The 168,827-nt window shown below is 71.1% G+C and carries 143 protein-coding genes, 5 tRNA genes and 1 pseudogene; 46 read left to right on the plus strand and 103 right to left on the minus strand.

Annotation, left to right across the window (positions count from 1 at the left end; translation table 11 throughout):
* Nucleotides 1–131: 131 nt before the first annotated feature.
* From ACZ5CW_RS22120 to ACZ5CW_RS22150, 7 genes are all read right to left on the minus strand, one after another.
* Nucleotides 132–1,835: a proline--tRNA ligase gene (locus tag ACZ5CW_RS22120; RefSeq protein WP_468603887.1), complete on the minus strand. Its 1,704-nt coding sequence runs from the start codon at nt 1,833–1,835 to the stop codon at nt 132–134.
* A gap of 90 nt (nt 1,836–1,925) precedes the next feature.
* The gene (locus ACZ5CW_RS22125; RefSeq protein ID WP_468603889.1) at nt 1,926–2,456 is read right to left on the minus strand and encodes a GNAT family N-acetyltransferase; all 531 of its coding nucleotides are present in this window, start codon (nt 2,454–2,456) and stop codon (nt 1,926–1,928) included.
* A 104-nt stretch (nt 2,457–2,560) separates the two neighbouring features.
* The gene (locus tag ACZ5CW_RS22130; protein WP_468603891.1) at nt 2,561–3,409 is read right to left on the minus strand and encodes a GNAT family N-acetyltransferase; all 849 of its coding nucleotides are present in this window, start codon (nt 3,407–3,409) and stop codon (nt 2,561–2,563) included.
* A 173-nt stretch (nt 3,410–3,582) separates the two neighbouring features.
* Complete coding sequence (ispG, locus tag ACZ5CW_RS22135; protein WP_468603893.1) at nt 3,583–4,740, minus strand: flavodoxin-dependent (E)-4-hydroxy-3-methylbut-2-enyl-diphosphate synthase; 1,158 nt, start codon at nt 4,738–4,740, stop codon at nt 3,583–3,585.
* Nucleotides 4,741–4,910: 170 nt separating this feature from the next.
* Nucleotides 4,911–6,215 (minus strand): M50 family metallopeptidase, encoded by a 1,305-nt coding sequence (locus ACZ5CW_RS22140; RefSeq protein ID WP_468603895.1) that lies wholly within the window; start codon nt 6,213–6,215, stop codon nt 4,911–4,913.
* On the minus strand, nt 6,212–7,483 hold the full coding sequence (gene dxr, locus ACZ5CW_RS22145) for a 1-deoxy-D-xylulose-5-phosphate reductoisomerase (RefSeq protein WP_468603897.1): 1,272 nt from the start codon (nt 7,481–7,483) through the stop codon (nt 6,212–6,214). The genes ACZ5CW_RS22140 and dxr overlap by 4 nt, the downstream gene beginning before the upstream one ends.
* 228 nt (nt 7,484–7,711) lie before the next feature.
* Nucleotides 7,712–9,649 carry an acyl-CoA dehydrogenase family protein gene (locus tag ACZ5CW_RS22150; RefSeq protein WP_468603899.1) on the minus strand — a complete coding sequence of 646 codons (1,938 nt, stop codon included), beginning with the start codon at nt 9,647–9,649 and terminating at the stop codon, nt 7,712–7,714.
* Nucleotides 9,650–9,981: 332 nt separating this feature from the next.
* Here ACZ5CW_RS22150 and ACZ5CW_RS22155 point away from each other — a divergent pair, with 332 nt between their 5' ends.
* Entirely contained in the window at nt 9,982–10,995 is a 1,014-nt protein-coding gene (locus tag ACZ5CW_RS22155; protein WP_468603901.1) for a LacI family DNA-binding transcriptional regulator, read from the plus strand.
* Nucleotides 10,996–11,118: 123 nt separating this feature from the next.
* Nucleotides 11,119–13,161: a glycoside hydrolase family 31 protein gene (locus ACZ5CW_RS22160; RefSeq protein WP_468603903.1), complete on the plus strand. Its 2,043-nt coding sequence runs from the start codon at nt 11,119–11,121 to the stop codon at nt 13,159–13,161.
* A gap of 43 nt (nt 13,162–13,204) precedes the next feature.
* On the opposite strand, the gene ACZ5CW_RS22165 is transcribed toward ACZ5CW_RS22160, so the two are convergent.
* From ACZ5CW_RS22165 to ACZ5CW_RS22195, 7 genes are all read right to left on the minus strand, one after another.
* Nucleotides 13,205–13,918: a glycoside hydrolase family 12 protein gene (locus ACZ5CW_RS22165; protein ID WP_468603905.1), complete on the minus strand. Its 714-nt coding sequence runs from the start codon at nt 13,916–13,918 to the stop codon at nt 13,205–13,207.
* A gap of 35 nt (nt 13,919–13,953) precedes the next feature.
* Nucleotides 13,954–16,146 carry a glycosyl hydrolase family 95 catalytic domain-containing protein gene (locus ACZ5CW_RS22170; protein ID WP_468603907.1) on the minus strand — a complete coding sequence of 731 codons (2,193 nt, stop codon included), beginning with the start codon at nt 16,144–16,146 and terminating at the stop codon, nt 13,954–13,956.
* On the minus strand, nt 16,143–18,113 hold the full coding sequence (locus tag ACZ5CW_RS22175) for a beta-galactosidase (RefSeq protein WP_468603909.1): 1,971 nt from the start codon (nt 18,111–18,113) through the stop codon (nt 16,143–16,145). The genes ACZ5CW_RS22170 and ACZ5CW_RS22175 overlap by 4 nt, the downstream gene beginning before the upstream one ends.
* The gene (locus ACZ5CW_RS22180; RefSeq protein ID WP_468603911.1) at nt 18,110–20,287 is read right to left on the minus strand and encodes a 1,4-beta-glucanase; all 2,178 of its coding nucleotides are present in this window, start codon (nt 20,285–20,287) and stop codon (nt 18,110–18,112) included. Before ACZ5CW_RS22180 ends, ACZ5CW_RS22175 begins: the two co-directional genes overlap by 4 nt.
* 230 nt (nt 20,288–20,517) lie before the next feature.
* Complete coding sequence (locus tag ACZ5CW_RS22185) at nt 20,518–21,477, minus strand: carbohydrate ABC transporter permease (RefSeq protein ID WP_468603913.1); 960 nt, start codon at nt 21,475–21,477, stop codon at nt 20,518–20,520.
* Nucleotides 21,474–22,508: an ABC transporter permease gene (locus ACZ5CW_RS22190; RefSeq protein WP_468603915.1), complete on the minus strand. Its 1,035-nt coding sequence runs from the start codon at nt 22,506–22,508 to the stop codon at nt 21,474–21,476. Before ACZ5CW_RS22190 ends, ACZ5CW_RS22185 begins: the two co-directional genes overlap by 4 nt.
* A 27-nt stretch (nt 22,509–22,535) precedes the next feature.
* A complete protein-coding gene (locus tag ACZ5CW_RS22195; protein WP_468603917.1) occupies nt 22,536–24,224 on the minus strand; it encodes an extracellular solute-binding protein in 1,689 nt (562 codons plus the stop codon).
* Nucleotides 24,225–24,552: 328 nt separating this feature from the next.
* On the opposite strand from ACZ5CW_RS22195, the gene ACZ5CW_RS22200 reads away from it, so the two are divergent.
* Nucleotides 24,553–27,387 (plus strand): glycoside hydrolase family 3 C-terminal domain-containing protein, encoded by a 2,835-nt coding sequence (locus ACZ5CW_RS22200; RefSeq protein ID WP_468603919.1) that lies wholly within the window; start codon nt 24,553–24,555, stop codon nt 27,385–27,387.
* Nucleotides 27,388–27,474: 87 nt separating this feature from the next.
* On the opposite strand, the gene ACZ5CW_RS22205 is transcribed toward ACZ5CW_RS22200, so the two are convergent.
* From ACZ5CW_RS22205 to ACZ5CW_RS22215, 3 genes are all read right to left on the minus strand, one after another.
* The gene (locus tag ACZ5CW_RS22205; RefSeq protein WP_468604139.1) at nt 27,475–28,920 is read right to left on the minus strand and encodes an aldehyde dehydrogenase family protein; all 1,446 of its coding nucleotides are present in this window, start codon (nt 28,918–28,920) and stop codon (nt 27,475–27,477) included.
* A gap of 195 nt (nt 28,921–29,115) precedes the next feature.
* On the minus strand, nt 29,116–30,777 hold the full coding sequence (locus ACZ5CW_RS22210; protein ID WP_468603921.1) for a PucR family transcriptional regulator: 1,662 nt from the start codon (nt 30,775–30,777) through the stop codon (nt 29,116–29,118).
* 110 nt (nt 30,778–30,887) lie between these two features.
* Complete coding sequence (locus ACZ5CW_RS22215; protein ID WP_468603923.1) at nt 30,888–33,353, minus strand: ATP/GTP-binding protein; 2,466 nt, start codon at nt 33,351–33,353, stop codon at nt 30,888–30,890.
* Nucleotides 33,354–33,642: 289 nt separating this feature from the next.
* Between ACZ5CW_RS22215 and gabT the strand changes: the two genes are divergently transcribed.
* Entirely contained in the window at nt 33,643–34,977 is a 1,335-nt protein-coding gene (gabT, locus tag ACZ5CW_RS22220; RefSeq protein WP_468603925.1) for a 4-aminobutyrate--2-oxoglutarate transaminase, read from the plus strand.
* Between the two features lie 432 nt (nt 34,978–35,409).
* A pseudogene (locus ACZ5CW_RS22225) lies at nt 35,410–36,066 on the plus strand (phosphatase PAP2 family protein); the annotation flags it as partial.
* Here ACZ5CW_RS22225 and ACZ5CW_RS22230 read toward each other — a convergent pair.
* The 8 genes from ACZ5CW_RS22230 to ACZ5CW_RS22265 form a co-directional block, all read right to left on the minus strand.
* Complete coding sequence (locus tag ACZ5CW_RS22230; protein ID WP_468603927.1) at nt 36,008–37,834, minus strand: chitinase; 1,827 nt, start codon at nt 37,832–37,834, stop codon at nt 36,008–36,010. The pseudogene ACZ5CW_RS22225 and the gene ACZ5CW_RS22230 sit on opposite strands and share 59 nt — an antisense overlap.
* An 85-nt stretch (nt 37,835–37,919) precedes the next feature.
* The gene (locus ACZ5CW_RS22235) at nt 37,920–38,378 is read right to left on the minus strand and encodes a hypothetical protein (RefSeq protein WP_468603929.1); all 459 of its coding nucleotides are present in this window, start codon (nt 38,376–38,378) and stop codon (nt 37,920–37,922) included.
* Nucleotides 38,379–38,631: 253 nt separating this feature from the next.
* Nucleotides 38,632–40,062, minus strand: a complete 1,431-nt coding sequence (locus ACZ5CW_RS22240; protein ID WP_468603931.1) for an NAD(P)/FAD-dependent oxidoreductase — start codon at nt 40,060–40,062, stop codon at nt 38,632–38,634.
* Nucleotides 40,063–40,084: 22 nt separating this feature from the next.
* A complete protein-coding gene (locus tag ACZ5CW_RS22245; protein ID WP_468603933.1) occupies nt 40,085–40,885 on the minus strand; it encodes an ABC transporter permease in 801 nt (266 codons plus the stop codon).
* A complete protein-coding gene (locus ACZ5CW_RS22250; RefSeq protein ID WP_468603935.1) occupies nt 40,886–41,815 on the minus strand; it encodes an ABC transporter permease in 930 nt (309 codons plus the stop codon).
* A gap of 2 nt (nt 41,816–41,817) precedes the next feature.
* The gene (locus tag ACZ5CW_RS22255; RefSeq protein WP_468603937.1) at nt 41,818–42,978 is read right to left on the minus strand and encodes an ABC transporter ATP-binding protein; all 1,161 of its coding nucleotides are present in this window, start codon (nt 42,976–42,978) and stop codon (nt 41,818–41,820) included.
* Entirely contained in the window at nt 42,975–44,222 is a 1,248-nt protein-coding gene (locus tag ACZ5CW_RS22260) for a polyamine ABC transporter substrate-binding protein (RefSeq protein ID WP_468603939.1), read from the minus strand. Before ACZ5CW_RS22260 ends, ACZ5CW_RS22255 begins: the two co-directional genes overlap by 4 nt.
* Before the next feature lie 51 nt (nt 44,223–44,273).
* Nucleotides 44,274–45,809 carry a gamma-aminobutyraldehyde dehydrogenase gene (locus tag ACZ5CW_RS22265; RefSeq protein ID WP_468603941.1) on the minus strand — a complete coding sequence of 512 codons (1,536 nt, stop codon included), beginning with the start codon at nt 45,807–45,809 and terminating at the stop codon, nt 44,274–44,276.
* Between the two features lie 209 nt (nt 45,810–46,018).
* Between ACZ5CW_RS22265 and ACZ5CW_RS22270 the strand changes: the two genes are divergently transcribed.
* Entirely contained in the window at nt 46,019–46,582 is a 564-nt protein-coding gene (locus ACZ5CW_RS22270; RefSeq protein ID WP_468603943.1) for an NADAR family protein, read from the plus strand.
* A gap of 85 nt (nt 46,583–46,667) precedes the next feature.
* Here ACZ5CW_RS22270 and ACZ5CW_RS22275 read toward each other — a convergent pair whose 3' ends face one another.
* On the minus strand, nt 46,668–47,558 hold the full coding sequence (locus ACZ5CW_RS22275) for a DUF4190 domain-containing protein (protein ID WP_468603945.1): 891 nt from the start codon (nt 47,556–47,558) through the stop codon (nt 46,668–46,670).
* A 154-nt stretch (nt 47,559–47,712) separates the two neighbouring features.
* Here ACZ5CW_RS22275 and ACZ5CW_RS22280 point away from each other — a divergent pair, with 154 nt between their 5' ends.
* Nucleotides 47,713–48,783, plus strand: a complete 1,071-nt coding sequence (locus ACZ5CW_RS22280) for an adenosine deaminase (RefSeq protein ID WP_468603947.1) — start codon at nt 47,713–47,715, stop codon at nt 48,781–48,783.
* 19 nt (nt 48,784–48,802) lie between these two features.
* A complete protein-coding gene (locus tag ACZ5CW_RS22285; RefSeq protein WP_468603949.1) occupies nt 48,803–49,492 on the plus strand; it encodes a glycerophosphodiester phosphodiesterase in 690 nt (229 codons plus the stop codon).
* 80 nt (nt 49,493–49,572) lie between these two features.
* Here the strand turns inward: ACZ5CW_RS22285 and ACZ5CW_RS22290 are convergent, their stop codons facing one another.
* Nucleotides 49,573–50,097, minus strand: coding sequence for a hypothetical protein (locus ACZ5CW_RS22290; protein ID WP_468603951.1), 525 nt, complete (start codon nt 50,095–50,097; stop codon nt 49,573–49,575).
* Between the two features lie 80 nt (nt 50,098–50,177).
* On the opposite strand from ACZ5CW_RS22290, the gene ACZ5CW_RS22295 reads away from it, so the two are divergent.
* The 6 genes from ACZ5CW_RS22295 (at nt 50,178) to ACZ5CW_RS22320 (ending at nt 57,242) form a co-directional block, all read left to right on the plus strand.
* The gene (locus ACZ5CW_RS22295; protein ID WP_468603953.1) at nt 50,178–50,903 is read left to right on the plus strand and encodes a DUF6333 family protein; all 726 of its coding nucleotides are present in this window, start codon (nt 50,178–50,180) and stop codon (nt 50,901–50,903) included.
* 169 nt (nt 50,904–51,072) lie between these two features.
* A complete protein-coding gene (locus tag ACZ5CW_RS22300) occupies nt 51,073–53,526 on the plus strand; it encodes an LAETG motif-containing sortase-dependent surface protein (RefSeq protein WP_468603955.1) in 2,454 nt (817 codons plus the stop codon).
* A 211-nt stretch (nt 53,527–53,737) separates the two neighbouring features.
* Nucleotides 53,738–55,441, plus strand: coding sequence for a YwqJ-related putative deaminase (locus ACZ5CW_RS22305; RefSeq protein WP_468603957.1), 1,704 nt, complete (start codon nt 53,738–53,740; stop codon nt 55,439–55,441).
* Nucleotides 55,442–55,460: 19 nt separating this feature from the next.
* Nucleotides 55,461–55,937, plus strand: coding sequence for an SUKH-3 domain-containing protein (locus ACZ5CW_RS22310; RefSeq protein ID WP_468603959.1), 477 nt, complete (start codon nt 55,461–55,463; stop codon nt 55,935–55,937).
* Between the two features lie 10 nt (nt 55,938–55,947).
* Nucleotides 55,948–56,319, plus strand: a complete 372-nt coding sequence (locus ACZ5CW_RS22315; RefSeq protein ID WP_468603961.1) for a YwqJ-related putative deaminase — start codon at nt 55,948–55,950, stop codon at nt 56,317–56,319.
* Nucleotides 56,316–57,242, plus strand: coding sequence for an SUKH-3 domain-containing protein (locus tag ACZ5CW_RS22320; protein WP_468603963.1), 927 nt, complete (start codon nt 56,316–56,318; stop codon nt 57,240–57,242). Before ACZ5CW_RS22315 ends, ACZ5CW_RS22320 begins: the two co-directional genes overlap by 4 nt.
* Nucleotides 57,243–57,283: 41 nt before the next feature.
* Here the strand turns inward: ACZ5CW_RS22320 and ACZ5CW_RS22325 are convergent, their stop codons facing one another.
* On the minus strand, nt 57,284–58,474 hold the full coding sequence (locus ACZ5CW_RS22325) for an extracellular solute-binding protein (protein ID WP_468603965.1): 1,191 nt from the start codon (nt 58,472–58,474) through the stop codon (nt 57,284–57,286).
* A 156-nt stretch (nt 58,475–58,630) separates the two neighbouring features.
* The gene (locus ACZ5CW_RS22330) at nt 58,631–60,070 is read right to left on the minus strand and encodes a gamma-aminobutyraldehyde dehydrogenase (RefSeq protein ID WP_468603967.1); all 1,440 of its coding nucleotides are present in this window, start codon (nt 60,068–60,070) and stop codon (nt 58,631–58,633) included.
* 204 nt (nt 60,071–60,274) lie between these two features.
* Between ACZ5CW_RS22330 and ACZ5CW_RS22335 the strand changes: the two genes are divergently transcribed.
* The 7 genes from ACZ5CW_RS22335 to ACZ5CW_RS22365 all read left to right on the plus strand — a co-directional run bounded on the left by ACZ5CW_RS22335 (nt 60,275) and on the right by ACZ5CW_RS22365 (nt 67,056).
* Nucleotides 60,275–60,793, plus strand: coding sequence for an Lrp/AsnC family transcriptional regulator (locus ACZ5CW_RS22335; protein ID WP_468603969.1), 519 nt, complete (start codon nt 60,275–60,277; stop codon nt 60,791–60,793).
* A gap of 2 nt (nt 60,794–60,795) precedes the next feature.
* On the plus strand, nt 60,796–62,160 hold the full coding sequence (locus ACZ5CW_RS22340; protein WP_468603971.1) for an aspartate aminotransferase family protein: 1,365 nt from the start codon (nt 60,796–60,798) through the stop codon (nt 62,158–62,160).
* A gap of 190 nt (nt 62,161–62,350) precedes the next feature.
* Nucleotides 62,351–63,091 carry an ABC transporter ATP-binding protein gene (locus ACZ5CW_RS22345; protein ID WP_468603973.1) on the plus strand — a complete coding sequence of 247 codons (741 nt, stop codon included), beginning with the start codon at nt 62,351–62,353 and terminating at the stop codon, nt 63,089–63,091.
* Nucleotides 63,073–64,521: a hypothetical protein gene (locus ACZ5CW_RS22350; protein ID WP_468603975.1), complete on the plus strand. Its 1,449-nt coding sequence runs from the start codon at nt 63,073–63,075 to the stop codon at nt 64,519–64,521. The genes ACZ5CW_RS22345 and ACZ5CW_RS22350 overlap by 19 nt, the downstream gene beginning before the upstream one ends.
* Before the next feature lie 111 nt (nt 64,522–64,632).
* Nucleotides 64,633–65,040, plus strand: a complete 408-nt coding sequence (locus tag ACZ5CW_RS22355; RefSeq protein ID WP_468603977.1) for a VOC family protein — start codon at nt 64,633–64,635, stop codon at nt 65,038–65,040.
* A 36-nt stretch (nt 65,041–65,076) separates the two neighbouring features.
* A complete protein-coding gene (locus tag ACZ5CW_RS22360; RefSeq protein ID WP_468603979.1) occupies nt 65,077–66,201 on the plus strand; it encodes an LOG family protein in 1,125 nt (374 codons plus the stop codon).
* Between the two features lie 159 nt (nt 66,202–66,360).
* Nucleotides 66,361–67,056, plus strand: coding sequence for an LAETG motif-containing sortase-dependent surface protein (locus ACZ5CW_RS22365; RefSeq protein WP_468603981.1), 696 nt, complete (start codon nt 66,361–66,363; stop codon nt 67,054–67,056).
* A 116-nt stretch (nt 67,057–67,172) separates the two neighbouring features.
* Here the strand turns inward: ACZ5CW_RS22365 and ACZ5CW_RS22370 are convergent, their stop codons facing one another.
* From ACZ5CW_RS22370 to rpsB, 13 genes are all read right to left on the minus strand, one after another.
* Entirely contained in the window at nt 67,173–67,970 is a 798-nt protein-coding gene (locus tag ACZ5CW_RS22370) for a maleylpyruvate isomerase family mycothiol-dependent enzyme (RefSeq protein WP_468603983.1), read from the minus strand.
* 23 nt (nt 67,971–67,993) lie between these two features.
* Nucleotides 67,994–69,013, minus strand: coding sequence for an ABC transporter ATP-binding protein (locus ACZ5CW_RS22375; protein WP_468603986.1), 1,020 nt, complete (start codon nt 69,011–69,013; stop codon nt 67,994–67,996).
* Nucleotides 69,013–70,614 (minus strand): ABC transporter permease, encoded by a 1,602-nt coding sequence (locus tag ACZ5CW_RS22380; protein WP_468603988.1) that lies wholly within the window; start codon nt 70,612–70,614, stop codon nt 69,013–69,015. The genes ACZ5CW_RS22375 and ACZ5CW_RS22380 overlap by 1 nt, the downstream gene beginning before the upstream one ends.
* Nucleotides 70,615–70,652: 38 nt before the next feature.
* Nucleotides 70,653–71,726: a thiamine ABC transporter substrate-binding protein gene (locus tag ACZ5CW_RS22385; RefSeq protein ID WP_468603990.1), complete on the minus strand. Its 1,074-nt coding sequence runs from the start codon at nt 71,724–71,726 to the stop codon at nt 70,653–70,655.
* 231 nt (nt 71,727–71,957) lie between these two features.
* Entirely contained in the window at nt 71,958–73,064 is a 1,107-nt protein-coding gene (gene rlmN / locus ACZ5CW_RS22390) for a dual-specificity RNA methyltransferase RlmN (RefSeq protein WP_468603992.1), read from the minus strand.
* A 982-nt stretch (nt 73,065–74,046) separates the two neighbouring features.
* Entirely contained in the window at nt 74,047–74,475 is a 429-nt protein-coding gene (locus tag ACZ5CW_RS22395) for a hypothetical protein (protein WP_468603994.1), read from the minus strand.
* Between the two features lie 243 nt (nt 74,476–74,718).
* Nucleotides 74,719–74,910 (minus strand): hypothetical protein, encoded by a 192-nt coding sequence (locus ACZ5CW_RS22400; protein WP_468603996.1) that lies wholly within the window; start codon nt 74,908–74,910, stop codon nt 74,719–74,721.
* Between the two features lie 75 nt (nt 74,911–74,985).
* Nucleotides 74,986–76,200: a cytochrome P450 gene (locus ACZ5CW_RS22405; RefSeq protein ID WP_468603998.1), complete on the minus strand. Its 1,215-nt coding sequence runs from the start codon at nt 76,198–76,200 to the stop codon at nt 74,986–74,988.
* 352 nt (nt 76,201–76,552) lie between these two features.
* On the minus strand, nt 76,553–77,695 hold the full coding sequence (locus tag ACZ5CW_RS22410) for a phosphatidate cytidylyltransferase (RefSeq protein WP_468604000.1): 1,143 nt from the start codon (nt 77,693–77,695) through the stop codon (nt 76,553–76,555).
* Entirely contained in the window at nt 77,695–78,252 is a 558-nt protein-coding gene (frr, locus tag ACZ5CW_RS22415) for a ribosome recycling factor (protein WP_055706853.1), read from the minus strand. The genes ACZ5CW_RS22410 and frr overlap by 1 nt, the downstream gene beginning before the upstream one ends.
* Nucleotides 78,253–78,435: 183 nt before the next feature.
* The gene (pyrH, locus tag ACZ5CW_RS22420) at nt 78,436–79,194 is read right to left on the minus strand and encodes a UMP kinase (protein ID WP_468604002.1); all 759 of its coding nucleotides are present in this window, start codon (nt 79,192–79,194) and stop codon (nt 78,436–78,438) included.
* A gap of 203 nt (nt 79,195–79,397) precedes the next feature.
* Entirely contained in the window at nt 79,398–80,234 is an 837-nt protein-coding gene (gene tsf, locus ACZ5CW_RS22425; protein WP_468604004.1) for a translation elongation factor Ts, read from the minus strand.
* Between the two features lie 151 nt (nt 80,235–80,385).
* Nucleotides 80,386–81,297: a 30S ribosomal protein S2 gene (rpsB, locus tag ACZ5CW_RS22430; protein WP_468604006.1), complete on the minus strand. Its 912-nt coding sequence runs from the start codon at nt 81,295–81,297 to the stop codon at nt 80,386–80,388.
* 274 nt (nt 81,298–81,571) lie between these two features.
* Here rpsB and ACZ5CW_RS22435 point away from each other — a divergent pair, with 274 nt between their 5' ends.
* Complete coding sequence (locus ACZ5CW_RS22435; RefSeq protein ID WP_468604008.1) at nt 81,572–82,162, plus strand: peptidoglycan DD-metalloendopeptidase family protein; 591 nt, start codon at nt 81,572–81,574, stop codon at nt 82,160–82,162.
* A 144-nt stretch (nt 82,163–82,306) separates the two neighbouring features.
* Here the strand turns inward: ACZ5CW_RS22435 and ACZ5CW_RS22440 are convergent, their stop codons facing one another.
* The 17 genes from ACZ5CW_RS22440 to ACZ5CW_RS22520 form a co-directional block, all read right to left on the minus strand.
* Entirely contained in the window at nt 82,307–82,864 is a 558-nt protein-coding gene (locus ACZ5CW_RS22440) for a TetR/AcrR family transcriptional regulator (protein ID WP_468604141.1), read from the minus strand.
* A 64-nt stretch (nt 82,865–82,928) separates the two neighbouring features.
* Nucleotides 82,929–83,771: an RNA polymerase sigma factor WhiG gene (whiG, locus tag ACZ5CW_RS22445; protein WP_468604010.1), complete on the minus strand. Its 843-nt coding sequence runs from the start codon at nt 83,769–83,771 to the stop codon at nt 82,929–82,931.
* Between the two features lie 321 nt (nt 83,772–84,092).
* Nucleotides 84,093–85,253, minus strand: a complete 1,161-nt coding sequence (gene dprA, locus ACZ5CW_RS22450; protein WP_468604012.1) for a DNA-processing protein DprA — start codon at nt 85,251–85,253, stop codon at nt 84,093–84,095.
* Nucleotides 85,250–86,875, minus strand: coding sequence for a YifB family Mg chelatase-like AAA ATPase (locus ACZ5CW_RS22455; protein WP_468604014.1), 1,626 nt, complete (start codon nt 86,873–86,875; stop codon nt 85,250–85,252). Before ACZ5CW_RS22455 ends, dprA begins: the two co-directional genes overlap by 4 nt.
* Complete coding sequence (locus ACZ5CW_RS22460; protein WP_468604016.1) at nt 86,876–87,271, minus strand: YraN family protein; 396 nt, start codon at nt 87,269–87,271, stop codon at nt 86,876–86,878.
* Between the two features lie 75 nt (nt 87,272–87,346).
* On the minus strand, nt 87,347–87,655 hold the full coding sequence (locus ACZ5CW_RS22465) for a DUF2469 domain-containing protein (RefSeq protein ID WP_003965949.1): 309 nt from the start codon (nt 87,653–87,655) through the stop codon (nt 87,347–87,349).
* Between the two features lie 56 nt (nt 87,656–87,711).
* Nucleotides 87,712–88,236 carry an NUDIX hydrolase gene (locus tag ACZ5CW_RS22470; protein WP_468604018.1) on the minus strand — a complete coding sequence of 175 codons (525 nt, stop codon included), beginning with the start codon at nt 88,234–88,236 and terminating at the stop codon, nt 87,712–87,714.
* Nucleotides 88,226–89,011, minus strand: coding sequence for a signal peptidase I (gene lepB, locus ACZ5CW_RS22475; protein ID WP_468604020.1), 786 nt, complete (start codon nt 89,009–89,011; stop codon nt 88,226–88,228). Before lepB (ACZ5CW_RS22475) ends, ACZ5CW_RS22470 begins: the two co-directional genes overlap by 11 nt.
* Before the next feature lie 104 nt (nt 89,012–89,115).
* Nucleotides 89,116–90,129, minus strand: coding sequence for a signal peptidase I (gene lepB / locus ACZ5CW_RS22480; protein WP_468604022.1), 1,014 nt, complete (start codon nt 90,127–90,129; stop codon nt 89,116–89,118).
* A complete protein-coding gene (lepB, locus tag ACZ5CW_RS22485; protein WP_468604024.1) occupies nt 90,017–91,108 on the minus strand; it encodes a signal peptidase I in 1,092 nt (363 codons plus the stop codon). Before lepB (ACZ5CW_RS22485) ends, lepB (ACZ5CW_RS22480) begins: the two co-directional genes overlap by 113 nt.
* Nucleotides 91,101–91,802 carry a signal peptidase I gene (gene lepB, locus ACZ5CW_RS22490; RefSeq protein ID WP_468604026.1) on the minus strand — a complete coding sequence of 234 codons (702 nt, stop codon included), beginning with the start codon at nt 91,800–91,802 and terminating at the stop codon, nt 91,101–91,103. The genes lepB (ACZ5CW_RS22485) and lepB (ACZ5CW_RS22490) overlap by 8 nt, the downstream gene beginning before the upstream one ends.
* A 45-nt stretch (nt 91,803–91,847) precedes the next feature.
* A complete protein-coding gene (gene rplS, locus ACZ5CW_RS22495) occupies nt 91,848–92,198 on the minus strand; it encodes a 50S ribosomal protein L19 (protein ID WP_393745581.1) in 351 nt (116 codons plus the stop codon).
* A 135-nt stretch (nt 92,199–92,333) separates the two neighbouring features.
* Complete coding sequence (gene trmD / locus ACZ5CW_RS22500) at nt 92,334–93,167, minus strand: tRNA (guanosine(37)-N1)-methyltransferase TrmD (RefSeq protein ID WP_468604029.1); 834 nt, start codon at nt 93,165–93,167, stop codon at nt 92,334–92,336.
* Nucleotides 93,164–93,709 (minus strand): ribosome maturation factor RimM, encoded by a 546-nt coding sequence (gene rimM, locus ACZ5CW_RS22505; protein ID WP_468604031.1) that lies wholly within the window; start codon nt 93,707–93,709, stop codon nt 93,164–93,166. The genes trmD and rimM overlap by 4 nt, the downstream gene beginning before the upstream one ends.
* An 82-nt stretch (nt 93,710–93,791) precedes the next feature.
* On the minus strand, nt 93,792–94,031 hold the full coding sequence (locus tag ACZ5CW_RS22510; RefSeq protein ID WP_003973401.1) for an RNA-binding protein: 240 nt from the start codon (nt 94,029–94,031) through the stop codon (nt 93,792–93,794).
* 5 nt (nt 94,032–94,036) lie between these two features.
* A complete protein-coding gene (gene rpsP / locus ACZ5CW_RS22515) occupies nt 94,037–94,456 on the minus strand; it encodes a 30S ribosomal protein S16 (RefSeq protein ID WP_030785131.1) in 420 nt (139 codons plus the stop codon).
* A 300-nt stretch (nt 94,457–94,756) separates the two neighbouring features.
* The gene (locus ACZ5CW_RS22520; RefSeq protein ID WP_468604033.1) at nt 94,757–95,353 is read right to left on the minus strand and encodes a hypothetical protein; all 597 of its coding nucleotides are present in this window, start codon (nt 95,351–95,353) and stop codon (nt 94,757–94,759) included.
* A 523-nt stretch (nt 95,354–95,876) separates the two neighbouring features.
* Here ACZ5CW_RS22520 and ACZ5CW_RS22525 point away from each other — a divergent pair.
* Nucleotides 95,877–96,752, plus strand: a complete 876-nt coding sequence (locus ACZ5CW_RS22525) for a class I SAM-dependent methyltransferase (RefSeq protein ID WP_468604035.1) — start codon at nt 95,877–95,879, stop codon at nt 96,750–96,752.
* Here the strand turns inward: ACZ5CW_RS22525 and ftsH are convergent.
* The 6 genes from ftsH to nsdA form a co-directional block, all read right to left on the minus strand.
* The gene (gene ftsH, locus ACZ5CW_RS22530; RefSeq protein WP_468604037.1) at nt 96,749–98,686 is read right to left on the minus strand and encodes an ATP-dependent zinc metalloprotease FtsH; all 1,938 of its coding nucleotides are present in this window, start codon (nt 98,684–98,686) and stop codon (nt 96,749–96,751) included. The genes ACZ5CW_RS22525 and ftsH overlap by 4 nt on opposite strands.
* Before the next feature lie 91 nt (nt 98,687–98,777).
* On the minus strand, nt 98,778–100,328 hold the full coding sequence (ffh, locus tag ACZ5CW_RS22535; RefSeq protein ID WP_468604039.1) for a signal recognition particle protein: 1,551 nt from the start codon (nt 100,326–100,328) through the stop codon (nt 98,778–98,780).
* A gap of 84 nt (nt 100,329–100,412) precedes the next feature.
* Nucleotides 100,413–102,863, minus strand: coding sequence for a [protein-PII] uridylyltransferase (locus ACZ5CW_RS22540; RefSeq protein WP_468604041.1), 2,451 nt, complete (start codon nt 102,861–102,863; stop codon nt 100,413–100,415).
* A gap of 25 nt (nt 102,864–102,888) precedes the next feature.
* Complete coding sequence (locus ACZ5CW_RS22545; protein ID WP_039656487.1) at nt 102,889–103,227, minus strand: P-II family nitrogen regulator; 339 nt, start codon at nt 103,225–103,227, stop codon at nt 102,889–102,891.
* Entirely contained in the window at nt 103,224–104,567 is a 1,344-nt protein-coding gene (locus tag ACZ5CW_RS22550) for an ammonium transporter (protein WP_468604044.1), read from the minus strand. Before ACZ5CW_RS22550 ends, ACZ5CW_RS22545 begins: the two co-directional genes overlap by 4 nt.
* 357 nt (nt 104,568–104,924) lie before the next feature.
* Nucleotides 104,925–106,403 (minus strand): transcriptional repressor NsdA, encoded by a 1,479-nt coding sequence (gene nsdA, locus ACZ5CW_RS22555; protein WP_468604046.1) that lies wholly within the window; start codon nt 106,401–106,403, stop codon nt 104,925–104,927.
* 458 nt (nt 106,404–106,861) lie between these two features.
* Between nsdA and ACZ5CW_RS22560 the strand changes: the two genes are divergently transcribed.
* Nucleotides 106,862–107,518 carry a bifunctional DNA primase/polymerase gene (locus tag ACZ5CW_RS22560; RefSeq protein WP_468604048.1) on the plus strand — a complete coding sequence of 219 codons (657 nt, stop codon included), beginning with the start codon at nt 106,862–106,864 and terminating at the stop codon, nt 107,516–107,518.
* A gap of 114 nt (nt 107,519–107,632) precedes the next feature.
* On the opposite strand, the gene ftsY is transcribed toward ACZ5CW_RS22560, so the two are convergent.
* Nucleotides 107,633–108,835 carry a signal recognition particle-docking protein FtsY gene (gene ftsY, locus ACZ5CW_RS22565; RefSeq protein WP_468604050.1) on the minus strand — a complete coding sequence of 401 codons (1,203 nt, stop codon included), beginning with the start codon at nt 108,833–108,835 and terminating at the stop codon, nt 107,633–107,635.
* 171 nt (nt 108,836–109,006) lie between these two features.
* On the opposite strand from ftsY, the gene ACZ5CW_RS22570 reads away from it, so the two are divergent.
* Both ACZ5CW_RS22570 and ACZ5CW_RS22575 read left to right on the plus strand, forming a co-directional pair.
* Complete coding sequence (locus ACZ5CW_RS22570) at nt 109,007–110,467, plus strand: cytosine permease (protein WP_468604052.1); 1,461 nt, start codon at nt 109,007–109,009, stop codon at nt 110,465–110,467.
* A 92-nt stretch (nt 110,468–110,559) separates the two neighbouring features.
* The gene (locus ACZ5CW_RS22575; RefSeq protein ID WP_468604054.1) at nt 110,560–111,531 is read left to right on the plus strand and encodes an LLM class flavin-dependent oxidoreductase; all 972 of its coding nucleotides are present in this window, start codon (nt 110,560–110,562) and stop codon (nt 111,529–111,531) included.
* A 135-nt stretch (nt 111,532–111,666) separates the two neighbouring features.
* Here ACZ5CW_RS22575 and ACZ5CW_RS22580 read toward each other — a convergent pair whose 3' ends face one another.
* From ACZ5CW_RS22580 to ACZ5CW_RS22595, 4 genes are all read right to left on the minus strand, one after another.
* Nucleotides 111,667–113,085 (minus strand): sugar porter family MFS transporter, encoded by a 1,419-nt coding sequence (locus ACZ5CW_RS22580; RefSeq protein ID WP_468604056.1) that lies wholly within the window; start codon nt 113,083–113,085, stop codon nt 111,667–111,669.
* Nucleotides 113,086–113,306: 221 nt separating this feature from the next.
* On the minus strand, nt 113,307–116,903 hold the full coding sequence (gene smc, locus ACZ5CW_RS22585; protein WP_468604058.1) for a chromosome segregation protein SMC: 3,597 nt from the start codon (nt 116,901–116,903) through the stop codon (nt 113,307–113,309).
* A 243-nt stretch (nt 116,904–117,146) separates the two neighbouring features.
* A complete protein-coding gene (locus ACZ5CW_RS22590) occupies nt 117,147–117,350 on the minus strand; it encodes a hypothetical protein (RefSeq protein WP_014675251.1) in 204 nt (67 codons plus the stop codon).
* 382 nt (nt 117,351–117,732) lie between these two features.
* Entirely contained in the window at nt 117,733–118,014 is a 282-nt protein-coding gene (locus ACZ5CW_RS22595) for an acylphosphatase (protein ID WP_468604061.1), read from the minus strand.
* Nucleotides 118,015–118,196: 182 nt separating this feature from the next.
* Between ACZ5CW_RS22595 and ACZ5CW_RS22600 the strand changes: the two genes are divergently transcribed.
* Nucleotides 118,197–119,324, plus strand: coding sequence for a CAP domain-containing protein (locus tag ACZ5CW_RS22600; protein ID WP_468604143.1), 1,128 nt, complete (start codon nt 118,197–118,199; stop codon nt 119,322–119,324).
* Nucleotides 119,325–119,416: 92 nt separating this feature from the next.
* Here the strand turns inward: ACZ5CW_RS22600 and ACZ5CW_RS22605 are convergent, their stop codons facing one another.
* The gene (locus tag ACZ5CW_RS22605) at nt 119,417–119,707 is read right to left on the minus strand and encodes a hypothetical protein (protein WP_468604145.1); all 291 of its coding nucleotides are present in this window, start codon (nt 119,705–119,707) and stop codon (nt 119,417–119,419) included.
* Nucleotides 119,708–119,973: 266 nt separating this feature from the next.
* On the minus strand, nt 119,974–120,558 hold the full coding sequence (locus tag ACZ5CW_RS22610) for a flavodoxin family protein (protein WP_468604063.1): 585 nt from the start codon (nt 120,556–120,558) through the stop codon (nt 119,974–119,976).
* Nucleotides 120,559–120,663: 105 nt separating this feature from the next.
* Between ACZ5CW_RS22610 and ACZ5CW_RS22615 the strand changes: the two genes are divergently transcribed.
* Entirely contained in the window at nt 120,664–121,059 is a 396-nt protein-coding gene (locus ACZ5CW_RS22615; RefSeq protein WP_468604065.1) for a winged helix-turn-helix transcriptional regulator, read from the plus strand.
* Here ACZ5CW_RS22615 and mutM read toward each other — a convergent pair.
* From mutM to recG, 8 genes are all read right to left on the minus strand, one after another.
* Nucleotides 121,032–121,892, minus strand: a complete 861-nt coding sequence (gene mutM, locus ACZ5CW_RS22620; RefSeq protein WP_468604067.1) for a bifunctional DNA-formamidopyrimidine glycosylase/DNA-(apurinic or apyrimidinic site) lyase — start codon at nt 121,890–121,892, stop codon at nt 121,032–121,034. The genes ACZ5CW_RS22615 and mutM overlap by 28 nt on opposite strands.
* An 88-nt stretch (nt 121,893–121,980) precedes the next feature.
* Nucleotides 121,981–122,826: a ribonuclease III gene (gene rnc, locus ACZ5CW_RS22625; RefSeq protein ID WP_468604069.1), complete on the minus strand. Its 846-nt coding sequence runs from the start codon at nt 122,824–122,826 to the stop codon at nt 121,981–121,983.
* Nucleotides 122,827–122,834: 8 nt separating this feature from the next.
* A complete protein-coding gene (rpmF, locus tag ACZ5CW_RS22630) occupies nt 122,835–123,008 on the minus strand; it encodes a 50S ribosomal protein L32 (RefSeq protein WP_003951102.1) in 174 nt (57 codons plus the stop codon).
* Between the two features lie 2 nt (nt 123,009–123,010).
* Entirely contained in the window at nt 123,011–123,664 is a 654-nt protein-coding gene (locus ACZ5CW_RS22635; RefSeq protein WP_468604071.1) for a YceD family protein, read from the minus strand.
* A gap of 140 nt (nt 123,665–123,804) precedes the next feature.
* Nucleotides 123,805–124,866 (minus strand): ATP synthase F0 subunit B, encoded by a 1,062-nt coding sequence (locus ACZ5CW_RS22640; RefSeq protein ID WP_468604073.1) that lies wholly within the window; start codon nt 124,864–124,866, stop codon nt 123,805–123,807.
* Nucleotides 124,867–124,923: 57 nt separating this feature from the next.
* Nucleotides 124,924–125,403 (minus strand): pantetheine-phosphate adenylyltransferase, encoded by a 480-nt coding sequence (gene coaD / locus ACZ5CW_RS22645; RefSeq protein ID WP_468604147.1) that lies wholly within the window; start codon nt 125,401–125,403, stop codon nt 124,924–124,926.
* A gap of 26 nt (nt 125,404–125,429) precedes the next feature.
* Nucleotides 125,430–126,047: a 16S rRNA (guanine(966)-N(2))-methyltransferase RsmD gene (gene rsmD, locus ACZ5CW_RS22650; protein ID WP_468604149.1), complete on the minus strand. Its 618-nt coding sequence runs from the start codon at nt 126,045–126,047 to the stop codon at nt 125,430–125,432.
* 54 nt (nt 126,048–126,101) lie between these two features.
* Entirely contained in the window at nt 126,102–128,321 is a 2,220-nt protein-coding gene (gene recG / locus ACZ5CW_RS22655) for an ATP-dependent DNA helicase RecG (protein ID WP_468604075.1), read from the minus strand.
* Nucleotides 128,322–128,541: 220 nt separating this feature from the next.
* Between recG and ACZ5CW_RS22660 the strand changes: the two genes are divergently transcribed.
* Nucleotides 128,542–130,377, plus strand: coding sequence for an HSP90 family protein (locus ACZ5CW_RS22660; RefSeq protein WP_468604077.1), 1,836 nt, complete (start codon nt 128,542–128,544; stop codon nt 130,375–130,377).
* Nucleotides 130,377–133,304, plus strand: coding sequence for a tetratricopeptide repeat protein (locus tag ACZ5CW_RS22665; RefSeq protein ID WP_468604079.1), 2,928 nt, complete (start codon nt 130,377–130,379; stop codon nt 133,302–133,304). Before ACZ5CW_RS22660 ends, ACZ5CW_RS22665 begins: the two co-directional genes overlap by 1 nt.
* A gap of 15 nt (nt 133,305–133,319) precedes the next feature.
* Here the strand turns inward: ACZ5CW_RS22665 and ACZ5CW_RS22670 are convergent, their stop codons facing one another.
* A complete protein-coding gene (locus ACZ5CW_RS22670) occupies nt 133,320–135,107 on the minus strand; it encodes a DAK2 domain-containing protein (protein WP_468604081.1) in 1,788 nt (595 codons plus the stop codon).
* Nucleotides 135,108–135,366: 259 nt separating this feature from the next.
* Between ACZ5CW_RS22670 and rpmB the strand changes: the two genes are divergently transcribed.
* Nucleotides 135,367–135,552, plus strand: a complete 186-nt coding sequence (gene rpmB, locus ACZ5CW_RS22675) for a 50S ribosomal protein L28 (RefSeq protein WP_003993230.1) — start codon at nt 135,367–135,369, stop codon at nt 135,550–135,552.
* 162 nt (nt 135,553–135,714) lie between these two features.
* Here rpmB and thiD read toward each other — a convergent pair whose 3' ends face one another.
* Together thiD and ACZ5CW_RS22685 are read right to left on the minus strand one after the other, a co-directional pair.
* Nucleotides 135,715–136,500, minus strand: a complete 786-nt coding sequence (gene thiD, locus ACZ5CW_RS22680) for a bifunctional hydroxymethylpyrimidine kinase/phosphomethylpyrimidine kinase (RefSeq protein ID WP_468604083.1) — start codon at nt 136,498–136,500, stop codon at nt 135,715–135,717.
* Nucleotides 136,497–137,462: a thiamine-phosphate kinase gene (locus tag ACZ5CW_RS22685; protein WP_468604085.1), complete on the minus strand. Its 966-nt coding sequence runs from the start codon at nt 137,460–137,462 to the stop codon at nt 136,497–136,499. Before ACZ5CW_RS22685 ends, thiD begins: the two co-directional genes overlap by 4 nt.
* Before the next feature lie 248 nt (nt 137,463–137,710).
* Here ACZ5CW_RS22685 and ACZ5CW_RS22690 point away from each other — a divergent pair, with 248 nt between their 5' ends.
* Nucleotides 137,711–137,944, plus strand: coding sequence for an Lrp/AsnC family transcriptional regulator (locus ACZ5CW_RS22690; protein WP_003997603.1), 234 nt, complete (start codon nt 137,711–137,713; stop codon nt 137,942–137,944).
* 20 nt (nt 137,945–137,964) lie between these two features.
* Nucleotides 137,965–138,483, plus strand: coding sequence for a DUF3515 domain-containing protein (locus ACZ5CW_RS22695; RefSeq protein WP_468604088.1), 519 nt, complete (start codon nt 137,965–137,967; stop codon nt 138,481–138,483).
* Nucleotides 138,484–138,498: 15 nt separating this feature from the next.
* Here the strand turns inward: ACZ5CW_RS22695 and ACZ5CW_RS22700 are convergent, their stop codons facing one another.
* The 3 genes from ACZ5CW_RS22700 to ACZ5CW_RS22710 all read right to left on the minus strand — a co-directional run bounded on the left by ACZ5CW_RS22700 (nt 138,499) and on the right by ACZ5CW_RS22710 (nt 141,522).
* Complete coding sequence (locus ACZ5CW_RS22700) at nt 138,499–139,656, minus strand: D-alanine--D-alanine ligase family protein (RefSeq protein ID WP_468604090.1); 1,158 nt, start codon at nt 139,654–139,656, stop codon at nt 138,499–138,501.
* Nucleotides 139,657–139,726: 70 nt separating this feature from the next.
* On the minus strand, nt 139,727–140,737 hold the full coding sequence (locus ACZ5CW_RS22705) for an NAD(P)H-dependent glycerol-3-phosphate dehydrogenase (RefSeq protein WP_468604092.1): 1,011 nt from the start codon (nt 140,735–140,737) through the stop codon (nt 139,727–139,729).
* Complete coding sequence (locus ACZ5CW_RS22710) at nt 140,734–141,522, minus strand: lysophospholipid acyltransferase family protein (protein WP_468604094.1); 789 nt, start codon at nt 141,520–141,522, stop codon at nt 140,734–140,736. Before ACZ5CW_RS22710 ends, ACZ5CW_RS22705 begins: the two co-directional genes overlap by 4 nt.
* Before the next feature lie 154 nt (nt 141,523–141,676).
* Here ACZ5CW_RS22710 and cofC point away from each other — a divergent pair, with 154 nt between their 5' ends.
* On the plus strand, nt 141,677–142,315 hold the full coding sequence (gene cofC, locus ACZ5CW_RS22715) for a 2-phospho-L-lactate guanylyltransferase (protein ID WP_468604096.1): 639 nt from the start codon (nt 141,677–141,679) through the stop codon (nt 142,313–142,315).
* Between the two features lie 108 nt (nt 142,316–142,423).
* Nucleotides 142,424–142,627 (plus strand): hypothetical protein, encoded by a 204-nt coding sequence (locus ACZ5CW_RS22720; RefSeq protein ID WP_468604098.1) that lies wholly within the window; start codon nt 142,424–142,426, stop codon nt 142,625–142,627.
* Nucleotides 142,628–142,698: 71 nt separating this feature from the next.
* Here ACZ5CW_RS22720 and ACZ5CW_RS22725 read toward each other — a convergent pair whose 3' ends face one another.
* The 4 genes from ACZ5CW_RS22725 to leuC form a co-directional block, all read right to left on the minus strand.
* A complete protein-coding gene (locus tag ACZ5CW_RS22725) occupies nt 142,699–143,346 on the minus strand; it encodes an HU family DNA-binding protein (RefSeq protein WP_468604100.1) in 648 nt (215 codons plus the stop codon).
* Nucleotides 143,347–143,482: 136 nt separating this feature from the next.
* Nucleotides 143,483–143,713, minus strand: a complete 231-nt coding sequence (locus ACZ5CW_RS22730; protein WP_468604102.1) for an SCO5555 family protein — start codon at nt 143,711–143,713, stop codon at nt 143,483–143,485.
* Nucleotides 143,714–143,978: 265 nt separating this feature from the next.
* Nucleotides 143,979–144,572 (minus strand): 3-isopropylmalate dehydratase small subunit, encoded by a 594-nt coding sequence (gene leuD / locus ACZ5CW_RS22735; protein WP_468604104.1) that lies wholly within the window; start codon nt 144,570–144,572, stop codon nt 143,979–143,981.
* A 5-nt stretch (nt 144,573–144,577) separates the two neighbouring features.
* A complete protein-coding gene (gene leuC / locus ACZ5CW_RS22740; protein WP_468604106.1) occupies nt 144,578–146,002 on the minus strand; it encodes a 3-isopropylmalate dehydratase large subunit in 1,425 nt (474 codons plus the stop codon).
* A 207-nt stretch (nt 146,003–146,209) separates the two neighbouring features.
* Here leuC and ndgR point away from each other — a divergent pair, with 207 nt between their 5' ends.
* A complete protein-coding gene (gene ndgR, locus ACZ5CW_RS22745) occupies nt 146,210–146,926 on the plus strand; it encodes an IclR family transcriptional regulator NdgR (protein ID WP_009320373.1) in 717 nt (238 codons plus the stop codon).
* A gap of 74 nt (nt 146,927–147,000) precedes the next feature.
* Here the strand turns inward: ndgR and ACZ5CW_RS22750 are convergent, their stop codons facing one another.
* Entirely contained in the window at nt 147,001–147,525 is a 525-nt protein-coding gene (locus ACZ5CW_RS22750; protein WP_468604108.1) for a DUF4188 domain-containing protein, read from the minus strand.
* Between the two features lie 89 nt (nt 147,526–147,614).
* Between ACZ5CW_RS22750 and ACZ5CW_RS22755 the strand changes: the two genes are divergently transcribed.
* Nucleotides 147,615–148,259, plus strand: a complete 645-nt coding sequence (locus ACZ5CW_RS22755; protein ID WP_468604110.1) for a MerR family transcriptional regulator — start codon at nt 147,615–147,617, stop codon at nt 148,257–148,259.
* Nucleotides 148,260–148,301: 42 nt separating this feature from the next.
* On the opposite strand, the gene ACZ5CW_RS22760 is transcribed toward ACZ5CW_RS22755, so the two are convergent.
* From ACZ5CW_RS22760 to ACZ5CW_RS22805, 10 genes are all read right to left on the minus strand, one after another.
* Nucleotides 148,302–148,374 (minus strand) — tRNA-Glu (locus ACZ5CW_RS22760).
* Nucleotides 148,375–148,402: 28 nt separating this feature from the next.
* Nucleotides 148,403–148,474, minus strand: a tRNA-Gln gene (locus tag ACZ5CW_RS22765).
* Nucleotides 148,475–148,495: 21 nt separating this feature from the next.
* Nucleotides 148,496–148,568 (minus strand) — tRNA-Glu (locus tag ACZ5CW_RS22770).
* Between the two features lie 29 nt (nt 148,569–148,597).
* Nucleotides 148,598–148,670: transfer RNA gene (locus ACZ5CW_RS22775), tRNA-Glu, on the minus strand.
* Nucleotides 148,671–148,691: 21 nt separating this feature from the next.
* A tRNA-Gln gene (locus tag ACZ5CW_RS22780) sits at nt 148,692–148,763 on the minus strand.
* Nucleotides 148,764–148,853: 90 nt separating this feature from the next.
* Nucleotides 148,854–149,585 (minus strand): HAD family hydrolase, encoded by a 732-nt coding sequence (locus tag ACZ5CW_RS22785; protein ID WP_468604112.1) that lies wholly within the window; start codon nt 149,583–149,585, stop codon nt 148,854–148,856.
* 56 nt (nt 149,586–149,641) lie between these two features.
* A complete protein-coding gene (locus ACZ5CW_RS22790; RefSeq protein WP_468604114.1) occupies nt 149,642–150,325 on the minus strand; it encodes a DUF4241 domain-containing protein in 684 nt (227 codons plus the stop codon).
* 121 nt (nt 150,326–150,446) lie between these two features.
* A complete protein-coding gene (gltX, locus tag ACZ5CW_RS22795; RefSeq protein WP_468604116.1) occupies nt 150,447–151,931 on the minus strand; it encodes a glutamate--tRNA ligase in 1,485 nt (494 codons plus the stop codon).
* Nucleotides 151,924–152,709, minus strand: a complete 786-nt coding sequence (locus ACZ5CW_RS22800; protein ID WP_468604118.1) for a fumarylacetoacetate hydrolase family protein — start codon at nt 152,707–152,709, stop codon at nt 151,924–151,926. The genes gltX and ACZ5CW_RS22800 overlap by 8 nt, the downstream gene beginning before the upstream one ends.
* 325 nt (nt 152,710–153,034) lie before the next feature.
* Nucleotides 153,035–153,226, minus strand: coding sequence for a hypothetical protein (locus tag ACZ5CW_RS22805; protein WP_468604120.1), 192 nt, complete (start codon nt 153,224–153,226; stop codon nt 153,035–153,037).
* Nucleotides 153,227–153,796: 570 nt separating this feature from the next.
* On the opposite strand from ACZ5CW_RS22805, the gene ACZ5CW_RS22810 reads away from it, so the two are divergent.
* The 9 genes from ACZ5CW_RS22810 (at nt 153,797) to ACZ5CW_RS22850 (ending at nt 167,580) form a co-directional block, all read left to right on the plus strand.
* Nucleotides 153,797–157,582 carry a sensor histidine kinase gene (locus ACZ5CW_RS22810; protein WP_468604122.1) on the plus strand — a complete coding sequence of 1,262 codons (3,786 nt, stop codon included), beginning with the start codon at nt 153,797–153,799 and terminating at the stop codon, nt 157,580–157,582.
* A gap of 9 nt (nt 157,583–157,591) precedes the next feature.
* Entirely contained in the window at nt 157,592–158,005 is a 414-nt protein-coding gene (locus ACZ5CW_RS22815; protein WP_190018698.1) for a roadblock/LC7 domain-containing protein, read from the plus strand.
* A 110-nt stretch (nt 158,006–158,115) separates the two neighbouring features.
* Nucleotides 158,116–158,514, plus strand: coding sequence for a DUF742 domain-containing protein (locus ACZ5CW_RS22820; RefSeq protein ID WP_009190816.1), 399 nt, complete (start codon nt 158,116–158,118; stop codon nt 158,512–158,514).
* A complete protein-coding gene (locus tag ACZ5CW_RS22825) occupies nt 158,495–159,070 on the plus strand; it encodes a GTP-binding protein (RefSeq protein WP_067301226.1) in 576 nt (191 codons plus the stop codon). The genes ACZ5CW_RS22820 and ACZ5CW_RS22825 overlap by 20 nt, the downstream gene beginning before the upstream one ends.
* 373 nt (nt 159,071–159,443) lie before the next feature.
* A complete protein-coding gene (locus ACZ5CW_RS22830) occupies nt 159,444–162,752 on the plus strand; it encodes a nitrate- and nitrite sensing domain-containing protein (protein WP_468604124.1) in 3,309 nt (1,102 codons plus the stop codon).
* 10 nt (nt 162,753–162,762) lie between these two features.
* Entirely contained in the window at nt 162,763–163,176 is a 414-nt protein-coding gene (locus ACZ5CW_RS22835; RefSeq protein ID WP_030948713.1) for a roadblock/LC7 domain-containing protein, read from the plus strand.
* A 94-nt stretch (nt 163,177–163,270) separates the two neighbouring features.
* Nucleotides 163,271–163,840: a DUF742 domain-containing protein gene (locus ACZ5CW_RS22840; protein WP_073889862.1), complete on the plus strand. Its 570-nt coding sequence runs from the start codon at nt 163,271–163,273 to the stop codon at nt 163,838–163,840.
* On the plus strand, nt 163,821–164,402 hold the full coding sequence (locus tag ACZ5CW_RS22845) for a GTP-binding protein (protein WP_026248371.1): 582 nt from the start codon (nt 163,821–163,823) through the stop codon (nt 164,400–164,402). Before ACZ5CW_RS22840 ends, ACZ5CW_RS22845 begins: the two co-directional genes overlap by 20 nt.
* 91 nt (nt 164,403–164,493) lie before the next feature.
* Nucleotides 164,494–167,580, plus strand: coding sequence for an NACHT domain-containing protein (locus ACZ5CW_RS22850; RefSeq protein ID WP_468604127.1), 3,087 nt, complete (start codon nt 164,494–164,496; stop codon nt 167,578–167,580).
* A 61-nt stretch (nt 167,581–167,641) separates the two neighbouring features.
* Here ACZ5CW_RS22850 and ACZ5CW_RS22855 read toward each other — a convergent pair whose 3' ends face one another.
* Together ACZ5CW_RS22855 and ACZ5CW_RS22860 are read right to left on the minus strand one after the other, a co-directional pair.
* A complete protein-coding gene (locus tag ACZ5CW_RS22855) occupies nt 167,642–167,836 on the minus strand; it encodes an acyl-CoA carboxylase subunit epsilon (protein ID WP_468604129.1) in 195 nt (64 codons plus the stop codon).
* A gap of 57 nt (nt 167,837–167,893) precedes the next feature.
* A partial coding sequence (locus ACZ5CW_RS22860) for an acyl-CoA carboxylase subunit beta (RefSeq protein ID WP_468604131.1) occupies nt 167,894–168,827 on the minus strand: 934 nt, incomplete at its 5' end.

The raw sequence follows: 168,827 nt of genomic DNA on the forward strand, positions 1-168,827 counted from the left end.
AGGGATGGCGCCCACGCCCCCCCTCCCAGAGCCCCCTTTTCCACCCCGACCCTTTTGCAGAGCGGGGGACACACCGGCCCCTAGGGGACCCTCTCGGGGCCCCCGGTCCGTCGGCGTCGGCCGTGGTCCGGCTATGCCGTCAGGCGCGCGATCGCGTCCTCGACCGTCAGCTCCTCGCGCTCACCGGTCTTGCGGTCCTTCAGCTCCAGGACGCCCTCGCCGGAGCGGCGGCCGGCCACCAGGATCTGCGGGACGCCGATCAGCTCGGCGTCGGTGAACTTCACGCCCGGGGAGACCCCGGCCCGGTCGTCCACCAGGACGCGGACGCCCGCGGCGGCCAGCTTCTCGGCGACGTCGAGGGCCAGCTCCGTCTGCAACGCCTTGCCGGCGGCGACGACGTGCACGTCGGCCGGGGCGACCTCCTTGGGCCACACCAGGCCCTTGTCGTCGGCGGTCTGCTCGGCGAGCGCGGCGACGGCCCGGGAGACGCCGATGCCGTAGGAGCCCATGGTGACGCGGACCGGCTTGCCGTTCTGGCCGAGCACGTCCAGCTTGAGGGCGTCGGCGTACTTGCGGCCCAGCTGGAAGATGTGGCCGATCTCGATGGCGCGGTCCAGCTTCAGGCCGGTGCCGCACTTCGGGCAGGGGTCGCCCTCCAGGACCACGACGACGTCCACGTACTCGTCGACCTCGAAGTCACGCCCGGCGACGACGTTCTTCGCGTGGGTGTTGTCCTTGTTGGCGCCGGTGATCCAGGCGGTGCCGGGAGCCACGCGCGGGTCGGCGATGTACTTCACCTTCTCGCCCAGGCCCTGGGGGCCGACGTAGCCGCGGACCAGGTCGGGGCGGCCTGCGAAGTCCGCCTCGGTGACCATCTCGACGACCGCCGGGGCGAAGTGCTCCTCGACCTTGCCCAGGTCGACCTCGCGGTCGCCGGGCACGCCCACGGCGACGATCTCGCCGTCCACCTTGACCAGCAGGTTCTTCAGCGTGGCGGAGGCCGGGACGCCGAGGGAGGCGGCCAGGGTCTCGATGGTCGGGGTGTCGGGGGTGGGGATCTCCTCGAGCGCGGGCACGGCCGAGCCGTCCACCGGCTTGAGCTCGTAGGTGATCGCCTCGGTGTTGGCGGCGAAGTCGCAGTTCGGGCAGTCCGCGAAGGTGTCCTCGCCGGCCTCGGCCGGGGCGAGGAACTCCTCGGACTTGGAGCCGCCCATCGCGCCGGCGGTGGCGGCGACGATGCGGTAGTCGAGGCCGAGGCGCTCGAAGGTGCGCCGGTAGGCCTGGCGGTGCAGGGCGTAGGACTGGCCGAGACCCTCGTCGTCCAGGTCGAAGGAGTACGAGTCCTTCATCAGGAACTCGCGGCCGCGCAGGATGCCGGCGCGGGGGCGGGCCTCGTCACGGAACTTGGTCTGGATCTGGTAGAGGATCACCGGCAGGTCCTTGTAGGACGTGCACTGGTCCTTGACCAGGAGGGTGAAGATCTCCTCGTGGGTGGGGCCGAGGAGGTAGTCGCCGCCCTTGCGGTCCTTCAGCCGGAACAGCTCCTGGCCGTACTCGTCCCAGCGGCCGGTGGCCTCGTAGGGCTCGCGCGGCAGCAGGGCGGGCAGGGACACCTCCTGGGCGCCGATGGCGTCCATCTCCTCGCGGACGATCCGCTCCACGTTGGCGAGGACCCTTTTGCCGAGGGGCAGCCAGGACCAGATACCGGCGGCGGTGCGGCGGACGTAGCCGGCGCGGACGAGGAGCTTGTGGCTGAGGACCTCGGCGTCCGCCGGGTCGTCGCGCAGCGTCTTCGCCATCAACTGGGACATGCGCTGGACCGGTGCGTTGGCCATGGTTCTCGTACTCCTGCCGGGAAAGGGTGATGGCATAGGAGGTTAGCCGGGTCGGCTGTGCCGGTGGAAATCGGTTGAGGGTGAACGTCCCTACTTGCGGCGCAGGGGCAGCGGGGCGCCCATCACGGCGTACGGCCGGGGTGCGCTCGGGAAGTGGACCTGGCGGGCGAGGTCGACATAGCCGAGGGAGTGGTAGAGGCCGCGGGCGGGGCTGTCGGTGTCGATCGCGGAGAGGATCGAGCGGGGCTCGGCGGCGGTGTCGGTGATGGTGGTGATCAGGCGCCGGCCGATGCCGCGGTTCTGCTGGGCGGGGTGGACGTGCAGCTCGGTGATGACGAAGGAGTCGTCGAGCCAGAAGTCGTTGCCGCCCGCGCGGAGGTACGGCTCCACAACGGTGGACCACCAGTGGATGCGGCTGTTGGGCATGCCGTAGACGAAGCCGACGAGCTGCGTGCCGACGGTCGCGCCGAGGGCCCGCGCGCCCTGGTACTGCATGTGGCGCTGGACGATCTGGCGGCGTACGGCGACTTCGTCCGGGCCGAGGCCGAAGGCGACGGCTTGGACGGCGAGGGCCTCGTCGACGTGGGCTGCGAGGTCCAAGGGGCCGATCACGAGGTCCATGCGGGGAGGGTACAGGGCCGCTTCGGCCGTCGGCCGGGTGCGGGTGCGTCGCGGCCGACGGCCGCTCTCCTCGCCCCCTTTTCCGCCCGGCTGCGTTCGAGACCTCAGAAGAGCACGCTCATGAAGGCTCCGACCTCCTGGAAGCCCACGCGCCGGTACGTCCTTCGCGCCGCCGTGTTGAAGTCGTTCACGTACAGGCTCACCACCGGTGCCACGTCGGTCAGGGCGTAGCGCAGGACCGCCGCCATGCCGGGGGCCGCCAGGCCCCTGCCCCGGTATTCGGGGGCCACCCATACGCCCTGGATCTGGCAGGCCTGGGAGGTCGCCGCGCCGATCTCCGCCTTGAAGGCGACCTTGCCGTGGTCGTCGAGGCGGGCGAAGGAGCGGCCGGCACCGACGAGTTCGGCGACGCGGGCCTGGTACAGCAGGCCGCCGTCACCGGCCAGCGGGGAGACGCCGACCTCCTCGGTGAACATCGCCACGCACGCCGGCATGATCGTCTCCATCTCGTCCTTGCGGACGCGGCGGACGTACGGGTCCGGGGCGATGTCGGCGGGCATGCGGTCGGTGACCATGAGCGGCTGGCGGGCGCGGACCTCGCGGGCCGGGCCCCAGTGGGGTTCCAGCAGGCGCCACAGCTCGGCGGTGGGTTCGGCGGGGCCGACGATGGAGGAGCAGCGGCGGCCGGCCCGGCGGGCGCGGTCGGCGAAGGCACGGACGGCGCGCGGGGTGGCGCAGATCGGGACCAGGTTGGCGCCCGCGTAGCACAGCGACGTGAGCATGCCGTCCTCGTACCAGCCCCACATCTCGCCGCCGAGACGCCACGGGTCGAGGCCGGCGACCTGGATCCGGGAGGTCACGAAGGCGTTCGCCACCGGCTCGCGGTCGAGGACGGCGAGCGCGGCGTCAAGGTCGCTCGGTTCGAGCACCCGTGAGGTGGTCTGGGTCAACACGTGCGGGGCCTCACCGTGGGGTTCTGCTGATCTCCGCACTATAGCCGCGCTGCTTTGGCGGTGCGCCTTCGCGTTCGAGGGGCTCGGGGTCTCCGGCGGCCACGGGTCGTCCCCGGCTCGTCACGCCGTTCCCCGTGCCCCTCGCGGGCGCTTCCGCCCTCGGAGCCGGAAGCTCAGTCCGCCACCGAGACCGACGGTTCGCCCGAGGCGACGCCGTCCTTCTCCATCTGCTCGGCCAGCTTCATGGCCTCCTCGATGAGGGTCTCCACGATCTTGGACTCGGGGACGGTCTTGATGACCTCGCCCTTGACGAAGATCTGGCCCTTGCCGTTGCCGGAGGCGACGCCGAGGTCGGCCTCGCGGGCCTCGCCGGGGCCGTTCACGACGCAGCCCATGACGGCGACGCGCAGCGGGACCTCCATGCCGGTCAGGCCGGCGGTGACCTCTTCGGCGAGCTTGTAGACGTCGACCTGGGCGCGGCCGCAGGACGGGCAGGAGACGATCTCCAGGCCGCGCTGCTTGAGGTTCAGCGACTCCAGGATCTGGAGGCCGACCTTGACCTCCTCCGCCGGCGGGGCCGACAGGGAGACGCGGATGGTGTCGCCGATGCCCTGGGAGAGCAGGGCGCCGAAGGCCACCGCGGACTTGATCGTGCCCTGGAAGGCCGGGCCCGCCTCGGTGACGCCGAGGTGGAGGGGGTAGTCGCACTGCTCGGCGAGCTGGCGGTAGGCCTCGATCATGACGACCGGGTCGTTGTGCTTGACGGAGATCTTGATGTCGCGGAAGTCGTGCTCCTCGAAGAGGGAGGCTTCCCAGAGGGCGCTCTCGACCAGGGCCTCGGGGGTCGCCTTGCCGTACTTCTGGAGCAGGCGGCGGTCGAGCGAGCCGGCGTTGACGCCGATGCGGATCGGGGTGCCGTGCTCCTTGGCGGCCTTGGCGATCTCCTTGACCTTGTCGTCGAACTGCTTGATGTTGCCGGGGTTGACGCGGACCGCGGCGCAGCCGGCCTCGATGGCGGCGAAGACGTACTTGGGCTGGAAGTGGATGTCCGCGATGACCGGGATCTGCGACTTCCTGGCGATGGTGGCGAGGGCGTCGGCGTCGTCCTGGGTGGGACAGGCGACGCGGACGATCTGGCAGCCGGAGGCGGTCAGCTCGGCGATCTGCTGGAGGGTGGCGCCGATGTCGGACGTGCGGGTCGTGGTCATCGACTGGACCGAGACGGGTGCGTCTCCGCCGACCGCCACGCTTCCGACCTGGATCTGCCGGCTCTTCCGACGCTCGGCGAGCTTGGTCGGAACGGACGGCATGCCGAGAGAAATCGCAGTCATCTGCTGTGCAACCCCAAGTCGTGGATCAAGATCCGGTCCCGTGAACGGCGGGCTCCAGGCTTCGAGATTACGGCACGGCCCCCCGCGCCAGCACATCCCACCCGGTAAACCCACTCGATGGAAGGGGCCCGGAACCCCAAGGATTCCGGGCCTCTTCGAACATCGGGTGACTAGGAGATTTTCACCGGGTTGACCAAGTCGGCGATCAGCACGAGGACGGTGAAGCAGACGAAGATCCCGGCCACCACGTAGGCCACCGGCATCAGCTTGGCCACGTCGAACGGACCGGGGTCCGGCCGGCGCAGCACCCGCGCCAGGTTCCGCCGCAAGGCCTCCCACAGGGCGCCCGCGATGTGCCCGCCGTCGAGCGGGAGCAGCGGGAGCATGTTGAACAGGAACAGCGAGAGGTTGAACCCGGCGAGCAGCATCACGAACATCGCCAGCTGCTGGGAGGCGGGGATGTCCAGGGTGGCGATGTCGCCGGTGATGCGGGCCGCGCCGACGATTCCCACCGGGGAGTCGGGTTCGCGCGGGCCGTCGCCGAAGGCCGCGTCCCACAGGGCGGGGATCTTGCCGGGCAGGGCGGCGAGGGAGTCGACGGCGTCGCCGACCCGGTCGGTCATCCAGGTCACGGAGTCACCGGCGTCCAGTTTCACCACGCCGGTGGCGGAGCTGAAGCCGAGGAATCCGGCCTTGACGTACTTGCCCTGGACGTAGGTGCCGCTGGAGTCCTTCTTGGCAACCAGGTTGGTGGCGATCTTCGCGTGCAGGGTCAGCTGCCCGCCGTCGCGTTCGACGACGATCGGCACGGTCCTGCCGGCGCTGTCCCGGATGAGGTCCGAGAGGGTGTTCCAGTCCTTGGTGGACCTGCCGTCGAAGGAGACGATCTTGTCGCCCTTGCGCACGCCGGCGGCCTGGGCCGGAGAGGCCGGGTCGGACTTCTTGCAGCTGTCGCGGTTCTCGCTCTGGGCGATGACGCAGGGCGAGACGGAGGCGACGGTGGTGGTCTGCTGCTGGATGCCGAAGCCCATGAGCACGGTGAAGAACAGGCCGATCGCGAGGACCAGGTTCATGAAGGGGCCCGCGAACATGACGATGACCCGCTTCCACGGCTTGCGCGTGTAGAACATGCGCGTCTCGTCACCCGGCTTGAGTTCCTCGAAGGCGGCCGAGCGGGCGTCCTCGATCATGCCGCGCCACGGGGAGGTGGAGCGGGCCGAGACCCGGCCCTCGCCGTCGGGCGGGAACATGCCGATCATGCGGATGTAGCCGCCGAGCGGGATGGCCTTGATGCCGTACTCGGTCTCGCCCTTCTTCCGCGACCAGACGGTCGGGCCGAAGCCGACCATGTACTGCGGAACGCGGATGCCGAAGAGCTTGGCCGTGGACAGGTGCCCCAGCTCGTGCCACGCGATGGAGACGAGCAGGCCGACCGCGAAGACCACTATGCCGAGGATGAACATCAAGGTCGTCATGCACGCGCCTCCGCGGTCGCCGTCGTGACTGTGAGTTCACGGGCCCGGGCCCGTGCCCAGGTCTCCGCTTCGAGGACGTCCGACACGGTGAGCGAGGTTCCCGTGACCGGGGTGCCGTGCTCCTCGACCACCCGGGTGACGGTCTCCATGATCCCGTTGAAGGGCAGCGCGCCGCCCAGGAAGGCCTCGACGCACTCCTCGTTGGCCGCATTGAACACCGCCGGCGCCGTCCCCGCGAGCTGCCCCACGTGCCGGGCGAGGTTCACCGAGGGGAAGGCCTCGTTGTCCAGCGGGAAGAACTCCCAGGTCGAGGCCTTGCTCCAGTCGAAGGCGGGTGCCGCGTCCGGGACGCGTTCGGGCCAGCCCAGACCGATGGCGATGGGCCCGCGCATGTCGGGGGGCGTCGCCTGGGCGATCGTGGAACCGTCGGTGAACTCGACCATCGAGTGGACATACGACTGCGGGTGCACGACCACCTCAATGCGGTCGAAGGGAATGTCGTAGAGGAGGTGCGCCTCGATGACTTCCAGTCCCTTGTTGACCAAGGTCGCCGAGTTGATGGTGATCACCGGGCCCATCGCCCAGGTGGGGTGGGCGAGGGCGTCGTCGACGGTGACGTCGGCCAGCTCGGCCCTGGTCCGGCCGCGGAAGGGGCCACCGGAGGCGGTGACGACCAGCTTGCGCACGTCGGCGCGGGTGCCGGAGGCCAGGGCCTGGAAGAGCGCGGCGTGCTCCGAGTCGACCGGGATGATCTGCCCGGGCTTGGCGAGCGCCGTGACCAGCGGCCCACCGACGATCAGCGACTCCTTGTTGGCCAGGGCGAGGGTGTGCCCGGCCTCCAGGGCGGCGAGGGTGGGCGCGAGGCCGATGGACCCGGTGATGCCGTTCAGCACGGTGTGGCAGTCGGAGGCGGCGACCTCGGTGGCCGCCTCCGGTCCGGCGAGGATCTCGGGCAGCGGCTGCCCGGCGCCGTACTCGGCGGCGAGCGCCTCGCGCAGGGCGGGTACGGCGTCCACGCGGGCGACCGCGACGGTGCGCACCCGCAGCCGGTGCGCCTGCTCGGCGAGGAGGGCGATCCGGCCGCCGTTCGCGGACAGGGCGGTGACCCGGAAGCGGTCGGGGTTGCGCAGCACGAGGTCGATGGCCTGGGTGCCGATGGATCCGGTGGAGCCGAGGATCACCACGTCCTTGGGTCCGTCCCCGGCGAGGGGGTCGTAGACGAGGTGCGGGTCGGCGAGGGGTGCCGGACGGGCGGGACTGTCGGTCATCCCCCCATTGTTGCCGCAAGCGGCGGCCGTCAGGACAGCGCGTCCCTCGGGCGGGTGTGTGCGCGGCCTTCGCCACCGGATGAAGCGTTTCTCCTGTTGTGAAACACCCGTGAAGATCACGGGCCGGAGCCGCGGCACGGGCCGGTGGACGACCGGCCCGTGCGCGACGGGTCCCGCTGGGGGGGCGTTCGGATCAGGCCGGACCCGGACCGAGCCGAACGAAGCCCCCTAGGCCCCGAAGGGGCGGCGGGCGTTCTCGTGGGCGGAGGGGCCGGGGGCCGCGTCCGCGATCCACGGGCCGTCCCCGGACGGGTCGATGACGCCCTCCTCCAGCCATTCGAACGCCCCGCCGAGGACCCCCTTGACCACCCTGCGGTCGAGGTCGTCGGTGTTGGTCCACAGCCGGCCGAAGAGTTCCTCGATCCGGATGCGGGCCTGCCGGCAGAAGGCGTCGGCGAGCTGGTAGGCCTCGCGGCCGTGCTCGCCCCGGCCGCGCAGCAGCTCGGCACGGACGCAGGCCGCGCTCATGGCGAAGAGTTCGGCGCCGATGTCCACGATCCGGCCGAGGAAGCCCTGCTTGGTCTCCATCCGGCCCTGCCAGCGGGACATCGCGTAGAAGGTGGAACGGGCCAGCTTGCGGGCGGTGCGCTCGACGTAGCGAAGGTGCCCGGAGAGGTCGATGCCGTGCTTGAACTCGCCGTAGGAGGTGGGCAGTTGGCCGGGGCCGGCGACCAGCTTCGGCAGCCACTTGGCGTAGAAGACGCCCGCGTTCGCGCCCGCCTTCGCCTTGTCGGACAGGGACTTGTCGGGGTCGATGAGGTCACCGGCGACCGAGAGGTGGGCGTCGACCGCCTCCCGGGCGATGAGGAGGTGCATGATCTCCGTCGAGCCCTCGAAGATACGGTTGATGCGCAGGTCGCGCAGGATCTGCTCGGCCGGGACGCCGCGCTCGCCGCGCGCCCGCAGTGACTCGGCCGTCTCGTAGCCGCGGCCACCGCGGATCTGCACCAGTTCGTCGGCCATCAGCCAGGCCATCTCGGAGCCGTAGAGCTTGGCGAGGGCGGCCTCGATGCGGATGTCGTTGCGGTCCTCGTCGGCCATCTGCGAGGACAGGTCGAGGACGGCCTCCAGGGCGAAGGTGGTGGCCGCGATGAAGCTGATCTTGGAGCCGACGGCCTCGTGCAGCGCGACCGGCTTGCCCCACTGTTCCCGCTCGGCCGCCCACTCACGGGCGATCTTCAGGCACCACTTGCCGGCGCCGGCGCACATGGCGGGCAGCGAGAGCCTGCCGGTGTTGAGGGTGGTGAGCGCGATCTTCAGCCCGGCGCCCTCGGGGCCGATGCGGTGGGCGGCGGGGACCCGCACCTGGTGGAAGCGGGTGACGCCGTTCTCGATGCCGCGCAGACCCATGAAGGCGTTGCGGTTCTCCACGGTGATGCCCTCGGAGGCCGCCTCCACCACGAATGCGGTGATGCCGCCCTTGTGGCCCTCGGACTTCGGCACCCGCGCCATGACCACGAGCAGGTCGGCGACCACCCCGTTGGTGGTCCACAGTTTCACCCCGTCGAGGACGTAGTCGTCGCCGTCGGGTACGGCCGTGGTGGCGAGGCGTGCCGGGTCGGAGCCGACGTCCGGCTCGGTGAGCAGGAAGGCGGAGATGTCGGTGCGGGCGCAGCGGGGCAGGAAGGCGTCCTTCTGCTCCTGGGTGCCGAACATCTTGAGCGGCTGCGGCACTCCGATCGACTGATGGGCGGAGAGCAGCGCGCCGACGGCGGGGCTCACGGAGCCGACCAGTGCGAGGGCCTTGTTGTAGTAGAGCTGGGTGAGGCCGAGGCCGCCGTACTTGGGGTCGATCTTCATGCCGAGGGCGCCGAGGTCCTTCAGCCCGGCCACGACCTCGTCGGGGATGCGGGCCTCGCGTTCGATGCGGGCCGAGTCGATGCCCGTCTCGCAGAAGGCGCGCAGCTCGGTGAGGAACTCCTCGCCGCGCCGGACGGACTCGTCGTCCGGGAGCGGGTGGGGGTGGATGAGGTCGAGCCGGAAGCGCCCGAGGAACAGTTCCTTGGCGAAGCTGGGCTTGTGCCAGTCCTGCTGCCGGGCGGCCTCCGCCACCTGACGGGCCTCGCGCTCGGTGACGGTGGTGCGTGGGGTGGTGGTGGCGGACATGGAGGCTCACCTCGCCGCGAAGAGGGATGATTGCGGACCGTTCGTTACCGACCCGTGCTACTGGATCGTTGGTACCCGAAACGGGCCGACCCCACCACCCCTCGCGCGTCCGAACGGCCGAAAGCCCCACCGGAGCGTGGGGGCAGGGGTGTGTACTGCTCCTCTGCCCACCCTCCGCCGGCCCGGGCGCGGGTGGGGCGAGAAAACTGTCGAAGCGCTTCGACAGCCTATGGACACCCCACCCTCGCTGAGGCTAGGGTCAATCTCACCCTCACTCGTCCCCTGTCGGCAGCGCGCTTTGTCGAAGCGCTTCACAACGCTTGGAGAGCTGGATGGTCACCCTCGCCGAGGTCGCCCAGCATGCCGGAGTCTCGGCGAGCACGGTGAGCTATGTCCTCAGCGGCAAGCGGTCCATCTCCGCGACCACCCGGCAGCGGGTCGAGCAGAGCATCCGGGAACTCGGCTACCACCCGAACGCGGGCGCCCGCGCCCTGGCCGGCAAGCGGTCGAACATCATCGCGCTGATGATCCCGCTGCGCACCGACATGTACGTGCCGGTGATGATGGAGATCGCCATCGCGGTGGCCACCACGGCCCGCACGCACGGCTACGACGTCCTGCTGCTCACCGGTGAGGAGGGGCCCGACGCGGTGCGCAGGGTCACCGGCAGCGGCCTCGCCGACGCGATGATCCTGATGGACGTCGAACTGAAGGACGAGCGGCTGCCGCTGCTGCGCGGGACCGACCAGCCCTCCGTCCTGATCGGCCTGCCCGCCGACACCACCGGCCTGACCTGCGTGGACCTGGACTGGAGCGCGACGGGCGCGCTGTGCGTGGAGCATCTGGCGGGGCTCGGGCACCGTGACATCGCTGTCATCGGTGAGGCCCCGGCCGTCTACGCGCGGCACACGGGTTTCGCCGAACGCACCCTGGACGGACTGCGCTCCAGGGCCCGGGAGTCCGGCCTCAGGCTGTTGCACCGGCCGTGCGAGGGCGGGTACGACGCGATGGCCGCGACACTGGCCCGGGTCTTCGACGAACGCCCGGGCACGACCGGGTTCGTGGTGCAGAACGAGTCGGCGGTGGAGCCGCTGCTGGCGCTGCTGCGCCAGCAGGGCCGGGCCGTTCCCGAGGACGTGTCCGTGGTCGCGGTCTGCCCGGACCAGGTCGCCGTCCAGGCCTCGGTGCGGCTGACCTCGGTGGCCATCCCCGCCCAGGAGATGGGCCGGCGCGCCGTGGAGCACCTGGTGGCCAAGCTGGACGGGCGGGGCGGCGACGAGGTCGTGCTGCTCGCGCCCGAGCTGACGGTACGGGCGAGTTCGGGCCCGGCGCCCGCCGCGTCCTGACGTTCCCCTTCTCTTCTCCTCTTCTCTTCTTCTCCTCTTCGGCCCCCGGTCGGCACCGGGCCGGCGTCCGGGGCACCTCTCCGCCTGCCTTGTCCCTGTCCTGCACTCCTTCAGGAGCACGTCGTGAATCAGCCTGTCGACACGCAGCCCAAGGTCAGTCTCGCGCAGTCCTCCCCCACCGTCGGCACCTTCCGTGAGCGGGACGGCGCGCTGGAGTGGAGCGGACGCCAGGAGACGGTGCGGATCGAGCCATGGGGTCCGGACGCGGTCCGGGTGCGCGCCCGGCTCGGCGGCCCGGTGCTGGAAGGGCTGCCGGGCGCCCTGTCGGACGAGCGCCCGCGGAGCGACGGCACGGTCGAGATCGGTGACGGGGAGGGACTGCTGACCGTCGGCGCGCTGACCGTCGAGGTGAGCGCCGAGGGCCTGGTCCGCTTCCTGCGCACGGACGACCGTACGGAGGTCCTCGCCGAGGAGCGCGCCCACTTCTGGTGGCCGGGCCCGCGCCTGTACACGGCCGTGGGAGGCGGCCAGCACCGGCTGGAGCAGCGCTTCTCCGCCTACGACGGCGAGAAGCTCTACGGCCTGGGCCAGCACCAGCACGGGCGGCTGGACCAGAAGGGTCTGGTGCTGGACCTGGTGCAGCGCAACGCCGAGGTGAGCATCCCGGTGCTGGTGTCCAGCCGGGGTTACACCCTGCTGTGGAACAACCCGGCGATCGGCCGCGTGGAGCTGGCGGGCAACGGCACCCGCTGGGTCGCGGACTCCGCCCGGCAGATCGACTACTGGATCACGGCGGGCACCCCGGCCGACGGGCAGCGCACCTACAGCGCGGTGACCGGGCGCTCGCCGATGCTGCCGGAGTGGGCGGCCGGCTTCTGGCAGTGCAAGCTGCGCTACCGCACCCAGGAGGAACTCCTCACCGTGGCGCGGACGTACAGGCGGCTCGGTCTGCCCCTGTCGGCGATCGTCTGCGACTTCTTCCACTGGACCCACCTGGGTGACTGGAAGTTCGATCCGAAGGAGTGGCCGGACCCGGCGGCGATGGTGCGCGAGCTGGACGAGCTGGGCGTCAAGCTGGTGGTGAGCGTGTGGCCGTCGGTGTCCCCGCTGTCCGAGAACCACGCGGTGATGGAGCAGCGCGGCCACTTCATCGGCACGCAGTACGGCCCGACGGCGCACGCCGACTGGCCGGACAAGGAGGTCGCCGCCACCGTCCAGGTGGCCTTCTACGACGCCACCAGCCCCGACGCCCGCGCGTTCGTCTGGTCCCGCGTCCGCGACAACTACCTCGCCCCGTACGGCATCACGGCCTTCTGGCTGGACGCGTGCGAGCCCGAGCTGAAGCCCGGATTCTCCGCGAACCTGCGCTACTGGGCGGGCCCCGGCCTGGAGGTCGGCAACCTCTACCCGCGCGAGAACACCCGCACCTTCTACGAGGGTCTGCGGGCGTCGGGCGAGACGGACGTGGTCACGCTGAACCGCTCGGCGTGGGCGGGCAGCCAGCGCTACGGCGCCGCCCTGTGGTCCGGTGACATCGGCACCGACTTCGCGACCCTGCGCCGCCAGCTGGCGGCCGGTCTCAACACCGCCCTCTCCGGCATTCCCTGGTGGAACACCGACATCGGCGGCTTCCACGGCGGCGACCCGGACGACCCGGCGTACCGGGAGGTGATGATCCGCTGGTTCCAGTTCGGCACGCTGTCCCCGCTGATGCGGCTGCACGGCTTCCGCGACCCGGGCATGCCGCTGGGCCCGGAGATGACCGGCGGCCCGAACGAGGTGTGGTCGTACGGCGAGCAGGCCGGGGACATCCTGGAGCGGTACCTGCTGCTGCGCGAGCGCCTGAAGCCGTACATCCTCCGTGTCATGCGGGAGGCGCACGAGGAGGGCCTGCCGGTGATGCGCCCGCTGTTCCTGGAGTTCCCCGGCGACCACGCGGCGTGGTCGGTGGACGACGCCTACCTCTTCGGCCGGGACCTGCTGGTCGCCCCGGTGCTGACGGCGGGCGCGACGGCCCGGACCGTGTACCTGCCGGCCGGCGCGCGCTGGACGGACGCCTGGACGGGCGAGACGTTCGAGGGCGGTGGTGCGGTGACGGTGGACGCGCCGCTGGACCGCATCCCGTTGTTCCTGCGGGACGGGGCGCGGCTGCCGATCGCGGAGTGAGCGGAAGGGGCCGGCCCCACGGGGGAGGGCCGGCCCCGGTCGCTCAACCGCCGCTGACCGTCAGACTGTTGGTGGTGAAGTCCAGGCCGCCCGACGAGGACGTGATCTCGTAGCCGAACTGCACGTCACCGATGGTCACGTTGCCGAACCAGCCCTTCGTGTCCTTGATCCACTTCAGGATCGGCAGGATGTTCACCGTGCCGGAGCCGGAGTTGGAGCTGCGGATGAAGGAGAACACCTCGTTGGAGCCGTTGTTGCCCTTGTAGACGGTCCAGGTGGAACCGCCGAGGGTCACGGTGCCCTGCGAGGTGCCGAGCGGGCCGACGGCGCCGGTCTTGTTGACCCAGAGCATGATCTCGTAGTCGTAGGCGGTGTCCCAGATGTCGTACGACGTGTTGTACGCGCCGGACGACGGCACGGTGACGTTGTAGCTGCTGGTGAGCGACGTCAGGGAGGAGATCGGCTTGTTGATCACCTTTTTGGCGTTGGGGTAGGACTTGATGCCGCCGGTGTTCGGGTGGTTCGCCCAGACACCCCAGTTGGTGCCGGAGTTGGCCCAGACGCACTGGCTGCCGGCGCCGGATCCCCAGATGTTGTTGTAGAGGGTGTAGCCGTTCAGGGTGGTGTTGCCCCACTGGTCGCAGGAGTTCCAGACGGCGGCGGAGGCGGGGGCGGAGGCGAGGCCGACGGTGGCGCCGAGGGCGAGGGCGGGTGCGATCAGGGCCTTGGCGACCCTGTTCAGGGTGCGTGTTGCCATGGTGTCCCTTCCATGGGTGGGGGGAATTGCTCCGGTCACCGCGCCCCCAGGGTGAGAACGCGGTCTTCTCCGGCGACGAGGTCGAGCGGCTCGGCGCCGGAGGAAGTCCGCAGTTCGATGCGGTGGGTGCGGCCGGGCCGCAGGACGGCGCGGGCACCGTCCGGGGTCCAGCTGAGGTCCAGCCGCGCGCCGAACCGGGTGCGCACGCCGCGCAGTTCGCCACGCGGGCAGGTGTCCGGCACCGCGGGCAGCAGGACCAGGCGGCCTGGGGTGGACTGCACGAGCATCTCGATCAGGACGCCGGGCAGGGTGTGCGCGGCGTCCGCGTTGTAGACGTCCTGGTGGGGGTAGTGGGCGCTCATCAGGGAGGTGTGGAAGAAGCCGCCCTCCAGGACCTGACGCAGGGCGTGGCCGACCCGGTCGGCGTCCCGGAGCCTGGCCGCGATCAGGGCGTGGTGCAGATGGCCGTGCGCCGAGTGGTTCTCCGCACCGCGCAGGGCGAGGGCGCGGTGGGCGGCCGCGGCCAGGTCCGGGGTGTCGTAGGGGTTGATCTCGTCCAGGGGCCACACGCCGTAGAGGTGGCTGAGGTGGCGGTGGTCGTAGGAGTCCTCCAGGCCCGGCCAGGCCCATTCGGCGAGGGCGCCGTCGGCGTTGATCCGGTGCGGGGGCAGCCGGTCCGCCAACGTCCGCCACTTCCGCGCCCGTCCGGGGTGGTAGCGGGCGGCGGTGAGGAGGGCGTGCCGGGCGGCGGAGAGGTCCATGGCCGCGTTGAGCGTGCCCCAGCTCGCGTTCGCGGGACGGTTCTCCGGTGAGTAGGACGGCACGACGACGAGGCGGCCGTCGGCGTCGGTGCGGGTGAGGAAGTCCTCGTAGAAGGCGGCGGTCTCGGCGAGGGCGGCAGCCGTGCGCGGATCGTGTTCGCCACGGACGTCGTCGTGATCGACCAGGGGCTTGAGCAGCCAGTCCGCCCCGGCGGTCCACAGGTGCAGCGGGTACTCGCGGCTGAAGTGGTACGTCAGCCCGGACTCGCCGTCGGTGTGCGAGGGCGCGACCACGCCCCGGGTGCCGAAGATCGCGCGGGCGTTGGCCCGCCAGTCGGGCAGTTGCCGCTCGACGAGAGCGGCCAGTGCCTCGGTGACCTCGGGGAGGTCGGCGGCGGGGGCGGCGGCCGTCTGCAGGTTGAGGTTGGCGTTCGTGGTGAACGCACCGGACCAGGCGGTGTCCCAGTCGCCGGTCCACAGCCCGGTGAGCCGGGGCGGCAGCAGGCCGCTGCTGGAGAGCAGGTGGTAGCGGCCGGCGGCGAAGAGCCGTTCCAGCAGGGCCGGGCTGTGCGGGCGCTCGAGCAGCCGGGAACCGGGCAGGGCGCGCTCGGCGGGGTCGGCGCCGAGGTCGAGGCTCACGCGCCGGTAGGCGGTGCGGTGCCGGGCCAGATGACGGGCGAGGAGAAGGTCGTACGGCTGCTCGGTGCCGTCGAGGAGGCCCTGGAGCCGCCGGGCCTCGGCGATCACGTCCGCCTCCCCGGTGTGCCGGTGCACCCGGCTGAGCAGCAGCACCGAGCGGGCGCCGGTGACGCGGACGGCCGGCGGGACGAGTTCGGTGCCGCCGCCGCGGACGGCGACGAGGGTCACGCCGGTGTAGGCGCGGGCGCCGCCCGGGTAACGGGCGCGCAGGCTGAGCAGCGCGCCCTCGGGCGTGAGCAGCGTGCCATGGCCGACGCGCAGCCCGGCGGGGGCGCCCGGCAGCCGGTGGTCCAGCAGGATGTCGAGGTCGTCCGCCGCGACCTCGTGCACGATCACGTCGTCCGCGCGGGAGACGAAGACACGGCTGCCGAAGCCGTCACAGCCGGCCGTGACCTCTCCGCTGGTGAAGTCGACGGCACGGCGATAGCCCCGCGCGGTGCCGGCGGGTCTGCGCACCCGCACCTGGAACGCGGGGTGGAAGGGCTGCACCCACTGCAGCGGGCGGGCGTCGCCGAAGCCCTCGGCGGCGGTGCGGTCACCGGCGAGCAACCGGTCCTGGAGCGCGGGGAGTTCGGCGGCCAGCCGGGGCGGCTCGGCGTGCTCGGAGCCGTTGGGCCGCACCAGGGTGTGCTGCGTGACGATGACCCGGTCGTCGTTCGGATCACCGAACACAAGGGCGCCATGGTGGCCGTTGCCGGTCAGGAAGGCGTCCTCCCAGCGCGTGGCCGGGGCCGGCTCCCAGGTGCCGTGGACCGGTGTGCGACTCATGACCGCAGCACCGCCACGCCGTAGCGGCCGAGGGTGACCGCGTCCGTGACGGCGGTACCGCCGAGCAGGTCGCGGTGGCTGCCGGGGACGTCGACGGTGACCGGCTGCCGCCCGTGGTTGAGCAGGAACAGCAGCTCGCCCCGGCGCACCGCCTCCACGCCCGCCGGGAGCCCGTCGAGCACCGGCCGCACCCCCGCCTCGGCGGCGATCGAGGACAGCAGGGCGCTCAGCGCCTCCGGCTCGGGCAGCGTGGACACGTACCACGCGCGACCCCGGCGGAGCACGGCGGGCAGCCCGTCGAGTTCCCCGCCCTTGTACGGCACCGACTCGGCGGCGCCGGGCTCCGGCTCGATCTCCTCCGACCACAGCGTGCCGCGGAAGCCCTCGCACTCGACGGTCTCCCCCGGCTCCAGCGGCCACCACTCGTGCAGGGTGCGGATGCCGAACAGCTCGCGCAGCCGGGCGTCCATGCCGCCGGGCCGTATCCGGTCGTCCGCGTCGGCGATGCCGGTGAGGAAGCCGCAGACCAGTGTGCCGCCGCCGCGGACGAACGTGAGGAGGTTGGTCAGGGCGGTGTCGGTGAGGAGGTAGAGCTGCGGGACGACGACGAGGCGGTAGCCGGACAGGTCGTGCTCCGGGTGGGCGAAGTCGGTGGTGAGGTGGGCCTCCCACAGGGCCCGGTGCCAGGCGGTGAGGACCTCCGGCAGGTCCACCTCGGTGGACAGCCGCCCTTCGTGGGCACCGGCCCACCAGGAGTGCCAGTCGTGCAGGATCGCGACACCGGCGCTGATGCGGCTGCCCGTCACCGCCTCGGAGATCCGGGCGAGGTCGTCACCCAGCCGCCTGACCTCCTGATAGGTGCGCCCCTCCTCCCCCGCGTGGCTGACCATCCCGGAGTGGAACTTCTCGGCGCCCTGCCGGGACTGCCGCCACTGGAAGTAGCAGACGGCGTCGGCACCCCGGGCGACGGCCTGGAGGGACCACAGGCGGTTGAGACCGCGCGGCTTGGGATGGTTCACACCGCGCCAGTTGACCGGTCCGGCCGCCTGCTCCATGAGCATCCAGGGCCCGCGGGCCTGCGAGCGGGTCAGGTCCTGCACGAGCGCGCCGCGCTGCGCGCCCAGCGGATCGCGCGGGTCGGGATAGAGGTCGACGGAGACGGCGTCCTCCTCCTCGGCCCAGCGCCAGGCGTCCTGCCCGATCCACAGCGGCATGAAGTTGGTGGTGACCGGGAGGTGCGGGGTGTACCGGCGGACGATGTCCCGCTCGGCGGAGTAGCACTCCAGGAGCATGTCGGAGGTGAAGCGCCGGAAGTCCAGCACCTGAGCGGGGTTCTTCAGGTAGTGGACGTGGCGCGGGGGCAGGATGCCGTCCCAGGTGTCGTAGCCCTGGCTCCAGAAGGCGCTGCCCCAGGCGGCGTTGAGCGCGTCGAGGGTGCCGTACCTCGCGCGCAGCCAGCGGCGGAAGGCGGCGGCCGCCTCGTCGCCGTGGTCGAAGGTGCAGTACTCGTTGTTGATGTGCCACATCGTGAGCGCCGGGTGGGTGCCGTAGCGGGCGGCCAGGTCCTCGGTGATGGCGGCGGCGTGCCGCCGGTAGGTGGCGCTGGAGTGCGAGAAGTGCTGGCGGCCGCCCCACCACTCGATGCGTCCGTCCGCGTCCCGGGGCAGGGTGTCCGGGTGCAGGCGGCCCAGCCAGGGGGGCGGGGAGGAGGTGGGGGTGGCGAGGACGACACCGACGCCGTTGTCGTGCAGGAGGTCCATCAGCCGGTCCAGCCAGCCGAACTCCCTTGCCCCGGGCTCAGGTTCGAGCTTCGCCCAGGAGAAGACGCCGACCGTGACCGAGTTGACCCGGGCCTGCCTCATCAGCCGGACGTCGTCCCGCCAGGTCTCCTCCGGCCACTGCTCGGGGTTGTAGTCGCCGCCGAAGAGGATGCGGCCCCGGGTGGCGTCGGCGAGCGTCGGCTTCACGCGGGCTCCCCGTACTGGATGCCGCGCCCGTTGGTGGCCACGTAGACCCGGCCGTACACGCGGGGGTCACCGGTGACGGCCTGTCCGGTCCAGCCCCACCGGTGCGCGTCGTCGTTGACGCGCACCCAGGACTCGGCCCGGTCGTCGGAACGGTGGACGGCGGTGCCGGCGTCCGTGGCGCCGACCAGGTAGAGCGCCGGGTGGTCGGCGCCGGGGGCCGCCTTGCCGAAGCCGAGGGTGTACGCGGTGCGGGCGCTGCCGACCCTGGTGAAGCCCGCCCCGCCGTCCGTGGACCGGTACAGCCCGTGCTCCTTGGTGCTCAGCCACAGCTCGCCGGTGCGGTGCGGGGCAGCGGCCAGCTGGAACTGGCTGTCGCCGGCGGGCAGCCCGGTGGCGCGGGCGGTGAAGCCACGGCCGCCGTCGGTGCTGGCGAACAGCGTGCCCGTGTCGGTGTCGTACGCGTAGAAGACGGCCGGGTCGACCGGATCGGCGACCGGGGTGGCGCCCTTCGGGAAGGAGGCGACCTCCGCCCAGGTCGCGCCGCCGTCCGCCGAGCGGTGGGCCGGGTGCCTGGTGCCGTCCCAGTGCACGAAGGTCCACAGCAGCACCCGCCCGTCGGCGCTGACGGCGATCGGCCCGGGGGCGTCCTTGGCCAGGGCGGGCTGCGCCGGGAAGGGCGTCCAGGTGCGCCCGCCGTCCGCCGAGGAGGCACCGTTGCCGTGATCACCCCATCCCGTGCGCACGACGTACGACGGTCTCGCCGCAGCCTGCGCGAGTCCGGTCGCCGTGCCGAAGACGGGGTCGGTGGCCATGCCGCGGGACGGGGAGACGGTGAGCCGCTCGTGGTACAGCACGCCGATGTCACCGTTCCCGCTGATCAGGTGGGCCTCTCCGGCCGGCGGCGAGATCAGTTGGCGGACCGACGTCTCCTCCAGGCCACGTGTGCGGGGCGCCCAGTGGACGAGGTCGCGAGTTCCGTAGACGGTGGCGCCGGTGCCGTAGAGGACGTGCGCGCCGTCGTACGGGTCGACGGCTACGGCCTGGATCCACCAGCCGAACTTCGGCTCGTCCTCGCCCCAGGTGAGGTAGGGGGTCTCGGAGACGTCGAGGACGGCGGTGTCCTTGAGGGAGACCCAGCTGCGGCCGCCGTCCGTGCTGCGGTACAGGGTGTCCACCGCCGACCAGCGGTTGTTGGTGGAGACGACGACCGTGCCGGGACGGCGGGCGGCGACGGCGACTCCGCCGTAGCCGAAGGTGTCGCCGCCGCCCGGGGCGAGGGGGGTGACGTCGCTCCAGCTGCCGGTGGCGGTGTCGAGCTTGTGCACGCTGCCGTCGGTCTGGCCGCCTGGGCCGGGTGCGTCGGCGTACGTGAGGTACAGCTCACGGGTGTTGTGGTCGTACGCGGCGCGGACGGGGACCTTGGCGGAGGTGTCGGCGGGCTGTCCGGGGACGGGCTGCCAGGTGGTGCCGTCGGTGGTGCGGAAGAGGTTCGGGGAGGTGCCGCCGGCGTCGCCCCAGCCGGCGTAGACGGCACGGCCGGCGGCGACGAGGAGGGTGACGCCCTGGCCGGAGGCGGTGGGGGCGGGCGGAAAGCCGGTGGCGGTCGCCCACGTGGCGCCCCTGTCCGCGGAGGTCAGCAGCCCGTCGTGGCGGGTGCCGAGCCAGAGGGTGTCGCTGTCGCGGGGGTCGACGAGGAGTCGCTCGCCGGTCCCGCGGCCGTCCTCGTTGGCGCCGAGGCGCACGGTGAGATCGGTGCGGTGCCAGGTCCGGCCGCGGTCGTCGGAGCGCAGCAGCGCGCCGGGGCCGGCCCAGGGCTGGGCGTACGTGCCGAGGGCGAGGTAGAGCCGGTCCGGATGGGCGGGGTCGACGGCCATCGCCTCCACGCCGAGGAGGTTCCAGTCGTCCCAGCCGAGGTGGTCGGTGAGGGGGGTCCAGCGGGCGGTGCGGGCGTCCCAGCGGTAGGCGCCGCCGATGTCCGTGCGGGCGTAGGCGAGACCGGGAGTGGTGGGGTGGAAGAGGATGCCGGTGACGAAACCGGTGCCGCCGATGACCGCGGTGCGCCATCGGTAGCGCTGGGCGGGCCGTCCGGCCGCGGCGGCCTCGGCCGGGAGGCTCAGCATCGCTGCCGCGGCTGCCGTCCCTGCGAGAACGGTTCGGCGGGTTGGGGTGGGCATGGGGAACCTCACTGAGCGTGGATGGGATGGGTGGTCGGGGGCGGGTGCCGGCCGGGGGCCCGGCGGCACGACCGCCCGTGGCCGGGCAGCGCCCCGAAGGGGTGCGGGGAACTGCGCGACGAGCCATGTCGGGCCCGCGCGGTGGACGGCCCGCAGTTCCACGGCGCTGCCCGCGCAGCGGACCCGCGGCCGCCGACGCGACCGCACCGGCCCCTTCAGCAGGCGCCCGGTCAGCCCTTCACGGCGCCCGTCAGCATCCCCTTCTTGAAGTGCCGCTGGACGAACGGGGACAGAACCGCCACCGGCAGCAGCGCCAGCACCATGACCGCCATCTGTACGGCCAGCCCGGACAGTTCACCGGTCTTGATGGCCTGGCCCAGCCCCACCGGAGCCTCCTGTTTCTGGACGAGCTGGATCATCACGTTCTGCAGCGGCATCATGTCCTGGTCGTTGAGGTACAGCGACGCGTTGAACCAGGCGCTCCAGTACCCGACCGCGTAGAAGAGCGTGATCACCGCGAGGACCGCCCGCGAGAGCGGCATCACGATCTGCCACAGGATGCGGACGTCCCCCGCCCCGTCGATGCGCGCGCTGTCGATCAGTTCCGGCGAGATGCCCATGAAGAACCCGCGCAGGACGAGGACGTTGAAGACGCTGACCGCGCTGGGCAGGATCAACGCCAGGTAGGTGTCGGTCAGGCCGAGGGACTGCACCAGCAGGTAGGTCGGGATGAGACCGGCGCTGAAGAACATCGTCGCCATCAGCGCCATCAGGATCCCCCGGTGCCCCAGCGAGCCGCTGCGCGAGAGGCCGTACGCGCACAGGACGGACACCGTCATGGAGAAGAGCGTGCCGGCCAGGGTGACCAGGACGCTGATGACCGCGGCACGGGTGACCTGGCCGCCGCTGAGCAGTTCCCGGTAGGCGACGAAGGTGACGTCCTTCGGGATCATGACCAGGCCGCCGGCCTCGTCGATGGTCTTCCGCGAGGACAGGCTGGTGACGACGACGATCCACAGGGGGAAGAGGACCCCCAGGCAGGCGAGCGTCAGCACGATCCCCTTACCCGCGAGGCCCGCCCTGCTCGGCGGCTCCTCCCACACCGGGCGGGGCGGGGCGGCCCACCGGCGCGGCCGGTCCGCCGGCCTGCCGGCCGGTTCGTCCACGGGCTTGTCGAGAACGGCCGTCACTTCCGGTACACCCCCTGCTCGCCCATGAGATGGGCCACCTTGTTGGCGGCGAGGACCAGGCCGATGCCGACCACGCCCTTGATGAGACCGGCGGCGGCCGCGTAGCCGAAGTCCTGGTTGCGGACTCCGTTCCACCACACGAAGGTGTCGAGGACCTCCGAGGCGCCCGGTCCGACGGCGTCGCGCTGGAGCAGGATCTGTTCGAAGCCGACCGTCAGCGCGTCTCCGACGCGCAGTACCAGCAGCAACGCGATCACCGGGCGCAGCGCGGGCAGCGTGACGTGCCACATGCGGCGCCAGCGGCCGGCGCCGTCCATCGCGGCGGCCTCGTACAGGTCCGGGCTGACGGAGGCCAGCGCGGCGAGGAAGACGATGATCCCCCAGCCCGCGTCCTTCCACACGCTCTGCGCGGTGACGAGGTACTTGAAGGTGCCGGGGTCGGTCATGATGTCGAGGCCGTCGAAGCCGTGCTGCCGCAGCAGCTGGGAGAGCAGCCCGGCGCCGCCGAGCAGCTGCTGGAAGACGGCGACGACCAGCACCCACGAGAAGAAGTGCGGCAGGTAGAGGACGGCCTGCGCGACGGCCCGCACCCGGGGTCTGACGACGCTGTTGATGAGCAGCGCGAGGAGGATCGGGATCGGGAAGTAGAGCACGAGCTGGAGGACGAAGAGCACCAGCGTGTTCCGCACCGCGCTCCAGAAGTCGGGGTCCTGGAAGATCTGCTGGAAGTTGTCCAGGCCGACCCAGGGGCTGTGCAGGATGGAGACGACGCCGTTGTCGCTGACGTAGGGGTCGTAGTCCTCGAAGGCGACGATGTTGCCGAGGATCGGTATGTAGTTGAAGAGCAGGACCAGGGTGACGGCGGGCAGCGTCATCAGGAGCAGGACGCGGTCGCGCCTGAACCGCAGGCGCAGGCTCGGTCTTTGCGCGCGCCGCCGTCGGCGGGGACCGGTGGCGCCGCCGGATTCCACCCGGGTCTTCGCCGTCGTGTCGGCCTCGGCGCTGCTCCGAGGCACCGTGCTGTGGGACACGGCCTTCTCCTTGCCTCAGTGCCTCGGTCAGCCGGCCGCCGTGCCGTTCTCGTCGAGGATCTTCTTGTACCAGTCGCGCAGCTTGTCGCCGCCCTTGCTCTTCCAGTCGGAGACGGCCTGCTGCATGTCGCCGATCTTCTTGCGGCCGCGCACGATGTCGTCCTCGAGCTGCTCGAAGTCGTTGCCGAGGTTGGTGTAGCGGCTGGGCTCGGTGATCTGCATGCCGTAGAAGGAGGACTTCTTGGTGAGGGCGCCCATCCGCTGCTGCCACTCGACCTGCCCCTTGGCGACCTCGGGGAAGTCGGGGTGCGCGATGGTCGGGGCGGGGCTCGCGATCATGACGTAGGCGTTGAGCACGTCGATGTTGCCCTGGTCGGTCTTGGTGGGGACGCCGTCCTCGACGGTGTAGTGGGTGCCCTCGACGCCGTAGTTGGTGAGCATGTACTCCTTGGTGCCGTACGGCGCGGCGGTGGCGTCGGCGACGGCGAGCACGTCCCGGATCACCGACTCGGAGGCCTTCTTGTTGACGAAGGCGAAGATCCCGGCGGGCTGTTCGGCCCACAGTTGCGGGTTGCCGCCGTCGTGGCCGAAGACGTCCATGCCCCAGATCTTGAACCGCGGGTTGTGCGCGGCCTGTTCGCCGGTACGGCTCCACCACTGGGAGATGTTGTTGGCGTAGATGAGGAACTCGCCGGCCGCGAACTTGGGCCCGGGGTCGGTGGCCTGGCTCTTGCCCAGCTCGGCGTCGGGGTGGACGACTCCGGCGGCGAAGAGCTTGCGGGTCCACTCCAGCGCCTCGAGGTACTCCTGGGTCTCGATGCGGTTGACGAGCTTGCCGTCGACTAGGTTCCAGCCGAGCGGCTTCTCGCTGCCGGAGAACACGCCGAAGGCCTGGAAGGCGGTCCACTTCATGTCGAGACAGGCCCACCGCTTGGCCTTGGCGTGGGTGATCTCCTTGGCGAGGGCCATGAACTCGTCCGCGGAGCGCGGGATCTCGTAGCCCTCCTCGTCGAAGACGTCCTTGCGGTAGAGCGGCACGATGCCGGTGACGTAGGGGGAGGGCTGGGGCAGGCCGCGCAGCTTGCCGCCGAAGATGGAGCGCTGCCAGGCGTCCGTCGGGATCGCAGCGAGGTTCGGGTACTGCTTGACCGCGTCGCCGGAGAGATAGGGGCCGAGGTCGGCGAACTTGGAGATGACGGCGCTCGGGATCTTGCCGTTCATGTTCCAGCCGGGGACGACGACCACGTCGGGTACGTCGCTGGAGGCGAGGACCGCGCCGAGTTTCTGCTCGTAGGTGTTGCCGTCCTGGTTCTGCCAGTGGACGTCGACGCCGATGAGGTCGTTCATCGCCTTGTAGTAGGCGTTGTCCTGCTTGGGCGGCGAGCCCCAGAACGGCGACATGACGGTGACCTTGCCGCCCTTGCCGAGCTTCTCGGGCACGGACGTCTTCAGCCCGGCGAGGTCGATCTTGCGGGTGAATCCGGCCGCCGACCCGTTCTTGGCCGGGATGTCCGGCGCCACCACGTTGTTGGCCACGTACGCCGGGAGCAGCTTCTCGGCGTTCTTGCCGGCCGAGGTGCCCCCGCGCGCACCGCTGTCCGAACTGCCGCAGGCGGTGAGCAGCGGCGCCCCGCCGGCCATGGCCGCAGCGGCGACCGCGGTGGAGGCGAGGAAGCTTCTCCGGCTGGGAGCGGAGGAGGCGGCGTTCGGCGTCATTGCGTCAACCCTTCGTGGCGCACCAGGACACCCGGCGGTGGGCCGTCGGCTGTGGTGTCTCGAGTGGATCCGGCCGAGCAGAAGCACTGATGGAGTCGAAGCGCTTCGATGTTGCAGCGAGGTTAAGTGAACACCTGGGGGCGCACAAGGGCCGGTTCCAAGATTCCTCCGATGCGCCGGGGGCCTGTCGGTCGTCGCACGAACCCTGCCAACTCGGCGCCGGATCCGTCTTCTTGGTGTACGGGACCTTGACACTCCACCCTGCGTCGACTGAGCATCGAAGCGCTTCGAAAGCATCCCGTCGCTCCATCCGCAAGGGGAACCGCTCGTGACCGTTGACTCGCCGTCCACGCCGCCTTTCCGCGATCCGCACCTGCCGTTCGCGAAGCGCATCGACGACCTGCTGGCGCGGCTCACCCTGGACGAGAAGGTCTCCTTCCTGCACCAGTTCGCGCCCGCCGTGGAGCGTCTCGGCATCGCCGCCTTCCGCACCGGCCAGGAGGCGCTGCACGGCGTGGCCTGGACGGGCCCGGCGACGGTGTTCCCGCAGGCGGTCGGCCTCGGCGCGACCTGGAACCCGGAGCTGGTGCGGCGGATCGGCGAGGCGGTGTCCAAGGAGGTCCGGGCGATGCGCGCCCGCGACGACCGGATCGGCCTCAACGTGTGGTCGCCGACGGTGAACCTGCTGCGCCACCCGCTGTGGGGGCGCAACGAGGAGGGCTACTCGGAGGACCCGAGGCTGACCTCGGCGATCGCCACGGCGTACACGCACGGCCTGCGCGGCGACCACCCCGTGTACTGGCGCACGGCACCCGTCCTCAAGCACTGGCTGGCGCACAACAACGAGACGGACCGGGCGACCTCGTCGGCCTCCGTCCGCCCGCGCGTGCTGCACGAGTACGACCTGCGCGCCTTCAGGGAGACGGTCGAGGCGGGCGCGGTGGCCGGGGTGATGCCCGCCTACAACCTGGTCAACGGCCGGCCCAACCACCTCTCCCCGTACCTGCGCGAGCACCTGCGCACCTGGACCGGCGACGACCTGCTGGTCTGCTCGGACGCGGGCGCACCGTCCAACCTGGTCGACGCCGAGCACTACTTCGACACCCATGAGGAGGCCACCGCGGCCGCCCTGCTGGCCGGGGTGGACAGCTTCACCGACCACGGCACGGACCCCTCCCGGATCACGGCCCGGGTCAAGGGGGCGCTGGACCAGGGCCTGCTGACGGAGTCGGACGTCGACGCCGCGGTCCGCCGTCAGCTCTCGGTCCGCTTCCGCCTCGGGGAGTTCGACCCGCACTACGACCCCCACCTGGGCACCGGCGCGTTCGACACCCCGGCCCACCGGGCCCTCGCACGCGAGGCCGCCGAGCAGGCGGTCGTCCTGCTGAAGAACGACGACGACCTGCTGCCCCTCGCCCCCGACACCCGGGTCGCGGTGGTCGGCCTCCTCGCCGACGAGTGCAAGCTCGACTGGTACAGCGGCAGCCTCATCCACCGCTCCACTCCGCTGGAGGGCCTGTACGAGCGGTTCGGCGCGCAGCGGGTGGAGTTCGCGGAGGGCATGGACCGCGTCCTTCTGCGCACCGCCACCGGCGCCTTCCTGCGGGTGCCGGCGACGAACGCGCCCGATGAGGCGCGGGGCGCCGAGGGCGCCCTGGATCCCGCGCTGCTCTCCGGCCGCACCGATCTCCCCCCGCTCACCACGGACCGCACCGGCACCGAGTTCGCGCTGGCCGACTGGGGCGAGGGGGTGCTGACCCTGCGCGCGCCCGACGGGCGCTATCTCTCGGTCGCCGAGGACGGGTACGTACGGGCGGCGGCGGACCAGCCCGGCGGCTGGGTGGTCCAGGAGACGTTCCGCCTCGAACCCCACCGGAACGGTCACCTCCTCAGGCATCTGGGCACGGGTCGCCACGTCCGTGTCGCCACCGACGGCGTGAAGGTTGCCGACACCGGCGACGTCTTCGAGGTGATCACGCTCGAGCGGGGCGAGGAGGCCGTGGCCCGGGTGGCGGGCGAGGCGGACGTCGTCGTGGTGGTCGCCGGCAACGATCCGCACATCAACGGCCGGGAGACCGAGGACCGTACGACCCTGCTGCTGCCGGACCACCAGCAGCGGCTGCTGCGCGCGGCCCGCGCCGCCAACCCGCGCACCGTGCTGCTGCTGGTGTCGGCGTACCCCTACGCGCTGGACGTGACGCGGCTGCCCGCCGTCCTGTGGACCGCGCACGGCGGGCAGGCGGCGGGCACGGCCCTGGCCCGTGTCCTGGCCGGCGACGTCTCCCCCGCGGGCCGCCTCCCGCAGACCTGGTACGACTCCGACGCCGATCTGCCGGACCTGCTCGACTACGACGTGATAGGCGGCCGCCAGACCTATCTGTACTTCGAGGGCACCCCCCTCTTCCCCTTCGGCCACGGCCTGTCGTACGCGTCCTTCGCCTACGCCGACCTGGCGGCCCGGGTGACGGACGAGGCGGTCCGGGTGTCCTGTACGCTCACCAACACCGGCGACCGCACGGCCGACGAGGTGGCCCAGCTCTACACCCGGGCGGCGGACCCGTCGGCGACCCGCCCGCGCCGCGAACTCCTGGCCCTGAGCCGGATCACCCTCGCCCCGGGCGCGACGACCCACCTCTCCTTCGAAGTCCCGCTGTCCGCCTTCGCGTTCTGGGACGTACGGCAGGGCCGGTGGCGGCTGGAGCAGGGACCGTACGACCTACTCGTCGGCGCGTCCAGCGAGGACGTCCGCCTGCGCACCACCGTCGTCCTGGACGGCGAACCCCCCGCCCCGCGCCCGGCCGTCCGGCTCGGCCTTCAAGCCGCCGACTTCGACGAGCAGTCGGGCATCGCGATCGTGGACCGGACGAGGACGGCGGGTGACGCGGTGACTCCGGCGCAGGGCGGGACTGCCGAACTGGTCTACCGGGCCTGCGACTTCGGGACGGGCGTGGGCGAGGTGACCGCCCGGCTGGCGGGCGAGGGCGTACTGGAACTGTCCCTGGACGGCGGCCCGGTCCTGGCCGAACTGCATCTCGCCACCCCCACCGCCGGCCCTTACGCCTACACCGCCCTGAGCGCCGGCCTCGCCGCCGAGGGCGTGCACGACGTCCACCTCAGGCTGCGCGGCCCGCTGCGGCTCGCGCACGTCGGCTTCTCCGGTTGAGGGTCCGCAGGAGCCGGCAACGGCGAACGGCCGCAGCCCCCGCACAGTGGGCTGCGGCCGTTCTGTTCCTGACCTGTCCGTGGCAGGTCAGAGCGCGAGACCGGTGAGAACCAGCACGCGCTCGTAGGTGTAGTCCTCCATCGCGAACCGCACGCCCTCGCGGCCCACACCGGACTGCTTGGCGCCGCCGTACGGCATCTGGTCGGCACGGTAGGACGGGACGTCGCCGATCACCACGCCACCGACCTCCAGGGCGCGGTGGGCGCGGAAGGCGACCTGCAGGTCGTGGGTGAACACGCCCGCCTGGAGGCCGTACTTGGAGTCGTTGACCGCGGCGAACGCCTCGGCCTCGCCGTCCACCTTCCGCACGGTGAGGACGGGGCCGAAGACCTCCTCGCAGGAGATCGTGGTGTCGGCCGGTACGTCGGCGAGGACGGTCGGCGCGTAGGAGGCGCCGTCGCGGTCACCGCCGGTGAGCAGGGTGGCGCCGGCCTCGACGGCCTCCTTCACCCACGACTCGACGCGCTTGGCGGCGTCCTCGCTGACCAGCGGGCCGACATCGGTCCCGGCGTCGGAGGGGTCGCCCGTGACCTGGGCCTCGACGGCCGCCACGATGCGCGGCAGCAGACGGTCGTAGACGGCGGCGTCGGCGATCACGCGCTGCACGGAGATGCAGGACTGGCCGCCCTGGTAGTTGGAGAAGGTCGCGATGCGGTTCGCGGCCCAGTCCAGGTCCTCGTCGGTGGCGAAGTCGGCGAGGACGACGGCCGCGCCGTTGCCGCCCAGCTCCAGGGTGCAGTGCTTGCGCGGCACCGAGTCCATGATCGCGTAGCCGACCTTCTCGGACCCGGTGAAGGAGATCACCGGCAGGCGCTCGTCCTGGACGAGGGCGGGCATACGGTCGTTGGAGACCGGCAGGATGGACCAGGAGCCGGCCGGCAGGTCGGTCTCGGCGAGCAGGTCACCGAGGATCAGACCGGAGAGCGGGGTGGCCGGGGCGGGCTTCAGGATGATCGGCGCACCGGCGGCGATGGCCGGGGCGACCTTGTGCGCGCACAGGTTCAGCGGGAAGTTGAACGGCGCGATGCCGAGGACGACACCCTTCGGGAAGCGGCGGGTGAGCGCCAGGCGGCCCTGGCCGCCGGCGTCGGTGTCGAGCCGCTGGGCCTCGCCGCCGTTGAACCGGCGGGCCTCCTCGGCGGCGAACCGGAACACCGAGACGGCACGGCCGACCTCGCCCCGGGCCCACTTGATGGGCTTGCCGTTCTCGGCGGAGATCAGCTGGGCGATCTCCTCGGTGCGCTCGACCAGCCGCTTGCTGACGTGGTCGAGGGCGGCGGCGCGCACGTGCGCCGGGGTGGCGGCGAAGTCCTCGCGGACGGCGTACGCGGCGGCCACGGCCTCCTCGACCTGGGCCTCGGTCGGCACGCTGACCTTGCCGACGAGCCGGCCGTCCCACGGGGAGGTGACATCGAAGGCGTCCTCGCCGGTGACCTGGCGGCCGGCGAGCCAGAAGGCGTGGGTGGCCCCCACATTCTTGTCCTGGGGCATGTGCGAGTCCCGGCCTTTCCGCGTTGAGGAAGTTCTTGGCTTTCGTCCTCCACGGTAGGGGCGAGGCGGCCGGGGGTCGCTTGTCCGAGTCGTAGCAGTCGGGGCGAGGGGTACGCCGGAATGGCAAGGTCACCACCGAGGCCGCGCCCCCGTGCCGTGGGCCGGGCGACCGGGGGGTCAGTCGGTCGAGGTCGCCTTCAGGGCGAGCCAGAGTTCCATCCGCACGTCGGGATCGTCCAGCGAGCGCCCCAGGATCTCCTCGACCCGCCGCATCCGGTACCGCAGCGTGTGCCGGTGCACCCCGAGGTCGGCCGCGGCCGCGTCCCACTGCCCGTGCCGCGACAGCCACGCCCGCAGCGAGGCGACCAGATCCCCGCGCCCGGTCGCGTCGTGCTCGTGGAGCGCCCGCAGCAACCCGTCGGCGAACGCCTTCACCGCGTCGTCGGCCAGCAACGGCAGCACGGACCCGGCGGCCAGCTGCTCGTGCTCCACGAACACCCGGCCGCGCCGCCGCGCCACCGACAACGCCTGCTCGGCCTGCTTGTAGGCGGCCGCCGCGGCTATCGGACCGGCCGGCGCGGACAGGCCGACGACCAGCTCGTGCTCCTCCGCGCCCGCCGGTTCGGGCACCGCCCGCGCCGTCTCCAGGGCGGCCGCGTACTCCGAGCAGGCGGCCACCGCCGCGCCGCCGTCCGCGGCGAGCACCACCAGCCGCTCCCCCTCGGGCACGACCAGGACGGCCTCCCCGGAGCGCGCGGCGGCGGACTCCAGGGTCTCGCTGAGACCGGCCAGCGGATCACCGGCGGTGCCGGCGGCGGCACCGCTCACGCCCGGCTTGGCGGCAGCCCCCGGCACGCGCGCGTGGGTGTCCGCGTGCGCCCGCGCGGACACCCCGGACACCGACTCGGCGACGATCATCCGGAAGGGCGCGTCCAGCAGCGCCCCGTACAGGTCCCCGGCGACCGCCCGGGCGTGGTCGGGCTCCCCGGCGAGCAGCATGCGCAGCACCGCCGTACCGATCCGCTGCTCGGCCGCGTGCAGCGAGCGGGAGCGTTCGGTGATCAGGGTGAGCAGGGCGATGGCCGAGTGGACGGCGTACCGCTCGGCGGTGCCGAGGGCGGCGGCGGTACCCACGGCGAGCGCCGCCCGCGGCCGCCGTCCCGTGCCCAGGGAGTGCAGCTCGACCCGGTCCTCGTGGTCGGGTCCGCCGACGACCGAGGACGCCGGGGCGGACCGCTCGCGCAGTCGTTCGACATCGGCGGTGAGCCGGGCGGCCCGCCGGCCGGCCCACTCCGGTGCGGCCGCGACGACGGCGCCCGAGGCGTCGTAGAGCGCCGCCCAGCCGTCGACCTGTCCGGCGAGCGCGGCGAGCAGGCCCTCGGGGCCGGCGTTGAGGGCCTGCTTGGTCAGCTCGCGCTGGGCGGCGAAGCCTGCCGTGACCGACCGGTACTGGTCAGCGGCGATCGCCGCGGACACGGCCTTGCTGATGGCGAGGAAGGGAGTGCGGCGGGGCACCTCCAGCAGCGGCAGCCCCTCCTCCTGGGCGGCGTCGACGAGGGCCTCGGGGATCTCCTCGTAGTTGACCCCGACGGCGAAGCCGAGCCCGACCACGCCCGCGCCGGCGAGCCGCCGCACATACCGGCGCATCGCCTCGGGGTCCTCCGCGTCCAGCTTCAGCGCGGTGATCAGCAGCAGCTCGCCGCCCTCCATGTAAGGGACGGGGTCGGCCAGCTCGCTGACGTGCGCCCAGCGGACGGGCACGTCGAGGCGGTCCTCGCCCGCGCGCACGGTCAGCTTGAGCGCGGAGTGGTGGACGAGCGAGGCGAGCGTCGGGGGCATGAGGCCTTCACGGTGAGGGGGATCCGGTGATCGCGGTGATCTTTTGGCCGCCGCGTATGAACGGCCTACCGCGATTCTGCCTCACCGTACGATCCCCCGCCGCCCGCTCCTCAGGCCCGCAGATCCACCAGCAAGGGCGGCGCGTGCTCCCCCTGCACGGTCGTCAACGACAACACCGCATGCCCCGGCGGCACCCCGTGAGCCAACTCAGAAGCCGACCACCGCTCCCGCTCGACCTGCCGCACGGTGACGGCCTCCGTCGTCACCGCCTTCCCGGTCACCAGCTTGCGCAAGGCATGGATCGCGCGCGTCATCGGCTGGTCCGCGAACACCGTGTGCCGGGCCACGTCCTTGGTCTCCACCCACTGTGTGCCCCAGGCGTCCGCGAACCGGCTGCCGTCCCACGTGGTGACTCCTGAGAACGCCATGCGGCAGCCGACGGCCGCGTACAGCGGTCCGTGCAGCGCCTCGGGGATGTCGCCGACGGTACGCAGAGCCAGCACCACACCCGCGTTGCGAGCGCGCAGACGCTGGATGCGTCGGACGGACTCGCTCGTCACCGCACCCGTGGCGTCATCCAGGACGAGGCAGGCGAAGTGGGCCCGCTCGCCTGCCATCGCCACGGCGCCGAACTGCGCGAGCACCAGCCGGGTGATGAGCCGGGACGCCTCCTCGTGTCCGCGTTCGGGCAGGTCGATACGGACCCGCAGTGGATGGTGGGCGAGAGCGCGCAACGAGAACGGCCGGGGTCCCCCTTGGTCCGCACCGAAGAACTCGGCGAACGCCGGCCGGTCCAGCACGGCCAGCCGGTCGGCCAGGACCGGGCCGGGATCGCCCGCGCTGCCCGCCTGCCGGGCACGTGCATCCAGTTCGCGGCGCATCGTCGTGTGCTCGTCCGCCGCGAGCGCCGCACGCAGCGCGCTCAGCGCCGAGGGCTCGCCTTCCAGGAGTTCCCGTAGCACGGGCAGCGTCGGGAAGCGTCCGTACGCCGCCCGGTACGGACCGAGGAGCTGGGCCATCACGGTGCCGGCCCGCTGCCCGCTCACCGTGTCCAGGTCGCCGACCAGTCCCTCCGCCAGGAAGGCGGCAGCCTCGTCAGGGTCGCAGGAGTCCGCGTACGGGTCGAGGTCGTGCACGGACGCGGCATCCCCCAGGCGTACGACGACGTCGTAGGCGGAGTCGGGGCCGAGTGGCGTGCCGGCCGCGCAGACGGCGACGACGGCGCACTGTCCGGCGAGGGCTTGCAGGCCGAGGGACTCGACGACGGGCCGGATCAGATGGCGCGTCTTGCCCGAGCCCGAAGGTCCCACCGCCAGCATCGAGGTGCCGAGGGTGTGCGGTCCGAGAGCCGCTCCTGCGCCACCGTAGGCGAGCGGGGTGCGGTCCCCTACCGTCCACTGCCCGATACGCACCTGCCCCGCGAGCAGATCGTGCCGGGCGGCTCGATCCGGCAGGTCTCGGTCGCCGGAGGGGTGGGTCCACGCGGCGGCGCCCTCACGCAGCACCGTATCGGTGAAGGACGCAAGTCGTGCCCGCGCACGGGCCATCGTCCACATGTGGCCGACCCTGGCGCAGTCCACGTCGTTCATCCGGCCGGCGTGCACCTCTGCGGCGAGCACGTCCGCGGCCTGATGCTGACCGGCCTCCCGCAGCTCGGGCCACTGCGACGGCCGCCGGTCGACGGCCGGCGGTGCGGCCTGGGCCGTCTCCGCCCGTCCGCGCGCGGCGCGCGCCTCCTTCGCAAGGGGCCACCAGCCGCCGATCCGGGCGAACGGCCACAGCACCAGCAGGGTGATGAGCGCGTACAGCCCGTCCGTGAGCGGCTCCGACGCGAACACGCCGTAGTCGCCGGTGATCAGAACGATGAGGGAGAACAACGGATCCTGTACGGGCAGGGCGTCCCAGCCGATACCGAAGGTGCTGGGGAAGACGAAGGCCAGCGCGATGAGTGCGCCCAGGGCGGCGATCAGGGCGCGTGCGGGCTGCGGGCGTCGGGCGACGACGTGCCTGATGATGTCGGACCAGCCGCCCAGGCGCGCCATGGCGAAGACGAGGATCGCGAAGGCCACACCGTCGGCGACCGTGACGGCCTCGACGCCTTGATAGCCCTTCGGCGACGTCGTCCCGGCCCACCACCAGTCGTCCGGGGTGAGCAGCTTCAGGACGGCCCACTGATAAGGGATCCTGCCGTGCCGCCACAGCGACCAGAGCAGCAGCCCCGCCGCCAGGGGGACGAAGAATCCGACGACGGTGACGGGGGCCAGGCGCTGATCCTGGCGCGCGGCCTTGGGCCGGAGGTAGCCGTAGCGCCAGATACCGGGCTCGACCGCCGGGCGCGGCTCGTCGAGCCAGCCGGCGACGGGCGAGGGGGGGTACAGGGCGTGCGGGACGTGCGAGGGGTTCGGTTGAGAGGGTGCCACGTCTGGTGCCCGCGTCGGCCGCGGTGGCACGGCGGCGCCGTCGTACTGCGTCGTCGGCCCGCCCAGGGGGGCGGCGGGCATGTTCGTCGGCGCCGTCGGGCGCGGTACCGGGTTCGCTTGTGGGGTGCGTGTGTCCCGGGTGCCGTCGCTGTCCATCCGTCCTGCCCCCTGACCAGCCGTTCCGTCCACCATCAGCGAGCCAATCTAACGCCCCGGCAAGGGGAGTTCACCGCTTACGTGGCCGTAAGGGCCCGCCGACCGGGCGTATGGCGGTCACGTTGCTATGTCCACCGCGGACAACGGAAGCCGTCGACAACGCCCACATGGAGCATGCCCACCCCGCACACCCGGCCCTAGCCTGCGAAGAAAGATAGGTAAGCGTCCGAAAACGCACCGCCCGGACAGCCCGGGACCGCCCGGTACGCAAGATCATCAGGGAGCCCCCATGACCGCACTTCCGCAGGAGCGCCGCGTCGTCACCGCCATCCCCGGCCCGAAGTCGCAGGAGCTGCAGGCCCGCCGTACCGCCGTGGTCGCCCAGGGCGTGGGCTCCGTGCTGCCCGTGTTCACCGCGCGCGCGGGCGGCGGGATCATCGAGGACGTCGACGGCAACCGGCTCATCGACTTCGGTTCCGGTATCGCGGTGACGAGCGTCGGCGCCTCCGCCGAGGCCGTCGTCCGCCGTGCCTCCGCCCAGCTGGCCGACTTCACCCACACCTGTTTCATGGTCACCCCCTACGAGGGCTACGTGGAGGTCGCCGAGGCCCTCGCGGAGCTGACCCCGGGTGACCACGCCAAGAAGTCCGCGCTGTTCAACTCCGGCGCCGAGGCCGTCGAGAACGCCGTCAAGATCGCCCGCGCGTACACCAAGCGGCAGGCCGTGGTCGTGTTCGACCACGGGTACCACGGGCGCACCAACCTGACGATGGCGCTCACCGCCAAGAACATGCCCTACAAGCACGGCTTCGGGCCGTTCGCCCCCGAGGTGTACCGCGTGCCGGTGGCGTACGGCTACCGCTGGCCGACCGGCCCGGAGAACGCCGGCCCCGAGGCCGCCAAGCAGGCCATCGACCAGATCACCAAGCAGGTCGGCCCCGACAACGTCGCCGCGATCATCATCGAGCCGGTCCTCGGCGAGGGCGGCTTCATCGAGCCCGCCAAGGGCTTCCTGCCGGAGATCGTGAAGTTCGCCAACGACAACGGCATCGTCTTCGTCGCCGACGAGATCCAGTCCGGGTTCTGCCGTACGGGCCAGTGGTTCGCGTGTGAGGACGAGGGCATCGTGCCCGACCTGATCACCACCGCCAAGGGCATCGCCGGTGGCCTGCCGCTGGCCGCGGTGACCGGTCGCGCCGAGATCATGGACGCCGCGCACGCCGGTGGCCTGGGTGGTACCTACGGCGGCAACCCGGTGGCCTGCGCCGGTGCGCTCGGCGCCATCGAGACGATGAAGGAGCTGGACCTCAACGGCAAGGCCAAGCACATCGAGGAGGTCATGAAGGGTCGCCTCACCGCCATGGCCGAGAAGTTCGACATCATCGGTGACGTCCGTGGCCGGGGCGCGATGATCGCCATCGAGCTGGTCAAGGACCGCGCCACCAAGGAGCCGAACCCGGAGGCCACCGCCGCGCTCGCCAAGGCCTGCCACGCCGAGGGCCTGCTCGTCCTCACCTGTGGCACCTACGGCAACGTGCTGCGCTTCCTGCCGCCGCTGGTCATCGGCGAGGACCTGCTGAACGAGGGCCTCGACATCATCGAGCAGGCGTTTTCGCGCATCTGAGCGAGTGGTCCGCACCTCTGAAGGGTGCCTACGGCAGGCCGTGTGAAGAAGGTGTGCGGGGTGGATGACGGGACGCGATTCCGTCTGCCCAAGCGGCTCGGCCTGCCGTAGGTTCTACCGAGATGAGAGATACACCCCGCCCACAGGGGACTGTGGGCGATCTCAGGCCGGGGCCTCCCCAGCTTCGACCTGGTCGTGCCCTCGCGCACACAACCGGCGCCTGACGCCGGGATCTCCTCACCGATCGGACGGTCGCCGCCCCAAACCCCCCGGGGCGCGCGACGTTCCGGTCCGGACGGCCGCCCCGGAACCATCCCCCCCTGTTCCGGGGCGGCCGACCTCCTTCCGGCTTCCGGCCACGGGCTACCGGCGGACAAATTTCCGGCGGGCCTGTGCCCACCCCCACGCCGGCGGACCTGCGAAGCTGGGCCCGTGTCGACCTCAGCCCGCCACTCCCTGCTCCTCGGCCTCCCGGCCGTCCTCTTCGCCCTGCTCACCTGGCAGGTCGTCGACCACGGCCCGCTCCTGCGCCTGGACGCCCGCCTCAGCCGGGCCCTCGTCCATCCGGACCGGTTCTCCGAACTGCTGTCCGACCTCGGCGACATCCAGGTCGCCGTCCCCGTGCTCGCCGCGGCCCTCGGGTACGCGGCCTGGCGCGGACGGGACACCGGTATGGACCGGTGGTGGCTGCCGCCCCTCGCCGCGGCCGTCCTGATGGCGCTGGTGCCGGCGGTCGTCGTACCCCTCAAGGAGTGGACCGCGCGGCCGGGGACCCCCGTGATGCCCCCGGCCGTCGGCTACTTCCCGTCGGGTCATACGGCCACGGCCGCGACGGCGTACGGCTCCGCGGCCCTGATCCTGCTGTCCTGGCTGCGCTCGGCCGCCGCCCGCCGGACGCTGGTGGCCGTCGCCGGGGCCCTGGTCCTCGCGGTGTCGTTCGGCCTGGTCCGGCGGGGCTGGCACTGGCCGCTGGACGTGGTGGCCAGCTGGTGCCTGTGCACGGTGCTGCTGGCCACCCTGTCCCTCGTGCTCAGCCGAAGTAGGCGTCGAAGTTCTTCTGGAACTCCCAGTTCGAGTAGCGGTCCCAGTTCACCGACCAGGTCATCAGACCACGCAGGGCGGGCCAGCTCCCGTGGGGAGCGTACGAGCCGCAGTTCGTCCTCTTCGTCAGGCAGTCCAGGGTCTTGGTGACCTCGGACGGAGCCACATGGCCGTTTCCCGCGTTCGTCGACGCCGGCATGCCGATGGCGACCTGGTCGGGGCGCAGCGGCGGGAAGACGTTGTTCGCGTCGCCCGCGACCGGGAAGCCGGTGAGGAGCATGTCGGTCATGGCGATGTGGAAGTCGGCGCCGCCCATCGAGTGGTACTGGTTGTCCAGGCCCATGATCGGGCCCGAGTTGTAGTCCTGGACGTGCAGCAGGGTGAGGTCGTCGCGCAGGGCGTGGATGACCGGGAGGTACGCCCCGCAGCGCGGGTCCTGGCCGCCCCACTTGCCGGTGCCGTAGTACTGGTAGCCGTTCTGCACGAAGAAGGTCTCGGGCGCCATCGTCAGCACGAACTTCGCGCCGTACTTCGCCTTCAGGGTCTTCAGCGCCGAGATGAGGTTCACGACCACGGGCGTCGTGGGGTTCTTGAAGTCCGTGTCGTTCGCGTTCAGGGACAGCGAGTGGCCCTCGAAGTCGATGTCGAGGCCGTCGAGGCCGTACTCGTCGATGATCTTCGAGACGGAGGAGACGAAGGTGTCCCGCGCGGCCGCCGTGGTCAGCTGGACCTGGCCGTTCTGGCCGCCGATCGAGATCAGCACCTTCTTGCCGGCCGCCTGCTTGGCCTTGATCGCGGCCTTGAAGTCGGCGTCGCTCTCGACGTTCGGGCACTCGGTGACCGGGCAGCGGTTGAAGCGGATGTCGCCGGAGGTGGTCGAGGTGGGTTCGCCGAAGGCCAGGTCGATGACGTCCCAGCTGTCGGGGACGTCCGCGAGGCGGGTGTAGCCGGAACCGTTGGCGAAGCTCGCGTGGAGGTAGCCGACGAGGGCGTGGGCGGGCAGGTCGGCGGAGCCGCCACCGCCACCGGTACCTGTCGTCGCCATGACGACCGCGGACTTCGCGGACTCGCCGGCGTCGTTGCCCGCCGTGACCTGGAAGCTGTACGCCGTGGAGGCCGCGAGGCCGGTGACGGTCGCCGACGTACCGCTCACCGTCTGGACCCTGGCCCCGTCCCGGTAGACGGAGTAACTCGTGGCGCCGGTGACCGCCGACCAGGACAGGCCGACGGAGGACGAGGTGACGGCGGTGGTCCGCAGGCCGGCGGGCACGGCGGGCGGCTGTCCGGTACCGCTGCCGCCCGGGCCGACCAGGGAGATGTCGTCGGCGTAATACGCGCCGGTGCCGTACCAGCCGTGGGTGTAGATCGTGACCTTGGTGGTCGTGGCGCCGGTGCGGAAGGTGGTGCTGAGCTTCTGCCAGTCGGGGGCGGACTGGGTCCAGGTGGAGACGTCGGTGGTGCCGGTGCCGCTCGCGCCGAGGTAGACGTAGGAGCCGCGGACGTAGCCGGCCAGGGTGTACTGGGAGTCGGGCTGCACGGTCACCGTCTGCGCGCACTGGGCGTGGTCGCTGCCGGCCGGGGTGGCCTGCAGTGCGGAACTTCCGCTGTGCACAGGCGAGTTCACCGTCGTTCCGGCCGTGCAGGTCCAGCCGGTCAGTCCGGACTCGAAACCGCCGTTGCGGCTGACGTCCGCGTCGGCCGCACGGGCGGCCGACGAGAGCGCGGTGATGCCGGGCACCGCCAGCAGCGCGGCCGCGAGCAGGGCGAGGACGGTTCTGGGGCGTCCGGCGACGCGTACGCGTGGGGCGCGTTCCACAAAGACCTCCGGGGAGGGGGGAGTTGGAGGGGCGGAGCGCACTCAACTTGGTCCAGACCAATCTTCTTGTCAAGGTGTCCCGGCGCTACCCGCGTCCCTCCCCGTCCCTGGCCGGACCCGCCGCCGCCTCGTGCATCGCCAGTTCCAGCAGCGCGGGATCGGTCAGCGTGCCCGAGCCGTCCGGCGGAATCAGCCAGCGCACCCCCCGGGTCGCCCGGCCCGGGTACGGTACGACGATCCAGGTGCCGGATCCGGCGGTACGGATGCCGGTGCCGAGCCAGCGGGCCGCGGTGCCGGGCGGCACGAAGAACCCGACCCGACTGTCGCCGAAGTCGACGAGCACCGGGCCGGGTCGGTCGAGCACGCGGGTGAGTACGTCCAGGGTCGGGTAGCCGAGGCCGCCCGGCAGGATGAGGACGTCCCAGGCCTTGCCGGCGGGCAGCAGGGCGACCCCGAGGGGGCTGCGCTCCCATTCCCAGCGGCAGGCCTCGGGGTCCGGTGCGACGGATGCCAGCCATTCGACCGCCGTCTTCGCCCCAGTCATGAGCAGGCCTCCCTCTCTCTCGCGGACGCGGTTGCGTCACGGGGAGAGAGGGAGGCCGCGCGGCCGGCATTACGCGGGTTCCGACTCCTCTTTCGGGTGAGCCGGACCACGTGGCCACGCCCACTGCGGGCCCCTCCGGCATCGGCGCCGCCGTCGCGGTCGCGGCCGGCAGAACGACACCTCCGGTGACGAACGCGCCCGAGGCCACGACAGGCCGAGGTCGCTGACCTGGGCCTGTGTGCGCTGTAGCGGCTCAGCTGTCGAAGCCCAGCCCCAACCGGTCCATGGTCCGCAGCCACAGATTGCGGCGACCCCCGTGCGCGTCCGCACGGGCCAGGGACCACTTGGTGAGGGCGATGCCCGTCCAGGCGAAGGGTTCCGGCGGGAACGGCAGCGGCTTCTTGCGGACCATCTCCAGCTCGGTCCGCTCGGTGCGCTCGCCGTCCAGCAGGTCCAGCATCACGTCCGCGCCGAAGCGGGTCGCGCCGACGCCGAGGCCGGTGTAGCCCGCCGCGTACGCGACCTTCCCCTGGTGGGCGGTGCCGAAGAACGCCGAGAAGCGGGAGCAGGTGTCGATCGCGCCGCCCCAGGCGTGGGTGAAGCGGACGCCCTCCAGTTGCGGGAAGCAGGCGAAGAAGTGGCCCGCGAGCTTGGCGTACGTCTCCGGCCGGTCGTCGTACTCGGCTCGCACCCGGCCGCCGTAGTGGTGGATCGCGTCGTAGCCACCCCACAGGATGCGGTTGTCGGCGGAGAGCCGGAAGTAGTGGAACTGGTTGGCGCTGTCGCCCAGCCCCTGCCGGTTCTTCCAGCCGATCTCGGCCAGCCGGTCGGCGCTCAGCGGCTCGGTCATCAGCGCGTAGTCGTAGACCGGGACGGTGTACGAGCGGACGCGGCGCAGCAGGCTCGGGAAGATGTTCGTGCCGAGCGCGACCGTGCGGGCGCGGACCGCGCCGTAGGGCGTGCTGACGGCCATGCCGGCGCCGTACTGCTTCAGGGTGAGCGCCGGCGTGTGCTCGTACACGCGCACACCGAGCTTCAGGCACGCCTTCTTCAGGCCCCACGCCAGCTTCGCCGGGTGGAGCATGGCCACGCCCCGGCGGTCCCACAGGCCCGCTTCGAAGGTGGGCGAGTTCACCTGCTCGCGCACGGCGTCGGTGTCCAGGAACTCGATGCCGTCCGCGAGGCCCTTCTCCGTCAACTGCCGGTACCAGTCCCGCAGTTCCCAGGCCTGGTAGGTCTCGGTGGCGACGTCGATCTCGCCGGTGCGCTCGAAGTCGCAGTCGATGCCGTGCCGGGCGACCGCGGCCTCGATCCCGTCGAGGTTGCGCCGGCCCAGCTCCTCCAGCTTGTGGATCTCGCCGGGCCAGCGGGCGAGGCCGTTGGGCAGCCCGTGCGTGAGGGAGGCGGCACAGAATCCGCCGTTGCGGCCGGAGGCGGCCCAGCCCACCTCGCGGCCTTCCAGCAGCACCACATCGCGTTGCGGGTCGCGCTCTTTCGCGTTGAGCGCGGTCCACAGTCCGCTGTAGCCGCCGCCCACGACCAGCAGGTCGCAGGTCTCGGTGCCGGTGAGGGCGGGCTCGGCGGGTGGCTTGCCGGGGTCTTCCAGCCAGTACGAGACCGGCTGGGCTTCGGAAAGAGAGGAGATCCAGTTGTCTTTGCCACGGCTCATGGCGCTTGGGGCCATGATTTCAACTCCCTACAGGGGCTTATGCCTTTTGCTTGTTGCGGCGATTGGTGATGACCATCGAGGTCAGGACGAAGAGCACGGCGATGAGGAACATGGCCGTACCGATCACGTTGATCTGCACGGGTGTTCCGCGCTGCGCCGAACCCCACACGAACATGGGGAACGTGACGGTCGAGCCGGCGTTGAAATTGGTGATGATGAAATCGTCGAAGGACAGTGCGAACGACAGCAGCGCGCCCGCGGCGATCCCGGGTGCCGCGATGGGCAGGGTGACCCGCACGAAGGTCTGCACCGGGCCGGCGTACAGGTCCCGGGCGGCCTCCTCCAGGCGCGGGTCCATCGACATCACGCGGGCCTTGACGGCGGTGACGACGAAGCTGAGGCAGAACATGATGTGGGCGATCAGGATCGTCCAGAAGCCCAGCGGAGCACCCATGTTGAGGAAGAGGGTGAGCAGCGAGGCGGCCATGACGACCTCGGGCATCGCCATCGGCAGGAAGATCAGCGAGTTGACGGCACCCCGCGCCCGGAAGCGGTAGCGGACCAGCGCGAAGGCGATCATCGTGCCGAGGAGCGTGGCGCCGATCGTCGCCCACACGGCGATCTGGAGGCTGAGGGACAGCGAGCCGCACATGTCGGCGACGCCGCACGGGTCCTTCCAGGCGGCCGTCGAGAACTGCTGCCATTCGTAGTTGAAGCGCCCCTTCGGTTTGTTGAAGGAGAACACCGTGACGATGACGTTCGGCAGGAGGAGATAGGCGAGCGTGAAAAGGCCGGCGATGACGACGAGATGACGCTTGAACCAGGTGACGAAGGGCATTTAGACCAGATCCTCCGTCCCGGATCGGCGGATGTAGATCGTGACCATGGCCAGGATCGCGGCCATGAGGATGAAGGAGAGGGCGGCTGCCGTCGGATAGTCCAGAATCCGCAGGAACTGTGTCTGGATGACGTTGCCGATCATGCGGGTGTCGGTGGAGCCGAGGAGTTCGGCGTTGACGTAGTCACCGGCCGCCGGGATGAAGGTCAGCAGCGTGCCGGAGACCACGCCCGGCATCGACAGCGGGAAGGTGACCTTGCGGAAGGTGGTCCAGGGCTTGGCGTACAGGTCGCCGGCCGCCTCGTGCAGCCGCCCGTCGATCCGCTCCAGCGAGGTGTACAGCGGCAGGATCATGAACGGCAGGAAGTTGTACGTCAGACCGCAGACGACCGCCAGGGGCGTGGCGAGGACCCGGTCGCCGGCCGTCCAGCCGATCCAGCTGGTGAGGTCCAGGATGTGCAGCGAGTTCAGCGTGTGCACGACCGGGCCGTTGTCCGCGAGGATCGTCTTCCAGGCCAGGGTGCGGATCAGGAAGCTGGTGAAGAACGGGGCGATCACCAGGATCATGATCAGGTTCTTCCAGCGGCCCGCGCGGAAGGCGATCGTGTAGGCCAGCGGATAGCCGAGCAGCAGGCACAGGAGCGTCGCGGCGGCCGCGTACAACACCGAGCGGAGGAACTGCGGCCAGTACTCGGCGAGGGCGTCCCAGTAGGTCACCAAGTGCCAGGTGACCTTGTAGCCCTCCTCCAGGGAGCCCGTCTGCACGGACGTGGAGGCCTGGTAGATCATCGGCAGCGCGAAGAAGACGATCAGCCACAGCATGCCGGGCAGCAGCAGCCAGTACGGGGTGAACCGGCCGCGCTTGCGCGGGGCCTTCTTCTCGGGTTCGGCGGGGGCGAGGGGCGGGGGCGCCTCTTGCAGCGTCGACATGGTCAGGCGGCCTCTTCCTCGACGGTCTCCACGCCGGCGTCGATGTCCTGAGCCGCGTCCAGACCGAAGGTGTGGGCCGGGCTCCAGTGCAGGACCACCTCCGCGCCGGGGACGAGACGGCCGTCGCGCTCGACGTTCTGCACGTACACCGCGAGTTCGTCGCAGACCGGGCTGTCGATCACGTACTGCGTGGAGACGCCGATGAAGCTCGCGTCGGCGATCTTGCCGGTGAGGCGGTTGCGGCCCTCCGGGATCGAGCCCGCGTCGTCGGCGTGCGTGAGCGAGATCTTCTCCGGGCGGATGCCGACCAGCACCTTGCCGCCGGCCGTCGTCGGGGCGGAACATCGCGCCTCGGGCAGCACCAGCTTGCCGCCGCCCGCCTTGAGCACGATGTCGTCGCCGTTCTTCGTGTCGACCTCGGCCTCGATGAGGTTGGAGGTGCCGAGGAAGTTCGCGACGAACGTCGTCCGCGGGTTCTCGTACAGGTCGGTGGGCGCGCCGAGCTGCTCCACGCGGCCCGCGTTCATCACGGCGACGGTGTCGGCCATGGTCATGGCCTCCTCCTGGTCGTGCGTGACGTGGACGAAGGTGATGCCCACCTCGGTCTGGATGCGCTTGAGCTCCAGCTGCATCTGTCGGCGCAGCTTCAGGTCGAGGGCGCCGAGCGGCTCGTCGAGGAGGAGCACCTTCGGGTGGTTGATCAGCGCGCGGGCCACGGCGACACGCTGTTGCTGGCCACCGGAGAGCTGGTGCGGCTTCTTGCGTGCCTGCTCGCCGAGCTGGACCAGGTCCAGCATCTCCTCCACCTGCTTCTTCACGCTCTTGATGCCGCGCCGGCGCAGGCCGAAGGCGACGTTCTCGAAGATGTCGAGGTGCGGGAAGAGGGCGTAGGACTGGAACACCGTGTTGACCGGCCGTTTGTACGGCGGCAGGTGGGTGACGTCCTGGTCGCCGAGGCGCACGGTGCCGGAGGAGGGTTCCTCCAGTCCGGCGATCATGCGCAGGGTGGTGGTCTTGCCGCAGCCGGAGGCGCCGAGCAGGGCGAAGAAGGAGCCCTGCGGCACGGTCAGGTCCAGCGGGTGCACGGCGGTGAAGGCGCCGTAGGTCTTGGAGATACCGGAGAGGCGGACGTCGCCGCTGTTGTCTGTCTTCATCGTCGTCACGCCCCTGTGAGCTTCGCGAACTTCTCTTCGTAGGCCGTCTCTTCCTTCTGGCTCAGGGAGCGGAAGGCATGGGACTTCGCCTGCATGGCCTTGTCGGGAACGATCAGCGGGTTGTTCGCCGCGTCTTTGTCGATCTTCGCAAGGTAGGGCTTCACGCCGTCGACCGGCGTCACGTAGTTGATGTAGGCGGCGAGCGCGGCGGCCTGCTCGGGCTCGTAGTAGAAGTCGATGAGCCGCTCGGCGTTCGTCTTGTGACGTGCCTTGTTGGGGATGCACATGTTGTCGGTCGACGTCACGTAGCCGCTGTCCGGGATGATGAAGTCCACGTCCGGGCTGTCCGCCTTGAGCTGGACCACGTCGCCGGCCCAGGCGATGCAGGCCGCGAAGTCGCCCTTGGTGAGGTCGGACGTGTAGTCGTTGCCGGTGAAGCGGCGGATCTGCCCCTTGTCGACGGCCTTCTGCAGGCGGGCTATGGCCGCGTCGAAGTCGTCGTCGGTGAACTTCGACGGGTCCTTGCCCATGTCGAGCAGGGTCATGCCGATGGAGTCGCGCATCTCCGACAGGAAGCCGACGCGCCCCTTGAGTTCGGGGTTGTCGAGCAGGTCGGAGACCGACTTCACCTCGATGCCGTCCAGCGCCTTCCTGTTGTAGGCGATGACGGTGGAGATGCCCTGCCAGGGGTACGAGTACGCCCGCCCGGGGTCCCAGTCCGGGTCGCGGAACTGGGGCGAGAGGTTGGTGTACGCGTGCGGCAGGTTGGACGCGTCCAGTTTCTGGACCCAGCCGAGGCGGATGAGCCGGGCGGCCAGCCAGTCGGTGAGGACGATGATGTCGCGGCCGGTGTCCTGGCCCGCGGCGAGCTGCGGCTTGATCTTGCCGAAGAACTCGTTGTTGTCGTTGATGTCCTCGGTGTAGTTGACCGTGATGCCGGTCCGCCGCTGGAAGGTGTCGAGCGTCGGGTGGTGCTTGCCCTTGTCGTCGACGTCGATGTACTCGGTCCAGTTGGAGAAGTTCACCTTCTTCTCCTGGGCCGAGTGGTCCTCGGCGGACGTGCCGCCCTGCGTCTTGCCCGCCGCGGGGATCCCGCAGCCGCTCAGCGCCCCGAGTCCGCCGACCGCGAGCGCGCCGCCCGCGGACGCCCGCAGCAGCGAGCGGCGGGTCATGGCGGCCCTGCCGTTGCGCAGAGTGCGCCGCATGGCGGCCACTTGGGCCGGGGTCAGGCGGTCGGGCTCGTACTGCTCCATGCGCGTGGTGCCTTTCGGGAGGAATCGGCCTGGTCTCTGGCCTGGTCGGCTCTATCGGTCCCCGAAGATGGTGCGGTGCCAGTCCTTGCGGGCCACCGCGGTGTTGTCGAACATTACGTGCTTGACCTGCGTGTACTCCTCGAAGGAGTACGCCGACATGTCCTTTCCGAAGCCTGAGGCCCGGTAGCCGCCGTGCGGCATCTCGCTGATGATCGGAATGTGGTCGTTGATCCACACGCAGCCCGCCTTGATCTCGCGGGTGGCGCGGTTCGCCCGGTAGACGTTGCCGCTCCAGGCGGAGGCGGCCAGGCCGTACGGGGTGTCGTTGGCCAGCCGGATGCCTTCATCATCACCGTCGAACGGCAGTACGACCAGTACAGGGCCGAAGATCTCGGACTGGACGATCTCGCTGTCCTGCGCGGCGTCGGCGACCAGGGTGGGCCGGTAGTAGGCGCCGTCCTCGAGATCACCCTTCGGTGCCTCACCGCCGGTCACCACGCGCGCGTAGCCACGCGCGCGGTCCACGAAGCCGGCGACGCGGTCCCGCTGGGCGTGCGAGATGAGCGGCCCGAGGTCGGTGCCGGCCGCGAAGGGGTCACCGAGCCGTACGGTCTCCATCAGGGCGGCGGTCCGCTCCACGAACGCCTCGTACAGCGGGCGCTGCACGTACGCGCGCGTGGCGGCGGTGCAGTCCTGCCCGGTGTTGATGAGCGCACCGGCCACGGCGCCGTGGACGGCCGCCTCCAGATCGGCGTCGTCGAAGACGACGAAGGGGGCCTTGCCGCCCAGCTCCAGGTGGAGGCGCTTGACGGTGGCGGTGGCGATCTCGGCGACGCGCTTGCCGACAGGGGTGGACCCGGTGAACGAGGTCATGGCGACGTCCGGGTGACCGACCAGGTGCTCGCCGGCCTCCCTCCCGGTACCGGTGACGATGTTGACGACCCCGTCCGGGATACCGGCGTCCGTCGCGGCCTGGGCGAAGAGCAGCGAGGTGAGCGGCGTCAGCTCGGCCGGCTTCAGGACGATGGTGTTGCCGGCGGCGATCGCCGGGAGGATCTTCCAGGCGGCCATCTGGAGCGGATAGTTCCAGGGCGCGATGGATCCGACGACGCCGATGGGCTCGCGCCGGACGTACGAGGTGTGGTCGCCGGAGTACTCACCGGCGGACTGCCCCTGCAGGTGCCGGGCGGCACCGGCGAAGAAGGCGATGTTGTCGATGGTGCCCGGCACGTCGAACTCACGCGTGAGCTTCAGCGGCTTGCCGCACTGCAGGGACTCCGCGCGGGCGAAGTCCTCGGCGCGGTCGGCGAGCACGGCGGCGAACCGGTGCAGGGCGTCCGAGCGCTCGCCCGGGGTGGCCGAGGCCCAGCCCGGGAAGGCCTCGCGCGCGGCGGCGACGGCCGCGTCGACGTCGTCGGTGCCGGCCAGCTCGTAGGTGTACACCTCCGTACCGGTGGCAGGGTCGACCACGGCGTGGGTGCGGCCCGAGGTGCCCCTGGTGAGGCGGCCGGCGATGAACTGCGCGCCGTCCGCGAACCGGTCCTGCGCGGGGAATCGTTCCGGGGTGGCGGTGCCCGGGTTGTGCATGTCGCTCTCCTCCGCCGTTCGCCCCGTCCCGGGGGGTGGGTGGCGTAGCTCCAGCTCGATTTGAGTGCCGATCCTGACAGAGCAATAGACCTCCAACAAGTGATTCCGTTGTTGCCTTTTGGTTACGCGACGAAATCTGTCGACCAGGTGTCGAGTCGCGACGGAAAAGGGCGGACGGAGTGTCAGTGGTGCGTGCCAGACTCGCGTGCATGGGAAAGATCGACGGGATGGAAGCCCTGATCAGGGAGGTCCGGGCGGGGGCCCGGATCAAGTACCTCCCCTTCTGGGGACACCGGCCGCGTCCGGACGGCAGGATCGGCGCGAGCTGCCTGAGCCAGTGGTGGCCGTCACCGTTCGTGGTGGACGGTGTCGCGTACGCGACGGCCGAGCACTGGATGATGGCGGGCAAGGCCCGGCTGTTCGGGGACGCGGAGGCGGAGCGCCAGGTGCTGGCCGCGGAGCACCCCTCCCAGGCCAAGAAGGCGGGGCGGCTGGTCCGGGGCTTCGACGAGGCGACATGGGAGCGGGAGCGCTTCCGGATCGTGGTCGAGGGCAGCGTGCACAAGTTCGCGGCCGACGACGATCTCCGGGTGTTCCTGCTGGGCACCGGTGACCGGGTGCTGGTCGAGGCGAGCCCCGTGGACCGCGTCTGGGGCATCGGCCTCGCCGCGGACGACGAGGCGGCATCGGACCCCGAGCGCTGGCGCGGTCCGAACCTCCTGGGCTTCGCCCTGATGGAGGCCCGGGAAAGGCTGGCGGGCGCGGGCGCCTGACCCCCTGCCCCGGGATGGGGGGCGCCGGGCACGCCCGGCGCCGCCTCACCGACCGAACGCGATCCTCACCGACCGAACGCGATCCTCACAGGGCGAACGCGATGATGAAGGCGAACAGGCCCAGCACCAGCACGACGCCGGTGGCTCCGCAGATGAGCCCCGCCAGGGCCACACCCGGATTGGTGGCCTCGCCCCGGCCGGCCTTTCCACGGCCGATCGCGCCGAAGATGATCGCGAGGACGCCGAGCACCAGCGCCACCGGCCACGCCAGGAACCCGACCGACGCCAGGATGCCGAGCACCAGGGAGGCCGTGCCCAGGCCGTTGCTCGGGACCGGCTGCATACCGGGCCAGCCGTAGCCGTTCGCGACCGGGTAGGGGCTGCCGTACGGCGTCTGCGCCTGCCCCGGGTGACCGTAGGCCGTCGGGACGCCCGGGTATCCGTACGGCACCTGTCCCGGCCCGTCGGGCGCGATGGGCGGCGGAGGCACGGGGGCCGCTCCCCCGTGCTGCGCGGAGGGCGGCGCCGGCGGGGCGAAGGGGCCGCCGGCGGCCGCGGGGGCGGCCGGCGGGGCGTACGGGTTCGCCGCGGGTGCGGCGGCCGGCGGTGCGAAGGGGCCGGACGGCGGCGCGAACGGGTTCGCCGGGGTCGCGACGGAGTCGGCCGGACTGGCCCACGGGGCGGGCACGGCGTCGGCGGGGACGCCCGGGGCGGCCGGCAGCGACGTCAGCGTCTGCTGGTCGTGGACGGAGCCGGCGAGCTGCGCGGGGGCGGCGTCCTGGGGTGCCGCCGGTATCGCGTCCGCCGGTATCGCGTCCCCCACCGGCGCGTACGGCCGGCCCTGCGCCGGGACGGCACCCTGCGGCAGACCGGATGCCGGGGCCGCCGTCCGCTTGTCCAGGGACAGTCGAGGTGACGTCGGCGCTTCCCCGGTGGTCTGTTCCGGTGGTGTGGGCTGCGACACCTCGTCGGACATGCTGGAAGCCCCCTCTGCTGGACGTCCCGCCATGCTACGGGCAGCTCCGGGCGGCGCGGGCCGTGGGCCTACGATGATCCCGCGTCATCGATCAGCCGATCACCGCGCCCGCGCCGGACCTCGCGCCGCGGGCGCCCGTCCCGGGGAGGACCCCATGACCGCCGACAGCTCCGTACCCGCCACCGGCACCGCCGACCGCGATCTGCGGACCTTCATCGCCGGACTGCCCAAGGCCGAGCTGCACGTCCACCACGTCGGATCCGCCTCCCCGCGCATCGTCTCGGAGCTGGCCGCCCGCCACCCCGACTCCAAGGTCCCCACCGACGCCGAGGCCCTGGTCGACTACTTCACCTTCACCGACTTCGCGCACTTCATCGACGTGTACCTGTCGGTCGTCGACCTCATCCGCACCCCGGAGGACGTCCGGCTGCTCACCTACGAGGTGGCCCGTGACCTGGCCCGCCAGCAGGTGCGCTACGCCGAGCTGACCATCACCCCCTTCTCCTCCACCCGGCGCGGGATCGAGGAGACGGCGTTCATGGCCGCGATCGAGGACGCCCGCAAGGCGGCCGAGGCCGAGTTCGGCACCGTCCTGCGCTGGTGCTTCGACATTCCCGGCGAGGCCGGGCTGGAGTCCGCGGAGGAGACCGCGCGACTGGCCACCGACGACCGGATCCGCCCGGAGGGCCTGGTGTCGTTCGGGCTCGGCGGGCCCGAGATCGGCGTCCCCCGGCCGCAGTTCAAGCCGTACTTCGACCGGGCCATCGCCGCGGGGCTGCACTCCGTCCCACACGCCGGCGAGACGACCGGCCCGGAGACGGTGTGGGACGCGCTGAACGAGCTGCGGGCCGAGCGCATCGGGCACGGCACCAGCTCCGCGCGGGACCCCGAGCTGCTCGCCCATCTCGCCGAGCACCGCATTCCGCTCGAGGTCTGCCCGACCTCCAACATAGCCACGCGCGCGGTCCGCACGCTGGACGAGCACCCGATCAAGGAGTTCACGCGGGCCGGGGTACTGGTCACGATCAACTCGGACGACCCGCCGATGTTCGGCACCGACCTCAACAACGAGTACGCGGTGGCCGCCCGACTCCTGGACCTGGACGAGCGCGGCCTCGCCGACCTCGCGAAGAACGCCGTCGAGGCATCCTTCCTGGACGCGGGGGGCAAGGCGCGGATCGCGGCGGAGATCGACACCTACACCGCCACCTGGCTCGCCGTCTGACGCACCCCACAATGGGGCCATGCAGACCGTGACCGCCGTGGCCCACCGCGGCGACCCCTACCGCTTCCGCGAGAACACGATCGACTCGCTGCGTTCCGCGCTCGACCAGGGCGCGGACGCGGTCGAGGTCGACGTACGACTCACCCGTGACGGCGTCCCCGTGCTGCTGCACGACGAGACGCTGAAGCGGCTGTGGGAACTCGACCGGCCGCTGCGCGCGCTGTCCGCCGAGGAGTTGCGCGGGCTCACGGCGGGCGGCGTGCCGACGCTCGCGCAGGCGCTGGCCGCGACCGGGGACAGCAGGGTGATGGTGGATCTGTGCGGGCGGGTCGACCGCCGGTTCGTGGAGCGGGTCATGGACGTGGTCCGGCAGAGCGGGGCCGGGGAGCGCGTCTACTACTGCGCGGGCGCCGAGGCGATGCTCGCCGTCCGTGCCGCCGACCCGGCCGCCGAGATCGCCCTGACCTGGACGACCCTCGCCCCGCCCCGGCCCGCGCTGCTGGCCGCGGTACGCCCCCGCTCGCTCAACTACCGCTTCTCCCTGGTGAGCCGGGAGCTGGCGGCCCGCGTCCACCACGACGGCTGCCTCCTGTCCGTCTGGACCCCCGACACCCGCCGCTCCATGCGCCGCCTGCTGGACCTGGGCGTCGACTCGATCACGACGAACCGGATCGACGTCCTGCACGCCCTGCGGTCCCAGGGCGTCTAGGGGGTTTCGTTCGGACCCGGACTGATCCGAACGAAGCCCCCTAGGGCCCGTCGTCACCTTCCCGTCCGCCCCGCGGCTCCTCACGCCGCGGGCACCGGCGCGGCCCGCTCTGCGCCGACGGCCTCCAGCCGCTTGATCTTCTTGCGTACGACGTACAGCGGGACGACTCCGAAGATCCCGAAGGACATGTCGATCAGGCTCCACCAGAAGGGGATTCCCCGGACGGGACCGCAGACGAGGGCGAGCGGGACGATCCCGGCACAGGCGATCATCCCGAACTCGACCACCCAGATGTTGCGCACGGGGTCGCGGTAGGGGCCGTAGAAGGCGACCGCGATGACGAGGTGGGCGAACGCCAGCCAGTCCGTGCCGTAGAGGAGGAACGGGTACTCGGCGTCTGCGGTGTCCAGCCCGTCCCGCACCCGGGAGATCCACGCCATCAGCCCGGGCAGGTGCTCCGGCACGGACAGTGCGCGCAACGCGCTCTCGGTCCAGCGCAGTTCGTGGACCAGCGGGAAGGCGGTGGCCCCGCTGAGGACGAGGCACACGACGAAGAAGACCAGCCAGACGCGGATGCCCTTCAGCAGGGCGGCTCTGTCGCTCATGGCAGGAGCGTACGCCTGTAATTGAACGTGTTCAAAAGTGGGGTGTGCCCGCGGCGCGGGACGGCAATACGGTGTGCGGCATGAGCGACATCGACAACTACTGGTCCGCGCCGCCGGATCGCATGGTGCACGGCGGGATGGGCCGCTGCGACATCACGGTTCTGCAGCCCCCGTTCCGGGTGGACGCCCGCGGTCTCGCGGTCAACCGTCCCGACCGCGCACGGGAGTTCGCCCGGTCCTTCGGCACGGTCGAGGAGGTGCTGGAGGAACTGGGCACCCGACCGGCGAACGAAGTGCCGTATCCGGCGCAGCGGGCGGACCTCGATCTGGTCCTGGCCGGGGCGTGGGGGAACGTACTCGGGATCAGTGACCCCGCGCTCGCCGACAACGGCGACAACACGCCCCTGCTGTACGAGGTGGGCAGGCTGCGGGAGCGGTATCCGGACGCGCGGATCGTCGGCCGGGTGGAGGTCGACTGCGGCGAGTCCCACACCGAGGACATCGTGTGGCTGCCGGACGGTGCCCTGTTCCACGCCTCCGGCTGGCCCGGTATGGGCCCCTGGGAGCTGACCGGCGATCCGCACGCGGTCGCCGCCGCACTCGGGATCACGGAGCGGATGCTGGAGGACATCGACGTCGACCTGGACGCCGAGCCCGACGAGGTGGAGTGGGCCGACTTCGCGTCCCTGGCCCTGGGAGAGGCCGACCCGTGGCCCTGGCCCCAGCCCGTGGCGAGCGTGTTCCGGGTCCGGCACACCGAGACCTGCACCCGCCGCATGGAGCGGCTGTTCATCCCGGGCGACTGACAACGGCCCGTCCTCGGAAGCGGATTGACGCGCCGGCAGATTCTTATCTCCTTCTTACCTGCCGGCGCGGAGGTCTATGGTGGGGCGGGCGGCGCTCACGTCACGGGGGCCTCATGCGCCGCCCCATCACCCCCTCAACGCCCCCCACCACGAGGGAAGACACACCATCTTGAACAGAGCGCTGCACATACCGAAACGGTGGCGGCTGATCGCGCGCTTCACGGCCGCCCTCGGTCTTGCCGGGGCAGTGACCCTCACCGGGCTGCCCGGCATCCCGGTCGAGGACGCGTCCGCCGTTCCCACCTCGGCCAAGCTGAGACCGGGGACGGGGAAGCGCTGCGACGCCAAGCACCTGGGCAGGACGTACGACAAGACCCCGTCGAACTCCGGCTTCCCCACGAGCCCGGGGACCAACTTCGACAAGTGGAACGGGGACCCGAAGAACTTCAACTACCCGCTGCCGGGCAAGGCGTTCGACGGGCTGAAGGCGCCGACAGCGGCGGAGAAGACGAAGGCGCTGTCCAAGGACCCGGATCCGGAGAAGAACGTCCAGGCGTGGGAGGCCCAGGCCAAGGCGTCGGGGGACCCCGCCGACAAGGCGATGGAGATCTACGCCCGCTACCTCCAAAAGGCGCGTCCGCAGAGCTTCGAGCGCTGGTTCGACAAGATCTACATCCGCAACGAGATCAACAACAGCAAGGGCGCCTCGTTCGAGAGCCGTCTGGTCAAGGACTTCCAGCTCGTCGGTCCGGACTGGCTGTGCGAGGTCTACGTCGACATCTTCGACGAGAACGGCAAGCGGGTCGGCTGGCGCAAGTACGACGCGTACAACCAGCGCAGCAAGGAGTTCAACGAGTTCAAGACCAACAGTGAGCTGAGGCCCAAGCAGCTCGGGCAGGACCGGATCGTCGCGAAGTCCATGCCGGACCACACCTTCCGCTTCACCGGCGCGAAGAACTTCTCCGACGGCCAGCGCAAGAAGATCGACGCGTTCAACCGCGAGGTCGAGCAGATGCGGCCGGGCAAGACCAACCAGGTCCGCGGCTTCCAGCGGCAGTACAACCCGATCCCGCAGACCAAGCCGATCCGCGGCTACTCCCGCTACGACACCTGGTTCGCGCCCGGCTGCCAGGGCGGACCGGCCGGACAGGCCCAGCTCGCGGCCGCCGCGGGCAACTGCGGCACCCGCGGACCGCTCAACGACCGTGTCAACGGGTCGGGCCGCACCCTGAACGAGGCCAGGCAGATCCAGGCCGAGGCCCGCCGTCTCGACACCCGCGGCACCCTTCCGCGGGGCGGCCCGGGCGGCGTGGACTTCACCACCATCGAACTGCGCTATGTCGGCGGCCTCGCCAAGGGCAAGGGCATGCAGTACTCGATGAAGGCCGACATGGCGCCCGACCCGGACGCGAACCCGGGCTGGGGCGGGCAGGCGAAGATGCAGCTCGCGTCCGACGCGATGTTCACGTGGCTGGCGCTGACCCCGGACAAGTTCTGGGTCAACCTGAACCCGGACGAGCCCGACCGCATCATGGACTCCAAGTTCGCCGCCACCGACGCCGGCCGGGTCCTGCTGGAAGCCGACCTTCAGATGAAGCACGACTTCTACCAGGCCATGGACCCCAAGACCGACCTCGGCAAGCGGTACTGGGCGGCCCTGCCCAAGGTGAACGGCTACCCGTGCATGCCGGGTCTGCGGAACTGGATCGAGCCCAAGCCGGCCCAGGTGCGTGAGCAGGACGGCGGCATCTACATCCTGGACGCCCCGCTGGCGCTGAAGTCGACCGCTCAGAAGACCGTCACCCAGGGTCCGGGCGAGCCGATCTGCGACCCCGACGAGGCACAGATCAAGGCCGCCCAGAAGGTCGTCGACTCGATGATCGTGCCCGCGGTCGAGAAGACCATCAACACGGCCCCGCAGTACGCCGACCTGCGCCGCGTCTACACCTCCCGTGTCGCCGCGGAGTGGATCCGGCAGCAGGACGCGAAGAAGCCGACCGACTTCCGGCCCATCATCGACAGCAACGACGTGAAGCGGTGGCCGCTGCGCGCGCCCAACCAGAACTGGGACAAGAACGAACTCTTCCAGCGCTACCGGAAGATCTACACCGACGGCGAGTTCACCTACCAGATCGACACCGACCACGGTGTCCAGGTGTACATCGTCGGCGGTGTCGACTTCTCCAAGCAGCCCAAGCGGAACATCAGCCGGACCCGCTTCAACGTCGAGAACCGCACCCTGGACACGACCACCCGGACGTCCATGAAATCGGACGACACCTCCTACCGGGACACCGACATCCTCTATCTGGGGGGTGACTCCTCCGGCGACACCAGCGGAGGCGGCGGCGACCCTACGCCGACCCCGACCCCGACCCCGACGTCCCCGGCGCCCACCGGGCAGCCCACCCCCAGTGAAACCCCGACGCCCCAGCCGTCGGTCAGCCACTCCGGGGGCTCCACGCCGGCACCCACCGGCAGCCCGCAGGACCCCGACGGCGACCTCGCCCACACCGGGTCCGACACCCCCGTCGGCCTGATCGTGGGCGTCGCCGCCGCGGTGATCGTCGCCGGTGCGGGCCTGGTGTGGTGGATGCGCCGCCGCGGATCCGCCTCCGAGTGACCCGAGCGGGGCAGCCGTCCCCGGGCCGGGGCCCCACCTTCGCATGCCGAGGGTGGGGCCCCGGCGGCTTGTTCCGCCTCTTTGCCATGTGCCGAGTTGTCTCAACTTTGCACTGAACCCCTGCCCACGTTGGTAGCACGTGCGTACGAAGTGTTTAGCTGGTCTTTGCTGTGAATGCTGAAGCGCCGAACACCACGGGGGATCACGGGACATGGGCATCATGCTGCCGGACATCGTCGACCAGGCACTCGGCCTTGCGGGCATCGACTGGCCGAACGTGGACGAGGACGACTACACGGAGATGGCCGACTCGCTCCGTGAGTTCGCGGACAAGTTCGAGGGCCACGGCGGCGACGCACACAAGGCGATCACGCGGATCCTCAGCTCCTCGGAGGGCTGGGCGGTCGACTCCATGGAGCAGCACTGGTCGTACGTGAAGGCCAGTCACCTGGAGAAGATCCCGGATGTGGCGCGGACGTTCGCGTTCGTGTGTGACCGGATCGCCGAGATCATCATCGCGATGAAGACGAAGGCGGCGGTCGAGCTGAGCGTTCTCGCCGGGACCATCGTCGCCGAACTCGCCGCGTCCGGGGTCACCTTGGGCATTTCGGCTGCTGCCGCCGCGGGCGAGGTCATCCTGATGCGGCAGCTCGTGAAGAAGCTGGTGAAGGAGGCGATCCAGGAGATCGTCGCGGAGATCGCCGCCAAGCTGGCGGAGCCGGTCACGGCGAAGCTGGAAGAGCTCGCCGCCGATGCGGCGCTCGATCTGGCCGAGAGTGCGTTCCATCCCGGCGGCGGGGGCCACGGCACTCCGGGTGGCATGACCCTTGCTTCCGCGGGCGGCGGGAGCGGTGGCGGCGGTGCGGTCAAGCGGACCCGTATCGACCATGCCGAGTTCGAGGACGGCGCCGGCAAGGTCTCCCTGCACGGCGTGGACCTCGGCGGCAAGGCCCACATCCACCTGGGCAAGGCGAAGGGCGCGTTCGGCCGGACGAAGGGCCGGGACGGGTTCACCAAGACCTTCGACCATGCCCTGGAGAAGGCGCTCGACGCTGCCACCAAGTCGGTCACCCGTACGGCCAAGCACGTCAGCGACGAGATCCCGCAGCGCGTGAAGGCCGCCTCCCGGCTCCACAAGGAAAACGACCACAAGATCGGCAAGCAGGCCGACGACATCGACGTGAACAAGGTCGATTCGCACGGTGCGGCGGGCGGTGGCGGTGGCGGAGGGGGCGGCGGGAACGGCGGTGGCGGCGGAGGGGGCGCCGGGAACGGTCCTCGGCGCATGAACCCGCAGCCCGGCTGGCACGGCAGAAGCGCCGGTCAGATGCGCCACTACCGCCGTGACGCGATGCAGGTCGATCACCTCAGCCCGGAAGATCAGCGCCGGGCGCTGATCCAGGAGGCGAAGGACCTGGCGGACGACGCACAGAAGGCCCCCAACGGTCCGGACGGGCAGCCCGTGCCGAGTAAGGGCAGGATCAAGCAGGGGTGTTCGGGAGCCTTGCTGCACGAAGGGATCCTGACGGGACATTCCAGTGTGTCGAAGCTGAAGAAGAATCCGCAGAACCCGGAACCGCAAGAGAAGCTGGATACGCATCCCGCCCTGCAGTCCGTCCTGGACGACGTCAAACGACAGGTCCAGGCTGAGGGTACGGATGTGGGGGTCGGGCACGGACAGTGCGCTGAAGTGGCCTTGATATCCGACCGATTGCACGCCATATCGGAGCGTGACGGTGTCGACATACGGAGCGCCGAGGACATCAGGAGAGTGATGGACGGGGCTCAGGTGCATACGCGGCAGACCGGCAATATGAACCCGGACAAGCCCGGATATGTGGCTCACGGAGAATACAAGAAGCCCTGCCCCTCCTGCGAGCGTATGCTGCCGCTCGTCGGTGTCACGGCCGTTTAACCGAAAGAGGACGATAACCATGCGCGTATTGGAGTCACCCGAGGCGGTGGATGCCTGGCTGTCGACAGCCGGGTGGTACCCGGGGCGCCGGTGTGACGACCTCGCCGCCACCGAGATCGAATTCGCCCGGGCGTCATTCCGTAATGACGGCGGCAGCCTTGAAGTCATCGAGCCCGCGCTCGAATTCCTGCGTGAGCACGTCGGTCTTGTGGCGCTCCGGCGCGCCTCTACCGACGACAGGGTGGAGTTCAATCCGCGCCTCATGTACCGGGGCGCAGCGGAAGACGTTCAGGAACTCGCCGACGGACTGGGGAAGAAAGTCTTCCCCGTCGCGCACGACACATACGACGGCGGCACGATCCTCATGGACGAAGCGGGGCGGTTCTTCTACCTGCATCACAGCGGCGAGTACTTCCTCGGAAATGACAAGTACTCGGCGTTCATGAGTTACTCGCGTGGCTATCCGCTCGACTACGCGGAGGACTACTATGCCTGAGCATGTTCCGATGACCGCCGCGTCCTTGCTGGTGAACGGCAAGATCTTCAGTCAGACCGACCTCGACGCGGATTCGGACCCGGATCTGCATCCTGCGGTTTCCGAGTTTTTCCAGCAGCTTCCTGCCGCGCAGCGGGAACCGTTCATGGGTTACTGCGCGGAGTCGGCGTTGATCTCCGACCAACTGTGGGGCCTGGACCAGGAGCGGGCGAACGGGGGGTCGACGACGCTCGACGAGGCGATGGAGCACTTCGCGGGCTCGGCCCTGGTGTCGAGGAAGATTCGCCCGGCCGGTGATCCCGAGCACGGCCGCCCCGCGGAACCCTGCCACTCGTGCGCCGCCCTGATGGAGCGGCTGGGTATCGAATCGGTGGTCGAGTGACGCAGCGCCGGCGGGCCGCGGAGCGGATCGGTTGGACCGAGGGCAGGAACGTGGAGCAGGACGCGATGCGTGCGGCGCTGCGGCTTGCCGCGATGGCGGAGGGCTACGGGGTGGCTCTCACGCTCTTCCCCGCCGCGAAATCCTTTCTGAACGAGTTCTACGGCCTCGCTCATCAGCCGGTGGAACCGGGCCGCGAAGTGGCAGTCAGCGGATTTTCCATCGACCCGGAGAAGACCAGGTACCAGCTCGTTCGGCTGAGCCGCCTGTCCGCCGAACTCCGCATCGGCTTGTTCCCGGTCGGTGTCACGGAGAACGACTCGGTACTCGCTGTAGGTGAGGAGGGGCAGCTTCTCTCTTTCGGTCTCGGTGGCTCCTGGCACGTGGGGGACAGTGCGCTCCAGGGCGTCGAGAACATGATCTCCGGGATGGCTCCGCGCAGGCTCCGCGAAACCGAGCACGCCTGGGACGTGAAGCCGGCTGCGGCCGCCGGCCCCGTCGTCAAAGCCGTGCAGGCAGCGCTGACAGCTGTGTACGTGTTGCACCATCACGGTCTTTACAGCGCCAGGAGTGTCCGCCTGACGCTGACCAGCCTGCGCGGCAGCGGGGTCGAGGTAGCCCAGCGGTCGATCGGCATACCGAAGGGTCTCCTGGATGAGGCACTGGCGCCGATCGTTCGTGATGTGGAGGAAGTCCTCGCGGCCCACGCCGACGGCGCGGGCTGTGAGGTGAAACTGGCTGTGGAGGTGCCCGGCGCGACCGCGAAGACCTCGGCCGGTCTGGTCCGGTTCTCGGCCCGGTTCGGGCATATCGCCATGCAGGCCGACGCCCTCGAGGTCGGCCTCCGCGTCGGAGCGGGTGCGCAGACCGGCAGCGTTCACGCACGAGTCGTAGACGCTTTGCACGATCTGCAGCGGATGTCGTGAGGGGGCGAGGCTCTGCCGGGGGGCTTGATCGAGGCCGGGCGTCACAGGCCCACGATCTTGTTCCACCGCTTGGCGAACTCCGTCCGTTCCGTGGACTTGATGTCCCGGGCGATGGCGAGGCGCCCCCGCATGCCGGAGTCGGGGAAGATCAGCGGGTTGTCGGCGAGGGCCGCGGTCTCCTTGTCCTTGGCGGCGGCCAGCACGTCGCGCGCCGCGGGGACCGGGCAGACGTAGTTGACCCAGGCGGCCAGCCGCGCGGCGGTCTCCGGTTCGTAGTAGTAGTCGATGAGCCGCTCGGCGTTGGCCTTGTGGCGGGACCGGTTGGGGATCATCAGGGACTCCGACCACATCTCGGCGCCCTCCTCGGGGACGACGAAGCGGATGTCCGGGTTGTCCGCCTGGAGCTGGATGACATCGCCGGAGTACGCCTGGCAGGCCAGCACGTCCCCGCTGACCAGGTCCTTGGTGTAGTCGTTGCCGGTGAACCGGCGGATCTGGCCGCGGTGGACCTGCTGCTCCACCTGGTCGCAGATCCGGTGGAAGTCGTCGGCGGTCCACCGGGTGATGTCCACACCGTTGCCCTGCATCAGCAGCGCGAACGCCTCGTCCAGGCCGGACAGCAGCGTCACGCGGCCCTTGAGGTCGCTCGCCCAGAGGTCCTTCACCCGCCGTATCTCACGCCCGAGCTTGCGGCGGTTGTAGGCGATGCCGGTGATGCCGGACTGCCACGGCACGGTGAACCGGCGGCCCTTGTCGAAGGCGGGTGAGCGCAGCAGCGGGTCCAGGTGCTCCGTCACGTTCGGCTGGTGGGCGCGGTCCATCTCCTGCACCCAGCCGAGCCGGACGTACCGGGCGCACATCCAGTCGCTGATGACGATCAGGTCGCGGCCGGTGGACTGGTGGTTCATCAGGGCGGGGCTGATCTTGCCGAAGAACTCGTCGTTGTCGTTGATCTCCTCGACGTAGTCCACGGAGATCCCGGTGCGCTTCTCGAACGCCTCCAGCGTGGGCCGCTTGTCGGGGTTGTCGTCGTCGGTGTCGATGTAGAGCGGCCAGTTCGCCCAGGTCAGCTTCCGCTCCCTGGCCGACAGATCGGCCACGGTGCGGTCGCCGGGCTGCACGTAGGCCGCGGGCACCCCGCAGCCGGCGAGGGCGCCGAGCGCGGCGGTGCCACCGAGGGCGCGCAGCAGGGAACGGCGGGAGACGGGGCGCGGAGGCGAGGAAGTGGGCACCACGGCAGGATGCCGCGAGGCCCCTCGCGCGGACAATCGACGCTGCGTCGAGCACGCCGGGTGGGACCCGACACCTTGTCGATCAGCGGCCGGCCGCGGCAACGACGCGGCCCCGGACGGGGAGTTGAACCCGTCCGGGGCCGCGTACCGCACGGCTCAGCCGTCCAGCGAGGTCATCACGTGCTTGATCCGCGTGTAGTCCTCGAAGCCGTACGCCGACAGGTCCTTGCCGTAGCCGGACTTCTTGAAGCCGCCGTGGGGCATCTCGGCGACCAGCGGGATGTGGGTGTTGATCCACACGCAGCCGAAGTCGAGCCTCTTGGACATGCGCATCGCGCGGGCGTGGTCCTTGGTCCACACCGAGGACGCGAGGGCGTACTCGACGCCGTTGGCCCACTCGACGGCCTGGTCCTCGTCGCTGAAGGACTGGACCGTGATGACGGGGCCGAAGACCTCGTTCTGGATGATCTCGTCGTCCTGCTGGACGCCGGAGACGACGGTCGGGGCGTAGAAGTAGCCCTTGTCGCCGACCTGCTGGCCGCCGGTCTCGACCTTGGCGTGCGCGGGCAGGCGCTCGATGAAGCCGGCGACCTGCTTGAGCTGGTTCGGGTTGTTCAGCGGGCCGAAGAGCACGTCCTCGTCGTCCGGCTGTCCGGTCTTCGTCTCGGACGCGGCCTTGGCGAGCGCGGCCACGAACTCGTCGTGGATGGACTCCTGGACGAGGACGCGGGTCGCGGCCGTACAGTCCTGGCCGGCGTTGAAGAAGCCCGCCACGGAGATGTCCTCGACGGCCTTGGCGATGTCGGTGTCCTCGAAGACGACGACCGGGGCCTTGCCGCCCAGCTCCAGGTGGACGCGCTTGACGTCCTTGGAGGCGGACTCGGCGACCGAGATGCCCGCGCGGACGGAGCCGGTGATGGAGGCCATCGCCGGGGTCGGGTGCTCGACCATCGCGCGGCCGGTGTCGCGGTCGCCGCAGATGACGTTGAAGACGCCCTTGGGGAGGACCGAGCCGATGATGTCGGCGATCAGGACCGTGGAGGCGGGGGTCGTGTCGGACGGCTTGAGGACGACCGTGTTGCCGGCCGCGATCGCCGGGGCGAACTTCCACACGGCCATCATCATCGGGTAGTTCCAGGGGGCGACCTGGGCGCAGACGCCGACCGGCTCACGGCGGATGATCGACGTCATCCCCTCCATGTACTCGCCGGCCGAGCGGCCCTCGAGCAGCCGGGCCGCGCCCGCGAAGAAGCGGATCTGGTCGACCATCGGAGGGATCTCCTCGGAGCGGGTGAGCCCGGCCGGCTTGCCCGTGTTCTCCACCTCGGCCGCGATCAGCTCCTCGGCGCGCTCCTCGAACGCGTCCGCGATCTTCAGGAGGGCCTTCTGCCGCTCGGCCGGCGTCGTGTCGCGCCAGGCCGGGAAGGCGCGCGCGGCGGCCTCCATGGCGGCGTCCACGTCCGCCTGCCCGGACAGCGGCGCGGTCGCGTACGCCTCGCCCGTCGCGGGGTTGACCACCTCGGTGGTCCGTCCGTCGGCGGCGTCCCGGAACTCACCGTCGATGTAGTTGCGCAGACGACGCAGCTCGGTGCTCACTGCCGGCCTCCTGATCTGGTTCGAGGGTTCAAGCTGTGCAGTGTGTCCAGCCGGTCCGGCTGTCCGATCACTGAGACACCCACCCTAATCCGCGCACCCACGTTTTCAACACCCCCATCGGCACCGGTTCTGCGAAATCCGCAAGGTTTGGTCTTTGAAACAACGGATTTCATCGATCGGGGCTTGCAAAACTGTCGAGACGTCGTGCAGAGTGAGGTCGTGGCCAGTCGAAGCGCAGACCAGAGGGACTCGTCCCGCGAGTCCAGGAACGGCACCCCCCAGCTGGATGCCGTCTCCCTCGCCATCATTCAGCAGCTCCAGGAGGACGGCCGCCGGCCGTACGCCGCGATCGGCAAGGCCGTGGGCCTGTCCGAGGCGGCCGTGCGCCAGCGCGTCCAGAAGCTGCTGGACCAGGGCGTGATGCAGATCGTCGCCGTCACGGACCCGCTCACCGTGGGCTTCCGGCGGCAGGCGATGGTCGGGATCAACGTCGAGGGCGATGTCGAGTCGATCGCGGACGCGCTGACCGGCATGTCGGAAGTCGAGTACGTGGTGATGGCCGCGGGCTCGTTCGACATCCTCGCCGAGATCGTCTGCGAGGACGACGACCACCTGCTGGACGTCATCAACAAACGCATCCGGGCCCTCCCCGGCGTGCGCTCCACCGAGAGCTTCGTCTACCTCAAGCTCAAGAAGCAGACCTACATGTGGGGAACCCGATAACCGTGAGTTCAAAGGACCTCAGCAAGACCGCGTACGACCACCTGTGGATGCACTTCACCCGCATGTCCTCGTACGAGAACTCCCCCGTCCCGACCATCGTCCGGGGTGAGGGCACCTACATCTACGACGACAAGGGCAAGCGCTACCTCGACGGTCTGGCAGGTCTGTTCGTGGTCCAGGCCGGTCACGGCCGTACGGAACTCGCCGAGACCGCCTTCAAGCAGGCCCAGGAGCTGGCCTTCTTCCCGGTGTGGTCGTACGCCCACCCGAAGGCCGTGGAGCTGGCGGAGCGTCTCGCCGACGAGGCCCCGGGCGACCTGAACAAGGTCTTCTTCACCACCGGCGGCGGCGAGGCCGTCGAGACCGCCTGGAAGCTCGCCAAGCAGTACTTCAAGCTGGTCGGCAAGCCCACCAAGTACAAGGTCATCTCCCGCGCGGTCGCGTACCACGGCACCCCGCAGGGCGCCCTGTCGATCACCGGCCTCCCGGGCCTGAAGGCCCCCTTCGAGCCGCTGGTCCCCGGCGCGCACAAGGTCCCGAACACCAACATCTACCGCGCCCCGATCTACGGAGACGACCCCGAGGCCTTCGGCCGCTGGGCCGCCGACCAGATCGAGCAGCAGATCCTCTTCGAGGGCCCGGACACGGTCGCCGCGGTCTTCCTGGAGCCGGTCCAGAACGCCGGCGGCTGCTTCCCGCCCCCGCCGGGCTACTTCCAGCGGGTGCGCGAGATCTGCGACCAGTACGACGTTCTGCTCGTCTCGGACGAGGTCATCTGCGCCTTCGGCCGCCTGGGCACGACCTTCGCCTGTGACAAGTTCGGCTACGTCCCGGACATGATCACCTGCGCCAAGGGCATGACCTCGGGCTACTCCCCGATCGGTGCCTGCATCGTCTCGGACCGCCTGGCCGAGCCGTTCTACAAGGGCGACAACACCTTCCTGCACGGCTACACCTTCGGCGGCCACCCGGTCTCCGCGGCGGTCGGCCTCGCCAACCTCGACCTGTTCGAGCGCGAGGGCCTCAACAAGCACGTCCTGGACAACGAGGGCGCCTTCCTGCAGACCCTGCAGAAGCTGCACGACCTGCCGATCGTCGGCGACGTCCGCGGCAACGGCTTCTTCTACGGCATCGAGCTGGTGAAGGACAAGAACACCAAGGAGTCCTTCAACGACGAGGAGACCGAGCGCGTCCTGTACGGCTTCCTCTCCAAGGCGCTGTTCGACAACGGCCTGTACTGCCGTGCCGACGACCGCGGCGACCCGGTCATCCAGCTCGCCCCGCCGCTGATCTCCAACCAGGAGACCTTCGACGAGATCGAGCAGATCCTGCGCGCCACCCTCACGGAGGCGTGGACGAAGCTCTGATCATCCGACTGGATGATCAATCCGGCCCCGGTGCCGCCCGTTCGAGTGGGAACGGCGGCCCGGGGCCGTGTGCTGTCCGGGCGCCCGGCCCGGAGCTGCCTAGCGTGCCAGTGACCGATCGGCCCAGCCTTCGTTCCCCCACATGGGGCAACAGGCACGGGAAAACGGATCAGAACCGAGGTGTACGCCCATGGACGCCCCGCCGGACAACGACGTGCTCTGGGTACGCTCCCTGCATTTCACGCACCCCGACGGCTCCCCCGGACTCGCCGGGGTCTCGTTCGGCGTGCGGGAGGGCGAGATCCTCGCCGTCAGCGGGCCGCGCGGCAGCGGCAAGACCACACTGCTGCGCTGTCTGTCCGGTCAGCTGCCGGTGCGCGACGGCGAGGTGTGGTTCAACAGCGCGCCCGTGCACACCCTGGGCCCGATGGCCCGGGAGCGGCTGCGCCGGGACCGCTTCGGCTGGATCGACCCCGAGCCGGCGCTGATCCCCGAGCTGAACGTCTGGGAGAACGCCGCGCTCCCGCTGATGCTGCGCGGAAGCAGCCGCCGCCGGGCCAAGGCGGCCGCGCTGGAGTGGCTGGAACGCCTGGATGTCGGGGACAGGTCCCGCAGACGCCCGCACGAGCTGCGGCACGCCGAACGCCAGCGCGTCGCCATCGCACGCGCGCTGGCCCCCGGGCCCACGGTCCTCTTCGCCGACGAGCCGACGGCCCCCCTGCACCGCGCGGACCGCGCCCATGTGCTGCGCACGCTCACGGCGGCGGCCCGCTCGCACGGCATCACCGTGGTCCTGGCCACGCACGACTCCGACACCGCCGCCCTCGCCGACCGCACGGTGGCCCTCCTGGACGGCCGGTGCGTGCGCACCGTGCACCTGCCGGACGTCCCCGACCCGGAAGGCCGGGCCGCGTGCTCGCTCTCCGTCTGACCCGCGCCGCCCGGCCCGCCGTGCAGCTGCGCCGCCTGCTGGTGGCAGTGGCCTCGGCGGGCACCGGCTTCCTCCTGCTCTCCTGTCTCGGCCACGCCCTGGAACACCCCGAGGCGGCGGACGCCGCCGCCCTGCGCCTGGCCTGGTGCGCGGTGCCCCTGGCCGCCACGGTCCACTTCGCGCTCGCGGTCGCCCGCACCGACCCCGGCACCCGGCCACGCTCCGGCCTCTCCGCGCTCGGCCTGGGCCCGGCCCGCCTGATGGCCGTCTCGGCCCTGACCACGGCCCTGTCCTGCGCCCTCGGTTCCCTGCTGGCCCTGTTCTTCTTCCTCCACCTGCGCGGCGACCTGTCGGGCATGCCCTTCGACGGCGCGGCGGCGGACCTCCTGGCCGCGGATCGGCCCCTCCCCGTCCCGGCCGCCCTCACCCTGCTCGCCCTGCTCCCGACGATCGCCTCCACGACGGTGGCCCTCGCCCTCCGCCCGGCGGATCCCCGCCCCACCACGCCGGGCTCCCGGCGGTTCGGCCGCTTCGGCGCGTACGGCGAGGCCGCGCGACGCGAGACGTTCGGCACGTACGGCAGGTTCGGCGCCCGGCTCCCGGCCAGGACGCACCCGCGGCGCGCCCCGGCAGCGCGGACCGACGGCGCCGGGGACCCCGCGGCCGGCCACGACGACGGCGGGCGGCCTCGGTACCCCGCGGGCGGCGGTGCCGCCGAGGCGGCTCCCGTCCCCGGGAAGGACGGCGGCCTCACGGTGCCGGCCGGCGCCACCGACCCCGCGCCCCCGGCCCCGGACACCACGCCGGCGGCCGCGCCCCCCGCACCGGCCGGCCAGGCCCCCGCCGGGCTGCCCTGGGGCATCGCCCTCCTCGCCGCCGGTCTCGCCGTACAGGCGTACGCCGGCCGCCCCGCCCCCGCCCCCTCCCTCACCAGCCTCCCCGGCGATGCCGCCGCGGTACTGATCGGCCGGCTGCTCACCGCCGCCGGTCTCGTCCTGGCCGCCCCGGGACTCACCCACCTGTGCGGCCGGCTCCTGCAGTCGGCGCGCCCCGGTGCGCTCCGACTGCTCGCCGGCCGGGTCCTGATGGCGGAGGCCGACCGGATCGGCCGCCCCCTGGGCGTGGTGTGCGCGGTGGCGTCCGCCGGATACGCCATGACCGCCCTGGACGAGGGCTCGGCCCACCCTTTCGGACCGCTGACCGCCCTCGGCGCGCTCCTCGTCGGCGGCTGCACCCTCGCGACACTCCTCACCGCGGCCGTCGAGGCCCGCCAGCGCCGCGCCGACACCACCGCGACGCTGCTCCGCCTCGGCGCGCCGCCCACGATGCTGCGCGGAGCCGCCGCCCTCCGCGCGGCCGCTCTGCTGGCCCTGTTCGGCCCGCTCACCCTGGTGATCGCCGCGCTCGCGGCGCTGCCCCCGGCCCGCTGATCGATCCGGTACGAAAAAATCTCCGGCTGCCGATGAGTTCCGCGGGGGCCGCCGGTCTACCCACCGACCGCGATCCACCGCGGTGGGAAAACCCCTACGGGAGAGGCCCGCATGTACCAGCAGATGATCTTCGTGAACCTGCCCGTGAACGACCTCGACGCCTCGAAGAAGTTCTTCACGGAGCTGGGCTACACGATCAACCCGCAGTTCAGCGACGAGAACGCGGCCTCCGTGGTGATCAGCGACACCATCGTCGCGATGCTGCTCACCAAGCCGTTCTACGCGACCTTCACCAAGAAGGACATCGCCGACGCGACGACGACCAGCGAGGTGCTGATCTGTCTGAGCGCCGAGAGCCGCGAGAAGGTCGACGAGCTGGTCGACACGGCGATCGCGGCCGGCGGCACGCCGAGCGGCGTGACCCAGGACCACGGCTTCATGTACGGCCGCGCCTTCGACGACCTCGACGGCCACACCTGGGAGGTCGCGTGGATGGATCCGGCCGCGGTCCAGGGCTGACCTCTCCCGGCCGAACATCCGTGCCAGCATGGGCGGGTGCACCCGACACCCGCCCAGCCGAACCGAGCCGCCCGCGACCGCGAGATCGAGTCCCTCGCCGAGTTCGACGAGGTGGCCGCCGCGCACGGCTCACTCGCCCGATTCCGCATACAGGCCGTCGATCTGACGGGCCGTACGGATGTCCTGCTCCGCCTCGACGCCACGGGTGCGGTCTTCCTCGGCTCCCCGATGACCCCCGAGGCCGCCGCCCATGTCCGCTCGGCCGGAGCCCTGGTGTTCCCGCCGGTCCCCGGCCTCCCCTTCGACCCGTACCGCGGGTTCGTCTACACCCCCGACGAGCTGTTCGCGTCGCTGAAGGAGGGGTACGAGGCGACACCGGACGCCCGGGCCTACGCCTGGTTCCAGCGGACGAAGGCCGACGGCGACGTCTTCGCCTCGATGCTGCGGGCGATCCACGACGACGCCGTCTCCGACGCCCTGGACGAACTCCTCGCCGGCGCCCGGGTGGTGGGCGTCATGGGCGGCCACGCGATGGCCCGCGGGACCACCGCCTACGCCGGTGCGGCCCGGCTGGGGCGCGAGCTGACCCGCGCCGGGTTCACGGTCGCCACCGGCGGCGGACCGGGGGCGATGGAGGCGGCGAACCTCGGCGCCTACGCCGCTCCCTTCGCCGACGACATGCTCGACGGCGCGCTCCGGATCCTCGCCGAGGCGCCCTCGTTCCGCCCGTCCATCACGGACTGGGCGCGGGCCGCCTTCGAGGTGCGTGAACGCTGGCCGGACGGCGGGGAGTCGGTGGGCATCCCCACCTGGTTCTACGGCCACGAGCCGCCGAACGCGTTCGCCGCGCACGTCGCCAAGTACTTCGCCAACGCCACCCGCGAGGACGGCCTGCTGGCCCGCTCCACCGCCGGAGTGGTCTTCCTGCCGGGCGCCGCCGGGACCGTACAGGAGATCTTCGACAACGCGACGCCGAACTACTACGAGTCGCGCGGTGAGCCGACGCCGATGGTGCTCGTGGACGAGGCGCACTGGACACGGGAGTTGCCGACCTGGCCCCTGCTGCGGTCGCTGGCCCGGGGCCGCTCGATGGAGTCCCGTATCAGCCTCGTTGACCGGATCGAGCACGCTTCGGACGCGATCAAACGTCTCGGCGGTTAATAAGCAGGTAAAGCCAACCGCCGTGGGCGGCATATGCATTGACACTACTTACGGAGCGCTTATAAACCTGTGAGCCTCTTGGGAGTGCTGGGGCCTCACCTCATCCGTCGCCCCAAAACCCCCGCAGCCCCCCGCAGTTATGCTCTGTAAAGGACAAACGTGTCCATAACTCGCCGTAGTGCACGTCGTTCCGTGCGCATCCTGGGTGTTGCCTCCGCGTCGGCCGCGGTGGTGCTGGGTCTGTCCAGCTCCGCGCTCGCGTGCAACATCCGTGACTTCAAGGCCGAAGCCAAGTGCGACGGCGAAAAGGGTGTCATCGTCGTCACCGACACCGACCGCTCCGCCGTCGAGGCCACCGTCACCGTGTTCCTCAAGGGCGACGGCGGCGTCGAGACCAAGGTGGGTGAACAGCAGGTCAAGGGCTCGGCCGAGGGCACTCCGGTCACCTTCCCGGAGGAGTGGAAGCCGAACGCGACCTACCGCGTCCACGTCAAGGCCGGCCACATCGTCGACGAGGACATCAAGCCCGACCTGGTGACCCCGTCCACCGCCTGCAAGACCGAGGAGACCGGGACTCCGACGCCCACGGCCTCCACGACGCCGTCGCCGTCGCCGACCAAGTCCGCCCCGGCCGAGTCGGCGTCCCCGTCTCCGTCGGTCTCCGAGTCCAGCTCCGCCCCGGCGGGCACGTCGAGCAACGCGCCGTCCCCGGCGGCCGGTGACTCGAACCTCGCCGAGACCGGTGCCAACTCCAACACCGGCCTGATCGCCGGCGTCGCGGCCGCCCTGGTCGTCGTCGGTGGTGGCGCGGTCTTCTTCGGCATGCGCCGCCGTGGGGCACGCAACACCGGCTGACGCCCCAGTCCGTACAGCACCGCGGCCCGTCCTCCTATCCCCAGGGGGCGGGCCGCGGTCATGTCCGGCCGGTCCCCCCGGAGTCGGCGGCGGCCGTGTCCCGCTCGGGGCCCTGCTCAGCCGAAGGTGGTCCGCTGCAACCAGAACTCCAGCAGCTCGCGCTCGCCCAGGACCTCGAGGCCGGGGCCGTCCAGCGGCAGCCGGCGGTAGAAGGCCAGCAGGACGGAGGTGAGCGGCCCGCGCAGGGCCACGGTCGCCTTCTCGTGCCCGCGGCGCCAGGTGACCCCGTCCTCGCCCAGCTCGACCAGCCATTCGGCGTTCAGGGCGGGCTCGGTGTCGGTGGCGTGCAGGTGGATACTGCGGCCGGGGCCGCGCAGCTCCTTCGCCCCCGGGTGGGCTGCGTTGCGCTGCACCCACTCCACGAGCTGGAGCCACTCGTCCAGCGCGTCGGCTGCGATGTCGGGCGCGACCTCGTAGGGCAGCCCGGCGGTGAGCGTGGCGTCCGCCCGGTGGACGGTGATCTCGTGGGCCATCCGGCGGGCCCAGAATCCGGAGCTGGCCGCGCCGGTCCACGACCACACCTCGGTGTCCGCGCCGGCCTCGCGCAGCGCGCCGACGACCAGGTCGCCGGTCTCGGCCAGCCAGGCGTCCAGCGCGGCCGCGTCGCCCTCGGTCTTCGGCCCTTCGCCGAGCGGCACCCGCTCGCGCTCGATCCGCTCCCGGGCCCGGCTGCGCACCATGGCGTCGACCCAGCGCAGGGCACCGCCCATATGGCGTACGAGCCGTTCGAGCGACCAGTCCGGGCAGGTCGGCACGGTGGCGGAGAGATCGGTGCCGGAGGTCACCACGGCTCTCAACTGCCCTACCTGGTGGGCGATCTCGTCACAGTACCGGTCGTGTGCGAGTAACGTCATGGCCTCACCCTAGGGCGGGGCGATCAGTCGAGCACGACGATTTCCGCCGCGTCGAACTCCACCCCGACCGCGTCACCGGCTTCCGGCGCGTCCCGCAGCGCGCAGGCCGCCTCCAGGCGCGGGCCGTCCTGGGGCTGGAGGTGGACGGCCACATGGGTGCCCTTGAAGGTGCGGGCGGACACCGTGCAGGGCAGGCCCGCGTCGGCCGCCACGAGCCGCACCCCGGCGGGCCGGACGAGAAGTGTGCGGTTGCCCTGCGCCGAGCCGTCCGGCACCGGCAGCTTGCCCCAGGGGCTGTCGGCGGCCGTACCGGCGACGGTCGCCGGGATCACGTTGTCGAAGCCGAGGAAGCGGGCCACGAACGCGTCGGCGGGCCGCTGCCAGACCTGCAGGGGCGTCCCGGACTGCGCGATCCGCCCGTCCCGCATCACCACCACCCGGTCGGCCAGCGCGAACGCCTCGCCCTGGTCATGGGTCACGGCGAGCACGGTCGTCCCCAACCGGCCGAACAGCTCCCGCAGTTCGACCACGAGCCGTTCGCGCAGCGAGCGGTCGAGCTGGCCGAGCGGCTCGTCCAGCATGAGCAGCCGGGGCCGGGGCGCGAGCGCCCGGGCGAGGGCCACACGCTGCTGCTCACCGCCGGACAGCCCGGCGACGGCCCGCCGGGCGGCGCCCGGCAGCCCGACCAGCTCCAGCAACTGGCCCACCTCGGCGCCCCGTTCGCCCTTGCGGACACCGTGCATGCGCAGCCCGAAGGCCACGTTGGCGCCGACGTCCCGCTGCGGGAAGAGCTGGTGGTCCTGGAACATCAGCCCGACACCGCGCCGGTGCGCGGGCACACCCGCCTGGTCGCGGCCGTCGAGCAGTACCCGCCCCGCGTCCAGCCGCTGCAGCCCGGCCACCGCCCGAAGCAGCGTCGACTTGCCGCTGCCGCTGGGCCCGAGCACACACACCACCTCGTGCTCGGCGACATCGAGGTCGACCGCGTCGAGCACGGCCCGCCCGCCGAGCCGCACGGTCGCGGTATCGAGGCTCAGCAGCATCAGAACTCCCCCGTCCGGTCGGTGCGCAGCCGCTCCAGGACGAGCAGCGCGACGGCGCACACCACCATCAGAATGGTCGAAAGGGCCATCGCCTGGCCGTAGTTGAGGTCACCGGGGCGGCTGAGCAGCCGGGCCACGGCGACCGGCAGGGTCGGGTTGTCGGGCCGGGCGATGAACACGGTCGCCCCGAACTCACCGAGCGAGACGGCGAACGCGAACCCGGCCGCGACCAGCAGCGCCCGCCGCACCATCGGCAGATCCACCTCGCGCCAGACCCGCCAGGGCGAGGCCCCCAGGACGGCCGCCGCCTCCCGCAGGCGCCCGTCCACCGCACGCAGCACGGGCAGCATGGTCCGTACGACGAAGGGGGCACCCACCAGCGCCTGGGCGAGCGGCACCAGGATCCAGGACTGGCGCAGGTCCAGCGGCGGCTTGTCGAGAGCGATGAGGAAGCCGAAGCCGACGGTCACGGCGGAGACGCCGAGCGGCAGCATCAACAGCGCGTCGAAGCCCCGTACCAGCCGTCCCGCGTCCCGGCGGGCCAGCGCGGCGGCGGCGAGACCTCCGATCAGTACGGCGATGGCGGTGGCGGCGACGGCGTACTCCAGCGAGGCCCACACGGCGTGCAGAGGTGCCACCAGGAACGTGCCGCCGTCGGAGTCGGTCAGCGCCCGGTAGTAGCCGAGACCGGGCGCGTCGAGGGACCGCCGGACGAGCACGGCCAGCGGCAGCACGAGGAGCAGGGCGACGGTGACGAGGACCCCGGCGAGCAGCGCCCACTGCCCGGCGCCGCGCGGCCGGCGGGCGGTCACCTTCGGGTCGACCAGGCGCAGCGCGCTCTCCCGCCGCCGTACGGTCCAGGCGTGCACGGCGAGGATCGCCCCCACGGCGGCGAACTGGACGAGGGTGAGGACGGCGGCCGTGGACAGGTCGAAGACTTCGGAGGTCTGCCGGTAGATCTCCACTTCGAGGGTGGAGAAGGTGGGACCGCCGAGGATCTGTACGACGCCGAAGGAGGTGAAGGTGAACAGGAACACCATCAGCGCGGCGGCGGCCACGGCGGGCGCGAGGGCGGGCAGCGTGATCTTCCGCCAGGCCGCGAACGGGGAGGCGCCGAGCATCCGGGCGGCCTCCTCCTGCCGGGGGTCGAGCTGGCTCCAGAGCCCGCCCACCGTGCGGACGACGACCGCGAAGTTGAAGAAGACGTGGGCCAGCAGGATCGCCCACACCGTGGTGTCCAGCCGTACCCCCCACAGTTCGTCGAGCAGCCCGCCCCGCCCGACCAGCGCCAGGAAGGCGCTGCCGACGACGACGGTCGGCAGCACGAACGGGACGGTGACGACGGCCCGCAGCAGCTGCTTGCCCGGGAAGTCGAGGCGGGCGAAGACATGGGCGGCGGGCAGGGCGAGCAGCAGGGTGAGCGCGGTGGAGGCGAGCGCCTGCCAGGTGGTGAACCACAGCACGTGCCGGATGTCCGGCTGCGTGACGACGTCCACGATCCGCCCGAACTGCCAGGCGCCGTCCACCTTCAGCCCGCGGGCGACGATCGCGGCCACGGGCCAGGCGAAGAACAGCGCGAAGAACGCGACGGGCAGCGCCATGAGGGCGAGCCGCGCCGCGTTTCCCCGCCGGGCGCCGGTTACTTCAGTACGAGCGACGTCCACGACTTGACCCACTGGTCGCGGTTGGCGGCGATCTTGTCAGGGGCCATGGTCTCGGGGTCCTTGGCCGCCGGGCCGTACTCGGTGAACTCGGCGGGCACCTCGGCTCCCTCCACCACCGGGTAGACGTACATGTTCAGCGGCATGTCCTCCTGGAACTCCTTGGAGATCAGGAAGTCGATGAACGCCTTGGCACCCTTGGGGTTCTTCGCGTTGCTGAGCAGGCCGGCGAACTCGATCTGCCGGAAGCAGGTGCCGGTGGCGACTCCGGTCGGGGCGGTGTCGGGCCGCTTCTTGGCGTAGATCACTTCGGCGGGCGGCGAGGAGGCGTACGACACCACGAGCGGGCGGTCACCGCCGGCCTTCTTGCCTCCGGTGGAGCCGGAGAACTCCTGGGAGTAGGCCTGCTCCCAGCCGTCGACCACCTTGACGCCGTTGGCCTTGAGCTTCTTCCAGTAGTCCTGCCACCCCCCGTCGCCGTACTTCGCGGCACTGCCGAGCAGGAAGCCGAGGCCGGGCGAGGAGGTGGCCGCGTTCTCGGTGACGAGGAGGTTCTTGTACCGCGGCTCGGCCAGGTCGGCGAAGGTCCGCGGCGGGGTCAGCTTGTGCTTGCCGAAGTAGGCCTTGTCGTAGTTGACGCAGATGTCGCCGTAGTCGACGGGCGTGACCCGGTGCTCGGCCTTGTCGAGCTGGTACGGGGCGCCGACCTTGTCGAGGCCCTTGGCCGTGTAGGGCTGGAACAGCCCGTTGTCGAGAGCGCGGGAGAGCAGGGTGTTGTCGACGCCGAAGAAGACGTCTCCCTGCGGGTTGTCCTTGGTCAGGATGGCCTTGTTGACGGCCTGACCCGCATCGCCGTCGTTGAGGACCCTGAGCTTGTAGCCGGACTGCTTCTCGAAGTCGCGCTGCACGTTCTTCGAGACGGCCCACGAGTCGTGGCTGACCAGGGTCACGGTCTTGGAGTCCGCGGACGACTTGCTCTCGCCGGAACCGCACGCGGACAGGCTGATCAGACCGAGCCCGACCGCCACGGCCACGAAGGTCTTGTTGTGCACTGGATGTCCTCCTGGGGTTGGCCAGGAAGAGACGCGGCCCTGCCCGGGATCCGCGAGGGAGACCCGGGCAGGGCGCAACAGCTTGAGTGAAGACCGAACTTCCTACCCAGAATGACCTGGGCGAGGTTCAGAGGGTCTGCGGCCCGGTTGCCGCACTCTCAGCGCTGTGGCGCTCCCCTGTCGGAATATGCAGATGTATGGACGATATGAAGTTGTACCGACGGCCTCAGATTACCGCTCGGTGGCCGCGAGCTGACCACAGGCCCCGTCGATCTCCTGACCACGGGTGTCCCGGACGGTGACGGGCACACCGTGTGCGGCGATGGCCTCGACGAACGCCTTCTCGTCCTCCGGCCGCGAAGCGGTCCACTTGGAGCCCGGCGTCGGGTTGAGCGGGATGAGGTTGACGTGCACGGGCCTGCCCTTGAGCAGCCGGCCGAGCCGGTCACCGCGCCAGGCCTGGTCGTTGATGTCCCGGATCAGCGCGTACTCGATCGACAGCCGACGCCCGGACTTCTCCACGTACTCGAACCCGGCGTCCAGCACCTCGCGCACCTTCCACCGCGTGTTCACGGGGACGAGGGTGTCGCGCAGCTCGTCGTCGGGGGCGTGCAGGGAGATCGCGAGGCGGCACTTGAAGCCCTCGTCGGCGAACCGGTGGATGGCCGGTACCAGGCCGACGGTCGAGACGGTGATCCCGCGCTGCGAGAGCCCGAGCCCGTCCGGGGCGGGATCCGTGAGCGCCCTGATGGCCCCGACGACCCGCTTGTAGTTGGCGAGCGGCTCCCCCATCCCCATGAAGACGATGTTGGACAGCCGCGCCGGCCCGCCGGGCACCTCCCCGTCCCGGAGCGCCCGCATCCCGTCCACGATCTGGTGGACGATCTCGGCGGTGGACAGGTTCCGGTCCAGCCCGGCCTGCCCGGTCGCGCAGAACGGGCAGTTCATGCCGCAGCCCGCCTGCGAGCTGATGCACATGGTGACCCGGTCCGGGTACCGCATCAGCACGGACTCGACGAGCGTCCCGTCGAACAGCCGCCACAGCGTCTTGCGCGTGGTCCCCTGGTCGGTCGACAGATGCCGGACGACGGTCATCAGCTCCGGGAACAGCGCCTCCCGCAGCTTGCCGCGCGCCCCGGCGGGAATGTCGGTCCACTGCTCGGGGTCGTGCGCGTACCGCGCGAAGTAGTGCTGCGAGAGCTGCTTGGCACGAAACGGCTTCTCGCCGATCTCGGCCACCGCGTCCTTGCGCTCGGCAGGCGTGAGGTCGGCGAGATGCCGCGGCGGCTTCTTGGCTCCGCGCGGGGCAACGAAAGTGAGTTCTCCGGGCTTAGGCATGGCTGTACCAGTGTCGCAGATCCACTTGGGTGACCTGCGGCTGCCGCCGGCTACGACTGTCCTTAGTAGCCGTCAGCCCCTCGACAACCCCTTGGCCGCGCCAAGGTCGGAAAGTTCGCAGATAGGCACTAAAGCAGACGAATATGCATGCCGATGATGCCGACGGGAGTTCGTACTGGCTTCCGGAGCATCACTCGATTCGGTTTCGCAAGGAGAAGCGTATGAGTCCTGGGTACAGGACGAAGTCACGCCCGGGCCCACTCCCGAGTACGGGAAGGTGGGTGGCCGGCGGAGCAGTGGCGTTGGCTCTCGGGCTCGTGGGGATCGCGAGCCCCGCCATGGCTGTGGCACAGGACCACGAAAGCCCCGCCGGCCGGCACGCCGCCTCACCCTCGGGCGGGGAGAAATGCACGTACACCCCGAAGGGGATTCCGGGCCTGCTGGGCGTGCTGCTGGGGGCCGGCAGGGGCTGCATGACGGGCCCTCCCGGACCTTCGGGCGCGACAGGTGCCCAGAGAGTTCGTGGCGACTTCAAGGAAGCTGCCCCAGGCCAGACGGCCGACGTCTTCGTGAACTGCCCGGAGGGCCAGGTCGCCACGGGTGGGGGTTTCGACATTTTCGAACCGGCCACCACCCTCACGCCCGGTCGCTTCCGGGTCCGTGACTCGGCGCCGCTTTCGGTGATCGGCACGGAGCGGCCTACTGCGTGGCTCGTTTCCGGCATCAACGAAGGCCAGGACACTTCCTCCGTGGCAGCGTGGGCAGTCTGCGTCGACTCTGCCCAGTAACCGCGATTTCGCAGCCCTCCCTAGCGCCCGATCGGTACCGCTGCTGGTGCAGGAGGAGTTGCTGCCCGGCTCAGTGGCCGTGCCGGTAAGGCCGAACAAGCGGCCCCTGACCAGGTACCTGGGTCAGGGGCCGTTCTCGCTCATGACATGGCCGGTCTCCCGACCGCACGCCGCCTGCCGGGGTGGAACCCGTCCTACAGGACGGCAACCGTCTCCGCGTCGCCGTACCTGAATCCGTCGTTGTCGAAGTAGAAGACGGTGACCTTGACCTTGTCCCCCTTGTCGAAGTGCGCGCCTGCGGCCGGGCGCATGGTCACCTGCGCGACATGGTTGTCGTAGTCGCAGACCAGCTGGTCCTTTTTGACGGTGCCCGCAGCGATGGATTGGTCGTGGGGGCTGTGGTTGAGCGTCGTCGCGTTGGCCACGAGTTCGTGGTCCATGCCGGCGTCGCAGGAGTAGGTGACCGTCACCTGCAGGCCGGGGGTGTGCTGCGACACCTTGTCTATGGACAGCAGGTTGGCCTTGGCCGCCGCCGAAGGCGCGGTCGCCAGGGCGCCGGCACCGATCAGAAGAACGGTGGCTGCGGTTCCGGCGACGCGTCGACGGAGACTGGATGACGTCATCTTGGGTTCTTCCTTCCCCCTTGCGCGGTCACCCTTGGTCGAGGTGTGGAGGATTCTCCAACTAAGCGGGTAACTGCGGCAGTTGGTCAATTCGACCTGGATGTTACGAGATCGTCGAGTGCTTCCGGTATCCGAATTGCCGACGGCGCCTCGTGAGGAACCCCGCACCCTGCCGGATGAACCGCCCCCGCCTCGACGTCGTCGGCAGCGGGGCACCGACGAGCGAGCTGTTCGCTCGGGCCGTCAGTCGTCGCCGAGGTTGCCGCCGTCCGCGCGTCGGCGTCGGTTGCGGTCGGAGGTGCGGACGAGTTCTCCCGCGGCGAGTGTCAGCTTCGCCACGGGGCGGGTCCAGCGTGGGCCGCCGCGCTCCGCCCACACCACGCAGACGCATCCGCCGACGACGAGGGCGAGGACGCCGAGCAGTAGAAAGATCACGTTTGCCCCACTGGTGCGGTGCTGCCGGAAGTCTTGGTCGCTCCGGCAGACGTCACTCGCACACGAAAGGTTCCGTCACCAGGCCACGGGCAGGGTCCTGGGGCCGCGGATCAGGCCCCGGCGCTGGAACTCGACCTCCGCCGGGGGCACGGCCAGCCGGATTCCGGGGAACCGGGCGAGTACGGCGCCGATCAGGACCTCGGCCTCCATGCGGGCCATGATGGCGGCCAGGCAGTGGTGCGGGCCGTGGCCGAAGGCCAGGTGGGGGGAGCCCTCGCGGTCGAAGTCCAGGGCGTCGGGGTCGGGGAAGACCTCGGGGTCGCGGTTGGCGGAGACGTACGCGTTGTAGACGATCTCGCCGGCCCGGATCAGCCGGCCGCCGACCTCGACGTCCTCGACGGCGACGCGGGGGATGCCGACGCCGTTGCGGTGCGGGACGTAGCGGAACAGCTCGTCCACGGCCCGGGGCAGCAGCTCCGGCTCGCGGCGCAGCCGGTCCATGTGCTCGGGGTGGGTGAGCAGCGCGTACATCATCGAGCCGCTGTTGTTGCGGACCGCGTGGCCGCCGCTGACCTGGATGGCGGTGGCGAGGGAGATCGCCTCGTCGTCGGTGATCTCACCTGCCGCTGCGGCCTGCGCCAGCACTCCCGCGAGGTCCTCGCGGGGCTCCGCACGGCGCTGCTGGAGCAGCTCGACGATCCTGGCCCGGGTGGCCTGGGCGGCCGTCTCCGCGCGCTTCTTGGAGTCGGCGCCCGCGGACAGCAGCGCCTCCCCCGTCGCCGCCCAGCGGTGCCAGTCCTTCTCCTCCACGCCGAGGAAGTCGCGGACCACGGCGATCGGGAACGGGCCGTGCAGGTGCTCCATGAGGTCGGCCGGTGTACCGGCGCGTTCCATCCCGTCGAGCAGTTCGGCGGCCCTGCGCTCGGCCAGCGGCCGCAGCCGCAGCATGCTCTTCCCGGTGAAGGCACGGGCGACGACCCGGCGCAGCCGGTTGTGCCGGGGCGGGTCGATGTACTGCAGGCCCGCCGTCTGCGAGGCCACCGGCACCGGGCGCATGCTGGTCACATCGCGGCCGACGACCTGTTCCCGGGAGAAACGCGGGTCGGAGGTGACGAAGCGGACATCCTCGTACCGGGTGACCAGCCAGGCGTACCCGTCGCCGTGCGGCAGCCTGATCCGGGCGACCGGCTCGTCACGCAGCAGCTCGTCCAGGAACGGGTCGGGGTCGAGCGCGGGCAGGTCGTCGACGGGCCAGAACCTCACCGGCGGAGGCGACGGAGCGGGAGCCATGCCGACCGGCGGAGATAGTGGGGCAGGGGCCGCGTCAACCGGCGGAGAAGCCGGAACGGGAGTCACCCCGACCGGCGGAGAAGACGGAGCGGAGGCCGCGTCGGCCGGCGGAGGCTGCGGGGTCGGGGGTGGGTCGGCCGGCGGAGGAGGCGGGGCTGGGTCGAGGGGCATCGGGCACACTCCCTGCTGCGTCACCGGGCGGCGGAAGGCGGCGGAGGACACACCGTCCTCTGAGGGAGTCTGCCGTCGGCCGGCCCCTGCTGCGATTTGTGCTGCGTCATCCGGGGGCCGGGTACGGCGACGGGCCCCCGCCCTGCTCAGGACGGGGGCCCGGAAGTCGTACGGCGCTCACTCACGCGGAGCCGACGAACACCACCATCAGCAGCCAGACCACCGGCGCCGTGGGCAGCAGCGAGTCCAGTCGGTCCATGATGCCGCCGTGCCCGGGAAGCAAGGTGCCCATGTCCTTGATGCCCAGGTCCCGCTTGATCATGGACTCGCCGAGGTCGCCGAGCGTGGCGCTGGCCGCGACCGCGAGGCCGAGCAGCAGGCCCTGCCACCAGACGCCGTCGTCGATCAGGAACTGCATGCACAGCGCGCCCGCGACCATGGCGAACAGCACCGCGCCCAGCAGGCCCTCGCGGGTCTTGCCGGGGCTGATGCGCGGGGCGAGCTTGTGCCGGCCGAAGCGCCAGCCGACCGCGTACGCGCCGGTGTCGCTGACGACCGTCAGCAGCAGGAAGGTGAGGACCCGCCAGGAGCCGTCGTCGGCGGTGAGCATCAGCGCGACGAACGTGGCCAGGAACGGCACGTAGAACGCCGCGAAGACGCCGGCCGTGACGTCCTTGAGGTAGCCCTCGGGCGGCTCGGTCATGCGCCAGACGAGAACGGCGAGAGCCGTCAGGGCCATGGCGATCCACGCGCCCTCGGCACCGCGCACATAACCGGCGACCACCATCGCCGCACCGCCGACCGCGAGCGGCACGAGCGGCGCCTTGAGGCCCTTGCGCTCCTGCAGCCTGCTGGTCAGCTCCCACAGACCGACGACGACGGCGACCGCGATCACGCCGACGAACACGGCCTTGACGATGAACAGGGACGCGACGATCACCACACCGAGCCCGACGCCGACCCCTATGGCCGCGCTCAGGTCACGGCCCGCGCTCTTCTTCTGCGGCGCTGGCGCCGGCTGCGGGGCGTCGGGCATGGGCTCCGGATTCTGGGTCTGGGCCGGGACGGGCCGGTCCTGGAAGGTCTCGTCTCGGAAGAAGGGGCCGCCCAGCCGAGCGGCCCCCCGGTCGTCGCCCTGGTCCCCGCCGTACACGGGTACCTCAGGCACGATGGGCATGGGGCGAGTCTGCTGCGCCTGAGGCGCATCGTACGCGGGACCCGCCGGGGCGGCCCCCTGGACAGGCTGGGCGGGCCCGCCGGCGGTGGACCCCCAGTACCCGGCCTGCTCCACCGCTGGCGGCGCCCCCCAGGAAGAGTCGCTCATCAGACTTCGAGCAGCTCCGCTTCCTTGTGCTTCAGAAGCTCGTCCACCTGAGCGACGTACTTGTGCGTGGTGTCGTCCAGCTCCTTCTCCGCACGGCGTCCCTCGTCCTCGCCGACCTCGCCGTCCTTGACGAGCTTGTCGAGGGCTTCCTTGGCCTTGCGGCGCACGGAGCGGATGGACACACGCGCGTCCTCGGCCTTGCCCTTGGCGACCTTGATGTAGTCGCGGCGGCGCTCCTCGGTCAGCTCGGGGAACACCACACGGATGATGTTGCCGTCGTTGCTGGGGTTGACGCCCAGGTCGGAGTCGCGGATGGCCTGCTCGATGTTGCGCAGCGCGCTCTTGTCGAACGGCGTCACGACCGCCATGCGCGGCTCCGGCACGGAGAACGAGGCCAGCTGGTTGATCGGCGTCGGGGCACCGTAGTAGTCGGCCACGATCTTGTTGAACATCGCCGGGTGCGCACGGCCGGTGCGGATCGCGGCGAAGTCCTCCTTGGCGACCACGACGGCCTTCTCCATCTTCTCCTCGGCCTCGAGGAGGGTCTCTTCGATCACCACTTGCTCCTGCGTGTCTTGAGTGAGGCCCGGCTGCTGTTCCTCTGTCGGGCGGCGGCCGGCTGCGTCGCGTCTTCTTCCTGCACGGTTCCCGACCGGCAGGACATTGTCCATCCCCCGGCCAGGGCGCGTCCCGTCCGTCCCTCGGACAGGCTGCGCACCCCGGGCGTCAGGGTGTGCCGGTCAGTCCCGGCTGCTCTGGTCGCCCACCAGCGTGCCGATCTTCTCACCCTTGACGGCGCGGGCGATATTGCCCTCCGCGAGAAGCTCGAAGACGAGGATCGGGAGCTTGTTGTCGCGGCACAGCGTGATGGCGGTGGCGTCGGCGACCTTGAGGTCGCGGGTGATGACCTCGCCGTAGCCGAGGGCGTCGAACTTGACGGCGTCGGGGTTGGTCTTGGGGTCGGAGTCGTAGACCCCGTCCACGCCGTTCTTGCCCATGAGCAGCGCCTCGGCGTCGATCTCCAGGGCGCGCTGGGCGGCGGTGGTGTCGGTGGAGAAGTAGGGCATGCCCATACCGGCGCCGAAGATGACCACGCGGCCCTTCTCCAGGTGGCGCACGGCGCGCAGGGGAATGTACGGCTCGGCGACCTGCCCCATGGTGATGGCGGTCTGCACCCGGCTGTCGATGCCCTCCTTCTCCAGGAAGTCCTGGAGGGCGAGGCAGTTCATCACGGTGCCGAGCATGCCCATGTAGTCGGAGCGGGCGCGGTCCATGCCGCGCTGCTGGAGTTCGGCGCCGCGGAAGAAGTTGCCTCCACCGATGACGACCGCGATCTCGGCGCCGTCGCGCACGACGGCCGCGATCTCGCGGGCGATCTTGTGCACCACGTCCGGGTCCACGCCCAGACCGCCGCCACCGGAGAAGGCCTCTCCGGACAGCTTCAGCAGAAACCGGCCGCGTACTTTGCCGTCGTCGCTCTTCTGGGCCTTGGTGGTCATGGAGATCCCGCCTCTTTCACGTGTTGCACATACGAAGAAGGCCATTGCCGATGGGGTCGCTTTTCGCTCCCATGCGCGGCAATGGCCTCCTCGTCAGATCTGCTGCCGTCCGCCCCACGCCCGGGTGTGGCGGTGTGCGCGGACGACTGCTGTCGACCCTATCGGGATTTCTCCGCGGGTCGCGCGTCGATCGCGGTACGGACTCAGATGCCGACCTTGATGCGCGAGAAGCGCTTCAGGGTGACACCGGCCTCGTCCAGCACCTTCTGGACCGACTTCTTGTTGTCGAGCGCGTACGGCTGGCCGAGCAGCGTGGCGTCCTTGAAGAAGCCGTTGACGCGACCCTCGACGATCTTGGCGATCGCGGCCTCGGGCTTGCCCTCGGCGCGGGTGGTCTCCTCGGCGATGCGGCGCTCGGACTCGACGACCTCGGCCGGGACCTCCTCCTGGGAGAGGTACTTCGGCGCGAAGGCGGCGATGTGCTGGGCGATGCCCTTGGCGACCTCGGCGTTCGGCTTGTCGAACTCGACCAGGACACCGATCTGCGGGGGCAGGTCGGGCATGGTGCGGTGCATGTAGGCGGTGACGTAGCCGTCGGCGAACTGCGCGAAGCGGTCCAGGACGATCTTCTCACCGAGGTTGGCGTTGGCCTCGTCCACGAACGCCTGGACGGTCTTGCCGGCCTCGATCTCGGAGGCGAGCAGGGCCTCGAGGTCGGCCGGGTTCGTCTTGGCGACGTGCTCGGCGATGGCCTGGGCCACGGCCTGGAACTTCTCGCCCTTGGCGACGAAGTCCGTCTCGCACTTCAGCTCGACGAGGACGCCGGAGGAGTTGTCGTCGGCGATGATGGAGACCACGGCGCCGTTCTCGGCGGAGCGGCCCTCGCGCTTGGCGACGCCCTTCTGGCCCTTGATGCGCAGCGCCTCGACGGCCTTGTCGACGTTGCCCTCGGCCTCGTCCAGCGCCTTCTTGCAGTCCATCATGCCGGCGCCCGTGAGCTCACGGAGCTTCTTGACGTCGGCGGCGGTGTAGTTCGCCATGAGTCTGTGAGTCTTTCTCGAAGTCTGGGAGATCTTCAGGTCCGCACGGTTCGGGATCCACATGTAGCCGCGGATCCCGTACGCGATGCCGACCTACGGGTGAACAGCGGGGGCGGACTTGATGTCACCGCCCCCGCCGTCAACGCTGACGTCAGGCCTGCTCGCCCTCGGCGGCCGGAGCGGCCTCGGCGGCGGGGGCAGCCTCGGTGGCCTCGGCGGCCGGAGCAGCCTCGGCGGCCGGAGCAGCCTCGGCAGCCGGGGCGGCCTCGGCAGCCGGAGCCTCGTCCTTCTTCTCACCCTCGAGCAGGTCGCGCTCCCACTCGGCGAGCGGCTCGGCAGCGGCCTTCTCTCCCTTGTCACCGGTGGCGACACGGGAGCGGGAGATGAGGCCCTCGGCGACGGCGTCGGCGATCACGCGGGTGAGCAGGGTGACGGAGCGGATCGCGTCGTCGTTGCCCGGGATCTTGTAGTCGACCTCGTCGGGGTCGCAGTTGGTGTCGAGGATCGCGACGACCGGAATGTTCAGCTTCCGGGCCTCACCAACCGCGATGTGCTCCTTCTTGGTGTCCACGATCCAGACGGCGCTGGGCACCTTCTGCATCTCGCGGATACCACCGAGGGTCTTCTCGAGCTTGGCCTTCTCGCGGGAGAGGACCAGCAGCTCCTTCTTGGTCAGACCGGAGGCCGCGACGTCCTCGAAGTCGATCTGCTCAAGCTCCTTGAGGCGCTGCAGACGCTTGTAGACGGTCGAGAAGTTGGTGAGCATGCCGCCCAGCCAGCGCTGGTTGACGTAGGGCATGCCGACGCGGGTGGCCTGCTCGGCGATGGCCTCCTGCGCCTGCTTCTTCGTGCCGACGAACATGACCGTGCCGCCGTGGGCGACGGTCTCCTTGACGAACTCGTAGGCGCGGTCGATGTACGACAGCGACTGGAGCAGGTCGATGATGTAGATGCCGTTGCGCTCGGTGAAGATGAAGCGCTTCATCTTCGGGTTCCAGCGACGGGTCTGGTGACCGAAGTGGACGCCGCTCTCCAGCAGCTCCCGCATCGTGACGACGGCCATGGCCGTATCTCCTTGTTTTTCTCGGTTGTGCCGCGCCCGCCGGACGGCGGCCGCGCCTGACGCCCGCGGTGCGCCGTGCCGCAAAGGACCGAGAGGCGCTTGGTACGAACCGTTGCCGGGTGCCGTACCGGGGCGTGCGAAGTCGACCCGGTGACCCGGATCGCCAGAAGAAGTGTACGGGACCGGCGAGGCACCGGGTGACGCCACTGTCCACAACCGGGGAGTGGTCCACAGTCTTCGGCCGTGATCGGCGCTGGTGCGGGACGGTTCTCGCATGCGATGTGCGATGCGATGTGTGTCGGCGTGGGCGGCCGTGCTGCTGGGCCTGGCCGCGGCCGCGTTCACTCCTCTGGCCCGGGCGGACACCCCGATCCCTGGGCCACCGCCCGCCTCACCGGCCCCGGCACCGGTCCCGGCCGTGGGCCGCGCCTGGCCGGTGGGAGGCCGGCCGCCGGTGCTGCGCGGCTGGGAGCCACCGGCGACGGTGTACGGCGCCGGCCACCGGGGCGTGGATCTGGGGGCGCCGGCCGGTTCACCGGTGAGAGCGGTCGCGGCCGGCCGGGTGTTCTTCGCGGGCCGGGTGGCGGGGCGGGGCGTGGTGTCGGTGGAGCCGGCGGGGACGGATCTGCGCACTACGTACGAACCGGTGAGGCCGTCGGTGAAGAAGGGCGACGAGGTGGGGGCGGGTGAGGTGGTGGGGGTGGTCGAGCCGACGGGCTCGCACTGCGGGACGGCGACATGCGTGCACTGGGGCCTGCTGAGAGGCGACACCTATCTGGACCCGCTCTCCCTGCTCCCTCCGTGGCTGCTGCGCAGGGGCCCCTCGAGACTCCTGCCGGTGCTGGGCGTACCCCTTCCCGGATAGCCCCGCCCCGGTTGGCCCCGCCTCAGACAGCCGGTCGTGCCGCTGGGGCGGTACCCGCCCCGGAGAAGGGCGGCGCCCCGCCGGTGCGGGCGAGTGAAACCCCTCCCCGCCCGGCCCCGATCACAGCCACAGCCACAGCCGACCTCAGCCCTTCACACCCCGCAGAGCCATCGCCACGGCCGCGTGCGTGATCACCGCAGGATCCTCCGCCGCGCCCAGCTCGATGCGCCGCACAGCCGCGTCCACCACGCCCTGCAGCAGCATCGCCGCGAGCCGAGGCTGCCCGTGCCCCATCTCCCCCAGCGCCTCGACGACCATCGCGACCAGCCCTCCGTGGGCCGCCCGGATCTTCTCCCGTGCGCCCGCGTCCAGCTCGCTCGCGGAGATCGCGACGACCGCCCGGTGCCGCCGGTCCCCGACCAGCGCCAGCTGCCGCCGCACATACGCCTCGACCCTGCCCTCGGGCGAGTCCGCGCGCTCCATGGCCGAGGCCACCTCCGCCGCCCACAGCGGGAAGTCGACCTCGCACAGCTCCTCGACCACGGCCGCCCGCGACCGGAAGTACTCGTACACGGACGACCGCGCCAGCCCCGTCCGCTCGGCCAGCGCGGGAAAGGTCAGCGCTTCCGTGCCGCCCTCGGACAGCAGGGACCGAGCCGCGTCCAGAAGGGCGGCTCGCTGCATCGACCGGTGCTCGGCCACGGAGGCCGCTCGAATCCTTGGCACGGCGACCACTTTACGGACACGCCCTCGCGGAAGGGAGGACTCAGCGCCCGAAGCTCGCCAGCTTGGCCCGCAGCTGCAGCACCGACTTGGTGTGGATCTGGCTGACCCGGCTCTCGGTGACACCGAGCACGTTGCCGATCTCGGCGAGGGTGAGCCCCTCGTAGTAGTACAGCGTGACGACGGTCTTCTCCCGCTCGGGCAGCGTGTTGATGGCCCGCGCGAGGAACCGCCGCAGTTCGCGGTCCTCGGCCACCTCCACCGGGTTGTCGGCGGCGGTGTCCTCCAGCGTGTCCATGAGGCTGAGCCGGTCCCCGCCCTCGCCGCCGACGTGCAGCAGTTCCTCCAGGGCGACCACGTTGGCCAGTGACAGCTGGCTGAACACGGCGTGGAGTTCGTCGACCTCCATGTCCAGCTCGGTGGCGACCTCGCTCTCGGTCGGTGTCCGCCGCAGCCGGGCCTCCAGGGTGGCGTAGGCGCGCTCGACGTTGCGCGCCTTCTGCCGGACCGAGCGGGGGATCCAGTCCAGCGCCCGCAGCTCGTCGATCATCGCGCCGCGGATCCGGGTGATCGCGTACGTCTCGAACTTGATCTCCCGGTCGATGTCGAACTTCTCGATCGCGTCGATCAGCCCGAAGACCCCGGAGGACACGAAGTCGGCCTGCTCCACGTTGGGCGGCAGACCGACGCTCACCCGGCCCGCCACGTACTTGACGAGCGGCGAGTAGTGCAGGATCAGCTGCTCCCGCAGCCGGTCGTCCCCCGTCGCCTTGTACGACCGCCACAGCTCGTCGAGCGTCGAGGGAGCGGGCGGCCGCACGCTGCCACCGTCGCGGGCGGCTGGGGGGAGCGCCGCCCGGTCGGACCCGGAGGTGTGCTGGGGCATTCGTCGCCTTGTGCCGTTCTGCCGTGAAGTGCCGTGAAGTGCCGTGAAGTGGGAGTGGTGGGGTTCGTGGGAGGAAGTGGGCTGCCTGGGTGAGCTGCCGGCCTGATGCCGAGTTGGCGCGGTCTGTGTCGGCGCCTTCGTGAGCGTAGCGTGACTGAGACGTCGCGATGTGCGAACAGCGAGGCACCACCCCTGCGCGGGGCGCCCGGGGCGGCCCGGTGACGGTCTCCCGGGGCTCGCTCTGCGTGACCGACCACAGAGGCCAACTCCGGGAAACCTCAAGGGCGTCGGGGGTTCGCCCGGACGGCCGAACACGCTCGGTCAGCATGAGCGGTGACCGTCCCGCAGCGAGGTCATCGCCTGGCGTGTCAACTTCCAGCCATCGCCATGTCGTTCGACGTATCCAAGTGCTCGGAGTTCGTACAGTCGGGCGATCGCCGCGTCCGGCGTGGTCCGCGCGCCGAGCGCGATCTCCTCGGCGGGGGCCGCGCGGCCGCCGGGCAGGGCGGCGAGGACGGTCCGGGCGGCCGGTTCCAGCAGGTCCCGTGGGAGGACGGGGCCCCGGCGGGGCGGGGCCAGTTCACCCATGTCGCCCACGAGTTCGACGACCTCCGCGGCATCGGTGACCAGGGCGGCCTCCCCGCGCAGCAGCTCGTGCACGCCGGCGGAGAGGGCGCTGGTGACCGGGCCGGGCACGCCCATGGTGAACCGTCCGAGACGCTGCGCGGCCCGCGCGGTGGCCAGCGAGCCGCTGCGGCAGGCGGCCTCCACGACGACGGTGCCCCGGGTCAGCGCGGCGATGACGCGGTTGCGGAGGATGAACCGGCTCGGCGTCGGGTGATCGCCCGGCGGCAGCTCGCCCACGACCAGTCCCTGTTCCGCGATCCTGCCGATCAGCGCGGCATGGCCGCGCGGGTAGGGCCGGTCGACGCCGCAGGCGAGGACGGCGACGGTGGCTCCGCGGGCGGCGAGGGCGCCTCGATGGGCGGCGCCGTCGATGCCGTAGGCGCCGCCGGACACCACCACCCATCCCCGCTCGGCGAGGCCCGCGGCGAGGGTGGCCGCCACATGGGTGCCGTACGCGGTGCAGGCGCGGGCGCCCACCACGGCGACGGACCGCAGCGCCCACATCCGCAGGCTGGGCCGCCCTCGCACCCACAGCCCGAGGGGCCGCGCGTCCCCGAGGTCGTCGAGCTGCCCGGGCCACTCGGCGTCCCCAGGGCACACGAACCGCGCCCCGGCGGCCTCGGCCACCGCGAGGTCCCGCTCCGGCTCCGCCCGCTCGGCCCGTGCGACCAGCCCCGCCCACCGCACCGCGCTCACCCCGGGCAACGGCTCGCCGCTGTCGCACAGCCGCCCCATCACCTCCCGCGCCCCGAACGCCCGTACCCACCGCCCGCCGGCCTCGTCCCCCGGCTCGATGACCCGGGAGAGAAAGACCCGGCCGAGCAGTTCGCCGTCGGGGTCCTCGTCCCCGCTCACGTCGGCGCCCCGATGGCCATCGGAACGCCACGGGGCACGCCGGTGCGCAACTGCAGGGCCAGGGCGACGTCGGTCGCGTCGGGGCGGTCGTGCCCGACCAGGTCGGCGACCGTCCAGGCGACGCGCAGCACCCGGTCGATCCCGCGGGCCGTGAGCACACCCCGCTCGAGGCCGCGCTCGGCCTCGTCCATCGCGCCGGCGACGGCGTGGTACCGGCCGCGCAGTTCCCGGCCCGGCACTTCGCTGTTGGTGCGCCACGGGGTGCCGGCGAGGCGGGCGGCCGCCCGTTGCCGGGCCTGCCTCACCCGGCCGGCCACGATCGCGGTGGACTCGCCGCGGGCGCCGGGCTCGGTGAGCTGGGCCCGGCTGACGGGATCGACTTCCACCCGCAGGTCGACCCGGTCCAGCAGCGGGCCGGACAGCCGGGACTGGTAGCGGCGGATCGCCGAGGGAGGACACTCGCACAAGGAGTCGCGCAGCGAGAAGCGCCCGCACGGGCAGGGGTTGGCCGCCAGCACCATCAGGAACCGCGCCGGGAACCGGACCACGCCCGCGCTGCGTGCGATCACGACGTGCCCCGATTCCAGCGGCTGCCGCAGGGCGTCCAGGGTCTGGCTGTGGAACTCGGGCGCCTCGTCCAGGAACAGCACGCCCCGATGGGCGAGGGAGACGGCCCCGGGGCGGGCGATGCCGGGGCCGCCGCCGACGAGTGACTGCATCGTCGCCGAGTGGTGCGGGGCGCAGTAGGGCGCGACGTCGATGAGCGGCTTGCCCGGCGGCAGCAGTCCGGCCACCGAGTGCACCGCCGTGACCTCCAGCGACTCCTCCCTGGTGAGCCGGGGAAGCACGGCGGGCAGGCGTTCGGCGAGCATGGTCTTGCCCGCGCCGGGCGGCCCCTCCAGGAACAGATGGTGTCCGCCGGCGGCGGCCACCTCCGCCGCCGTGCGGGCCGAGGCCTGGCCGACGACGTCCGCCAGGTCGTGATCGTGGTCGTGCTGTGCGGCGCCGAGGCTGTGCATGCCGGTGGCGGCGCCCGTGCCGGGCACCCGCAGACCGGCCAGGAGGGGGTCCGGGCGTCCCTGCCCGTCCGGTTCCTCCTCGGGGACCGGTTCCTCGGTCAGCACGGCGACGAGCTGCCGCAGGCTGCGGACGCCGAGCACCGACACGCCGGGGACCAGCGAGGCCTCCGCGGCGGCGCACTCCGGTACGACCACCTGCTCGTAGCCCGCGTCGGCGGCGGCGAGGACCGCGGGCAGGATGCCCCGCACCGGCCGCACCCGGCCGTCCAGGCCCAGCTCCCCGATCATGACGATGTCCGCGAGGACCCGGGGATCGATCCGCTCGGCAGCACCGAGCACCGCGCAGGCCACGGCCAGATCGAAGCCGGAGCCGGCCTTGGGCACCGACGCCGGGCTGAGTCCGACGGTGAGTTTCTTCTGCGGCCACACGCCGCCCGAGTTCACGACGGCCGCCCGGACCCGGTCGCGGCTCTCGGTCAGGCTCTTGTCCGGGAGGCCGACCAGGGTGAAGGCCGCGACGCCTGGCTCGAGGTCGGCCTGGACCTCGACGACCACGCCCTCGACGCCGACCAGGGCGACGGAGCACGTACGGGCGAATCCCATTCAGGCCACCCCCCGCGCGTGCTCGACGGACGGGGCGCCCCGGCGGGGCAGCAGGACCCCGATCACATCGATGCGGACGCCTCCCGGCGGCGCTCCCCCGTGGGCGTGGATCCAGCGTTCGGCCAGGCCCCGCAGCCGTTCGGCCTTGCGCGGGGTGATCGCGGCCATCGGATGCTCGTAGGCGCCGCCCCTGCGGGTCTTCACCTCGCAGACGACGAGCGCGTCGCCGTCCCGCGCCACGATGTCGATCTCGCCGGACCGTCCGCAGCGCCAGTTGCGCGCCAGGACCGCCATCCCGGCCCGGGCCAGCCGCCGCGCGGCCAGCTCCTCGCCGTACCTGCCGAGTGCACTGCGTGCTTTGCTCATGTCGGCACCACCTCCGGCGCCAACGGTCACGCATCCCACCGCGGTAAGTTGATCTTGGTGGACTACTCGGCGGTTGTGGATAACCCCGTCACCCGCGAGGCGGCCTCAGCCGCCCGGAAGCTCCAGGTCGCTCTTGTTCAGCTCCTCGATGTTCACGTCCTTGAACGTGAGGACGCGGACCTGCTTGACGAAGCGAGCCGGCCGGTACATGTCCCAGACCCAGGCGTCGGCCATGGACACCTCGAAGAACACCTCGCCCTGGACCGAGTGCACCTGCATCTCGTAGTCGTTGGTGAGATAGAAGCGCCGCTCGGTCTCGATCACGTATTTGAACAGACCGACGACGTCTCGGTACTCCCGGTAGAGCTTCAGCTCCATCTCGGTCTCGTACTTCTCGAGGTCCTCGGCGCTCATGGCATGTTCCCCTTCAGCCGTGCGATCCCACCATTGTGCGCCAGTCCCGGGGTCCCTCAGACGATTTCCGTGTCGAGGGTCACGGGCCTGGCCGGAGGACCTTCGTCGAGCAGCCGCTGCAGCAGCTCGGCGAGTCTGGTCGGATACACCGTCTCATGTGCCCGGGTCAGTTCCTGACACGTCCACCAGCGCGCTCCCGCGACACTGCGCCGCTCCAGCTCCGTCAGCCCCGCCGCCGCGGTGACCGTCTGGGTCGTACGGGCCAGGTAGTACCACTCGTCCTGGTCCCAGCGACGGCCCGCGAACGGGAAGGAGCACCGGCGCCGCCACAGCACCGGGCCGAGGTCGACATCCGTGATGCCGGTCTCCTCGGCGAGTTCCCGCAGCGCGGCCTCCTCGCGCGTCTCGGCTCCCTCCAGACCTCCGCCGGGGGTGAACCACCAGTCGTCGGCCGGGTCGTCCGGCTCATGGCCGTGCAGAAGCAGGATGCGGTCCTCGGGGTCGAGGAGGACCACCCGGGCCACCTTGCGCAGGCCGCCCTCGAACGCGTTCTCGCCCGTCCGCACGGTCTCAGCGGACACCGGCCGCCTCCGGGCGCGCGGCACGGGCGCGGGAGCGGCCCAGGCGCCCCGCGATCGGGCCGTACGCGCCGCCGCCGAGGACGAGGACGGCACCGGCGCCGACCAGCAGCTCGATCGTGCGCAGCGGGCCGGGCCGGGAGAGGGCGCCCAGGGACTCGAAGCCGGTGGGGCGCTTGAGCGGGCCCTCCCAGGGCCAGACGACGGCGTCCACGCGGGCGGAGACGGCATCGCTGGAGACCGTGCCCCGAGCCGCGTCCGTGAGGTGGGCGGTGGAGTCCAAGGAGCCCTGGCGTTCGTCTCCGAGGAGGAACAGCCGGCCCTTCGGGACGGTCACGGTCGGGAAGTTCTTGATCTCGGCGAGGCTGCCCTTGGGCAGGTAGGGCTCGTCGATCTGCTTGCCGTTGACGGTCAGCTTGCCGTCGGTGCAGCAGGAGACGGTGTCGCCGCCGACCGCGACGACGCGCTTGACCACCTTGGCGTTGCTGACCCAGGTCTTGTCCTCGAAGACGACCACGTCACCGCGCCGGACCTCGTCACCGTCGACCCGCTGGGCGAGCACACGGTCGCCGGCGTCGATGGTCGGGGTCATGGAGCTGGTCGGCACGGTGTACGGCCGGTAGACCACCGCGGCCCAGGCGAATCCGCCGAGGAACAGCACCAGGCCCAGTGCCACGGCAAGCCCGGACAACCGCTGCCCGATCCGGCTGCCGCCGGCCTGTGCCGTGCCTGTGCCACCGCTGTGCGGGGCCGTACGCGTCGTGCTCTCGCCACCCATGGACCCGCACCCTACCCGGCGGTACCGAACGGGGGCAGCCCCTGTTCCGCGCCCGAGGTCAGCGGCGCCGGAGCACGGCCGGGAGGGGTCGCCCGGCCGACGGGTCAGCGCTGCCCGGCGGAGATCTGCCGGCCGGTCTCGGGCGCCTGCCGGTCCGTGTGCCGGCGCCGCAGCATCGCGACCGGCAGCAGCGCCGCGACGGCCACGCCCTCGGGGGCCACCGGCAGGGACACGGAGGCGGAGGACTGCTGGTCCAGGCCGGGCTGGTCGAAGGTGTCCGGGATCGGCAGGGTGCCCCAGCGGGTGATCGGCCAGGCCTTGACGATGGCGCGGCCGACGACCTTGTCGACGGGGACCATGCCGTGGTTCTTGTCGGACTGGTTGTAGCGGGAGTCGCGGGAGTTCTGGCGGTGGTCGCCCATCACCCAGAGGAAGCCCTTGGGCACCTTCACCTTGAACTGGCCGCCGAGGTCGTCCTGGGTGCACGGCGTGTTGCCGGGGTAGACGTACGGCTCGTTCAGCGCCTTGCCGTTGACCTTCAGCGGGCCGGTGCCGTTGCACTCGACCGTGTCACCGCCGACGCCGATCACCCGCTTGATCAGGTCCTTCTCCTCGGCGGACGGCATCAGGCCGATCCAGCTGAGCACCTTCTGCACGGCGTTCGGGTTGGGTGCGGGCTCACCGGCGAGCCAGTTGTCCGGGTCGTGGAAGACGACGACCTCGCCGCGCTCGGGCTCGGAACCGAACCAGGGGGTGAGCTTGTCGACCAGGACGCGGTCACCCTGCTGGAGGGTGTTCTGCATCGAGTCGGACGGGATCGAGAACGCCTGCACCAGGAACGTCTTGATCAGCAGCGCCAGGACCAGTGCGATGACGATCAGGATCGGCAGCTCCTTCCAGAAGGAGCGCTGCTTCCCCGGCCGGCGCGTGCCCTCGCCCGCGTCCGCGTCCTGGGGGCGGGCCTGCTGCCGGTCCTCCGGCGTGCCGTCGCCGCCGGCCGCCGGGTCACTCCCGGAGGTCATGGCGCCGTCCGGTACGGGGGCGTTCGCTTCCACGGGGCGCCCGCGGTGCTCCTCGCCGTCGTGTCCCGAACGTGCGCCAACCGCCACATCCCCCACGCCAACTCCTTACTCCGTGCCGCCGCCTGCTCCGGATACGGCGCAGGCCCACTACTCCCATAACGAGCGGGAGTTCCGCAGGGGTCGGGAGCCGGGTCGTTCCGTTCTGGTTCTCGAAGGCAACCCTATGCGACGGGTGGGTACCGGCGGCCGTCCCCGACACGGAGTCGGCGACGCTTGCGAAGGTTTTAGGTTCTTGCAGCCGCGTCCAGTGTCCGACCGGCCAGCCGATGACCATGGCCCGGCCCACCACCGAGTCCTCGGAGACCGTGCCGCCGTAGGGCGTGTTCTGGTGGAAGCGGGAGTCCGCGGAGTTGCCCCGGTGGTCGCCCATCACCCACAGCCGGCCCTTGGGGACGGTGACGTCGAAGGGGGTGGAGGAGGGCGCGTCCCCCGGATAGAGGTAGTCGCCTTCGGTGAGCGGGACGCCGTTGACGGTGACGCGGCCCTGCTTGTCGCAGCACTTGACGTGGTCGCCGCCGACCCCGATGACCCGTTTGATGAGGTCCTTCTCGTTGTCGGAGGGCAGCAGGCCGATGAAGGTGAGGCCTTCCTTGATCTGCTTGACGACGACGGGGTCGTGTTTCTTGGCGGTCTGCTCGTCCGCCAGCCAGCCGCCCGGGTCGTGGAAGACGACGACGTCCCCGCGTTGCGGCTTGGAGCCGAACCACGGGGTGAACTTGTCGACCAGCACGCGGTCGCCGATCCGGATCGTCTGCTCCATGGAGCCGGACGGGATCACGAACGCCTGGAGGAGGAAGGTCTTCAGGACCAGTGCTATGAGGACGGCGACACCGACCAGGAGGGGGATCTCCCGAACGGCCGACCGCCTGCGCTTGCGCTTGACCTTGCGCTGCAGCTGGCGACGCTCGGCGCGCGTGCGGCCGCCGCCGGGCGCGGCCGTGCGGCGGGTCCCGGTGGGCAGCAGTTCGTCGGCGGGCGTGCTGGGCACCCCGCGCGGTTTGCCGCGGTTACCCATGGGCACCCTCCGTCGAAGCGGCGGGCACGCGCGCGTAGGCGGACGGCCGCGTCAGATGTGTCCAATGGCCGTACGGCCACACGATCCAGTCGGCCCGGCCGATGACGTCGTCCGCGGGGATCATGCCGCCGCCGGGCGAGCCGAGGTGGTCGCGGGAGTCGCTGGAGTCGCTGCGGTGGTCGCCGAGGACGAAGAGGCGGCCCGGGGGCACGACGACGTCGAAGGGCACGCTGGACGCGCTGTCCCCGGGATAGAGGAACGCCGTCTCGTCGACCGGCCGGCCGTTCACCTCGATCCTCTCCTCCTTGTCGCAGCAGACCACATGGTCTCCCCCCACCCCGACAACGCGCTTGACGTAGTCCGCGTCCCCGAAATACCCGGTGCCGTCGAACACAATCACGTCGCCGCGGCGCGGCTGGGCACCGAAACGGTACGCCAACTTATTTACGAGGACGCGGTCCCCGATCCTCAAACCCCGCTCCATGGATCCGCTCGGGATCTGGAACGGCTGCACGACGAAGGTGTTGAGGAGCAGCAGGAACGCCAGGCAGACGAAGACGCCGAGGGTGATCCGGCCGCCCGGCACCCATGCGGCGACCCGCGCCACCAACGCGAAACGCGACCGTTCCTCCGGCCCCGGGGACTCCGGGTGGGAGGATCGGTCGCGTTCCGTCGGCTGTGCTTCGGTGTCCATCGGGGCCAGATGCTATCCGGCCCCGCTGTGACGCCGGGGAAGCGCTCAGTTCTCGCGCTTCTCCTTGATCTTCGCGGCCTTGCCGCGCAGGTCACGGAGGTAGTACAGCTTGGCGCGACGCACGTCACCGCGGGTGACCAGCTCGATCTTCTCGACGATCGGGGTGTGCACCGGGAAGGTGCGCTCGACGCCGACGGAGAACGAGACCTTGCGGACCGTGAAGGTCTCGCGGACACCGGAGCCCTGGCGGCGGATCACAACGCCCTTGAACTGCTGCACACGGGAGCGGTTGCCCTCGATGACGCGGACGTGGACGTTGACGGTGTCACCCGGGCGGAAGGCCGGGATGTCGCTGCGCAGCGACGCGGAGTCGACGGTGTCGAGCAGGTGAGACATTTCGTCTGCTTTCTTCGCTGATGCCACAGGTCATCAACGGGAGCTAGGTGTACATGAGGTGTGCCGTGCCCGTCGGGGCGGGCGTCGTGTCCCCCTGTGGCAGGGGCGCAAGCCGGACGGACGCACAACAGCGGTCTATTGTTCCATGCCCTCGGCCCGGCGCCAAAATCGGCCGTACGGCTCCCCCTCGGGGTCCGGTTCCCAGCCCAGGATGGAGAGCATCTCGCGGTCCTTCTTGTCGAAGGCCTTGGGCTCGCAGCGCTCGATCAGGTCGGGCCGGTTGGCCGTGGTGCGCCTGAGCGCCTCGTCGCGGCGCCAGCGGGCGATCTTCCCGTGGTGGCCGCTGAGCAGCACGTCGGGGATGCCCCGGCCGCGCCAGACGGGCGGCTTGGTGTGGACGGGCCCTTCGAGGAGGCCGGCCATCGCGCCGGGCGCGAAGGAGTCGTCCCGGTGGGACTCGGCGTTGCCGAGGACGCCGGGCAGCAGCCGGGCGACGGCCTCCGTGACGACGAGTACGGCAGCCTCGCCGCCGGCGAGGACGTAGTCGCCGATGGAGACCTCGTAGACGGGCATGCGGGTCGCGTACTCGTCCATGACGCGCCGGTCGATGCCCTCGTAGCGGGCCGGCGTGAAGACCAGCCAGGGCCGCTCGGAGAGTTCGACGGCCAGTTCCTGGGTGAAGGGGCGGCCGCTCGGGGTGGGGACGATCAGCGCGGGGGCCTCGGCGCCGGTCTCGTAGCCGTCGGCCAGGATCGTGTCCAGGGCGTCGCCCCAGGGCTCGGTCTTCATGACCATGCCGGGGCCGCCGCCGTAGGGCGTGTCGTCGACCGTGTTGTGCCGGTCGTAGGTCCAGGCCCGCAGGTCGTGCACGTGGACGTCGAGCTGCCCACGCGCGCGTGCCTTGCCGACGAGGGAGACGTTCAGCGGCTCCAGGTACTCGGGGAAGATCGTGACGACGTCGAGCCTCATGCGCTGTCGTCCCTCGACGAGGCGATCTCCGCGCGGTCGTCGATCAGGCCCGGCGGAGGCGCGATGACGGCCCTCTGCTCCTCCAGGTCGATCTCGGTGACGATCTCCTCCACGAAGGGGATCATCACCTCGGTGCCGTCCGGGCGCTCCACGATGAAGAGGTCCTGGGAGGGCAGGTGCGAGATCTCGGTGATCCGGCCGATCTCCGTGCCGTCCTCGGTGACCACGTCGAGATCGATGAGCTGGTGGTCGTAGTACTCGTCCTCGCCCTCGGGGAGTTCCTCGGGGTCGATCTCGGCGATGAGCAGGGTGTTGCGCAGGGCCTCGGCGGCGCTGCGGTCGGTGACGCCCTCGAAGCGCAGGAGGAGGCGGCCGCTGTGGACGCGGCCGGTGGCGATGGTGAGGGGCCCGGTGGAGGCCGGGTCGGTGGCCAGGACGGCGCCCGGGGCGAGCCGCAGTTCGGGCTCGTCGGTACGTACCTCGACGGTGACCTCGCCCTTGATGCCGTGGGCGCGGCCGATCCGTGCGACTACCAGCTGCACGAGTAGAGATCTCCTGTCATACGACTGCGGGCCGGGGACGGCCCAGTGGCCCTCCCCGGCCCGAGCCGGTTGCGATGAAGCGTCAGCGGACGTGGTCCACGTCGACGAGGTCGACGCGGACACCGCGGCCGCCGATGGCGCCCACGACGGTACGCAGAGCGCGCGCGGTACGGCCGTTGCGGCCGATCACCTTGCCGAGGTCGTCGGGGTGGACCCGGACCTCCAGCACGCGCCCACGGCGCAGGTTGCGCGAGGCGACCTGCACATCGTCAGGGTTGTCGACGATGCCCTTCACGAGGTGCTCAAGCGCCTCTTCGAGCATGCTGCTCAGGCCTCGGTCGACTCGGACTCAGCCGCGGCCTCGTCCTTCTTCTCAGCCTTCTTCTTCTGGGTGATCGCCTCACCCTTGCCCTCGTCGTCACCGCCGAGAGCCTCGAACGACGGACGGGCCGGCTTCGGCTCGGCCACGAGCAGCGGCGCGGGAGCCGGCTCGCCCTTGAACTTCTGCCAGTCGCCGGTCTTCTTCAGGATGGCGAGAACGGGCTCGGTCGGCTGCGCGCCGACACCCAGCCAGTACGCCACGCGCTCGGCGTCCACCTCGATGACCGACGGGTTGTAGGTCGGGTGGTACTTGCCGATCTCCTCGATGGCCCGGCCGTCACGGCGGGTACGGGAGTCGGCGACGACGATGCGGTAGTGAGGCGAACGGATCTTGCCCAGACGCTTCAGCTTGATCTTGACTGCCACGGGAGTGGATTCTCCTGGTTTTGACGTGGTTGGGCACGGCGAGCTGCCGCGTGGGGTTGCGGTACCCGAATGCCCGATGGACGCGTCAGCCGGAGGAGAGAGGGGTCCTGTGCGACTGTCGAGTACAGCTAGCCATTGTGCCACACCCTGCGGACCGGTTCCGGCCCAGGGGGCGGGGGCCGTGCTGCGGGCACGCCTGGGAGGCACCCGGCGTGGAGGTGACCGTACGTCGGGTGCGCTGCCCGGCGCCGTCGGCTGCGCCCCGGCACCCACGAGATGCCGGTACCGCACGGCCCACGGTTACGCCGCTCCCACGACCTCCGGGATCCTGAACGGCTTGCCGCAGCCGCCGCAGACGATCGGGGCCTGGGCCAGGACCGACGGGACCACCCGGACGTTACGGCCGCAGTCGCAGACCGCCTTGACGCGGACACCGCCGCCGGAGGAGCCGTGCCGGGCGGCCGGGCCGCGGAAGGTGCGGGAGGTGTCGGACGAGGTGGCCACCGTGTGGGCCTTCAGTGCGCGTTGCAGCCGCTCGATCGTCGGGCGGTAGCGCCGCTTCGCCTCGGGGTTGAGCGTGACCAGGGAGAAACCGCTGCTCGGGTGCGGTTCCTCGGGGTGGTCCAGGCCCAGCTCCTCGGCGATCGCGAGGAAACGACGGTTGTGGTAGCGCCCGGCCCGGGAGGTGTCGCGGATCCCACGGGCGGCGGCGATGCCGTGGACTGCCTCATGGAGCAGTCGTTCGAAGGAGAGTTCGTGCCCGCACGCGGACGACGACTCTCCGATCAGGGACTCTGGCGCGGCAAGGTCCGGCAGCTCGGGGTGGTACCGCTGAATGTCGGCCCACGCCTGCGCCAGCTCTGCGGCGAGTACAGGTGGTGTCTGTGTCGTGCTCACGTAATGACAACGAGCGGGGGTGCCGCTGTGTTCCTATTCCGGGCCATCCCAAATAATTTGCACTTACCCGTCAGTTGCCGCTGATGCGTCCTGACGAGGGCGGGTGCGCTGATCTGCGGAGAAGCCTCACAGCTCGTAACAAGCTGGTGCGTAGTCCGCAGTACGACGGACGGGTGGCACGCGAGTGCGACGGTGGTCGGCGCATGCGCAAGACGCGTTTCGGTCGCTCTCGGTGCGGAGCCTCATCTTGGTCAGCGTCCGTGACGGTCGTGACGTTACCGCGCGCGGCCGTACCCCCCGGCACCGGCCTGTCTCCCCGGAGCGGACACCGTACGGTCACCCGTATTGCCGGGATGTGAAATCTCGCCACACTCGCGCCCGGACCCCAAACCGGGCACCACGACCCCTGGACGGCACCGCGAGCCGGGAGTTACCTGGCATACGTGGGAAGTGCGCGCGCACGGCACGGGGGCCACGCAACCGGGCACAGCGGCGAACTGTCGGCGGATTGGGGCGCTTACCTATGACACCTACGCTCGTGCGGAAGCACCGGTCTCACGCGGATTCCGCACCCCGCGTGGACCCGTGCGCACGCGCGCGTGACTGGTCGGAGATCCAGGAGCGGATGCTGGTCCCGCTCTACGAAGCGGTCTACGAGCGGCTCGAAGTCGGCCCTGCCGGCAGACTGCTGGGCCTGCGCTGCGGCTCCGGACTCGCCCTGCTGATGGCGGCCTCCCGAGGGGCCGCGGTGACGGGCGTCGACTCCTCCCCGGAACGGCTCGCCCTCGCGCGTGAGCGGCTGCTGCCGGACGCCCCGCGCGGCGGACGGGGCGGTCGCGGCACGCGCGCGCGTACGGCCGCGAAGCTCGTCGAGGGCGCGCCCGGGGACGCGGCCGACGCGGAGACGGCCGCGTACACCCTGGTGACCGTCTTCGAGCCGGTCGGCTGCCTCGCGGGCGACTCCGAGGGGCTCGACGGGCAGCTGGCGGCCGCGGTGCCGCTGGCCGGGCGCGGAGCCGCCGTGGTGCTGGCCGGCTGGGGCCCGCCGGAGCGCTGCGCCACCTCCTCGGTGCTGCGTGTGGCCACGAAACTGGCCGATCCCCTGCGCAGCGCGCGCAGCTGGCGGCCGGCCCGGCGGGACGACCTGGAGGAGGTCGCCCAGCGGGCCGGGCTGCGGCCGGACGGCTCGGGCCGGGTCGCCTGCCCGTTCGGGTACGCCGACCTCGACAGCGCCGTGCGCGGGCTGCTCTCGACCGGCCTGTTCGACGCGGCGATCGCGGCGACCGACGCCAAGCAGGTCGACAAGGAGCTGACGGAGGCCCTGCATCCGCACCGGCGCCCGGACGGGACCGTATGGATGCCGAACGTCTTCCGCTACCTGATAGCCCGCGTGCCCTAAGGCCCGTCGCCGTTCTTGGTCAGGCGCGTGATCCCGGCGATCCGGTACGCGTCCGCCTCCTCCAGCGTCTCGTTCTCCAGCAGGGCCTGCGCGAGGGCGTCCAACTGGCCGCGGTGGTCGCGGAGTTTGCGGCACGCCTCCTCGTAGCACGCGTCCACGATCCGCCGCATCTCCGCGTCGATCACGTCGAGGGTCTGCGGGGCGGCCGACAATCCGTAGGCCTGCTGGGCGTCGCTCGGGAGGGCGGACAGCCGGCCGACGCGTTCGCTCATACCCCAGCGGGCCACCATCCCGCGCGCGATGTTGGTGACCTGTTCGAGGTCGTTCTCCGCACCCGTGGTGACGACCCCGTAGACGACCTCCTCCGCCGCCATGCCGCCCAGGGCGCCGATGATGCGGCCGCGCAGGTACTCCTCCGAGTGCGCGTACCGCTCCACCTCGGGCGTGGACATGGTCACGCCGAGCGCGCGGCCGCGCGGCACGATGGTGATCTTGCGGACCGGGTCGGCGCCGGGTTGCAGCATGCCGAGGAGGGCGTGACCGCTCTCGTGGTAGGCGGTGCGGCGGCGGTCCTCCTCCGGCATCACGAGGGTGCGCTCGGCACCGAGCTGGACCTTCTCCAGAGCTTCGGACAGGTCCGTCCGGGTCACCTGTTCCTGCTTGCGCTTGACCGCGAGCAGGGCGGCCTCGTTGGCGAGGTTGGCCAGATCCGCACCCGTCATGCCCGGCGTCACGCGCGCCAGGTGGGCCAGGTCCACGTCGGATCCGAGCGGCATCTCCCGGGTGTGGATCCCCAGGATCGCCTCGCGGCCCGCCCGGTCCGGCGGAGCCACGTTGACCACCCGGTCGAAGCGGCCGGGCCGGGTGAGCGCCGGGTCCAGGATGTCCGCGCGGTTCGTCGCGGCGATGACGATCACGCCCTCCCAGCCCGAGAAACCGTCCATCTCCGTGAGGATCTGGTTCAGGGTCTGTTCGCGCTCGTCGTGACCGCTCACCGAGGCGCCGCCGCCGCGTACCCGCCCGATCGTGTCGATCTCGTCGATGAAGATGATCGACGGCGCCACCTTGCGCGCCTCGCCGAACAGCTCGCGGACCCGGGACGCGCCGACGCCGACGATCATCTCGATGAACTCGGACGCCGAGGCGGAGAAGAACGGCACCCCGGCCTCCCCCGCGACCGCTCGTGCCAGCAGGGTCTTGCCCGTGCCGGGCGAGCCCGCGAGGAGCACGCCGCGCGGCAGCTTGGCGCCCATCCGGCGGTAGGTGTCGGGATGCTTGAGGAAGTCGACGACATCGTCCAGCTCGCCCTTGACCTCGTCGATGCCGGCCACGTCGGCGAACGTCGTGCGCCCGGTGCCGGGCTGGAGTTCGACCGGCTTGGGCGGTGCCTTGCGGCCGAACATGCCGCCGGGGCCGCCCATGCCCGCGCGGATCCGCCGGGCGAAGAAGATCCACACCGCGGCCAGGATGACGATGGGGATGAGCGAGAGCAGCAGGTTGGACAGGTAGCTGCGTTCCTGTACGACCGGTCGTGCCGTCACCGTGACGCCGTGGCTGCTCAGGTCCTGCCACAGCCTGTCGTCCGCGAAGGCGGGCCGCTGCGTCCGGAACTCCTTGTAGTCGCCGCCGCCCTCGGGGTTGGCGCGGGGGCTCTTGAGCCGGCCCTGGATCGCGTCGCCCTTGGAGTAGATCTCGGCGACGTTGCCGGCGCCGACCTCCTTGCTGAACTGCGTGTACGAGATCGTCGGCTCGTTGCCCTGGCCCAGGTAGTTCAGTCCGACGTAGGCCAGCACGAACACCATCACCGCGGTGGCGAACAGGCCCCACCATCTGCCGCCCCGCCACCCGCCGCCCCGCCGGGGCGGCTCGTCCGGTGTGCCCTCGGCGCGCCACGGCTGGTCAGGGGCTTTGCGGGGTGGCGCCGCATTGCTCATATCTGGACGTTACGACACGCAGCGGACCTCGGCATGCGCTGGGGGCGCCCCCTTCGGAAGGGAGCGCCCCCAGCGGACGTACGAGCGGGACTCAGCCCATGAACTTCTTGAACTCGTCCGGCAGCTCGAACTCCTGGCCGCCCTGCTGCGGCAGCCCGAAGGCGTTGCCGCCCTGCGCGGCCGCCTCGCGGCGCTGGGCCTCCTCCAGCTCCTGCTGCTTGCGCTTCATCGGGTTGCCCGAGCGCTGCTTGCCCTTGGCCTTCTTCGGCTGCTTCTTGGTCCGGCCGGGGCCGCCGCCCATGCCCGGGATCCCCGGCATGCCCGGCATGCCGCCGCCCTGGGCCATGCGGGACATCATCTTGCGGGCCTCGAAGAACCGCTCGACCAGGTTCTTCACGGCGCTGACCTCGACGCCCGAACCCTTGGCGATACGGGCGCGGCGGGACCCGTTGATGATCGTCGGGTCCTGGCGCTCGGACGGGGTCATCGACTTGATGATCGCGGCGGTGCGGTCGACGTCCCGCTCGTCCAGGTTGTTGATCTGGTCCTTGATCTGCCCCATGCCGGGCAGCATGCCGAGCAGCTTGCTGATGCTGCCCATCTTCCTGACCTGCTCCATCTGGGACAGGAAGTCGTCCAGGGTGAAGTCCTGGCCCTTCTTGGACGCCAGCTTGGAGGCCATCTTCTGGGCCTCTTCCTGGCTGAAGGTCTTCTCCGCCTGCTCGATCAGGGTGAGCAGGTCACCCATGTCGAGGATGCGGGAGGCCATCCGGTCCGGGTGGAACGCGTCGAACTCGTCCAGCTTCTCGCCGTTCGACGCGAACATGATCGGCTTGCCGGTGATCTGCCGGATGGACAGGGCCGCGCCACCGCGGGCGTCACCGTCGAGCTTGGAGAGGACCACGCCGTCGAAGCCGACGCCGTCGCGGAAGGCCTCGGCCGTGTTGACCGCGTCCTGACCGATCATCGCGTCGACGACGAAGAGGATCTCGTCCGGGGAGACGGCGTCGCGGATGTCCGCGGCCTGCTGCATCATCTCCTGGTCGATACCGAGACGGCCGGCGGTGTCCACGATCACGATGTCGTGGACCTTGGCCCGGGCGTGGTCGATGGAGTCCTTGGCGACCTTGACCGGGTCACCGACGCCGTTGCCCGGCTCCGGGGCGTAGACGGCGACACCGGCGCGCTCGGCGACGACGCTCAGCTGGTTGACGGCGTTCGGGCGCTGGAGGTCGGCGGCGACCAGCAGCGGGGAGTGGCCCTGTTCCTTCAGCCAGCGGGCGAGCTTGCCCGCGAGGGTGGTCTTACCGGCACCCTGAAGACCCGCGAGCATGATCACGGTGGGGGGCTGCTTGGCGAAGCGGAGCCGCCGGGTCTCGCCACCGAGGATGGTGATCAGTTCATCGTTGACGATCTTGAGGACCTGCTGCGCCGGGTTGAGGGCCTTGGAGACCTCGGCGCCGAGCGCGCGCTCCTTGACGTTCTTGATGAACGTGCGGACGACCGGCAGGGCCACGTCGGCCTCGAGGAGCGCGATACGGATCTCGCGCGCCGTGGCGTCGATGTCCGCCTCGGAGAGCCGTCCCTTGCCGCGCAGGTTCTTGAAAGTCGCTGACAGGCGATCGGAGAGAGTGTCGAACACGGCGCTCGCGGTCCTCGGGGTCGGTGACGGTCTTCTGGGAATCGCCCTCCAGGGTATCCCGGCGTCGAAGTGGCCGGGGCAGGGTCACCCGCGCAGTGTCTCCTCCAGCACTCTGGCCGTCGACGCGGCGTCCCCCGCCGGCAGCGGCGCACCGGCACCGGTCGTGACGTAGAAGGCGTCGACCGCGTTCGAACCGAGCGTGCTGACGTGCATGCTGCGCACCTGCACTCCCGCCTTCTCCAGCGCCATCCCGATGCGGTACAGCAGGCCCGGGGCGTCCTGGGCGCGGACCTCGATCACCGTGGCGTGGTGGGAGGCCGCCGGGGCGACCGTGACCCGGGGCGGCGGGGCGACCCAGCCGCGCCGGCGGGGGTAGGCCGCGTCCCGCTCGGCGAGGCGGCCCGCGACGTCCAGGGAGCCGTCCAGCGCGCGGACGAGGTCGGCGCGCAGGCGGGCCGCCTGGGGCAGGGAGCCGTACTCGGCGGCGACCCGCCAGTTCAGGAGCAGGACCGAGCCGTCGTCGACGTCGTCGGGCAGGTTCAGGACACGCAGCTCCGCGGTGCGGACGGTGAGGCGGTGCACGGCGAGGACACCGGCGACCGCCGGCAGCACGCCGGGCTGGTCGGGTACGGCGATGAGCAGCTCGACGCCGAGGGGTTCCGGTCCTCCCGCGGGCTCCGCGTCGGGGACCGGCTCGGTCTGCGCGCGCAGGGCGAGGACCGGACCGCCGGTGCGGAAGGCCTCGATGGCGAGGCGCTCCTGCTCGGCCGTCGGCGCGCCGGGCTCGGGCTCGTCGGGGGCGTCTCCGGCGAGCACGGCGGAGACGCGCCGTACCAGGTCGGCGACGAGTGAGCCGCGCCAGGAGGACCAGGCCGCCGGGCCGGTCGCGAGCGCGTCGGCCTCCGTCAGGGCGTGCAGCAGCTCCAGCGTGCTCTGGGAGCCGACCGCCTCGGCGACCGAACGGACGGTGGCCGGGTCGTCCAGGTCGCGCCGGGTGGCCGTCTCGATCAGCAGCAGGTGGTGCCGTACGAGGGTCGAGAGCACGCCGACGTCGGCGCGGTCGAAGCCGATCCGCGCTGCCACGTCCTTGGCGATGATCTCGCCGGCCACGGAGTGGTCGCCGGGCCAGCCCTTGCCGATGTCGTGCAGCAGGGCTGAGACGAGGAGCAGGTCGGGGCGGCTGACCCGGCGGGTCAGCTCGGAGGCGCGGACCGCCGTCTCGATCAGGTGCCGGTCGACGGTCCAGAGGTGGACGGCGTTGCGCTGCGGGCGGCAGCGGACCCGTTCCCAGTCGGGCAGGAGGCGGCTGATCAGGCCTTCCGCCTCCAGGGCCTCCCAGACGTCGATGGTCGGGCGGCCGGAGCCGAGGAGGGTCACCAGCTGCTCGCGCGCCTCGGCGGGCCAGGGCGTGGGCAGTGGGCGCGCGGTGGTGGCCATGCGGCGTACGGCGTGCAGGGAGAGCGGAAGACCGGCCTGCGCGGCGGCGGCCGCGGCGCGCAGCGGGAGTACGGGGTCACGCTCGGGGCGCGCGGCGCGCGCGAGCACCACTTCCCCGTCCTGCTCCACCACGCCCTCGGCGAGCGGGGAGCGTTCGGCGACCGGCTTGCCGCCGCCCAGCATGGCGCGCAGGCGAGGGCGGACGGCGCGCGAACGCAGCACGCGCCCCACCTCTCGCCAGGTGACGTCGCTGGCGTACGAGATCACCCGAGCCGCCTCGTACACCTGCCGCAGCAGGGTGTCGGCGTCCAGCAGGCCCAGCTCGGCCGCGACCTGGTCCTGTTCCTGAAGGGCCAGGCGGTCGGTCGCGCGGCCGGTGGCCAGATGGAGCGCGTCGCGGACGTCGAGCAGGCGCCGACGGGCGTCCGCGAGGCCTTCGCGCGGGGCGTCGGCCAGCCAGGAGGCGGCCACGGCGCGCAGGGCGGTGGCGTCCCTGAGGCCGCCGCGGGCTTCCTTGAGGTCGGGTTCCAGGAGGTACTGCAGCTCGCCCTGGCGTTCGGCGCGCTCGACGCAGAGTTCCTGGAGTTCGGGCAGGCGCTTGGGCGCCTGGTTGCGCCAGTCGGCCAGCACGGCCGTGCGCAGTCCGGCGGTCAGGCCCAGGTCGCCGGCGAGATGGCGGGCGTCCAGGAGGCCGAGGTGGACTTTCAGGTCCTCCCCGGCGGTCTTGCGGGCCTCCGCCGGGGTGCGCACGGAGTGGTCGAGGGCGAGGCCGAGGTCCCAGACGGGGTACCAGAGGCGGTCGGCCAGGGCGGCGACCGCGCCGGGGTCGGAGCCGTCGTGCAGCAGCAGGAGGTCGAGGTCGCTGCGCGGTGACAGCTCACCGCGGCCGTAGCCGCCGACGGCGACCAGGGAGACACCCTTGACGCCTTCGGCCGCCGGGGTGAACAGGCCGGCGAGCCAGTCGTCGGTCAGTTCGGCGAGGGCGGCACGGCGCGGCGGCCCGGACCGCGCCCCCTCCGAGAGGAGGCGCAGCCGGGCCGCCGCGTAGCCGCTGGGTCCCGAGTCATCCGCTTCTTTCCGCACATCCGTACGCGTCACCCAGCGACTCCTGTTCTTCCGGTTGTCAGAGCGCGTCCGGGCCGCGCTCGCCGGTGCGGACCCGTACGGCCGTCTCGACCGGCAGGGACCAGACCTTGCCGTCACCGATCTTGCCGGTGCGGGCCGCCTTGACGACGACCTCGATCAGCTGCTCGGCGTCGTCGTCCTCCGCCAGCACCTCGATACGGATCTTGGGGACCAGGTCGACGGTGTACTCGGCACCGCGGTAGACCTCGGTGTGGCCCCGCTGCCGACCGTAACCGCTGGCCTCGGTGACCGTCAGCCCGTGGACGCCGAAGGCCTGAAGGGCCTCCTTGATCTCGTCCAGCCGGTGGGGCTTGACGACGGCGGTGATGAGCTTCATGCGTCCACCTTCTTGTTCTGCGTGGCGGCCAGGGCCGGGGCGGCCGCGGCGGAGCCGATGACACCGCCGCCGGCGCCGCTGAAGTCGTATGCGGTCTCGGCGTGCTCGGCCTGGTCGATGCCCGACACCTCTTCGTCCTCGGTGACGCGCATCCCGATGGTCTTGTCGAGCAGGAAGGCGAGGACCGCGGAGACGATCAGGGAGTAGGCGAGGACGGCGAAGACACCGGCGCACTGCTTCCACAGCTGGTCGAAGGAGTGGTCGCCGTAGAAGACACCCGTCGCGGTCGACTGGCCCTTTCCGGTGGCGAGGAAGCCGATGAGCAGGGAGCCGATGATGCCGCCGACCATGTGGACGCCGACGACGTCGAGCGAGTCGTCGTAGCCGAACTTGAACTTCAGGCCCACGGCCGCGGCGCAGGCGACACCGGCGATGGCGCCGACGGCGATCGCGCCGAGCGGGGAGACCGCGCCGCCGGACGGGGTGATGGCGACCAGGCCGGCGACCGCGCCGGAGGCGGCGCCGAGCGTGGTGAACGCGCCGTGCCGGATCTTCTCGTAGGCGAGCCAGGCCAGCATGGCGGCGGCCGTCGCGACCTGCGTGTTGACGAACATCAGCGCGCCGACGCCGTCGTCGTTGCCGAGCCACGAGCCGGCGTTGAAGCCGAACCAGCCGAACCACAGCAGGCCGGCGCCGAGCATGACCCACGGAAGGCTGTGCGGGCGCATCGGGTCCTTCTTGAAGCCGACACGCTTGCCGATGACGAGGATGACACCGAGGGCGGCCGCACCGGCGTTGATGTGGACCGCGGTACCACCGGCGAAGTCGATCACGCCGAGCTTGAAGGCCCAGCCGTCGGCGCCCCAGACCCAGTGCGCGACCGGGACGTAGACGATCGTGGCCCACAGGGCGATGAAGAGCGACCACGCGGAGAACTTCACGCGGTCCGCGAGGGCGCCGCTTATCAGGGCGGGCGTGATGATCGCGAACATCAGCTGGAAGACCATGAAGACGAACACCGGAATGGTGTAGCCGTCCCACAGCTCCGTCAGCCCGATGTCGCTGAGCCCGAACCAGTCGGGGTTCCAGCCGATGAGGCTGTTGTGCGTGCCGAAGGCGAGGGAGAAGCCGTAGAGCACCCAGAGGATGGTGACGATGCCCATGCTGATGAAACTCATCATGAGCATGTTGAGGGTGCTCTTGACGCGGACCATACCTCCGTAGAAGAAGGCGAGGCCCGGGGTCATGAGCAGCACCAGGGCGGAACAGATGAGCATGAAGCCTGTGTTCGCGGAGGACAGCTTGGGTGCCTCCGCGGCAAGCGTGATGGCTGGTGCCATCGGCGTCTCCTCGTCGATTGGTACGGCCCCGTGCGGGCGGTGCCTGAGCGGTCCGGTCGGGTGAGGGGTGGGCCGGTTATGCGCCATGAGATTGGCGCAGCGCGGTTTCGGTGGAAGCCCCTCGTTGTTTCGCCGGGGTGACGAAGACGCCCTGCGTGTTACGCGTCGATGAAGTGCGAGATACCGGGCCGCGGCATCGTTATCGTGGCGCAACCTTCTCCGCCGGCCGCTCACGCGATCGCCCGGCGAGAAACAGGCCGGCCGCGGCGGGCCTCTCCGATGACCTGGCGCGGGGGAGCCGAGTCGGGCAGTTCGGGAGGACCGGCCGCGGCCGGGGCATGGGTGGCTGGGGGCGGGTCAGACCGCCTCGGCGGTCTCGGGCAGGTCGACGGCGAGCTGGTCGGTGAGGTCGACGACGGCCGTGAGATCGCCGAAGTCGCGGACGGCCGTGTCGACCGTCTTTCGAATACGAGTGTTCACCCGCTCGGAGCGGACCTTCTTGGCGGTCTCCATGGCCCGCGAGGCGTATTCCGTGCTGTGCTCGGGCTCGCGCTGCAGCAGATGCACGGTGGCCATGCCGATCAGGTTGAGCGCGTAGGACCGCTGGTGCTCGAAGTCCTCGGCGAACAGCTCCACCGCCCGCCGCATGAGCGGCTCGGCGAGGGAGGCGTAGGTGGGGCTGCGGCCGGCGACATAGGCGAGGTCGCGGAAGGAGTGGGAGTTCTCGCCGTACAGCTCGGCCTCGGAGAAGAAGCGGATCCAGTCGGGATCCGGCTCGTCCCACTCGTCGGCCTCGGCGAAGGTGTCCTCGGCCATGCGGACCGCGCGCTTGGTCTTGCCGGGCTGGCCCATGTTGGCGTACGCGCGGGCCTCCATCGCATACAGCATGGACTGGGTGCGCGGGCTCGCGCAGTCGCGGCTGCCGTACTGGGCGAGGTGGATCAGCTCCAGCGCGTCGTCGGGCCGGCCGAGGTGGATCATCTGGCGGCTCATGCTGGAGAGGATGTAGGAGCCGAGCGGCTTGTCGCCGGCCTCCTTGGCCGCGTGCAGGGCGAGGACGAAGTACTTCTGCGCGGTGGGCTGCAGCCCGACGTCGTACGACATCCAGCCGGCCAGTTCGGCGAGTTCGGCGGCGACCTTGAAGAGCTTGCGGGTGGTGGACTCGGGCTGGGGTTCCTGGAGGAGGTCGGTGACCTCGTGCAGCTGGCCGACGACCGCCTTGCGGCGCAGACCGCCGCCGCACTGGGCGTCCCACTGCCGGAACATGCGCGTGGTGGACTCCAGCAGGTCCAGCTCGGGCTTGGAGAGCCGGCCCGGCCTGCGGGAGTCGAGGGCGGGATCCGGGTCGGGCGGGAGCGTGGAGGTGGGTGCGGGGACGAGCCAGCGCTGCATGGGCTCGATGAGGGAGGGGCCCGCGGACAGCGCGAGCGAGGTACCGAGGAAGCCGCGGCGGGCGAGCATCAGGTCGCTGCGCGAGAACTCGCCGAGCAGGGCGACCGTCTGCGGGCCCGTCCAGGGCAGGTCGACGCCGGACGCGGAGGGTGACTGACGGGCGGCGCGCAGGCCGAGGTCCTCGATGGAGACCACACAGCCGAAGCGCTCGGAGAACAGCTCCGAGAGGATGCGCGGGATCGGCTCGCGCGGGTTCTCCCCGTCCAGCCAGCGCCGTACGCGCGAGGTGTCGGTGGAGATGTGGTTGGCCCCCAACTGGCGTGCCCGGCGGTTCACTTGACGGGCCAGCTCGCCCTTGGACCAGCCGCTGCGCACGAACCACGAGCCGAGCAGCTCGTTGGGGCGCTTGTCAGCGTTCGTCCCGCCACCGCCGTTGCCGCCCACTGGAACGCCCCCATCCCTGAGACCACTTGTCGCCGAGTGCGCCAAGCCCTATCAGAATGCCGGTAAATACGGCTTCCCGTCCGCCGGTTCTCACCCTTCGAACGAGCCGACGACTTGCCTCCGGCATACCCGCAAGTGCATGTGCCCTCAGGACCCGCACACTCACAGTAATCCTACGATCACCGCTCCAGCCACGGGGATCCCGGAAACGCCACCATTCGCCACCCCTTCGAATGAACTCACGGTCGCCCACACGCGATTCACTTGACACAAGACGTCAGGAAAGTGGGCGGAGTGACGCACGCAGGGGCGCCCGCCCCCCGGCGCGCCACCCGATGCGCTTCGATGCGCTGCCTTGGCCTCGCGGCACCGTGGGCAGTCGGAGCCGTAGCGTTACGTTCCGCTTCCGTCTCGTTCCGTGTCGTAACCACCGGCGCGCAGGACCCGTTGGAGGGGGCATGGGCTTCACGATCGGCGGCATTCGCGAGATCCGTTCCGGCACACGTCGGCGCGGCCGTTCGTCGGACTGCACCGCCGTCGCCGAGTTCACCGGGCTGTGGGGCTGGGACGTGGTCCCGGGGGCACGGGCCGCCGCGGGCGCCTGCTCGTGCGGACACGCCGGCTGCCCGGCGCCGGGCGCCCACCCGCTGGACTTCGCACCCCGGCTGCCGGCCGGGGCCACGCTGGACGAGGTGACCCGGGCCTGGTCCGAGTTCCCGGGCGCCGCGGTGATGCTGCCGGTCGGCCGGGCCTTCGACGTCATCGAGGTCTCCGAGGCCGCCGGGCGCCGCGCCCTGGTCCGCCTGGAGCGGATGGGCCTCCCCCTCGGCCCGGTGACCGCGACCCCGGACGGCCGCGCCCACTTCTTCGTGGCGCCCGGCGCCGGCGCCGAACTCCCCCGGCTGCTCTACCGCACGGGCTGGGACGACCCGTCCGCGCTGGACCTGCACGGCCTCGGCGCGGGTACGTACATCACCGCCCCGCCCTCCGACCGGGGCGGCCTCGGGCCGGTGCGCTGGCTGCGCCCACCCGCGCTGGACTCGGCGACGAAGCCTCCGGCGGCGCGGCTGCTGCTCGGGACGCTGGCGTACGTCGCCCATCGCTCGCGCACCTGATCCGCGCGCAAAGAGCCGGCGCCCGCCCCCGACAGGATCTGGGGGGCGGGCGCCGCTCGTGAGCACCTGGGGACGTTCCCGGGTGCCGAAGCACCTCCGGCGATCCGGAGGTGGTCAGTCACCGATGAGGGCGTCCACGAAGGCCTCCGGCTCGAACGGCGCGAGATCGTCCGCGCCCTCGCCGAGCCCGACCAGCTTGACCGGCACGCCCAGCTCGCGCTGGACCGCGACGACGATGCCGCCCTTGGCCGTACCGTCCAGCTTGGTCAGCACGATGCCGGTGATGTCCACGACCTCGGCGAACACGCGGGCCTGCACCAGGCCGTTCTGGCCGGTGGTGGCGTCCAGGACGAGCAGCACCTCGTCCAGCGGCGCGTGCTTCTCGACGACGCGCTTGACCTTGCCCAGCTCGTCCATGAGGCCGGTCTTGGTGTGCAGACGGCCTGCGGTGTCGATGAGGACGACATCGGTCCCCATCTCCTTGCCCTCCTTGACCGCGTCGAAGGCGACGGAGGCGGGGTCGCCCGCCTCGGGCCCGCGCACGGTGTGGGCGCCGACGCGCTCGCCCCAGGTCTGCAGCTGGTCGGCGGCGGCGGCACGGAAGGTGTCGGCGGCGCCGAGCACGACGGTGCGGCCGTCGGCGACCAGCACCCGGGCGAGCTTGCCGGTGGTGGTGGTCTTCCCGGTGCCGTTGACGCCGACGACCATCACGATGCCGGGCTTGCGGTCCTCCGGTTCGGTCTTCACGGAGCGGTCGACATCGGTGCCGACCAGCTTGAGCAGCTCGTCGCGCAGCAGGCCGCGCAGCTCGTCCGGGGTGCGGGTGCCGAGCACCTTCACGCGCTCGCGCAGGCGCTCGACCAGTTCCTGGGTGGGCTGTACGCCGACGTCGGCGGTGAGCAGCGTGTCCTCGATCTCCTCCCAGGTGTCCTCGTCGAGGTGCTCGCGGGAGAGCAGCGTGAGCAGGCCCTGACCCAGGGCGTTCTGCGAGCGCGACAGGCGGGCGCGCAGCCGGACCAGCCGGCCCGCGGTGGGCTCCGGGATCTCGATCTCGGGAGCCTCGACAAGAGGAGGCTCCTCTACGGCGACCGGTGCGGGGCCGCCTGGAAGATCCACCTCCTCGATCGTCCGGCGCGGTTCGTCGCGCGGCGTCTCGGCCTCGTCGCCGACGTGCGGCTCGGCCGGGGGCGCGGTGATGTCGGGCGCTGCGGGGGGCGGCGGGGGCAGCGACTTCCGGCGCCGGCTGCCGACGATGAGCCCGCCGAGCGCACCGAGCACGATCACGGCGATGACTACAGCAAGGATGACGGTTTCCATAACCCGTCCAGTATCGGCCATGGGTCACGGCGGAACCTGGTTTGTGGCTTCCTCTGAGAGACAAACGCCACGTAAAGCAAGGAGTGGGAGCAAAGTACGATGGCAGGGACTCAGTTGACGCGCGTAGAGTCCCCCACGTCCCCCTGTCCCCCCATGTCTGGCACCTCTTTCATGAGCAAAACCGTCGAGACCGAAGGCGCTCTCGAGACCCGAGGCATCGAACAGGTCCCCGACCACGAGCGCACCGCGAAGACCCGTGAGCTGTTCCCCACCTGGGTCGGCGCGAACATCAGCGTGCTGCTGCTGACGATGGGCGCGAGCCTCGTCGTGGCGTACCACCTGAACATCTGGCAGGCACTCGTCGTCGCGGTGGCCGCGCCGATCGTGTCGTACGGCCTGGTCGGGCTGATCGGTATCGCCGGCAAGCGGGGCGGAGCGCCCGGCATGGCGCTGTCGCGTGCGGTCTTCGGTCAGCGGGGCAACCTGCTGCCGGGTTCGCTGATCTGGGTGGCCCGCTGGGGCTGGGAGACGATCAACGCGGTGACCGGCGCCTACGCGATGCTCACCATCCTGGACATCCTGTTCGGCATCAGGGCGAACAGCGTGCTGGACATGGTGACGCTGCTGCTGTTCGTCGTCGCGACGTTCGCGATCTCCGGGCTCGGCATCAACGCCGTGCAGAAGTGCAACAAGTACGCGACCTACCTCTTCGGTGTCTTCTCGGTGCTGGTCCTGGCCTACCTGGTGGCGAACACCGACTGGTCGAAGGTGATGGACCACGGCGCCGGCTCCACCGCCTCGGTGATCACCGGTGTCGGGATGATCGCGGCCGGCGGTGTCAGCTGGATCCCGTCCGCCCCGGACTTCACCCGGTACCTGCCGCGCACGGCCTCCTCGAAGGCGATCGTCGGCACGGCGGTGGGCGGCGCCGGTGTCGTCGTCCTGCCGATGGTGCTGATGGGCGCGGTGATGGCGGTGTCCACGCCGGACCTGGCCTCGGCGACCGACCCGGTGTCCTTCCTCGGCGAGATCCTGCCGACGTGGATCGCGGTGCCGTACCTGTGCATCGCGCTGATCGGCATGCTGCTGATCAACTCGATGTCGATGTACTCGGCCGGGTTCACCGCGCAGACCCTCGGCTTCAAGGTGCCCCGGCACTGGGCGGTCTCGGTCAACGCCGTGATCTCGCTGATCTTCGGCGGGGTACTGATGCTGGTGGCGACGAGTTTCATGGGCTCGTTCATCGCCTTCCTGTCCCTGCTGGCGGTCGCCTTCTCCGCCTGGGTCGGCGTCTTCGGCGCGGACATGCTGCGCCGCACGGAGTACGACGGCCGGGCCATGGCCGACACCACCCGCACCAGCGCCTACTGGTACCGGGGCGGCTTCTCCCCCGCGGCCGTGGCCGCCTGGGCGATCGGCCTGCTGGGGGGCCTGATGTTCACCACCTCGGACTGGTTCACCGGCCCGCTCGCCAAGAACAACGTCATCGGCGAGTACGGCCTCGGCTGGGTCGCGACGATCGTGATCTCGGGCCTGCTGTACCTGGTGCTGCCGAAGCCGGCGGTGACGGCCCCGGCGCGGACGGCCGCGATCGCCGAGACCGCCGAGGCCCCCGAGACCGTCAGCGCCTGACGGGCTTCCCGCGCGCCGCCCCACCCATAGCCATCTGACGGCTCGTCAGCTACCGTCCCCCTCCACCGCATCGCACCGGAGGGGGACTTCCCATGCCCGTCACGGTCGTACGTTTCAATCTCGTCGCGCCCGGCGCCACCCCCGCCTCCCTCGCCGTCCGCTACCGGGCCGCCCTGGAGATGGCGGCGTACGCGGACGGGCACGGGATCTCCACCGTGCAGACCGAGGAGCACCACGGCGCGGACGACAACTGGCTGCCCTCGCCGTTCGCCTTCGCGGGCGCGGTGTTCGGGGCCACCCGGCGGATCGCGGTGACGGTGTCGGCGGCGATCGGTCCGCTGCACGACCCGCTGCGGCTGGCCGAGGACATCGCCGTGCTGGACCTGCTCAGCGGGGGGCGGCTGGTGACCGTGGCCGGGATCGGTTACCGGCCCGAGGAGTACGCCCTGTTCGGCGTCGACTGGAAGGGGCGCGGCCGGCTCCAGGACGAGCTGCTGGAGACGCTGCTGAAGGCGTGGTCCGGCGCGGAGTTCGCATACCGGGGCCGCAGGGTACGGCTCACCCCGCGGCCGTTCACCGATCCGCACCCCCTGCTGCTGGTCGGCGGGTCCTCCAGGGCCGCCGCCCGCCGGGCCGCCCGGCTGGGGCTGCCGTTCTTCCCGAGCGCGCATCTGCCGGAGCTGGAGGCGTACTACAAGGAGAAGCTCACCGAGTACGGCACCGAGGGCTGGACGATGATGCCGGCCGCCGAGACCCCGCTCCTCCACCTGGCAGAGGACCCGGACCGGGCGTGGGCCCGGTACGGGGAGCACTTCCTGCACGAGGCGCGGACGTACGCCTCCTGGCAGTCGGCCCAGATCCGCTCGGCGGTGAAGTCGGCGGCCACGACGATGGAGGAACTGCGCGCGGAGGGCGTGTACCGCGTCCTCACCCCTGAGGAGTGTCTGGCGCAGAACCTGGACACTCTGGTGCTGCATCCCCTGGCGGGCGGGATGCCGGTGGAGGAGGGGTGGCGGAGCCTGAGGCTGTTCGCGGAGCGGGTGCTCCCCGCGCTCGGTGACTGACCCGGCGGGACGCCGCGTATGACACCGCCGCCCCCGGTCCGGGCAGTGGCCGGGCCGGGGGCGGCGGACGGTGCGAGGAGAGGGGCAGCGGGGACTTGGCCCTTCTCCTCGGGATCAGGGGCCTCGGTACGAGGCTCAGCCCATCTCCTCCAGCGCCTTGCCCTTCGTCTCCTTGACGAACTTGAGGACGAACGGGATGGAGAGCGCGGCGAAGACCGTGTAGATCACGTAGGTGCCGGAGAGGTTCCAGTCGGCCAGCGACGGGAAGCTCGCGGTGATGGCCCAGTTGGCGATCCACTGCGCGGCGGCGGCCACGCCCAGGGCGGCGGCACGGATCTTGTTCGGGAACATCTCGCCGAGCATGACCCAGACGACCACACCCCAGGAGAGGGCGAAGAAGAGGACGAACACGTGCGCGGCGATCAGGGCGACCCAGCCCTGGGTGGCGGGCAGCTTGCCGTCCACGAGGTCGTAGGAGAACGCCCAGGCCTCGAGCGCGAGGCCGACGGCCATACCGACGGAACCGATGAGCGCGAGCGGCCTGCGGCCGACGCGGTCCACGAAGATCATCGCGATCACGGTGCCGACGATGTTGATGATCGACGTCGTGAAGGAGTAGAAGAACGACTCCGAAGGGTCGACGCCGACCGACTGCCACAGCGTCGAGGAGTAGTAGAACGCGACGTTGATGCCGACGAACTGCTGGAAGACGGAGAGGCCGATACCGACCCAGACGATCGGCTTGAAGAAGAAGCCGCCGCCGAGCAGGTCCTTGAAGGTGGACTTGTGCTCGCTCTTCATCGCCAGCTCGATCTCGGCGACGCGGGCCTTCAGGTCGACGTCCTTGCCCTCGACCTCGGCGAGGATCTCACGGGCGCGCTCGTGCTTGCCGACGGAGATCAGGAAGCGCGGGGACTCGGGGATCGCGAAGGAGAGCAGGCCGTAGAGGACGGCCGGGACGACCATCACGCCGAGCATGACCTGCCAGGCCTCGAGGCCCATCAGCTTGCCGCGCTGGTCGCCGCCGGCGGCGTTGAGCAGGCCCCAGTTGACCAGCTGGGAGACGGCGATGCCGACGACGATCGCGGCCTGCTGGAAGGAGCCGAGACGGCCGCGGTAGGCGGGCGGGGCGACCTCGGCGATGTAGGCGGGGCCGATCACGGAGGCCATGCCGATGGCGAAGCCTCCGACGATGCGCCAGAAGGCGAGGTCCCACAGCGCGAACGGCAGCGCGGAGCCGACGGCGCTGATGGTGAAGAGGACGGCGGCGATCTGCATACAGCGGATGCGGCCGATCCGGTCGGCTATGCGGCCGGCCGTGGCGGCACCGATGGCACAGCCGATCAGGGCGATGGCGATGACCTGCGCGAGGGCCGCGGAGCCGATGTCGTAGCGGCCGCGGATGGCCTCGACGGCGCCGTTGATGACGGAGCTGTCGTAGCCGAAGAGGAAACCGCCCATCGCGGCGGCCGCCGCGATGAAGATGACGTGCCCGAGATGTTCGGGATGAGCCGTCCTGGTTCCTGACTGAGGTGCCTGCGCTGTGCTGGTCACGTGTATCTCCTCGGGCCACGGCAACGCTGCCGGTGGGGGTAAGCCCTACAGGTATCCAGTGGGGGACGCGATCACACCACTTACACCTGAAGGTAAAAGCAACGTTGCAGAGACTATGCCTTCAAGTTTCGAAGTCAATAGTTCAACGGCTGTGAGTTTTGAGATAGGTCCACGCCCTCCATGTTCAAGAAGTGAACACGGAGCCAGTTGATCTTGAGGGGCTAACGAAGCCGCTGGGAGATGACCTTCGACACGCCGTCGCCCTGCATGGACACGCCGTAGAGCGCGTCGGCGACCTCCATCGTGCGCTTCTGGTGCGTGATCACGATCAGCTGCGAGGCCTCCTGCAGCTCCTGCATGATCCGGATCAGCCGCTGGAGGTTGGTGTCGTCGAGCGCGGCCTCGACCTCGTCCATGACATAGAAGGGGCTCGGCCGGGCCTTGAAGATCGACACCAGCAGCGCGACGGCCGTCAGCGACCGCTCGCCACCCGACAGCAGGGAGAGCCGCTTGACCTTCTTGCCCGGCGGTCGCGCCTCGACGTCCACGCCCGTGGTGAGCATGTTGTCGGGGTCGGTCAGCACGAGGCGCCCCTCACCGCCCGGGAAGAGGCGGCTGAAGACACCCTCGAACTCCCGGGCCGTGTCCCGGTAGGCCTCGGTGAAGACCTGCTCGACGCGCTCGTCGACCTCCTTCACCACCTGCAGCAGGTCGGCACGGGTCTTCTTCAGGTCCTCCAGCTGCTCGCTGAGGAACTTGTGCCGCTCCTCCAGCGCCGCGAACTCCTCCAGCGCCAGCGGGTTGACCTTGCCCAGCTGCTGGTACGCCCGCTCGGCCGCCTTGAGCCGCTTCTCCTGCTCGGCGCGCACGAAGGGGACCGGCTGGTTGCGCGGGTGCCCGGGATCCTCGGGCAGCACCTCGCCGTCGGCGGGGAGCGAGGGCGGCACGAGCTGGTGCGGACCGTACTCCGCCACCAGCCCCGCCGGTTCGACACCCAGCTCCTCCAGCGCCCTGGTCTCCAGCTGCTCGATCCGCAGCCGCTTCTCGGCGCCGAGTACCTCACCGCGATGGACCGAATCCGTCAGCTTGTCGAGTTCGGCCTTCAGCTCACGTCCCGCCGTGCGCGCTGCGGCCAGCTCCTGTTCCCGCCGCGTCTTGGCGGCCTCGGCGGCGGCGCGCTCGCGTTCGGCCCGGGCGTGGGACACCTCGACATGCGCGAGCAGCTGGCGGGCGCCGGAGGCGACGGCCTCCGCGACGGCCGCCTCGTGCCGCAGCCGGGCCCGGCGCTGCTCGGCACGCGCGCGTGCCTCGCGTTCGGCGCGGGCGGCCCGGTCGAGCGAGTCGGCCCGCCCGGCCAGCCCCTTGACCCGCTCCTCGTGGGTGCGGACCTGGAGCCGGGCCTCCATCTCGGTCTGCCGGGCGTTGGCGCCATCGGCCGCCAACCGGTCCCGCACGGAGGTGTCCGGCTCCTCCTCGACGGGCATCTCCTCGGCGACGGCGAGCCGCTCGGCCAGCTCCTCGGCCTCCTGTACGGCCTTCTCCAGCGCCTCCTGCGCCCGTGCGGCGGCCGCCGCGGACCGCTCCGCCTCCCCGGCGGCACCCCGGGCCTGGCCGGCGAGCCGCCCGAGCTGCTGAGCCACGGCCGACTTCTCCCGGTCGGCGTCCCGGCGCCGCTCCCCCAGCTCCTCGACGAGGGCGGCCGCCCGCGTGCGCCGTTCGGCCGCCGCCCTCTGCTCCTCGGCCAGCTCCGCACAGCGCACCGCCAGTTCGGCCAGCTCAGCGGCGGCCTCGTCCACGGAGGCCTGCACCTCCAGCAGACTGGGCGCCCCGGCCGACCCCCCGTGCGCGAAGTGGGCCCCGAGCAGATCGCCCTCGGCGGTCACCGCGACCAGCTCCGGGTGGCCGTAGACCAGGTCCTCGGCGTCCTCCAGCGTCCCGACGACGACGATCCCGCGCAGCAGCCGCCGCACGGCGGGCATCAGCTCGGCGGGCCCACGGACGAGGCGCGCCGCGGGGACGGCCGTGGCGGGACGGGGGTCGTCCGCGGGTTCGTCGTGGCCGGTCGCGCCGTTCCCCGCACCCGCCTCGGGCGCTTCCGCGTCCCGTGCCAGCACCAAGGCCGCCCGGCCGCCGTCCTGTTTGCGCAGCAGCCGGATCGCCTCGGCCGCCGACGCCGGGCTCGTCACGGCGATCGCGTCGGCCGCCGCGCCGAAGGCCGCGGCGAGGGCGACCTCGTGGCCGGGTGTCACCGTCAGCAGCTCCGCCGCCGGACCCAGTACCCCGGTGAGGCGGTCGCGGGCGCCGAGCAGTATGCCGGTGCCGTCCTTGCGGCGCAGGCCCAGCGCCAGCGCCTCGTGGCGGGCCTGGGTCGCGGCGCGCCCACGCTCGGCCGCGGTGGCCGCCTCCCGGGCCTCGCCCAGGGCGGCCTCGGCCTCGGCCAGCTGCCGCTTGGCCGTCTCGTGCCGTTCGGCCAGGTCGGCGTCGTCGGCGTCGAGGCCGTCGACCTCGGCCTTCAGGGTCTCGTACTCCTCCTGGGCGCGGACCGCGCGCTCCTGGGCCTCGTCGCGGGCCGTGGCCAGCCGGTCGATCTCGGCCTGGGCGGAGGCGGCGCGCGAGCGGGCCGCGTTGACCTGCCCGGAGAGACGGGCCAGTCCCTCGCGGCGGTCGGCGATGGCCCGGGCCACGTCCTTCAGCCGGCGCTCCTCCACGGCCAGCTCCCGCTCCAGCTCGGCGCGGTGCCCGACCGTGTCGTCCAGGGCCCGCTGGGCCGCCTCCAGGGCCGCTTCCAGCTCGGCCTCCTGCTCGCGGACGCGGGCGGCCTCGCGCTCCAGGTCCTCGGGGTCACGGCCGCGCCGCTCCTCGGCGGGCGCGGAGGTGGCGCTCTTCACCCGGGCGTCGGCCAGCGAGACGGTGCCGCGGACGCGCTCGGCCAGCTGGGACAGTTCGTACCAGGTCTGCTGGGCGCGCTGCAGCCGGGGGGTCAGCTGCCGTACCTCGTCCTCCAGCAGGGCCTCGCGCTGGAGCGCCTTCCTCAGCTCCTGCTCGGCGGTCTCCTTGCGTTCCTTCAGGGCCGCCTCGTCGGCGACCTCGGCCTTGAGTGCCTCGCGCAGACGCACGAGGTCGTCGGCGAGCAGCCTGAGGCGGGCGTCGCGGAGGTCCGCCTGGATGACCGCGGCCCTCCGGGCCACCGCCGCCTGCCGGCCCAGCGGTTTGAGCTGGCGGCGCAGTTCGTCGGTGAGGTCCTGCACGCGCGCGAGGTTGGCCTGCATCGCGTCCAGCTTCCGCAGCGCCTTCTCCTTGCGCTTGCGGTGCTTCAGCACACCAGCGGCCTCTTCGATGAAGGCGCGGCGGCCCATGGGGTCGGCGTGCAGGACGGAGTCGAGCTGGCCCTGGCCGACGATGACGTGCATCTCGCGGCCGATGCCGGAGTCGGAGAGGAGTTCCTGGATGTCGAGGAGACGGCAGGTGTCGCCGTTGATCTGGTACTCGCTGCCGCCGTTGCGGAACATGATCCGCGTGATGGTGACCTCGGCGTACTCGATGGGCAGCGCCCCGTCGGAGTTGTCGATGGTCAGCGATACCTCGGCCCGGCCGAGCGGTGGCCGCCCGGTGGTGCCGGCGAAGATGACGTCCTCCATCTTGCCGCCGCGCAGCGACTTGGCGCCCTGCTCGCCCATGACCCAGCTGAGCGCGTCGACGACGTTGGACTTGCCCGAGCCGTTCGGGCCCACGACACACGTGATCCCCGGTTCGAACCGGAGTGTGGTCGCCGAGGCGAACGACTTGAACCCGCGCAGGGTCAGGGCCTTGAGGTGCACGCCGCCGGACTCTACCCGCCGCCGCTATCTCACTCCATGAACCCTCGCAACCCCGCGGTTTCACCTGTGAACAGGCAGGGCACACCGTACGTTAAAGAGGGTGAAAGGATGCGGGGGAAAGAAAGAAGGGACGCCGAAGCGTCCCTTGCAACTCTGACGACCGGATCTCGGTCGTCCGATCAACTGAGCGGTTGATACGGGCAGCCCCATCACTGCGACTGCTGTCGTGGAGCGATGCAGTGATCAGGTGAGCGCAGGCTCCGCCTGGTGTGCGTCGATGCTCTCCATGATCCTGTCCTGAGAGGCGGCAGCCGTCAGCGCTTCGTTCTCCGCCTGGATCCGTACCAGCTCGGATTCCAGATCCTGTACGCGCTGCTGCAGCCGTCGCATCTCGGCGAGGAGTCGAGGGTCGGAGCCGCCGACGTAACCGAGAAGCGCCTTTGCCATGATGGATGGTCCTCCACAATGAGTGACCGACCGATGCGGTGTGGGTCGTGAGGGATTCGCACCCGCGGTGCTTGGCACATCCGGGTGTTGCTCTGCTGTTGTTCCATGCCAAACAGCTAAGGTGCGCGGGGCTTTCAGCGTCTCACCAAAAAGTTTGACGGTCAACACGATCACGCCCTGTATTGGTGGGCAAACCGGGGCGCGCGGCCGGAAAAACGGCGGTGCTGCGACTCGTCCGGGGCCCTCAGGGCGTGGCGATCAGCTGTACCAGCGGAGCCTGCCACGCCACGCCGTTCTTGGCAACCACCAGGCCGTTTCCGCTTTCCGCATGTGCCCCCGGCAGCTCCCGGGCCCCGGTCAGCCGGTTCCGTACGGAACCGGCTCAGCGGACGGCGAAGCCGTCGTAGCCGCCGCGGGGTGTGTCCCAGATCTCGGTGACGCCGTCCACGCGCCCGGGTGTGTCGTCGCCCTGGAGCCAGTCGAGCAGCCCCTCGCAGTCCTCGCGCGGCCCCTCCGCGACCACCTGGACCCGGCCGTCCGCCAGATTGAGAGCAAAACCACTCAGGCCGCCGATCTCCAGAGCCTTGGCACGCGTGAACCAGCGAAAACCCACGCCCTGTACGCGTCCACGGACCCAGGCGACCAGTCGTACTTCCTCGCTCATGGGTGCAACCTAACGGGCGATGTCGCTCGGGACACATCGCGGGCCCTGCGGCATGCGGTACCGTCCCCACCCAATGCATCTCATATGAAACTCACTCGATCGAGTGGGTCGGGTTGGCCACAGGGGAGTCACTCACCGCGCTGGCACCGGTCGACCGCGAGCACGAGGAAGAGGGCCAGGACATGGGACGCCACCGACGCTCTGCCGCCGGCCGCGCCGCCACGGGCCGCGCCACGGACGTCACGCACTCGCACGGCCCGGCCGCGCCGGGTGGCGACGCGCCGCACTCGTCCGCGAGCGGACGAGCGCCCATGGGCATCGCGCCGTACCTGAACCCGGAGGCGTACGCCGAGACCAACGCCAGAGCGCACGCCTACCTGTTCGAGGCGGACGACGACGGCGTGACGCCGGCCGGTTCCGCGGGTGACGGGTTCGCCCGCGCCGGCGGCCTGTCCTCCGGCCACCGGCGCCGGAAGAAGGCCGGGCGTCCGGTGCGCACGGGTCTGCTCGGCGTGTCGGCGGCCGTGGCCCTCGGGACGGCGGCGGTGGCCACGGGTGTGGTGCCGGGCCTGGAGAGCTACCAGCTCGGCGGCGGTACGCATACCACCGGCGGCGACCAGGTGCAGGCTCCGGACTCCCCCAGCAACACGGCCAGCGAGCAGGGCGGCACCTCGGGCAGCGCCGACCGCCCCGGTGGCTCCACCGCCGCCGGCCGGAACACCGAGCGCCCGCGCCCGCAGTCCCCGAGCCCGTCGGCCTCCGCCTCCGCCTCTCCCTCCGCCTCGAAGCCGGCCTCGCCCACGCCCACCCCGTCGAAGACGGCCACCAGGAAGCCGACGCCCAGGGCGACGCCGTCCACACCGAAGGACACCCCGTCGCGTACGGCGAGCAAGGCGCCGGCGGCGACCTCCGCACCGGGGACGGTGTCGACCGAGGCCGCCGCCGAGGCGGAGGTGCTCAGGCTCGTCAACGAGGAGCGGGCGAAGGTCGGCTGCAGCGCGCTCGCGGCGAACTCCTCACTGACCGGACTCGCCGAGGCGTTCAGCGACGACATGGCCGCCCGGGGCTTCTTCGACCACACCGACCCCGACGGCGCCACGCCGTGGGACCGGGCCGCGAAGGCCGGCATCACCGACCTCGGCGGCGAGAACATAGCCCGCGGCCAGGCCACCGCGGCGGCCGTGATGGAGGCCTGGATGAACAGCCCCGGCCACCGCGCCAACATCCTGAACTGCGACTTCAAGACCCTCGGCGTCGGCGTGCACCTCGGCTCGGGCGGGCCGTGGTGGACGCAGGACTTCGGCTACTGAGAATCCCGCGACATGCCTCCGGCGGAGGCTTTGGACCGCGATGGGGGGCGCGCCCGCGCTGAACGCGCCCCCTTAAATACGGGCGGCGGCCACTACAGGCGCACGATGATCACGGTGACTCCGCCGTCGAAGCGGTGATCGAAGTGATCGTGGTCGAAGCGGTGATCGAAGCGGTGATCGAAGCGGAACCCGCCGTGGTCGAAGCGGAACCCGCCGTGGTCGAAGCAGCGCCAGTCGTCGCCGAAGCAACGGTCGGCGGTCGCATGGGTGTGCACAGCAGGGGCTGCTGCCGCGGCCGTGCCGGCCGCGCCGATCGCAGCACCGCCTGCCATCAGAACGGCAGCTGACGTCGCGACGAGACGCCTGGCGCCTTTTACTCGCATGATGAGCACTCTTCCTTCTGCCGCGTCGGCCCGTGCGGCCGGGCCGACGCGGTCTCGGCGGCACGAAACGGATGACCGCGGTCGCAGGGGAGCGGCACGGTCGTGGGCGTCGCCCGCGCGTTCGAGGAGCACGTCTCGCATCCAGGATCCCCGCTGCACGGGAACCAGCCGACCAGGAACGATCCCAGGTTGGGGCCCTACTTCGGTTACGTGAGCGGCGCCCCTTCGGATTGCCGTTTCGGCGGAAAACCGTCGGAGCCCTGCGACTACGCGGCGGTGCGGCCGCGCGCGAACAGGCGTGCCGCCTCGGTCACCCGGCGGCCCAGGTGCTCGGCGGTGGCGATGTCGGCCTTGTGGACGCCCTCCGGGCCCTGGTCGTTGTTGCTCTGGGCGGCCGCGCCTGCGAAGAAGCCGAGGCGGTTGAGGTCGTTCTCGGAGGCGGTGCTGCTGTTCCAGCCGGGGAGCAGGCCGAGGTTGATCCAGTGCATGCCGTGCTGTGCGGCGAGCGTCTGGAAGAACTGCAGGGTGTGCAGCTTGTCGCCGCTCTTCGAGGCCGAGTTCGTGAAGCCTGCGGCCAGCTTGTCCTTCCAGTCCTGGCCGAACCAGCGCTTCGAGGTCGCCTCGGCGAAGACGTGGAAGGCGCCTGAGGCGGTGCCCATGTAGGTGGGTGAGCCGAAGACGATCGCGTCGGAGCGGTCCAGCGTCTCCCACTGCTCGTCGGTGATCTCGTCGACCTTGATCAGGTGCACCTCGGCACCGGTGTCGAGGGCGCCGTCGCGGACGGCCTCGGCGAGGACGGCGGTGTGGCCGTAGCCGGAGTGGTAGGCGATGGAAATGACGGGGTGAGACATGACACTCCTCGGAAGGGCAGCTCGGAAGCAATAACCAAACGAAAGCACTATCCAGGAGTTAGTGCAACCTGGCGGGTAGCGCTGCGTCCGCGTACCCTTGCCGGTATGACCGCCACCACCGGGGACCACGACGACCTCGCCTACAACGTCTTCGCCAAGGCCTGCCCCTCGCGCGGCACGCTGGAGCACGTCACGGGCCGCTGGGGCGGACTGACGCTCGGCGCGCTGTACGAGGGTTCGCTGCGCTTCAACGAGCTGCGCCGCCGCGTCGACGGGGTGAGCGAGAAGATGCTGTCCCAGACCCTGCACGCACTGGAGCGCGACGGACTGGTGCACCGCGAGGCGCAGCCGACGAACCCGCCCCGGGTGGACTACGAACTGACCCCGCTCGGCCGCCAGGTCGCCGAACGCCTGCTCGCCCTCATCCACTGCGTGGAGGACGCCATGGACGACGTCCTCGTGGCCCGCTCTCGTTACGACGAGACGCGCGGCGCCCGCTGACACCTCGGACAGAAGTAGCTGGACCGGTTCATCCACGGGCGGCGGCGCATCGGTGTCCCGCAGCGCTTGCAGGGCAGGCCCTCACGGCCGTACGCGTCGAGAGAACGGTCGAAGTAGCCGGACTCGCCGTTGACGTTGACGTACAGGCTGTCGAAGCTGGTGCCGCCGACGGCGAGGGCCGCGTTCATCACGTCCCGGACGTGGCCGAGCAGCCCGGCGGTCACCGGGCGGGTGAAGTTCGCCGTCGGGCGCTCGTAGTGGATGCGGGCGCGCCAGAGGGCCTCGTCGGCGTAGATGTTGCCGACCCCGCTGATCAAGGACTGGTCCAGCAGGGCCCGTTTGATGGTGGTCCGCTTGCGGCGCAGCGCCTCGTGGAACGCCTCGTCGTCGAACAGCTCGTCGAGGGGGTCGCGGGCGATGTGCGCGATGACGTCGGGAAGGCCCGCGGGGGTGTTGTCGTGCAGCGACAGGCCGCCGAAGGTGCGCTGGTCCACGAAGCGCAGCTCGGTGCCGAGGGAGTCGGCGAAGCGGACACGGATGCGCAGGTGCTTCTCGTCCGGCGCCTCGTGCGGCTGCACCAGCAGCTGTCCGCTCATCCCGAGGTGGGCGAGGACGGACTGGTTGGTCTCCTCCAGCGGCAGCCACAGGTACTTGCCGCGCCGGCTGGGGGTGCCGATGTGGTGGCCCTTGAGCCGGTGCGCGAAGTCGTCGGCGCCCGCGATGTGCCGGCGTACGGCGCGCGGGTGCAGCACCTCGACCTCGGCGACCGTGCGATGGGCGACCCACCGCTCCAGGCCGCGCCGGACGACCTCGACCTCGGGCAACTCTGGCATCGGGACCCCCGTACGGACCGGTTGACGACCCGAGCGCCCGACCCGGCGTGCACAAGGACGGCGGGGCGGGCGCTCGGACGCTGCTTCGTCAGGCGGGCGTAGCGGACGACGGGTCGCCGTCCTTGGCGGCGGCCTCCTTGACCGCCTTGGCGCGCTCGTCCGCCGCGGCCCGGATGGACCGCCAGGCGGACTCGGCGGCCTGTTGCTCCGCCTCCTTCTTGCTGCGGCCGGTGCCGGTGCCGTACGAGACGCCTCCGACGCGGGCGGCAGCAGTGAAGGTCTTCTCGTGGTCGGGGCCGGTCTCCGTGACCAGGTACTCGGGCACGCCGAGCCCCTCGATCGCGGTCAGCTCCTGGAGACTGGTCTTCCAGTCCAGGCCGGCTCCGAGGTTGGAGGACTTCTCGATCAGCGGGTCGAAGAGCCGGTGCACCAGCTCGGACGCCGCGTCGAGGCCCTGGTCGAGATAGACCGCACCGATCACCGCTTCGAGGGTGTCGGCGAGAATGGACGCCTTGTCCCGGCCGCCCGTGCCCTCTTCACCACGGCCGAGCCGGATGAAGGCGCCCAGGTCGAGGCCGCGACCCACTTCCGCCAGCGCACGAGAGTTGACCACCGCGGCCCGCAGCTTGGCCAGCTGGCCTTCGGGCAGGTCGGGGTGGGTGCGGTACAGCGTGTCCGTGACGACGAGGCCGAGGACGGAGTCCCCGAGGAACTCCAGCCGCTCGTTCGTCGGCAGACCGCCGTTCTCGTACGCGTAGGAACGGTGGGTCAGCGCGCGCACCAGAAGGGCGGACTCGACCTGATAGCCGAGCCGCCCTTCCAGAAGCGTGTGGGACGAGGCCTGATTGTCCACTTTCGGAACACCCCCGCGCTTGCGGGGAACGCCGGCTTCGGCGTCTTCCGCCTTCTTGGGACTGGACACAGTGCCTCTCACCAGCCCGCTCAGACTTCGAGGACCTGGCGCTTGTTGTAGGTGCCGCAAGACGGGCACGCGATGTGCTGCTGCTTGGGCTCGTGGCAGCGCTCGCACGCAACCAGGGTGGGGACCGCAGCCTTCCACTGCGACCGGCGGTGGCGCGTGTTGCTGCGCGACATCTTCCGCTTCGGAACAGCCACGGCTACTTCTCCTGCTTCTCGTCGGCGCGTGCTGACTGAGGCGCGCCGCCGCTCATCTCGTCCTTCTCGCCGTCTTCGAGTGAACCGGCGAGTCCCTGCAAAGCCGCCCAACGGATGTCGACGGCGTCGTGGTGGTGCTCCGGGTCGTCCGCGAGCCGCGCTCCGCACTCGGAGCACAGACCCGGGCAGTCTTCCTGGCACACCGGCTGCATCGGCAGTGCGAGCACCACCGCATCGCGCAGCAGAGGTTCGAGGTCGAACAGTCCGTCCTCGAGGAAGAACCTGTCCTCGTCGTCCTCGGCGTCGTCGCCCGGTTCCGCGATCACGCGGCCCCGGTCATCGGCGTCAGGGTACGAGAACAGCTCCTGGAAGTCCGCTTCGAGCTCCAGCCCGACCGGCTCCAGACACCTTACGCACTCCCCCTCGGCCTGTGCACGGGCGGTGCCTGTGACGAGCACCCCTTCCATGACCGACTCGAGCCGGAGTTCGAGTTCGACCGGTGCGCCTTCCGGCACTCCGATGACTCCCTGGATACCGAGGTCCCGGGGGGCGTCGATCGTACGGGTCAGGCGCTGCAGCGCGCCAGGACGCCGACCCAGCTCGTGCGTATCGAACACGAGGGGGTTGCGGTGGTCGAGGCGGGCGTTGGAGGCCATTCCTGCTTTCGATCTTCGAACTCGTGGGGACGCCGCCCGTCGGTGTTCCGGGCAGCGGTGATCGCGGACATACGCGCGACCGAAGAGCCAGGATACTGGACCTTTCGCTCAGGGCCCAATCCGGTGTGGCAGGGACGCGGTCACAGACCCCGGCCCTGCTCGTACGCCCTCAGCTGCTCCGCGCTGATCATGCTGGTGTCGAAGAGGCTGGCCTCGTCGAGCGCGTAGCCCTGCTGCGACTGCTGCTGCGCCTGCTGGGGGTCGTACGCGGCCTGCTGGGCGTCGTAGCCCTGGTAGGCGTAGGGGTCGGCCTGCTGGTAGCCGTACGGGTCCTGCTGCTGGGCGTAGTCGGACTGCTGCGGGAAGCCCGCGTACGGGTCCGGCTGCTGCTGGTAGCCGAAGGCCGGCTGCGGCTCGTACGACGGCTGCGGCGGCGGGGACTGCTGGGGCTGCGGCGACCGTGCCGGGCGCTCGGCCGGGGTGTCGGCGAGGGCCGCGAGGTCGGCGAGGTAGTCGGCGTCGCTGGAGTGCTGGTAGGTCGTGGTGTCGTCGGCGAGCGCGCCGAGGTCGTCGGTGGCGATCCGGCCGTGCAGCTTCTGCCGGCCCCGGCCGACGGCCTCCAGGGTCTTGGCGAGGACCGCCTCGAAGGCGCCGAGCTTGACGTCGACGTACGCGTCGGCGTTGTGGCGCAGGGTCTCCGGGTCCTGGCTGCGCTCGGGGGCGTCCTCGTCCTCGTAGCCGTTCTCGTCCAGTCCCGGGCCGGTGCCGAGGAGCTTCTCGCGGCCGCGGCCGACCGAGCCGAGGGTCTTGGTGAGGACGACCTCGAAGTTGGCGAGCTTGGAGTCGACGTAGTCGTCGGCCTCGGCGCGGACCTCCTCGGCCTCCTGGCGGGCCTCGGCGAGGATCCGGTCGGCCTCGGCCTGGGAGCGGCGGGCGATCTCGGTGTCGGAGATCAGCGAGCCGCGCTCGGCGTGCGCGTTCCCGATGATCCGCTCGGCCTCCTGCCGGGCCTGCTCGACCATCTGCTCACGGTCGCCGATCAGCTCCTGCGCCTGCGCGAGGGAGCCGGGCAGGGCCTGGCGCACCTCTTCCAGCATCGCGAGCAGCTCGGCGCGGTTGATCACGCAGGACGCCGACATGGGCATGGCCCGGGCGCCGGCGACCGCGGAGACGATCTCGTCGAGCTTCTTCTGCACGTCCACCTGTGCTCGCCACTCTCTACAGCCGGGTTGGAGACGGACGGGACGACTGTAGCCCCATCAGTCCTTGTGCAGACGCGCGTTCAGGGCCTCCAGGACCAGCGGCGGCACGAGGTGGGAGATGTCGCCGCCCCAGGCCGCGACCTCCTTGACCAAGGAGGAGGACAGGAAGCTGTAGGTGGGGTTGGTGGGCACGAACAGCGTCTCGACGCCGGTGAGGCCGATGTTCATCTGGGCCATCTGCAGCTCGTAGTCGAAGTCGCTGACGGCGCGCAGGCCCTTGACGATGGCGGGGATGTCGCGCTGCTTGCAGTAGTCGACGAGGAGGCCGTGGAAGGCCTCCACCCGGACGTTGGCGTACTCGGCGGTGACCTGGCGGATCAGGTCGATCCGCTCCTCGATCTCGAACAGGCCCTTCTTGGACTTGTTGATCATCACCGCGACGTAGACCTCGTCGTACAGCCGGGAGGCTCGGGCAATGATGTCGAGATGTCCGTTGGTGATCGGGTCGAACGACCCGGGACAGACGGCGCGGCGCACTAGTGATCCCTCGCTCTCCGGTCCGGTCATCGTGCGTCTTCGCACGTTGAGGCGGCGCGACCGTACCAAAACGTTCCCTCGCCGTAGCGACGGGACCGGATCGCCTCGAAGCCGTCCGGCCAGCGGAATTCGCCGCCTCTGGTGCTGCGCTCCACGGTGACCAGGGCTTCCTCGCTGAGCCAGCCTTCCGTGCGGAGTGTGAGCAGAATCTCCCGAAGATCGTCGTCCGTGACGGCGTACGGGGGGTCGAGGAAGACGAGGTCGTACGGCTCGGCGGGCGGTGCGGTCCGGATCACTTGTTCCGCTTTGCCCGCTCTCACCTCGGCGCCGGGGAGGCCGAGGTTCCTCACGTTCTCGCGGACGGTCTTCGCCGCGCGGGCGTCCGCTTCGACCAGCAGGGTGTGGCCCGCGCCCCGGGACAGGGCCTCCAGGCCCACGGCGCCCGAGCCGGCGTAGAGGTCCAGGACCCGTTCGCCGTCCAGGGGGCCGCCCAGGAGGGACTGCCAGGTGGAGAAGAGACCTTCGCGGGCGCGATCGGACGTGGGCCGGGTTCCGGTGCCGGGTGGTACCGACAGGCGCCGTCCGCCGGCCCGGCCGGCGATCACGCGGGTCATGTGGGAGTCCTTCTTGGTGGGCGGCTTCAGGGTTCATTGTGGCTGGTCGCGCGGATCCCCGCGCCCCTGCCCGGGCGCGGCGCCTCAGCCCTTCTCCAGGTACTGCTCCCTCTCCTCGTCCACCAGGGCGTCCAGGGCCGTGCGCAGGCCCGGAAGACGATGCAGCTCCGGGTCCGCCGCCACGACCGCCGCCGCCTCCTGCCTCGCCTCCGCGATGACCTCCTCGTCCTCGATGACCGCGAGGACCCGGAGGCTGGAGCGGGCGCCGGACTGGGCCTGGCCGAGGACGTCTCCCTCACGCCGTTGTTCGAGGTCGATGCGGGAGAGTTCGAAGCCGTCGAGGGTGGAGGCGACCGCGTTCAGGCGCTGGCGGGCCGCACTGGCCTCGGGCATCTCGGTGACCAGCAGGCACAGGCCGGGGGCCGAGCCGCGGCCGACCCGGCCGCGCAGCTGGTGCAGTTGGGAGACGCCGAAACGGTCGGCGTCCATGATCACCATGGCCGTGGCGTTGGGGACGTTGACGCCGACCTCGATGACCGTGGTGGCGACCAGAACGTCCGTCTCGCCGGCCGCGAACCGGCGCATCACGGCGTCCTTGTCGTCGGGGTGCATACGGCCGTGCAGGACCTCGACCCGGAGGCCCTGGAGCGGGCCGCGGGCCAGGTGGTCGGCCACGTCCAGGACCGCCAGGGGCGGGCGCTTCTCGGCCTCGTCCTCGGGGGACTTCTTGGGGCCCGCCTTCTTGGGGTCGTCCTCCTCGTCCCCGATGCGGGGGCAGACCACGTACGCCTGGTGGCCGGCCGTCACCTCCTCGCGGACCCGTTCCCAGGCGCGGGCCAGGAAGTGGGGCTTGTCGGCGGCCGGGACGACATGGCTGGCGATCGGCGATCGGCCGGCCGGGAGCTGGTCGAGGACCGAGGTCTCCAGATCGCCGAAGACCGTCATGGCCACCGTGCGCGGGATGGGCGTGGCCGTCATGACCAGGAGGTGCGGGGGCTGCTTGCCCTTGCCGCGCAGGGCGTCGCGCTGCTCGACGCCGAAGCGGTGCTGTTCGTCGACCACGACCAGGCCCAGGTCGTGGAACTGGACCTTGTCCTCGATCAGGGCGTGGGTGCCGATGACGACGCCGGCCTCGCCGGTGGCCAGGTCCAGGAGGGCGTGGCGGCGGGCGGCGGCGCCCATCGAGCCGGTGAGCAGCACCACCTTGGTGGCGTGTTCGGCGCCGCCCAGCATGCCGCCCTCGGCCAGCTCGCCCATCATCTCGGTGATCGAGCGGTGGTGCTGCTGGGCGAGGACCTCGGTGGGCGCGAGCATCGCGGCCTGGCCGCCCGCGTCGACCACGGCGAGCATGGCGCGCAGGGCCACGAGCGTCTTGCCGGAGCCGACCTCGCCCTGGAGCAGGCGGTGCATCGGGTGGTCGGTGGCGAGGTCGTCGAAGATCTCCTCGGAGACCTTCTGCTGGCCCTCGGTGAGGGTGAAGGGCAGGCGGTCGTCGAAGGCCGTGAGGACGCCGTCCGGCTTGGCGGCGCGGGGTACGGCCGGGAGTTGGGTGTCGGCGTGGCGGCGGCGGGCCAGGGCGACCTGGAGGACGAAGGCCTCGTCCCATTTGAGGCGGGCGCGGGCGTCGGCGATGTCCGCCTTGGTGTGCGGGCGGTGGATCTTGAGGAGGGCCTCGGGGAGCGGGAGCAGGCCGCGGCCCGCGCGGAGGGAGTCCGGGAGGGGGTCCAGGGCTTCCTGGGCGCTGGGCAGCACCGTCTGGACCGCCTTGCCGATCTTCCAGGACTCCAGTTTGGCGGTGGCCGGGTAGATCGGGATGAGGGCACCGGCCCAGGTCTCGACCGCCTCCTCACTGTCGCCGTGCAGCAACTCGTATGCGGGATGGGCGAGTTGGAGGCGGCGGTTGAAGACGGAGACCTTGCCGGCGAACATCGCGCGGGTGCCCGGCAGCAGCTCCTTGTGGGGCTTGTGCACGCCGTTGCCGAAGAAGACCAGCTGGAGCCGGCCGCTGCCGTCGGTGATCGTCACCTCGAGACGCTGGCCCTTGCCCCGGGGGGCCTTGACCGAGGCGAAACTGTGCAGACGGGCGTCGGCGACCTGGGCGACCACCGTGACGTGCTCGTCCATGGGGAGGTCGGCGAGGTGGGTGAGCTGGCCGCGCTCCTCGTATCTGCGCGGGTAGTGGTGCAGGAGGTCGCCGGCGGTGCGCAGGCCGAGGTGCTCGGCCATCACCTTCGCGGTGGCGGGGCCGAGCACTGACTTCAGGGGTTGCTTCAGCGGTTCTTCCAGTGCGGGCACGAGATCCATTGCACACCACGACACCGACAATGCCGTACACGCTGTCCTGCGGATTCAGCGGACACAGCCCCGCGATTCGCCCGGTATTACCCGACAGGTCCGGGAAACCCCTGGTCAGGTGGCTGTTCCGGCCCTAGGATGGCCCGCTCCGGCCATCCTTCGCGGTCACCGCACCATCCGGGACCGCCCGACCCCGCGCCGCACGCACTCCCCCTGCGGCGCAGTGACGATGGACTCCCAGACCTCACAGTCATCCCAGGCATCCCAGTCACCTCACCCACCTCATACGTTTCAGGTCGACCTGCGTGGTCTGGTGGACCTGCTCTCCCATCACCTCTACTCCAGCCCCAAGGTCTATCTGCGCGAGCTGCTGCAGAACGCCGTGGACGCCGTCACCGCCCGGCGGGCCGCCGAGCCGGACGCCCCGGCACTGGTGCGGCTGCACGCCGCGGACGGCGGCCTGCGCGTGGAGGACAGCGGCGTCGGACTCACCGAGGCGGACGTGCACGACCTGCTGGCCACGATCGGCCGCAGCTCCAAGCGGGCCGAGGGGCTGCAGGAGGCCCGGTCCGGCTTCCTCGGCCAGTTCGGCATCGGGCTGCTCGCCTGCTTCGTGATCGCCGAGCGGATCCGGGTGGTCAGCCGCAGCGCGCGTACGCCCGACGCCCCGCCGGTGGAGTGGACGGCCCGCGACGACGGGTCGTACACGGTGCGCACGCTGCCCGGCACCGAGCGGCCCGAGCCGGGCACGACGGTGTACCTGACCGCGCGGGCCGGGGCGGCCGAGTGGCTGGCGCCCGAGCGGGTCCTCGCCCTCGCCCGGGACTTCGGCTCGCTGCTGCCGTACGACGTCCGGGTGGGCGAGGAGCGCGTCACCGATCTGCCGGCGCCCTGGGACCGCCCGTATCCGAGTCCCGCCACGCGCCGGGTGGCGCTGGCCCTGCACTGTCACGAGCTGTTCGGGTTCACCCCGCTGGACTCGATCGACCTGCATGTGCCGGTGGCCGGGATCCGCGGGGTGGCGTACGTGCTCCCGTCGGCGGTCAGCCCCGCCCAGCGGGCGACCCACCGGGTGCATCTGAAGGGCATGCTGCTCACCGAGCGGGCCGAACAGCTGCTGCCGGACTGGGCGTTCTTCGTGCGCTGCGTGCTGGACACCGACAGCCTGCGGCCGACCGCCTCACGCGAGGCGCTGTACGAGGACGAGACGCTCGCCGCCGTACGGGACGCGCTCGGTGAAAGGATCCGGTCCTGGCTGACCGGGCTCGCCGCCGGTGATCCGGAGCGGCTCTCGGCCTTCCTCGCCGTGCATCACCTGGGGGTGAAGTCCCTGGCCCGGCACGACGGCGACATGCTGCGCACGATGCTGCCGTGGCTGCCGTTCGAGACGACGGACGGGCAGCTGTCCCTGGAGGAGTTCGCGCAGCGGCATCCGGTGGTGCACTTCACGCGGACCGTCGAGGAGTACCGGCAGGTCGCGCCGATCGCCTCCGCGCAAGGGGTCGGGGTCGTCAACGGCGGCTACACCTACGACAGCGAGCTGATCGAGGCGCTGCCGCGGGTGCGGCCGGGCACGGTCGTCGCCGAGCTGGACGCGGACACCGTGACCGCGCACCTGGACGCGGTGGCCCCGGCCGAGGAGCTGGCGCTGTCGGGCTTCCTGGCGGCCGCGCGGGCGAAGCTCGACCCGCTGGGCTGTGACGTCGTGCTGCGCGCCTTCCATCCGCTGTCCGTGCCCGCGCTGCACCTGGACGACCGGGCCGCGCGGCACGAGCAGGCGCGGGCCGAGGCCGAGGAGCGGGCCGACGACCTGTGGGCGGGCATCCTGGGCTCGCTGCGCGGCAGCGCCCCGCGCGCGCGTCTGGTGCTCAACCACCTCAACCCGCTGATCCGGCGGATCGGTTCACTGGGGGACCCGGAGCTGATCGGCACCGCCACCGAGTCGCTGTACGGGCAGGCGCTGCTCAGGGCGCAGCGCCCGCTCAGGCCGGCCGACTCGGCGCTGCTCAACCGGGCGTTCATCGGCCTGCTGGAATGGGCCACGCATGGGGAGAACGGTCGCTGATGGATGAGATCACGGACTTCGACGCGCTGCGCGGGGCGATGGCGGAGAACGCCGAGCAGCCGGAGGGCCCGGCCCGCAACGCGCGCGCGGAACAGCTGCTCGCCGCAGCGGAGCGGCTGGACGTCCCGCTCGCCGTGATCGAGGCGCTCGGACACCAGCTGAAGGTCTACAACTACAGCTCCGAGAAGGACAAGATGTTCGTCCCGTTCGCGCGGCTGCTGCGCATGTGGGACGAACGGCCCGAGGACTTCGACGAGTACGAGACGCACTCGCTGCACTGGGTCTTCAAGTGGATGTCGGCGGGCATGCTGGACCAGCCGCACGTCCCGCTCGCCTCGATCGAGAAGTGGCTCGGCGAGATGGAGCACCGCTACCGGCTCGCCGGGCACTCCGAACGGGCCGTGCGCAGCGCCGAGTTCAGCGTGGCCGCGCACATCGGCGACCTGGCGCGGGCCGAGCGGGCGTACGCCGCATGGCTGGCCGCCGACCGCGACCGGATGGCGGACTGCCACGCCTGCGAGCTGCACGGGCAGGGCACCTGGCAGGGCACGCGCGGCCGGGACGCGGAGGCCCTTCGGCTGTGGGGGCCGGTGCTGGAGGGCGAGTACAGCTGCGCGCACGAGCCGCACACCGTGCTCGCCTCCTCGCTGGCCCCGCTGCTGCGCCTCGGCCGGGTGGAGGAGGCCCGCGCGAACCATCTGCGGGGCTTCCGGCTGGTGCGCCCTATGGAGAGCATGCGTGGCGCCTACGCGGACCACGTGGAGTTCTGCGCGCTGACCGGCAACGAGGCCCGCGGTCTCGAACTGCTCGCCGAGCGGCCGGCGTACTTCACGGACACCGGGCATCCGCGCAGCCGGCTCGACTTCCTGGCCGTCGTGGCGCTGCTGACGGACCGGCTGACCGGCCTGGGCTACGGCGAGCAGCGAGTGCCGGGGCCCGCCGGGCGGACGTGGACGGCGGGGGAACTCGCCGCTCACGCGCGCGCGCAGGCTCTGGAACTGGCCGCGCGGTTCGACCGCCGCAACGGCACGTCGTACGTCGGCGACCGGGTCCGCGCGCGCATGGCACAGCGTCCGCTGGTGGAGCGCCTCCCGCTGGGCGTGCGGACGGGGCGCCCGTCGTCGGCACCGGCGCCGGTGCCCGTGCCACCGGCGCCGCGGGTGTCCGCCGAGCCCGACCTGGCGGGCCTGCTCGCCGAGGCACGGCGGCTGTCGGCCACGCTGCGGCCGCACGCGCTGGAGGCCTGGGCGGCGGTCGCGGAAGCGGCACAGGGCGTCGAGCTGGATCCCCGCGACCGCGCGGAGATCGCCGACCACGAGGCCATGGGCCTGGGCCCCGAAGGCGTCGAGGGGTTCGAGCGGGCGGCCGTGCTGTATGCGCAGGCGGGTGACCCCGGTGAGGCGCTGGCGGCACGCGCGCGCGGGGCGTACGTCCGCGCGCTGCGCGGCGAGGTGGACGCGGCCCGGGCGACGGTCGCGGGCCTGTACGACGAGGTGCTCGCGCTGTACGCCGACGAGGCCACCGGGGTGCGGCAGACGGCGTCGGTGGTGATGAGCCGGGCCCGGATCCTGATGCGGCGGGTGCACGAGGACACGGCGGGCCCGGACGCCGGGGCGGCCCTCGCGGAGACCGAGCAGGCGGTGCGCGAGGTGCTGGCGCTGGTCGACGGGCGGGCCGGGGACGAGGTACGGCTGGCGGCCCGGGCCGCGGAGGCACGGGCGATGCTCGCCGAGCTGGCCGCGCACGCCGGGGACGCCGGGCGGGCCGCGGAGCGGTTCCGGCGGGCCGCCGCCGAGTACGTGGCCGCGGGCCTTCCCTGGTTCGCGGTCGAGTACGAGGTGCAGGTCGCCGCCCTCGCCCACCAGGCCGGTGACCTGGCCGGGTCCGAGCGGGCGCTGCGCGCGGCCCTGGAGCACGGCGGGCCGTACGTGGAGCCGGTCGGACGGGCGCAGCTGCACCTGCAGCTCGCCGAGGTGATCGGCGGCCGGGGGGAGGCCGAGGAGGCGGCGGAGCACGCGCTGGAGGCCGCGCACTGGGCCGACGAGGCCGGCGAGAGCGGCACGCTGGGCGCCTGGGCGCGGCAGCAGCTGGGCGGCTTCCTGCTGCGCCAGGGCCGGTACGCGGAGGCGGCGGAGGTGCTCGAGTCGGCGCTGGCCGATCTGAGCGCCGAGACGCACGGCGAGGGGGCCGTCGTGCAGGCCCGCTGGTGGCTCGGGGACTGTCTGGGCGAGCTGGACGAGCACCGGGCGGCCGCCGAACACCGGCTGCGAGCGGCCGACATCGCCCGGCACTGGCCCGAGCAGCAGGACCACGCCACGCTCGCGCACCTGGCCGCCGAGTCGCTGAGCAACGCCGGGCTGACGGACGAGGCGGACCAGGCCTACGCGCGCGCGGGCGAGCTGTGGCGCGCGCTCGGCAACCCGCAGTTCCTGGTCCGCTCGCTGCGTGCCCGCGGCTGGCTGGCGCTGCGCGGGGAGTCCGGCGCGGAGGGGGCGCGGGAGCTGATGACGGACGCGGTACGCGCGTGTGAGCAGGCGTGGGAGGACGCGGCGGACCCGGTGGTCCGGGAGCAGCTGGCGGCCGAACTGGGCAGCACCCACCGCCAGTTCGGCGATCTGCTGGCCCGCTCGGCGGCCGAGGAGGCCGAAGACGACGTGATCCGGGACGCGTTCGAGGCGGCCCTGGTCCAGATGGAGCGGGCGGCCGCGTTGTTCGGCACGCTGGGCGCCGACGGACTGCACGGCCGTACCGGCGCCGAACTGGCCGCGGGCTGGCTGGAGACCGACCTCGGGCGGCCCGCCGAGGCGACGGCACGCGCGCGTGCCGTGCTCGCCGCCTACGAAGGCGCCGACGACGCCGACGAGACCGTGGAAGCCCGTCGGGCGGAGGCCACCCAGATGCTCCAGGCCGCACAGGCAGAGGAGTGAGCAGGTGCCCTGCGCTCACTCCACGCCGATGAGCAGCAGCGTCCCCTGGCGGCCGCCCCGGTAGACCACCGTGTCCACCGCGAGGTAGGACTCGCGTACGCGGGCCTGAAGGTGCTCGGCGACGGTCTGCGGTGCCTCGTCGCCGACGACCAGGGTGACCAGCTCCCCGCCGGCCTGGAGCATGCGGTCCAGGACGGTCTCGGCGGTGGCGGTGACGTCCGGGCCGATCACCGCCACGTCGCCGTCGATCAGGCCCAGCACGTCCCCGGCCTGGCAGATGCCGGCCGTCGTCCAGGACTGGCGTTCGGCGACGACGACCTCGGCGTACCGGGTGGCGCCCGCCGCCGAGGTCATCTGGACGACGTCCTCGTCGAAACGGCGCTCCGGCTCGTGCACCGCCAGCGCGGCGATGCCCTGGACCGCCGAGCGGGTCGGGATCAGGGCCACCCGGATGCCCTCGGTGCGGGCCTGCTCGGCCGCCGCGGCGGCCGTGTGGCGCAGCTCGGCGTCGTTGGGCAGCAGCACGACCTCGCGCGCGTGGGCGCGCCGTACGGCCTGCACCAGCTCCCCGCTGGCGGGCGGCTCTCCGGGGCGCGCGAGGACGGTGGTCGCGCCGGCCTCCGTGTACAGCCCGGCCAGGCCCTCGCCCGGTACGACGGCGACGACGGCCCGCTGGGCGCGCTCGCGCGGCGGCCGCTCGCCCCCGGTGTGGACGTCGCCGAGCCCGAAGTGCGTGATCCTGATCCGGTACGGCCGCCCGGCCTCCACACCCGCCTCCACGGCGGCGCCCGCGTCGTCCACGTGCACATGGACGTTCCACAGCCCGTCGCCGCCGACCACGACCAGGGAGTCACCGAGGGCGTCGAGCCGCGCGCGGAGCCGGGCCACGGCCGCGTCGCCGGCCTCCAGGAGGTAGATCACCTCGAAGGCGGGTCCGCCCGCTTCGGCGCCGTCGGCGCACCGACCGGCGTCGGAGGCGGTCACGCGTGCGTGCGCGTCGAAAACGGCGACGGCCGCGGTGTCCGGGCAGTCCACGGCGGCCCGCGGACCTGGCCCGGCGTCCGAGGCGCCCGAGGGGACCAGCCGGGCGGGAACGGCGTCCGAGGCGCCCGCGGAAACCAGCCGGCCGGGCACCGGCCCGGGGCTCTCCCCGGTGAACGCCTCCACCAGCGCCCCCAGCACCGCGACCAGTCCCCGGCCGCCCGCGTCGACCACTCCGGCCCGCCGCAGCACGGCCAGCTGGCCGGGAGTCGCCGCCAGGGCCGCCCGCGCGCCCTCGTAGGCCGCCCGCGCGACGGCTCCGCAGTCGCCCTCGGCCCCCTCGGCGGCGTCGGCGGCCGCGGAGGCGACCGTCAGCACGGTGCCCTCGACGGGATGGGCCACGGCCTGCCGCGCGGAGTCGGCGGCCCGCCGCAGGGCCAGCCGCAGCTCCGTACCGTCGCTGCGGGGCGCCGCACGGCCGGAGTCGTCGGCGAGGACCTGCGCCATGCCCCGCAGCAGCTGCGCGAGGATCGTCCCGGAGTTGCCCCGGGCCCCGATGAGCGCCCCGTGCGCCATGGCGCGCACGGCGTCCGCGAGGGACGGTTCCTCGGAGCCCGTCCCGTACCCGGCGAACACGGCCTCCACGGCCGTCGCCGCCGACTCCAGGGTCAGATACAGGTTGGTACCGGTGTCGCCGTCCGCCACCGGATAGACGTTGATCGCGTCGATCTCCTCGCGGGCCCGTCCCAGTGCCCGGAGCGCCAGACCGCACCAGGTGCGCACCGCGAGAGCATCGAAGAACGTCTGCGGCACCTGCGCCACCTGCGCCTCCCTGAGCTGGCTGGACGTGGGACGCAGCGTAGACCCCGAGCCGGTGTGCACCGGAAGAGGGCCGGGAGCGGGGCCCTGAACTGCCATGGTAGTTTCGTTGCACGGACGCAGTCGTTGTATGCTGCTCCGGTTGCCCGATCCGATCGGGCCATTCCCCTGGCAACGCCACTCAAGATCTCAGGTTCTTACGATCTCGATCCCGGCATGCCGGGATCAACCGTAAGTGCATCTGAAGTCTTTGGAGTGACCCGTGGCTGCCAACTGCGACGTCTGCGGCAAGGGGCCGGGCTTCGGCAACAACATCTCGCACTCGCACCGCCGTACGTCCCGCCGCTGGAACCCGAACATCCAGCGTGTGCGTACCGTGGTCGGCGGGACGCCGAAGCGCGTGAACGCTTGCACCTCGTGCATCAAGGCCGGCAAGGTCTCGCGCTGACGCTACCTCCCCCCACTCTCGGCTTCGCTCGAGCGGGGGGACCCCCATCCGCGCGCGGCCACTGCCTGGTCCGCTGCACTGAGCCGGTCCACCCTCGGGTGGACCGGCTTTTTGCCGTACCGCCTTCGGGTCGGCCGGCCTTTCGCCGTACCCCGGCGCGCCTCACGTCCTGAAGCGCCACCCGTGGTCCACCGGCCCGATCCCGGCGCCCAGCGCGAAACCCGCCGCGATCGCCCCGGTGACGTACTCCTTGGCCTGGGTGACGGCCTCCGGCACGGACAGTCCCTTCGCCAGCCCCGACGCGATCGCGGACGCCAGCGTGCAGCCCGTGCCGTGCGTGTGCCGGTTGTCGTGGCGCGGGGCCCGCAGCCAGTGCTCCGCCGAGCCGTCCGTCAGAAGATCCACGGCCTCCCCCGGCAGATGCCCGCCCTTGATCAGCGCCCAGCGCGGCCCGTACTCCAGCACGGCCGCCGCGGCCCGTCGCAGATCGTCCTCCGACTCGACCCGTACCCCGGTGAGTTGGATCACCTCGTCGAGGTTAGGGGTCGCCACGGTCGCCACCGGCAGCAGCCGGGTGCGGACCGAGTCCAGTGCGGAGGCGGCGAGCAGCGGGTCGCCGTGCTTGGAGACGCCCACCGGGTCGACCACGGCGGGCGCGTCCGTGCCGGAGATCAAGTCGGCGACCGCCTCGACCAGTTCGGCCGAGGCCAGCATCCCGGTCTTCACGGCCTGGACGCCGATGTCGTCCACGACGCTGCGGTACTGGGCCCGTACCGCCTCCACGGGCAGCTCCCAGGCGCCCTGCACGCCCAGGGAGTTCTGTGCGGTCACCGCCGTGATCACGCTCATCCCGTGCACGCCGAGCGCCAGCATCGTCTTGAGGTCGGCCTGGACGCCCGCGCCGCCGCCGGAGTCCGAGCCCGCCACCGTGAGAACCCTGGGGATCATGACTCCATGTCCCCGAAGTGGTCCCAGCCGCCCTTGCTGGTCCAGGGCGCCCCGTCGACCGTCACCTGGGGCAGCGCCGAGGGGTTGAGGACCTCGCCGATGACCTTCCAGCGGGCCGGCAGCTTGGCGTCCGACGGGAAGGTCGCCACTATCGCGTGGTCCTCCCCGCCGGTCAGCACCCACTGCAGCGGGTCCACACCGACGGCCTGCCCGATGTCGTTCATCTGCGTGGGGATGTCGATGGCGCCGGAGCGGATGTCGATGCGGACCTTGCTGGCCTCGGCGATGTGCCCGAGATCGGCGATCAGCCCGTCGCTCACGTCGCACATGGCGGTGGCGCCGAGCGCGGCGGCGGCCGGGCCCGCGTGGTACGGCGGCTCCGGGCGCCGGTGGGCCTCCACGAAGGCCCGCGGCGAGCGGAAGCCCCGGGCGAGCACCGCGTAACCGGCGGCGGACCAGCCCAGCCAGCCCGTGACGGCCACGAGGTCGCCGGGCTGGGCGCCGGCGCGGGTCACCGGCTCCTGGTTGCGCAGATCACCGAGCGCGGTGATCGACACCATGATCGTGTCGCCGCGTACGACGTCGCCGCCGACCACGGAGGCGCCCGCGACCTGGCACTCGTCGCGCAGCCCGTCCATCAGCTCGGTCGGCCAGGTCACCGGGAGTTCGGCCGGGACGACCAGGCCGAGCAGCAGTGCGGTCGGTACGGCGCCCATGGCGGCGATGTCCGCTAGGTTCTGCGCCGCCGCCTTGCGTCCGACGTCGTACGCCGTGGACCAGTCGCGGCGGAAGTGCCGCCCCTCCAGCAGGATGTCGGTGCTCGCCACCACCCGGCGGTCGGGCGCGGCGACCACCGCGGCGTCGTCGCCGGGACCGACCCGGACCGCCGGAGTGGTGGTGAGACGGGAGGTGAGCTCCCTGATGAGCCCGAACTCCCCCAGCTCACCGACAGTGCCCTTCATCGCCCTTGGCTCCCCTTCTCTGCCGTGCCGTGCCCGGTCGCGCGTCATCAGTGTCCCCGATACCGTCGAGGTGACCGTCGCCGCGGTCGGGATGACCCTCGTCGCGGTCGAGGTGACCGTCAACTTCCGTCGTGCCTGCACCCTGGCGCGCAAGCCCGGTCCCCGTAGGTCTCCCCGCGGGGAGCGGCAACGCGATACCGTGGCGTTCCTTTTCCCCACATGATCCTCGTGGCCGCCCTGGAGGTTCCGTGGTACAGGCGTACATCCTGATCCAGACGGAGGTCGGCAAGGCGTCGACCGTCGCCGAGACGATCAGCAAGATCCCTGGAGTGATCCAGGCCGAGGACGTGACGGGACCGTACGATGTCATCGTGCGCGCCCAGGCCGACACGGTCGACGACCTCGGCCGCATGGTGGTCGCGAAGGTCCAGCAAGTGGACGGCATCACCCGCACCCTGACCTGCCCGGTCGTGCATCTGTAGCCCCCGTCTACCCTTGGCCGGTGAACATCTTCCGTCACCGGCCCTTCGGCCTGCTCGCGCCCGCGCTGCTGGTCGCGGTCGCGGGCTGTTCTTCGAGCGACGACGGCGCCGCGGTGGCGGTTCCCAGTCCCGACGCGAAGACGGCGAAGGTGTGCCGGGATCTGCACCGGGCGCTGCCGCGGAAGCTCGACGGAAAGGGCCGCGACGACCCCGAGCCCCGGTCCGCCTACACGGCGGGCTGGGGAAACCCGGCGATCATACTGCGCTGCGGTGTCGTACGGCCGCCGAAGATGATCGATCCCAAGGTGGCCGAGGGGGGCGACCCGGACGCGATCGCGGGCGGGGTGAACGGCGTCGACTGGCTGATGGAGAAGCAGGGCGACGGCACCTGGCGGTTCACCACGGCCAACCGCGTGGCCTATGTGCAGGTGAGCCTGCCCGAGGGGATGTCCGCGCAGGAGGAGGGCACCTCGGTGCTCACGGATCTCGCGGCCGCCGTCGGGAAGGCGATCCCCAAGGGGATCGCCTCCATGCGCTGACTCCGTGCCGTTCGGTCAGCGCAGCCCCGTCGAGCGGCGCAGCGCGGCCCGCACCAGCCGGTCGATCAGTTCCGGGTAGCTGACACCGGTGGCCTGCCACATCTGCGGGTACATCGAGATCGGCGTGAAACCGGGCATGGTGTTGATCTCGTTGATGACGAACTCGCCGTCCTCGCCGAGGAAGAAGTCCGCGCGGACCAGGCCCTCGCAGGAGGCCGCCTCGAACGCGTCGATCGCGAGCCGCCGCACCTTGGCGGTCTGCTCCTCGGTGAGCGGCGCCGGGACGATCCCGGGCGTGGAGTCGATGTACTTGGCCTCGAAGTCGTAGTACGCGTGCGCGTCCGGCGGCGGGATCTCGGCCGGGACGGAGGCGCGCGGGCCGTCCTCGAACTCCAGGACGCCGCACTCGATCTCGCGGCCCCGTACGGCCGCCTCGACCAGGATCTTCGGGTCGTGCGACTGGGCCTCGGCGATCGCCTCGTCCAGGCCCGAGAGGTCGTCGACCTTGGTGATGCCGATGGAGGAGCCCGCGCGCGCGGGCTTCACGAACAGCGGCCAGCCGTGCTCGCCGGCGAAGTCGATGATCTTCTTGCGGGCGGCGGACTCGTCCTGGGCCCACTCGCGGGGCCGGATCACCACGTACGGGCCGACCTTGAGCCCGAAGGAGGTGAACACCCGCTTCATGTACTCCTTGTCCTGGCCGACGGCCGAGGCGAGCACACCGGAGCCCACGTACGGCACCCCGGACAGCTCCAGGAGGCCCTGCAGGGTGCCGTCCTCGCCGTAGGGGCCGTGGAGCACCGGGAAGACCACGTCGACCTCGCCGAGCGCCTTGGGCACGGCGCCGGGCTCGCTGTAGACGACCTCGCGGCTGCCGGGGTCGACGGGGAGCACCACGCCGCCCTCGGCCGACTCCGCCAGGTCCGCGACCTCGGGGGTGCGGCGGTCGGCGATGGCCATCCGCTCCGGTTCGTCGGCCGTCAGCACCCAACGGCCCTCGCGGGTGATGCCGATCGGCAGGACGTCGTACTTCGTCCGGTCGATGGCGCTCAGGACGGCGCCGGCGGTGACCGCGGAGATCCCGTGTTCGGAACTGCGTCCGCCGAACACGACGGCCACGCGCGGCTTGCGCGACGGCTGCTCAGGGCTCTGGGGGAGGTTCTCGGTGCTCATATCGCGTTGAGAGTACCCGTTGGTAGAGCCCGGATACAGCGACGACGGTCCGCCGGAAGAGGGGCGTCGCTCAGCGTCGTTCGGGCTTCGCGCTGCGCGACATCAGCTCCTTGAGGGCGACCACCGGAGGCTTGCCCTCGTGCACGATGTCCACGACCGTCTCGGTGATGGGCATCTCCACGCCGTGCCGGCGGGCCAGATCCGCCACCGACTCGCAGGACTTGACACCCTCGGCGGTCTGCCGGGTGACCGCGATGGTCTCCTGCAGGGTCATGCCCTTGCCGAGGTTGGTGCCGAAGGTGTGGTTGCGCGACAGCGGCGAGGAGCAGGTGGCCACCAGGTCGCCCAGGCCCGCCAGTCCGGAGAAGGTCAGCGGGTCGGCGCCGAGCACGACACCGAGCCGAGCGGTCTCGGCGAGGCCCCGGGTGATGAGGGAGCCCTTGGCGTTGTCACCGAGGCCCATGCCGTCCGCGATGCCGACGGCGAGCCCGATGACGTTCTTCACGGCACCGCCCAGCTCGCAGCCGACCACGTCGGTCTCCGTGTACGGCCGGAAGTACGGCGTGTGGCAGGCGGCCTGGAGGCGCTGGGCGACGGCTTCGTCGGTGCAGGCCACCACCGCGGCGGCGGGCATGCGGGCGGCGATCTCGCGGGCCAGGTTGGGTCCGGTGACGACCGCGATCCGGTCGGCGCCGACCTTGGCGACGTCCTCGATCACCTCGCTCATCCGCATGGCGGAGCCGAGTTCGACGCCCTTCATCAGGGAGACGAGCACGGTGCCGGGCGCGAGCTGCGGGGTCCACTCGGCGAGGTTGGCGCGCAGGGTCTGGGAGGGGACCGCGAGGACGGTGAAGTCCGCGTCCCTGAGCGCCTCTGCCGCGTCGGAGGTGGCGCGCAGGTTCTCCGGGAGTTCGACGCCCGGCAGGTAGTCGGGGTTGGTCCGTGTGGAGTTGACCGCCTCGGCCAGCTCGGGCCTGCGGGCCCAGAGGGTCACCTCGCAGCCCGCGTCGGCGAGGACCATGCCGAAGGCGGTGCCCCATGAGCCGGTGCCCATGACGGCCGCCCGGACAGGCTTGCTCACGTGCCGCTCTCCTGTTCCTTGCCGGTCTGTGCCTCGGCGCGTTCCCTGCTCTGCGCCTGGGTACGGCGCCGCTGCTCGATCCGCTCGCGGCGCGGATCGTAGGGCGTCTCGGGTGCCTTCTCGCCGCGGATCTGCTCCAGCTGGCGCGTGATGGCCGCCATGATGACCTCGGTCGCCTCCTTCAGCAGGTCCGGGGTCATCTCCCGGTCGTAGAAGCGCGCGAGGTCCACGGGCGGGCCCGCCAGGACGCGGTGGGTCTTGCGCGGGAAGAGGTGGGGCTTCTTGGCGTAGGGCGGCAGCAGTTCGTTGGCGCCCCACTGGGCGACCGGAATCACCGGGCACTTGGTCTGCAGGGCCACCCGCGCGGCACCGGTCTTGCCGGTCATGGGCCAGCCGTCCGGGTCGCGGGTGAGGGTGCCCTCGGGGTAGAAGGCGACGCACTCGCCGCGCTGCACGGCGTCGATCGCGGCCCGGAAGGCGCTGAGCGCGTCCGTGCTCTCGCGGTAGACGGGGATCTGCCCGGTACCGCGCATGGCGGCGCCGACGAATCCCTTCTTGAAAAGTCCGCTCTTCGCCAGGAATCGCGGAACCCGTCCGGTGTTGTACTGATAGTGCGCGTACGCGAAGGGGTCCACGTGGGAATTGTGGTTCACCACGGTGATAAATCCGCCCTCGGCCGGAATGTGCTCCATTCCACGCCAGTCCCGCTTGATCAGAATCACCAGCGGCGGTTTGCAGATCACCGCGGCGAAGCGGTACCAGAAGCCGATTCTGCGGCGGGGCACAAGGACACCTTCCTCTAGGGCTGCCATCCCGGCGGGGGGCCGCACAAGTGTGGCCCCGGGCCGCCGGTCTGTCGAGAACACCGTACGCCCCGACACACGGGCCGCCGGATGCCGCAGGTGACAATGGCCGGGACGAGAGAGGGGCGGTACGCCGGTGCAGTGGACCTTGGTCATCCCCCTGAAGCCCCTGACACGGGCCAAGAGCAGGCTGGCGGACACCGCGGCGGACGGGGTGCGCCCGGGGCTGGCCCTCGCGTTCGCACAGGACACGGTGGCCGCGGCGCTGGCCTGTGGGGCGGTGGCGGATGTGGCGGTCGTCACGGACGACGGGCTGGCCGCCCGCGAGCTGGCGGCACTGGGCGCGCGCATCGTCCCGGACGCCCCGGCGGACGGCCTGAACGCCGCTCTGGCGCACGGAACGGCGGTCGTACGGGAAAGGCGCCCCTGCACGCCGGTCGCGACCCTGAACGCCGATCTGCCGGCACTGCGGCCGCTGGAACTGGGGCGGGTGCTGGACGCCGCGGCGGAATTCCCGCGGGCGTTTCTCGCGGATGCGGCGGCGCTGGGTACGACACTGCTGGCCGCGGGCCCCGGCCGGGAATTGCGGCCGGCGTTCGGCGTGGATTCCCGTTCCCGGCACCGGGCCTCCGGCGCGACGGAACTCCTGCTGTCAGGGGTGGATTCGGTACGGCAGGACGTGGACACCGGCGACGACCTGCGCGCCGCGCTGGCCCTGGGGGTGGGGGCGTATACGGCGGCCGTCTCCGCGGGGTTGCTGATTCCCGGATCCTGAGGCGCCCCGAAGGGGCGCCGGGAGCCGCGCGATCGGCCACGACGGGCCCGCGGCCGGCGGGCGGCCCACGCCCCTACGGCCGGCCACCGGAGGCACTACGCTGCTGCCATGCAGGCCACCGCGTACACCTACGACCCCGAGACCCGCAGTGGGCAGGTGCTTCTCGACGACGGCACCCCCCTGCCGTACGACTCCGCCGCGTTCGACGCCGGCGGCCTCCGGTTGCTGCGGCCCGGACAGCGCGTGCGGATCGAGACCGAGGGTGCCGGTGACGGCCTGCGGATCACCCTCGTAACCCTTCAGACCCTGTAACTGCCCTTACACACGCCGCGGGGCGGGCTCCCGAGGGGAGTCCGGCCCGGCGCGTGGATGCCCCGGTGGCCTTACGAGGCCTTGCGGGCGGTGGCCTTCTTCGCGGTGGTCTTGCGGGCCGTCGACTTCTTGGCCGGGGCCTTCTTGGCGGTGACCTTCTTCGCCGGGGCCTTCTTGGCCGTCGCCTTCTTGGCGGTGGTCTTCTTCGCCGCGGTGGTCTTGGCGGTCGCCGCCGCCTTCTTGGCGGGCGCCTTCTTCGCCGTGGTCTTCTTCGCCGCGGCCGTCGTCTTCTTCGCCGGTGCGGCCTTCTTGGCGGTGACCTTCTTCGCGGCGGCCTTCGTGGTCTTCTTCGCGGCGGCCTTCTTGACCGTCGCCGCGGCGCCGCCGGTCAGGCTGCCCTTGGGCGCCTTCTTGACGGAGACCTCGCCACCGCGGGGAAGCTTCTTCGACCCGCTCACCAGGTCCTTGAAGCCCTGGCCCGCGCGGAAGCGCGGCACGGAGGTCTTCTTGACCCGAACCCGCTCGCCCGTCTGGGGGTTGCGGGCGTAGCGGGCGGGGCGGTCCACCTTCTCGAAGGACCCGAAGCCGGTGACCGAGACCCGCTCGCCCGCGACGACCGCGCGGACGATGGCGTCCAGGACATGATCGACAGCATCGGCGGCCTGCTGGCGGCCGCCCATCTTGTCGGCAATCGCTTCTACGAGCTGCGCCTTGTTCACGTCTTCCCCTTCGGAGACCTCGCCAGAACGAAAGTGTTCAAGCTTTTTCGCACGTTAGGCAGATATATACCGCAAATCAAACACGAAACGGGCTAATCACCCTTGTGCCGCAACGGACTCGGCCGTCCCGGACGGTTCAGCGGTCCTCGTCGGGGATCCGACCCTCGTCGAGGTCTGCGGTGAACCGCTCGAGCCGCCTTGCCGCATCGGCGAGATCGTGCTTGGCCGCGGCCGTAATGACCAGCAGCTTCCGGGTCAGCGCCATCCGTACGCCCTCCGGGACTTGCAGTGCGCGCACCCGTCGGTGCGCTTCCTTGAGCTGGTTCGCGACCGCCGTATAGAGCTGGAGTTGGCCGTCGTGTTCCATGCACAGATTGTGCCATCTGGGGCGAGTTGTCGCCTGCGCAGGGTGCAACTGCCGCCTCAAATGGCCTTCCAGGCACTTGCGGCGGGCGCGAACACGGTACTCACGTACCCGAACAACAGCCCTCGTAACGTGGGGAGTTGGGGACGCCGCCGGAAACGCGCAGGGCCGTTCGGGTGCAGACATGGCTGTACCCCCAATCGTGGCGATCAGGGGTACAGACGGGGTGTTGAGGTGGCCGAAACCCGACCCGCTCAGGGCGGGTGGATCAGACCTGCAGCGTCCGCGGCTTGTAGGCGGGACGCCCGGTCTCGTAGGCGGCGATGTCGCTCTCGTTCCGGAGCGTGATGGAGATGTCGTCCAGGCCGTTCAGCAGCCGCCAGCGGGAGTTCTCGTCCAGCTCGAAGGAGGCGGTGATGCCCTCGGCACGCACCTCACGCGCCTCAAGGTCCACAGTGACCTCAGCAGTCGCGTCCTTCTCGGTCAGCTCCCACAGCGCGTCCACGATCTTCTGGTCCAGCACCACCGTGAGCAGGCCGTTCTTCAGCGAGTTGCCTCGGAAGATGTCCGCGAAGCGGGAGGAGATCACGGCCTTGAAACCGTAGTTCTGCAGCGCCCAGACGGCGTGCTCGCGGGAGGAGCCGGTGCCGAAGTCGGGACCGGCGACCAGGACCGTGGCGCCCTGCCGCTCGGGGCGGTTGAGCACGAACTCCGAGTCCTTGCGCCAGGCCTCGAACAGCCCGTCCTCGAACCCGTCCCGGGTGACCTTCTTGAGCCAGTGAGCAGGGATGATCTGGTCGGTGTCGACGTTGCTGCGGCGCAGCGGGACGGCCCGGCCGGTGTGGTGGGTGAAGGCTTCCATGGTTCTCAGACTCCAGCGGGCGCGGGGACGTCGGTCAGGTCGGCCGGGGAGGCCAGGTGGCCCAGGACGGCGGTGGCCGCCGCGACCTGCGGCGACACCAGGTGCGTACGACCGCCCTTGCCCTGCCGGCCCTCGAAGTTGCGGTTGGAGGTGGACGCGGAGCGCTCACCCGGGGCCAGCTGGTCGGGGTTCATGCCCAGGCACATCGAGCAGCCCGCGTGCCGCCACTCGGCGCCCGCCTCCTTGAAGACCACGTCCAGGCCCTCGGAGACGGCCTGCAGACCGACGCGCGCGGAGCCCGGGACGACCAGCATCCGTACGCCGTCGGCGACTTTGCGGCTCCGCAGGATGTCGGCGGCGGCGCGCAGGTCCTCGATGCGGCCGTTGGTGCAGGAGCCTACGAAGACGGTGTCCACCTTGATGGAGCGCAGCGGCTGTCCGGCCTCCAACCCCATGTATTCCAGGGCCTTTTCGGCGGACAGGCGCTCCGAAGCGTCTTCGTACGAAGCCGGGTCGGGGACGGACGCCGAAAGCGGCGCACCCTGGCCGGGGTTGGTGCCCCACGTGACGAACGGCGACAGTGCGTCGGCGTCGATGACGACCTCGGCGTCGAAGACCGCGTCCTCGTCCGTCTTCAGGGTGCTCCAGTACTCGACCGCCGCGTCCCAGTCGGCGCCCTCGGGGGCGTGCGGGCGGCCCTTGAGGTAGGCGAAGGTGGTCTCGTCGGGAGCGATCATGCCCGCGCGGGCGCCGGCCTCGATCGACATGTTGCAGATGGTCATCCGCGCCTCCATCGAGAGCTTCTCGATGGCCGGGCCGCGGTACTCCAGGACATAGCCCTGGCCGCCGCCGGTACCGATCTTCGCGATGATCGCCAGGATCAGGTCCTTGGCGGTGACGCCGTCGGGCAGCTCGCCCTCGACGGTGATCGCCATGGTCTTCGGACGGGCCATCGGCAGCGTCTGGGTGGCCAGCACGTGCTCGACCTGGGAGGTGCCGATACCGAACGCCAGCGCGCCGAAGGCGCCGTGCGTGGAGGTGTGCGAGTCACCGCAGACGACGGTGGTGCCGGGCTGGGTCAGACCCAGCTGCGGGCCGACGACGTGCACGACGCCCTGCTCGACGTCGCCCAGCGGGTGCAGACGCACCCCGAACTCGGCGCAGTTCTTGCGCAGCGTCTCCAGCTGAGCCCGGGAGACCGGGTCGGCGATGGGCTTGTCGATGTCGAGGGTGGGGGTGTTGTGGTCCTCGGTCGCGATGGTGAGGTCGAGGCGGCGCACCTGACGGCCGTTCTTGCGCAGCCCGTCGAAGGCCTGCGGGCTGGTCACCTCGTGCAGCAGGTGCAGATCGATGTAGAGGAGGTCGGGCTCGCCCTCGGCGCGCCGGACGACATGGTCGTCCCAGACCTTCTCCGCGAGTGTCCTACCCATCGCTTTCCCTCCGGCCGGCAAACGTCCACCGGCCCAACTAGAGATCTTGAGGAAGCGGTGGCTGCCCTTTTCGGGGCCCCTGAAGTCGTGATTCCGGGCGCCCACCGCCAGGCCCGTTGGTCTGCGGGCCGCTGTGTGATTCCAGGGTGGCGCGTTCCACGGAAAATTGAACTTGCGTTTCACAGAGTGAGACGCAAGTATCGTTGCATGGACAACAGTAGCGGCGTCGGCGTTCTGGACAAGGCGGCCCTCGTCCTGAGCGCTCTGGAGTCCGGTCCGGCCACCCTCGCGGGTCTGGTCGGGGCCACCGGACTGGCACGACCCACGGCCCACCGTCTGGCCGTGGCCCTGGAACACCACCGCATGGTGGCACGCGACATGCAGGGCCGGTTCATCCTCGGCCCCCGCCTCGCGGAGCTTGCGGCGGCCGCGGGCGAGGACCGCCTGCTCGCGACGGCCGGCCCCGTGCTCACCCACCTCCGCGACGTCACCGGCGAGAGTGCCCAGCTCTACCGGCGCCAGGGTGACATGCGGATCTGCGTGGCCGCGGCGGAACGCCTGTCCGGCCTGCGGGACACCGTGCCGGTCGGCTCCACCCTCACGATGAAGGCCGGCTCCTCGGCGCAGATCCTGATGGCCTGGGAGGAGCCGGAGCGCCTGCACCGGGGGCTGCAGGGCGCCCGCTTCACGGCGACGGCCCTGTCGGGCGTACGGCGGCGCGGCTGGGCCCAGTCCATCGGCGAGCGCGAGCCGGGCGTCGCGTCCGTCTCGGCGCCCGTCCGCGGCCCCTCCAACCGCGTGGTGGCCGCCGTGTCCGTCTCCGGCCCCATCGAGCGCCTGACGCGCCACCCGGGCCGTATGCACGCTCAGGCGGTCATCGACGCCGCTGCCCGCCTGTCGGAAGCCCTGCGCCGCTCGGGCTGAGCCGCACCCCCCGAACGCCGAGGAGGGCCTGCCTCAACGCCGCGGCAGGCCCTCCTCACTCCCCGTTCCCCCCGTCAGCCGGTCCTCTCGGTGACCGGCGGCTCGGCCGACCGATGCGCGAACCGGTCCTTCGCGTAGCGCCCCCGCTTCCCCAGCGGCACCTGCCCGTGCGCGGCGGCCAGCCCGAACGCCGGCATGTCCGCGTAGATCGCCTCGTACGATCCCTCCGGCACGATGTAGGCCTCGTGCCAGATCCCCACGTGCCCGCGCATCTTCCCGGCCCGCTCCTTGCGGTTGAAAAGGGCCCAGACCCGGTGGTGGAAGGCGTCCGGCGCGGTCGCGTACGCGTACAGCTTCTCCTTGGACTCCCAGTACTGGACGACGTAGTACGTCCGCGGGGAGGCCGTCAGCAGCACGCGCTCCAGCAGCCCCCGGTCACGGTCCCGCGCAAGCTCCCCCAGCATGCGGATCATCGCCAGCATGACCGGCAGCCACTGGTGCACCGCCCAGAAGTGATTGACCCGCATCCCGATGAGCAGGACCACCACGTCCCCTTCGGCATCCGCGGTCGTACGGCCCGGCACCGGCTTCGCGAACATGGCGGCCCCCTCGCCCCCGTATCGGATAGCGGCACTATCCTTCTGGTCGGTGCTTGGATAGTGGCACTTCCCAAGGAGGGGCGCAAGAGATGCGGCTGGCCGAACTCAGCGAGCGCAGTGGGGTGTCCACCGCGACGATCAAGTACTACCTGCGCGAAGGGCTGTTGGCGCCGGGCCGCCAGATCAACGCGACGACCGCGGAGTACGACGAGGAGCACCTGCGCCGGCTACGGCTGGTGCGCGCGATGATCCAGGTCGGCAGGGTGCCGGTGGCGACGGTCAGGGAGGTGCTGGGGCACGTCGACGACGACTCCCTGCCCCGTACGATCCGCCTCGGCGCCGCGGTGTGGTCGTTGCCGCAGGTGCCGGAGCCGGACGCGGACGACGAGTTCACGCAGAGTGCGCGGGCCGCGATGCAGCAGCTGCTCACGACGCTGGGGTGGACCCACGCCCAGGCCCTGTCACCCCTCTCGCCGTCCTTCCGCTCGCTCGTGGGGGCGGCGGCCGCGCTGCGCCGTACCGGCATCGACTGGGACACCGAACAGCTGGTTCCCTACGCCCGGTTGATGCACCAGGTGGCCGAGCTGGACATGGACTTCATGGAGTCGCACGTGTCGGAGGCCGAGAAGGTGGAGGTCGCGGTGCTGGGAGCGGTCCTCGTCGAGCCGATTCTGCTGGCGCTGCACCGGTTGGCGCAGGAGGAGGAGTCGAGCCGGAGGTACGGCTTCGAGTAACGCCGAAGGCCCTCCACCGAAGTGGAGGGCCTTCGAACTGCGTACCCCCGACCGGATTCGAACCGGCGCTACCGCCTTGAGAGGGCGGCGTGCTAGGCCGCTACACAACGGGGGCGTGGACACTGCGTTTCCGCAGGTCCGAGCTGGTCTACCTGGACTCGAACCAAGACTAACTGAACCAGAATCAGTCGTGCTGCCAATTACACCATAGACCAATGATGGTTTAGACCAGTCAGTACCCCCGACCGGATTCGAACCGGCGCTACCGCCTTGAGAGGGCGGCGTGCTAGGCCGCTACACAACGGGGGCCCTAGCGATCCCGACAGGATCAGGATCAGTACCCCCGACCGGATTCGAACCGGCGCTACTGCCTTGAGAGGGCAGCGTGCTAGGCCGCTACACAACGGGGGCGTTGCAGATAAGCTCTGCGAGCTGGCCTACCTGGACTCGAACCAAGACTAACTGAACCAGAATCAGTCGTGCTGCCAATTACACCATAGGCCACTGGAACTCAAGCCCCTGCGGGGTCCTCGTTCTAGCTTGCTCCTCGGGGTTCCGGCCTTTCGGCCTGCTCCCCTCGGCGCAGGAAGAACATTACCCGAAGGTGGACGGGGCTCCAAAACGGGTATCCGCGCGGACGAGTGCCGGGAGTTCGGCGAGGCTCGAGATCCGGTGCGCGCCGACCTCTCCGGCGGCCCGTGCGTAGGCCGCGCCGCGGTCGATCCACACGGACAGCAGCCCGGCCTCGGCGGCACCCCGCCCGTCGATCTCGGGGTGGTCGCCGACGTACGCCACCTCGTGCGGGGACAGGCCCAGCGCCTCGCAGGCCGCGAGGAAGGCACGGGCCTGCGGCTTGGAGACGCCCAGCTCGGCGGCGCACAGCACGGCCTCGAACCGGTCCAGCAGGCCGAGGGTGCGCAGTTTGTGTTCCTGGACGGTGACGCTGGAGTTGGACAGCACCGCGTGCCGGTGGCTGGCGGCGAGGGCCTCCAGGGCGGGAAGGACGTCCGGGAAGAGGCTCCAGGCGGCCTCGTAGTGACCGACGTAACGCTGGAACCAGGCGTCCGCCTCCGCGTCGGCCAGCTCCTTGCCGAGGAACACCCGGACGCGGTCCCGCCGCTGCCCCTGGAACGTGGCCTCGCCGGCCGCGTACCGGGCCCACTGCCGGTCGGTGATCTCCCGCCACCGGGCCAGGGCCTCCTCGACGCTCCCGTGGTCGGCGAGCAGCCCCTCGGCCGCGAGATGGGCACGCATGCCCTTGCGGTCCGCGGACGTGTAGTCGAACAGGGTGTCGTCCACGTCCCAGACCACGGCTCTGATCGTCATGCCACCGACCGTACCGCCGGACCGGCCGGCGAGGTGGGGATTCGGGTCCGCGGCGGTCAGGCCGGGTCCGCCGGGGTCTCGGACGGGTCCGGTGCCACGAGGAAGTCCGTCACGAAGCAGGTGACCTCACCCGTCGCCGAGCGGCCCGTCCAGGTGGGATAGCAGCCGTCGCCCCAGCCCGAGGTGAAGGCGGCCAGGCTGTGGCCGGTGGACGGTGAGGTGACCAGGTGCGGCCCGACCGACCAGTCGCTGTCCTCGAACGCGTCCCACAGCGGCCCCTCGTCCTCCCGGGCCTCCGGGAACGCCTCCTCGGCCGAGGCGTCGTAGAAGCAGCCGGTGCCCGCGTCGACCCCGTATCCGAAGAACTCGTCGTCCTTGAGTTCGGCGGGGTCCTGGCCGGGGAGCAGGGCCAACTCCCAGCTCGCCGTCGCCTCCTCGCGGATGACGAGGCGGGCCGCGGCCACGCGCAGGTGGGGGCGGTCGGACTCGGGTTCGCCGGGCCGGCCGAGGGTCGCGACCGCCGCTTCGACGCGATAGCGGCCGGGCTCGACGGCGACCGTGAAGGGCTCGACGTCCCCGGTCCCGAGGCAGACGAACGGGTCACAGGCGACGACCCGGCCGGTGGGGAGGTCCAGCTCGCCGCCGTCGGCCAGATGGATCACACCCGTGGTCCCGGACTCGTAGGTGAACGTGCTGCCCGGGGTGAACATCCAGGTGTAGTCACGAGGGTCCATCGGCATGACGGCGCCTTTCCCGATCTTGCTTGCGGTGTGGGCCGAAACACTAGTGCGGCCCACCGACAGGCATGACCGAGGGGCGGCAGCCGGTGTGCGGCCGCCGCCCCTCGGGGGAAAGCCCGGGTTACGCCGTCAGCCTGGCCAGCGCCGCGTCGACGCGCGCCAGCGTCTTCTCCTTGCCCAGGACCTCCAGGGACTCGAAGAGGGGCAGGCCGACCGTGCGGCCGGTGACGGCGACACGGACCGGCGCCTGGGCCTTGCCGAGCTTGAGGCCGTGCGCCTCGCCGGCGGCCAGGACGGCCTCCTTCAGCGACTCCGCCGAGGTCCAGTCGGCGGACTCCAGCTTCTCGCGGGCCGTGCGGAGCAGGGCGTCGGAGCCCTCCTTCATCGCCTTCGTCCAGCTCGCCTCGTCGAAGACCGGCTCCGGCAGGAACAGGAAGTCGACGTTGTCGGTGATCTCGGAGAGCACCTTCAGACGGGTCTGGGCGTGCGGGGCGATCGCCTGCCACCGGGCCTCGTCGAAGTCCTCCGGCGCCCACGGGGCGAACGGGGCCTTCAGCCAGGTACGGCAGCGCTCGGTGAACTCCTTCACATCCAGCATGCGGATGTGGTCGGCGTTGATCGCCTCGCACTTCTTCAGGTCGAAGCGCGCCGGGTTGGGGTTCACGTCGGCGATGTCGAAGGCCGCGACCATCTCGTCGATCGTGAAGATGTCCTTGTCCGCGCTGAGCGACCAGCCGAGCAGGGAGAGGTAGTTGAGCAGGCCCTCGGGCAGGAAGCCGCGCTCGCGGTAGAGGTTGAGCGAGGACTGCGGGTCGCGCTTGGAGAGCTTCTTGTTGCCCTCGCCCATCACGTACGGCAGATGGCCGAAGGCCGGGGTCCGCTTGGCGATGCCCAGCTCGGTCAGCGCCTTGTACAGGGCGAGCTGGCGCGGGGTGGAGGAGAGCAGGTCCTCGCCGCGCAGGACGTGGGTGATGTCCATCAGCGCGTCGTCGACCGGGTTCACCAGCGTGTACAGCGGGGCGCCGTTGGCGCGGACGATGCCGTAGTCCGGCACGTTCTCCGGCGTGAAGGTCAGCTCGCCGCGGACCAGGTCGGTGAAGGTGATCGTCTCGTCGGGCATGCGGAAGCGGACGATCGGGGTGCGGTCCTGGGCCTTGTACTCCTCGACCTGCTCGGCGGTCAGGTCCCGGCAGTGACCGTCGTAGCCGGAGGGCTTGCCTGCGGCGCGGGCGGCCTCGCGGCGGGTGTCCAGCTCCTCCTGGGAGCAGTAGCAGTGGTAGGCGTAGCCGCCGTCCAGGAGCTTCTGCGCGACATCGGCGTACAGGTCCATGCGCTGCGACTGGCGGTACGGGGCGTGCGGGCCGCCGACCTCGGGGCCCTCGTCCCAGTCGAAGCCCAGCCAGCGCATCGAGTCGAGCAGCTGGTTGTACGACTCCTCCGAGTCGCGGGCCGCGTCGGTGTCCTCGATGCGGAAGACCAGGGTGCCCTGGTGGTGCCGGGCGAACGCCCAGTTGAACAGGGCGGTGCGGACCAGGCCCACGTGGGGGTTACCGGTGGGCGAGGGGCAGAAACGGACGCGTACGGGGGAGCCGGGTGCGCTAGCCACGCTTGACAACCTTGTTGGTGAGAGTGCCGATGCCTTCGATGGTGACGGCGACCTCGTCGCCGACGTTCAGGGGGCCGACCCCCGCGGGGGTGCCGGTGAGGATGACATCGCCGGGGAGCAGGGTCATGGCCTCGGAGATGTTGACGACCAGGTCCTCGATGGGGTGGATCATCTCGCTCGTGCGGCCCAGCTGGCGCTGTTCGCCGTTGACGGTGAGCTGGACGGTCAGGTCGTTCGCGCGCTCGAGGTCCAGGTCCGTCTCCACCCAGGGGCCGAGCGGGCAGGAGGTGTCGAAGCCCTTGGCCCGGGCCCACTGCTTCTCGCGCTTCTGCACGTCGCGGGCGGTGACGTCGTTGGCGCAGGTGTAGCCGAGGATCACGTCCTTGACGCGCTCGCGCGGGACCTCGCGGCACATGCGGCCGATGACGACGGCCAGCTCGGCCTCGTGGTGCAGTTCCTCGGAGAACGGCGGGTACTGGATCTCGTCACCGGGGCCGATCACCGAGGTGGACGGCTTGAAGAAGGCGAACGGGGCGTCCGGTACCTCGTTGCCCAGCTCGCGCGCGTGCTCGGAGTAGTTGCGGCCGAACGCCACGACCTTGTTCGGGAGGACCGGAGGGAGCAGCCTGACCTTGCTCAGCGGCACCTTCGTCCCGGACAGCTCGTAGTCCGCGAACGGGATGCCCTTGATGATGTCGAGGACGAGTTCGTCCTGCTTGTCGCCCTCGACCGCGCCGAAGGCTACGTTCCCGTCGATGGAGAACCTGGCGATGCGCACGGGATCCTTGCGCCCCTCACTGAGAACCGGCGTACTGACGCCCCAGGTTAACCGGTCCAAGGGCCGGGCGTTCGGCCGGTACGGCGGCCGGCCGGGTGTTCTCCGGTCACGGAAAGCGGGGCGACGGAATTCGTTCCGGGAGTCATCCCCGCAGGTCAGAGCCGCGTGGCGGGTCTGTGCGACGGAAATGGCTCGTGTTTCCCGGGGCCGCCAAAGGGGCGAGGGGGAAACACGCTCGCGTGAATGGGAGTCGCCGGGAAAAAGAGGAGCGCGGCGGGAAGGACCGTCGTGCGATCCTCCCGGCCGCGCTCCCCTGAGCCGTGGGCTACTCGCCGGCCGCCGCCGCGCCGACCGGGACCTCCATCAGGACGGTGCGCCTGGGGTTGGCCGTCTGGGCGGGGAGGTCGAGGGACTGCTCCGGCAGCTCCGGCATCTGCAGTTCGCCGGCGTCGTCGAGGTGCGCCAGGGTCGTGCGCCGCGGGTTGGCTATCGTGCGGAACATCATCGTCGTCTTCACCGTTGTCGTCCTGTGCCCTCGGATCGAGTGGGTTGGCAGAGTCGCCCGTCCTGTAAAGCGTCAGGCTAAACATCCGATTCCCCGGTGAAGGCGCCAACTGCCTACGCTATGCGTGTGAGTTTGCTCACGAACTCACGGGCAAACCGGTCAATTCAGGCCCGCCATCCGTACCAACGAAACGGACATTGGACCCCTGAAGCCATCATTCCGCTCCTGATCATGGCGACTGGGACACGTGCCACTGGGGGGTGACCCGCAGGGGTACGTCCGATTCGCCCCGAATCGACTTCCACTGCAGGTAATGCGTCACTCACACGCCGTCACGGAGGTCACAGCTCGGGACACGGCCCTTGTTGGAGATCCGGCACTGTGCTGGAATTCCACGGACCGCCGCAGGATCGAGCCGGCGCACCGGGGCGCGACGCAGCGCCGAGTGGCGGCGAGATAGGGGGGAACCAGCGCCGGTCACTCCAGACCACCGGGGGGCGTATTCAGGGCGCTCTCCACAACGCCGACACCGTGTCCCTCCGTTCTCGCGGAGGGGTGCCTGGTCCAGAGGTTGCGACGCTAGTGCAGGGACGTTTCAAGAGGGATGGCAGCGCTTCGGCGGAGCCGGAGTCGCACGACGGGACTGGCCCCATGAAGGGCAGCTCCTCGCCCCAGCACGCCCAGAACCCGGGCCCGGCCACGCCCGGAGACGGGGGTGAACGCCCCGGGCGCCCCGGTGCGTCCGCTTCGTCGGCCTCCACGAAGACGGCGAACTCCGCGAACCCCGCCCCGGCGGCGAAGCCCGTCCAGGGCCCGTCCGGCCCGGGCTCACGCGTGGCCCTGCGCAACTGGCGCATCTCCACGCGTCTGGTGTCGCTGCTCGCCCTGCCCGTGGTCGCGGCCACCTCGCTGGGCGCCCTGCGCATCAACCAGTCCATGGACAACATCCAGCAGCTCGACAACATGAAGCTGCTGACGGAGATGACCAAGCAGGCCACCGAGCTGGCCGCCGCGCTCCAGGAGGAGCGCGACCAGTCCGCCGGTCCCCTGGCGCACGGCCTGAAGGCCAGCGACTACACGGTCAAGGGCTACCAGCAGAAGACCGACCGGGCCCGCGAGAACTTCCTCGACGCCTCCGAGGAGATCGACGCGGCCAGCAAGGACGGCAACCTTCAGGGCGTCCGCGACGCGCTCGTCGGTCTCGCCAACCAGCTGGACGACCTGGCCAAGATCCGCCGGTCCGCCTACCAGTCGAAGGAGAACGCGACCCAGACGGTCGAGTCCTACCACCGGCTCATCACCCAGCTGATCGGTCTGTCCCAGGACATGGCCGAGGCGTCCAGCAACCCGGAGATGATCTCGCGCACCCGCGCCCTGGCGGCCTTCTCCACCGCCAAGGAGTACGCCTCCGTGCAGCGCGCCATGATCGCCGCCGCACTGCCCGCGACCACCTCCACCAAGGGCCACCTCTCCGAGAACGACCGCCTCTACGGCCAGTCGGCGTACGAGAGCGAGGGCTCCGAACTCGCGATCTTCCGGAAGATCTACGCCGACCAGAACGCCGAGGAACTCCTCAAGCCGATCGACGAGGGCAACCCGACGATCGAGACGGCCGACACCTATGCCAAGCGCTCCTTCGAGTCGCGTGACGGCATCGAGACGCTGCCCGCGCGCTCCTACCGCGACTGGGTGGACACCAGCTCGACCAAGATCGAGCAGATGAAGAAGATCGAGCACACGCTGCTCGAGGACATGGAGCAGAAGGCCCGCGAGCTGCGCAGCGCCTCCGAGCGCGAGGCGATCATCTCCGGTGCGCTGATCCTCATCGTGCTGGGCGTGTCGCTGGTCGGCGCGTTCGTCGTGGCCCGGTCCATGATCCGCTCGCTGCGCCGGCTGCAGGAGACCGCGACCAAGGTCGCCCAGGACCGCCTGCCCGAGCTGGTCAAGCAGCTGTCCGAGTCCGACCCGCAGGACGTCGACACGTCCGTGGAGTCGGTCGGTGTGCACTCCCGGGACGAGATCGGCCAGGTGGCCGCGGCCTTCGACGACGTGCACCGCGAGGCGGTCCGCCTCGCCGCCGAGCAGGCCCTGCTGCGGGGCAACGTCAACGCGATGTTCACCAACCTCTCGCGCCGCTCCCAGGGTCTGATCCAGCGCCAGCTGTCGCTGATCTCCGAGCTGGAGTCCCGCGAGGCCGACCCGGACCAGCTGTCCTCGCTGTTCAAGCTGGACCACCTCGCCACCCGTATGCGCCGTAACGGTGAGAACCTCCTCGTCCTCGCGGGTGAGGAGCCCGGCCGCCGCTGGACCCGCCCGGTCCCGCTGGTCGACGTGCTCCGCGCCGCCGCGTCCGAGGTGGAGCAGTACGAGCGCATCGAGCTGGCCTCCGTGCCCACCACCGAGGTCGCCGGCCGCGTCGTCAACGACCTCGTGCACCTCCTCGCCGAGCTGCTCGAGAACGCCACCTCCTTCTCCTCGCCGCAGACCAAGGTCAAGGTCACCGGTCACGCGCTGCCCGACGGCCGCGTGCTGATCGAGATTCACGACACCGGTATCGGCCTCTCCCCCGAGGACCTCGCGGCCATCAACGAGCGGCTCGCCTCGCCGCCCACCGTGGACGTCTCGGTGTCCCGCCGCATGGGTCTGTTCGTGGTGGGTCGTCTGTCGCAGCGCCACGGCATCCGCATCCAGCTGCGTCCGTCCGACTCCGGTGGTACGACCGCGCTGGTCATGCTGCCCGTGGACGTCGCCCAGGGCGGCAAGAAGCCGGCTCCGGGCAAGCCGGGCGCGCCCATCGCCTCCGGTGGTCCCGCCGCCGCGCAGGCCGCCGCCGGTGCTGCCGCGGCGCGCCGCGGCAACGGCGGCAACGGCCAGGGCGGTGCCCTCGGCGGTGCCCCGGCCGGTGGTGGTCTGCTCGGCGCCGGTCCCGGCCCGCGCGGCCAGGTCGGCTCCGGCCAGGGTCCCCGGGCCGCGCTGCCCGGCACGGGCCAGGGCGGCCGTCCCGGTGCGCCGGGCGGAGCGCGTGGTCCGCAGGGCGGCCCCGGTGCCCAGCAGGGCCGGCCCGCGCCCGCCGGTGCGGGCGGCTTCGGCGGCCAGGCGCCGGCTGCCCCGCAGGGCCTGCAGGCCGCGAACCCGGGCGGACCGCAGCAGGACGCCTTCGGCGGCCGTGGCCCGCAGCGGCCCGCCTCCCACGCCGACCAGGGCCGGCAACCCCAGCTGCCGCCGCGCGGCGGCCCGCGGGCCGAGCTGCCCGGCGGTGACCCGCAGCAGCGCACCCCGGGCTGGCAGGACAACCAGTCCCCGCTGTCGCGCGCCTCGCTGGACGCCCCGCGCGGCCACGACGAGCGGGACCCCTCGCAGACCGCGCGCATGCCGCGCGTCGACGACCGGCAGGGCCCGGGCTCGACCGCGGAGATACCCCGGATCGACGCACAGGGCCAGGCCGCCACGGGTGAGTTCCCGCGCGCCGAGCTGAACGGCATGGGCGGCTCCCAGAACACGGGCCAGTTCGCGCGTCCCGACGCCTCCCAGCAGGACCCGTTCGCGGGGCAGCCCGACAGCCGGCAGGACTCCGGTTCGTTCGTCCGCTCCGACATCTTCGGTACGCCGGCGCCCGGACGGCAGGACGACGGCGTCCAGAACACGGGCCAGTTCGCGGCCCCGCAGGCCTACGACGGCGGCTACGACGGCGGCGGCTCCACCGGGCAGCATGCCCTGCCGGGCCGCCAGAACCCCGCGCAGACCGGCCAGTTCGAACGCCCGCAGCCGACAGGCGGCGCCGACTTCGGTGCTCCCCGCCCGCCGGCCCCGCAGCAGCGCCCGGTTCGCCAGGAGCCCGGGAACCGCGGCGCCGCGCAGCGGCCCGGCGAGGGCCGGGCGCAGGGCGACGGGTGGGCACTGCCGCCGGCCAGCGGACCGGGCGACGGCCGTACGCCGCTGTACGACACGCTGGAGACCAACTGGTTCCACGGCGGTCAGCAGCAGGGCGGCGCGCCGGCGCCGCAGCAACAGCAGCCGCAGCAACAGCAGCCGCAGGCTCCGGCCCCGGCTCAGCGGCGGTCCGCCACCGACACCGGATCATGGCGTACCTCGCCGAACGACGAACTCGTCCGGCAGGCCGAACGCGTCCGGCAGCCCGCCGCGGGCGGAGTCACCACCTCCGGCCTGCCGCGCCGGGTACCCCGGGCGAACCTCGTCCCGGGCACGGCCCAGCAGCAACAGCACCAAGCCGGTCCGCAGGTCTCGCGTGCGCCTGACGACGTACGCGGACGGCTGACCAATCTTCGTCGGGGTATCGCTCAGGGCCGTCAGGCCGGCAGCGGCCAGACCGGCAGCTTCCCGAGCCCCACTCACCAGCAGGAGCGTTAGTTGAGTCCGATGAGCCAGGCGGCACAGAACCTGAACTGGTTGATCACCAACTTCGTGGACAACACCCCTGGGGTGTCCCACACCGTGGTGGTCTCCGCCGACGGCCTTCTGCTGGCGATGTCCGAAGGTTTCCCGCGGGACCGCGCCGACCAGCTGGCGGCCGTCGCGTCCGGGCTGACCTCCCTGACGGCCGGGGCTTCCCGGATCTTCGAGGGCGGCAGCGTGGCGCAGACGGTCGTCGAGATGGAGCGCGGCTTTCTCTTTCTCATGTCCATCTCGGACGGGTCGTCCCTCGCGGTCCTGGCCCACCCCGAAGCGGACATCGGCCTCGTCGGCTACGAGATGGCACTGCTCGTCGACCGCGCGGGTGCGGTACTCACCCCGGATCTGCGCGCCGAACTCCAAGGCAGTCTGCTTCACTGACCGCCCCCGGCACCACCCACCTCACGAAAACACCGTCCGGCCGCCACAATCCCCCCACCGGCCCCACAGACGGCTTGACTGACCGACTTGCTGTCCCGCCCGGAGGATTCATGACCCCGCCCACCGCCCATCATGATCCGTACGCGGAGCCGTACGGGGACGAGGGCGACCAGCCGCTGGTGAGGCCGTACGCGATGACCGGCGGCCGGACCAGGCCGCGCTACCAGCTCGCCATAGAGGCGCTGATCAGCACCACGGCCGACCCGGCAGCGCTCATGGGGCTGCTCCCGGAGCACCAGCGCATCTGCCACCTGTGCCGGGAGGTCAAGTCGGTCGCGGAGGTCTCCGCGCTGCTGGCCATGCCGCTCGGGGTGGCCCGGATCCTGGTCGCCGACCTCGCCGAGGCCGGCCTGGTCGCCATCCACCAGCCAGGTGGCGACGAGAACAACGGCGGCGCTCCGGACGTGACGCTGCTCGAAAGGGTGCTCAGTGGACTTCGCAAGCTCTGACGCGGGCCGGGCCACCACCTCCGCGAAGATCGTGGTGGCGGGCGGCTTCGGCGTGGGAAAGACCACGTTCGTCGGCGCCGTCTCGGAGATCAACCCGCTGCGCACAGAGGCCGTCATGACGTCCGCTTCGGCCGGCATCGACGACCTCACCCACACCGGAGACAAGACCACCACCACGGTGGCCATGGACTTCGGCCGTATCACCCTCGACCAGGACCTGATCCTGTACCTGTTCGGTACGCCGGGCCAGGACCGCTTCTGGTTCATGTGGGACGACCTGGTCCGCGGTGCCATCGGCGCCGTCGTCCTGGTCGACACCCGCCGTCTCGCCGACTGCTTCCCGGCCGTGGACTACTTCGAGAACAGCGGTCTGCCGTTCGTCATCGCCCTCAACGGCTTCGACGGCCAGCAGCCCTACACCCCCGATGAAGTGCGGGAAGCGCTGCAGATCGGGCCGGACGCCCCGATCATCACGACCGACGCCCGCCACCGTGCCGACGCCAAGAGCGCGCTGATCACACTGGTGGAGCACGCCCTGATGGCACGCCTGAGGTAGCACGCAAGTACGACGTGCCGTACGGCAGTTGACGTACGGAGCCGACTGTGGCCTTTGACACGGTCGGCTCCGACGTTCATAACAGTTCGGCAGAGGAATCCCCCGGCATCACCACGCGACGCGGTCGCACGGTGCCGCTGCGCGCACAAACGCCCCGCCTTTTGGCGGGGCTCGTTCTTTATGACCGTTTTATCTGGGGCTTACAAGAGCGTGCTCCGCGGGTTTCCACTGTTTGGAAGTGCGCTGGTCCACGTGCTGGAATGCCTGAACTGCCCAATGGTCAAAGACGTACTCCGTAGTGGTCTGTGGCGAACCGGGCTCTGAGAGACTGCGGCACGACGTAGGTGCCGACCGCCGAGAGGTTGTTGGTCGAGTGAGGCGAAGCAAGAACGGTCCCGAGCCGTCGGCGCGGGGCAACTTCACCCCGCCGCCGCGCGCTGCGGCGCCCACCCCTGTGCCCAGTGCCGAGCAGGCGGCCACTCCCCCGCCGAGCGGCGGCCGCTTCTCGCCGCGCAACTGGCGGGTGCCGACCCGTCTGAACGCGATCCTGCTCATACCCGTGGCGGTCGGTCTCGTCATGGGCGGCTTCCAGGTGAAGAACTCGATCGACACCTGGCAGGAAGCCCGCGACGCCGAGAACACCGCCCGCCTGGTGCGCGCCTCCCTCGCCTATGCCGACGCCCTCGAGAACGAGCGTGACGTCACCGCGGCCCCGCTGCTGCTGAACAAGAAGGACGCCGCCAGCAAGGCCACCGTGGACGGGGCCCGCAAGGCCACCGACCAGGCCGCCGACGCCTTCGACCAGGCCGCGCAGAACGCGCCGAACAAATCGGGCCTGGAGCGCCGGCTGAAGCTGTTCCGCGAGGCCGAGCCCAAGCTGGCCACGCTGCGCCAGGCCGCGTACACCTCCAAGGTGCACGGCGTGCAGACCGAGGAGGGCTACGTCGAGGTCGCCCACCCGCTGATGGAGTTCGCCAACGAGCTGGGTCTGGGCACCGGCAACATCACCTCCTACGGCCGAACCGTCTACGCCATCTCGCTGACCAAGGCGGCGCTGTCGCTGGAACGGTCGATCGGCATGCACCTGCTGGTCAACCCTGGTCCGGACGCCCCCAACCTGGCGACCCAGCGGGTCTCCCTGTCCTCGTACGCCTACCTGGAGCGCATCGCTCTGGAGGAGTACCTGGGCGGTGGCACCGAGGCCGACGCGCAGAAGCTGACCGACGCGCAGGCGAAGATGAAGACGGACGGCGCCGCACTGGTCGAGCAGGCCAAGGCGGAGGACCCGAAGTACGTCGCCCCGCCGTCCGACCCGTCCAAGATGGTCGCGCTGATCGCCACCATGCAGGACACCTCCCCGCTCACCCGTCAGGGGCTGGCCGCCAAGGGCATCACCGCCCAGAACTGGTGGGCGGTGAACACGCTCAAGTACAAGGCCTACCGCCAGATCGAGTCGGACCTCTCCGACAAGGCGGTGAGCGAGGCCTCGACCATCGCCGACGACGCCAAGACCGACGCGTTCATCACCGGTGCCGTGGTCGTGGTCGCCCTGCTGCTCGCGTTCATCCTGGCCGGTGCCGTGGCCCGCCAGATGAGCCGCTCGATGCGCCAGCTGCGCAACGCCGCCTTCGGCATCGCCGAGCAGCGCCTGCCGATGCTGGTCGACCAGCTCTCCCGCACCGACCCCGGCCGGGTCGACACCCGGGTGGCGCCGATCCCGATCACCACCAAGGACGAGATCGGCGAGGTCGCCCGCGCCTTCGACCAGGTCCACCGCGAGGCGGTCCGGCTCGCCTCCGAGCAGGCCCTGCTGCGGGGCAACATCAACGCGATCTTCACCAACCTCTCTCGCCGCAACCAGTCGCTGATCGAGGGCCAGCTGACCCTGATCACGGACCTGGAGAACAACGAGGCCGACCCGGACCAGCTGGAGAACCTCTTCAAGCTGGACCACCTGGCCACCCGTATGCGCCGCAACGGCGAGAACCTCCTGGTCCTCGCCGGCGAGGAGCCCGGCCGCCGCTGGGACCAGCCGGTGCCGCTGGTCGACGTGCTGCGCGCCGCCTCCTCCGAGGTGGAGCAGTACGAGCGCATCGAGCTGTCCGGCGTCCCGGAGGCCGAGATCCACGGCCGCGCGGTCACCGACCTCGTGCACCTGCTGGCCGAGCTGCTGGAGAACGCCACCACGTTCTCCTCCCCGCAGACCAAGGTCCGTGTCACCGCGACCCGGCTGCCCGACGGCCGCATCATGATCGAGATCCACGACAAGGGCATCGGTCTGACCGCCGAGGACTTCGCGGACATCAACCACAAGCTGGCCAACCCGCCGACCGTGGACGCCGCGATCTCCCAGCGCATGGGCCTGTTCGTGGTCGGCCGGCTGTCCGACCGGCACGGCATCCGGGTCCAGCTGCGCCCCTCGGGCGAGCAGGCCGGTACGACCTCCCTGGTCATGCTGCCGGACGCGATCACCCACGGCGGTGGCGGCGAGACGCCGCTGGACCGCGAGGAGTTCACCGTCTCGCAGATCATCCCGGAGCAGCAGTTCCAGGGTGAGAACTTCGGCCAGGTGCAGCCGATGCGCACCGCCGCCGAACTGGGCTTCGACGACAGCCAGTACGTGGACGTCCCCGACGACATCCGCGACCTGGACCCCGTCGGCCGCTCCCTGATGCGTGAGGAGCGCCGCGCGGCCCTCGAGGCCCAGACGCACGGCCAGCCCCCACAGCCGCAGCAGGACGCCGAGACCCCCGCCGGCTACCGCGACGAGTTCGAGACGCAGCAGGGCTACGACGGCAGCAGCACGGGCTACACCGAGCAGCCGTACCAGGAGCAGCGGCAGCCCTCGTACGAGGAGCAGCAGCACACCGCGTACCAGGAGTCGTACGAACAGCCGTACGAGGAGCAGTACTACGCGCCGAACGGCGGTCTGCCGCAGAACAACGGCTTCGCCGCGAACGGCGGCTACCCGGACCCGGCATATGCGGAACCGGCTCAGGAGGAGCAGGCGCCCGCGCACGGCCAGGCGGCCGACGGTCCGGGCTCCTACGACAGCCCGTCCTATCAGGACGACTGGCCTCAGCAGGACGGCTACCAGAACGGCTATCCGACCCAGTACGCTCCGGAAGCGGAATCCGCGCAGGCCGCTGACGCGAGCGACCGGAACCGCGTAGGCTTCGACCGTCCGGGACCGGCCTCTCCCGCCGCCCACCAGCTGACCGACGCCGGGCTGCCCCGCCGCGGATCCGCCGCGAGCGGTTCCAACGGCACCGGCGGTTCCCACGGCGCCGCGAGTTCCAATGGCGCCGGCGGCGCGGGCGGCACGGCGCGCATGCGGCAGGAAACGCCGGCTCCCGCACCGGGCGAGGCTCCGGGCGGCAACGGCGACAGCGGCTGGCGTTCGGCGAACGACGAGCGGTGGCAGCAGGCCTCGCAGCTCCGCAAGCCCAAGGCAGGCGGGGTCACCGCCTCCGGTCTGCCGCGGCGGGTGCCCAAGGCCAATCTGGTCGAGGGTTCCGCCGAAACCACCCCCCAGGGAGGCCCCCAGGTCTCCCGCGCCCCGGAGGACGTCCGGGGCAGGCTGAGCAACCTGCGTCGGGGCGTCCAGCGCGGACGCAGCGCAGGCAGTGAAACGAACGGCCAGGGCTTCGGTCCTGACAGCACCTACAACCAGGAGCGTTAGTGTGAGCCCGATGAGCCAGGCGGCACAGAACCTGAACTGGTTGATCACCAACTTCGTGGACAACACCCCGGGGGTGTCCCACACGGTGGTGGTCTCCGCCGACGGACTCCTTCTGGCGATGTCCGAAGGCTTTCCCCGCGACCGCGCCGACCAGCTCGCGGCCGTCGCCTCCGGTCTGACCTCGCTGACCGCCGGTGCCTCGCGCATCTTCGAGGGCGGCAGCGTGAACCAGACGGTTGTGGAGATGGAGAGGGGATTCCTCTTCCTCATGTCCATCTCCGACGGTTCCTCGCTCGCGGTTCTGGCCCACCCGGAGGCGGACATCGGCCTCATCGGGTACGAGATGGCCCTTCTGGTGGACCGCGCGGGCACGGTTCTCACCCCGGATCTCCGCGCGGAGCTTCAGGGAAGCCTTCTCAACTAGTAATCGGACGGTGCGTATTTGTGTCCCGGGGCCGTAAGGTTTCGGGACGCGGCGCCACAGGTTTGGGTGCCCGGCGCAGTCGGAGGAGGAGAAAGTGGCAACACCCCCAGGCGGTTCGTCTTCGGGCAACTGGTCGTACGGCCCTGCCCAGGGCCAGGGCGACGGTTCGGCGAACCGGTACAACTTCCCCTCCGCCCCCAGCCACCGGCAGCCGTACGCCCCGCAGGGCCCCGGTCCGTCGCCGTACGACCAGCCCCCGGCCCCGCGGATCCAGCCGGTCCAGCCGCAGCGCCGGCCCGAGCCGGCACCGGCGTCGGCGTCGAACAACCCCTTGGTGCGTCCGTACGCCATGACCGGCGGCCGGACCCGCCCGCGCTACCAGCTCGCCATCGAGGCACTGGTGCACACCACCGCCGCTCCGCACCAGATGCAGGGCCAGCTGCCCGAGCATCAGCGGATCTGCAACCTGTGCCGGGAGATCAAGTCGGTGGCCGAGGTCTCGGCCCTGCTGACGATCCCGCTCGGCGTGGCCAGGATTCTCGTCGCCGACTTGGCGGAGGCGGGCCTGGTCGCCATCCATCAGCCCGGCGGCGACGAGAACGCCGGTGGCCAGCCAGACGTGACACTGCTCGAAAGGGTGCTCAGTGGACTTCGCAAGCTCTAGCGGCGGTCCTTCCCGCTCCACCACCTCCGCGAAGATCGTGGTGGCGGGCGGCTTCGGCGTGGGCAAGACCACGTTCGTCGGCGCCGTCTCGGAGATCAACCCGCTGCGCACAGAGGCCGTCATGACGTCCGCTTCGGCCGGCATCGACGACCTCACCCACACCGGAGACAAGACCACCACCACGGTGGCCATGGACTTCGGCCGTATCACCCTCGACCAGGACCTGATCCTGTACCTGTTCGGTACGCCGGGCCAGGACCGCTTCTGGTTCATGTGGGACGACCTGGTCCGCGGTGCCATCGGCGCGATCGTCCTGGTCGACACCCGCCGTCTCGCCGACTGCTTCCCCGCGGTCGACTACTTCGAGAACAGCGGTCTGCCGTTCGTCATCGCCCTCAACGGCTTCGACGGCAACCAGCCGTACAACCCCGACGAGGTCCGCGAGGCCCTGCAGATCGGCCCGGACACCCCGATCATCACGACCGACGCCCGCCACCGCGCGGACGCCAAGTCGGCGCTGATCACACTGGTGGAGCACGCCCTGATGGCACGCCTTCGCTAGTCGTCCCCTGACTTCGGGGCCCTTTCCTTCGGAAGGGGCCCCTTTGTCGTACCCCCCTGCCACACTGGTCGACGCACCGGAGGGGGTGGCGATGGTTGCTGAGGCGGCTGCGTTACGGCTGGGGACGACCGTGGCGAAGGCCGCGGCCCAGATGTGGCTCGGTGGGAAGCGGCGGGAGCAGGAACGCCGCATGGACATGGGCGAGCTGGTCCGGCTGCGGATATCGGGGCTCCGCTACCAGCGTGGCGTGCAACGGCAGTTCGAGGAGATCGCGGACGCTGTCTACGACCGGCTGGCGCCCTTCCTGGAGAGGGAGTTCCCCGGGCTGGAGGAGAGCAGCCGGCAGGCCGTGGTCGACGGGGTGTGCGACACGTTCGCGGCGGCCGACCTGTCGGACGAGGCGATCCTGGCGGCGGACGCGAAACCGGCGCAGATCGTGCGGCGGGTGACGGGGTCGGTACGTCCGCCGGTGGGCCTCGGTGAGGCGGAGAGCCGGCTGTACGAGCTGCTGTTCGCGGAGTGCGTCGAGTACTACGTACGGATCGTGCAGGGCCTGCCGGTCTTCGAGGAACGTGCGCTGAGCGAGTTGCTGGCGCGTACGACGTCGCTGGGCGCGGAGATCGCCCGGCTGCTGGAACGGCTGCCCGACCGGTCGCTGTTCGCGCCGGAGGGGACGGACCGGGACGGCGACTTCCGGCGCCGCTACCTGGAACTCGTCAGCACGAGCCTGGACGAGGTGGAACTGTTCCGGCGCACGTCCGACCGGGCGGGCGCGCAGGTGCGGCTCTCGGTGGCGTACGTCAGCCTGCGCGCCACGGGCGACGACGGGAGCCGGCGTCGCCCGGCCCGCTCCCTGCCCTTGCCGCGCCCCGACATGAGCGACTGGGAGGAGCCCGGCGAGAGCGCCGGGATGCGGGTGGAGGCGGCCCTGGGCGGAGCCACCCGGGTGCTGCTGCGGGGCGAGGCGGGCTCGGGCAAGACGACACTGCTGCGCTGGCTGGCGATCACGGCGGCGCGGGGGGCCTTCACCGGCGATCTGGCCGGCTGGAACGGCCTGACACCGGTGTTCGTGAAACTGCGGGAGTACAGCGGCCGGGAGCTGCCGAGGCCGGAGGCGATGCTGGACTCGGTGGCCGGGCAGATCACCGGGGTCATGCCGAAGGCATGGGTGGAACGCCAGCTCGCCGACGGGACCGCCCTGCTGCTGATCGACGGCGTGGACGAGCTGCTGGACGGCGAGCGGCGAGGCGTTCGGGAGTGGCTGCGCAGGCTGTTGACGGCGTACGCAGCGGTGCGGGTCGTCGTCACCTCGCGCCCCGCTGCCGCACGTGCCGACTGGCTGCGCCGCGAGGGGTTCACGGCGCTCCACCTGGACCGGATGACCCCTCCCGACCTCGCGGCCTTCGTACGGCAGTGGCACCGGGCGGTACGGGAGGTGGGCGACGACCTTCCCTGCAGGCCGGAGGAACTCCCGCGCTACGAGCAGTCCTTGCTGACGAGTCTGAAGGACCGCCCGCACCTGCAGTCCCTGGCGGGTACGCCGTTGCTGGCGGCGATGCTCTGCGCGATGCACCTCAACCGGGGCAGCCAGCTCCCCCGGGACCGCATGGAGCTGTACCGCAACGCTCTGCACGCCCTGGTGCACGAACGGGACGCGGACCGGAACGTGCCGAGCGCGGTGGACAGCCGGCTGAGCCTGAACGACAAGCTGATACTGCTGCGGGACCTGGCGTGGCGGCTGTCCGACAACAACCGCACCGAGATCGCGCTGGAGCAGGCGGCGGTGCACGTCGGCAGGAAGCTCGCGGGGATGCGGCACCTGGAGGAGCAGGACGGCACCGGGGTCCTGGAGCAGCTCCGGGACCGCTCGGGGATCCTCCGCTCCCCCGCCGAAGGCCGCCTGGACTTCGTCCACCGGACCTTCCAGGAGTACCTGGCGGCGGAGGAGGCCACGCAGGAGGACCGGGTCGGCAATCTGGTGGGGCGCGCGCATCTGGACCTGTGGCGGGAGACGATCGTCATGGCGGCCGGGCACGCGAACACGCCCCAGCGGGAGGAACTGCTGGACGGCATCCTGGACCGGGCACGGGACGAGCCCCGGCATGCCCGCACCCTGCGGCTGCTCGCGGCGGCCTGTCAGGAGACGGTCCCGTCCGTCTCCGACGGGCTCGCCGGGCGTCTGGAGGAGACGGTGTCCGCGCTGCTGCCGCCCCGCCGCAGGACGGACCCGCCCGCGCTGGCCGCGCTCGGCCCGAGTCTGCTGCGCAGACTGCCCCGCTCCCTGGGCGAGATGACGCCGAAGGCGGCGGTGCAGACCGTGCGGACCGTGGCGCTGATCGGCGGGGAGGAGGCGCTGCGGCTGCTGGAGGGGTACGCGACGGACGGACGGCGCGACGTGATCGCCGCGCTCGTCGACGCCTGGGCGTATTTCGACGCGGACGCCTACGCCGAACGGGTGATGGACGGGCTTCCGCTGGACCGGCACTCGGTGGTCCTGACCCACTCGGGGCAGTTGCGGGCGGCGGCGCGGTTGAGGTCGCTGTCCACGCTGAGGATCACGTTCGAGCTGGAGGACATGTCCGCCCTCACCGCGCTTCCTTCGCTCCAGCAGCTGACCTGCAAGGTGCGGGGCACGGCCGACCTGTCCGTGCTGCAGGGCCATCCCGCGCTCTGGTTCCTCCAGGTGCTCGGTGGTGCCTCGCTCCGGCATCCGGAGGCTTTGGCGGACCTGCCCGCACTGCGCTTCCTGCAGTTGCCGCTCACGGGTCCGGACGGCATCGAGGGTCTGCCGGTCATGCCCGAGCTTCTCCTGCTCGGTGTCTCGGGCGTCACGGCCGAGACGAGGCTGGGCTTCCTGGCGCCGTACACGGGTGTCGAATACCTGCACCTCGTCGGCGCTCCGGGCAGTCCGCTGCCCGAACTCGCACCTCTGTCCGCGCTGACCTCCCTGAGCAGCCTGACGCTCTACAACTTCCACGTCCCCGACCCGGCCCGCTGGCCGGCATCGGGCTGTGCCGAACTCGTCGATCTCACCCTGTGCGACTGTCTGCTGTCCGAGGGACTCGACGGTCTGAGCACGTTGCCCCGACTGAGGTGGCTGCAACTGGAGGACTGTGAGACCGCCGAGGGTCCCGTCACCCGACCGGACCTTCCCGGCGTCACCGTCACCATCGACTGAACACCCCACGGCCCCGCCCTCCCGAAGGAGCGGCGGGGCCGTGGGGCATGCGTAAAAAGGCTCAGTGCCAGCTGTGCGGGGCCCGGAAGCCGGGCTCGCGCTCCAGGCGGCGCCAGCCGGCCTTCGCGCGGCCTCGGTGGGTCTGGCCCGTGGGCGCCGGCTGGGCGGCCGCGCGGGCCAGGAGGACGGCCGTGATGGCGGCGACCTCCTCGGGCTCGGCGTGGCCCTTCTCGACGCGGATGTCAGGAGTGCTCATGGGTGTCAGTCTCCGTGAGAGAGGGGTCCGCGGGGTTGCCGCGGCGGGTCCGCTCGGTTACTGCGGGGGGTTGCCGTGCTTGCGGGAGGGCAGATCGGCGTGCTTGGTCTGCAGCATCGCCAGGGACTTCGCGAGCACCTCACGCGTCTCGGCCGGGTCGATGACGTCGTCGACCAGGCCCCGTTCGGCCGCGTAGTAGGGGTGCATCAGCTCGGCCTTGTACTCCTTGACCATCTTCTGACGCATGGCCTCGGGGTCCTCCGCGCCGGCGATCTGCCGACGGAAGATGACGTTCGCGGCGCCTTCCGCGCCCATCACGGCGATCTCGTTCGTCGGCCAGGCGTAGGTCAGGTCGGCGCCGATCGACTGGGAGTCCATGACGATGTAGGCACCTCCGTACGCCTTGCGCAGGATCAGCGAGATCCTCGGCACGGTCGCGTTGCAGTAGGCGTACAGCAGCTTCGCGCCGTGCCGGATGATTCCGCCGTGCTCCTGGTCGACTCCGGGGAGGAACCCCGGGACGTCCAGGAAGGTGATGATCGGGATATTGAAAGCGTCACACATCTGGACAAAGCGCGCAGCCTTTTCGCTCGCCTCGATGTCCAGGACGCCCGCCAGCACCTGCGGCTGGTTCGCGACGATGCCCACGACCTGGCCGTCGAGGCGGCCGAGGGCGCAGATGATGTTGCGCGCCCAGCGCTCGTGGACCTCCAGGTACTCGCCGTCGTCGACGATCTCCTCGATGACCTTGGCCATGTCGTAGGGCCGGTTGCCGTCCGCCGGGACCAGGTCCAGCAGGAGGTCGGAGCGGCGGTCCACCGGGTCCGTCGACTCCGCCCGCGGCGGGTTCTCGCGGTTGTTCTGCGGCAGCAGCGACAGGAGGTAGCGCACCTCGGCGATGCACGTCTCCTCGTCGTCGTAGGCGAAGTGGCAGACGCCGGAGGTCTCGGCGTGCACGTCGGCGCCGCCCAGGCCGTTCTGGGTGATCTCC

Source organism: Streptomyces sp. NPDC031379, assembly GCF_055569615.1.

Excerpts from the sequence above, each read along its gene's own strand:
- ACZ5CW_RS22120 (WP_468603887.1), bottom strand. The coding sequence starts at position 1,835 with ATGGCCAACGCACCGGTCCAGCGCATGTCCCAGTTGATGGCGAAGACG.
- ACZ5CW_RS22125 (WP_468603889.1), bottom strand. The coding sequence starts at position 2,456 with ATGGACCTCGTGATCGGCCCCTTGGACCTCGCAGCCCACGTCGACGAG.
- ispG (WP_468603893.1), bottom strand. The coding sequence starts at position 4,740 with ATGACTGCGATTTCTCTCGGCATGCCGTCCGTTCCGACCAAGCTCGCC.
- ACZ5CW_RS22140 (WP_468603895.1), bottom strand. The coding sequence starts at position 6,215 with ATGACGACCTTGATGTTCATCCTCGGCATAGTGGTCTTCGCGGTCGGC.
- dxr (WP_468603897.1), bottom strand. The coding sequence starts at position 7,483 with ATGACCGACAGTCCCGCCCGTCCGGCACCCCTCGCCGACCCGCACCTC.
- ACZ5CW_RS22150 (WP_468603899.1), bottom strand. The coding sequence starts at position 9,649 with ATGTCCGCCACCACCACCCCACGCACCACCGTCACCGAGCGCGAGGCC.
- ACZ5CW_RS22155 (WP_468603901.1), top strand. The coding sequence starts at position 9,982 with ATGGTCACCCTCGCCGAGGTCGCCCAGCATGCCGGAGTCTCGGCGAGC.
- ACZ5CW_RS22165 (WP_468603905.1), bottom strand. The coding sequence starts at position 13,918 with ATGGCAACACGCACCCTGAACAGGGTCGCCAAGGCCCTGATCGCACCC.
- ACZ5CW_RS22170 (WP_468603907.1), bottom strand. The coding sequence starts at position 16,146 with ATGAGTCGCACACCGGTCCACGGCACCTGGGAGCCGGCCCCGGCCACG.
- ACZ5CW_RS22180 (WP_468603911.1), bottom strand. The coding sequence starts at position 20,287 with ATGCCCACCCCAACCCGCCGAACCGTTCTCGCAGGGACGGCAGCCGCG.
- ACZ5CW_RS22195 (WP_468603917.1), bottom strand. The coding sequence starts at position 24,224 with ATGACGCCGAACGCCGCCTCCTCCGCTCCCAGCCGGAGAAGCTTCCTC.
- ACZ5CW_RS22210 (WP_468603921.1), bottom strand. The coding sequence starts at position 30,777 with ATGCCCCCGACGCTCGCCTCGCTCGTCCACCACTCCGCGCTCAAGCTG.
- ACZ5CW_RS22215 (WP_468603923.1), bottom strand. The coding sequence starts at position 33,353 with ATGGACAGCGACGGCACCCGGGACACACGCACCCCACAAGCGAACCCG.
- gabT (WP_468603925.1), top strand. The coding sequence starts at position 33,643 with ATGACCGCACTTCCGCAGGAGCGCCGCGTCGTCACCGCCATCCCCGGC.
- ACZ5CW_RS22235 (WP_468603929.1), bottom strand. The coding sequence starts at position 38,378 with ATGACTGGGGCGAAGACGGCGGTCGAATGGCTGGCATCCGTCGCACCG.
- ACZ5CW_RS22240 (WP_468603931.1), bottom strand. The coding sequence starts at position 40,062 with ATGGCCCCAAGCGCCATGAGCCGTGGCAAAGACAACTGGATCTCCTCT.
- ACZ5CW_RS22245 (WP_468603933.1), bottom strand. The coding sequence starts at position 40,885 with ATGCCCTTCGTCACCTGGTTCAAGCGTCATCTCGTCGTCATCGCCGGC.
- ACZ5CW_RS22250 (WP_468603935.1), bottom strand. The coding sequence starts at position 41,815 with ATGTCGACGCTGCAAGAGGCGCCCCCGCCCCTCGCCCCCGCCGAACCC.
- ACZ5CW_RS22260 (WP_468603939.1), bottom strand. The coding sequence starts at position 44,222 with ATGGAGCAGTACGAGCCCGACCGCCTGACCCCGGCCCAAGTGGCCGCC.
- ACZ5CW_RS22265 (WP_468603941.1), bottom strand. The coding sequence starts at position 45,809 with ATGCACAACCCGGGCACCGCCACCCCGGAACGATTCCCCGCGCAGGAC.
- ACZ5CW_RS22270 (WP_468603943.1), top strand. The coding sequence starts at position 46,019 with ATGGGAAAGATCGACGGGATGGAAGCCCTGATCAGGGAGGTCCGGGCG.
- ACZ5CW_RS22275 (WP_468603945.1), bottom strand. The coding sequence starts at position 47,558 with ATGTCCGACGAGGTGTCGCAGCCCACACCACCGGAACAGACCACCGGG.
- ACZ5CW_RS22280 (WP_468603947.1), top strand. The coding sequence starts at position 47,713 with ATGACCGCCGACAGCTCCGTACCCGCCACCGGCACCGCCGACCGCGAT.
- ACZ5CW_RS22285 (WP_468603949.1), top strand. The coding sequence starts at position 48,803 with ATGCAGACCGTGACCGCCGTGGCCCACCGCGGCGACCCCTACCGCTTC.
- ACZ5CW_RS22290 (WP_468603951.1), bottom strand. The coding sequence starts at position 50,097 with ATGAGCGACAGAGCCGCCCTGCTGAAGGGCATCCGCGTCTGGCTGGTC.
- ACZ5CW_RS22295 (WP_468603953.1), top strand. The coding sequence starts at position 50,178 with ATGAGCGACATCGACAACTACTGGTCCGCGCCGCCGGATCGCATGGTG.
- ACZ5CW_RS22305 (WP_468603957.1), top strand. The coding sequence starts at position 53,738 with ATGGGCATCATGCTGCCGGACATCGTCGACCAGGCACTCGGCCTTGCG.
- ACZ5CW_RS22310 (WP_468603959.1), top strand. The coding sequence starts at position 55,461 with ATGCGCGTATTGGAGTCACCCGAGGCGGTGGATGCCTGGCTGTCGACA.
- ACZ5CW_RS22315 (WP_468603961.1), top strand. The coding sequence starts at position 55,948 with ATGACCGCCGCGTCCTTGCTGGTGAACGGCAAGATCTTCAGTCAGACC.
- ACZ5CW_RS22345 (WP_468603973.1), top strand. The coding sequence starts at position 62,351 with ATGGACGCCCCGCCGGACAACGACGTGCTCTGGGTACGCTCCCTGCAT.
- ACZ5CW_RS22355 (WP_468603977.1), top strand. The coding sequence starts at position 64,633 with ATGTACCAGCAGATGATCTTCGTGAACCTGCCCGTGAACGACCTCGAC.
- ACZ5CW_RS22370 (WP_468603983.1), bottom strand. The coding sequence starts at position 67,970 with ATGACGTTACTCGCACACGACCGGTACTGTGACGAGATCGCCCACCAG.
- ACZ5CW_RS22375 (WP_468603986.1), bottom strand. The coding sequence starts at position 69,013 with ATGCTGCTGAGCCTCGATACCGCGACCGTGCGGCTCGGCGGGCGGGCC.
- ACZ5CW_RS22380 (WP_468603988.1), bottom strand. The coding sequence starts at position 70,614 with ATGGCGCTGCCCGTCGCGTTCTTCGCGCTGTTCTTCGCCTGGCCCGTG.
- rlmN (WP_468603992.1), bottom strand. The coding sequence starts at position 73,064 with ATGCCTAAGCCCGGAGAACTCACTTTCGTTGCCCCGCGCGGAGCCAAG.
- ACZ5CW_RS22395 (WP_468603994.1), bottom strand. The coding sequence starts at position 74,475 with ATGACGTCATCCAGTCTCCGTCGACGCGTCGCCGGAACCGCAGCCACC.
- ACZ5CW_RS22405 (WP_468603998.1), bottom strand. The coding sequence starts at position 76,200 with ATGGCTCCCGCTCCGTCGCCTCCGCCGGTGAGGTTCTGGCCCGTCGAC.
- ACZ5CW_RS22410 (WP_468604000.1), bottom strand. The coding sequence starts at position 77,695 with ATGAGCGACTCTTCCTGGGGGGCGCCGCCAGCGGTGGAGCAGGCCGGG.
- pyrH (WP_468604002.1), bottom strand. The coding sequence starts at position 79,194 with ATGACCACCAAGGCCCAGAAGAGCGACGACGGCAAAGTACGCGGCCGG.
- tsf (WP_468604004.1), bottom strand. The coding sequence starts at position 80,234 with ATGGCGAACTACACCGCCGCCGACGTCAAGAAGCTCCGTGAGCTCACG.
- rpsB (WP_468604006.1), bottom strand. The coding sequence starts at position 81,297 with ATGGCCGTCGTCACGATGCGGGAGCTGCTGGAGAGCGGCGTCCACTTC.
- ACZ5CW_RS22435 (WP_468604008.1), top strand. The coding sequence starts at position 81,572 with ATGCGATGTGCGATGCGATGTGTGTCGGCGTGGGCGGCCGTGCTGCTG.
- whiG (WP_468604010.1), bottom strand. The coding sequence starts at position 83,771 with ATGCCCCAGCACACCTCCGGGTCCGACCGGGCGGCGCTCCCCCCAGCC.
- ACZ5CW_RS22455 (WP_468604014.1), bottom strand. The coding sequence starts at position 86,875 with ATGGGATTCGCCCGTACGTGCTCCGTCGCCCTGGTCGGCGTCGAGGGC.
- ACZ5CW_RS22465 (WP_003965949.1), bottom strand. The coding sequence starts at position 87,655 with ATGAGCGCCGAGGACCTCGAGAAGTACGAGACCGAGATGGAGCTGAAG.
- lepB (WP_468604020.1), bottom strand. The coding sequence starts at position 89,011 with ATGGGTGGCGAGAGCACGACGCGTACGGCCCCGCACAGCGGTGGCACA.
- lepB (WP_468604024.1), bottom strand. The coding sequence starts at position 91,108 with ATGGGTAACCGCGGCAAACCGCGCGGGGTGCCCAGCACGCCCGCCGAC.
- lepB (WP_468604026.1), bottom strand. The coding sequence starts at position 91,802 with ATGGACACCGAAGCACAGCCGACGGAACGCGACCGATCCTCCCACCCG.
- rplS (WP_393745581.1), bottom strand. The coding sequence starts at position 92,198 with ATGTCTCACCTGCTCGACACCGTCGACTCCGCGTCGCTGCGCAGCGAC.
- trmD (WP_468604029.1), bottom strand. The coding sequence starts at position 93,167 with ATGAGGCTCGACGTCGTCACGATCTTCCCCGAGTACCTGGAGCCGCTG.
- ACZ5CW_RS22510 (WP_003973401.1), bottom strand. The coding sequence starts at position 94,031 with ATGCTCGAAGAGGCGCTTGAGCACCTCGTGAAGGGCATCGTCGACAAC.
- ACZ5CW_RS22525 (WP_468604035.1), top strand. The coding sequence starts at position 95,877 with ATGACACCTACGCTCGTGCGGAAGCACCGGTCTCACGCGGATTCCGCA.
- ftsH (WP_468604037.1), bottom strand. The coding sequence starts at position 98,686 with ATGAGCAATGCGGCGCCACCCCGCAAAGCCCCTGACCAGCCGTGGCGC.
- ACZ5CW_RS22545 (WP_039656487.1), bottom strand. The coding sequence starts at position 103,227 with ATGAAGCTCATCACCGCCGTCGTCAAGCCCCACCGGCTGGACGAGATC.
- ACZ5CW_RS22550 (WP_468604044.1), bottom strand. The coding sequence starts at position 104,567 with ATGGCACCAGCCATCACGCTTGCCGCGGAGGCACCCAAGCTGTCCTCC.
- ACZ5CW_RS22560 (WP_468604048.1), top strand. The coding sequence starts at position 106,862 with ATGGGCTTCACGATCGGCGGCATTCGCGAGATCCGTTCCGGCACACGT.
- ftsY (WP_468604050.1), bottom strand. The coding sequence starts at position 108,835 with ATGGAAACCGTCATCCTTGCTGTAGTCATCGCCGTGATCGTGCTCGGT.
- ACZ5CW_RS22570 (WP_468604052.1), top strand. The coding sequence starts at position 109,007 with ATGAGCAAAACCGTCGAGACCGAAGGCGCTCTCGAGACCCGAGGCATC.
- ACZ5CW_RS22575 (WP_468604054.1), top strand. The coding sequence starts at position 110,560 with ATGCCCGTCACGGTCGTACGTTTCAATCTCGTCGCGCCCGGCGCCACC.
- ACZ5CW_RS22590 (WP_014675251.1), bottom strand. The coding sequence starts at position 117,350 with ATGGCAAAGGCGCTTCTCGGTTACGTCGGCGGCTCCGACCCTCGACTC.
- ACZ5CW_RS22595 (WP_468604061.1), bottom strand. The coding sequence starts at position 118,014 with ATGAGCGAGGAAGTACGACTGGTCGCCTGGGTCCGTGGACGCGTACAG.
- ACZ5CW_RS22600 (WP_468604143.1), top strand. The coding sequence starts at position 118,197 with ATGGGACGCCACCGACGCTCTGCCGCCGGCCGCGCCGCCACGGGCCGC.
- ACZ5CW_RS22605 (WP_468604145.1), bottom strand. The coding sequence starts at position 119,707 with ATGCGAGTAAAAGGCGCCAGGCGTCTCGTCGCGACGTCAGCTGCCGTT.
- ACZ5CW_RS22610 (WP_468604063.1), bottom strand. The coding sequence starts at position 120,558 with ATGTCTCACCCCGTCATTTCCATCGCCTACCACTCCGGCTACGGCCAC.
- ACZ5CW_RS22615 (WP_468604065.1), top strand. The coding sequence starts at position 120,664 with ATGACCGCCACCACCGGGGACCACGACGACCTCGCCTACAACGTCTTC.
- mutM (WP_468604067.1), bottom strand. The coding sequence starts at position 121,892 with ATGCCAGAGTTGCCCGAGGTCGAGGTCGTCCGGCGCGGCCTGGAGCGG.
- ACZ5CW_RS22635 (WP_468604071.1), bottom strand. The coding sequence starts at position 123,664 with ATGGCCTCCAACGCCCGCCTCGACCACCGCAACCCCCTCGTGTTCGAT.
- recG (WP_468604075.1), bottom strand. The coding sequence starts at position 128,321 with ATGGATCTCGTGCCCGCACTGGAAGAACCGCTGAAGCAACCCCTGAAG.
- ACZ5CW_RS22660 (WP_468604077.1), top strand. The coding sequence starts at position 128,542 with ATGGACTCCCAGACCTCACAGTCATCCCAGGCATCCCAGTCACCTCAC.
- ACZ5CW_RS22665 (WP_468604079.1), top strand. The coding sequence starts at position 130,377 with ATGGATGAGATCACGGACTTCGACGCGCTGCGCGGGGCGATGGCGGAG.
- thiD (WP_468604083.1), bottom strand. The coding sequence starts at position 136,500 with ATGATCCCCAGGGTTCTCACGGTGGCGGGCTCGGACTCCGGCGGCGGC.
- ACZ5CW_RS22685 (WP_468604085.1), bottom strand. The coding sequence starts at position 137,462 with ATGAAGGGCACTGTCGGTGAGCTGGGGGAGTTCGGGCTCATCAGGGAG.
- ACZ5CW_RS22700 (WP_468604090.1), bottom strand. The coding sequence starts at position 139,656 with ATGAGCACCGAGAACCTCCCCCAGAGCCCTGAGCAGCCGTCGCGCAAG.
- ACZ5CW_RS22720 (WP_468604098.1), top strand. The coding sequence starts at position 142,424 with ATGCAGGCCACCGCGTACACCTACGACCCCGAGACCCGCAGTGGGCAG.
- ACZ5CW_RS22730 (WP_468604102.1), bottom strand. The coding sequence starts at position 143,713 with ATGGAACACGACGGCCAACTCCAGCTCTATACGGCGGTCGCGAACCAG.
- leuD (WP_468604104.1), bottom strand. The coding sequence starts at position 144,572 with ATGGAAGCCTTCACCCACCACACCGGCCGGGCCGTCCCGCTGCGCCGC.
- leuC (WP_468604106.1), bottom strand. The coding sequence starts at position 146,002 with ATGGGTAGGACACTCGCGGAGAAGGTCTGGGACGACCATGTCGTCCGG.
- ndgR (WP_009320373.1), top strand. The coding sequence starts at position 146,210 with ATGGACAACAGTAGCGGCGTCGGCGTTCTGGACAAGGCGGCCCTCGTC.
- ACZ5CW_RS22750 (WP_468604108.1), bottom strand. The coding sequence starts at position 147,525 with ATGTTCGCGAAGCCGGTGCCGGGCCGTACGACCGCGGATGCCGAAGGG.
- ACZ5CW_RS22755 (WP_468604110.1), top strand. The coding sequence starts at position 147,615 with ATGCGGCTGGCCGAACTCAGCGAGCGCAGTGGGGTGTCCACCGCGACG.
- ACZ5CW_RS22785 (WP_468604112.1), bottom strand. The coding sequence starts at position 149,585 with ATGACGATCAGAGCCGTGGTCTGGGACGTGGACGACACCCTGTTCGAC.
- ACZ5CW_RS22790 (WP_468604114.1), bottom strand. The coding sequence starts at position 150,325 with ATGCCGATGGACCCTCGTGACTACACCTGGATGTTCACCCCGGGCAGC.
- ACZ5CW_RS22815 (WP_190018698.1), top strand. The coding sequence starts at position 157,592 with ATGAGCCAGGCGGCACAGAACCTGAACTGGTTGATCACCAACTTCGTG.
- ACZ5CW_RS22820 (WP_009190816.1), top strand. The coding sequence starts at position 158,116 with ATGACCCCGCCCACCGCCCATCATGATCCGTACGCGGAGCCGTACGGG.
- ACZ5CW_RS22835 (WP_030948713.1), top strand. The coding sequence starts at position 162,763 with ATGAGCCAGGCGGCACAGAACCTGAACTGGTTGATCACCAACTTCGTG.
- ACZ5CW_RS22850 (WP_468604127.1), top strand. The coding sequence starts at position 164,494 with ATGGTTGCTGAGGCGGCTGCGTTACGGCTGGGGACGACCGTGGCGAAG.
- ACZ5CW_RS22855 (WP_468604129.1), bottom strand. The coding sequence starts at position 167,836 with ATGAGCACTCCTGACATCCGCGTCGAGAAGGGCCACGCCGAGCCCGAG.